The sequence below is a fragment of the Xanthomonas sp. NCPPB 3569 genome, from assembly GCF_041475645.2.
Taxonomy (GTDB): Bacteria; Pseudomonadota; Gammaproteobacteria; order Xanthomonadales; family Xanthomonadaceae; genus Xanthomonas; species Xanthomonas phaseoli.
Genome location: NZ_CM192969.1, coordinates 3,030,100 through 3,260,785 on the forward strand (window position 1 = coordinate 3,030,100; position 230,686 = coordinate 3,260,785).

Here is a 230,686-nt window from a genome sequence, read left to right on the forward strand (position 1 = left end):
CGCGATCGATGAGACGTGGCTGGCCGAAAACAACCACCCGGAACCGAAGATCGAACCCAGCCCGATGAAGGTCAGGTCGGTCAGGCTCAGCCGCTTGTGGAACTTGCCTTGTGTGGCCATGGTGCCCCTCATTGAAAAGGTTGTCGCCGGTTCCCAACTACTGCAGCTGTTCCCTTCTCCCTGCGGAAGAAGGTGCCCCGGAGGGGCGGATGAGGGTACGCGCGCAGCCTCGTGTCATTTCGACACTGCGCAGCTTCGCCCCGTACCCTCACCCCAACCCCCGCTTCCCGCCCCGGCCCGCGCTTGCGGCGCGGGCGCTCCAAGGCACGCGCGCCGATGGCGCGCAAACTGTGCCTTCTCGCCCCAAAGGGAGAGGGGCTCCACTGACACCCCTTCTCCCTGCGGGAGAAGGTGCCCCGAAGGGGCGGATGAGGGTATGCGCGCAGCATCGTGTCGTTTCGACACTGCGCAGCTTCGCGCCGTACCCTCACCCCAACCCCCGCTTCCCGCCCCGGCCCGCGCTTGCGGCGCGGGCGCTCCAAGGCACGCGCGCCAGTGGCGCGCAAACTGTGCCTTCTCGCCCCGGGGCAACGGGGCTTCACAGCATTGCTATTGCTCCGACGCCTCCTGAGCCCAGGGCGACTTCCCACCCTCGGCGATGAAGCGGGCGATGCGTTGCTCCAGCACCGGGAGCGGCACCGAGCCGGTTTCCAGGATCGCGTCGTGGAAGGCACGGATGTCGAACTTCTCGCCGAGCGCGGCTTCGGCCTTGTGCCGCAACTCGATGATCTTCAGCTCGCCCAGGTAGTACGACAGTGCCTGCCCCGGCCAGGCGATGTAGCGGTCCACCTCGGTGGTGACTTCGTGCTCGCTCAGCGCAGTGTTGTCGCGCAGGTAGGCCTGCGCCTGCTCGCGCGTCCAGCCCTTGTGGTGGATACCGGTATCGATCACCAAACGGCAGGCGCGCCACATCTGGTAGGTCAGGTAGCCGAACCGGTCATAGGGCGTGTCGTAAATGCCCATTTCCTGGCCCAGGTACTCCGAATACAGCGCCCACCCTTCGCCATAGGCGGAGATGTAGCCGTAACGACGGAACTCCGGCAAACCCTGCGCCTCTGCCGCCAGCGGCATCTGCAACGCGTGGCCGGGCGAGGATTCGTGCAAGGTCAGCGCGGTCAGGTTGTACAACGGCCGCGACGGCAGGTTGTAGGTATTGACCAGATAGATGCCCGGCCCACCGCGACCGCCGGTGTAGAACGGCGCCAGCTCCGGCGGCACCGGTTCGATGGCGAAGCGACGGCGCGGCAGCCGGCCGATGTAATCGCCCACCTTGGCGTCCACGCGCTTGGCGATCCACGCCGCCTGCTTGAGCAACTCTTCCGGCGTCTTGGCGTAGAACTGCGGGTCGGTACGCAGGAAGTGCAGGAATGCCGGGAACACGGCCTGCCCAGCCGGCGGCTTGAAGCCGCTGGCCGCGATGGTCTGGTCCATCTGCGTGCGCAGCTTGGCCACCTCCTGCAAGCCGATCTGATGGATCTGGTCGGGGCTCAAGTCCAGCGTAGTGAACTCGCGAATCTGCGCACGGTAATACGCCTGCCCGTCCGGCAACGCTTCGCCGGCCAGCGTGGTGCGTGCGCGCGGCTGGTACTCATTGCGGATGAAGTCCAGCAGCCTGGCGTACGCCGGCACCACCTGTGTCTGAATGACACTGACCGCCTGCTGGCGCAGTTGCGCCTGCACATCGGCCGGCAGCGTCGCCGGCATCTGCTTGAATGGCGCGTAGAACGGGTTGGCCTCGCCTTTGGCCTGCGCCACATCGGCGATGGACTGGTCGCGCCCGGTCATCGTGACCCGCGGCTGGGTGAAACCACGCGCCAGCCCGGCGCGCATATTGTCGGTGTGCTCGGCGAAATAGCGCGGGATGTCGGCCAGCATCTTCAGATACCGCTGGTAATCCTCACGCGTGCGCAGCTTGACTTCGGCGCTGAAGCCCAGATCGCTCCAGAACGCCGAGTCGCTGTTGAACGGCATTTCCCAGGCGCGAAAATGCTGCTGGTCCAGCAACACCTGCAATTGCTGCCGGTACACCTGGTAACTCACCTGATCCTCGGCCGACAGCTGCGCCTGCGGGATGGCGTCCAGTTCCTTCAACACCTGTTGCCAATACGCCGTGCGCAGGTTTTGCGTGGCGACATCGACCTTGGGCAGATGGTCAGCTTGTTGCTCCTGCGTGGCCTGGTTGTCTTCATCCACCGCGCCGGACGCCTGCGCCTGGCGCCAGCGCCACTCGCGTGTGTACAAGGCCTTGAAGCGTGCCGCTGCGGTGTTCTGAGTGGCCGCAGCCGCGACCTCGGCCGCTTTCGCAGGCAAGGCCAGGCCGCCCAGGCTGGCTGCAATCAGCAGCGTCAATGTGCTCGCACGTAACGTGCCGATAGTGCTCATTGGTGTGCCTCCGGCGCCGCCTTGGCCTGAGCAATCCACTGCCGCACGCGTTGCTGCAGCAGCGCCAGCGGCATCGCGCCGCCGCCCAGCACCGCATCGTGGAAGGCGCGCACATCGAAGCGCTGGCCGAGTTCTTTCTCGGCTTCCGCACGCAGCGCCAGGATCTGCAGCTGCCCGAGCTTGTACCCCAGCGCCTGGCCGGGCCAGACGATGTAGCGATCGGTTTCGGACTGGATGCTGGGCTCGTCGTCGGACGGATGTGCGTGGAAGAAATCCACCATCTGCTGGCGGTTCCAGTGCTTGTAGTGCACGCCGGTGTCGAGCACCAGCCGGTTGGCGCGCAGCAACTCGCCGGACAGGCGCCCATAGTCGTTGTACGGATCCTTGAAGAAACCGATCTCCTTGCCCAGGCGCTCGGCATACAGCGCCCAACCTTCGATATAGGCGTTGTAGCCGGCCTGCTGGCGGAACGGCGGCAACGGCAAGGTCTGCGCGAGCGAAATCTGCAGGTGATGACCCGGGACCCCTTCGTGATAGGCGGTGGTTTCGATATTGATCAACGTGCGGCTGGCGAAGTCGCTGGTGTTGACCTTCACGATCGCCGGCTTGGTGCCTTCCGGATTGCTCTGCCAATATTCGGCACCCGGTGCGGTGCGTCGGAAGGCCGGCATCGCCTGCACTTCCAACGGGGTCTTGGGCAGATGGCCGAACAACTTCGGCAGCTGCGGTTCCATTCCCGCGATGTACTGGCGGTACTGCTGCAGGATCTGCTCGCCCGAGGTGGCGAAGTGTCGTTTGTCGGTCTCCACCGCCTTGCGGAAGCTTGCCAGATCCGCAAAACCCTGCGCCTTGGCGATCTGCGTCATCTCGCCTTCGATGCGCGCCACCTCGTTCAGGCCGATCTGGTGGATGTCCTCCGGCGCCATGTCGGTGGTGGTCTGGGTGTGGATGGCGTAACGGTAGCGGCGCTCGCCATCGGGCAGCGACCAGACACCTTCCTGCGCGCGCCCCTGCGCGGCATATTCGTCGCGGACGAACGCGGCCAGCTTTAGGTAAGCCGGGCGCACCTGCTGGTCGATCGCGGCGAGCAGCTGTTTGCGCAGCACCTCGCGCTGGTCGGCCGGTACGGCGGCGTCGAGCTTTTTCAATGGCGAGGCGAACGGACTCTGCTCGCCGGTCAAGGCCGCAATCTTGTCGATCTGCTCGGGCAGGCGTTCGAGCAGATAACGCGGCTGGGTGAGGCCGTCCTTCGCCCCCTGCCGCGACACCGCGATCACCTGGTCGATCACCGCCGGAATCGTCTGCAGCCGCTTGATGTAGTCCCGGTAATCCTTGGCGTTTTCGAACGGGAAGGCATCGCCGTACCCGGCCAACGCCAACTGTATGCCGCCGATCGGTTCCAGCGGCATTGCATAGGTCTTCAGGTCGATGCCTTCCAGCTTGTCGCGCAACTGGCCCAGCATCATCTGCAGGCTGAGCTGGCGTTGCGCGTCCAGCGGCTTGGCATCCACCGCTTCGAACTGCTTGAGCAGGTCGGCCGTTGCGCTGCGCTCTGCTTGCACGGCCGCCAGCGAGTAATCGCTCCAGCGGTCGTTGTAGCGCTTGTCGCCGATGATGCTGGCGAACTCGGGGTTGTGCTGCAGTTGGGACTGCCACTGCTTGTCCAGCAGCGCATCGAAGGCCTTGGCAGCCTGCTCGCCGGTCGAGGCGGAGGCAGGCGTGGCCTGCTCCGCTGCGGGTGGCGCCGGCTTGCAGGCGGTGAACAAGGCCGCGGCGAGCAGACCGATGGCAACAGGACGCAGGTGTTTCATGCATTCACTCCAAGATGCAAGGACCGCGGTAGGGGCGCGCCTGAGCGCGAATGGCGTTACTCGGTAATGCCCGTCGCGCCGGGTGCGCTCCTACGCGTGCGTGAACCTTTGCAGGCTCACGCAAACGGTTGATCGATCGCCACCGACGGCGGCGTGAACCACTGCGCGCCATCGTCGGTCACGTGGAAATGGTCTTCCAGGCGCACGCCGAACTGCCCCGGCACCACGATCATCGGCTCGTTGCTGGCACACATGCCCGGCTGCAACGGCAGCGCATTGCCGCGCACCAGGTAAGGCGCTTCGTGAATCGCCAGGCCGCAACCGTGACCGGTGCGATGCGGCAACCCGGGCAGCCGATAGTCGGGCCCGAGCCCGGCTGCTTCCAGCACCTTGCGTGCCGCCTGGTCCACCGCCTCGCATGCCACGCCGGGACGGATCGCTGCGAATGCCGCCGCCTGCGCGGCCTGCTCCAGGTCCCAGATGCGCTGCTGCGCGTCGTTGGCCGCACCATAGATCCAGGTGCGGGTGATGTCGGAGTGGTAGCCCTGCACGGTGCAGCCGGTGTCGATCAACACCATCTCGCCCTCGCGCAGGTGCTGCACGCCCGGGATGCCGTGCGGAAACGCAGTAGCGTGGCCGTACTGCACGATACAGAAGGTCGATCCGTTGTCGGCGCCCAGCGCGCGATGCGCCTCGTCGATGAAGCGCACCAGTTCATCGGTCCCGAGCCCTTCGTGTGCGAGACCGGCCGCCAGCCGTTGCACCAGCAAGGTCATATCGCACGCCTGCTGCATCAATGCCAGCTCGGCCGGCGACTTGCACATGCGGCAGCCATCGATGATCGCGCCGGCATCACGGATCGCCTTGCCCAGATGCGCACGCAGGCCGGTGTGCACGGCGAACGCAATGCCCGGGTCCAGCGCCAGGGCGTGCGCATGGCGCTCGTCCATGGCCTGTACCACCAGTGCATACGGGTCGTCGTGCTCTTCCCACAGGTATTTGGTCACCGGGATCTTCAGCACCGCATCCAGCGAGCCTTCCTCGAACATGGGGCAGAGCAACACCGCATCGCCCTCCAGCGTCAGCAGCAGGGCCACCAGACGCTCGCTCGCCCCCCACGGCACACCGGTGAAATAGCGCAGCGACGTGCCGGCACCGATCAACAGCGCATCCACGCCATGTGCGCGCATGAGGCTGCGTGCACGCTCGATGCGGCGCTCGTATTCGTCCGTGGCGATTGGCGCGGCGCGCTGTGTCCACGGCGCGAGTTGCTTACGCGCTTGCTCCACCGACAGCCCGCCGATCTGGCTGCTCATGCGCCGGCTCCCAGATCGGCGGTGCTCCATTGCCCGTCGACAAAACGCGCCACGCCGCCCGGATTGCGCTGGCGCAGTTCGGCGGGCAGCAGTGCATCGGGCACCGCGTCGTAGCTGTGCAGGGCGGCAAACCGTCGGATGGCGCCGGGGATGCCCACCGCGGTGAAGCCCGGATGCCCGGTGCTCGGGAACGGGCCACCGTGGTTCTGCGCCGCGCTCACCGCCACGCCGGTTGGCATCTTGCTGTTGATCAACCGCCCTACCCGCGCGCGCAACACCGGCGCGATGGTCTGCCACGCGGCATCGTCGCGGCCATCGGCCGCGCGGTACAACGTGCCGGTCAGGTTGCCTTCGAACGCGGCCGCCACCTGTGCCATCTGCGCCACATCGGCTGCGCGCACCAGCAGGCTTACCGGGCCGAAGGCCTCGGCCTGCAGGGCGTGCGGGTTGGCCAGGAAGGCGTGCGCATCCACGCTCAACAAGGTCGGCGCATAGCGGTAACCGTCCTCGCCGGTGTGTCCGCCGGCCAGCATGCTGGCGCCGGCGGCACGCAGGCTCGCCACACCACGTTGCACGCCTTCCACACCAGAGGCGGAGAACAGCACCATCGGCATGGCCGCGTCGAAATGCGCCTTGCTGGCCGCAACGAACGCATCGCCAGCAGCGCCATGCGGCACCACCACCACGCCGGGATTGGTGCAGAACTGCCCGCTCCCCAGCGTGCAGGAGGCGAAGAAGTCCTGCGCAAGCGCGTCGCCGCGTTCGGCCAGCGCGCCCGGCAACAGGAAGACCGGGTTGACGCTGGAAAGCTCGGCATAAAACGGCACGCCCGCCGCGTCTGCGGCGGCCTTCAGTGCCAACCCGCCGGCACGGCTGCCAGTGAATCCGATCGCGCCCAGCCGCGCATCGCCCGCCAAGCGCAGGCCGATGGCATTGTCGAAGTGATACAGCAGTTGCACCGCCGCCGCAGGCAGACCAGCCGCGACCAAGGCCTGATGCGCAAGCTGCGCCATGCGCTGGCTGGTGGCCGGATGCAACGGATGCGCCTTGGCAATGACCGGGTTGCGCGCGGCAATCGCCGAGGCGAAATCGCTGCCGGCAATCGCATTGAAGGCGAACGGAAAGTTGTTGGGACCGAACACCAGCACCGGTTTGCCTAGCGGCGCCAGGTGCGAACGCAGATCTGCCGCGCTGTCGATGATGGGCTGGGTCCAGCTGTAGCTGCGCACGGCCTGTGCGGCCTGCCGCAGTTGGCCGCTGGTGCGCGGCAGTTCGTTGCCGCGCAAGCGTGTGGGCGCCGGCAGCGCCGTCTCGGCATGCGCCAGCGCGACCAGGTTGTCGGCGTCGGCATCCAGCGCGTCGGCATAGCCTTCCAGAAAGGCAGCGATCCGCTCCACCGGTGCGGCCGCCAACTCCGCTGCCACTGACTGCGCCGCCGCCACGGCCGCTTCCACATCGTCCGCACCACTGACCGGAAAGTACGGCCCGATCGGCTCGCCGGTGGCCGGATCGGCAGCACGGAAGCTGCCGGTGGCGGCGCGGCTGGCTTGCCATTGCCCTGCCAGCAGGATCTCGGCTGCGGCCGTGGGAATGGAGTGGTTCGTATCGTTCATGACGGCACCTTCGGTGACAGGGAAGCAGGACCGGCGCTCGGTGCGCTGGCGGCCGACCAACAAGACGATGAGGATGCAGCACTGGATGCCACATCCGCATCGGCCAACGCATCGCAGCGCGCGCAGGCAGGGCGCGTGCTACGAATCGGCACAACTGCCACCCTGCGCTTACCGACAGGCACGACGGACCAGGGCAGCATCAGTGCGCCATCAAGGCAATGTGGGCGCGGTGGCGATGGCATGGTCGATCACCTTCAACGCGGCATCGCGCTCGGCGCCGGCCACCACCAGGCGCGGCGCACGCACCTGCTCGCTGCCCATGCCCACCTTGGCCTGTACCAGTTTGATCAGCTGCACGAACGTAGGCACCGTGTCCAGGCGCAGCAGCGGCAGGAACCAGTGGTAAAGCTCCCTGGCCGCCGGGTATCCGCCATCGCGGGCGAGTTCGAACAGGCGTACCGATTCTTTCGGATACGCATTGACCAGGCCGGCGATCCAGCCCTTGGCGCCCATGCTCAGGCCCTCGACGATGGCATCGTCCATGCCCACCAGCAGCGCCAGGCGATCGCCCAGCAATTCCTGCAGCGCGGCGAAGCGGCGCACATCGCCGGAGGACTCCTTCACGGCCTGCAGGTTGGGGAATTCGGCGGCCAGCTCGGCGATCTGCGCCGGGCCGAAATCGGTCTTGTAGGCCACCGGGTTGTTGTACAGGATCACCGGCAGATCGGTGGCGCCGATCACCGCGCGCACATGCGCGCCCATTTCGCGCCAGTCGGTGGAATACACGTACGGCGGCAGCACCATCAAGCCGCCGCAGCCGATGTCCCTTGCCGCCTTGGCCAGCGCCACCGCTTCGCCGGTGGCCAGGCTGGCGATGCCCGGCACCACCGGCACGCGGCCGTTCAAGGCGGTGACCAGCGTGCGCAGGATCGCCAGCTTGTCTTCCACGCTCAAGGTCGCGGCCTCGCCCAACGAGCCCAGCGGCACGATCGCGGTGCAACCGGCATCCACCAGTTGATTGGCGTGCTTGCCGAGGAAATCGTGGTCGATCTCGCCGTTGGCGGTGAACGGAGTGGTGATGGCCGGCAGCACGCCGTGCCAGAACGCAGCATTGCTCATGGATGTTTCCCTTGCGAGTCGGAAGTGAACGGGTCGGCCAGCGCCGCGAGGCGGACCGGAAACAACGGCGGCCGGCGGCCGGCGTCGGTGGAAAGATCGGGCGGGCAACGCCCCAGCTCGGCCAGCGCAGCGCCGCAGATGCGGCCCTGGCAGGCGCCCATGCCGCAGCGCGAGGCAAGCTTGGCGTCGCGTGCATCGGTGAAGCTGTCCAGGGCAGCCAGCGGTACGTCTTCGCAGCGGCAGATCAACGTGTCCGCCTGCGCCAGGGTGCGGATGCGCGGGTCAAGCGCGAATTGCCGCTGCAGCAGGTCGGCAAACGCACGCGCGGCGTGACGCCGTGGCTGCAGGCGCAGCGCCGCCTCCGGTGCATCGGCGGCCATATGCCCGGCCATCGCCCCTTCGATCACTGCGCAATCGCGGCCGCCGATGCCGCAGACTTCACCGGCGGCAAAGACCTGGTTGACGCTGGTACGCAACAGCGCATCCACCTGCACCTGCTGGTGCGCGCCGTAGGCTTGCAGCTGGCAACCCAGCAATTGCGCAAGTTCGGTGTTGGGCACCAGGCCATAGCCCACCGCCAGTTGATCGCAGGCAAGACGCGTGCGGCCGCCGGGCCCGGCGAGTTCCACTTCGCGCAGCTGCGTGTCGCCATGCGCGGCAATCACGATGCTGCCGGCGCGATATGCCACCGCGCGCAGCTGCAGGCGCAACGCCACCGCCTGCGCCGCCTTGCCCGGCCAGCGCCACAACTGCAGTGCGAACTGATGCAGGGCGGCCGGCGAGGTTTGTTCGTGAATGCCGAGCACGCGCGCGCCATGCCGTTGCAACGTGGCCGCACTGGCCAGCAACAACGGGCCACTGCCGGCCACCAGCACGCGCTTGCCCGCCAGCGGCCAGCCCTGCTTGGCCAGCGCCTGCGCCGCGCCGGCACCGGTGACGCCGGGCAGGGTCCAGCCCGGGAATGGCAGCAGCAGTTCGCGCGCACCGGTGGCCAGCACCAATGCGGCGTAATGCAGTTGCAGCGTGCCGTCGGGGCCATCGGCCAGGAGCCAGCCCGGCTGCGCCAGCAAGATCTGCGTGCGCGTCAGCACGGTGATCGATGCATTGCCGGCCACTTGCTGCAGCAATGCGCGCGCATCGGCCGGCGCGCCGTGTTGCACATCGCTGCGCCACACCTGACCGCCGGTCCGTGGCTGCATGTCGACCACGCCCACCCGCACGCCTTGGCTGGCCGCCGCCCGCGCCGCCGCCAGCCCGGCCGGACCGGCGCCGATCACCAACACATCGAAATGCAGCGCGCGCTCAACCATCGGTGCGCACCTGCATGCCATCGCATGCGTCCACCAGGCAGGCGCGTTGCTGTCCCACGCCGTCGATGCGCACGCGGCATTCGAAACACACGCCCATGCCACACAGGGGCGCGCGCGCTTGCCCACTGCTCGATTGCCGAAACTGCAACGTCGCCTGCGCCACTGCCGCCGCCACGCTGGCACCGGCCGGCACCTGGACCAGGCGCCCATCCACGTGCAGACGCACCGTCGCGCTCATGCGCGCGCGCCTTGCACGGCACGCGCCGGTGCGTAGGGCGCCGGGTCGATGGCCGGGGTGCGCCCGAGCAGGCTGTCCACGATCACCCGTGCGCTCCCCAGCGCCGTGGTGACCCCCAACCCCTCGTGACCGGCGGCCACCCACACATCGCGTCGGCCGGGCACCGCCCCCAAATACGGGCGCCCGTCCGGCGTGGCCGGACGCAGGCCGGTCCACACGCGGATCGCCTGCAACTCACGCAGCACCGGCAGGTACGCAAAGGCACGCTGCAACATCTGCTGCAGCACCGGCATCGACACGTCGCGGTCGTGCTCGCCGAACTGGCGCGAGGAACCGATCAGAATCTGCCCAGTGGGCCGCGGCTGCACATTGAAGGCCACGCTGGTCTCGTCGGCCCCATGCGCCGAATCCGCGTAGCCCAGTTCCAGCAGCTGATGCCGGATCAGCCCCGGGTGCCGGTCGGTGATCACCAAATGGCCCTTGCGCGGGCGCAATGCCAGCTCGGGCAATAGCTGCGGCAAGGCCACACCGCTGGCCACCAGCACCGGCCCGGCGAGCATCTGCCCATCGTCCAGACGCACCGCATGCTCCTGCAGCTGCACCACGCGGCGGCCGGCGAACACGCGTGCACCGGACGTGCAGGCCGCGCCTACCAGGTGGCGCGCGACCCGCGGCGGATACACCACCGCTTCATCGGGCACGCGCATGCCGCCAGCCAGCCCGGGCACCAGCTGCGGCTCCAGCGCATACAGCTGCGCGGCATCGATCGCTTCGGCATGCAGGCCGGCCGTTGCCAGGCGCGCGATCTTGGCTGGCACCGCCGCCAGTTCGCGCGCATCGCGGGCCACCCACAGCGTGCCGCAGCGGCTGAATTCGGCGTCGCCGAGCGTGGCGAAGCGTTCCCATAGCCGCAGCGAATACGCCGACAACGCCAGCTCGGCCGGGTCGTCGTCCATCGCCACCAAATGCCCCATCGCCGCTGCGGTGGCGCCACCGCCGATCGGTCCCGGCTCGACGATCGCCACGCGAAGGCCCTCGCCCGCCGCGGCTTCCGCGCAAGCGGCGCCCACGATGCCGGCGCCGATCACGATCAGGTCGTAACTGCGTCGCGTGTATGCGGCAGACGCGGCGGGCCCGGATCCGGCAACCGCAGTCAATCCAGGCGCCGCTGCCGACGCGTGCGTTGCAGCAACGGTCCCTGCCATCGCAGCGGACAGTGCTGCGCCAGGCGGCGTGACCGACGCAAGCACCGGCGCGGGCCGCTGGGGTTCCATCAGGCCACGATGCCCCAGGCGAACGGGTCCGCCGGGTCGATCACCAGCTGCGCGCGCGCGGTGATGTACGCCCGCCCACTGATGCGCGGTGCGATGCCGCGCCCGCTCAGCCGATAACTGCCTTCGAAAGCGCTGCCCAGAATGCCTTGCTGCACCCAGCGCTCGCCTTCGGCCAACTTGCCGTCCGCCGCCAGGCAGGCCAGCTTGGCGCTGGTGCCGGTGCCGCACGGCGAGCGGTCATAGGCCAGCCCCGGGCACAGCACGAAATTGCGCGCCACCCCGCTGCCGTCGGGTGCGGCGCCGTTGACTTCGATATGGTCGATCTCGCCACCGGCCTCGCCGGTGATCCCGGCCGCTTCCAGGGCCAGCCGAATCGCCTCGGTGTAGGCGGTCAGCTCGCGCTGGTGCGCCAGGTCCAGCGCGCACGGCGCATGCTCGGTGATGAAGAACCAGTTACCGCCCCAGGCCACGTCGCCGCGCACCCTGCCATGCCCGGGCACCTCCACTTCCACCCCGCTGGCAAACCGATAGCTCTCGACATTGTCCACCGACACCGTGCCGTCGTCGGCCAACGCTACCCCCACCGTTCCCACCGGTGTCTCGATCCGGTGCTGGCCCGGCCCGATGCGCCCTAACGCGGCCAGCGTGCGGACCACCCCGATGGTGCCGTGCCCGCACATGCCCAGGTAGCCGACATTATTGAAGAAGATCACCCCGGTGCAGGCGCCTGGGTCGCGCGCGGGCAGCAACAAGGCGCCCACCATGGTGTCCGACCCACGCGGTTCGCACGCGATGGCGCTGCGCCAGTGGTCGAACTCGCTGCGAAAGCGTTCGCGGCACTGCGCCAGATCGCCATCGCCCAGATCTGGAAAACCGGAAAGGACCACGCGGGTAGGCTCGCCAGCCGTGTGGGAGTCGATGACGTCGATGGTGTGCATGCCACATGCTCCCACTGCCGACCTGCGGGCGACTAGCGTTCAATGCCGAGTGAAAATGCGGAAATCCGCACAATCACCACCCCAATCACGACCACGCGTTTGCGCTAGGATCATTGCTGGGCTGCACCGTCGTGCAACCGTCTAATCGTGACCGCTACCATGACCCTGATGGACCTCAACCTGCCCGCCCTGGAAATGCAGACGCTGTTCGATGCACTGCCGGATGTGGTGTTCTTCATCAAGGACAGCGAGGGCCGCTACACCCATTGCAACCTGACCCTGGTGCGCCGGCTGGGACGCAAGCTGCGCAGCGAGATCATCGGCCGCTCGCCGCTGGAAGTGTTTCCGTTGCCGCTGGGCGGCAGCTACATGATGCAGGACCGCCGCGTGCTGTGCGGCGAGCTCATCGACAACCAGCTTGAAGTGCATCTGTACCCCAACCGCCTGCCGGGTTGGTGCCTGACCTTCAAACGCCCGCTGTGCGAGGCTAATGAGGTGATCGGCGTGGTCGGCATCTCGCGCGACCTGGGCCAGCCCGACAGCCGTCATTCCGCGTACGAACGCTTGAGCCAGGTCATGGACCACATGCAGGCCAACTTCGGCGACAACCTGCGCGTGCAGAGCCTGGCCGACCTGGCCGGGCTGTCGGTGGCGCAGCTGGAACGCCACTTCCGCCGCGTGTTCCAGGTCACCCCGCAGCAATTGCTGACCAAGTTGCGCATCGAATCGGCGATGCGGCTGCTCTACGGCGACGACAGCATCGCCAGCATCGGGCAACGCTGCGGGTTCGCCGACCAGAGCGCCTTCGCGCGCCAGTTCAAGGCCACCGTCGGTATGACGCCGCGCGATTACCGCGCGCTCAAAGGTCAGTTGTAAGGACACAACTTCGCGTTGACACATCGCTGGCACAAATGCCGAATTCGGCAGGATTTGTCATGCGCTGGCGCAGCTAGGTGAGTCGCCAGACCTGCGTGCGGCGGTGCATGCAATGCGCCCGGGCGCGGCGCTGGAGGCAGCGTCAAGGTGTCGGGGGGGCCGGATGATAGACTTTCGGGTTTCCCCTACTGCGTTGCCAATGGCCAGCTTTTTTCGCCGTCACAAGCCAATCACGCCAGACAGCTCGCGTACCTCGCGCTACAGCCTGGAAGAACTGGCAGCCGCATTCCCCACCGCGCCGTCTGCCGCCACCCCGGCATCGCCGGTCGAAGCGCTCGCCACGGCCGAGCCAGGCACAGAGACGGCTGCAACGCCGGCTGTTGCGCCTGTTGCGCCTGTCACGCCTGCTCCGGCAGGCAGCGAGCCTGCTGCGCCGGCACCGCCGCAGACCACCGCTGCGCCAGCCGACCAGCTGGCACAGGAGATCGCTGCACGCACGGGCCAGGCGCAAAGCGTTGCCGCCGTTCCCAGCGCGCCGACAACTCCTGCGGCGCCTGCGCCGACCGCATTGCAGGCGCTGCCAGACCCGGTACCCGCCAGCGCCCCCAGCGCGCCGGTTGTGGTGGTGCCGCCGGTCGTGGCGCAGCCACAGACTGTCCCGACGCCGCCTCCCGTCGTGCCTGCGCAGCCAGCCGCGCCTTCGCAACGCGCAGCCCCTGCCGTGGTCGCGCCGCCGGTCTCGACGCCTGCAGCGGCTGCTGCACCTCCCGCCAGCGCGCCCCCAACCAGTGCCGCGCCGACGGTCACCGCACCGGCCATCGTCAGCGCGCCGCTGCCGAGCACGCAGGACGAGAGCATTGTCGGCCAGCGTGATGCCCTCCCCGCCGCACCGGCCGGAAAACCCGGCTGGCGCGAACGGCTGCGCAACAGCACCTTCGCACGCAGCTTCGGCGGCCTGTTCTCGCGCAACCCCAAGCTCGACGACGACCTGCTCGACGAGATCGAAACTGCGTTGATCACCGCCGACGTCGGCATCGGCGCCACCACCGCGTTGATCGACGGCCTGCGCAAGCGAATGAAGTCGCGCGAATTCGTCGACGCCCAGGCGCTGTTCAAGGCCTTGCGCGCCGACCTCATCGCGCTGCTGCAGCCGGTCTCCAAGCCGCTGGTGATCGACCGCTCGCTCAAACCCTTCGTGGTGCTCACCGTTGGCGTCAACGGCGTCGGCAAGACCACCACCATCGGCAAGCTCGCCAAGCGCTTCAAGGACGAAGGCAACAGTCTGATGCTGGCGGCCGGCGACACCTTCCGTGCTGCCGCGGTGGCGCAATTGCAGGCCTGGGGCGATCGCAATGGCGTGGCCGTGATCGCGCAGGGACAAAACGCCGATGCCGCTTCGGTGGCGTTCGACGCGCTGCAGGCCGCCAAGGCGCGCGGCACCGATGTGTTGATCGCCGACACCGCCGGCCGCCTGCACACCCAGACCGGGCTGATGAACGAGCTCGGCAAGATCCGCCGCGTGCTCGGCAAGATCGATGCCGCCGCGCCGCACGAAGTCTTGATGGTCATCGACGGCACCACCGGCCAGAACGCCATCTCGCAGCTGCGCCAGTTCCATGCTGCCGTGGGTGTCACCGGCCTGGTCGTGACCAAGCTCGATGGCACTGCCAAGGGCGGCGTGGTGTTCGCGCTGGCGCGCGAGTTCAATATCCCGATCCGTTTTGCCGGTATCGGCGAGCGCCCGGAAGATCTGCGCGTCTTCGACCCGGTCGCCTTCGTCGACGCGCTGTTGCCGGACGCGTTGGGCGGCTGATTGGAAGATGCCTGCGCGCATCTGCAACCGCTGTGCGCGCAGGCGCTACAGGCAGGTGGCACGGTGCGGCAGGTGTCATGCGATTGGCCCCAGACAAGACCCGTACTGGAGTTCGCCCAGCCCTTGCCCGCAGGACTCTGAAAGCAAGGCTGCGCGGATGCGTCAGTGGCCTGGTCCCCTGCGCCGACACCACCGCAGTGGCCGCCTGGCGATACAGGATGGCGCTGCGAACGGTGCCTGGGCGCAATGACGTGCCGCTGCGGCGAAGGGATGCGCCGCACGAGGTACGCAGCAGATCCGCTCCGCGTCACGTAACTCTCGCCTCGCCCTCCATCGCCAGCACAGCTCATGCCAGCCGACCACGCCACTCCTTCCGCTGATGCATTCGTCGACCGCCTGTTGCACTGGTTCGACGGCCATGGCCGCCATGATCTGCCCTGGCAGCATCCACGCACGCCCTACCGGGTATGGCTGTCGGAGATCATGCTGCAGCAGACCCAGGTCGCGGTGGTCATTCCGTATTTCCACAAGTTCATGGCGCGCTTCCCTCAGCTGGCCGATCTGGCGGCGGCCGACAACGACACCGTGATGGCGCAGTGGGCCGGACTGGGCTACTACGCCCGCGCGCGCAATCTGCATGCCGCCGCCAAGCAATGCGTCGCGCTGCACGCCCGGCAAGTGCCGCGCGACTTCGATGCACTGCTTGCGCTGCCGGGCATCGGCCGCAGCACGGCAGGCGCGATCCTGAGCCAGGCCTGGAACGATCGCTTCGCGATCATGGACGGCAACGTCAAACGCGTGCTCGCGCGCTTCCACGGCATCGCCGGGTATCCCGGCCTGCCGGCGATCGAAAAACAGTTATGGCAACTGGCCACCACCCATGTTGCGCATGTCCCGGCTGGCCGCCTGGCCGACTACACCCAGGCGCAAATGGATTTCGGCGCCACGCTGTGCACGCGCGCCAAGCCCGCCTGCGTGCTGTGCCCGCTACAGACCGATTGCATCGCACGCCGCGATGGCTTGGTCGAGGCGTTGCCCACCCCCAAACCCGGCAAACCGCTGCCCGAACGCGAGGCCACTGCGCTGTTGCTGCTCAATGCCGATAGCCACATCCTGCTGCAGCGACGCCCGCCAACCGGCATCTGGGCCTCGCTCTGGACGCTGCCGCAGGCCGATACCGACAGCGGCATGCGCGCCTGGTTCGCAGCGCATATCGACGGCACCTACGAGCGCGCCGACGAGATGCCGTTGATCGTGCACACCTTCAGCCATTACCGGCTGCACTTGCAGCCCCTGCGCCTGCGCAAGGTCGCGCTGCGTCCGGCGGTGCGCGACAATGACGATCTACGCTGGGTCGCGCCCGCCGATCTCGCATCGCTGGGCCTGCCGGCGCCGATCCGCAAGTTGCTCGACGCGTTATAAGCGCGTCTCCCAAAGGAATCCGCATGACCCGCACCGTGTTCTGCCACTACCAGCAAAGCGACGCCGAAGGCCTGGATTTCGTGCCGTATCCGGGCGAGCTCGGCCAGCGCATTTTCGCGCAGATCGGCAAGACCGCCTGGCAAGCGTGGCTGGCGCATCAGACCATGCTGATCAACGAAAACCGGCTGTCGCCGCGCGACCCCAAGCACCGTGCCTTTCTCGAAGCGGAGCTGCAGAAGTTCCTATTCGAGCGCAACGCCGACAAGCCGGACGGCTACGTGGCGCCGCTGGGTGAGGAATAGTTGGCGCAGACATTGTGATTTAGGGATTGGCAGCAAGGTCGGGCGTTGACAGCCGGAATGCGGGATCACGCTTCATGGCCGTGCTCCGGGTATCTGGAATGGTGATTGGCGACGACAGGCACTGGCCCGTCCGACATTAACGCGCAATCGACATTTATCACTGACGCTGGCGGCGCGCAGTGGCAAAAGTCGCCTTGATGATTGCGCAAGCGCTCACTGACGCGCAGTTGAATCTGGCCGACGTCGAAGAGGCAGCCGACCGCGTCGCGCAGCGCATTGCCTGCCTTGTTCTGAGCGGTCGGCTGGAGGCTGCGGGTGATGTGGCCGACTGGCGACACGTCTCGCTGCCCATTCGCCGCACGCACGCTGACGCAGCCACGTAGGGACTGCGCGACGCATCGCTGCAGTTCCCTACCCAACGGCACATCGACGGCCCACTGCTGTGGGGCAGCGCGCTATTCGGCATTGTTAGGGGACTGGTCGGGCGCTGCACGGCGCCCGCGTTGCCGAGCGCGTCTGCGTTACGGCCGTCCAGCTGGTGTTCGTGGTCGGTTCGTGTCGCAGTGCTGATCGGCAGGCGGCTGCACCTGCGCTATCGACAGAGCACCGCACATTATCCGCGTCGCTGATCGCATCACTGGCCGCGACGGCTGCATCGCCGCTCATCGGCAATGCACCCCGCTACCTCCGCTCGTATGCATCGGGCCAACGACCCAACGCATGGCCATCGATATCCGGGGAATTTCCACAAAGACGGTGTAGGAGCATCGCGATCTTCACCCGGCAGCCAATCGGCGATTGCAAGCATGTTTCGGTGACGCCACCGCATCGCGATAGCGTCACCGGGCGGCACACGCGCTCAGCCCACCCCGGTCGGCCCATCCAGCAGCATACGGATGCGCTTGAGCAATTCCTTCTGCGTATAGGGTTTGCTGACCACATCGAACTCGGCGCCGCCCACGTCGGTGCGCTGGATGCTGGCATCGGCGTAACCGGTGGTGAGCAGGATCTTGATCTTGGGCAACATGCGGCGCGCCTCACGGGCGAGCATCACTCCGTTCATGCCACCGGGCATGATCAGGTCGGTGAACAACGCATCCACCTGCGGAGTCTTCTCCAAGATCTCCACCGCCTCGCGTCCGCTGGACGCAGACAGGATGCGGTAACCGGCGTTTTCCAGAAACATCCGGGCCACCACCGCCACGTCCTGCTTGTCTTCCACCACCAGGATGGTTTCGTTGCCCCCCTTGTCGATGGCGCGGCTCTTGGCTGCCTGCAAATCGTTTTCGAATTCGCTGGAGGCAGGGAAATACAGCCGCACGGTGGTGCCTTCGCCCACCTCGCTGTAGATGCGCACGGTGCCGCCGGACTGCTTGACGAATCCGTACACCATCGACAAGCCCAGGCCGGTGCCCTGCCCTTCCTCCTTGGTGGTGAAGAACGGTTCCATCACCCGGCTGACCACCTCCGGCGGCATGCCCGAGCCGGTGTCGGTCACGGCGATGCTGACGTAGCGGCCCGGGGCCAGCTGGTGGTACATCGCCAGGTCGTGGCCGGTGATCTCCACGTTCTGGGTTTGCACCGTGACTTCCTTGCGCTCGGCCTGCGCCATCGCGTCGCGCGCATTGATCAACACGTTCAACAACGCCACCTCTGCCTGGGTGGTGTCGATCTGGCAGTTCCACAGCCCTTCTTCCAGCACCTGGCGCAACGTGACGCCGCCCCCCAGCGCGCGCTCGGCCATGTTGGTCATGCCGGCCACCAGCCCGTTGAGGTTCACGACCCGCCCGCGCAGTTTCTGCTTGCGTGAAAACGCCAGCAATTGCTGGGTCAAGGTGGCCGCCTTGGCAGCCGCTGCCGCGGCGTGTTCGGCACTGAAGGCAATCCGCTCGGCATTGCCCCCGCCGGCGCTGGCCATCATCTGGATCACTTCCAGATGTCCAGACATCACCTGCAGCAGATTGTTGAAATCGTGCGCGATGCCGCCCGTCAGCTGGCCCAGGGCCTCCATCTTCTGCGCCTGGCGCAGCGCGTCTTCGGCATCGCGGCGCCGGCTCACATCCAACTGCGAGCCGAAGAAATACACCAGGTTGCCCTTGTTGTCGAACACCGGCGAGATGAACAGCGCATTCCAGAACGAAGAGCCGTCCTTGCGGTAATTCAGCACCTCGGTGGCAATTTCGCTGCGGCTTTCGATCGATTCGCGCACATCGCTGATGCTGGCCGGATCGGTCTCCGGCCCCTGCAGGAAACGGCAGTTAGTGCCGATGACCTCATCGGCGGCATAGCCGGTCATCTCCAGAAACGCGCGGTTTGCGAACACGATGGGATTATCCGGAAGATGCGGGTCGGTCACCGTCATTGGCATACGCGTGGTTTCCACGGCGGCAAAGAAGATGTCCGAGCGGTGCTTCTCGACAGGCAGGCCGCTTGTGTCGCTGATCTGAGGCGCCCGCAGCTCTCCGTGACCGGGATCGTTCAAGTGATGTTCTCCGCGGGGCCGTTCCCGTGGCCACAGTTTAGTTGGGTTCGGTGAGGCGATTCGTCACATCCATGAGCATTTCCCGTACGGCCGCGCCCGCCATCGAACCGGATGCGCTGCGATAGCCCCCCCGTCACGGTGCAGGCGTATAGGCAGACAGCAGGACCGGCTGACGCGGATCGGCGGCAATTTCTTTGTGCTCGCGCAGCCGCAGCGCGTCGGCATCGGGCGTGTCCTGGGTGTTCATTTCCCATGCTTCGATCACGCGCTTGTGGAATACGAAAACGCCGCGGCGGCGGTCGTAACGAAAGGTGATGTAGTCGGTCCAGTGTTGTCCGCACGCCACCCCATTTTGCACGGTGAAATACGCGCCCTTCGCGACCAGGCCCTGGTCGCTGTCCAGGAACGGGTCGCACTGTCCGCCTTCGTCGGCTCTGAAGATCACCCGCGTGCTGCGCGCGGCTTGGACAAACCCGCCGTCGGCGTTTGCAACCAGCACCAGCAAGGTACGCGGCGGTGCCGCATCGCCATGGCCACGCAGCGTTTGTTCTGCCGATGCACGCAACGCAACCACGTAATCCAGCCGGCCATCGCCGGTGAGATCTGCGCGAGCGACGCTCATCACCGACTGCCCGGCAGGTAACAACTTGGCAGCGCCGGCGGGCAGCGTGGCGGCGCCGGCTGGCATGGCAAACGTCGCCGTCATTGCCAGCACTGTTGCCCACCACCGGCATCGTGTCGTCATCGCTGTATCCTGGTCTGCGTCGCGGCTGCCAGGATAGCCGGCCGCACCTGCCCCCGCGCGGTGGCATCGGACTGCAACACGCAGGGCCGTGTCGCACGTTCGTCGCATGCGCTGCGGCGCGCACGCACGATGGCGCCGCAATACTGTCGAGCGTCTCCAGCATTGCGTCGCCATGCCGCGTTTTTCGCCAGTGAAGATCGCATGTCAAGCCCGCTTGCCGGCTCACGCCTGGCTGCCGAAATCCCCACGTCCGATTGATGCTTCCACCGCGATGCTGGCCTCGCACCACGGCGTCCAGTGGTGCATTCCCCAACTGACGAATGAGAATCTGCAATGGCAAATCAGAACGACAACAAGGGTGGCACCAGCAACCGCGGCTTTGCTTCGATGGACGAAGACAAGCAGCGCGAAATCGCCTCCAAGGGCGGCAAGGCGGCCCATGAAAGTGGCAACGCCCACGAGTTCACCTCCGAAGAAGCGCGCGAGGCCGGCAAGAAGGGTGGCCAGGCGAGCGGTGGCGGCAACAACCGCTGAGCAGCACAACACGGCAGGTACCACGGCGCTTCCGGAATTGCTGCAGCTCTTCCGGAAGCGTTCTTTTCAAGAATCGTGCAGCGTCTCAGCTGATGCGACAGCACATCGGCACGCTGCTGCCCGATGACAACGATTTTCCGCACGCACTCATACGCCACCGAGCATGCAGCAGCCCCAGGCCCTCTGGGTGGTTACGCACGCATCGAGACGCCGGCGCAGCAGACCAAGGTCCGTCGTGGCCCGCAGTGAACGCGTTCGCCGCGGTCTCGGTGCGGTCGAATACGCCTATCCCGATCATTTACGCAGCACGCTCGCAACCTTGCCAACGACTGCCGGGGTGTATCTGTTCCACGGCCAGGACAGCGAACTGCCGTTGTACATCGGCAAGAGCGTGAACTTGCGTGGGCGGGTGATGGATCACTTCCGCACGCCACGCGAAGCCGCCTTATTGCGCCAGACCCGTCGCATCAGCGTGTTCGAAATGGCCGGCGATCTTGGCGCGCAGCTATTGGAATCGCAGCTCATCAAATCGATGCGCCCGCTGTACAACCAAAAGCTACGTCGCGTCCCGCGTCAGTTTTCGATCCGGCTGTATTGTGGCGAGGTGTCTATCGTGCATTCGGCCGAGCGCGATCCGGCGGTCACACCGTGGCTGTATGGGCTCTATTCCAGCCCACGCGCCGCCAAGGAAGCGCTGCGGCGGCTGGCCGATCGCGACCGTCTTTGCTACGGGCTGCTCGGCCTGGAACGCGCCACCGATGGCCGCCCGTGTTTCCGCGCCATGTTGAAGCGCTGCGCCGGTGCCTGCCATGGCGCCGAATCGCTGGGCGACCACGAGACGCGTCTGCGCGCTGCCCTTGAATATCTGGAACAGGCCGTCTGGCCCTTTCCTGGCGCGGTGGCGTTAAAGGAAGAAGGCAAGCAGTTGCGCCAGTTCCACGTGCTGCGCAACTGGCATTATCTGGGCAGCGTCAGCTCGCTGGCTGCTGCCCGCAAACTGAAGACCGCACCCGGCGACTTCGATCGCGATTGCTACCGGATTTTGCGCAAGGGGCTGCAAACGCATCTGCACAACGTGGTGTTGCTATAAGCACGACATGGGTGGGCGCGCGCACTCCGGCACTCGGAGCAGGCGCTGAGTTCATGCAAGACATCGCGCGCCTTGCCGCCGGGCTGTCCTGTTCCATCACCAACAACGCCCCCTTGCCTGCACTTCCGTAGCGCACGCGAGAGTCTTCGATGCTTCAGCCGCTCTGCCTCTCGCAGCAGCGGTATTGCTTGGGGTCCAGAAACTCCGCCAGACAAGAACCCACGCGCAGCGCCTGCTCGCGTGCGTCGCCCCGGTACTCGCCCTGCCCTGCGCCCTCGATCGTGGCCACGGGCGCGGCGCGATCGCGGTGGTAAACGAACGCAGTCGAAAGCCACAGCGTCGCGCCTGGCGCCTGGCTTTCCAGCGTCTCCACGCGAAATTCACCGCAGTAGCCGTGGATCAGGGTGCGTCGAAGTGTCTTGTGTGTCTTGTGTGTCTTGTGCGTCATGCGCGCAGTATCGCCATGCGCATTTGAAGACCACGTCGAAATCGATTGCATCGTGCGCACATAGGACCTACACGGATGATGACCGGGCGGCCGAACCAACGCGCGAGTCTGCGTCCACGCTGGATCGCGTCAGCGCACGCACGCGCGCAACACAAACACAGCGCACAGCATGCGCAACCGAGCCAGTGACAGGAGGTGGGGGAAGCAGTAGATCCGGTGGAAACCGGGAAGCCTTGCGAACGAAGGCTTGGATATGGTGGCCGAGGACGGAATCGAACCGCCGACACGGGGATTTTCAATCCCCTGCTCTACCAACTGAGCTACTCGGCCACTTACCCTGCAACACGATGCCTGCGTTGCGAGGACGCGCACTATAGCGAGCAGGCGCAGTTTGGGCAAGCGCTGCGAGCAACTTTATTGCCGGCCGCCGTGGGGGACGCGTTTCTTGCACCGCTTCACGCCGCGCGGCCGGGGACATGGCCTAGCCTGCGCGCGTCCACCGGAGATTGTCATGCGCCTGCCCCGCCTGCTGCTGTCGTTCGTCGCCCTGCTGCCGCTGGCCGCGTTTGCGCAACAGCCGGTGCGCGCGGTGCCGCAGCTGGACATCTCGCGCTATGCCGGCCAGTGGCATGAGATTGCACACCTGCCGGTGTCGTTCCAGAAAAAGTGCCGTAGCGACATTACCGCCATCTACACCTTGCGCGACGATGGCTTGATCGGCGTGCGCAATGGCTGCCGCACCGCCGATGGCAGCCTGACCCAGGCCGACGGCGTGGCGCGCCCGGTCGCCGGCCAGCCCGGGCAGTTGCAGGTGCGCTTCGCTCCCGAGTGGCTGGGTTGGTTGCCGCTGGTGTGGGCCGACTATTGGGTGATCGCGCTCGACCCGGATTACCAATGGGCGGTGGTCGGCGAGCCGGATCGCAAGTACCTGTGGATCCTGTCGCGCTCGCCGCAGATGCAGCGCGCGCAACTGGAACGGCTCAAGGCGCAGGCCACCGCGATGGGCTACGACCTGTCGCCATTGATCGTGGCCGCGCCGGTGTTGTGAGGCCTGCCCGCGCCCCGGCCTAGGATCGCCACCTCCGCTGCGCGCGCTGGGGAGCAGCGACCGTACTGCGTAGTATTCTTGGCGCCGCCTCATTCCGCCAAGGACCCGAGTCCATGCGTCGTGCCTATCGTCTTCTTCTTGTGTCGCTGGCCTGCGGGTTGCTGCTGAGCGCCTGCGGCGGCGCAGTCCGCCGGGTGTCCGAGCCGGCCGCCAGCATCCAGCAACTGACCGTGCGTGCCGACGGCGCCTGGTCGGTTGACCTGCGCCTGCAGAACTACAGCAGCATCCCGATGCAGTTCGAACGCGTGGCGCTGGAAATCTCTGCCGGCGATCAACTGGCCGGCAAGCTCGACCAGGCAGTGGGCATGTCGATCGGCCCGGAAACCGCCGACGTGGTCACCGTCACCGTGCAACCCACCTCGCTGGGCCGCATCACCGTGGCCGACGTGCTGGCCGGCGGCCGCTCGTTCCCGTATGCGCTCAAGGGCACCGTCTGGGCGACCCCACAGGACAAGAAACAACGCGAGTTCAGTGTGGAATCGCGCAATACGCTCAGCCCGGCTCCCGGCCTCAACGGCGTGCTGCGCTAAGAGTGGCCCTAAGGCGCACGCCTCCCGTACCCGCTTCCAAGGATCCCGCATGAGCAGCTATACCGCCCCGCTGACCGATTTCCGCTTTGCCCTGCACGACGTGCTTGGCGCGCACGCCCTGTTCGCCCGGCTCGGCTACACCGAGGCCAGTGCTGACATCATCGACGCCGTCCTCGAAGAGGCCGGCCGCTTTACCTCGCAAGTGCTGGCGCCGCTCAACAGCGTGGGCGACGAGATCGGTTGCGCGTTCGACAAGAGCACACACGCAGTGACCACCCCGCCCGGCTTCCGCGCCGCCTACGATCAATTCGTGGAAGGCGGCTGGAACGGGCTCACCGCCGAACCGCAATTCGGCGGCCAGGGCATGCCGCACACGCTGGGCGTGCCGCTGAGCGAAATGATCAACGCCGCCAACCTGGCCTGGGGCAACTTCCCGCTGCTGTCGCATGGCGCGATGGAAGCCCTGCGCCAGCACGGGGAGACCTGGCAGCAGGACGTCTTCCTCAAACCGCTGATCGACGGCCGCTGGACCGGCACCATGTGCCTGACCGAACCGCATTGCGGCACCGACCTGGGCCTGCTCAAGACCCGTGCCGAACCCAATGCCGACGGCAGCTACGCCATCACCGGCACCAAGATCTTCATCACCGCCGGCGAGCACGACCTCACCGACAACATCGTGCACCTGGTGCTGGCCAAGCTGCCGGACGCATCGGCCGGCGCCAAGGGCATCTCGCTGTTCGTCACCCCCAAGTTCAAGGTGGACCGCGACAGCACCATGGGCGAGCGCAACGCGCTGCATTGCGGGTCCATCGAACACAAGATGGGCATCAAGGGCTCGGTGACCTGCGTGATGAACTTCGAGGGCGCGCAGGGCTACCTGGTCGGCCAGCCGCACAAGGGCCTGCAGGCGATGTTTACGATGATGAATACCGCACGCCTGAGCGTGGGCCTGCAAGGCATCGGGCTATCCGAGCGCGCCTACCAGAACGCCCTGCGCTACAGCCGCGAGCGGTTGCAATCGCGGGCGCTCAGCGGCGCCAAGTTCCCGGACAAGCCGGCCGACCCGATCATCGTGCACCCGGACGTGCGCCGCATGCTGCTGACCATCAAGTCGCTGACCGAAGGCAGCCGCTTGCTGGCGCTGCACGCGGCCAGCCTGGTGGACGTGGCACATCGTGGCGAAACCGAACGCGAACGCGCCGATGCCGAGACCCTGGTGAGCTTCCTCACCCCGATCTCCAAGGCCTGCCAGACCGAATGGTCGATCGAGAACACCTACCACGCCCTGCAGTGCTTCGGCGGCCACGGCTACATCCGCGAGTACGGCATGGAGCAGCTGGCCCGCGATGCGCGCATCACCACCATCTACGAAGGCACCACCGGCATCCAGGCGCTGGACCTGATCGGGCGCAAGACCGCCGCCAGCCAGGCTGCCGGGCTGAAGTTGTTCCTGGCCGCCGTGGAAACCTTCGCCAACGCGCAGGACGGCAATGCCGCGCTGGCCGAGTTCATCAAGCCGCTGCGCGACAAGTGCAGCGAATGGGCGATGCTGACCCGCGATGTGCTCGATCGCGCCGCGCGCAACCCGGACGAACTGGGCGCGGCCAGCCATGACTACCTGTTTTATTCGGGCTACGTGGTGCTGGCGTACTGGTGGGCGCGTAGCGTGGCCGCTGCCGACGCATCGGCGCATGGCGAGGACTTCAGGCGCGCCAAGCGGGAGACGGCGCGGTTCTACTTTGCGCGTCTCCTGCCGCGCACCCTGACCCATGCCGCCGCCATCCGCAGCGGCGCCGCACCGCTGATGACGCTAGAAGCGGAACTGTTCGGCGAAGGCTGAGTGCTCGCGCCCGGGTGCGCTCCTACGGCTAACGTCGCGGGATTCCGCCGCTGTCGTAGGAGCGGACCTGGCCGCGACTGGGAGTATCGCGCGACAAGGCATCGCGCCCGGGTGCGCTCCCACGGCTAATGCCGCGGAACTCCATCGTTTTCGTAGGAGCGGACCTGGCCGCGACTGGAAGTATCGCGCGACAAGGCGTCGCGCCTGGGTGCGCTCCTACGGCTCATTAAGGCCATCACTGCGTTCGAAGCGTGATCCCGCGGCGCGGCGGCACGGAATCGCAGACAACAGTACTCGCCGAGCCAGTGCTTTCGAGTCACGCGCCAACGCCGTTCGCTGCGATACACAAACTGTCAACGATCGGGTATAAGCTGTTTTCCCGATGGAGACAGACACGCACGTTCGTGATGTGATCGTCCCCGGAGGCAGCGCTGCCCCGGACGCGGGCAGCGCTGTCGCTGCAATCCACCAACTCCCCACGCTTCGCCTGTTGTCGCTCGATGCGCACGGCCGCGTGCTGGACTGGATCAACTGGCAAGACGCTGCCTGCCTGTACGCCCGCGATGCGGTGTCGTGGACGCTGGGCGAGCCTTGCATGCAGATCCACGGCGGCATCTCGCGGCTGACCGGCGAGCGCAGCACGCTGGACCTGCACCCCATCATCGCCGCGCGCGGGCATGCCCGTTCGCGCGCGCTGGACCCGACCCCGACCCTCAGCAACACCGCGTTGTTCGCGCGCGATTCGCAGCTGTGCATGTATTGCGGCCAGCATTTCAGCCGCCCGCACCTGACCCGCGACCACGTCATGCCGGTGTCCAAAGGCGGTCGCGACAGTTGGGAAAACGTGGTGACCGCCTGCTTCCAGTGCAATTCGCGCAAGGCCAACCGTACGCCGCAACAGGCGCATATGCCGCTGCTGGCGGTGCCCTACCGGCCGAGCTGGATCGAGCACCTGATCTTGTCCAACCGCAACATCCTGTCCGATCAGATGGCCTTCCTGCGCGCGCAACTGCCCAGGCGCTCCAAGCTGTCGCTGTAGGCCCACTGGTCACGCGTTGCGCCTTCTGGCGGGTGACTTGCCGCGCCAGGCTCGGCGCAGGGCCAAGGCAGCCACGAATGATTGAGCCTGGACACGCGTGCTCGTGCCCCACGCGCGCAGCAGCGCTGGCGGCTTCCCTGGCGCGCCGGGTGTCCCACGTGACATCGAACCCGGCCACCGCGACCCAAGGCATGACACGCCTCGATACGGCCCAGTGCCCTCCGCCCGACGCAGGCACTGAGGCCGAGTGATCTAGACGACACGGCGCAATCGACCCATCCACAGGTGCGGCAGATTGCCGCAGGTGTCGGTGAGCGCCGCGCGCGCCAAGCGTGCCGTTGCGCGTGCCCATCACTTCCCGCTGACAGCTGAACCGGTTTGCTTGCCGGGCCTTCGCATGGGGAGGACAATACGGCTTCAGAAAATTGACACGATGATGATCGACACCACCCGCTATCCGCGCCTGTCCCGCATCCAGACTCCCGACGATCTGCGCCGCTTCGACGAAGCCGAGCTGACCGCGATCGCCGAAGAACTGCGCTCCTATCTGATCGAATCGGTGGGCAAGAGCGGCGGGCACTTTGCGGCCGGCCTGGGCGTGATCGAGCTCACCGTCGCCCTGCACTACCTGTATCAGACGCCGGTGGACCAGCTGGTGTGGGACGTCGGGCATCAGACCTACCCGCACAAGATCCTCACCGGCCGGCGCGACCAGATCCACACGGTCAAGCAAAAGGACGGCGTTGCGCCGTTTCCCAAGCGCGAAGAGAGCATCTACGACACCTTCGGCGTTGGCCATTCGTCCACCTCGATCTCGGCCGCGCTCGGCATGGCCATCGCTGCGCAGCGTAACGGCGACGAGCGCAAGGTGGTGGCGGTGATCGGCGATGGCGCGATGACGGCCGGCATGGTCTACGAGGCGCTCAACCACGCCGGCGGCATGGACCCGGAACCGAACCTGCTGGTGATCCTCAACGACAACCGCATGTCGATCTCCGAAGCGGTCGGCGGGTTGACCAAGATGCTGGGGCGCGCCAGCGGCAGCCGCACGCTCAATGCGATCCGCGAAGGCGGCAAGAAGATCCTCGGCGACAAGAAGAACAATCCCACCGCGCGCTTCGTGCGTCGCTGGGAGGAACACTGGAAAGGCATGTTCGTGCCGTCCACGTTGTTCGAGGAAATGGGCTTCCATTACACCGGCCCGATCGATGGCCACGACCTGCCCAGCCTGATCGGCGCACTGAAGACCCTGCAGACGCTCAAGGGCCCGCAGCTGCTGCACGTCATCACCACCAAGGGCAAGGGCTACGAGCTGGCCGAAGGCGATCAGATCGGTTATCACGCCGTTGGCCCGTTCGATCCGAGCAAGGGCCTGGTCGCCAAGACCGGTGCCAAGAAGCCGACCTATACCGACGTCTTCAGCGACTGGGTCTGCGACATGGCCGCCGCCGAGCCCAAGTTGCTGGTGATCACCCCGGCAATGCGCGAGGGCTCGGGCCTGGTGCGCTTCAGCAAGGAATATCCGCAGCGCTACTTCGACGTGGCCATTGCCGAGCAGCATGCGGTCACGCTGGCCGCCGGCATGGCGACCCAGGGCGCCAAGCCGGTGGTCGCGATCTATTCCACGTTCCTGCAGCGCGGCTACGACCAACTGGTGCACGACGTGGCGGTGCAGCAACTGGATGTGCTGTTTGCGATCGATCGCGGTGGCGTGGTCGGCCCGGATGGCGCTACCCATGCCGGCAATCTGGACCTGAGCTTCCTGCGCTGCGTGCCGCACATGGTCGTGATGGCGCCGGCCGATGAGGCCGAATGCCGTCAGATGCTGAGCACCGGCGTGCAGTACCAAGGCCCGGCGGCGGTGCGCTACCCGCGCGGCACCGGCCCCGGCGCAGCATTGGACACCTCGCTGGCCACCCTGCCGATCGGCAAGGCGCAGCTGCGTCACAGCGGCACCCGCATTGCCCTGCTCGGCTTCGGCGCGACCGTGGATGCGGCGGAGGCAGTGGGCCGCGAACTGGGCCTGACGGTGGTCAACATGCGCTTCGTCAAGCCACTGGACAAGTCGCTGCTGCTGGAGCTTGCAAAAACCCACGACGGCTTCGTCACCATCGAAGACAACGTGGTTGCCGGCGGCGCAGGTTCTGGCGTGTCGGAACTGCTCAACGCCGAAGCCATTACCGTGCCGATGCTGCACCTGGGCCTGCCGGACAGCTTCCAGCATCACGCCAGCCGCGAAGACCTGCTGGCCGAGGCCGGCATCGACCAGGCCGGTATCCGCGCTGCCGTGCTCAAGCGCTGGCCGCAGCTGATGACCAGCAAGACGCCTGCGTTGAACGCAGCTGCAGGCTGATCGCCCCTACAGGCTCGTTGTGGCGCGTGCCGCATTACACCGGCGGCACCGCGCCAGTCTGCGCGAAATCCTCCACCAGGTGCGCGATGCGCGCCTGCGATTGGATCAGCTGTAGCTCCGCCTGCAGGCGACGCACGCCGCGTGGCACCTCGCCGGCGCCGAGCGCCTGACGCAGCAACGCCGGCAAGCCATCCAGATCGCGCAACCACCAGGCAGCGCCCGCTACCTGCAGGCGCGCGGCGTGATCGAACTGGTCGTAGTCCAGCGGGTAGACGATGGCCGGCAATCCCGCGGCAAGGCAGGCGTAGAGAATGCCGGCACCGCCGTGATGGATCACCAATGCGTAGCGGTGCAGGTGCTGTGCGTAATCCACATAGGGCAGCCGCTGATAATTGCCCTGCCCCGGCTGCGGCGGAGCGCCGGTGTCGCCGTCGCTGAAATGGAAAATCACCTCCGGGAACTGCGGCGCCAGCGCGCGCAACACGCCATCCATGCGCTGCTTGACCCATTGCAGATGCGTGCCCAGCGTCACCAGCACATGTCGGCGACCGTCGACGAAGGTGGGCGCAGTCACCGACGAAGGCGGCGTGCACAACTGCGGCCCGACGAAGCGCACTGCCGCCGGCCAATGCTGCGCCAGCTCGAACGACGGTACTCCCAGGGCCAGGATGCACTGCGGCGAATACACCGCCTCGCTGCGATCGCTGCGATAGATCGCCGGCAACCCGCACGCGCGCATCTGGCGCCGATAGCACAGGTGCAGGGTCCGTTTGAAACCACGCGTGAGCCGGCGCGCCGCTGCATGCCAGACACGCTGCAAGGGCGTGGTCGCAGGCAGCAATCCACCAATGTATGCGGGCGGCCCATCCGTGGTTTCGATCACGCACGGCGACGGCATGCTGGTCCACCAGGCGATGCCCATCGCCTGTGCGGCCAGTCCTGCGCTGGGCAGGGTGAAGTCGACGATCACCAGATCCGGCCGCCGCTCGCGCCAGCGCTGCTGTAGCACTTCGCCCAGCTGCGCCATGAGCCCGAGCGCATGGTGCAACTGCCGACGCAGGCGCACGGGGTTGTGGCCCACGGCGTGCGGCGGGTTGGCGATGGAAAGCAGCAAGCGATCGGCATGCGCGTCCAGCACGCTGGCAGCGGTGAGCCCACATGCTTCGATGCGCGCCTGCGCGGCAGGCGTACTGATGACGCAGACCTGGTGCTGCGCGCTGAGTTGTTGCGCGATTGCCAGGATGGGATGCAGATGGCCGCTGTAGGGCGGTGCGATCAGATCAATGCGCATGCGCTGCGCCCTGTCGCGTCCGTTCGATCTGCGCGAGGAAGCGCTGGCACTCGGCAAGCACCTTGGCGTTGCGCAGGTACGCCATGTGTCCGCACGCAGGCCTCGCATCGACGTGCCCATCGAACAATGTTCGAGAGATCCAGTCGCTGCGGCCCTGTACCACGCGCAGCTGGCCGAACACTGCGGGCGCATCGCACACCGGGCCGTACGCAAAAACCGCCAGACGTGCGCGCAACGCATCCGGCAACTGCAAAGCGGTCAATAGCTGCAGCCCGCAGCTGCCGGCAAGAAGCAGCGTCATCGGCGCCTGATCCAGCAGCGCATGCACACGCTTGCGATCGGCCTCGGCAAGGCGGGCATGCCGGGCCGCAAGATACTGCCGCGCATTGGACAGGCTGGCACGCCACAACGGCGTGCGCCGGTGCGGCACGTTGTTTCGGCGGTACGGATAATTGCAGTCCACCAACTGCCTGCCCGTGCCCCGCAGCTCTTGCAGAAATGCCCCCTGCTCCGCACTCAAGGCGCAGCTTGCCGGATCGCTCTGCCCGGTGAGGAAGGCGATCTGCAGCGGACCCGACTCACTCTGCACGAAAGCACCCATTGGCTAACACGCGGTAGCGCCGCGTGCGCCAGCGGATCGTGCGCACCAGCACGGCGTGCAGCAGATGCAACGGCTGCAGGCATTCGGCGCAGAGCGACACCAGCAGGCGATGGCGAACGGCGCCGGTGACGCGCCATTGCACACCGCACAGCAGCAACGCGCGCACCAGCAAGACGATCAATACGCACAGTGCAGCCGGCCAGGTGTGTTGCACGCAAGCGCAAACCAGCATGGCCACCAGCAGCACCGGCGGCAGCCCCTGCAACACGCCGATGGCACTGCGTACGCGCAGGCGTTGACGGCCTAGCAGGATCGTTGCGAACAGCATCCAGCGATGCATCTGGCGCACATAGCCACGCAGGTCGGGCATGGCGGTACGCATCGCCACCGGCGCAGTGGATTGCCAGAGTCGCCCGCCGCGGTCGCGCACCAGGGTCGCGAAGGCCAGATCGTCGGTCAGTTGCTCCAGCAATGCGGCAAAGCCGCCCCAGCGGCGCAGCTGTTCGGTACGCGCGGCGTAGCACATGCCATTGATGGTCAGCGGCGCTGCGAATGGCAGCCACCCCAAGTATGTGAGCGCGGCATTGTTGTTGACGAACTGCGCCAACAGGCGCCCGGCCAGCGTGGCGCTGTCGCGGTAATACGGCAGCGCGGTGACGACATCGGCATGCGTGAGGTCCGACAACAGTTGCGACAGCGCATGTCCGCCCAGATGCGCATCGTCGTCGAGAATCAGGCTGACAGGCGCATCGATGTGCGGCAACGCGTAATCGAGTTTCCAGGCCTTGGGGTTGATGCCTGCTGGTGCCGCCGGCACCAGCAGGCGCGCGATACGCCGCTGCGGATAGCGCGCAACGACAGCATCGGCAGCGGCGTTTCCCGGGCCATCGTCGGCATCCAGCAACCAGACGAACTGCGCCTGCGGCAATGCCTGCACGTTGGCGCTGAGCACCTCTTGCAGGTGCGCATCGCCACCAAGAATCGGCTGCAGGATCGCCACGTCGGCCGGCGTTGCAATGGCACTGCGCGCTGAGCTCCTGCGTTCGCCACGCATGATCCACAGCACGGCCGCCGTCTTGACCAGCAGCACGGCCAGATACAGCGCCGCCAGGAGGGGGACGATCAGGCCCACTGCGCTGCCTGCCAACGCACGAAGGCGTCCACGCCCTCGTCCAGGCCGACACTGGGCGGGCCGAGATCGGCCAGCGTGCGGCGCGGATCGAAGGTCTTGGAGTACGCGAACACGCCAACGCCGAAACGCGTGATCGGCGGCTCGCCGCGCAGCCGCAGCCCGCGATACACCGCCTCCACCACGCTGGCCATGCGCAATGCGGTGCCGATGCGTACCTCGCGCCGCGGCAACGGCAGTTGCAGGCGCGCCAGCACCTCCAGCAACAAGTGCTGCAGGTCCACCGGGTGTGCGTTGGTGAGGTTGTACGCCGGCTGCAACTGCGGCGCGGTGGCCGCGCGGTACAGGTAATCGCACAGCGTATCGATATAGATCAGGTCGCCGATCACCGGTTCGGTCTGGCCGACAAAACGTGGCAAGGCACCCTTGCGCGCGGCGGCGATCACGCGCGGAAACAGCACCGTATCGCCGGGCCCGAACACCGCACGCGGGCGCAACACGCTCTTTTCCCCGGGATAGTCGTCGAGCAGGGTTTCGCCAAGATATTTGGTTCGTGCGTAGGTATTGACGAACGCCGGGCCGATCGGGCTGTCTTCATCCAGGTCGTATTGATGCGCTTCGCGATAGAACACCGAACTGGAGGAGACATACAGCAGGCGCGGGCAACCGTGCCGCTTGCAGAAGTCGATGACGTTGGCGGTGGCCTGCACGTTGTGCTGGTGGAACTGCGCGCGCGTTCCCCACGGCGAGGCCAGCGCGGCCGCATGGATCACCACATCCGGTCGCCAGTCCAGCGCGAACGGTTGGCTCAGATCGATGCGATGGTAGCTGGGCAGATCGCTGGCGCGCCGCCCGATGCCATGGATCTCCACACCGGGCCGCCCCTGGAAACGCCGCAGGAACGAGCCACCGACAAAACCGGATGCACCGGTCACGAGAATGCGCAGGCTCATCGCCACTCCGGTTGATAACGGTCAAGACTGGGCTGGCAATGCGAAGGCAGGATGACCAGCTCCGGATGCGCCTGCGACAGGCCGTGCAGTTGCCGCACGGTGCGCTGGAATGCGTGCCAGTCGTGCATCAGCAAACGCGTGGGCCAGGCTGGCCATTGCAGCGAGGCCCAGGTGGCCGAGGACCACACCGCGTCCGCACACAGCAACACCTCGCGGTCGTGCTGGTCGCGTACCCATAGCCCCATCTGGCCGGGCACGTGCCCGGGTAGCGGTACCGCGAGCACGCTGCCGTCCTCGAACAGATCGTAGGCCGGGCCGAGCTCCTGCCAGGCTCCAGTCAACGCGCACTGCGGTGCCTGGTCGGCGAACTGCAGGCGCTGGTCGAAGTCGTCGGGCAACAACTGCGGCAGCAAGGCGCGGCGCAACCCGCCCACGCGCGAGCAGCTGCGCAGCTGCTGGTAGTCCGCGCGCAGGCAGATGAAGCGCGCATTCGGCAGATCGCGCAGGCCACCGATATGGTCGGCGTGGAAGTGCGAAATCAGACACCAGGCGATCTCGTCCAGCTGCACGTCGCGACGCGCCAGTTGCGCGCCCAAGGTTTCGTGCGCCGGCAGCGTCACCGGCGTGGTCCAGCGGTACAGGCGCTCCGGCCACGGATCGGTGGCGCGAAAAAAATGCTCCGCATAGCCGGTGTCGTAGAGCAGCGCGCCGCGCTGTGGATGCCGAATTAGCACGCTCAAGGCTGGAAACTCGACCGCGTGCCAATGTCCATCGGCGCGCACCATGCGTTCGCAATGTCGGCAATGGCCGATGCGCAGCAGGTCGAGGGAAATACGCGGCGCCATCAGTAGCGCAACACCATGCCGCCGATCGCCAAGCCGGCGCCGGTGCCGAGCAAGGCGACCAGCTCGCCGCGCTGCAGTTGCCGACCCACCACCGCATGATGCAAGGCATGCGGCAACGAGGCGGCCACCTGGTTGCCGGTGGTCGGCAGGATGCGCACCACCTGCTCGGCACGCAGCCCCAGCGCCTGCACCACATGATCCAGGCCGCCACCGGAGGCCTGGTGCGGCACCAGCCAGTGCAACGCAGTGGCCGCAACTCCCGCCTCGTCCAGCAGCTGCGTCCAGAACGCCGGCAGGTAACGCGCGGCAAAGCGATACGCGCCGCGGCCATCCATCCAGAACAGGCGCGAAGCGGCGGGTGCGCTTGCTTCTCCGTGCGGCGCGCGGGTGCCGCCGCCGCCGATGCGACACAGGTCCGCGCCGTTGCCATAACTGGCAAGGCGGCTGGACAGCAACGCCGAGCCCTGCTCTGCACTGCTGCGCCCGACCACGACCGCGGCAGCACCATCGCCGAACAATCCCGCCGTGCCGGGGTTGGCATCGTCCAGCCCAGCCGAGGCCACTTCGCTGGAGACGATCAACACGCGCCGATAGCGGCCCAGGGCCAGCGCATTGGCGGCCATGTCCAGCGCCACCAGGAAGCTCAGGCAGGTGGCATTGACATCGAATGCGGGAATGCCGGAATCGCCCAACCCCAATGCGCGCTGGATCAGCACCGCCTGACAGGGAATTGGTTGCTCCATGACCGCACAAGCCGAGATCAGGCAATCGATCTGGCTGCCGTCGATGCCGGCATTGTCCAACGCCTGCTGCGCCGCGGCCGCTCCCATCGACGATGCCGTTTCGCCCTCGCCCACGTAGTGGCGGGTGACAACCCCCAGGCGTGCGGCCGTGGTTCCGGCCGGCAACTGCCAGCGCGCGTCCAACTCGCCCGAGCTGACTTCGCGCGCCGGGACATGGCGTCCGGTGCCCAGGATGCGTAGCGGCAATGCGTTCAACACGAAGCTCTCGGCAAAGAAGGCGCGCAGCATACCGTGGCAGGAACGGCCGGCCTAACCCCCGCACGGCCAGTCGCCCTGCGCGATCGCGGTGCCGTCCGGGCGGAGCGCGACACGGCTCCGGCGATCGGGCGCGGCAAGCACCGCTCCAAACGGCTGCAAGCGCTGCACAACCCGCATCGCCAGCGCACCGCAGCAGGCACTCGCGTGTGCAGACGTGCCTGGGGCGCATGCGCGCCGTCCTGCGCGTCAGGCGATCAAGGCGCTTGCACCTCATAGCCCAGCGCTTGCAGGCGTGCCAGATAGCCATCCGGCGCGGTCAACCGACTGATCGGCAGCACCGCGAACGTGCTGCGATTGCGTTGCAGCGCGGCGGTAGCGATGCCCAGCCAATGCTCGCGCATGCGCCGTTCCAGGTCGTCGATGCCGCGTTTCTTTGCAGCAGCGGAGCTGGCCATTGCGCCCATGCAGGCGGCCCGCGGGTCTTCGCGCGGCAGCTGACGCAAGGCCTCGATATCGCCCACCGACCAGGCATTGGCGCGCTCCACCATCGTCGGCAGGTCGCGTTCCACTGTCACCAGGATGCTACGGAAACACGCGGTATCGTCCATTCCGCCGGCCCGAAATTCCTTGAGCGCCTGGCGCGGGTCCTTGATCTTGTAGTCCAGTGCGGTCGGTGTGGGTTTGATGCCCGCACGCTTGGCGGCGCGTTCCACCACTGGCCAAACCACCGGCGAACGGGCCAGGCCGGAGCGCTTGATCGCCGCCTGATACAACTCGCCGGCGGCCAGCATCGGGCGCTTGCGCTCCACGCCGCGGTCGCTGCCGAGATAGCGCGCCTTGGACACGCTCCAGCGCGCATACAGGTCGGCCGGCAAGATATCGCGCAGCTCGCGCCCGTCTTCGTTCTTCATCGCTTGCATGGCCGACGGCAGCAAGGTCAGCTTGCCGAAGAATCCCATGTCCGCATCCACCTGCACGGTTGGCGCTTCCAGCACCTGCTGGGACTGGCCGATGATGGTTTCCACCTCGGTCGACTGCCACTGCAGTCGCCTTGGCAATGGCGACGAGGTACCCAGGATCCACAACACATGATCGCCCTTGCTGACCTTCCACAAGCCCGGCCCGGGCTGCACGCCGCGCACGACCATGGCTTCCAGATCCACCACGGCCGGTGCCGGCGCCGCCTTGGGCGGCACGGCTTCACCGGCGGTCGCCAGCAGCGACACCAACATCAACCCCATTCCCCATCCCGCGGCCTTGCGTTGCATGGTGTGTCGCCCCTGTTTGAGGCGGACAGTACGCCAAGCCGGCAGCGGCCGCGTTAGGGAAGCGTTTGGCCGAACTCGCAGTCGACGGCTAGCGTGGCAGCAGCGTCGCCAGGTGTGCGGCCAACGGCGAAGCCTCGTCGAGCAGCGCAAAGCCTTCCCAGACAAATCCCGGCGACACCGTGCAGCCCACCAAGGTGAAGTCGCCGAGCGAGCGTGCCGCTTGCCAACAGCCTGCCGGCACCACATGCATCGGCTCGCCGCGTTCGGCGGCATCCACGATCACGCGCTGCACTTGATCGGTGCAGGTGTCGTAGATCAGCAGTTCCAAGGCATCGCCCAACTGCCAGTGCCAGGTTTCTTCCGCATCGACGCGGTGCCACGCACTGCATTCGCCTGCATTCAACAAAAAGCGGATGGCAGTCATTGCCGGACGGGTCTGCCCGTTGTCGGTCACCTGACGCGCGGAGGCGTAGACGCGGCGATAGTGTCCGCCTTCCGGATGCGGGGCGAGCTCCAGCGAGCGGATCAGGGCGGCGGCGGTCGGATGCATGCGCGCATGCTAGGCCAGACACGCCCGCGCTGCATCAGGGCAGCTGCTTTCCCGCGCGCAGACAGGTACGGAAGAACACCAGCAGATCCCAGCTATAGCGCTTGAGCAAACGGCGTGGCTCGTTGAGCAGCCGATACATCCACTCCATATGCAGGCTTCGCACCCACTCGGGCGCGCGCTTGGCGGTACCGGACAAGAAGTCGAGCAACGCGCCCACCCCAAAGACCAGCGGCACGCTCAGCGCGTGGCTATGGTCCAGGATCCAGCGCTCCTGCAGCGGGTTGCCGAACGCCACCAGCAGCACATCGGCACCGGAGCGATTGATACGCTCGGCCAGGCCCTCGCCCGCCGCCGCAAATTCGCCATAGCCGTCGCACATGCCGACCACCTGCTGCCCCAAGGTCCCGGTCAGCGTCGCCGCAGCGGTCTTGCCCACACCCGGACGGCCGCCCAACAGAAAGAACTTCAGCGGCTGCGCACTCTCACGGCACAGATACGGAATCAGGTCGGTGCCATTGAGGTTGCCGGCAAAGCGGCGGCCGTGGATCAGCCGAGCAGCCAGATCCATGCCGATCCCGTCGTTGACGATACGCACGCTGGGCTCGCGCATGCGCATCCGCAGCGACTGGCACTGCACGATGAAATTGGTATTGGCGAAGAACACCCGCCGCGGCTGACGAGCGGCCAGCGCGTGGAACAGATCCAGCGCGAAGGCTTCCTGCGTGGTGGACGACACCGGAAAGCCGCCTAACGGAATCACCACACCAGGCGGCGTGGTTCCGCTGGCAATCCCCGTTGTTTCCACATCCACGCGCTGGCCCTGCGTCATCGAATCACCAAAGGTCGTAAGGGAAGGCAGCCAACAGCCCCGCCTGCAGCTTTTCCAGATCGAAATCGCCGTTGCCGCCCAGTTGCAGACACTCTTCCACGCTGTTGCCGGAATGCCATTGCAGACGCCCGGTACCGTTGTAGTAGTCGTCGTACTTGAAGCGATCTTCGCCGTTGCCCCAATCCAGGTACACCGCCGGAATTCCATAGGCTTCGGCAAGGATCAGGCCGTGCAGCGAGCTACTGATCACCAACTCCGCGCCAAGCAAGGCGCTCATGAAGGTTGCGGGCTTGACGTTGGGAAATACCAAGTGATCCTTGTACGCGCTGTACTTTTCGACCGGCTCGTTGAAGTGCGGAACGATGGCGAACGGGCGCTTGTTGACCGCGCCAAGCGCATCGGCCGGAAAGAACATCGGCGTCAGCAGCCCGGGATCGCCATACACTTCCGGCACGGCGATGCCGCGATCGAGCAGAAACTTGCGCGTCTTCGGCCCACGCACCGCGCGGACATCGAGCGTACTGAAGGTGTTGCGCTCGGCAGGAATCTTGCCGTTGATGCCACTGCCCCAGACGGTGTCGCCGTCTTTGGCAAAGTGCAGCACCGAGCCGATCGCGATCAGCTTCTTGCTCAGATCCCGCTTCTCGATCAGCGTCTTGTCCTGCAAGGACAGCACGCAGGAGACGATTACCTTGGACAGGTGATCCCCCATATTCACGCCAGCGTTCTTGGGCTGCCACCAGAACAGCGCACGACGTTCTGCATGTTCTATCCATTTCTGCAGCAAGGCGTTGGCCATAACGTATGAGTCTCCTAATGAAAAAATGTGCGCCGCATCAGTGCGAGAGCGCAGCCTCCGACGAGGCATGCACCGCTGCGCTTTGCTGTGGATACAAACGGGTTTCCGGATACGCCCCTGGGTCCAGCACGCGATCGGTGGTGTCGGACCAATTCAGGCACTGGCGATAACGCACACGCGGCGCTTCCAGGGCGCGGCCGATTGCGGCAACGACAGAATCGGCGTCGCCCGGAGTGTAGCCGAAACGTGACTGATACGGCCCCACCACGGCGTTCGGACACACCGCAGGCAAGCCGAAAAAGTCGTATTGCAGCAACTTCATCGAACTGTCGGCCAGGTAGACCGGCACCTGCTCGGAGGCATACGGCGCAATCCCGAACCGCGCGTGCTTGATATAGCCAATGGTCTCGGCATGCTTCATCTCGCCGTAGACCACCACGTTATCGCCGTAGCCCGGATGCCGGCCCATGCCCGAGCCGATCACATGAAACGTCACCTGAGGGAAGGCCTTGCTGGCAACCACGAAGAATTCCGGATCGAACAACATCGAACCGACCGCCACTGCGTGGATGCCCTCGCCGTACGGCGACGGGTCGCCGAGTTGATCCAGGTTGTGATCGACGCCATGGCCAACGTGATAGACGTTGTCGCGGCTGGCGATCTCCTCTGCCATTGCCGGCGACACCAGTGCAATCACATCGAGCTTGGGCGCTACGCGGTCGAACTCGCGCTCGATATAGGACGCAACATTGATCGTGCTCAATCCGTCTGACGCGCGGTATACCAGCTTGGCTACAGGATTGACGCGCTTGGCCAGTTCGATGAAAGCCACCGCAATGCCGCTTTCGAACACGATTACGTCCGCCTCGCGCATCCAGTCGAGTAGCTGGCGCGGCGGATGCGCGGCATACCAACGGAACATCGCATCCTCGACCGACCGCAACCATGGACGACGCGTATTGAACGGATGCACCGTCGTGCGCCACAGGTAGCAGTCGACACCCTTATGCGAGACGACCGTGTTTGCGGTTTCGTCGAGCGGCAGCCGCATATCGCCCTTCATGCGCGACAACCGGCTGTAACGCAGCGAGAAGAATCGCGTGGTCCCGCGCAACGCCAGTTGATCGGTAATGAAGTGGATATTGGCGCGCCGCGGCGTGCGGTAATCGTGGGCGGACAAGACCAGATAGCAAGGCCGGCGGATGCCGGAAGCGGCGGCGGGTGTATCGCTCATGGGCCGTGTCCTATGAATGAGTGAGAGAAAGCATGACCGACTGCAGGCGAAGACAATGTCGACTCATCGACGTGCCTTGGCCTGGGTCAGCAGCTTGCGGATGTTGATGATCGCAATCACATCGCGACGGAATGCAGGCCAGATCGCCAAGGCAAGCAGGCAGACGGCAAGCATTGTCACTGCGCCGACAGCCAGTTGCTCCCACAGCGGGCCGCCCACCGTAATGGAGGCGTAATACGCACAGCCACCCGCCGCCCCGTAGGCGACCATGGCGCGCAGCGCATTGGTGAAGAGAGCTCCGACCGGCGCGTCTGAAATCTTGCCGATCCACAGCAGCGACAGCGGCCAGGTCAACAACAGACCGAACGAATAGCCGATCGCCACACCCATCGCGCCCCAGCGCGAGCCAACGAAAATGCAGGCAATCAGCAGGACGCGGCTGACCAGCGAATACACCAGCTGCGCGCGCATCAGCCCCCGCGCAAGGAACACCCAGTACGTTGCATAGGCCGCCGTCTGGAAGATACCGCCCAGTGTCAGCACCTGGAACAGCGGCACCGCCTCACGCCACTGCTCGCCCAGTACCAGCACGATCAGCGGCATCGCCAGTGCGCAGGCAAACGCAAACAGCGCAAAGATCAGGTGCACCATGACGGTCTGCCCGCGCAGCAGGAAGGCACTAAAGCGCTCGCGGTCGTCCTGCAACTGCGACAACACCGGCAGCGCCACGCTGGTGGCAGGCGCATTGATCTGGTTCAACGGCATCATCAACAGCTGGAATGCGCGGTTGTACAAGCCCAGCGCGTCCGGTCCGGTCCGCCAACCGATGATGACCTGGCCCACGTTGCGACTGGCATACCCGAGCAACTGCGCTGCCATCAGGTTCCAGCCGAAACTCATGAAATCGCGCATCGGCGCCGAACGTCGGTAGCCACCCGGTAACCAGCGCGCGCAGCTGGCGGCGATAATGAAATTGACGCCGGCCTGCACCACCTGCTGTACCACCAGCGCCCAGTAGCCCCAGCCCAGCAGCGCAGCGGCAACCGCCGCGCCAAGACCGAGCACCTGCGAGCCCACGTCGCTTAGCGCCACCTGCCCGAAGCGCAGCCCGCGGCTCAGGTGCGCGCGGTACTGCGTGGTCATGCCGTTGATCAGGAAGGTGACCGCCAGCGCCTGGGAAATCGTCACCAGGGCCGGCTCCTTGTAGAAGTTGGCAATCAGATGCGCCGAGGCGAACACCACCAGCGACAGCAGCAGACCAATGCCGCTGTTGATCCAGAACAGGTTGTCGCGCTGCTCGCGACTGACTTGCTTGGCTTGCACGGCTGCCGCCGACAGGCCGAAATCGCGCAGGATCTCGGCGGCGCCGACGATGGCGGTGACCATCGCCATCAGACCGTAGTCGTAAGGCGTCAGCAGACGCGCCAACAGGATGATGCCGCCGAACTGCACCACCATCTTGGCCGACTGGCCAAGCATGGTCACCGCTGCGCCACCGGCAGCGCGCGACCCAAGACTGCGCTGTGGCGGTGGCGGCGGTGTGGAAGATGTCATCGTAGGTGTCTCAGCGGTCACAGCGCGGCGTCTCCATCCTTGCCCAACGCTTCCAGATAGGTGCGGTAATGCAATTGTCCAATCCGCGGCCAGTCGCGCTGCGAGAGATCCGGTGCCGGGCCGCGTGGCGCAGCGCGCACCTTGTCCAGCATGCCGGTCAGCAACGCGGCATCGAACTCGCCTTCGTACAGGAACACCCAACCGGGGCCCACTTCCTCGGCGATGGCCGCGTTGGATTCGCTCCATGGCGCCAGCACCGGACGCGCCAGCGACAGCGCCAGCAGCAACGTGCCGGAGTTATGCATCTGCCGATACGGCAACACCACCAGTTCGGCCGCGCTGACTTCTCGCGCCAGCACCGGCTCTTCCACATAGGCCAGCAATGCGCTGATCCGCGGATCCTGCGCACAGGCGTCCTCCACCAAGGTGCGCATCTGCGGCGTGGCCGGGTTGCCGACAATACGCAGGCTGAGACGCGTATCGTCGACCTCGCGCATGACCTCCAGCAAGGTTTCGACGCCTTTGTACGGGCGAATCAGGCCAAAGTGCAGCAACCGCCCCGGCACCGTGCTGCCCTGCTCCATGGTCGCGAACCAGTCGCGATAATGGCCGTGCAGAATCGTGTCAGTGAACGGCGGACGCGGCGGCGTGGTCGCATTGATGCGAATCCAGCGCCGCGTCAGCCGGTCGATCCAGCGCAGCAGGCTACGTTCGCGCCAGCCGCGGTCCTCATGCGGTGCAAGATTGTGCAAGGTGCGTACCACCGGCGTGCCGGTCAGCTGCAGCTTGAGCAACAACAACGCCGCGCAGACCTGCTTGGCTAACGTCCCGGCAGCAGTCGGATGGCGTAGCAGGTATTCGGGCCAATGCAGATGCAACACGTCGTAACGCGACAGCAATGCGTCGCGCATCGAAAAGAACCGCGGATGCACTGCGGCAGGCAGCGCGTCGTAGAGCTGGGTCAGGTACGGGTTGGTGTTGGCATTGGGCTTTTCGGTGGAAAACAGCACCGTCACCTGCGGCTGCGTTGCCGCATGCGTCATCGGCGCAGAAGCAAGCGTGCTCATCGCACAGCCTCCTGCACGCGCGGAATACCCAACGCATCGTGATATTCGTCGACGTAGCGCCCGACCACGTGCTTCCAGTCATAGCGGCTCACATAGGCCATGGACGCCGCGCGACGGGTGTCGAAATCGCTGTCGGACTGCAACGCAAGCGCCTGCACCTGATCTGCTGCCGCTTCGATCCTGTCGCGGTTGACGATCACGCCCTGGCCCGATTCGCTGGCGAGCCGCACGAATGGCGGGATATCGCTGAGGATAGGAATCAAGCCCGCACTCATCGCTTCGACCGCCGCGATACCAAAGCCTTCATGCCGCGACAGGCACACGAAGAACTGCGCCTGCTGCATCAATGCACGCAACTGCTCCTGCGAGGGCGACATGCTCAGCTGCACCTTGTCCTGCAGCCCGCGTTCGGCAATTGCCTTGCGCAGATCAGCTTCGTTCAGATCGTACTGGCGGCCGGCAATGATCAGCCGCCAGTGCGGGTCGCGGTTGAGCGCTGCCTGCAACAGCTCCAGGGTTTCGATCAGCCCCTTGTTGACCGACCACCGCCCGAAATACAGCATGGTCCGGCCGGGCGCGGTCGCTCCCTGCCCTGCATATTTGTCTACATCCACGCCGTTTTCGATCACCCGCAGCCGCGCCGGTGCCACGACCTTGGCGAACAGATCGCCATCGTTTTCGCTGGTGGCGATCACCCGCGCATAGGCCAGCGCCGAGGTACGCGTGAGTGTCTGGAACCACAGCTGTTTCATGCGCGATGCGTAGGCGGTATGGAAAAACCCGCCGTGCGTGGACACCACCATCGGCTTGCCGTGCAGCGGCTTGGTCAATGCCAGATAGTCGTAAAAAAAATCGATGCCATGCACATGCACGACATCGGCCGAACGAATCGCACCGAGCACTGAAGGCGCCAGCGGGTAGCGCGACGAGCCGCGGTAGCCAATCCGTCGGATCGGTAGCCCCTGGTGCGTCTCCTGCGCCGAAAGCTGCGCACCGGGATCGGTGAACACACGATCCAGCGTCACGATCTCGACCGTGTCGGCACTGGTGGCTTGATGTTGGCGGGCAACATTGAGAACGACCTCTTCCATGCCCCCGATCGAAGGATGGAATTGGCGGACGACATGCACCACTTTCATTACGCCACTCTCCTTTGCCAGCGGCGCGCACTCTGTTGCTGCGACGGCTGATGATTCTGAAAACTCGTCATTTGCGTTTCAACCCCAACATCCATGGTGCGACCAGCACCAGCACCGCGCGCATCGGCACGCTTGCAGCAATCGCGAAAGCGCTCAGCCCCAACGCCCAGGCAGGTGTACCGATTGCGCTACGTGCGACCAGGCCCGTACGCGCCACCACGCTGGTGGTCACCAAGAAAACCAGGGTATGCGTGCACAGGATCAGCAAGGTGTTGGTGCCAATCCATTGCACCCAGCGCAGGCGCCGAATGAAATAGGCGACGCAAAACGTCATCGCCGTCCCGAGCAGACTGACCAGCAGGAAGACGGCCGCCGACCGCCCGAACTGCAGGTTGTTCACATCCACCTGCCCGTTCCACCCCGCCAGCCACCACCACAGTGCAGCCAACGGCAACAAGGCAAGCGCCCACACCTGCGCGCGCAGCGATCGCAACGCATCGGAGAACCGCGCCAGCCAACCGCCAACTGCAATGAAGAACAGCGCCACTGGCAGCACATCCAGCGCGAGCGGCAGGCGCTGCTGTAGCAAAGGAAACCAGCCCGCCCACGCCAGCGCTATCGGCAGACTGACCGCCGCCACCGCAGCCGCACTCAATCGCGCACGCAACGCAATGTAAGCCAGCGTTGTGACAAATAACGCGGGCAGGAACCACAGCGCCGGAAGCACATAAAGGCGTGACCCGTTGGCCCACAGCAATCCCGTGAGCGGGTGCCACCACGGGCGCGCCTGCGGATGACCCGCATGCCCGTCGATCGCAGCAGTCAACAACCACAGCGCATAGGCCACCATGAAAAACGCGAGATACGGCACCAGCAGCGTGCGCGCCAGTTTTGCGACCGATGCCCCGGTCAATGCCCGCTGTCCAAAACGCTCGCCAACCCACCCCGACAACACGAAAAACAGCGGCACATGGAAGCTGTAAGCGAACAGCTTGTACGCTGGCGGCATGCCGCTGGCATGGCCCAGCACCACCAGCGCGATGGCCAACGCCTTGGCGGCGTCGATCTGCCAGTCGCGCGTCCGCGCAGGCGCCGTTTCGGCGTCCGCCAGGTGATGGGCACGCATAGCGTGCGGTGAAGAGAATTCGCGTGTCATGCCAAGGCGCCGCTCATGCCGCCACCCGACGCGCACCCAGCGCCCACGGCGCGAAGCGCATCAGGATCCAACGCAGCGGCACGCTGGCGGCCAATGCGAACAGCGTGACAAACACCGCCCAACCAAGCCCCGGACGCGCACCGCCAAATCCACCAGCCAAAGCGGCAACACCGGAGAGCACGAAGAACACCAACATATGCGTACAGAGAATCAGCAAGGTGTTGCGGCCGATCCACTGCAGCCACGCCCAATGCTGTACCAGCCGCGCCGCGCAGATCACCATCAACGAACCAAGCAACGCGCTCACCAAGAACAGCGCGGGGTTGCGTCCGAATTCGAGCATGTTGACGTCGATTCGCCCGTTGGCGACGGCCAACCAGGCCACCGCCAATGCCAACACGACCGTTGCCAGCGCGCTTCCGGCCAAGGAGGTTGGCAGGCGTGGCGAAACGTAGATCAGCAAGGCGCCCAATGCGTAATAGCAGAGCGACACCGGTAGCACATCCAAACCGAAAAAAATCCGCAAATGTTGGGCGGGGAACCAGTTCATCCAGAACCATGCCACGATCAATGTCAGCCCCACGATCAGCAACGGCGACATCAGCCGGCGCAAGACCATGTAGCTCACCACGGTTACCAACATGACGGGCAAGAACCACAGCGGAGGCTGCACATACAGGTCCGGGCCAATACCGGTGAACATCGCGACGATCGGCTCCCACCACGGGTGACTTCCCCAGCGCGCAGCCTTTTCGCCGATATTGCGGGTCAGCAACCAGTAGGCATAGCCAAGCAGGTAGAACGTGACATACGGCAGCAGCAAGCTGCGTACATGCCGGCCGACCGAGCGCCTGTCCAGTCCAGTCGTGGTCGACGCATAACCCGCTGCCAACCAGCCGGATACCAAGAAAAACAGCGGCACGTGGAAGCTATAGGCGAACAAGGTCATGCCATGTGGGACGCCCTTGGCATGACAGAACACCACCAGCAGGATCGCAATGGCCTTGGTGGCATCGATACGCGGGTCGCGGACGCGACCGCCTGTTGCAACCTGCGCGGCTGCGGCCGGCAAAGCCGACGGCGATGCCGGCGTTGCCGACACACTCACCGTGCCGCTCCGGCAGGCAACGGCAGCTGCGCGCCATCTGCCGCTGGATCGTCCTTGATCAGAGCAGTCTGCGTGCCGGACGCAGACCAGGTCGGCAGCATGTGCCACATGCAGCCACAGACGAACCACCACAACGCCGAGGTCTTGATCGAGAAGTAGCCGTTGGAGACAAGCAAGCTCAAGGCGAACGCGAAGATCGCCAGGTTCTTGAACAGCTGCCCTTCCTTGCTCGGCATCAGCAGCAGGAACGAATAGGCCAGCAGGAAGGCCAGCACGCCCACGATCGACTGCGATGCGATGAAGTACGAAATGCCACTGTCGAAGTAACGATACGCCTGCGCAAAATCCAGCCCCATCCAGGATTCGAACGACAGGTTATTCATCGAATAAACGGTGAAGAACACGCGCCCCATCGTGGTGTCCTGGTATGCGGTGATGCCCGTGACCCAGACCAGCAGCCATGCGCTCATGATCACCAGCAGGAACACCAAGAACGCCAGTCGCTGGTCCAACCGTTTCAATAGCGGCGTCAGCAGCACCATCAAGACACAGGTGCCCGCCGCCAATCGTCCGTCTGAGGCCACGATCATGAAGCCGATCAACCCCACCGACAGGATCAGCGCCGCCGGTCGCATCCAACGCCAGAACACCAGCACGGTCGCGGTGAAGAAGCAGATGTAGTTACCCATCGTCACCGGCTCGATGAACATCGAAGAGGCGCGCGGCAGATTGGAGCCCGGCAGGAAGTTACGTTCGCCTGGCCGGGTGGCGCTGACGAACAGATTACTGTCTTCGTTCCAAAAGCCTTCGGCGCTCATGCCGCGCGCGTTGACGAAGAAGCTCTTCGGATTGATCAGATCGCCGTATTTGACCGGCATCGCCAGCTCGAATGCGGCAACCAGCGACACGATGATGGTCATGCGGATGAACAGCTTGGGCACCGAGCCGGTGTAGGCTGAGCCAAGCACGACGAAGGCGAACACCACCAGCGCGTCGCGGAAGAACTTGGGGTCGATCTGCCAGTTCACCAAAAACCGCACGAACATCAGCGTGACGATCAACCCGAGTCCGCTGACGATCAGGGCAATGCGCTTGCGGCTCAACGAACCCAGGCCAAGCAGGAAGCACGCCGCGTAGACCATGAACTCGACCGCGTAGGTGATCACCGGGCGCACGGTGAACACGTTCGCGTTGATGAATGCCAGTACCAGGTTATAACCCACGCCGACCAGCAAGGTCAGCTCGATCAGCAGGTTATGCCAGCGCACGCGAGTTTCCTCGCTCATTCGAATCAGCATGCATATGCCCGCTTGAAAGGAGCGGCTGCAATGCAGCCGCCCGCGGCGCCGGACGCGCCAGCTCGCACGCTCCCCACCATCATCAGTACGCGGTCTTCTGTCCGAGCACGCGTACAGCGGTCAGCACGATGATGCGGATATCCAGCCACAACGACCAACGGCGGATATAGTCGAGGTCGTACTGGATACGCTTCTTCATCGTCCGCAGTTCCGGGGTTTCGCCACGGAACCCGTTCACCTGCGCCCAACCGGTGATTCCCGGCTTGACGTAGTGACGTTGCATGTAATGGTTGATCAGCTTCTCGTAGTGCGTGTTGTGCTGCGCAGCGTGCGGGCGCGGCCCGACGATCGACATGCTGCCACCCAACACGTTGAAGATCTGCGGCAGTTCATCCAGGCTGCTACGGCGCAGGAACGCACCGAAACGCGTGATACGTACATCGTTCTTGGTCGCCTGCTGAATCGTCGTGCCATGGTCGTCATGCACGCGCATCGAGCGGAACTTAAACATGTAGAACTCGCGGCCACCCAGACCATGACGGCGCTGACGGAAGAACACCGGGCCCGGCGAACTCAACTTGACGCCCACTGCAATGGCGGCCATCAGCGGCCACAGGCCAAGCAGCGCGATCACGGCCAGAATCTTGTCCTGCAACGCCTTGGCCACCACGAAGTAATTGTCGCGGTCCACGCCGCCCTGGCGCAGATTGATCACCGGCACGTTGCCGATCTGCTCGCCAGACTGATTGAGCAGACCGAAATCGAACAGGTCAGGCACCAGCTTGACGTTGATCGGGTAACGGTCCAGGCGCTGCAACAGTTGCTTGATGTGATCGCGTTCGCCCAGCGGCAGCGAGATCCACACCTGCTCGACCTGATTTTCCTTCAGGTAGTCGATCAACGCATCCGGCTCGCCCAGGCACGGCAACGACTGACGCTGCTCGGTCACGGCAATGTCGTAGGGGGTGCGGAAATAACCGACCAGGTTCATGCCCACCCACGAGTTACGGCTCAGGTAGTGGTTGATTTTCATCACCGGGTGACGCAGCCCCACCACCACCACACGCTGCACGTCCACGCCCTGGGTACGCAGATGGTTCAGGAAGCCGCGCAGCACCGTGCGTGCCGCCACTAGCGAGGCCAGGCCACCGACGAACCACAAGCCAATCCATCCGCGCGACACCTGCTCGCCCACCTGCACAATCAGCGCATGCACGGCAAACAGCGCGAACACACCGCCGAACGCGCCGCCCAGCACCATCAGTTCGCTCAACAGTCCACGACCGCGCCAGCTGCGGTAGAGCGGGAACAGCGCAAAGCAGATCACCGAATACAGCAGCGTGGTCGCGATCGCCAGCCTATACGGCGCTGCCGGCACCCAGGAGCCAAACACGATGCGATAAGCAACCAGACCGGACACCACAACCATGGTCAGGTCGAAGACGCGCAGAACCAGATCGGCCGCAGCCGAATATTTGGACAACAATCGCGGCGAAGAAGTTGTGTAAGTCGCGCTACTCAAGTCTGCCAAAAGCATGGGGATGTCCTCCAAACTCGATACGACGCATGCGGGGGAACATACGAATCGCACGCGAGCTTTCAATCATCTCCGCCAAGCGATCACCGCGGTAACACCTACCGACCCCAGATCACTCGACAGCCCTTTGTTTCAACAGAGACAAACTTTCAAACGAAGGAGCCCGAAACATACGGGATCCGACCTTTTCCACGCTGAATCAGTTGTCACTTTAATTAACCATCGTTTTGCAACATCACGATGTCAATTCGGCCGTGTTTCCGGCCCATTGACACGTAGGAAGTACCGCACCAGAGCCACAGCCAAACCTAGGAATACGCCAAAGATCAGGCCCAAAGCGAGGTTCAATTTCAGTTTCGGCGAAGTCTTCGACGTAGGCACATCTGCGGTATCGACGATGGTCACGTTGTTGGCGCCGACATTGCCTGCCACACCGATTTCCTTGTAGCGCTGAAGCAGCGCATCGTAGAGCTGACGATTGGTGTCGACGTCGCGCTTGAGCATGTTGTAACGAATGCTGCGACCCTGCAGATCCAGCTCGTTGTTCCGCAGACCGGCGATGCGCTCGTTGAGCAACTGCTCCTGGTGCACCGACGCATCGTAGGTCGCCTTCAGCGACTGGCGCACATTCACGACCTCGCCGTTGATCTGCCGACGAGACTCTTCGATCTGCGCCTTCAGACGCTGCATCTCCGGGTAATCCGGCTTGAAGGTCGACAACTTCTGCTGGTACTCGGTGGTTAGACGCACTTGCTCGCTACGCAGGCTCTGGATCAACGGACTGCTGAGCACCTGCGGCAACGACATGCCATCGCCACTGGCTGCCTGGCGCCAGGCGGCCTCGGCCTTGATACGGGCATCCTGAGCGGACGCCAGCAAGGCGTTGAGATCGGTCAGGTTCTGTGCCGGCAACGAAGGTTTGTCGTCGCCCACCGACACAATCTGCTCGTCGGTCGAGTACGCAACCAACGACTTCTCCGAATCTTCCACCTTGCTGCGCAACTGCTCCAGTCGCTCGGCGAGGAACTTGGTCGCGAACGAGGACGCCTTCATGCGGCGTTCCTGCGTACTGATGATGAACATCTTCGCGTACGTATTGGCGATCTTGGCCGACAGCACCGGGTCCGGCGAGTCGTAATTGACGTAGACCAGTCGCGAATTGAGGATGGGCTCGACCACCAGGCCGGCCAGCAACGTATCGGTGAGACTGCGCTCGATGATCGCCTGACGCGAATCGACCGATTTGCCTGCCTCCGGATTTTTCGCCGCGGCCTTCTCCAGTGCCTCGTCCACCTGGTCCTTGAACGCCGGCTCCTTGTCGAGCTTGGCTTCGCGGATCACTGCACGTGCCAGCGAACGGCTCTGCAGCAGCTGATACTGGGTCTGGTAGAAATCGCGGTCCTGCGGCGACTCCACCGGCATCAGGTTGTCGACGTTCACCACGTTCAGCGAATCGCGTTCGATCTGCAGCGTGCTGGTCGCGCGGTACTTCTCCGGCATCAGCAGCGTGATGGCCAGCGCCAGCAGCAGTGCGGCCAGTGCGATCGCGATAATCAACCAACGCTGCGACACCAGGGCGCGCCAGTAGTCGAGCAACCCCACATCGGCAAGTTCGAGATGCCCGTGACGCTGCGACGAAGAGAAACGATTGTCGGAATTCATGCTCATCGGTAAGCGCGCCACACCATCACAAGAGGAGTCAGTTCCAGCATGGTGCGCAACCACACGCGCGCATCCGAGCGGTACACCACCACGATGTCGCCGCCATAAATCTCAGGATCCGGGTTGGTGCCCTTCTCGATTTCGGTCAGGTCGAACCGCGCGAGCATCTTTTGCCCGTTGACCATGCGGAACACGATGACATTGCCGCGGCTGGCGACCGTACTCACGCCCTTGGCCTGCGCGATGGCCTGCTGCAAGGTCAGGTTGGCCCCGATCACCGGATAAATGCCCGGCTCGTCGACCGCTCCGGTCACGGTGACACGACGGCCGTTGGATTCCTGCACGAACACCGACACCTGCGGATTTTGCAGGTAGCCGTTGCGGTATCGGTCGGCCACCATCTTTTCCAGCTCGCCGACGCCCATGCCGGCCGCATTCACATCGCCAATCAGCGGCAACGAAATGTGGCCGTTCTGATCGATACGGACCTGCCGTTCCAGATCGTCGATCTGGAACACCTTGACCAGCAGCAGGTCGCCTGGCGAGAGCCGATACTCGGGCTGCACTGCGGACATTGCGAGCGGGTCAGGCAGGGGCAACGAGGTCGCCATATCCTTACCGGTGCTGCAAGCGCCCAGTGTTATCGAGCAGATCAACGCCAGGCTGAGCGCTTGGCAGAATCGTCCGATCAGTTTCTTCATGCGTGTGGCTGGCTGCCTCGGTTGGGTGGGACAGGAGCTCGCGCAGCATTCAACCGGCCAAACACGCCAGCACGAACGTACGACAGAGGGTTCATCCCGGGACATCGGGATCACGACAGGTAAGGCGTGTTGCACTGCACTATGGCACAGAAAAATCGCACCGCAAGAGACCGCACGCCATTTTTTTGACAGCGTTGGCCTATTGATTCAAGTTCGTCGATATCGCGTTAACGAACCGTGATCCACGTTTGAATCTGGAGAAAATGTTTCGGAGTGTTTTCGGACACTTAGCACCATTGCGTGATCCAAGTCCATAGCGAACCGGACCGCAAAAAGCGGGCGCTAGTGCGCCGTTCATGCTGCATCGCGATATGCCGATATGCGTATTCGCCCAGCTGGTCGCCGACACAAAAATGCAATGTTGCAGCGCAACAAAAAAGCCCATGACATGACGTCATGGGCTCAATGTTTGGTCGGGGTAGCCGGATTCGAACCGACGACCACTAGTCCCCCAGACTAGTGCGCTACCAGGCTGCGCTATACCCCGAAGATGCTGCGTTCCGCCGCGAGGGCGGCCTGCCATTATAGCGGCTTTATGAAGCGTTTTCCTAGCGGCGCAGCAGTTGCAGGACTTCTTCCAGCTCCATCCGCACCTGCTTGATGATCTGATTGCTCAGCGCCGACTCGCTCTTGGCACCGTCGCCCTCCAGGCGCAGGCGCGCACCGCCGATGGTATAGCCCTGCTCGTACAGCAGGCCGCGGATCTGACGCACCATCAGCACGTCATGGCGCTGATAGTAGCGCCGGTTCCCGCGCCGCTTGACCGGCTCCAGGCTGGGAAACTCGGTTTCCCAATAACGCAGCACATGCGGCTTGACGTCGCATAGCTCGCTCACCTCACCGATGGTGAAATAGCGCTTGGCCGGGATTGGCGGTAGCTCGCGATTACTGCCCGGATCCAGCATAAGCCTCCACCCGTTCCTTGAGTTTTTGACCGGGGCGGAACGTCACCACCGTCCGTGCCGAGATCGGAATTTCTTCGCCGGTCTTGGGATTGCGACCGGGCCGTTGGTTCTTTCGCCGCAGATCGAAGTTGCCGAAACCCGACAGCTTCACCTGACGGCCCTGCTCCAGCGCATCGCGCAGCACATCGAAGAACGCGTCGACAAATTCCTTTGCCTCACGCTTGTTCAGACCGACCTCGTCGAACAGACGTTCGGCCATCTCCGCTTTCGTCAATGCCATGCCAATCCCCTGGTTACTGCCTCAACTCCGGATCCGGGCGCGATGTTCGCGCTCGATCACGGCCACCACATCGGTGACGACCGCATCCACGTCCCGGTCGGTGAGAGTGCGCGAGTTATCCTGCAAAATCAAGCCCATAGCCAGACTCTTGAAACCTGGCTCGACCCCCTGCCCGACATAGCGGTCGAACAATTGCACCTCACGCAACAATGGCCCGACCGTCGTGCGTACGCTGGCCGACACTGCCGCCCAGCTCACTTCGTCGGGCACCAGGAAGGCCAGATCGCGGCGCACCGAAGGGAAACGCGACAGCTCGCCAGCGCGCGGCAGGGTCCGCTGGGTCAAGGGCATCAGCTGCAACTCGAACGCGATCACGTCCACATCGATGTCCAGCGCCTTGGCCAGACGCGGATGCACCTGCCCGATCCAGCCGATACAGACGCCGTCGCGATAGATATCGGCCGACCGGCCCGGGTGCCCGAACGGCTGCGTCGACGGCTGGAACTCCAGCTGCGCGCCACTGGCCGCAGCCAGTGCCATCAGGTCGCCCTTCAAGTCATGGAAATCCACCTTGCGCGCTGGCTCGCCCCACTGCAGCGCCAGCGCATCGCCGCACACCGCCGCGGCAACGTGTTGCGATTCGTCGGGTGCTGCACCGGCATCGGCCGCAGCCGCGAACACCTTTCCCAGCTCGAACAACCGCACCCGCCCAGCCTGACGCGCCGCATTGCGGCCCAACGTGGCGACCAGGCCCGGCAACAGGCGCGGACGCATGACCGCCAACTCCGCACTGAGCGGGTTGGCCAACGGCACCAGGCCTTCGGTGAGCTGCCAACGCTCCAGCAAGGCCGCATCGACGAAGGCGTAATTGATGGTTTCCTGCAGCTCGCGCGCCACCAGCTGGCGCCGCACGCTGAGCTCGTCCAGCCGGGTTTCGCTCGGCATCGCGATGCGGCTGGCGCCACCAGGCAGCGTGGTCGGCACCCGGTCGTAACCGTGGATACGCGCCAGCTCTTCAATGAGATCCTCTTCGATGGCGATATCGAAGCGACGGCCCGGGGCCATCACCTCCCAGCCTTCGGCAACCGCCTCGACGTGCGTGCCGAGCGCACGCAGCATGCGCAAGACGTCGGCATCGTCGATCTGGATACCGAGCACGCGTGCAATGCGCGCGCGGCGCAAGCGGATGCGCGCTGGCTGCGGCAGATGCTCCGGCAGCTGCGCATGCACCACCGGGCCAGGCATACCGCCGGCCAGTTCCAGCACCAGGCGCGTCGCCACTTCAAGTGCCTGCGGCGGCAATGCCGGATCCACGCCACGCTCGAAACGGTGCCCGGCATCGGTATGCAGGCCGAGTTTGCGGCCACGGCCCATGATGGCCGCAGGGTCGAAGTACGCCGACTCCAGGAACACGTTACGGGTGGTTTCGGTGACGCGTGTGTCCAGCCCGCCCATCAAGCCGGCCAATGCAACCGGACGCCCGGCATCGGTGATGGTCAGAAAACTATCGTCCAACGTGACCTGGCGGCCGTCCAGCAGCGCCAGCTGCTCGCCGGCGCGGGAACGGCGCACGCCGATCGGCCCCTGCAAGGTGTCCAGGTCGAAGGCATGCATCGGCTGGCCCAGTTCCAGCATCACGTACTGGGTGATGTCCACCAGCAACGACACCGGACGCACGCCGCTGCGGCGCAGGCGCTCGGCCAGCCACACCGGCGTCTTGGCGGCCGGGTCGATGCCTTCGATCACACGGCCGCAATAACGCGGCGCATCTTTACCGGCGTCCAGTTCCACTGCCAGCGTACGCGTGGACACCGGCGCCACGGCAACAGCGTCGAACGCCACCACTTCGCTGGCGCACGCGGCGGCCACGTCGAAGGCGATGCCGCGTACGCTGAAACAATCGGCACGATTGGGCGTGAGCTTGATCTCGATGCTGGCATCGGGCAGCCCCAGATACTCCGCCAGCGCCTGCCCCACCGGCGCATCGTCCGGCAACTCGAACAGGCCCGAGGCATCGCTGTCCAGGCCGAGTTCCTTGGCCGAACACAACATGCCGTTGGACGCCACACCGCGCAGCTTGGCCGCAGTGATCGTCAACTCGCCGATCTTTGCACCGACCAGCGCCAACGGTGCCACCAGACCCGCACGCGCATTGGGCGCGCCACACACGATCTGCAGCAACTCGCCCTGCCCGGCATCGACGCTGCAGACCTGCAGACGATCGGCCTCCGGATGACGCACCGCCTCGACGATACGCGCCACCACCACCTGACCAAGCGACTCGCCCAGCGGCGTGACCTCTTCGACTTCCAGACCGATCGCCGTCAGCGTCGCGGCCAGTTCGTCGCGCGTGGCCTGGATAGGAACGTGGCTGCGCAGCCAATTTTCAGAGAATTTCATGAGAGGCCGGGATTCGGGAATCGGGATTGGAGATTCGTATAAAGCAGCATGCCGGAACGGTGCGGAACAGGGGCGCTGTTGCCAATCCCCAATCCCGAATCACCACTCCCCGCCGTCAGGCGAACTGCCGAAGAAAACGCACATCGTTCTCGAAGAACGCGCGCAGGTCGTTGACGCCATAACGCAGCATCGCGAAGCGTTCCACGCCCAGGCCGAAGGCGAAGCCGGTGTAGCGTTCGGGGTCGATACCGACGCTACGCAGCACGTTCGGGTGCACCATGCCGCAGCCCAGCACTTCCAGCCAGCGCGTGCTGCCGTCCGGCTGCTGCCAGGCGATATCCACTTCCGCGCCCGGTTCCACAAACGGGAAATAGCTGGGGCGGAAGCGCATTTCGAAATCGCGCTCGAAGAACGCGCGCACGAACTCGGACAAGGTGCCCTTGAGGTCGGCGAAGTTGGAGTGCTCGTCCACCAACAGGCCTTCGACCTGATGGAACATCGGCGAGTGGGTCTGATCCGAATCGGAGCGATACACCTTGCCGGCCGCAATCATGCGCAGCGGCGGCTTGTGTGCGTCCATGTAGCGCACCTGCACACCGGAGGTGTGGGTCCGCAGCAGGCGTCCGTCGCCGAAATAGAACGTGTCGTGCATCGCGCGCGCCGGATGGTGCGGCGGGAAATTCAGCGCTTCGAAGTTGTGCCAGTCGTCCTCGATTTCCGGGCCGTCCGACAGCTCGTAGCCGAGACGGGCGAAGATTTCGACGATGCGCTCCAGCGTGCGCGTGACCGGATGCAGCCCGCCGCGCTCGCTGCGGCGGCCCGGCAAGGTGACGTCGATGCGTTCGCCGGCAAGACGGGCATCCAGCGCGGCGGTTTCCAGCGTGTGCTTGCGCTCGGCCAGCGCTGCAGTCAGCGCGTCGCGCGACAGATTGATCGCCTCGCCAGCCGCCTTGCGTTGCTCTGCCGGCAACGTCCCGAGCTGCTTGAGCTGGGCGGTAATGCTGCCGCTCTTGCCCAGCAATGCGACACGCAAAGCTTCCAGTTGGTCCGGCGTCTGCGCCGCGGCAACATCGGCCAGCGCGCGTTCGGTCAGGGATTGAATCTCACTCATTGCACTTGCGCCTCAACTGCTAACCGAACGGTGTTTCCGGATGCACCGGAACGCATTGTCATTGCATTGACCTGTCATCGCCCACTTGGCACTTCGCTAAAACGCAAAAGGGGAAGGACTCGCGCCCTCCCCCTGCATCTCTGCGTCTCATCTCACCGAAGGCACGCACACCAAGTGTGACTACATCCGATGACCCGCTTTTCTAAGCAGTCCGCACATGGATGTGCGGGCTCCTGCGAGGGACTCGCACACACAGCGTGCGGACTCTTGCGAGGGACTATCTCATTAAGAAGTCCGCAGATGGATGTGCGGGCTCTTGCAGAGGGACCTGCATTTACGCCGCCAGCGCGCCCTTTGCTTTCTCGGCCAGCGCGGCAAAGCCGGCGGCGTCGTGCACGGCGATATCAGCCAGCACCTTGCGGTCCAGGGTGATGCCGGCCTTGAGCAGGCCATTCATGAAACGGCTGTAGCTCATGCCGTTGATGCGGGCAGCCGCATTGATGCGGGTGATCCACAACGAACGGAAATTACGCTTCTTCTGCTTACGGCCAATGTAGGCGTACTGCTGCGCCTTGATGACCGCCTGCTTGGCAACGCGGAAGACCTTGCGGCGAGCGTTATAGTAGCCCTTCGCCAGGGTCAGAATTTTCTTGTGGCGGCGGCGCGCCTGCACACCACGCTTTACTCGTGCCATGGTTCAGTCCTCAGAGATAGGGAAGCATACGATCAAGACGGCCTGCGTCCTCGGCACGGACGTGATTCGTCTGCCGCAGGTTGCGCTTCCGCTTGGTCGCTTTCTTCGTGAGGATGTGGCTACGGTTTGCGTGGCCGCACTTGTACTTGCCGGAGGCGGTCTTGCGGAAACGCTTGGCCGCCGCCCGGTTGGTCTTGATCTTGGGCATTGCAATGTCCTTGATGGTGTTTTGTCACTGACACGGGCGGCAGTCTTGCGACCACGCTTTCCATCCTTGCCCTTGCCTGCTTGTAAGTCCTTGATCGAACACGATCCGGACAGGTCCTGGTGCCGTTTGCGCGGCGCCCCGATAAAACCGGGCCGCGCAGTCTACCCGTTGCCGGGAATTGTTGCAACTGATTGATCCTGCAACCACAACGGCCCCCGCTGGGGGCCGGGCAGCAACGAAGAAGATCCTTAGACCTTCTTCTTGGGCGCGATCATCATGACCATCTGGCGCCCTTCCAGGCGCGGACGCGACTCGATGACGATATCGTCGCCCAGATCGGCCTCGATCCGGGCCGCCATCTCGCGACCGAGCTCCTGGTGGCTCATTTCGCGGCCACGGAAGCGGATGTTGACCTTGACCTTGTCGCCCTCTTCCAGGAAGCGGCGCATGTTGCGCAGCTTGATCTGATAGTCGCCCTCGTCGGTGACCGGGCGGAACTTCAGTTCCTTGATCTCGACCTGCTTGGTCTTCTTCTTGGCCTCGTTGGCCTTTTTCTGCTGCTCGAACTTGAACTTGCCGAAATCCATGATCTTGCAGACCGGCGGATCGGCCTGCGGCTGGATTTCGACCAGATCCAGGCCTTCTTCTTCGGCCTTGGCGAGCGCTTCGTCGCGCGACAACACGCCGACCATCTCTCCGTCGCTGCCGATCACGCGAACGCGCGGCACCCGGATTTCTTGGTTCTTGCGGTTCTGTTTGTTGTCAGGGGTACTGATATTGCAATCTCCCAGAGGAATCGAACCGGCGCATCCGGATCATCCAGACCGGCCGGGGTTGGCTCACGCTGCCTGCTCTGCCTGCAGACGTTCGATGAAGGCCGAGACCGTCATGGTCCCAAGATCTTCGCCTGAACGGGTCCGCACGGCGACAGCGCCATTTTCCTTCTCACGGTCGCCGACCACGAGCAGATATGGCACGCGTTGCAGCGTATGCTCGCGAATCTTATAACCGATCTTCTCGTTACGCAAATCGGCGCTGACACGGAAGCCTTGATTTGCAAGGGTTTTCCGCACCGAGTCGACATATTCAGCCTGAGCATCGGTGATGTTGGCGACAACGACCTGCACCGGGGCCAGCCAGGACGGGAATGCACCGGCGTGGTGCTCGATCAAAATGCCGATGAAACGCTCCATGGAACCAACGATGGCCCGGTGCAGCATGACCGGATGCTTCTTCTGGCTGTTTTCGTCCACGTACTCGGCGCCGAGGCGGCCCGGCATCATGAAATCGACCTGCATGGTGCCCAGCTGCCAGGTGCGGCCGATGGCGTCCTTGAGGTGGTACTCGATCTTGGGGCCGTAGAAGGCGCCTTCGCCCGGCAGCTCCTGCCATTCCACCCCGCACACGCCCAGCGCACTGCGCAGCGCAGCTTCGGCCTTGTCCCAGGTGGCATCGTCGCCCAGACGCTTCTCCGGGCGCAGCGCGATCTTGATCTGGATGTCGTCGAAGCCGAACGCTTTGTAGACCGCCAGCGCCTGCTGGTGGAAGGCGGTGACTTCGGATTCGATCTGCGATTCCAGGCAGAACACGTGCCCGTCGTCCTGGGTGAAGCCGCGCACGCGCAGGATGCCGTGCAGCGCGCCGGAGGGTTCGTTGCGATGGCAGGCGCCGAACTCGCCGTAGCGGATCGGCAGGTCGCGGTAGCTGTGCAGGCCCTGGTTGAACACCTGCACGTGGCCCGGGCAGTTCATCGGCTTGACTGCGTAGGTGCGCTTTTCCGACTCGGTGAAGAACATCGCGTCCTGGTAGTTGTCCCAGTGGCCGGACTTCTGCCACAGCGACACATCCAGTATCTGCGGGCAGCGCACTTCGCCATAGCCGCTGTCGCGGTAGACCTTGCGCATGTACTGCTCGACCACCTGCCACAGCGACCAGCCCTTGGGGTGCCAGAACACCAGGCCGGGCGCCTCTTCCTGCAGGTGGAACAGGTCCTGCGCCTTGCCGATGCGGCGGTGGTCGCGCTTGTCGGCTTCCTCCATGCGCAGGATGTAGGCGTCGAGCTGCTTCTTGTCGGCCCAGGCGGTGCCGTAGATACGCTGCAACTGCTCGTTCTTGGCGTCGCCGCGCCAGTAGGCGCCGGAGATGCGGGTCAGCTTGAACGCCTTGAGGAAGCGCGTGTTCGGTACGTGCGGGCCGCGGCACATGTCCACGTATTCCTGGTGGTAGTACAGGCCCATCGCGGTGATGTCCTCGGACATGTCCTCGATCAGACGCAGCTTGTACTCCTCGCCGCGCTGGGCGAATACCTCGATCACCTCGGCGCGCGGGGTAACCTTTTTGATCACGTCGTAATCCTGCGCGATCAGCTCCTGCATGCGCTGCTCGATCGCGGCCATGTCGTCGGGCGTGAACGGGCGCTCGCTGTAGATGTCGTAATAGAAGCCTTCGGCGATGACCGGGCCGATCACCATCTTGACCTCGGGATACAGCTGCTTGACCGCGTGCCCGACCAGGTGAGCGCAGGAGTGGCGGATGATCTCCACGCCTTCCGCATCTTTGGCAGTGATGATGCGCAGGCTGGCGTCATGGTCGATGACGTCGCTGGCGTCGACCAGCTGGCCGTCGACCTGGCCGGCGATGGTGGCCTTGGCCAGGCCGGCGCCGATCGACTGGGCGACCTGCATCACCGAGACGGGGGATTCGAATTCGCGGCGGCTGCCGTCGGGGAGCGTGATGTTGATCATGGGCAAGAATGAGGTCTGGTCTGGCTGCAGCGGTCGGCTGCCATGGGAGATCTGGCCATTGCTGGTCAGGCTCGAAGGAGAATGCGGGACGTGGGGCAAGACGGCGCCATGCAGGCGCTCTGCGCGCTGGCGCAGGCAAGGATCAGCGGTGGGCGGTGGTAGTGCTCATGTCGCACGCTGGGCCGGCGCGGGGCGCGGGCCACCTTCTCGCAAGGGGTCTTGGGTGCGAATGGTAAACCAATCAGCCGTCCGCTGCGTATGGCGGCACGGCGCTGGCGGGCGCATGGCATGATGCCGGCCACCTGTCCTGCCGTTGCCAACCATGACCATCAAGGGTAAAGCCACCTCGCTGGATATCGCCTACCTGGCCGGCGTGTCGCAGCCGACCGTGTCGCGCGCACTGCGCGGCAGCCCGATGGTCAACGAGGAAACCCGCAAGCGCATCCTGCGCATCGCCCGAGAGCTGAACTACAAGGTCGACAAGAACGCCTCCTCGCTCCGTCTGCGCAATGCCGGCACGCTGGCACTGCTGTTCTTCGAAGACCCCACCGCCGACGATTCGCTGATCAACCCGTTCTTTCATTCCATGCTTGGCTCGATCACCCGCGCCTGCGCGCTGCAGGGCTACGACCTGCTGGTGTCGTTCCAGCAGTTGTCCAAGGATTGGCAGGCCGATTACGAAGACAGCAACAAGGCCGACGGCATCATCCTGCTGGGCTATGGCGACTACCAGGAGTCGCGCCAGCGGCTGCAACTGCTGGTCGAGCAAGGCACCCATTTCGTGCGCTGGGGCGCGGCCCTGCCCGGCCAGCCCGGCATTTCGATCGGCAGCGACAATTACCAGGGCGGGCTGGACATCACCGACCATCTACTGGCGCAGGGCTGCCGGCGCATCGCGTTTGTCGGACACGCGTCCAACCATTATCCCGAATTCGAAGAACGCTACCGCGGCCATGCCGCTGCGCTGGCGCAGCATGGCTTGGCGGCCGATCCGGCGCTGCAGTTCGATGCGATCACCACCGAATTGTCTGGCTACACCGCGTGCCTGGCACTGCTGGACAGCGGCAATGCGTTCGATGCGGTGTGCGCAGCCAGCGATCTGATTGCGATCGGTGCGATGCGCGCCCTGCGCGAGCGCGGCCTGCGGGTGCCGCAGGACGTCGCGGTCAGCGGCTTCGACGATATTGCGTTGGCGGCGTCGGTTGCGCCCGCGCTGTCGACCGTGCAGCAGGACACCAAGCAGGCCGGCACACTGCTGGTGGAAAGCCTGGTTGCCCTGATTCGTGGCGAGGCGGCGCAGAGCCGCACGATTCCGGTGCGTCTGGCGCTCCGCGATTCCTCGCGCAGCAGCGGGCTGCAGCGGCCACTGGGATGGGCGCCATCCGGCGCAGAGACAGGCGATGCGATGACGGGTCGAGCGGCGGATGGTGCGGTCAGGCGCTGATTCGGGATTCGGGATTCGGGATTCGGGATTCGGGATTCGGGATTCGGGATTCGGGATTCGGGAATCGGGAACCGGGAACCGGGAACCGGGAATCGCGACAGCATGCACGTTGTGCCGCGATCGGTCGCCACCTGCTGATGTCGTTGCAGGAGCGGACCCGGCCGCGGCGAGGCGTTGCCGATATCGGTGATGCCCCATGCGTAGCGCCCCGAGCATAAAGCCCCCGGGGGCGCTCCTAGTGGTTGCGGGCGTCGCGGGCGGCTTGTTCGGCCATCTGCGTGTCGAGTTGCTTGCGCAATGCGGGATCGGTGACCGGCGCGTCCGAGAGCAGCACGCGCACGCCATGCGCCGGCACCGCTGTTGCGAAATCACCCCGCACCTGCAATTGCTCGCCACTGACTGCATCGCGCCACGCGCCAGGCTGCAGGAAGCGCCTCACTTGAATGGTGGCTGCGGTATCGGCCTTGTTGAGCAGCACCAATGCGGTCTGGGTTGTACCAGCATGCTGGTAGACACGCAGGAACGCGGCTTGATCGCCGTGTAACTGCACATCGACCTGCACGCCACGCTGCAATGCCGGAGTGTTGCGTCGCACCTGGGCGATGCGTTGCAACGGGCCGAAGATCGGGCTCTGCGGTGCAGTGCGAATGCGCTCGGCGCCGAAGTAATTGCGGTTGCCGGCATGTTCGGCGCGCCCGCGCATGAAGCCGATTTCCGAGCCGTAATAGATCACCGGAATGCCGCGGGCGGTGAACAACCAGTTGTGCGCATCGATGAATCCGTTATCGCTGGCATCCAGGCGCGCCATGTCGTGGTTATCGTAGAAGCTCATCAACTCATAGGGGTTCGCATAGGGCCCCTGACGCAGGAACAAGGGCGCGGAGAGCTTCTCGAAGCCGGCCTGTTCATGACCGAACACCGCGGCAATCTGCTGTTTCAGCGGGAAATCCAGCACGCTGACGCCGGCATTGCGCGTCCAGGTATGCCCGGCGATCTTGTTGGCGTCGTAATCGAAGGCTTCGCCGAACATGAAAAAGCCAGGGCGTTTTGCACGAATGCGCGCCACGAAGGCATGCCAGAAGCGATCCGGCATCCAGCCGATGGTGTCGATGCGAAACGCATCGGCGCCCTGCTCCATCCACTGCAGGTATGCGCCGGCCAGATAATCCAGCACTGCCGGATTGTTTTCGTTGAGGTCGGACAATTCCGCCAGCCCGCCGCCGGTGTTGTAGAAAGCATGCAACGGGTTGTGCTGGGGATCCAGTTGCGCAGGCGCAAGATTCTGGTGGTCGGCGACCAGGCGCCCCTGTGCATCGTAGAGCTTGCCAAAGCCGGGTTGCGCCTGCGGCATGGTGTAGGCCGGCGAACCATGGTTGCCCACGATGTCCAACACGACCTTTAGCTTGCTGGCATGCATGGCGCGAGTGAAGCCTGCGAAATCCAGGCCCGGACTGGGCAGATGTTCGTCGAGCTTGTAGAAGTTGACGCCCCAATAGCCGTGGTAGCCAGTCTTGCCATGGTCGCTGAGCGTGCTGCCGCAAGTGATCGGCTTGCCGCCGGTAAACGCTTCGTCGGGATTGTCGACGATCGGGGTGATCCAGACCGCCCCGAAGCCCAGGTCGCGGATGTAATCGGCATGCTCAACGATGCCTTTGAAATCGCCACCGAGATAGCCGATGTTGTCCTCGCTGCCGTCGGCGCATGGTGTGGGCACATCGAAGGTGCGATGCGCCCCGCCCTGGTCGCGATGGTCGTTGCCGGTATCGCCGTTGACGAAGCGGTCGGTCACCACGAAGTACACCGCCTCGGCGGCGAACGGCTCCAGGGTGCCGTAGTAGTCCTTGGTTGCAGGCGCCGCCATTGCCGCGCCCGCGTACATCGTCAACGCTACATACATCGCACTGCGCATCACTGCCCTCCCGAGGCCACTGGAACCCGCACCACGCACACACCTGCAATCAACAGGCTGAGCCCGCCGATGGCCAATGCATAGATCGGCTGCCCGCCCAGCCACGCGCGCAGCACAAAGCCCAGCGCGCTGGCGGCAACCAACTGCGGAATCACGATGAAGAAATTGAAGATGCCCATATACACGCCCATCTTTGGCGCAGGCACGCTGTCTGACAGCAAGGCATACGGCAGCGACAGGATCGAGGCCCAGGCGAAACCGACGCCCACCATCGACAGCAGCAACCACTGCGGATCGCGGATGACCAGCATCGACAACAAGCCGGCGGCACCCAGCCACAGATTGCACAGATGGCTCCAGCGCAAGCCGATCGCACGCACCAGTAGCGGAATCACCACTGCAGCCAATGCTGCAAACCCGTTATAGGCGCCGAACAACACGCCGACCCAGTTTGCGCCGTCGTTGTAGGCGGCCGAAGCGGTGTCGTTCGCACCGAAATGCACTTGCGTCACTGCGGCAGTGGTGTAGATCCACATCGCAAACAAGGCAAACCACGAGAAGAACTGCACCCAGGCCAGGCGGCGCATCGTCGCCGGCATGCTGCGCACGTCCTGCACGATCGCCACCAACATACTGGTGGCGGGCAGCATGCGCGCCAACGCAAGCAAGACGCCGTAGGCAAAACACAACCCGGCCAGCACATACAGCATGCGGTCGCCATGCTGCCAGGCGATGGCCGCGGCAAGCAGCACGCCCAGACCGCACCACAGCATGCCTGCCAGGGGCGTTGGCGCCATGCCGGTGCTTGCCACCTGCGCGAGAGGCGGATGTGCATCGTCAAAACCGGCAAGCTGCGCTGGGCTGTACTCGCGCGTACGCAGCACCGTCCAGGTGATCGACAGGAACAGTACCGCTGCGCCGAGGTAGAACGCATAGCGCACACTGTCGGGCAATTGGCCTGGCGGCGCAGTGTTGGCAATGCCCCAATGGGTCAGCAGCCAGGGCAGAAAACTCGCGACGATCGCGCCGATGCCGATGAAGAAGCTCTGCATCGCGTAGCCGGTCGGCCGCTGCGACGGCGGCAACTGATCGCCCACCAGCGCACGGAAAGGCTCCATCGAGATGTTGATCGATGCATCCAGCACCCACAGCGTGCCGGCGGCCACCCAGAGCATGGGCGCGTTGGGCATCACCAGCAAGGCCAACGTGGTGAAGACAGCGCCCACCATGAAGTACGGACGCCGGCGGCCCCACGGGGTCCAGGTGCGATCGGACAGGTAACCGATGACCGGTTGCACGATCAGCCCGGTGAGCGGTGCGGCGATCCACAGGCCAGGCACGTCGTCGACCTGCGCGCCCAGGGTCTGGAAGATGCGGCTGGCATTGGCGTTCTGCAGTGCGAAGCCGAACTGGATGCCGAGAAAGCCGAAGCACATGTTCCAGATCTGCCAGAAATTCAAGCGTGGCTTGGCGGTCATGGCGCGACCTCCACGCGTGCTGCAGGCCCGACCAACAATGCACTGACCTGCGCAGCATTGATCACACCATCGCGGCCGCCGCGGCCGCCGTTGTACTGCGCAAAATGCGCCAACGCGCTCATGTTGAAGCCGTTCTCGAGCCGGAAGGTACAGGCCTGGCCCGCCACCGCATCGAAACTGACTTGGGTGGAAAGCTGCTCGCCCACGCTATGCGGCATCACGATGACCTGCGATTGCGCAGGTTTCCCCGGGCATTCCAGCACCAGGTGTTTCACCGCTGCCGTGATACCGGTATTGATTGGACCACTGGCATTGCGGTAACGCAGCGCTACCCGATGCACGCCTGCACGTGCCGGACGCCAGCTCCAGTGCTGGCTGCCCGGCAACTGCTGCAGTGGGCCCAGCGTCAACGACGGGCTATGCAGCGACTCCAGACCATCGCGCCGCCGGGTCAGGCTGAGCACATGCAGCAGGCCATCGTCGGGAAGATCCCAGTGCGCGCTGGCATCGAGTGCGCGGCCGTCCAGATACAGCGTTGTTCCTTCCGGAATGCCGATGCGATACGTGTTGCCGATCCGTTGCGCGACCGGCGCCTGGGGCGTCTGCGGTGCGAACACCTGTTTCGGACGCGGCGGCGGCGTGAGGTCGGCAGTGCGCCCGACCAACTGCACCAGCGTGGTCTGACCCTGCCGTTCGATACGCCCTGCTACCAGCAACTCGCCGGTATCGTTCGCCGGGCGCTGCAGCACATACCGTTGCGCGCCGTGTTCCAGCACGATCTGTTTGGCGTCGCCAAACAACTGGGGCAGCAAGGACCGCGGCAACTTCGGCTGCAGGCTGCCATCGGCCGACAGACCGAACACCCCTTCCCGCACTGCAGCCAGATAGCCGGCAACCGACCACAGCTGGCGTGGCGAGTTGACCACCGGGCCACTGCGTGCACCCTCTTCCACGTGCACAGCAAGACTCTGCATCTCGTAGTTTTCCATGTTGGAACCCGCCAGCGCGCTACCGCGCATCAGCGATTGCAGCTCCAACGCGATGCGTGGCGCATCGTCCAGCGTGCGTGCGGCGCGCAGCGCATAGGCGCTGACGAACGGCCAGACAGCGCGGTTGTGATAGATCGGCTGCGCGGCCTCCTGCGGCCACACCACTGGGCTGCCACCCGCGACCATCGGGTAATTGCGCAACGCAACGCGTGCCCGCTGCGGCGGAAACACATCGACCAGCACGCCCAGCGAGAGACCGAGCAGATCCACCTTGGCGTAGCGCACCGGATGCGCGGCGCTGCCGAGATAGCTGACGTATTGGCTGCTGGTCGCATCCCAAAAACGCCTATCGATGGCCTGGCGCAGTGCATCAGCCCACTGCGCGTATTGCGCAGCGCGTGCATCGCCATGCTGGCGCGCCAACTGTTCGGCCAGGCGCAATGCCTGGTAATGCAGCACGTTGGTGGAGAGCGCAAAGGATTCGGCAATGAATCGCACATCCTCGCGCGTCCAGTCCGGGTAGGTCTGTTCGCGCCAATCCAGAAACGAGGTTTCGCCGTGGTAGAGACTGATCTGAGCGTCGAAGACGGCATCGCGGTCCTGCGCAATCGTCGCCCGCAGCGCCTGCCACACCTGTTCGGCAAATGGCTTGTCGTCCAACAGGCCGCGCGCGGCAAGGAACCACACCACACGGTCGCTGCTGATCGGCCAGCTGCCACCGGAGCCGGTGTCCTGCGCCACGAACAGTCCCGGCGTGCGCCCATCGCGTGCGGCAGAGAGCTTGAAGCGCAGTGCATTGCGCGTGCGCTCCGGCTCCAGCTGCGCCAACGCAAGATCGGCCGCAAAGCTGACATCGCGCGTCCACACGTACGGCCAGCGCTCGCCGGTTTCGAAGCAGGCGCACGGCACCGGCCTGCCGTCGTTGAAGGCGGGGTCGCGGATCGCCTCGACGCGGTCGTCGGCCATTTCCTGCTGTGCCAGCGCGAACAAGGCGTCGAACAGCGGGCTGGCGGTGTGCGTGCGCATCGGTTGTGCCGCAATGCGGCGTTCGCCTTGCGGCCAGCGCAACACGAAGCTGCCATCCTCCAACGCCTGCGCTTGGGCCCGGCGCCCGTGAAATTCCAGTTCGTCGGCCAGTGCCGGCGAGCTTGCCGCAACGCCCAGCGTTGCAGCCATGCAGATCATCTTCAACATCGAAGCGGCAAGACAGCTTGCGCCGTCGGCCTTCCTCCCTCGTTGCACGCGTTATGGTGCGCAGCACGGACGTGCCACGGGCGCGGACCCTCCCAGGTGCCGTGTCGCCATGGTAGACGCGCACTCCACTGTTCCGCACCACTGCATACGTATTCATGGGCTTCCAGCAGCGCGCACCACGGCGCATCCACTACCAGGCACTGCATAGTCACTGCTTGCGCAACGGTCACCTTGGGAGGGGATATGCCGCTGTCTTCACGTCGAGCGCACTCGACACTGGGCGCCGCATGGATCGCCCAGCTGCTGGTCCTCACGCTGTTCGGCGGGACTGCGCCGCAACTGCATGCCGAAGCCACCACCGTCAGCGTGGAGTCGCCGAACAAGGTGCTGCAGGTCAGCCTGGACGTGGATGGCGGCACGCCTTATTACCGCGTGCAGCGCCTGGGCGAGGCGGTGGTGCAACGCTCGCGACTGGGGTTCGAGCTACGCGACGGCCGGCTGGACCGCGGCATGGTGGTGCTTGCGCAAACACGTCAAAGCCACGATGACACCTGGGAGCAGCCCTGGGGCGAAACGCGGCTGGTGCGCAATCACTACAACGAATTGCGCGTGAGCCTGGGCGAGCGCGACGGTGCGCAGCGCACCTTCGAGGTGATCTTCCGCGTCTACGACGACGGGCTGGGCCTGCGCTATCACTTCCCCAAGCAAGCAGGTATGCGCGAGGCAGTCATCGACGAGGAAGTAACCGAATTCGCCATCGCGCAACCTGCCGATGCGTGGTGGATTCCCGCAGGCGAGCCGATCCACTACGAATATCTGTATCGGCACACGCCGTTGAACCAGGTTGCACTGGCGCATACGCCACTCACGCTGCGCACCGACAGCGGGCTGCACATCGCACTGCATGAAGCGGCCTTGGTCGACTACGCCGGCATGTGGCTGCGCCGCACCGACAACCAGCGCCTGCGCGCGCAGCTGTCGCCGGCGGCCGAAGGCTGGAAGGTACGCCGCAGCCTGCCCTTCGATACGCCATGGCGCACGCTGCAGATCGCCGATCAGGCCACCGGCCTGGTGGAATCCAACCTCATCCTCAACCTCAACGAGCCCAATGTGCTGGGCGAGGTGAGCTGGATCAAGCCATCCAAGTATGTGGGCGTGTGGTGGTCGATGCATCTCAATCAACAGACCTGGGCCACTGGCCCCAAACACGGCGCAACCACCGCGACGACAAAACGCTATATCGACTTCGCCGCCGACCACGGCTTTCGCGGCGTGCTGGTCGAAGGCTGGAATCCCGGCTGGGACGGGGAATGGTTCGGCAATGGCGGCAGCTTCGATTTCACCCGGCCCACGCCGGATTTCGACCTGCCCGCACTCAGCAAGTACGCCGCCGGCAAGGGCGTACACCTGATCGGCCATCATGAAACCGGGTGCGCAGTGGACCATTACGAAGATCAAATCGCCGAAGCGATGGACTTGTATGCGCGCTTCGGCGTGGACTCGGTCAAGACCGGCTATGTCTGCGACGACGGCCAGGTGGAGCGGCGCAATCCCGCGGGCGGCACGCCGCTGCGCGAATGGCACGATGGGCAATGGATGGCGCGTCACCACCTGCACGTGGTGCAGGAAGCAGCGCAACGCCACATCGCGGTCAATGCGCACGAGCCGATCAAGGACACCGGGCTGCGCCGTACCTATCCCAACTGGATCTCGCGCGAAGGCGCGCGTGGCATGGAATACAACGCCTGGGGCCAGCCGCCCAATCCGCCCGAGCACGAAGTCAACCTGGTGTTTACCCGGCTGCTCGCAGGGCCGATGGATTACACGCCTGGCATCGTCAGCCTGAAGGGCCGCAACGGCCAGGCGATTCCCAGCACGTTGGCGCGTCAGTTGGCGCTGTATGTGACGCTCTACAGCCCGATCCAGATGGCCGCCGATCTGCCCGAGCACTATCTGCAACACCGCGACGCGTTTCGCTTCATCGAAGACGTGGCAGTGGACTGGGACCAGACCCGTGCGCTGAATGGCGAGGTAGGCGATTACGTCACCATCGCACGCAAGGACCGGCATAGCCGCGACTGGTTCCTGGGCAGCATCACCGACGAACACGGCCGCCTGCTGCAGGTGCCGCTGGGCTTTCTCGAACCCGGCGTTCGCTACACCGCGCAGATCTATCGCGATGGCGACGGCGCGGACTATGCCAGCAACCCGTTCGCCTTCGTGCGCGAAGAACGTCAGGTCAGCAGTGCCGATACGTTGGAGCTACGTCTGGCACCGGGCGGTGGTCAGGCCATTCGCTTTGTTCCGATGGGTGGCAAACGCTGACTACGCCATCGCGTGGGCGCCGGCATGCACAGCCGGCGCGATCGATTGCACGGCGCAGCGCTCGTACCGCTGCTGCGCATCGCGCACCATGTCGTTACCGAGCGCAATCACCGTGCTGTCGCCGGCATGGCCCTGGATGGAATCGATTTCATCGCGCAACACCGCAGTGAATACGTATGCAGTGCACGTTTGCACCCAGGTGCCGTGTCTACCATACGTCGCAGTCGCGTAACGTCCATCGTGGCGCGCGACGCATGACATCCAGGCATCTGCCGGATCAAAAATCAGAAACAACATGTACCTGGGAGGGGAAAATGTTGAAACACAAGCGCTCCGCGCTGAGTATCGCCCTGGCTGTTGCCATGGCACCGACATGGGTAGCCGCGCAAACGGCAGCGCCTGCACAAGCAAGCGACGCCCAACAAGGCGCGTCCGAACAGACTGCTGGTGCGGTCACCGACCTGGACAAGGTCCAGGTCACCGGCCTGCGCCGCGCAATCGAAGGCGCCATCTCGGTCAAGCGCGACTCCACGTCGATCGTGGAAGCCATCTCGGCCGAAGACATCGGTCGCCTGCCGGACGTGAGCATCGCCGAATCGCTGGCGCGCCTGCCCGGCCTGGCTGCGCAACGCATGGCCGGCCGTGCGCAGGTGATCAGCGTGCGCGGCCTGTCGCCGGACTTTTCCACCACGCTGCTCAACGGGCGCGAAGTGGTCAGCACCGGCGACAACCGCAGCGTGGAGTTCGACCAATACCCGTCCGAACTGGTCAGCGGCGTCACCGTCTACAAGACCCCCGATGCCGGCCTGGTCGGACAGGGCCTGTCGGGCACGGTGGACATGCAGACCGCACGCCCGCTCAGCTACAACGAGCGCGTGATCGCCATCGGTGGCCGCTATCAGCGCAATTCGCTGGGCAAGGCCGCCAACGTCGACCCGTATGGCAACCGTTTCAATGTCAGCTACATCGACCAATTCGCCGACCGCACCATCGGCCTGACCATCGGTTACGCGCACACCGACATGCCGATCCAGGAAAACCAGGTGGGCCTGTACGAACCGTGGCAGCAGGTCAACGCACAGCGGCAGCGTCCTGGCGTCGCCGATGGCGTGTACTTCTCCGATGGCATCAAGGCCCTGCGGCGCACCGGCAATCAGAAGCGCGACGGCGTCATGGCCACGCTGCAGTATCGCCCGTCCAATGCCTGGACCAGCACGCTCGATGCGTTCCACACCGAAGCCGAGCAGATCGACACCGCCAACCAGTTCGAGCTCAATCTGAGCAACTACAACGGCGGCTACACGCCCGGCCTGAACATCAGCAACGTGCGCGTCAACGATCGCAATACCTTCATTGGCGGCGATGCCAGCGGCGTCTATCCGTTGGTGCGTGGCATGTACAACAAGCGCGAAGACAAGATCGATGCGTTCGGCTGGAATAATGAGATCACCGCCGGCTCCGTCAAGATCGTCGCCGACCTGAACTACTCCAAGGCCACCCGCGACGAACTGAACCTGGAGAACAATCTTCAGCGTGCCCCCATGCCGCAGCTGGACACCGTGGGCGTGTCGGTCGTCGGCAACGGCTTCTCCCAGCTGTCGCCGGGCATGAATTATTCCAATCCGGACGAGCTGTTCCTCACTAACACCATCTACGGTTCCGGCTACGGCAAAGTGCCGAGCGTGGAAGACGTGCTCAAGGGCGCGCGCCTGCAGGCCAACTTCCCGATGCCCGAAGCGCTGAGCTGGTTCTCGGACCTGGATGTGGGCGTCAACTACGCCAATCGCCGAAAGCAGAAGACCCAGCCGGAAGGCAACATCACGCTGGGCGCTCAGGGCGAGGCCACGGTGGCGGCGGATCTGCAATACGCACCGGTCAATCTCGGCTTTGCCGGTCTCGGCTCCCTGCCCGCATGGAATGTGCCAGCCACGGTGGCGCGCTACATGGTGTTCAACCCCAGCGACGACGCCTCGTTCCTGGTGTCCAAGGCGTGGACGGTGGAAGAAAAAATCACCACCGCCTGGCTGCGTGCAAATATCAATACCGAATGGGGCGAAGTGGGTGTGCGCGGCAATATCGGCGTGCAACTGCAGAGTGCCGACCAGTCCTCGCAGGCGAATTACTGGGATGCCTCGCAGCCGGCCGGTAGCGAAGTGCGGCCCATCGACGATGGCAAGACCTACCGCGACTGGCTGCCCAGCTTGAACCTGGCTTTCCAGTTCCCGTACGAGCAGACGCTGCGCTTTGCGATGGCCAAGCAGGTCGCACGCCCGCGCGTGGACCAACTACGTGCCTCGCTGGAATTCGGTGTCGACACCTCGACCGGGCGCCCCGGAGCCAGCGGTGGCAACCCCATGCTCGACCCATGGCGCGCCAATGCCCTGGACATCTCCTACGAGAAGTATTTTGCCGACCGTGCTTACGTGGCCGCGGCGTTCTTCTACAAGGACCTCAAGAGCTACATCTACACCCAGAGCCGCGACAACTACGATTTCTCCGCACTGGTGGCCGGCTACGTGCCGCCGCCGGGCTCTGCACCGGTGCTGACCACCGGCACCTTCAGCGCCCCGTTCAACGGCAAGGGCGGCACTTTGCGCGGCGTCGAACTCACCGCCTCGCTGCCGCTGGATCTGGTCTTCGCGCCCTTGGAAGGCTTCGGCATCCAGGCCAGCGCCACCTTCAACGACAGCGACGTCAAGATCCGCGACCCGGAAAGCGCCTCCAGCGTGGGCGACGGTGAAATCAGCCTGCCGGGCTTGTCCAAACGCGTCTACAACCTGACTGCCTACTACGAGCACAAGGGCTTCGAAGCACGCGTCAGCCAGCGTCGGCGCTCGGACTTCATCGGCGAAATCGGCAATTTCAACGGCAACCGCACGTTGCGCTACGTGGTCGGCGAAAACATCACCGACGCGCAGATCAGCTACAACTTCAGCGAAGCCAGCGCCCTGTCCGGACTGACCCTGCTGCTGCAGGCCAGCAACCTCAGCAACTCGCCGTATCGCACATATGCAGAAACCAAGGACCGCCCGCTGGAATACATCGAGTGGGGCCGTACGTTTGTGCTGGGTGTGAACTACAAGTTCTGATCTGCTGCAGCAACAAATAGCGGCCCTGTAGTCCCTCTCCCCCGGGAGAGGGGTTGGGGTGAGGGTACGGATTCAAACACAATCAGCTCCAGGTGTACTGCTTCATATTCTGTAGATTTTTCAAAAAGGCCGCTCTCCAATACGCGCAATGCAACCCAAAGCGCCCTGCCCCAGAACCTCATCATGTTGCCTACTCAGAAGCCGCCGGTTAAAGACCGGCGGCTTTTCTTTTGAGTGAGCACCACCACCATTCGGGTAAACACAATCGCCACGAGAGCAGCTAATAACAAGACCATGCAAACGCCAAGCGGGCGATACCGGAGCTGGAAGGGGGCATGTGCTGCTCGTGCACTCCAGCTCAACGGGCCCCATACACGCCATGCTCGCTGCGTTCTGTCAGCCGCTTTCAATCCAGGGAATCGGGTGTGCTGAGCGCCACATACCCCCCTGGCTTCTCGACGTTACCATGCGCATCAAACGCCGTAACACGCGAGCCAAGCGCGTCGATTGACGACGTCGCGATCGCACGCAGCGTCATCAGGCACCCTGCGCCTGCAGCTTGATCGGGCCGGCGCAGATGCATTGCCGTTTCCTGCAACAGCCCCTCGATATGACGCATCTTGAATCGCTTGCCGGGCACAGCGCCCGGCGCAAGCACTGATTGGTAGCTGACATCGCATACAAAAAAGCGAGGCATCCCGATCGAACGCCTCGCCTGTCTCACTCAATCGCAGCATGCCCGACTGTGAAACGGTGCTATCAGCCCTCGCCCGTGGCGCACACCACCGCGTGCCCAGGCAAGCTCACCCGTCCATCCTCGATCACGCCCCGCGCCACACCGGGGACATCGATCTGTTCCCATGCGCCTTCAGGCAGCGCAAGCTCGGCAACGTCGGAGGACAAATTGAACGCCAACAGCATGACCTGGCCCGCATGCTCACGCCGGAACATCAGCACCGGCTCTGCTGTGTCGTAGAACATGATCGCGCCTTCGCGTAGCGCTGGCATGCCCTTACGCCAGGCAAGAAATGCCCGCACGGCACTCAGCACAGACTGGGCATCGTCCTGCTGCACACTCACTGCAGCCAGACGGTGCGGCTCGGACAACGGCAGCCACGGCTTGCCGCTGGTGAAACCCGCCGACGGCGCATCGGTCCACGGCATCGGCGTACGGCACCCGTCGCGGCCTTTGAAGGTCGGCCAGAACGTGATGCCGTACGGATCCTGCAGATCCTCGAAGGCCACATCCGCCTCACTCAACCCAAGCTCCTCGCCTTGGTACAGGCAGACCGAACCGCGCAACGAACACAGGAGCGCCACCACCATGCGAGCGAACGCAGGCGATGCTTCTTCGCCGCCCCAACGCGTCACCGCACGCACCACATCATGATTGGAAATCGCCCAGCACGGCCATCCTTCCAACATGGTGGCCTCGAGCCGGCTCACCGTTTCGCGGATATAGGCCGCGCTGTAGTCCTGCACCAGCAACTCGAAGCTGTAGCCCATGTGCAAGCGGCCCTTGGCGGTGTATTCGGCCGTGGTCGCCAGCGAGTCTTCCGAAGAAATCTCGCCCAGGCTCACCGCATTGGGATAGCGGTCAAGCAGCGCACGCAGGCGTTCCAGGAACGTCAGGTTTTCCGGCTGCGTGTTGTTGAAGTAGTGGTACTGATAGGCATACGGATTGTCCGCGCTAAAGCCCCGCCCCACCCGCCTGTCGGCCGGCTTGGCTGGGTTATCGCGCAGCTGCGCGTCATGGAAGCAGAAGTTGATTGCATCCAGGCGGAAGCCATCCACCCCTCGGTCCAACCAGAACCGCACATTGTCCAGGGTCGCCTGCTGCACCTCGATATTGTGGAAATTGAGGTCGGGCTGATCCACCAGGAAGTTATGCAGGTAGTACTGCTCGCGCCGCGGCTCCCATTGCCACGCCACACCACCGAATAGCGACAACCAATTGTTGGGCGGCGTCCCGTCCTCGCGCGGATCGGCCCATACATACCAATCGGCCTTCGCATTTGTTCGGTCCTGGCGGCTTTCCTGGAACCACGCATGTTCGATCGAGGTGTGGCTCAGCACCTGGTCGATCATTACTTTCAGCCCGAGCGTATGCGCCTTGTCGAGCAGACGATCGAAATCGTCCAGCGTTCCGAACAACGGATCCACGGCACGATAGTCTGCGATGTCATAGCCGAAATCGGCCATCGGCGACTTGAAGAACGGCGAGATCCAGATCGCATCCACACCTAGCCCAGCGATGTAGTCGAGCTTGGCAATGATGCCCGGCAGATCGCCGACCCCATCGCCGTTGGAATCCAGAAAACTACGCGGATAGATCTGATAGATGACCGCCCCGCGCCAACATGGTGTCTGCAACATGCACGCCCCTCCCGGGCCACTGCTGGCAGCCAACACGGCCACCGACTAAGGGCGTTAGCCTAGCGGCGTGACGCTGCAAGAGCGTGGGCGTGCATACGTATTCATTGCTCTTGCGGACAGATCACTGGTGGTCAATGGACGGATCGCGTAGGCAGCCACTGTTGCGAGCACCTACTGTCAGCGCCTTAGCGACAGCACAAAAAGCAGCTTATTGACCTAATTCTCGAACTAGCCCTCGTGGAGCCAAAATTTCAGCAGCCTGCGCGCCGCCCATGCGGTTCGTATTTGCATGAAACAACGGCAATCGACAAAGTCGACAGCGAAGTCCATGCGGACGGCCTGCTCCGGACACGAAGCAAGCCAAGACCTGAACCACATCGCCACAGAGTCAAGACAACGTCCTACGCACGTGGCGCCCTATATAAATCATCGGCCGAATCAATCAAAAAACTACACGCGATCTTCGACACTACCGCTATTCGACTTACGCTTGCCAGAACCCTTACGATTCGCATAGAAATCTTCTAGGGAAACTCTGAACAATCCATCGTGATCTGCCACAATCGATCAACGACCCGAGTAGACGATTTCGATGCAGCTGACCTTCGGCGACGCGGAGTACAACGGCAAGCGCAAGCGGACGCGGCGTGAGGTGTTCTTGGCCGAGATGGACCAGGTCGTGCCGTGGAAGGACCTGCTGGCGCTGATCGAGCCGCACTACCCGAAGTCGGGGCAGCCGGGGCGACAGCCGTATCGGCTGGAGACCATGCTGCGCATCCACTTTTTGCAGCAGTGGTATGCACTGAGCGATCCATCGGCGGAAGAAGCGCTGTACGACACGGTGTCGATGCGCCGTTTCGCCAAGATCGGCGGGCTGGATGAGGTGCCGGACGAGACGACGATTCTCAACTTCCGCCATCTGTTGGAGCAGCACGATTTGGCGCGCAAGCTGTTCAATCGGGTCAACGCGCACCTGTCGCGCAAGGGGCAGAGCTTGCGCGGCGGGACGATCGTGGACGCCACGATCATCGCTGCGCCCAGCTCGACCAAGAACAAGGATGGCGAGCGCGATCCGGAGATGCACCAAACCAAGAAGGGCAACCAGTACTACTTCGGGATGAAGGCGCACATCGGGGTGGACGATGACTCCGGGCTGGTGCACCACGTGGAGTGCACGGCGGCCAACGTGGCCGATATCACACAAGCGCACAAGCTGCTGCACGGCAAGGAGGACACGCTGTGCGCGGACAGCGGCTACACCGGGCTTGAGAAACGCGAGGAGATGAAGCGCAAGCGCAAACTGCGCTACCTGATCGCGGAGAAGCCCTCGAAGCTGAAGCAGATTAAGAACAAGCGCGAACTGAAGTTGGCCAAGCGCTGGGAGCACACAAAAGCCAGCCTGCGTGCAAAGGTGGAACACCCGTTTCGGGTGATCAAGCGCCAGTTTGGCTACGTCAAGGTGCGCTATCGCGGTTTGGCGAAGAACACCGCACAGATGCTGATGCTGTTTGCGCTGTCGAATCTGTGGCTGAAGCGCAAAGAGTTCATTACCGCCGCGGGGTAGGTGCGCCCGTAATCGGGACGATACCCCGAAAAAGCGCCAAAAACGGCGAAAAACCGAGGATCTGAGCGCGGTCACCGCGACCGATATGGCTTACCACATCCTCCGATCGCGTTGTTCAGACCTTCCCTAGCCATTGTTCGGGCGTGAGCTGGTCAATACTTACTCCCAACTGACCTGCCTTACGCGACAAGACATCATGCATAATTTCGATGTTGTCAGTGGAAGAAGAAATCACGGAAAGCGCGTCGTCCATGCCTCGCAAATTGAGCTGACACACAGCTGAGGCATGCCCTTGCTTGACCAGGAAGCAACGCGACCGCTCGTCCAGTGACACCACGACCTGATACTCGGCGTCAGTGAGCTTGAGACCCTCGATATAGTCGTCACGACTAGCATTAGGGTTGGGCAGCAAAATCATAGTGGCGGTCTGCTCGATGAGCGCCGCAGCAATATCGCTGGCAAGTGCATCCTCTGGACTTTGGGTCGCAAATATACCCATTCCATTCTGCTTTCGAATAGTCTTTTGTTTGTTTTTCGCAAACTCCTTCAGCCCCCCTTTGCCATCGAGGATCTTCCAGAATTCATCCATGACGTAAATTAGAGGGCGTCCATCTATCAAAGATTCAAGCCTATGCAGCAGGTAGTTGATAACCGGGGCGCGCACCTCGGCATTGTCAATCATATCCGTGTAATCAAAACCAATAATAGAGGCTTTCTGCAAATCAATCGTATCTAGTGGATTGTCGAACACCCAACCAAGCGAATTACCGGCTGTCCATCGTCGCAGTCGGGCATAAAGCCCGTCGTCACCCATATTGGGTAGACTTTTACGAAAATTACTCATGCTACGCAGATGCATCGGGGTATCCAGCATCCCCTCCACAGCCCTGAATATATCCTCCTCTTCACGCGAGCTGTATTCAGACTTACCGCCTAACACCTTGATTAGCTCTGCAAGAAATTGAGTATTCGCCTCGTTCCTCTCGCATTGAAACGGGTTGAAACCAGTCGGCACACCGTTTTCGAGCGCCAAATAATTCCCCCCACAAGCGCGCACGAAAATCTCAGCCCCCCGATCTTTATCAAAGAAGAAAATGGTCGGAATAGGATCGAACTTCTGAACCTGACTTAATAAGAAATTAATTAAAGCAGTTTTGCCGGTGCCAGATTTACCAATTACCATTGTGTTAGCAATTGCTTTTTCACCCAGTGAATTTTCAGCAGGATGCGTAGCATGGAAATTAAAGTAGTAGGGCTGGCCGTTAGTCGTCTGCAGAGTAGTAACACACTCGCCCCATGGATTGTTTCGCTGCTTCCCCTGCGCAAAATTATGCAGCGGTGAAAGACCCAGAAAATTAAGTGAGCTAAGATTTGCGATACGCGTACGAAAGCGCCAATTCCCAGGCAACTGCGCATAAAAAGACGAAGCTACGGCCAAATCCTCTTTTGAGGATACGAAGCCTGCATTAGACAATTCTGCTCTGGTAGTAGCAATTTGACGCGCAAGCTTTTCTTGACTATCAGCATAGATCGCGATGGTGAAATGATACTCACCAAGGACGAAGTTACCGGAGGCAACGTCATCCATAGCTATATCCAGGTCACGTATCTGGCTAGACGATTTGTCACCTGACGAAATCATCATGCCCTTAGTACGTTCCAGCACCTTCAATGCCTCATGTCGGCCGACAGGACTAAAGGAGTGAGTCACTACATATTCAAAATCAAGATATTTCAAGCCATTGAGGATGCCTGGATATGTACCATCCGCATACTCTTTAACATTAAGAATCGCGCCAAAGTGATTAATTCCGTCAGGCGTCCGTATAACGAAATCACCTGTTTTATTTGCAAACATATGCTTGCTTACAGGCAAGTAAGCTTGTACGGGGGCCTGCAATACCGGAACCGGCTCATCAATACGATTCAGCAAATATCCTAAAAACTCTAGAGTTTCGGAAAAAACAATGCCATTTTTTGCTTCGTACATTCCTAGCCGATAAGGCGAATAATCCTTGAGCACTGCCTCGACGTTCGTGGCAAGTTCGATCATTTTTGCAACAGCCTGCTCTTCCTCTGAGCGGATGCGTTCAGGATCAGCAGACTTTTCAACCAACCTTCTACCAGTTATCACTGGACGATAAATCATGCTGAAATAAAGCTCATTTTGCATGATTTTCTGGGAAGACAATGCAGAATAATACTCGTCAGACAGGTTTTGATTAAATGCCTGTTTGAAGCGACTTTCATCTCCAATCTTGCGGCGGCGACGAACATCGTGCACCCAAAATGCAACGTTAGCGAAATCCGGCGCACGCAGTGTCTGCAGAAGTCGATTAAACGTATTATGCCGCTGCTCTAGCTCACATTCATCCCGTCCGACAAATGGTAGGCCCGCAAGATGCCAGATCAGAAGATAATCACCTCCTGTTGTCTTAAGGAAGGTCTGAACAACGCGATCGGAGGATGTGGTAAGCCATATCGGTCGCGGTGACCGCGCTCAGATCCTCGGTTTTTCGCCGTTTTTGGCGCTTTTTCGGGGTATCGTCCCGATTACGGGCGCACCTACCCCGCGGCGGTAATGAACTCTTTGCGCTTCAGCCACAGATTCGACAGCGCAAACAGCATCAGCATCTGTGCGGTGTTCTTCGCCAAACCGCGATAGCGCACCTTGACGTAGCCAAACTGGCGCTTGATCACCCGAAACGGGTGTTCCACCTTTGCACGCAGGCTGGCTTTTGTGTGCTCCCAGCGCTTGGCCAACTTCAGTTCGCGCTTGTTCTTAATCTGCTTCAGCTTCGAGGGCTTCTCCGCGATCAGGTAGCGCAGTTTGCGCTTGCGCTTCATCTCCTCGCGTTTCTCAAGCCCGGTGTAGCCGCTGTCCGCGCACAGCGTGTCCTCCTTGCCGTGCAGCAGCTTGTGCGCTTGTGTGATATCGGCCACGTTGGCCGCCGTGCACTCCACGTGGTGCACCAGCCCGGAGTCATCGTCCACCCCGATGTGCGCCTTCATCCCGAAGTAGTACTGGTTGCCCTTCTTGGTTTGGTGCATCTCCGGATCGCGCTCGCCATCCTTGTTCTTGGTCGAGCTGGGCGCAGCGATGATCGTGGCGTCCACGATCGTCCCGCCGCGCAAGCTCTGCCCCTTGCGCGACAGGTGCGCGTTGACCCGATTGAACAGCTTGCGCGCCAAATCGTGCTGCTCCAACAGATGGCGGAAGTTGAGAATCGTCGTCTCGTCCGGCACCTCATCCAGCCCGCCGATCTTGGCGAAACGGCGCATCGACACCGTGTCGTACAGCGCTTCTTCCGCCGATGGATCGCTCAGTGCATACCACTGCTGCAAAAAGTGGATGCGCAGCATGGTCTCCAGCCGATACGGCTGTCGCCCCGGCTGCCCCGACTTCGGGTAGTGCGGCTCGATCAGCGCCAGCAGGTCCTTCCACGGCACGACCTGGTCCATCTCGGCCAAGAACACCTCACGCCGCGTCCGCTTGCGCTTGCGCTTGCCGTTGTACTCCGCGTCGCCGAAGGTCAGCTGCATCGAAATCGTCTACTCGGGTCGTTGATCGATTGTGGCAGATCACGATGGATTGTTCAGAGTTTCCTTAAGAACCGACGGGGCAACATGCGTCGAAATAGAGACAAATTCGCTGATCGGGCTATCTGGACTAAACATGACCTTACCAATAAGAGTAAAAAGGCATTGAAAAACTTAGATCATTAAAAATATCAACCCCATGCACCTTTGTGCATGGGGTTGGCCATTCAAGACGTCCTTCAATTAACGCTTTCCAGGAGGAACTTTACGATATTCATTAGGGCTAAAAATCCACATACCCGAATATCGTTGAAGATTTCGAGCACGAAATCTAAACAACCACCGCAACGCCAACAATCTAAAAATCATTTCATCACGCTTAGCCATTTGCTGCATGACGAAAACAATGACGGGAATAGTCAGTAAAAACCAAAGATTAAAATACATACCCATCATGAGGCCACCGCCAGCACCAATGAAAAAAGGAATATAAGGAACCCCTAAAAACATTGCAGGACGGGTGCAACCACGAAAGAGTACATCCTTATGCATAATGATGCAGAGCTTGGAACAAAGCCATCGCCGCCTCGCCTTGGCACTGACTATCGCGCTTACCGATGACCATGTTTGCAATCTGTCCTGCAGCGCCAATTAAAACACCGCCAATCAGAATCGGCGAAACCTCGGATATTCTCTTGTGAGCAAATGCAATCTGATAACCAGCGACAATCACTGCAATCGTCACAACTGCAACAGAGCCCATGGTGAGCAGCGAATTAATATTATCCAAGAATCCACAGACCTTTTCGTCAGTCTTTGCCAGATCACCCACCTGTGCACCCGCGCCTCCCGCAACCAGCAAGGCGGAGGTAAAAATTACGGCCTTTAGGGCCTGTATACCAATCATTTTAGCATCGGCAACCAATTGCTTATCATTTAACATTTTCATCAATTATCTCCTAGAACAGGGGGACACACAGCTATCCATTGCATTTTTTCATCCTTGTCAAAAAACGAAAGCATTATCTACCTGCCCCTTCTGAGGAAGCGTCGGCGCTTCAGTCGGAGCGGGTTGCAAAGCAGGACTTACGGGCCGTGGCCGAGCGGCGGAAGCGGGAACGGCGACGCCATGACCCTGGCCGGTCGATTGAATGACGTATAGATCGCTAGGGGTGGCAGGCGTTGGAGAAGGTTGAGCCTGTCCCTGATCTAAGGGTGACCCTACGTTAGCATCCGATCTCTGGTCGTCACGAAAGGACCGCTGACTTAAATCTTGAATACGGCGGGAAACAAGAGCGTCGGTCAACTCGGCCGCTGCCTGCCGCACCGAGCTCTGTACCTTGATTTTGATTGGCCGATTGGGAATGACACTGATCGGCTCCGCGCCTCCAGCCGCCGCTCCTGACTGGCGAATGGATGCATAAATTTTCTGGACGTATCCATGCTTGAAACCAGTTTCAAAATTTCCGGAATAGTAGCAGCTAAAAGACTTACCCCAATCTGCACCGGAACGAGAATGACACTCGGCTAGAATCCGAGAGGCCGCAACGAGATTTGGGCATTTGGCAAATGCCATCTCATAGCTGGTAATGCCGTACTTCAAAAGATTGTATCGATTGACCTGGCCCAGCCCCAGCGAAAAGTTGTATCCCTTCTGCTCTAGCATCTTTGCGGTAGCAACAGCTTCTTCCAGTCCTTTCGGCTCTCGAACGAGTCTCCCGCCGACTACACCGATCGCATAGGGATTCCGCGAAGACTCTACCCGGACGACGTGCTGCATCACTTCGCCGGGAACAGCCAATCCAGTGCACCCCATCAGTTCCATACCAGGCGACATAGTGGTTTCCTTAAGCTCATACGGTGCCCACCGGTAACGGCGATCTAACCGCCCCGAAGGGTTCTAACAGGATCAAAATCGATCCCTGTGATGTAACGCCTGCCTGCATGTGCCTTGATGTGCACAACGATGTCGATCGTCATACGCAGCAGGCGTTTGATCACGTCAAATTCTAGCCCTGAACCTTCGTTCGAGGCTTTAACCATCAGTGCCAGTTGATCCCAGGTCTGCTCAACACTACCTGCGTGACAACTTGTGATCGAGCCAGGATGCCCCGATGCGCAGTTTCGTATGAAATAAAACGATTCATCACCACGTAACTCAGCCAATATGATCCGATCTGGCTTCATGCGCAGACACGCCTCCATACAGCTCTTGGCCGTCACATTGCTAGCGCTTTGACCTCCTTTCGAATAAAGGAGATGCACAGAATTAGGCTGACTGATGAATAGCTCACGTGCATCCTCGATAGTAACTAAACGCTCCTCATTGGGAATGTGATTCACTAGAGCTTTCATAAAAGTGGTCTTGCCACTTCCGGTGGCGCCTGCAACCACGACATTCTTTTTATAAAGAACACACTTTTTGAAGAACTCTGAGTAGTCTCTATTGCGTCGAAGATCAAGCAGCTCGCGGTCCTGATCACTGACGTCAGCAGCTTGCTCCAAAACCTGATCGAAGAACCCGTCGTGCTTGTATTGCTCAAGGGTCTTGGTGTGCTTCGAAGGCAGCCGAATTGTGATCGACACCTTACCAGCATCGCAGGCCGGGGGAATTACAAACTGTGCACGCTGCCCGGTGGGGAATGTCAATGAAACCACCGGATCAGCGTCAGTAATCCGCTGACCGGTGTTGCTTTCGTTTACAACCGCGGTGCAAAACTGTCTTGCACGGTCGAAGGTCAAAGAAGGTACATCTACTCGCTGCCAACCATTGATGGTTTCAAGATAAAGTTCCCCTGGACGATTGATGCAAATCTCCGTAACTTCCGGAGAATTGAGATAATCCAATATCCCGAGCACAGAATATTGATAGTCCAGGAAATCATTTGAGATCCTCGCGACTGGTGAATCTTCGATTGTCACAGCGAAAGCGTCGTTCACTTCGGCAGCACCGCTGTGAAATCAACGTCTTTGGCGACGTAGACATTCAGAACGGTTCCCTGGTTAATCGTAACAGTAGAAGGACGGCGACCAGACTTGGCGACGGCCTGCTCCGCAATATCCTGGATACTGCGCGCAGTATTGCTTTCGAATGGTTGCTGAGTGATAACACCACTACCCACACCAACGGTCGTAGTCTGAGGGCCGTATTCAGCCGCAGCATACTTGAAAGCATCACTGAGCATACTTATGAAAAGCGCAGACGCAATCTTGTTACCCCAATGGGCATCGTATTGACCTGGGTGACCCGCACTACCAAGATTATCGATACCAGGCCCTTCCAGCTTCACGTCGAGCCCGTTTGGCGTTGTGATCCGATCCCAGACCACCTGCATGCGCGCAGATGTTGGCTCCTTGGCTGCGTACTGACCCAACATCTTCGACCCTTTCGGCAAGAGCAACTTGTGGCCGTTGATCGAGTACACAGGCTCAGTAACAATGCATGAAGTAAATCCATCGAAATCGCTAATAATTCGCGTCTCCAATATGCACCGTATATAAGTCCCACGGACTAGCAGTCCATCTGGATTACTGATTGGCTTGGCCAAAGTTACTTGATTATCTTCCTGATCTGCAGGCGATTGTGCTCCAAGAAGTCCATTCGCCGCCGGAGCACTGGGAGCACCGGCCCTAGCATCTTGTTCAGCTAGAATACGCCTTTCGAGCAATGTAGGCCCCCTTTCTCTCTCAGGAGCAGCTGTGATAGGGGCACTGTTGTACTCGGGCGGCTGCGTCACCGGCAGCGGCGGCAGATACTGCTGCTGAGCAAGCGGCACCGGATCAGGCTCCGCTGTTGGAGTGATGTTTTGAGGAAGAGCGGGCGCTACCACGGTTTCTGCACGCGGCTTCACTACCTCTGCTTTCTTCGAATCGCGCGACACAAGCCAGAAAATCGCGAGAACCAGCAGCAGTGCAACGCCAGCCAGAAAAAATAGAGCTTTACGGTTAAGCCGCTTTAAGTCGTTAGACTGAAGAACGGGCTCATTTGCATCCAAGTCTGGAGACTCGGTTGCGCGCTGCCTTGCAAAATAGGGATTACTGTCGTGCTCAGCACGTGCCTGCGCATCGCTCTCTCCGTGGATGCGCTCATCTGAATTGTTTGGCGGATTTGAGTTCACTTTTGCTTATTCCTTCGCAGACCGACCACATTGTTGCCATGGCGAACCACCAAAAATGGGTAGGTGCCGTGCACGATCAATGTATTTCCTTCCACTGTCGTATTGACCAGAAAATCTTCGCTATGCTCTTTTTCTCGACCAAAAACGGCCGGAAAGTTGCCGGTAGTGAAGCGAGTCAAATCCATATTTATATAAGTGAACTTCCCATCATCATATACCCGACTCGGGACCAGCCAGGATTTCTTGGTCCGGGTTGAATAATCATAATCGTAATAATAACGACGATCCTTCAATATTTTAGAATTCAACTGCGGGCCATCTTTCACCGCAACTGCCTCCTCAGCCCCGTTGAAACTGGTGTCTTTAGGGTAAGTAAAAACAACCTTGTACTGCACACCAGCTTGCTTCGCCTGCTCCAATCGTTGCCAATCGGTTGCAACAACTTTGAGCTCAAGAATATAGGAGTGCGTTGCCGTACGAATCATCATATTCGTGTCGACATCGACGTTCTTAGGCTTCAAATAAAACACGTTTTCACGACGGGTCAACTCCCAACCGCCTGTGAAACCGGTACTGTAGTCCAGAATTTTCTCGTTTGGACTAAGCTCAACCTGGGTTGTAATACCAAGACCGGTTCGGACTGGGTAGATGCGATTTGGCTCGTACTCATACTCTTGCACGACTTGCGCAACAGCAGGGAAAACAAAAAGGAGTAATGGAATCAACGCTGGTAGCGCCATCCTGTGTCGGCTAAAGAATTTCATCTACCGTTCGCTCCATTGACATTATTTATTGTTCCTTGAGGCTGAATCGCCGGCTGAGCCTGATTAGGGTACATTGCCCCCGGTTGCTGCTGGACTGTTCCCGCTGGCGGAACAGACTGCTGTAGAGGCAGGGATCCTTGTGGTACGGCCCCTGGGACGGGGGGCGCAGCCGTCATTGGCAGTCCTGGTTGCGTGGCAGAGACTCCCGGCGCGGCTGTTGGGACTTGGGCCTGAGCTCCAGAAGCTGGAACCGCAGGCAATGCGGAGTAGTCGTTGTCTACGCGATAGTCAGAAACCCGGAAACCCAGTGGATTTTCTACCCTCAAGTCGTCGCTCATCTGCAGATTATCTTGATAAGCGAACTCCATCGTCGCAATCTTGTTATCCAATAGTGTGGATACTGTTGAACTCTTATCATAAAGGCTGCGTTGAAAGCGCACAGTAGCCCCCGTAAACGGCTTACCCTTGCCGCCGATAAGTGTGATACTCAATATGCTGATGCGGATCGCGCGATTTCTACCATAAACGTTGAACGGCCTGGCAGCGTTATTGGCAGCGTGAAGGGCCCGATACTCTGCCAGCACGCCGGTGGTTGCCATTGCTACCACGGTATTCCAATCACGATCGCTTATGTTCGAGGCGTCGTAAGACTCACGCGCAATAATGAACCGTGCGATATTGCTGCGCGCCAGCGCTTCGCTGGTGCTGATGGCCCGACCGCCAAAGTTGGGCTCAAGCTTGGCGATGGTACTAGTGCCCGAATACGCATCTGCCATGACCAGATACGGCACTTTTTCCTTCAGCGGCAGCATGTAGTAGTAGCCGCCCGCTGTCATGACGGTGACCAGCATCGACAAGGTCGCCACGATCCAGGCACGCTTTTCGCTGCGACGCGCGAGGTCTGCAATGCTGACCTCGTAATTCACCGCTTTTTGAACGGCCGCACCTACTTGGGCGGAGCCGTCCTTTTCACTGACCTTCTTACGCAACATGTCTAGATCCGTCACCGTAAGGCCTTGTCAGGCCTGAAACTATTGCCGCAACGCGTCGCGGGTACTTGAGAAGGTAGGAACACCGCCGGCTCCATGCCTGACAGGCATCGAGCCGACAGCAACCTTTAGAGCTTGGCGCCAGACGACACTGGCACTGGCTGAACCAACAACTTGTTGGCAGAAACCGACACCGAAACCCCTTGAGCTGCGTACACGGCACTCAGCTCGGTTGCAGCCTGCTGGACGCTGGTCGTGCTGATTGCGGAAACCGGCCCGATCAAGGTGTAGTCCGATGGCAAGTTGTAGGACAGCTGCATATTGGAGTCCGCCGCCCAGCGCTCCAGCATGGTCTTCAACGTGCCGTCCATGGGCGTGGCCTGATACGTGTACGAGGTGTAGAGCGGGATCTCGGTAGGCGCCTCGTCAAAGTGGTTGACGTGCTTCCAACGGCCACCAAAGTCAGGAGCAGGCTTGGTCGCGCACGCGCCTACCAATGCTGCAGCCACTAGCACCAACGACAGCTTGGACACATACATCGGATTCACTCTGACTTCTCCAACTCATGAAATTTCGGGCTTAAGACGGACAGCACTAAGCCTCCGCGCACCAGTGGGTACCGGAGGAAACCTGTTATTGATGCGTTTCTCGCAGTCCTCCAACTCGCCGGGGCGTCCCAGTTGCGAGTCTGTGCTGCCAAGAAAAATGAATACGCTGAAAAACCATCCATAGCCTTACTCCAGTACGGCCCATCCGGCGCCGCTCCCCTACGACCATCTATCCATACCGCAGATTCTTGCTAACTTTGCCCTTAACAAGCAGATCCGTCAAGAATTGCGCGCCAAGCCCCGCACCGCAAACGAGGCAGTCATCACACTTTGATGGTAAGCGTTTTCACTTCAGTTTTCGGCAACAAACGCGCAGTGAAGTAGCGATCCTCGTAGTAGCGAATCTTGTCGCACTTCACCGGATGCGGGATCCCCTCGTACAAGAACACTTCCTTCTCGTTGCCCATGGCCTTGAGTTCCTGCGGCAACATCAGCGCCCGACGCTCTTCTGACACGCTGTGGGTGGTCTCCCGCCCTCGGGTGACATTCTTCTTCTTGATGGTGGTGTAACCCAGCATCTCGGAATAGTCGTTGGCATCCTGCTGCTCACGCGGTGCGTAGAGGATCTGCAGGGCGTGGTTGGTGATGATGGTGCGTGACAGATCTTTACCGTAGGTCGCGTCCAGCTGGGCCATGCTCTGGATGATGGGCAGCAGGCGGATGTTGTAGCCGGCCATGTAGGCTACCGCGGTCGCGATGATGTCCACCTTGCCGATCGAGGTGAATTCGTCCATCAGCAACAGGCACTGATATTTGAGCTCAGGGTTGGACTTGGGCAATTCGCGGGTGTTGAGGTTGATGATCTGGCTGAAGAGCAGATTGATGATCAGGCGGCTTTCGGCAAGCTTGTTGGGCTGGATGCCGATGTAGATGGTCATCTTCTTCTTGCGAAGGTCCGTGAGCACGAAGTCGTCCGCACTGGTGGCGGCGTCCAGCACCGGATTGATCCACGCATTGAGCGGCTCCTTCAAGGTGCCCATGATCGAGGCGAAGGTCTCATCCGCCTGGGACAGCATGTTGGCAAAGGCCGACTTGGCGTTGCTGCTGAGGAACCGCCGCTCGGACAGCGACTTCAGGTATTTCTTGAGATCGGTGCCGTCACCCGAAGAGAGGCGATAAATCCCGCCCAAGGTGGGTGCCCCCGCCCCGCCCGGAAAACCGAGCGCGAGCTCCTCGTCCCAGTTTTCGAACAGGTACAGCGCGAATGCCATGAAGGCATTACGCGCCTGGCTGACCCAGAACTTCTGGTCGTCCGACCCATCTGGATACAGCATCGCCGCAATGCTCATCAGATCCGAAACGCGAAATGCGGGGTCGTTCGACACGTAGGTCAACGGATTCCAGCGATGCGTGCGACGATCTTCGGCGAACGGATTGAACAGGAAGACCTCGTGGCCCTGGCTGGCGCGCCAACCACTGGTCAGGTCGAAGTTTTCCTGCTTGATGTCCAGGACCACCACCGACTCCTGATACTCCAAGAGGTTCGGGATGACGACGCCGACACCCTTACCCGAGCGCGTCGGCGCAGCAAGAATCACGAATTGCTGGCCGCTCAATCGCACCAGCTTGCCGTTGAACTTGCCGACGACGATGCCGTTTCCGCTGGGCTTGAACAGCCCATGTTTGGAGAGATCGGCGGCGCCGGCGAAGCGCGCGTCACCGTGCAGGGCGCGCGCCTTGGGCTTGACGATGAGCACAACGGCAATCGCCCAGACCAGCACCGGCAGGCCGAATCCAAGCACGCCCGCAATCTTGATCTTGGTCGCGTAAGGCGCCACTTGGGGCAACCCAAGCGCACTGAAATAGCGGTAGTAGGTGTCCCACCCGTACAGACCGGTGTCGAGCCGCAGCAACAGCAGGGTCAGATAGCCAGACAGGCAGTATCCGACTAGGACCGCCACCAGCGTGGCGATTGCGATGATTTTGGGTTTGGACATGCGCCCTTCTCCTTAGGCTTGCATCACGATGGCGGGCTAGCAAAGCACGACCGGCTTATGATCGACAAGCTCGGACTTGCGCCCGCCGCTCTCGCTCTCCACCAGCGAATCGATCCAGACCTTGGCCTGGTCCAGGGACAAATCCGGCGTGATTCGCGTACCCGCATCGGTCACAACGGCGTATGCCACGACCGCGTCGGGTGCGTACACCTCGTCACGCGTAATCGCCACAACGCGATATCCGCCCCTGGTCAGCACGGTGTGCTGATATTCGTCCATCGCCAGCCTTCCTTTCCGTCAGCGCGGTGGCGATGCTAAAGCAAGACGTGTGACGGTAAAAGCGGTTTCGGCGGACCGGGCTGCGGCCGACAGCGCTGCCTCGCGAAACAGCCGCACGGAACACTCGTTTTCGCAGTCGAGGGACTCCCGGCGCGCTTTCGAAAACGCATATGGCCGGGGTGAGACCTGGACCGCCCACCGCCTACGCGCCGAAAGTCACTCCGATCGCCTGGCTTACGCGTAAGCTCCCCAGCCTGACAGACACCGCATAAGTGGATATTTCTGGCATCGTTACCTCAGCCAGGAGGTTCTATGCGCACCTCAAAGTTCACCGAGACGCAGATCGTCGCGACGCTCAAGCAGGCCGACGCCGGCGTGCCGGTCAAGGACATCTGTCGCCAGGTCGGTATCAGCACAGCGACGTACTACCAGTGGAAGAGTAAGTACGGAGGCCTGGAGGCTTCGGAGCTGCGGCGGGTCAAGGAGCTTGAGTCGGAGAACGCCAAGCTCAAGCGGATGTACGCCGAGTTGGCGCTCGACAATGCGGCCATGAAGGATCTCATCGCAAAAAAACTCTAGGGCCGGCGCGCAAGCGCGAGGCCGTGCGGTACCTGATCGAGGTACACGCGCGGCCGCTGCGTCGGTCCTGTGCATGCGTCGGGCTTGCACGTGCGGCGTGGTATGCGCCACCGCTCGACTGGACAGTACGCGATGCCGAGTTGATCGCGGCGATCGCACGTGTCGTCGAAGACCGCCCCAGTCGCGGCTTTTGGAAATGCAGCGACGTACTGCGCAGGACGCGACCTGACTGGAACCCGAAGCGAATCTATCGCGTGTACAAGGCCATGCGGCTCAACCTGCGCCGCGCTGCGAAGCGGCGGCTTCCCAAGCGCGAGCGTGTCGCGCTGTATGTCCCAAGGTTGCCTGATACCGTCTGGTCGGTCGACTTCATGAGCGACGCTCTGGCGTGCGGCCGACGCTTCCGCACCTTCAACGTGGTCGACGACTTCAACCGCGAGGTGCTCCACATCGAGGTGGATACGTCGATCAACTCGCATCGTCTGGTGCGCGTGTTCGAGCAGATCAAGCACGATCATGGCCTGCCGCAGGTCGTGCGTTCCGACAACGGACCAGAGTTTCTGGGCGACGCATTTACCAGCTGGCTGAAGGTCAATGGCGTGGCGATCCAGTACATCCAGCCCGGCAAGCCGAACCAGAACGCCTTCATCGAACGTTTCAACCGCACCTTCCGGGAAGAAGTGCTCGACCAGCACCTCTTCACCCGCCTCGACGATATCCGCGAAGCTACCCATTGGTGGATGATCGATTACAACGAACAGCGGCCCCATGACGCGCTCGGCGGCCTAACGCCGACCGAGTACCGCAACCAACACGCCAGAAGGTCTACTTTTGGACTGTCTGCTTGACGGGGGAGCTTACGTACGGCCTGAAGCACCCATTCGCGGCAAAAGCCCCCATCAGCCGAGCGCTACACAGTCACCCCGCGACCATCGATCAAGCCACTGTTCCAAGATAGGAAGAGAGCGGCGCGGGGAGTTCATCGCTCGGATGGGGCGAGACTCGCTGGCGTCTCGCCCCATCGGCAACGTGTAGATCAGATAGATGGCGCAGCACGATTCGGCATCGCCATGGCAACGCCGCGCACCTGGGCGGGATTTTTTGATCGCAGCCAGCCACTTTCATAGGCGACGGGCGCCTCGGCATCGTCAGTCGACAAGCGACGCGCAGCGCAAGCACATATGCAAGTGCAGAAAGGCTGGGATTTAAGTTCAGCAGACCCGGGCTGACGCATGCCAACGCTGCGAGAGCGTTTGCTTGGGATCACTTTGGGTCAGTGGCAGACGTTGCTGCCGATATTGAATCCACTCAAGACCCTGTGCCATCTGGACTTAGAGTGGTGGGCGGTACAGGGTTCGAACCTGTGACCCCTACCATGTCAAGGTAGTGCTCTACCGCTGAGCTAACCGCCCGAATCCTGCTTCAGCATTGCGCTGTGCAGGGCGCGCATTCTAGCGCAGGGATTTAAGGACTACAAGCCCTTCAGCAACCCACTCCCCCCTGCCCTAGCCCAGACTTACCGCTTTCAACTTCTGGATCTGATCGCGGATTTGAGCCGCGGCCTCGAACTCCAGATCCTTGGCGTGCTGATACATCTTCTGCTCCAGACTCTTGAGCTTGCCGGCGATTTCCGCAGGCTTCATGGCACGGTAATCGGGCGCGTCCTCTGCGACCTGGCGCGATTTCGAACGACCCTTGCCCGACTTCTTGTCGGCCGCATCGTCGCGCGCGCCTTCCATGATGTCGGCGATCGGCCGTTCGACGGATTTCGGCGTGATGCCATGTTCCAGGTTGTACTCGACCTGCTTCTCGCGGCGACGATCGGTCTCGTCGATTGCCGCCTGCATCGAACGCGTCACCTTGTCGGCATACAGAATGGCTTTGCCGCGCAGATTGCGTGCGGCACGGCCGATGGTCTGGATCAGCGACCCGGTCGACCGCAGGAAGCCTTCCTTGTCGGCATCCAGGATCGCCACCAGCGAGACTTCCGGCATGTCCAAGCCCTCGCGCAGCAGATTGATGCCCACGAGCACATCGAACTTGCCCAGGCGCAGGTCGCGAATGATCTCCACGCGCTCGACGGTGTCGATATCCGAGTGCAGGTAGCGCACCCGAATTCCGTGTTCTCCCAGGTACTCGGTGAGGTTCTCGGCCATGCGCTTGGTCAACGTGGTCACCAGCACGCGATCGCCGAGCTTGATGCGCTCGTGAACCTCGGACATGAGGTCGTCGACCTGCGTACCAACTGGTCTGATCTCCACCACCGGGTCGATCAGACCGGTTGGGCGCACCACCAGCTCAGTGACTTCGCCGGCAGACTCGCGTACCTCATAAGGACCCGGCGTTGCCGAAACATAGATGCTGCGTGGTGAACGCGCCTCCCACTCTTCGAAACGCAAGGGTCGGTTGTCCAAGGCGGACGGCAAGCGAAAACCGAACTCCACCAGCGTTTCCTTGCGCGAACGGTCGCCCTTGTACATCGCACCGATCTGCGGAATGGTCACATGCGACTCATCGATGACCAGCAGTGCGTCCGGCGGCAGGTAGTCGAACAGGGTCGGCGGCGGCTCGCCCGGCGCCTTGCCGGTGAGATGCCGCGAGTAGTTTTCGATACCGTTGCAGAAACCCACTTCGGCCATCATTTCCAGATCGAATTGCGTGCGCTGGGCCAGACGTTGGGCCTCGACCAACTTGTTCTGCGCGTAGAGCTGTTCCAGGCGTTCTTTCAGCTCTTCCTTGATGGTGTCCACCGCACTCAAGGTGCGCTCGCGCGTCGTGGCGTAATGGGTTTTCGGGTACACGGTGTAGCGCTGCAACTTGCGCAAGGTTTCGCCCGTGAGCGGATCGAACAACGTCAGCTGCTCGATGTCCCCATCGAACAACTCGATGCGCAAGGCTTCGGTATCCGACTCGGCCGGGAACACATCCAACACCTCGCCGCGTACGCGAAAGGCACCGCGCGTGAGTTCGAACTCGTTGCGGGTGTATTGCAGATCGGTGAGATGGCGGATCAACTGGCGCTGATCGATGTGCTCGCCAACCGACAGGATCAGACGCAGCGATAGGTAGTCCTCCGGCGCGCCAAGGCCGTAGATGGCCGACACCGTCGCCACCACCAGCGAATCGCGCCGGGACAGCAAGGTCTTGGTCGCCGACAAACGCATCTGCTCGATGTGTTCATTGATCGAACTGTCCTTCTCGATGAAGGTGTCCGACGAGGGCACATAGGCCTCCGGCTGGTAGTAGTCGTAGTAGCTGACGAAGTACTCGACCGCGTTATGCGGGAAGAACGACTTGAACTCGCCGTACAGCTGCGCCGCCAACGTCTTGTTGGGCGCCATCACCAGGGTCGGCTTCTGCACCTGCTGGACCACATTGGCAATGGTGTAGGTCTTGCCCGAACCGGTCACGCCCAACAGCGTCTGCTTGGCCAGCCCGGCTTCGAAGTTGGCCACCAACTTGTCGATGGCCGCAGGCTGGTCGCCCGCCGGCGAGTAAGGGGATACGAGCTGAAAACGGTCGGTCATTGAGCGGATCTCGGGAGGCTGCACGAATTTACGGAGGCCAGCATCGGTAGAACCCTGACAGCCATTCAAGGGGAGGCAGCGTTACCTTGCAAACAATCAATGTTGAGACTGCTTGCTCCACTTCAAGGAGACGCGCAATGGACGCAGCAGGCTATTTGAGCGCGAGAGGGTACACCGCAGTCCAGTTGCTCATCGTGATGGCGGTCATCGGGATCGGCGCAGCCATCGGCGTGCCCAGCTTCAAAAGCCTCATTGAGTGGCAGCGAGCGACCACCCGCGTGCATCTGCTGACTGCGCACCTTGCGATGGCCAGAAGTCTTGCCGTCACCCAAGGCGAGCCCGTCAGCCTTTGCCCCTCCACTGACGGCACACGTTGCCGAACAGATCGCATCTGGAGCCAAGGATGGATCCTCTTTAAGGATCCAGGGCGCGGCGGGCAGCCGCCAACTTCCGCATCCGTGATCAGAGCGGAGTACGGCTTCGCCACCGGCGGCATCGATATCGTCAGCACAGCTGGACGATCAATCGTTCGCTTCCTGCCGAACGGCCGCAGCAGTGGCACGAATATCACCATAAGCCTCTGCAGCAACGCTAGGCGCCTCGCTGACGTGGTGGTCAACAACTCCGGAAGGGCGCGCACTGTGCGCTACACCAGCCCTACCAGCTGCGCAGCCCGATGAGCGGGCAAACAAAAAGCCGCGACACGTCGCGGCTTTTTGAACATCTTGGCGCCCGAAGTTGGACTCGAACCAACGACCCCCTGATTAACAGTCAAGTGCTCTAACCGGCTGAGCTATTCGGGCGGGGTCCGCATTGTAGCAGGATTCAGACCCGATGCAACACCCTTCGGACGTTTTTTTGCACTACCAACAATCCGATTTGTTGCCCCTTGAGTTGCTCTTGCGAGAAGCCTGATCAATGCTCAAGGTGCCGCACTTGTCGGCGGCCTGGGCAGCAGCCGGCGTTGCCGTGATGACGTATCCGGACTGCGTCTGTTGTGTCAAGGCAAGAGTATAAGCCGCCGTCCCTCCCTCACGCGGCGACACGTTGGTCGGCAGAGTAAAGCCCGAGTATGTGTTCTGCACTGTGTGGAACCGCTCTGCGAGCTGCCCATATTCCACCAGGTCAACCTTTGCCTGTGCGCGCCTCGACTTCCGCACATGTTCGGTGTAACTGGGGTACGCAATCGCTGACAAGATTGCGACCACTGCAACCACAATCATCAGCTCAATGAGCGTAAAGCCACGCACTTGCGCCGCAGTGCGCTTCATAACTTTTGCACGGGAACGTTCGAATAGCATCGTCACTGGATCTGCCTCCACGACTGTCTTCCGCAGGGATAAGGAACATACATCGGCTGCGCGCCAGCCACATTGATTACCATCCAGCAAGAGCTACCACCGGGTGGCAGAGACCCGCCTGTCTCGGAGGGAGTCAAGCGTGGAATTGCTGAAACACCCACGTCTTTCACGGGCGTCGTCCCCTGCGTGGTCAACGACGTCGCCGCAGTGCCGGAGGCAAAAGCTGCCCCGGAGGGAGAGCCGTTTCTTGCGACATCCAGCGCCGCACCACCTGTGCGGGTGTTCAACCCAAACAGCCAGTTGCTCCCCTGAGATGCACAGCCCACGCTGTTGGGATTGGGAACATAAGTGGGTATAAAAACAATACCCGACGCAACACTAGGATTCCCCACCATACGCTCGCCAGCCGGTAGATCCACATACCACCCCTGCCCGCCTGCCACGCTAGAGCCCATCACCAGACTGCGAGATGTACCAGAGGTGGCGATCGAGTTGGCCTGGAGGTTCGAACGCGTAATCGTGCTGGTGACGCTCCCCGTAGCGACGTCGTTGATGCCATACAGAGACTGGATCGCTGTATCGAACGGGTCGTTCTGGAAAGAGAAGCTGCCAGTACCGAAGAACAACGTCACACCACCATTTTCACCGGCACTGGCCACCAGGCCACCCGTGATCGGCTGCCGGTATGTCGCGCCATTCTCGACAGACGTGCGACTGGTGAACAGCGGAACCGTCAGCGCAGTCGTAGTGTTGCGCAAATCGAATTTCCAAATAGCTCCCTTTTGATCGGCAGCATAGACAGTATCTGCGTAGCCATCACGCACTCTTTCCGACTGGCCCGTGCCGCCCCACCGATCAACAACCACGATATTGCCCAAACCGTTGCTACCAGAGACAGTACTGCCGCTCTCGGCAGCTTCAATCATCGTTACGGTCGGCGTGCCTGTCTTGATATCCACAAGAAACAGGACAGCCTTCCCGCTAGCGCTGTTGTAGCCGTTGCCGAAGACCGCCTTCCAGGTCACCGTGCCATTCGAACTCAAGATCGGCACGATGACTGGCTTGCCGAGCACAAATCCGATATTGGCACGTATGGCAGCGGACAACGAGCTGTCGAGATCGCTAATCTCCCAAAGCCGGCTAGCCGCAGTCACACTGGTAGGCGTCGTAACGTCCATCGCAAAAACACTTCGGCCGCCAGCGCCAGCAGTGCCGACTAGGCTGGTCTTCCATGCGCCGCCGTAGTAGGTGTCGGATATGGCCAAGGGCCCATCGACATAGTAGCGGTGACCGAATTTCTGATCGCTTTGATTGGCCGGGTCATACGGCAAGAGAAGATTCCCCATATGGCCCAGTGCGGTCGACGGGATATATGCAAAACGCTCGACCCCGCCGTTGGAGGCCATAACGCCATCGCCATTCATACCACCGTCGAAACCGTGCAGCATTCCATCATTGGCCCCCACATAGACCATATAGTTACGGCCGGCCTTTTTCGTATTCAAATAGGCCTGATAGGTAGCCCCAGGGTTGCCCGGCAGGCTTCCGTAACCATAATCATCCAGTGGACTACTGATCACGGGAGTCGAGTTGACGATGTCGCCCAGAACAGTCGTTCGGTCACGCAAGCGACCTCCGCTTCGCACTTCTCCAGACGCGTCCCCGCGCAAATATGCAGTCGCCGTCGCTGCATTCGCCCCAAGAGTTGCAAGATCCAAAGCAGTGCACAAGGACATGCCCGGGTAAAGCGCAGTCGACTTGGTGCAAAGATCCGACAAAGAGACATTCGTCTCGTTGAACGCCGAAACCACCCCGGCCTTGCTCACCAACACATTACGCGCTGCAGCGGACGGCATGCGCGCGCTAGCTTCCCATGCAGCAGTGCTGACCGCTACGCGGGTCTGCGGGTTGACCGAGACAGTGTACCCGGTGAGCCGCCCAAACCAGTCTGTGCCCTCATTTGCAATTTCATAGTTCGGGGCAACCGAGAAGGATCCTACGCCGATGCGGGCACCACTCTGAGCCAGAGTACCTGAAGGCGAAGAGCCCGCCGTCACCGACGAAAGCACACGTCGCATTGCTTGAGTGATTTCGGCCGGGGTCCGGGCGTTGATGTACTGGCCACGCGTGTTCGTAGCCGCATGCCAGATATCGTCGACAGTGCTTCGCTCATCGTTCTCGCGAGGCGGCCAATTTTGATAAATCGCCGGGGTCGTGTACGCGTCCTGCACAACATTTGGATTGAAAAGATTACCTCGTGCACCCAAAGTAATGCCATAGAAGTTAACATGCAGATTCTTCTGACAATCCAGCCTTACACTTGCATTAGCGGTGTTGCATGAACTCGGAACGGGCACCAAACCAGAGGGCATATCCGCTCGAATGGGAGAACCACCATTTATATTATTGTAATACTTGGCAGCAATGTCGCCCATGGTGTTATCGTACGTGTCGGCAAAAGGAATCCCCATATTCCCGTCGCCGCTCGCGTTACTTACGGATGGGCCATCCTGATTACTGTATCCATCCGTAAACAGCATGACCGCATTTTTTTGGCATGCCAACTGCACAGGAGCTGCACTATCAGTCCGCTGAAACTGGATACCAGCGGCGTTGACCGCCTGCCGATTTGGCGTTCCGCCACTAGCGGGCAGGGCTAGAATCGAATTATACAGGGCGGTCTTCTCACTTTGCGTACCCATGTTGCGCATAGGCAATTTTTCATTAACCGAGTCATAACTTGCGCTCTGGTTAATCCTAAAAAAACCAACTCGCATATTATTAACGTTAGCTAACGACCTGGTCATGCCAGCAATGATTGCTCGATTTCGATTTCCATAGAATGAAAACCAATTTGCAAAGTTTTGAAGGGCATCAATATTTGTGGCCTTTATTGTGTACTTCCACATATCGCAGCCAGTACCACATACATTACGCACCCGATCGCGCTGGACCGCATCGTAAGCGGCGGTGCCAGCGAGAAGCGGCCTGGCGTCCGTGTCGCTTGTATAAGGCACAAAGAAAGTCGCCGGCCAGAACCTGATCAGCAGCGTCTGCGAACCACCATTCCAGGTTACGTCGGAAGTCGTTATCTGTTCATTCCCGAAATAAAGATTTCCATTATTATCCTGGAAACGCTGCTTGTATCCAGTACCGCGAGGGAGCACCATTCCGTTCTGAATTCTGAAACTGCTGCTGAAATCATCCCCCATATAGTTGGAAGCAAGCGCTACAGTGGCGCCGGCTTGGAGGGGGTTGATCCGCGTGTTGACCAAATCCGCCTGAGGAAAAGGATTTCCATCGTTATTTATCCACGGGTCGTACTTGACCTCAGGATCGTAATAGGTGGGGTTGTAGGCAGCAGAGCGCGCAAACCCAAGGCTATCCAGGGGTGGGATGCCGCGACGGTTTTCGTCGATACGAACGCCGGGCAGGACATGGTTATAACCACACCCCACGCTTGGCGAATCCTCGGTGTTCAATACGCCCTGAGCAGAAAAGAAGCTGAGTCTAGCCGTGCTCCAGCATCCTTGACCGTCCTGTCCTGGAAACTGGGTCTGAAATGTCATCGAGCCCGAATCGTCCACCGCCATGATGAACGCAGGAGGCGTCTGCACCTGATCGTTCATCGGCGCCTGAGCCAGTACGCCCTGTCCTTGCGCAGCAATCAAGGTGTAGATGAAGAACCCTAACCCGACCGCACCCGTCAGTGCCGAAGCAAGGACCACTTTTTTCGTGTGAGCTGTCATTTGCGTTTCTTCAGAGTTTGAAAACGGTATCTATCGCTGCTTCGGAACTGGCATTATCGTTGTCGTCGGCAGCAACACCGGTAATTTGAAAAACTGGAGATGCTGGATCGACCGGCTGGCCCATCCCGATGTTTGCTTCGCCCTGGATACATTGATCGATCTGACGGACATTGACCGCACGATTGGATGTCTGCGACTGGGCCCATTGCATCGGATCAAAGCCATCGTCGCACACCCGCTTGATGTCACCCGAATTCACCAGACTAGAGGTATCGCTCGAAGACGTGGTTCGATTTGAGATCTTCTCCACAGAATTCTCGGCGTTTCTAACCGTTCCCTCTGCCTCCTCGAACGCACGATTCACTGCGCGATAATTCGACGCCATCTTCTCCTGCATGCCGGAGACTTGAATACCTGCAATGCCGATTAATGCCAACAGCACCAAAATTATCAGCGCAACATATAGGACAGCACCCTTCTCCCGTCCAGACCCGACTCTTGGCATCATGCGCTTTTTGAACACAGGTAGCATTCTCATGATCAATTTCCGAACAATCGGTTACGGAGAGCCACGGAAAGTTCATAGCTGGCCCGATATCGTCCATCATTGGTCGTAGGTGGGATTACCGTTACTCCCAATACACCAAGACGATTTTCGGTACGCTGCGCTGCTGCGACAGCAGGAGTCGGACTGCGCACAAGAACGCCAACCTGCACCTGACCAACCCGCCGCCATTGATTAGCGGCTGCTGCATCGGTTGTAACGGCAACATCGCTGGCAACCCTCTGCACGGTGATGTTGCCGACGGGAGGAGTCTGCGTCGCAATTGTTTCGGTAGTGTCCAATCCATAAAGGAATTGAAGGCTTTCGATGCCTTCTACCAGTTCTTCGCTGGTGTATTGGCCATTACCTCCGGCCCGAGCCCGGCGCAGCGCAGGCTCTCCGGTATCTGGATTGTTGGCGACGTAGTAGACCAGTGATTCCGCACGATAAACCATGGTCTGCCCGGTGGGCTGTACGACATATCTTCCGGCCAGGTTGACTCCTGAGGCCACCACGGTTCCGGCCGTGGTCGTGCCGGCAAAAACGTCGGCATGTGCGCAATCGGCAATTCCGAACAGTGTTGGTGCGGCAACGCCATCATCCGTCAGCCGCGCCCAGCGGGTGGCATCCATTGTCAATGTCGTATTGGAACCCGCCGCCACGATACCCGTCGCAGGGACGCCTTCGGCGGAAAGAAAACGCAAGACGATGATATCGCTACCCGCTACTGGCGCTGGACTGAGGTTCTGGATTGCCGCAGGCAATCCAGTGACAGAACCTGCGCTCGCTCCGATAGTGACCGCTTGCCCGGGAGCAGTACCCGGCGCCTCGTACCCTTGAATTGATACAGAAAAGTCAAGCGGTGTGCCGCTCCCCGTTGTGGCAGAAAGATTGACTCGTGGATCGCCTTGCCCCTTCACAAACTGCGCCTGATCGTTGACACATCCAAAATGCCCGGCCATCCGGATATCACGGGCCAGATAATCCAGCGCGAAGCGCCCATTCTCCTGAGCGCGCGAGGCGCCCTCGGATAGCTGAGCAGCAGTACGCGATGCGGAAAAAATCTGGATGACGCCCAACAGCAGCACCAGCCCGATCACCATCGCAATCATGAGCTCGATCAGGGACACACCCGCATTGCGCCTATACCCACTCATCGCAGTCAAATCTCCGTACGTAGGGCAAAACTTGTAATGGTGTCGGGATTATCCTTATCCCAGCGCTGATCGCCCCAGCTGATCGACACTGTCGCCACTCCATTTACATAAGTGACAGTAGCGGCGGCTTTATCTCCCAAAGCTTTTGCGACCTGACACTGCCATCGCGCAATGTTTTGAGCGACAGGAACCGCGGTGCCGGTGGGGTAAGCGCAGGCGCCCGTCGGGGTAACAGAACCGGCAGCGAACGTAGCAGCAGTGTACTGCGTCACCAGATACCGGTTCGATCGCATTTGATCGGTGAGGTCGTATGCAAGATTGGTCGCCTGCGTCCGGTAATTTGCACTTTGCACGAACCGTACATTCATGGTCTGCAGCAATGCGAACCCCAGCAAACCGAAGGCCAGCACAAGAATGGCGATCAGCACTTCGATCAAAGTGAAGCCCCGCGACGAGCGCGCGTTGAAGCGAGCAAGCTTGCTCATACACAAGTCTCTTTTTTGCTACGAATTTGCCCAGATGCGTTCACAGTTAATGACCGCCTCAGTGGCTGACTACCGCACTGATCCGGCCGGAGAGTGACTTGCTGGTCTGCAGCTGCGCGACGTCGACCACGGGCATCGAAGGCGATTACCGTCCCGCTGGTAGGCCCCTGGACAACGAGCAAGGGATTGCCGGTCGAGTAGCGCAGCACGGTTTCCCCGGCGTCGAAGCTGCCGTTCCCATTAGTGTCGCTCCAAGCCATAACTCCTCCACTCCAGTTGCCGTCGCAGCTATTACCGTTAGAGCTGCCACAGATGCCTCCGCCTCGACCGTTGCGGATGGCCTCGCTTCTGGAAAGATTTAGAAGAGCAATGAGCTCATTGTTGGCGGCAGCCACACGGTTTGATCGCAAAACCCCTTGAAAGCTCGGATAACCGATGGCGACCACGATCGCAAGCACAGCGATCGTTACCATGAGTTCAATCAGAGTGAACCCGCGTGAACGGACAACAGGCATTAGACGCTCCCCAGCGTTGGCCCTAGCAGCTTCGTCAAAGTTCACACCCGACGCAATCGGCCGCGGATGGGCGGTAAAAATGGCCGACGAACGACGTCGGCCAGGCCGTAACTCCGCAAAATCCTTAGGTCACCACCCGATAACAAGGCCGGTAGTCCCCCGAGATCTTCATCCGGCGCTGCTCGACGAAGCCGCGCAGGAGTTCGTCCAGTGCCTGCATGATCTCGGGATCGCCGTGGATTTCGAAGGGGCCGAATTCCTCGATGCGGCGCATGCCGTCTTCCTTGACGTTGCCGGCGACGATGCCGGAGAAGGCACGACGCAGGTCGGCGGCAAGGGCCGGCGCCGGGCGGCCGTGGTGCAGGTCCAGCGCAGCCATCGCTTCGTGGCTAGGCTCGAAGGGCTGCTGGTACTCGAGCGGGATGTGCACGGACCAGTTGAAGTAATACGAGTCTTTCTGGTCCTTGCGGTGTGCGCGCACTCCGTGGACCCCCTCGGCCATACGGCGCGCCACGGCGACCGGGTCGCCGACGATGATCTCGTAGCGCGAGGCGGCAGCGTTCCCCAGGGTGAGGCGAATGAAACGGTCGATCTGCTCGAAGTACGGCGCGGCGATGGTCGGGCCGGTGAGGATCAGCGGGAACGGCACATCCGCGTTTTCTTCGCGCAGCAGGATGCCGAGCAGATAGAGAATTTCCTCTGCGGTACCGACGCCGCCTGGGAAGACCAGGATGCCGTGCCCGATGCGGACGAAGGCCTCAAGGCGCTTCTCGATGTCCGGCATGATCACCAGATGGTTGACGATCGGGTTCGGCGATTCGGCGGCAATGATGCCGGGCTCGGTGACGCCGATGTAGCGGGTATTGTGCTTGCGCTGCTTGGCATGCGCGATGGTGGCGCCCTTCATCGGACCCTTCATGGCGCCCGGGCCGCAGCCGGTGCAGATATCCAGCCCGCGCAAGCCAAGCTCGTAGCCGACCTGCTTGGTGTAGAGGTATTCATCGCGCGAGATGGAATGGCCGCCCCAGCACACGACCAGGTTCGGGTCCAACGGTTGCAGGATGCGCGCATTACGCAGCTGACCGAACACGGCATTGGTGATGCCTTCGCTGGTGTCCAGGTCGGCGCGCTGCGCTTCGAGCTCGATGGCCATGTAGGCGAGGTCGCGCACAACGGCGAACAACAGCTCGGCCACGCCGCGGATGATCTCGCCATCGACGAACGCCATTGCCGGCGCGTTGGTCAGATCGATGCGGATGCCGCGGTCTTGCTGGTTCACCTGGATGTCGAAATCCGGGTAGAGATCGCGTGCGGCACGCGGGTCGTCCGATGCGCTTCCGCTGGTCAGCACGGCCAGCGCACAGCGGCGCAACAGCTCATGCATGCCACCGCTGGATGCGCCGCGCAACCGTGCTACTTCTGCCTTGGACAACACATCCAGCCCACCGCGCGGATAGATCCGCGCATCCACCACCGGCAGCGCCCGTGCTGCCGTACTGCTGAGTTCCATAGCATGCTCCTGTCGTATGCACGGAACTTTAGCGTACTCACCCGCACAAAAGAAAACGGCCGGGAGACCCCGGCCGTTTTTTCAAACATCGACACGCTAGCCGGCTTTAGAACTGGTAGCGGAAGCCCAGCTGCAGCGCCCAGCGGGAGATGCCCTTGTCGTCGTAGATGGTCGCGGCATCCGGCTCGTTGAAGCGGTAAACGTACTTGCCGGTCGCTGCATCGATACCGCCGTATTCAGCGACACCCTTGAAGCCCGGGAATGCGTACTCATCGACGCGGCCCCACTTCTTGTTGAGCAGGTTGCCCACGTTCATGACGTCGACCCAGATCTGCGCCTTGTTGCCATCGAAGAAACCAGGAAGCTCCTGCTCGATGTGTAGATCGAACTGGTTGACCCACGAATTACGCACCGCATTGCGACCGGCAACCTGGCCCTTGTGCGTGGACAAGTACTGGTCATTGTTGACGTAATTCCAGAACGCGTTTTCTTCGGCCGCGTTACGGAACAGCACATCGCCGCGCGCCGCCGGGATATACAACAGGTCGTTGGAGCGACCGTCGCCATTGGCATCGTTGTCGAACGTATAGCTATAGGGACGACCGCTACGGCCTTGATACACAAGACCGACCTTTGTTGCAAAATCGCCGAAGAAATTATGCTTCCACTGCAGCGTACCCAGGAAACTGTCCTTAATTTCGTATGCAGAGGTTGCATTGACCTCTTCATTCGCCTGGAAGGTTGCGGTGTTGAGCAACTGCGAACTCGAAGTGGAACTGGTCAGACCGCTGACTTCCTTCGCGTTCGAGTAGGTATAAGCCAAGCTCCACGACCAGTCGCTGTCATTGAACGGCTTGTTCAAGCCGACAGTGAAACTCTGTGAGCCACCCCGATCGGTGGGGCGCGCAATGATGGCATCGTTGAAGCTCATGTTGCGACCAGCACGAATATCGGTACCGCTGTTCACACATGACGAGCCAGCCGCAACACCCGTCTCGCGGAGACATGCATTACCCAGGGAATTCCAATTAGCCGGATTGCGGCCATTGGCGTTCCAGTAGATGTCACGACCATCCTGGCCAACTGCCGTCGGATTACCGAGATTGAGCTGCTGGTAATAAATCGCTTCCTTGACTTTGGTCACCACGCCTTCCATCGAGGCGACGATGCCGTACCACGGCAACTCGGTATCGAACGCGAGGTTTGCTTTCCAAACGGACGGCTGACTCAGATCCTTGTCAACAAAGTCGACCGACTGCGTGGCGCCCGATGTTCCGCGCGGCTGGTTGTTGATATCCGGCGTGAAGCGGATACCACTGTTGGAGGCGTTATTGAAGTTGTAATCGGTGTAAGCCAAACCCGTATTGGAATACGGGTTGGACAACCAAACCGACGCGGCAGCACCCTGGAACAGACCAACACCGCCACGCAGCTGGGTCGGACGATCTGCATCGAAGGTGTAGTTGAAACCAAAGCGCGGCTGCCACAAGCCATTGCCGTCAATGGTTTCATCATTGCGAAGACCGAATGCGTTGAACGCAGCCTGGTTGAACTGCGGTGAGTTCTTCACCATCGGTTCGTCGTAACGCAGGCCGAAGTTCAGCGTCAGGTTGCTATTGACGGCCCAAGAATCCTGCAAGAACACGCCCACGTTCCGCATGCCCCACTTCGCAGCGATATTATCGATCCCGGTGGGCGAATACGAGTAACGATACGCGTTCGGCAGATTCGCCTGGTAGTTGGCAACCGAATTGAAGGTGTAGCTGCCGAAGACACGCGGACCGTACAAGTTGTAGATGTCGTTGTCTTCGTAGTCGAACCCGAACTTGACCGTGTGGTCATTCAAGAACAGCGTGCCGGCGAAGAACGCGTTCCAGGTTTCGGTGCGCAACTCGTTAGCCTGAGTATTGGCTTCAGTACCAAGATTTAAGGTGTTGTTGCCAAAACGCACAGCGATGGCCGGCAACTGCGATGCCGCAGTACGAACTGCCGAGTAATCGCGATAAGACACCTTGGCTTCGGTCGAGAAAGTATCGGTCCAATCGCTGAACAACTGACCGGTGTAGGTCTCGAGCTCGAAGTCGCGCACATAGTGGTACGAGTTCAACGCCAGCTGGTTGTTGCCGAACCCGTTGAGATTGGCCGTGCTCTGCTCGGACTTGCCATAGCGGAACGAACCACGATGCTTATCGCTGATGTTCCAATCCAGCTTGAAGCCCTTCTCTTCCGAATCAGAATCCAAAGCCGGCAAGGCCAGGGTCCCAGGGTCGAAGCCATAGACATTGCGCGAGATATCGATCACCTGATCGACCTGCGCCTGGGTAATACCGACTTCATTGCTGGCACCAGAACCGGCCGGACCATAGCCACTGTTACCGGTAAACACGCCCTTGCCCTTGTACTTCTCGTAGTTGGCGAAGAAGAACAATTTGTCCTTGACGATCGGGCCGCCAAGGGTCAGACCATACGTCGCTTCGTTGTCGAACAGCTGCGGGCGGATGTTGTTCTGATTCTTGCCCGACCAGTCGTTCTCGCGATAAGTGCCGTAGACCGAACCATGGAATTCGTTTGTGCCCGACTTGGTGACGGCATTGATCACGCCACCGGTGCCGCCACTGATCGTAACGTCGTAGTTAGCCACGTCCACCGAGATTTCATCGATGACATCCATCGAGAACGGCTGGCGCGGGGTCGGCAGGCTGTTGGATTCCAGACCGAAGGCGTCGTTGGTGCTGATGCCGTCGACGCGGATCGCGTTGTAACGCGGGTTCTGGCCGGCGATGGAGATTTCGTTGCGGGCCTTGTCGGTTTGCGCAACGCGCGGATCCAGGCGCACATAGTCCTGCAGGTTACGGTTGATCGATGGCAGCGACTCGATTTCTTCGCGGGTCACGTTGGTGCCAGTGCCCATCTTGCTCGCGCTGAAAATGGCCGAGCCGTAATTGCCGGCGATTGCCTGCACGGTGCCCAGCGTCGCCAGATCGCCGCCCAGGGCGGCATCGACCTGGTTGACCTTGTCCAGATTCAGATACACGCCTTCGCGGGTGGTGTTGCCAGCGCCCGAAGCGGTAATGGTGATGGTGTACGGCCCGCCCACACGCAAGCCGCGCGCGTTATAGCGTCCGCTGGCATCGGTGGTGGCGCGGCTGACCGTTCCGGACTCCACATGCGTGATGGTGACTTCGGCGTTCGGGACGGGCTGGCCGCCACTGCCGGTCACCAGGCCGGCGACGCCAGCCGAGGTGCTTTGCGCAAATACAGGAGCGGCGGCGAGCGCGGCGACAAGGCCAAGCGTCAGCTTGGACATGCGGAGATAACGGGGATGGGTCATTTCGGTAGCCTCGATACAGGTTGGGCAGTGACAAAAAGGCGCAGTCAGCCCAACCGTTCCCGGGGGTGGGCTGCCGATGATCTGGGGTCCCTTGCCGCGCGACTGGTTGCTGCCGCAACGGTTAACAACAGATTAACACGCTAAGGCCTGATTGTGACGACGGCGTGACAAACTTCGCGCACTGCTACATGAACTGCGAAGTTAGGGGCGCAATCGCCAAATCGTGCAAGGTCGCAACCGGAACGAGACGCACGTCGCGCCTCTGGCGCCGCAAAGTCGCGAGATCGGGTCAATTTGCCCAAACGCCCCCATTCGGCCACCGCGTGCGTGCTGCGCATGGTGGCGCCACTGTCCAAGCACCCCACCGAATATGACATTCCACCTGCACTCTTGCGTCACTGACGGATCGGCCTCAAGACAGGCGCGAGCGGCCAGGTGCTGCGCCGTCTTCCTCGTCCAGAGACCATCACGTCGCAACGCCACTTTTCCGGACGCGACGCTGCGCTGGCCGCCGTCACCATGAACCGTAGGCACGTCACCACAGCTGGCGCGGGTTGAATCCAGGCCATCGGCGCACGTCGACGTCCACATGCGACGCGATCGGCAAGCTGCGGGGCTGCGCTAGATCGACACCGGCAGCTTGAAATACGTGCCCAGGCCGTCCAGGAACATCTGTACCGAGATGGCGACCAGCAGCATGCCCATCAAGCGCTCGATGGCCGTCAGGGCGCGGTGGCCGAGCAGTTTGTATAACAGCGGCGCGGCGGCCAGGATCGACGAGGCGCCGATCCAGGCGATCATCAGGGCAAGGCTCCAGTCCCACAGCCGCGTGGGCTCGTTGCTGCCCATGAGCATCACCGCGGCCATGCCAGACGGGCCGGCCACCAGCGGGATGGCCAGCGGCACGATGAAGGGCTCGCCGTCGGGGATCTCGCCCATCAGGCCTTCGGGCCGCGGGAAGATCATGCGGATGCCGATCACGAACAGCACGATGCCGCCGGCGATGGCCACCGACTCCTGGCGCAGGTGCATCAGCTCCAGCGCGTACTTGCCGCCCCACAGGAACGCCATCAACACGCACAGGGCGATCAGCAGTTCACGCGCAAGCACGAAGCGCTGGCGCTTGGGTGGCAGCGGCTTGAGCACGCTGAGAAACACCGGAATGTTGCCCAGCGGGTCGAGAATCAGGAACAGCAGCAGCGCCGCGGAAAGAATGGTCATACCGACGGACTCCAGATCGCACCGCGATGCGTCGCCCCTGCGGCCGACAGCACGCTGACGCATGCAGGTGCGTAACGTGCGGCATCGACCGCGTCGTTGTCTTCGTGATGGGTGAATGCGCGTGCGCGCAATGCGGTGCGCATCGGGCCGGGCTGCAGGCCGCTGACGCGCACCGGGCCGGCGGCGGTTTCATGATGCAAGGTGGCGATCAAGCCGCGCTGCGCATGTTGGGCGGCGCCATACGCCCCCCAATAGGCCCGACCCACACGCGCGGGGTCGTCCACCACGAAGACAGCTGCCGCATCGTCCTGCTGCCGCAACAACGGCAGACACGCCTGGGTCAGCCAGGCACGCGCGGTCAGGTTGACGTGCAGGGTGCGTGCGAAATCTGCAGGTGAGGCCAGTTCGGTTGGCGTCAGGCCGGAAAAGTCGGCAGCGCACTGCAGCAGGCCATGCAGACCACCAAGTTCGGTCTGCAACCGTTGCGCAAGCGTGGCGTAGTCGTCCGGCGTGGCGCCGGCCAGATCCAGCGGATACAGCAGCGGCTCGGCACCCAGCGCTGCCACCGCGTCGTAGATGCGCTCCAGCGGGCGCACCTTGCGACCAAGCAGGACCACCGTGGCGCCTGCAGCCGCACATGCCTGCGCCGCGGCGGCGCCGAGGCCGCCGCCGGCGCCGGTCACCAGCACGACCCGTCCCGACAAGGCGGCCGACTGCGGCTGGGCCTGCACCGAACTCACGGCTGGTACGCCTCGCTGACAATGCGCTTGAGCTCGCCGGCCTCGAATAGTTCCAGCGTGATGTCGCAGCCGCCGATCAGCTCGCCATGGATGAACAACTGCGGAAACGTAGGCCAGTTGGAGTAGCGCGGCAGATTTGCGCGCACTTCGGGCTCTTCCAACACGTTGACCGTACGCAGTTGGTCGGCACCGGCGGCCACCAAGGCCTGCACGGCGCGACTGGAAAACTCGCACATCGGAAATTGCGGGGTGCCTTTCATGAACAGCACGATCGGGTGTTGTTCGACTTCGGCCTGGATCCGTTCCATCACCGGCATTGGACTCTCCTGACTGGGAGCGGCAGGCCCGACCGCCGGGTCGGATAGACTTCCGCAAAGGCGCGCATTGTAAGCCTTCAGCGCGACCTATCGCCGCACTCCCTTCGCTGCCACTGCCATCATGCCGATCGAACACGTTGCACTGCCCTACTCTCGCGCTGCCCTGGAGCCGCATCTGTCCGCCGCAACACTGGAGGCGCATCACGGCGTCTGTCACCGCAGCGAGGTCGAACAGCTCAACGCGCGCATCGAAGGCAGCGAATTTGCTGAGTTGACGCTGGAAGAGATCATCGCGCAGGCGCAGGGCACGCTGTTTCATCTGGCCGCACAGGTGTGGAACCACAATTTCTATTGGCAGTGCCTGCGGCCGCGCGCTGGCGGGGAGCCACTTGGACGGCTGGGCGACGGCATCGCCAAATCGTTCGGCGACTTCGTGCATTTCAAGCAGGAGTTCACGCGTGTGGCGTTGAGCAGCTTCGGCTCGGGCTGGGTGTGGCTGGTGCAGCGCCCGGACGGCGCGCTGGCAGTGGTCGCCACACCCAACGCCTCCACCCCACTCACCGGGCCGGACATCCCGCTGCTCGCCTGCGATATCTGGGAGCACGCGTACTACCTGGACTACCAGCAGGATCGCGCGCGCTACCTGGAGGCGTTCTGGAAGCTGGTGAACTGGGATTTTGTCGCAAGCCGGCTGGGCTGACCTGGCCGCTCAGCGTTCAGACGCAGATGCGGACTGGCTCATCTGCTGGAACATCGCAGAACGGGTCCGCGCCCGACACCGACGCGCCCTCGCAGACGGCGCGCGGCGTCGCATGCGATCACCACCGAGACGCTGCGCGCATCAGCCTTCGTTCAAACGCGCAACCACTGGCCGAGCCTGCGCATCGCGCTGCAGCGCAGCGCAGCGCCGGCATCGCTCACTGCCAGCGCCAGCGCCTGCGCCGTCTCCGCGCGCAGCGTTGCGTGTCCCACCTTGCGTCCATCGCGCGCTTGCTTGCCGTAGTCGTGCCAATGCCCACCGGGCACCGCCAGGAACGCCCTGGCGTCTGGCATCGCGCCCAGCCAGTTGAGCATGCAGGCGTGGCCGCGCATCGCAGTACTGCCCAGTGGCAAGCCAAGCACGGCCCGCACATGATTTTCGAATTGCGAGGTCTCGGCGCCCTCGATGGTCCAATGCCCCGAGTTATGCACGCGCGGCGCCATTTCGTTGGCAAGCAACTCACCGTCGCGCACGAACAGTTCCAGCGCAAATACGCCGACATAGTCGAGCTTTTCCGCCACGGCACGCGCGTGCGATTCGGCCGAGGCTTGTAGCGCCGCCTCCACGCTCGCCGGTGCCAGGCTGGCCGACAGCACACCGTCCACATGCCAATTTTCGGTCAATGGCCAGGCGCGGAATTCGCCATCGCGCCCGCGCACTGCAACCACGCTGACCTCGCGCTGGAACGGCACGAACGCTTCCACGATCAACCCGACGTGCGCCGCCTGTGCGCCAAGCGCGTCCCACGCTGCATCGGCATCGGCGAGCGACTTGATACGGAACTGGCCCTTGCCGTCGTAGCCGAAGCGGCGGGTCTTCAGCACGCAGGGCGTACCGATCCGCGCAAGTGCTGCGTCCAGGCCGGCGCGGTCGTCGATCGCGGCAAACTCGGGCACCGGAATGCCGAGCTCGCGGAACAGGGTTTTTTCGCTGAGCCGGTCCTGCGCAACCGCAAGCGCAGCCGGACTCGGAAACACCGGCACCTGGGCGGCAAGTTGCTGCGCGCTGGCGGCCGGCACGTTTTCGAAATCGAAGGTGATCACGTCCACCTGCTGGGCGAATGCGGCCAGGGTCGCCGCGTCTTCGAACGCGCCAACCTGCAGCGGTGCCACCTGGCCTGCGCAGGCATCGGCTGCCGGGTCGAAGACCGCAAAGCGTATGCCCAGCGGCGCCCCAGCCAGTACCAACATGCGCGCCAGCTGGCCGCCACCGAGAATGCCGACCGTGCTCATTGGCGTGGGTCGTCGCTGGCCATGACATCGTCGGTCTGTTTGGCGCGGAACTGCGCCAGCGCCTGACCGACCTGCGCCTGCTCGGGCGCCAGCATGGCCGCCGCAAACAACGCCGCATTGGCCGCACCCGCATTGCCGATGGCGAAGGTCGCCACCGGAATGCCGGCCGGCATCTGCACGATCGACAGCAGCGAATCCATGCCGTTCAGCGCCTTGGACTGCACCGGCACGCCAAGCACCGGCACTGCGGTCTTGGCCGCCAGCATGCCCGGCAGGTGCGCCGCGCCGCCGGCGCCGGCAATGATCGCGCGCAGTCCGCGTTCGCCAGCCTGCTCGGCGTAGGCGAACAGGACGTCCGGGGTACGGTGCGCCGAGACCACCTTGACTTCGTACGGCACGCCCAGTGCGTCGAGCTTCTGAGCTGCGTGTTGCATGGTCTCCCAATCCGAACGGGAACCCATCACGATGCCGACCAGCGGCGCGGAGTGGTTGGAGGTCATGGCCCTGCCCTGCGGTAAAGACGTATTCTAGCCAATCTCCACGCAAGACAAGACTTCGATGGATCGCAAATTGCTCGACCTGCTGTGCTCGCCCGACACCCGCCAGCCGCTTTCGCTGCTCGACGGCAAGGGCCTGGAAGCACTCAATGCCGCCATCGCCGGCGGAACCCTGCAGCGCGCCGACGGCGCCGCGCAAACCCAGCCGCTGCGCGAAGCGCTGATCACCCGCGACCGCAAGCAGATCTTCCGCGTCGACGACGGCATTCCGGTGTTGCTGGCCGAGGAAGCCATCGCCACCGCACACATCGCCGACTTCCCCGAGAAGTGAGCCTGACCGTGCGCACCAACGTGCCGGACGCGCCACCGGCCGAATCGGTCGACGCCGACGTAGCGCGCGCCCTGGCCGAAGACATCGGCAGTGGCGATGTCACCGCTGCGCTATTGCCCGACCAGGCCGACAGTGCCTATCTGCTATGCAAGCAGGACGCGGTGATCGCCGGACGCCCCTGGTTTGATGCCACGCACCGCGCGCTCGACCCGCAGGTACGCATCGACTGGCAAGTGCATGAAGGCCAGCACGTCGGAGCCGGCACGGTGCTCGCGCTGTTGCAGGGGCGCAGCCGTAGCCTGGTCAGTGCCGAACGCACCTCGCTCAATTTCATGCAGACGCTGTCTGCCACGGCGACCACCACCGCGGCATATGTGGCTGCGGTGGCCGGCACGCGCGCGCGCATCCTGGACACACGCAAGACGCTGCCTGGCCTGCGCGCCGCGCAGAAATATGCCGTGCGCTGCGGCGGTGGCGACAATCACCGCATCGGCCTGTTCGACACGGTGATGCTCAAGGAGAACCACATCCGCGCCGCCGGTTCGTTGAGCGCGGCCGTGCATGCCGCACGCGCGCAGCAACCGCAGCTGCCGCTGGTGGTCGAAGTGGAAACGCTGGAACAGCTACACGAAGCACTGCAGGTTGGCTGCACACGCATCCTGATCGACGACTTCGACCAGGCAATGCGCCGAGAAGCGGTGCGTATCGTTGCTGCATTACCGCCGGAGCGACGCATTCCGCTGGAGGTCTCCGGCAGCGTGGATCTGGGCGGCATTCGCGCCATTGCCGAAGACGGAGTGGACTGCATTTCGATTGGCGGGCTCACCAAGCACGTGCAGGCAGTGGATCTGTCGCTCAAACTCGGCCCGCCGCCAAAGCGCTGATTTCACGCGTGCGCGCAGCCGGCTCTGGCAGCCTGCTGCGATTGTTTCCGTGCAGGACCTGCAATGACCGTCAAACCTTGGCCGTGGATCTGCTTCTTGCTGGCAGGTATCGGAAGCAGCGCTGCGGCTGCGGAAGTGTGCGATATCCCGCCACGGTTCGGAACGAGTCCCGCCGCGATCGCCATCGTGCGCAACGCCTGCAATGAGCATCGACTGTGGCAACGCCCGTTTATCGATGCCAAGGGTCGCCTGGCCAGCCTTGGCGTTACCGAAGCCGAATCGGGCTATCTCGCCGATCATGCCGTGGTCGCCTGGCAACGCGTTGCAGGCTACTGGCGCGACAGCGGCACGCTTGCGTCGATGGGCGGACGCCCCGGCGCATCGAGTTGCGCGGCACTGGATGGTACGCGCTACACCGCCAGCGACTGCCGGGCATTCCTGATCGACAACCCATGGTCGGCCGCTTTCATCTCCTGGGTAATGACGCAATCGGGGTTGAGCGGTTTTCATCGCTCCGCGCGCCATCTGGATTACATCCGCAGCGCCTACAACGACGGCGCTACCGGCCCGTACCGGTTCACCGATCCTGCAGTCGAGAAGCCGGCGCCAGGCGATCTGCTGTGTCTGCTGCGCGGCCGCAGCACTGCGTTGGGCTATGCCGGCCTGAAAGCCGCGCTGGGCGGCAGTGCGCCGATGCCGTGGCAGTCGCATTGCGATGTCGTGGTAGCCGCCAATGTCGGCGGCGATCGCACGTTGTATCTGATCGGCGGCAACGTCTTCAACACGGTGATGATGCGCAAGATGCCGCTGGATCGCGCCGGCCGCGTGGTGTTGCCAACACCGCAATCGGACAGCAGCCAGGATCAGAACGAAGACAGCTTGGGCATCGCCAGCGAATGCACGCCGGCGCACGAAGAACTGTGCGACTTCAATCGCCGCGACTGGGCCGCACTGTTGAAACTGCGTCCTGATGCGGCAATGGTTGCGCCGGCACCGACCGCGCCGCTGCCCACACCCGACACCGTGCCTACAGAACAAACAATGCCGCCGGGCTTCCCACGCGTCGTGCCACCACGCCCGGAAGCCCAGCCTGCGCCGACACAACAACAGCAACCTGAGTAAAGACGGATTCCAAGCCCCTCTCCTGCGGGAGAGGAGTTGGGGTGAGGGTACGTGACGGAGGCTTCGCTCAGTTCACAGCACCAGGCTCCGCCCATACCCTCATCCGGCGCTACGCGCCACCTTCTTCCGGTGGGAGAAGGAACAAAGCTGCTGGCGACGGGTGTGGGTAGGACGAGGCCGCAACGCCGAAGCGGCACATCAACTGCACGATGCGGCGCACCTTGTCCGACGCCATGCATTTCCTCTTGGTGCGAGCAGGAGTCAGACAGCCCTGCTAGCCACAACAAAAAAAAAACGGGCCGAAGCCCGCTTTTTTGTCATGCATCATGCGTGATGCATCAGCATGCGGCGATTACTCCGCCGACGCCTGCACGCCTTCGCCTTCTTCCACTGCCTTGATCGACAGACGGATGCGGCCCTGCTTGTCCACTTCCAGCACCTTGACGCGGACCAGATCGCCTTCCTTCAACTTGTCGCCGACCTTCTCCACGCGCTCGCTGGAAATCTGCGACACGTGCACCAGGCCGTCCTTGCCCGGCAGGATGGTGACGAACGCACCGAAGTCCATGATCTTGGCGACCTTGCCTTCGTAGATGCGGCCCGGCTCCACGTCCGAGGTGATCTGCTCGATGCGCGACTTGGCAGCCTGCGCGGCAATCGCGTTGACCGAAGCGATGATGATCGTGCCATCGTCCTGGATGTCGATCTGCGTGCCGGTTTCCTTGGTAATGGCCTGGATGGTCGAGCCACCCTTGCCGATCACTTCGCGGATCTTGTCCGGGTGGATCTTGATGGTCAGCAGTCGCGGCGCGTAGTCGCTCAGCTCCTGACGCGGGGTGGTCAGCGCATGCGCCATCTCGCCCAGGATATGCAGACGGCCAGCTTTGGCCTGCTGCAATGCCTGCTTCATGATCTCTTCGGTGATGCCTTCGATCTTGATGTCCATCTGCAGCGCGGACACGCCTTCGGCAGTACCGGCCACCTTGAAGTCCATGTCGCCGAGGTGATCTTCGTCACCCAGGATGTCGGAGAGCACGACGAAGTCGTTGCCTTCCTTGACCAGACCCATCGCGATACCTGCGACCGGCGCCTTGATCGGCACGCCGGCATCCATCAGCGCCAGCGAGCTGCCGCAAACCGATGCCATCGAGGACGAACCGTTGGACTCGGTGATTTCCGAGACCACGCGAATGGTGTACGGGAATTCTTCCAGAGTCGGCATCACGGCCAGCACGCCGCGCTTGGCCAGGCGGCCGTGGCCGATTTCGCGACGCTTCGGCGCACCGAAACGACCGCACTCGCCCACCGAATACGGAGGGAAGTTGTAATGGAACAGGAAGTTTTCCTTGTACTCGCCCGACACTGCGTCGATGACCTGACCGTCGCGCGCGGTGCCCAGCGTGGTGATCACGATCGCCTGCGTCTCGCCGCGGGTAAACAGCGCCGAGCCATGGGTACGCGGCAACACGCCGGCCTTGGCGCTGATCGGACGCACGGTATCCAGTGCACGGCCGTCGATGCGCACCTTGCTGCTCAACACCGAACCACGCATGGTCTGGTATTCCAGCTCGCCGAATTCCTTGGCCAGATCACCGGCAGCCCAGCCTTCGATGGTCGCGCGCGGCGCCAGGGCGCCCAGCACGTCCTTCTTGATCGCCGAAATCGCATCGCGGCGCTGCAGCTTGTCGCGCACCTGGAATGCCGACGCCAGCTGGTCGCCCACCGCTTCCTTCAGTGCGGCGATCATGCCGTCGTTCTTGGCCGGGGCCACCCAATCGGACGGCTTGGTGCCGGCTTCGACGGTCAGCTCGTTGATGACGTTGATGACCTTCTGCATCTCGCGATGACCGAACGTCACTGCGCCCAGCATCACTTCTTCGGACAGCAGCTCGGCTTCGGACTCGACCATCAGCACCGCGTTGGCGGTACCGGCCACGACCAGCTCCAGCTGCGAATCCTTCAGCTCGGTCACGGTCGGGTTGAGGATGTATTCGCCATTCTTGTAGCCGACCTTGGCGGCGCCGATCGGGCCCTTGAAGGGGGTGCCGGCCAGCGACAGTGCAGCCGAGGCGCCGATCAGCGCGGCGATGTCGCCGTCGATGTCCGGATTCATCGACATCACGGTGGCGATGATCTGCACTTCGTTCTTGTAGTCCTCCGGGAACAGCGGACGGATCGGACGATCGATCAGGCGCGAGATCAACGTTTCCTTCTCGGTCGCGCGTCCTTCGCGCTTGAAGAAGCCGCCCGGGATGCGGCCGCCAGCGTAGAACTTCTCCTGATAATCGACCGTCAGAGGAAAGAAGTCCTGCCCTTCGCGCGCGCTCTTGGCGGCGACGGCGGTGACCAGCAGTACGGTGTCGTCGAACTTGACGATCACGGCACCGCCTGCCTGGCGAGCGATTTCGCCCGTCTCAAGGGTGACGGTGTGCTTGCCGTACTGGAAGGTTTTGGTGATTTTTGCCACGGAGGTTTTTTCCCTTAGGTATTGCTGTCTGCGTTGGACCGTCGTCGACCCATGCCGAGAACGGGCGGCCGGGAGGCTCCGGCCCAAAAGTGCGTCTTGCTTAAAACGGAGTGCGATTGACCAAAACAAAACCGCGGCGCATCGCTGCGCCGCGGCGGTAGGACTCGATTAGCGGCGCAGGCCGAGCTTCTCGATCAAGGACTTGTAACGCTCGTTGTCCTTCTTCTTCAGGTAGTCGAGCAGGCTGCGACGACGGTTGACCATCTGCAGCAGACCACGGCGGCTGTGGTGATCCTTCTTGTGGGTCTTGAAGTGACCGGTCAGCAGCTCGATGCGTGCGGTGAGCAGAGCGACCTGCACTTCCGGCGAACCGGTGTCCTGGGCGCTGCGCTTGTTGTCTTCAATAACTTTCTGGGTGTCGACGGACATGATGTTTTCTCGATAGATGCGTGGTCGACAGGAACGTGCGTGACGCACCGTCGGACTCGCCGTTTGCTTAGGATGAGCGCGCTTGGCGCAAAGGTGCCCCGATCGGGGCCGCGAAATTGTAACGTCGCCCGGCCCGGGTAACAAGTTGACAGAATCTTAACAGGCTGGAATTTCGTTCAGTCCATTGAACAATCGCTGCGGCGACAAGCGCCCGTCGGCGTCGACCAGGCCTAGTCCCGAGGGGGTTCCGTCCGGTCCGAATACGGCGACCTGCCCCGCCGGAAATGCGGCGTCACGCAGGCGCTGGCCCATGCGGAAACGCGCCGCGTGGTTCTGATCGAGCACGATTCGCGCAAAATCGGCCAGGCCGGCCTCGATCGGCAGCAAGAGTGTCTGTGCCTCGGCGCCCGCCTCCAGCGCGGCCGACAACGCCTCCAGCGTGATCATCTGTGGAGCGCGAAACGGCTCCACCCACAGCCGACGCAACGAGGCGATGTGCGCCCCACATCCCAGCACCTCGCCCAGGTCGCGTGCCAGGCTGCGAATATACGTGCCCGAGCCGCAGGTCACGCGCAGGCGCAGACGTGGGGCGCTGTAGCCCAGCACCTCGATCGCCTGCACATCCACCTCGCGCACCGGCGCTTCGATGCGTTCGCCGCGTCGCGCCTTGGCATACAGCGGCTCGCCGCCTTGCTTGAGCGCGGAATAAATCGGCGCTTGTTGCTGGATACGGCCGATGAAGGGCGCCAACGCCGCCTGCAGATCGGACTCGCTCAGGTCCGGCACCGCACGCTGGCGCAGCGGCTCGCCGTCGGCGTCGTCGGTGTCGGTGGTGACGCCCAACACGATCTCGGCGTCGTACGCCTTGGCTGAACCGAGCAGCAGCCCGGCGATCTTGGTGGCTTCGCCAAAACAGAGCGGCAACAGGCCGGTGGCCAGCGGATCCAGGCTGCCGGTATGGCCGCCCTTCTCAGCGCGCAATAACCGACGTGCGGCCTGCAGTGCATTGTTGGAGCTCAACCCGGCCGGCTTGTCCAGCAGCAGGATGCCGTGCAACGGGCGATAGACGATGCGGGGTTTCAAAAGATCGGTGCTCGAATCAGGCGCAGTGCGCGCCCGCGGGAATCAGGGCCGCGGCAGGCGCGGCAGGCCGTGACAGCGCTCAGCGCTGTTCGGCATCTTCATCGCTGGATGTGGCCTCGGGGCCAACGTCGTCCAGGTCACGCAGCAGATTGTCGATGCGTTCGCCGCGATCGACCGAATCGTCGTAATGGAAGTGCAGCTCCGGCACATGGCGCAGCTTCATCGCGCGCGCCAACTGCGTACGCAGCTGGCCGGCGATTTCCTTGAGCCCCTTGACCGCTTCGGCCGAACGCTCCTGCTGCAGCGCGGTGACGAACACCTTGGCGTGCGCCAGGTCGCGACTGATTTCGACGTCAGACACGCTGACCGACGGCAGGCCATGGTCGCGCACGGCCGCGTGCACGATCGTGCCGAGGTCGCGACGCACCTGCGCAGACACCCGGTCGGTGCGATGGAATGATTTGGTTGGCATGGTCGTGGACCTGGTTGATTCGGAGGGCCAGTTGGCACCGAAGCCAAAAACAAACGCGGGCGGCCATGCCGCCCTCGCCTTGCAGAACCTGCATTGGACAACTCCGCCGAGCGGAGTCCGGGGCCGGTCGGCCCCGGCAGCCGTTACAGCGTACGGGCCACTTCGATACGCTCGAAGCACTCGATCTGGTCGCCGGCCTTGACGTCGTTGTAAGCCTTCACGCCGATACCGCATTCGGTGCCGTTACGCACTTCGTCAACGTTTTCCTTGAAGCGACGCAGCGATTCCAGCTCGCCTTCGAACACCACGACGCTGTCGCGGAGTACGCGGATCGGCTTGCTGCGCTTGACCACGCCTTCGATGACCATGCAGCCTGCAACCGCGCCGAACTTCGAGCTGCGGAACACATCGCGGACCTGTGCGATGCCGATGATCTCTTCGCGGATTTCCACGCCGAGCAGACCGGAGGCCACCTGCTTCACCTGATCGATCACGTCATAGATGATCGAGAAATAACGCAGATCGATGCCGTTGGACTCGACGATCTTGCGCGCCGAGGCATCCGCACGCACGTTGAAGCCGATGATCGTCGCCTTGGAAGCAGCAGCCGAATTGGCGTCCGATTCGGTGATGCCGCCCACGCCGGAGTGGATCACGTTGATGCGGATGTCCTCGTTGGACAACGCCACCAACGACTGCTTGAGTGCTTCCACCGAGCCCTGCACGTCAGCCTTGATCACCAGGTTCAGCACCTGCTGGCCTTCGCCCTTGCCCATCTGGGCCAGGATGTCTTCCATGCGGTTGGTGGCCGAGGCAACCAGACGCGATTCGCGGCGCTTGGTTTCGCGCTGCTGCGCCACGTCCTTGGCCAGGCGCTCGTCGTCGACGACCACGAAGTCGTCGCCCGCCTCCGGCACGCCGGACAAACCCAGCACCTGCACCGGAATCGACGGGCCCGCCGAGGCCGGCTGATGACCGGTTTCGTCGAACAACGCACGCACGCGACCGTACTGGATGCCGCACACCAGATAGTCGCCACGCTTCAGCGCACCCTGCTGCACCAGCACCGTCGCGACCGGGCCGCGGCCCTTGTCCAGCGAGGATTCGATGACGGTACCGCTGGCGCGGCCCTCGGCCACGGCCTTGAGTTCCAGCACTTCGGCCTGCAACGAAATCGCATCCAGCAGCGTGTCCACGCCGGTACCGACCTTGGCAGAGACTTCGATGAACTGGGTGTCGCCACCGAACTCTTCGGCCACTACGTTTTCGGCCAGCAGCTCGTTCTTGACCCGCAGCGGATCGGCGCCGGTCTTGTCGATCTTGTTGACCGCCACGATCAGCGGTACGCCTGCCGCCTTGGCATGCGCAACCGCTTCCTTGGTCTGCGGCATCACGCCGTCGTCGGCGGCAACGACCAGCACCACGATGTCGGTGATCTTGGCGCCACGGGCACGCATCGAGGTAAATGCGGCATGGCCGGGCGTATCCAGGAAGCTGATGACGCCACGACCGGTTTCGACGTGGTACGCACCGATGTGCTGGGTAATGCCGCCGGCTTCGCCGGAGGCGATCTTGGTACGGCGGATATAGTCCAGCAGCGAGGTCTTGCCGTGATCGACGTGACCCATGATGGTGACCACCGGCGGACGCGACGTGGCTTCGCCCTGCGCATCTTCGGCATGCGCCAGCAGCGCGTCCTCGAAGTCGGCATTGTCGGCACGCACGGCCTTATGGCCGAGCTCTTCGGTCACCAGTGCGGCGGTGTCGTGATCGATGCTCTGGGTGATGGTCGCCATGACGCCCATCTTGAACAACGCCTTGACCACGTCGCCGCCCTTGAGCGCGAGCTTCTGCGCCAGGTCTGCCACGGTGATGGTCTCGCCGATCGCCACTTCACGCACCACCGGTGCGGTCGGACGCTCGAACCCATGCGGGCCACTGTTGGCCTGGCTGCCACGGCCGTTGTCATTACCACGACGCGAGGACGACGAACCCGGGCGGCCGGTCGGCTTGCCGCGCACATTGGAACGCCGCGCGCGATCGGCCGCGGACAGATGCAACTGCCCGGCAAAGCGCTTGGTCGCATCGTCGTCTTCGACACCGGCCACCATGACGTGCGAACCGCGCGTCTTGTGCTTGGCGGCATTGCTGCGGTCGTCCGCACGTGCCGGCGCTGCCGGACGCGAGGCCGGGGATGCACCGGCCGGGCGCGCCGCACGCGGTGCGGACGACGGCGAAGCAGCAGAACGTGCAGCCGGCGCGGCGGCAGACGGCGTCGGCGCGTCAGCAACCGGGGCCGGCGCACTGGCAGCCGCAGCGGCTTCCTCGGCAGCCTTGCGCTCGGCTTCTGCACGGTCCTTGGCGGCCTGCTCTTCCTCGCGCTTGCGCTGAATTGCCTCGTCGCGCACACGGTCGCTTTCGGCCAGGCGCTGCTGCTCTTCGAGGTTGCGCTGACGCGACTCCTCGAGCTTGCGCAGGATATCGGCGCGCTCTTCGTCCGGCGTCATCGGCGCGGCCCGGCCGCTGCCTTCGTTCTCGGACTTCACGTAGGTGCGCTTCTGCCGCACTTCCACATTGACCGTGGTCTTGGTGCGGCCGGCGTTGACAGTGACTTCCTGCAGCTTGCGCCGATTGAGCGTGATTTTCTTGGCTGCTTCGCTCGCCGCTTCGGCAGACGTTTCCGCCTTGCCATGCGTGCGACGCAGGAAGCCAAGCAGTTTCATCTTCTCGGTGCTGGTCACGACCTGGTCGGGACCGCTGAACTTCATTCCGGCCTCGGCCAGTTGAACCAGCAGTTTATCGACCGGCGTGTTGACCAGTTCGGCAAGCTTGCGGATGGTGGTTTGCTGCGACATTCGGATCCTATGATCTGGTTGGCGCCCCCTCGCCCAGAGCAAGGGATACGCTGATTCTAAGCCCTGATGGGGTCAGGGCGCGGTTCATTGCCGGCTCATTCGCCGCGCTCCAAACGGGCGATCTCCTCGGCGCGGGCCGCCAGGATCAGCGCCGCGGCGCGCTCCTGGGTCATGCCCTCGATGCCGAAGTCGACGATCTCGTCCGCGGCCAGGTCGGACAAGTCCTCGCTGGTACGCACGCCGTGCTCGGCCAGCGCAAAAGCCGTCTCCTCGTCCATCCCCTCCAGCGCCAGCAGGTCCTCGGCGGGCTGAGTTCCTTCCAGGCCTTCCTCCTCGGCCAGCGCGGCGTTCAGCAGCGCATCGCGGGCACGGGCGCGCAGTTCCTCAACGATGTCTTCGTCGAAGCCTTCCACCGCCAGCAACTCGCCGACCGGCACATAGGCAATTTCTTCGACCGTATTGAAACCTTCGGAGACCAGGATCGCGGAAATTTCCTCGTCCACTTCCAGGCGGTCCATGAACAGCTGGCGTGCCGCGGCCTGCTCGGCCTCGGACTTGGCGGCCACCTGGTCGGCGGTCATCACGTTGAGCTGCCAACCGGTCAGGCGGCTGGCCAAACGCACGTTCTGGCCGCCCTTGCCGATCGCCTGCGCCAGGCGGTCTTCCGCCACCGCCAGGTCCATCGAGTGCTTGTCTTCATCGACAATGATCGACTGCACTTCGGCAGGCGCCATCGCGTTGATGACGAAGTTGGCCGGGTTCTCGTTCCACAACACGATGTCCACGCGCTCGCCATTGAGCTCGTTGGACACCGCCTGCACACGTGAACCGCGCATGCCGATGCACGCGCCGATGGGATCGGTGCGGGCGTCGTGCGCGATCACGGCAATCTTGGCGCGGTCGCCCGGATCGCGTGCGCAAGCCTTGATCTCGACCAGGCCCTGACCGACTTCCGGCACCTCGAGCTTGAACAGCTCGATCATGAATTCCGGTGCGGCACGGCTGATGAACAGCTGCGGGCCACGAGGCTCGGAGCGCACTTCGGCCAGATAGCCGCGCACGCGGTCGCCGGGACGCAGCACGTCGCGCGGAATGCCCTTGTCCTTCGGAATGAAGGCTTCGGCGTTGCCGCCAAGATCGACAAAGATATTGCCGCGCTCTGCACGCTTGACCACGCCGGTGATCAACTCGCCTACGCGATCCTTCCACGCATCCACCACCTGCTGGCGCTCGGCCTCGCGCACACGCTGCACGATCACCTGCTTGGCAGCCTGCGCGGCGATACGGCCGAAGTCGGGGTTCTCGATCTGCTCTTCGATGTAATCGCCCACTTCCACGCCGTCGGCCTCGTCGATGGCATCCATCAGACGCACCTGGCGGTCAGGGGATTCCATCACCACGTCATCGGCAACCACTTCCCAGCGACGGTAGGTTTCGTAAGTACCGTCCTTGTGATCGATGGTGACGCGGGCCAGCACGTCCTGGTCGGGATAGCGCTTCTTCGCTGCGGACGCCAGCGCAGCTTCGATCGCTTCGAAGATCACTTCGCGCGGCACGCCCTTTTCATTGGCGACCGCATCCACTACCAGCAAAAGTTCCTTGCTCATTTCGTCACTCCGCGCGCGGCTTGCCAGCCGCCGACTCGTTGGATGGTTTCTTCTTTTCGTGCCCGGGTTTCTTCGGGCCGGGCTTGTTCGGTTTCTGCGGTGCCAGACCCAGCGCAACCCAATCCGGCACGATGCGCGCTTTGTCGATATTGTCGTAGCCGATCTGCACGTCCTTGCCATCGACGGCGAACACCACCGCATCTGCCTCGGCATCGATGCGCAGGATCTCGCCCTGGAAGCGGCGCCGCCCATCCTGCGCCAGCTTCAAGACGATCTTTGCCGACTCACCGGTATGGCGCGCGAACTGTTCCAGCGTGAACAGCGGACGATCCACGCCTGGCGATGACACTTCCAGCGTGTAGTTGCCGCTGATCGGGTCTTCCACGTCGAGCTGGGCAGAGACCTCGCGGCTCACGCGCTCGCAGTCGTCGACATTGACGACGCGCTCGGGATGTTCGGCCAACGGCACATCGATATAGAGGCGCAATGTGGCGCCGCCTGGAGCGGGAAGATATTCCACACCCAGCAGTTCCAAGCCCAGGGACTCAACCGTTGGACTCAGCAGATTCGCGATTTCGGTCGCTTTTTCGCTCACAGACTGCCCTGATCAGATGATTGCCAGTAGAACCCCGGCAACCGGCAGCAAACTTTCCGGTTCCGGAAAAAACAAGGGGCCCGATGGGCCCCTTGCGTGAAAAAAGCCCGACCTCTCTGGGTCGGCGTAAAGACGGGAACATGCGTCCTTACGATCCAAGAAGTTGAATTACTGCGATGAAGCAACAATTCGAAACTTGGTAGCGGGGGCAGGATTTGAACCTGCGACCTTCGGGTTATGAGCCCGACGAGCTGCCAGACTGCTCCACCCCGCAGCAGAAGCGGAATTATGAAGAACTTGAGCGGCAATTGCAAGCCCTAGTTTTTCATCTGTTGAACAGCGTGGCGGCTGTTCAACGTCGCGGCGAATAATACCCGCATTGCAACAAAAACGAAACAGTCAACGCAGCCCTATTTCAGAGCGGCGCCGCACAGGCTGCGCGACACCGTCTTACGTCGCGCCAACATGGCGGTCTCAGGCGAGCCCGGCGAACGCGCGCTGGCACCACACCATGATCGGGCTCCAGGCCAGGCCAAGTGCAAGCAGGGCCAGCGCGTTGACGCCGAGCACGGTGCCGAGCACACGATCGTTATTGGCCGGCAACGGCTCACCTACAGGCTCGTCGAAGTACATGACCTTGATGACGCGCAGGTAGTAGTACGCACCGATCACTGCACAGATCACACCAACCAAGGCTAGCCACAGCATGTCGCCCTTCACTGCCGCGCCCAGCACCGCCAACTTGGTCCAGAAACCAAGGAACGGCGGGATGCCCGCAAGCGACGCCATGATGCACAGCACCAGGCCGGCCATCCACGGATTGCGCGCGTTGAGTCCCTTGAAGTCGTCGATGTTTTCCGCTTCGAATCCATTGCGCGACAGCGCGATAATGGCGCCGAAGGACGCGGTAGACATGATGGTGTAGCTGACCGCGTAGAACATGGCAGCCGCATAGCCCTCTTCACCACCGCCAGCCACGCCCATCAGCAGGAAGCCGATATGCGAGACCGTCGAGTATGCAAGCATGCGCTTGAGGTTGCTCTGCGCAATGGCCATCAGGTTACCGACCACCAGCGACACCGCCGACAAGCCGCCGATCAGCAGATGCCACTGCGGCGACAACGGGCCCATACCGACTTCCAGCAGGCGATAGGCCATACCGAACGCCGCAAGCTTGGGCGCCGAGCTGATGAACAACGCGATCGGCGCAGGCGCACCCTGATACACATCGGGCAGCCACATGTGGAAAGGCGCAGCACCCAGCTTGAAGGCGACGCCGGCGATCATGAAGATGGTGCCGGTCAGCAGCAAGGTGCGTTCGTTCGAGCCTTCGATTACATCGTGGATGCCGGCCAGGCTAAGCGTACCAGTGGCGCCGTAGACCAAGGACATGCCGTACAGCAGCAGACCCGACGCGAGCGACCCGAGCACGAAATACTTCATCGCCGCTTCGGTGGCCAGGCCGTTGTCGCGATTGGAGGCGACCAATGCGTAGGAGCACAGCGCCAGCAGTTCCAGCCCCAGATAGACCATCAGCAGGCTACCGGCCGAGGCCAGCAACATCATGCCGGCAGTGGCGAACAGCACCAGCACCGGGATTTCGCCCTGGTAGAGATTGCGCTCGCGCAGGTAGGTCCAGCCATAGACCAGGCTCAACCCGCTGACCAGCACGATCACCGTCTTCATGACATCGGCTGCCGTATCGCGGACGAACATACCGTTGAAGATATCGCCCTGCCCGCCCGTGCCGGTCGCAAGCAACACGAGTACCACGGCAAGCACGGCAACGGAGAACAGGTGGGTCCAGACCTTGTTCCGCTGGCTCACGAATAGGTCGAGCATCAGCAGTGCGAAGGCGCCGCCGATCAGCACCAGCTCCGGTACGAGCGGAGCCAGGTCAGCGGTGGTCAACGGCGCGAGCGTTGGCGTGGTCATCATTAAATCCTGGAAATCAAAACGTACGGCAAGCGGTCAGAGCTTGGTCGCGGCAATCTGGGTTGCCAGCTTGGCGATCGACGGTTCCATCAGATCGGTCAGCGGCTTCGGGTAGAGGCCCAGGGCCAGCACGCCAGCGGCGAACACCCCCAGCACGAATGCTTCGCGGCCATTGATGTCCTTCAGCTCGGCCACATGGGCGTTGGCCACTTCGCCGAAAAACACGCGCCTATAGAGCCACAGCGTGTACGCGGCGGTGATCACCAGCGTGGTGGCGGCGCCGAAGGCGACCAACGGATGCTTCTGGAAGCTGGCCAGGATGACCATGAACTCGCCGACGAAACCACTTGTTCCAGGCAGGCCGGCATTGGCCATGAAGAACAACATCGCGAAGGTGGCGAACCAGGGCATCACGTTGACCACGCCGCCGTAGTCGGCGATGCGACGGGTATGCATGCGGTCGTAGAGCACGCCGATGCACGAGAACATCGCACCGGACACGAAACCGTGCGAGATCATCTGCACCATCGCACCCTGCAAGCCCAGACGGGCAGCATCGGTGCTGCCGTACTCGCGCACCAGAGTGAACGCGATGAAGGTACCGAGCGTGACGAAACCCATGTGCGCGATGGACGAATAAGCCACCAGCTTCTTCATGTCGTCCTGTACCAACGCCACCAGGCCGACATAGATCACCGCAATCAGCGATAGCGTGATGACCAGCCAGGCGAACTCATGACTCGCATCGGGCACGATCGGCAGGTTGAAGCGCAGGAAGCCGTAGCCGCCGATCTTCAACGCAATCGCCGCCAGGATCACCGAACCGGCTGTGGGCGCCTCGACGTGCGCGTCCGGCAGCCAGGTATGCACCGGGAACATCGGCACCTTGACTGCGAAGGCGATCAGGAACGCGAAGAAGATCCAGGTCTGTTCCTTGGCTGTCAGCTGCAGCGCATACAGGTCGGCGAGCTGGAAGCTTCCGCCCTTCAGATACAGATACACAAGGCCCACCAGCATCAGCACCGAGCCGAGGAAAGTGTAGAGGAAGAACTTCATCGCGGCATAGATGCGCCGCGGCCCGCCCCAGACACCGATGATCAAGAACATCGGGATCAGCATGGCTTCGAAGAACACGTAGAACAACATTGCGTCGGTGGCGGCGAAGATACCGACGGTGACGCCTTCCAGGATCAGGAAGGCAGCCACGTACTGATTGACGCGCTTGTCGATCGAGCGCCAGGCACCGATCAGGGCCAGCACCGTCACCAGCGTGGTCAGCACGATCAACGCGACCGCGATGCCATCCACGCCCAGGTTGTAGCCGATGTTATAGGCCGGAATCCAGGCATGCAGTTCGATGAACTGCATGGCGTCATTGGCCGTGTCGTAGCCCAGCAGCGGCAGACTCAGCGCAAAGGTCGCCACCGCTACCGCCAAGGATGCCCAGCGGGCAGTCTCGGCGTTGCGCAACGCAAGGATCAGGGCGCCACCGATAATCGGCAGCCAGATCAAGATAGACAGTAAAGGCCAGTTCGACACGTTTTCTTATTCCGTACAGGTCAACGCCAGAAATGCATCAGTACCGCCAACAAGGCGATCAAACCGATGATCATTGCGAAGGCGTAGTGATAGAGGAAACCGGATTGCGTGCGACGCAGCAGATTTGCAGCCAGGTCGATCAGTCGGGCAGAACCGTTGACGACAGCGCCGTCGACCACATGGGTATCGACTGCGCGTGACGCCTTGCCAAGAACCACGCCACCACCGGCGAAGCCATTGATCCAAACCTTGTCTAAGAAGTACTTGTTCTCAAGTATCCAAACCAGCCACGAAAGCTTCTTACGTGATGTCGCTGCCCACTCAGGCTTCCAGAGATAGAACAGCGCGGCAAGCAGCAGGCCGGCAACCGTCAGGAAGAAAGGAGCGGCCAGCAGGCCATGCCGTGCGAATGCCACCGGACCATGAAACTCCTTGGCCAATGCACCAACGGTATCGCGTGCCGGATCGTAGAAATCGACGATACCGGTGAAGAACGAGACTGCCTGGCCCTGCATGGCGTGCGCCGCATGGTTGCCTTGCCAGTCGGTACCGAACAACATCGGACCGATGGTGAAGAAACCAATCGCCACCGAGGGGATTGCCAGCAGGATCAACGGCAGCGTCACAACCCACTTGGACTCATGCGGCTCGTGCGCACCGTGATGACCATGTCCGTGATCGTCGTGGCCATGCGCATCGTGCGCGTGAACCTGCGCTTCGGCATCGGTATGCGCGCTGTCGTGATGCGAATGCGCGTCGTGCGCATGGGCGTCGCGGAAGCGCTCCTTGCCATGGAAGGTCAGGAACAGCAGACGGAAGCTGTAAAAGCTGGTCACCAATACACCACCTAACACAGCCCAATAGCCATAGAGTGCGATCAAGCTATGCGACTCATGCGCATGATGCGCGGCCGCTTCGATGATGGTGTCCTTGGAGTAGAAACCGGAGAAGAACGGCGTACCGACCAGCGCCAGGGTACCGATCACGCTGGTCCAGTAGGTGACCTTCATGTACTTGCGCAGGCCGCCCATCTTGCGCATGTCCTGCTCGTGGTGCATGCCGATGATCACCGAGCCGGCCGCCAGGAACAGCAGCGCTTTGAAGAAGGCATGCGTCATCAGATGGAACACGGCAGCCGAATAGGCCGACACGCCCAATGCCACGGTCATGTAACCCAGCTGCGACAGCGTGGAGTACGCAACCACGCGCTTGATGTCGTTCTGCACGATGCCGATCAGGCCGGTGAAGAAGGCCGTGGTCGCACCGATGACCAGGATGAAGTTCAGGGCGGTCTCCGACAGCTCGAACAGCGGCGACATGCGCGCCACCATGAAGATGCCGGCGGTGACCATCGTTGCGGCATGGATCAGCGCCGAGATCGGCGTGGGGCCTTCCATCGAGTCCGGCAGCCACACGTGCAACGGCACCTGGGCCGACTTGCCCATCGCACCGATGAACAGGCAGATGCAGATCAGCGTCATCACGCTCCATTCGTGGCCCGCGAACAGCTGCACCTTGGCACCGGCCATCGTGGTTGCGTTAGCGAACACGGTGGAGTAATCCAACGAGCCGAACCACAGCAGCACACCGGCGATACCGAGGATGAAACCGAAGTCGCCGACGCGATTGACCAAGAACGCCTTCATGTTGGCGAACACGGCGGTCGGCCGCTTGAACCAGAAACCGATCAGCAGGTACGACACCAGACCCACCGCTTCCCAGCCGAAGAACAGCTGCAGGAAGTTGTTGCTCATCACCAGCGTGAGCATGGAGAACGTGAACAACGAGATATAGCTGAAGAAGCGCTGGTAGCCCGGGTCTTCTTCCATGTAGCCAATGGTGTAGATGTGCACCAGCAGCGACACGAAGGTCACTACCACCATCATCATTGCGGTCAGGCGGTCGACCATGAAGCCGACATGCGCCGAGTAATTGCCGACATCAAAGAACGTGTAAAGGTTCTGGTTGAACGGGCTGGCGCCCTGCTCCACCAGCTGATACAGCGTCAGGCACGACAACACGCAGCTGACCGCAACACCGAGGATGGTGACGTACTGCGCGCCCTTGCGCCCGACCTGGCGCCCGAACAGGCCGGCGATGATGCTGCCGACCAGCGGTGCAAGCACCACTGCGATCAACAGACTCTTGGAGAGAGTGATTTCCATCTACAGGTCAGCCCTTCAACGTATCGACTTCGGCCACATTGATCGTGCGGCGCGTGCGGAACAGAGTCACCAGGATCGCAAGGCCGATTGCAGCCTCCGCAGCGGCAACCGTCAAAATGAAGAACACGAACAACTGACCGGCGGTATCGCCGAGCTCGCGCGAGAACGCGATGAAGTTGACGTTGACCGACAGCAACATCAACTCGATCGACATCAGTAGCACGATGACGTTCTTGCGGTTGAGGAAGATGCCGGCCAGCGAGATGCAGAACAGCACCGCGCCCAGTCCAAGCAGGTGGCCCAAGGTAATCAAGACTTCGCCTCCTGTCCGTCGGCCGCGTCGATCTGCGGCGCAACCTGTACCGGCTTTTCAACCGCCATTTTGACCATGCGCAGACGGTCGCCCGCCTTCACCCGGGACTGCTCGCCGGCATTCTGCAACTTGATACCAGTGCGCTTGCGCAGGGTCAGCATCACTGCAGCCACCACCGCCACCGTCAGGATCACCGCAGCAAATTCGAACGGCAGCAGGAATTCTGTGTACAGGCTCTTGGCCAGCCAGGTCAGATTCGAGCTGTCAGCCGCTTGCGCAGCTGCGTTGTCTGCCGGGAACGGCGTGGCGCTGCGCGCCTTGACGCCGATCAACGTGACCATCTGCGCGAGCATGGCAACGGCCACGATGACGCCCAGCGGCATGTACTTGACCCAACCCTCGCGCAGGCGGCTGGTATCGATGTCCAGCATCATCACCACGAACAGGAACAGCACCATCACCGCGCCGACATAGACCAGCACCAGGGTCACGCCGAGGAATTCAGCCCCGACCAACAACCAGATGCATGCCATGGAGAAGAACGTGAGGATCAGGCACAACACGGCGTATACCGGGTTGCGCACGCTGATCACCGCACCGGCGGACACGACCGCGACGGCGGAGAAGGCGTAGAAAGCAATAGTGACCCAGTCCATCATGACCTCAACGGAAGGCGGCATCGGCAGCGCGACGCTCGGCGATCTCGGTCTCTAACCGGTCTCCGATCGCCAGCAACTGCGGCTTGTTGACAATGTTTTCGCCACGCTTCTCGAAGTGGTACTCGAGGATGTGCGTTTCGACGATCGAGTCCACCGGGCAGCTTTCTTCGCAGAAGCCGCAGAAGATGCACTTGAACAGATCGATGTCGTAGCGCGTGGTGCGGCGGGTGCCGTCCTCGCGCTTGGCCGAGTCGATGGTGATCGCCAGCGCCGGGCACACCGCCTCGCACAGTTTGCAGGCGATGCAACGCTCTTCGCCGTTGGGATAACGGCGCAGCGCATGCAGGCCACGAAAGCGCGGCGACTGCGGGAACTTCTCCATCGGATACAGCACGGTGTACTTGGGCTTGAACGTGTATTTCAACGTCAGCCACAAGCCGCCGAGCAGCTCGAGCAGCAGCAAGCTCTTGAAGTAATGGGTGATCTTGTTCATCAATTACACGCCCTTCTGGATCACGCCGTAAAACACCATCAACGCCGTCACTGCGATCCATACGATCGTGAGCGGAATGAAGACCTTCCAGCCCAGACGCATGATCTGGTCGTAGCGGTAACGCGGGAAGCTGGCGCGGAACCAGATGTAGGCGCTGGCGAAGAAGAACACCTTCATCAGCAGCCACGGCCAGCCGCCCTTCCACAACCAGTCGATCCACGGCGAAACATCCGCATTGACCCAACCCTGGATCGGGCTCAGCCAGCCACCGAGGAAGAAGATCGAGATCAGGAAGCTGACCAGGATCATGTTGGCGTATTCGGCCAGGAAGAACAGCGCGAACGCGCCGCCCGAGTATTCCACCATGTGACCGGCGACGATTTCCGATTCGCCTTCCACCACGTCGAACGGCGCGCGGTTGGTTTCGGCGACGCCGGAGACCCAGTAGACGATGAACAACGGGAACAGCGGAATCAGGAACCAGTCGAAGAAGCCGGAGTTGCCGGCCTGCGCGAACACGATCTGGCTCAGGTTGACGCTGCCGGAGGCAATCATCACACCGACCAGCGCAAAGCCCATCGCGATCTCGTAGCTGACCACCTGCGCAGCCGAACGCATCGCGCCCAGGAAGGCGTACTTCGAGTTCGACGCCCAGCCGGCCAGGATGATGCCGTACACGCCCAACGAGGTCATCGCCAGCAGATACAGCAGGCCGACGTTGGCATTGGACAACACCAGCTTCGCATCGAACGGCACCACCGACCATGCGGCGAAGGCCGGCGCCAGTGCCAGCAGCGGTGCGATGACGAACATCGCCTTGTGCGAGCTGGTTGGCTGCACGATCTCCTTGAACAGGAGTTTGAACACGTCGGCGAAGGCCTGGAAGATGCCCATCCCCACGTACATGGGCCCGTGGCGCACGTGCATCCAGCCGATCAGCTTGCGCTCCCAGACCACGTAGAAGGCCACCGCCACGATCACCGGCACGGCGATCAGCAGGATCTTCAAGACCGACCACAGCACCACGCCGCCATCGCCCAGCCCCAGGAACCACTGGTGCAAGGGGTCGACCAGGTTCAACAGCAATTCGTTCATGCGGCCACCACCGTTACACGACCGGCACCGAGCGGCGCGGTTGCGCCATGGCCGGATTCGATCCACACCGTGCCCGGTGCGACGCGCTTGTCCAGCACCACCGGCAACGTTGCCTTACCGGCATCGGTACCGACCTTGACCATCTGACCCGCCTGGACGTGCAACTGCGTCGCCTGCTCCGGATGCATCGCCACGCATGGCGCGATGTTGAGCGGATGCGACTGCAGTGCAGCAGCCCGACGCACCACTGCATCGGTGCGGTAGATCGCTGCCGTTGCAGCGACCTCCAGCCCATCGCTGGCGGGCGCTGGCTGTGCCGAGGTCGTCGGCGTCACGCTGCGGTTCTGCATGCCGGCGCGCAGGCCGACCAGATCGATGAATTCGAAACCGGGCAGACCCAGTTCACCGCCCAGTGCACGCAACACGCGCCAGCCATCGCGTGCTTCGACCGGCAGGCGGCCAGCAGCGCGTGCGGTCTGTACGCGACCATCGAGATTGGTCAGCGATGCATCGATTTCCGGCAACGCGCCGATCGGCAGGATCACATCGGCCACATCGCGCGTGGACGCACAGGCGAACTGACTGAAGGCCACCACCTTGGCGCCTGCCAGAGCGCTGCGTGCAGCGGCGGCGTCGGCAAAATCCAGGCCGGGCTCGACGCCATACAGCACGTACGCCTGACGCGGTTGGGCCAGCATGCCGGCGACATCGCGCGCGGTGGGCAGCACGCCCTGCGACACCAGACCGACGGCATTGGCACCCTGCGGGATGCGGCACAGCGACGCCCCGGTTGCGGCAGCAAAATCGCGTGCGGCAGCACGCAACGCGGCAGCCTGCGGATGATTTTCGGCCAACGCACCAACGACGACCACGGCGCGGCTTGCAGCCTTGACCGTATCGCGCAGCGTCGCATCGCTCAGTGCGCCCGCCAACTGCGACGGCGCCACCACGGTGCGGCTTGCCTGGGTGAAGGCGAAATCGAAGTCGACCGGGTTGACCGAATGAATCTGCGTACGATTCTGGATGTGCGCCTTGCGCAGACGTGCATGCAGCAACGGCAGCTCATGCCGCACATTGGTGCCGAACAACACCACCGCATCGGCCTGTTCGATCTCGGCCAGCGGCGTGGCGAAGGCTTCGGCCACCGCAGCGTCGGAGAAATCGCGATTGAGCAAACGGTGATCCAGATTGCCGCTACCCAGCCCTTCGGCCAGACGCGCGAGCAATGCGCCTTCTTCATTGGAGGTGGACGGATGCACGAGCACGCCAAGCGCATCGCCGGCGTTTTCGCGCAGGATCTGCGTAGCGGCGGCCAGACCTTCGGCCCAGCTCACTTCAGTCCACTGCCCGTTGACCTTCTTCAGCGGCTTGACCGCACGGTCTTCGGCATACAGGCCCTGATGCGAATAACGGTCGCGGTCGGACAGCCAGCATTCGTTGACCGCCTCGTTCTCACGCGGCACGGTGCGCAGCACTTCGCCGCGACGCACGTGCAGGAACAGGTTCGAGCCCATCGCATCGTGGTAACCCAGCGATTCGCGCGCCATCAGTTCCCACGGACGTGCACGGAACTGGAACACCTTGTTGGTCAGCGCGCCCACCGGGCAGACGTCGATGACGTTGCCGGAAATCTCGGTGGTCAGCGGCTTGCCATCGTAGGTGCCGATCTGCAGGTTCTCGCCGCGATACATGCCACCCAGCTCGTAGGTACCGGCGATGTCCGCGGTGAAACGCACGCAGCGCGTGCACTGGATGCAGCGGGTCATCTCGGTGGCGACCAGCGGGCCGATGTCCTCGTCGGGCACCACGCGCTTGCGCTCGTTGAAGCGGCTGACCGAACGGCCATAGCCGAGCGAGACGTCCTGCAATTCGCACTCGCCGCCCTGATCACAGATCGGGCAGTCCAGCGGGTGGTTGATCAGCAGGAATTCCATCACGCTGCGCTGGTACTTCAGCGCCTTCTCGCTGCGCGTGGTGACCTTCATGCCATCCATCACCGGCGTGGCGCAGGCCGGCGACGGCTTGGGCGACTTTTCGACATCGACCAGGCACATGCGGCAATTGGCCGCGATCGGCAGCTTCTCGTGGTAGCAGAAGCGCGGGATCGGAATGCCGGCCTTGTCGGCCGCCTGAATGATCATCGAGCCCTTCGGCACGACCAGACTCTGGCCGTCGATTTCGACGGTCACATGATCCGGCGGCACGTTCGGGTTCACTGGTTGGGCGCTCATGCAGCCACTCCGACTTGCGTATCGACGATCGAACGACCGTTGACGATGTAGTACTCGAACTCGTCCCAGAACTGGCGCAGGAAGCCTTGGATCGGCCATGCCGCCGCTTCGCCGAACGCACAGATGGTGTGGCCTTCGATCTGGCCGGCGACGGTGCGCAGCTGATGCAGGTCTTCCATCGTTGCCTTGCCGGCGACGATGCGCTCCAGCACGCGGTGCATCCAGCCGGTGCCCTCGCGGCACGGGGTGCACTGGCCGCAGGATTCCTTGTGGAAGAACTGCGAGATGCGGCAGGCGAAACGTACGCAGCAGACGCTGTCGTCCAGCACCACGATGGCACCCGAGCCCAGACCGGTGCCCAGCGCACGCAAGGTGTCGTAGTCCATCTGCAAGCCAGCGACCTGGTCGGCCTTCAGCACCGGCATCGACACACCGCCGGGCACCACGCCCTTGAGCTTGCGACCCGGGCGCAGACCGCCGGCCATTTCCAGCAGTTCGTCGAAGGTGGTGCCGAGCGGCACTTCGAAGTTGCCGCCCTTCTGCACGCAACCGGACACCGAGAAGATCTTCGGGCCGCCGTTCTTGGTCTTGCTCAAACCAAGGAACCACTCCGGGCCGTTGCGAATGATCGCCGGCACCGACGCATAGGTCTCGGTGTTGTTGATGGTGGTCGGCTTGCCGTACAGGCCGAAATTGGCCGGGAACGGCGGCTTGTAGCGCGGCTGGCCCTTCTTGCCTTCCAGCGATTCCATCAGCGCGGTTTCTTCGCCGCAGATGTAGGCACCGGCGCCCAGCGCACCGTAGATATCGATATCCACGCCGCTGCCGAGGATGTTCTTGCCCAGCCAGCCATTTGCGTAGGCGTCGGCCAGCGCCAGCTCGAAGTTCTCGAACGGCTCATGGTGGAACTCGCCACGCAGGTAGTTGTAGCCCACGGTCGAACCGGTGGCGTAGCAGGCGATCGCCATGCCCTCCACCACCGAATGCGGGTTATAGCGCAGGATGTCGCGGTCCTTGCAGGTGCCCGGCTCGGATTCGTCCGAGTTGCACAGGATGTACTTCTGCATCGTGCCCTTGGGCATGAACGACCACTTCAACCCGGTCGGAAAGCCTGCGCCACCACGGCCGCGCAGGTTCGACGCCTTGACCATCTCGATGACATCGGCCGGCGGGATCTTCTCTTCGAGGATCTTGCGCAGCGCGGCGTAGCCACCGGTTTTCAGATAGCTCTCATACGACCACGGAGTGTCGTAATGCAGGGTCGTGTAGACGACCTGATGCGGCTGCGGCGCCGGACCGACCGGGCCTGAGGGTGCGTGATGATGTGCCATGTCTTACTCCAGCCCGTCCAGCAGCGCGTCGACCTTTTCTTTCGTCAGGTGCTCGTGATAGTGGCCATTGATGACCATCATCGGCGCCGCGGAGCAGGCAGCCAGGCACTCTTCTTCGCGCTTGAGGTAGACGCGCCCATCGGCCGTCGACTGCCCCAGCTTGCAACCCAGTTTCTTTTCCGCGTGCGCCAACAGATCTTCGGCGCCATTGAGCCAGCAGCTGATATTGGTGCAGAACGCCACGTTATGACGGCCGACGCGTTCGGTCTCGAACATCGAGTAGAAGCTGGCGACCTCATAGGCCCACACCGGCGGCAGCTCCAGGTACTTGGCCACGCCCACGATCAATTCGTCGGTCAGCCAGCCCTGGTTCTGTTCCTGCGCGGCATGCAGACCCTGCAGCACCGCAGAACGCTTGCGGTCGGGCGGGAACTTGGTCAGCCAGTGATCGATGTGCGCGCGCGTCTTGTCGCTCAGCACCACCAGCGGATCGACGTCGCGCGCCGCTTCGAAATTACCCGTCGCCTTCATCGGTCAACCTCACCGAAAACCAAATCGTAAGTACCGATCATCGCCACGACGTCGGCCAGCAAATAGCCACGCACCACCGCGTCCATCGACGACAAATGCGCAAAACCCGGCGCGCGCAGATGCACGCGGAACGGCTTGTTGGCGCCGTCTGACATCAGGTAGCAACCGAACTCGCCCTTCGGCGCTTCGACCGCGCTGTAGGTTTCGCCAGCCGGCACGCAGTAGCCTTCACTGAACAGCTTGAAGTGATGGATCAGCGCTTCCATGTCGTCCTTCATGCCTTCGCGGCTGGGCGGAGCGACCTTGAAATTGGTGACCATGACCGGGCCGGGGTTGGCCTTCAGCCACTTCACGCACTGCTTGATGATGCGGTTGGATTCGCGCATCTCGGCCACGCGCACCAGGTAGCGGTCATAGCAGTCGCCGTTGGTACCGACCGGGATATCGAAATCCACTGCGTCGTACTTGGCATAGGGCTGCTTCTTGCGCAGATCCCACTCGATACCCGAACCACGCAGCATCGGGCCGGTCATGCCCCAGGCGCGCGCCAGATCCGGGCTGATGATGCCCACATCCACAGTGCGCTGCTTCCAGATACGGTTATCGGTCAGCAGGGTCTCGTATTCGTCCACGCGTGCCGGGAAGGTATTGGTGAACTCTTCCAGGAAGTCCAGCATGGTGCCTTCGCGCCCCGCATTGCGCTTCTTCAGCGCACCGCCCTTGTGCCAACGCGACTCCTTGTACTGCGGCATACGATCAGGCAGATCGCGGTAGACGCCGCCGGGACGGTAGTAGGCGGCATGCATGCGCGCGCCACTGACCGCCTCGTAAACGTCCATCAGTTCTTCGCGCTCGCGAAATGCATACAGCATCACCGCCATCGCACCCAGATCGAGCGCATTGGAACCGACCCACATCAGGTGGTTCTTGATGCGGGTGATCTCGTCGAACATGGTGCGGATGTACTGCGCACGCTCGGGCGCCTCGATTCCCATCAGGGATTCGATCGCGCGCACGTAGGCGTGCTCGTTGCACATCATCGAGACGTAATCCAGACGGTCCATGTACGGAACCGACTGGTTGAACGGCTTGGACTCGGCCAGCTTCTCGGTGCCACGGTGCAGCAGGCCGATATGCGGATCGGCACGCACCACGGTCTCGCCGTCCATTTCCAGGATCAGGCGCAACACGCCGTGCGCCGCAGGATGCTGCGGGCCGAAGTTCATCGTGTAATTGCGGATTTCCTGCTTGCTTTCGACAGGATTGCTCGCGAAGGCATCGGTTGCCTGGCGGAACTCACTCACTTGGCAGTCTCCGACTTGCCCACTTCACCAGCGGCAGTCTCATAACGGGCATCGTCGCGAATGACGCGCGGCACGCCGACGCGCGGCTCGACCGAGGTGACCGGCTCGTACACCACGCGCTTGCGCTCCTCGTCGTAACGCACTTCGACGTTGCCGATCAGCGGGAAGTCCTTGCGGAACGGGTGGCCGACGAATCCGTAGTCGGTCAGGATGCGGCGCAGGTCCGGGTGACCATCGAACACGATGCCGAACAGGTCGAACGCCTCGCGCTCGAACCAGTTCACGCCCGGCCAGATGTCGGTCACCGATGCCACCACCGGCACCTGCTCGTCCGGTGCATAGCAGCGCACGCGCAAACGCTGGTTGTGCTGGTAAGAGATCAGCTGCGCGACCACTGCAAAACGCTGCTTGGGCAGCTGCTGCGGCTGCGCGCCGGCGGAGCTTTCCTGGCTGGGGAATTCGCCCCAGGCGAAACGGCCGACGGCCTTGCCCTCGACGCCGCGGCTGAAGCCCTGCGACGACACGTCGGCGGTATCCCACTCGTCGCTGCCGTAACCCAGGTAATCGACGCCGCACAGGTCGCTGAGCTGTTCGAAGCCGAGCTCGTCACGCAGTGCAAGACAGGTGGCATGCCAGTCGGCGGCAGCGACTTCCAGCGTCACTTCGCCGCGCGGCAATGCCACGGCAATCTGCGCACCGGCGAAACGTGCCGCAAGTCGGTCAGTGAAGGAGGATGCTTGCTCTGCCATGTGGGCTTGGCTGCTCTCGGTAGAAGATGACGGGTGTCAGCGCGCGATCGTCTGGGTACGCCAGATCTTCTTCTGCAGCTGCAAGATGCCGTAGACCAGCGCCTCGGCGGTCGGCGGGCAGCCCGGGACGTAGATGTCCACCGGCACGATGCGGTCGCAACCGCGCACCACCGAATACGAATAATGATAGTAGCCGCCGCCGTTGGCGCAGCTGCCCATCGAGATGACCCACTTCGGATCTGGCATCTGGTCGTAGACCTTGCGCAGCGCCGGGGCCATCTTGTTGACCAGGGTTCCGGCCACGATCATCACGTCGGACTGGCGCGGCGAGGGACGGAACACCACGCCGTAGCGGTCCAGATCCAGGCGCGAGGCGCCTGCGTGCATCATCTCGACGGCGCAGCACGCCAGACCGAAGGTCATCGGCCACATCGAGCCGGTGCGCGCCCAGTTCAGCAGCGCATCGACGCTGGTGGTCACATAGCCCTTTTCGAGCAACGGGTTTTCGCCTTCCGGGCGCAGGATGTCTTCCACCCGGCCTTCCGGCATCGGGTTGGTCATCAGACTATCCAGGGTCTGAATCACTCCCATTCCAGCGCTCCCTTCTTCCACACGTAGATAAAGCCGAGGAACAACATGCCGACGAACAGGCCCATGGTGACCAGCGAACGTGCGCCGATCTCCATGAACACCTGCGTCCACGGCACGATGAAGATGATTTCCAGATCGAACACGATGAACTGGATCGCGATCAGGTAGTAGCGCACATCGAACTTCATGCGCGCGTCTTCGAAGGCTTCGAAGCCGCACTCGTAAGGCGAGAGCTTGCGCGGGTCCGGGCTACGCGGACCGAGGAATCGACCGACCAACATCAGCACGATGCCGATACCGGTGGCGACGATCAGAAACAGCAGACTCGGCAAATATTCGGCCAGCACAGCGATTCTCTCTTGCCTCTGCCCGCACGCGCCGCGTGCCGGCATGGGGTATAGGCAGACCCCGCGCGCGACAAGCGATGCGCAGGAACTGCAGCCAAACAATGGTGCCCAAGAGGGGACTCGAACCCCTACGACCTAAGTCGCTACCACCTCAAGGTAGTGCGTCTACCAATTCCGCCACCTGGGCATACGTTGCGCCGCTGGGCATCCCAGTGCGCAGCGTATTGTAACCGGCTTCAGCGTTTTTGTGCTGGTTCTGAAGCGTTTTCTTCGCTTGCTGCAGGCGCCGGCTGCGCCGGTGCGGACTGCGCAGGCGCCACCGCCGGGGCCGCGGCCGGAGCCGGCTGCGACGGAGCGGTCGGCACCGCACCTGCGGCCGGAGCCTGCGGCAACGGCTTGGTGAGCTCGCCCGCGGCGGCCGGAGCCGGGGTTGCCGACTGCGACATCACACCCAGGTTCTGATCCGTCGGACGTGCGCCGTGCGTGGCGTACCACGCCATGAACAGGCTGATGCTGAAGAACACCACCGCCAGCCACTTGGTCGACTTGGACAGGAAGTTCGACGCACCCTGCGAACCGAACACGGTGCCCGACGCGCCGGCGCCGAAGCCGGAACCGGCCGCGGCACCTGCGCCACGCTGCATCAGGATCAGCGCAATCATCGCCAGGGCGACCAGCACGTAGACCACATTGAGGATCAACATCAGCATTTCGAAATCCGTCCCCGGACAAAACTTAATGGGTTAAAACGCGGCCGCCGCGCGTGCGATGGCCAGGAAATCTTCGGCGACCAGTGATGCGCCGCCAACCAGCCCGCCATCGACGTCAGGCTGTGCGAACAGCTCGCCGGCGTTGTCGGGCTTGACACTGCCCCCGTACAGGATGGGCAACGAATCGGCGATTCTAGCATCCGCCTTCGCGACTTCGCCACGCAGGAAGGCGTGCACGGCCTGGGCCTGCTCCGGGGTCGCAGTGCGGCCGGTGCCAATGGCCCAGATCGGTTCGTAGGCCAGCACCGCGCCTGCAAAGCCGTCACTGCCGACCAGCGCCAGGACCGGGTCGAGCTGGGCACGCAGGATTGCCTCAGTCTGACCGGCTTCACGCTGTTCCAGCGATTCGCCCACGCACAGCACCGGAATCAGCCCGGCATGGATGGCGGCGGCAAACTTGCGCGCCACCAGCTCGCTACTCTCCTGGTGGTATTGGCGGCGCTCGGAGTGGCCGACCAGCCCGTAGCCGGCGCCGACGTCGACCAGCATCGAGGCCGAGACCTCGCCGGTATAGGCGCCCTTCTCGTTGCTGCTGACGTCCTGGGCTCCGAACGCCAGGTGATGGGCCTCGAAATCCTCGATCAGGTCGCCGAGGTAAGGCAGTGGCGGCAGGATGACGACTTCGACACCCTTCAGGGGCATGTGCGCGGCCACCTTGGCCACCAGTTCGGTGGCGAAGGCGCGGCTGCCATGCAGCTTCCAATTTCCGGCAACGATCTTTCGACGCATCAGGCGCAGGTTCCTGAGTTGAAGACAGGCGACAGAATAGCCCAAGGCCTGTCGGCAACCGGCACACTTCTGTCCGCCAGATGTCCTCCCCCTCCCCTTCCAGGAACCTGCCATGTCCGTTTCGCCTGTCTTCGCCGTGATCACCGGCGCATCCAGCGGCATTGGCCGCGAGATTGCGCGCGCATACGCCAGGCGCGGCATGCCGCTGATCCTGACCGCACGACGGGTGGATCGGTTGCAGGCATTGGCCGAGGAATTGCGAGGCACGGTTCGGGTGGAAGTGCTGCCGGCCGACCTGGCCGACCCTGCCGCGGCCGAGGCGCTGGCAGCGCAGATCCAGCGCAACGGCTGGACAGTGGGCACACTGGTCAATAACGCCGGTTACGGCGTGCCGGGCCGCTACCTGCATCACGACTGGGCCACGCATGCGCGCTTCCTGCAGGTGATGGTGGGCGCGGTGTGCGAGCTGACCTGGCGACTGCTGCCCATGATCCGTGCCAGCGGCCAGGGCCGCATTCTCAACGTGGCCTCGTTCGCGGCGCTGACGCCCAGCGCCGATGGGCAGACCCTGTACGCGGCCAGCAAGAGCTTCATGCTGCGCTTCAGCGAATCGCTGGCGCTGGAAAACGCCGATTGCGCGGTCAAGGTGTGTGCCCTGTGCCCGGGCTTTGCATGGTCCGAATTCCATGACGTGACCGGCACTCGCGAGGCGATGTCCACCCTGCCCGACTGGGCCTGACTGCAGGCCGACGCAGTGGCCGAGTATGGAATCGCCGCCCTGGAGCGCGGCCAGGTGCTGGCAGTGCCGGGCTGGCGCTACCGGCTGGTCAACGCAGCATTGCGGCTGTTGCCGCACGCGTTTGCGCTCCGCCTGATGGCGCGCGGTTCGCATCGGGTGCGGCCGCTGGAGTGACGCACCGGCAGGCGGCATGTGCAGAAGAGATCGCCTAGCTCGGCCGCGCGTCTGGCCCGGGCCACCGAAGGGCTTGCAACGCGTACGCAAGCGCAGGTATCGAGCGTCAATGATTTGGGCGCATGCGCATGCAGGTCCAAGCCAGCATCAGCTCACGCGCTGGCCGCCAGCGCTGAACCACCCGCTGTTGTCAGTGATTGACGATCTCGCCGTGCATCGCCGCCAGGCGCGCCAGCAGGCGGTTTTGCGTGCGGCGCGGAATCTTGCGCTGATCCATGGCCCAGTTCAGATCTTCGACCAAGGCATTGAAGTCGCCTTCGCGGATCGCCAGGTGCGCATGTGCCTGCTGCATCGACTTGGCGGTGTCAGGGCATGGGCCGTCGGCAACATGGCAGAACTTTTGCACCAGGCGCTCGTTGAGCATGACGATATTGACGCGTGCGAATTTGTCGACGATGCGTGGGTCGTCGGCGATGCGCGAGAGCATGGTTTCCACCAGCGCTTCGATGCCGGCCTGGCCGCCGAGTTCGTCGTACAGCGTCTGCCGCGCTTGCGTGCTGGCGCAGGCACTCGTCAGGCCCAGCATGCAGAGCAACGACCAGCGCAACCATCGGTTCATCAGAACGCCACCTGCAAGGAGAGATAAGGGCCTCGCTGATCGGCAAGCGTGGCGATATCGCCAAGATCGGCCCAGGCAGCGGTCAACGAGACATGCTTGCTGGGGAACCAGGCGACGAATGCATCTGCCCACGCTTGCTCGCGCGCGAAGCCGAGGTTATTGGGCTTGTCGCGATATTCCACGCCCACCGCCCAGGACGGCGACAGCACCACTGCAGCACTGACCTCCGGAACCAGGCGATAGCTGTTGCGGCGATCGCCGCCGAAGCCGAGCAAGCCGGCCTGGTTGGCGCGGGTAGCGCGCAAGGTGCCGTTGAGCAGTAGCTGATATCCGCCGGCGCCCTGCAGCAACAGGCGGCTCGCGCTGACGTAGATGTCGGTGCCGTGGTCGTCGCGCGCACCGATCGCCAACGGCAAGGTTCCGTTGCGCAGGCGCTTGTATTGCACGCCCAAGCTGACTTGCGGCGCGTGTCCGTACACAAGGTCGCCGGCCACGCGCCACTTGGCACCGACCACGTCCTGGCCAAGCGCATTCCACGGCAAGCCGAGCCGGTCCTGCAAGGCGCCCAGATCCAGACGCTGGCGGGCAAGCGAAAGCTCCAGCCGATTGCCAACCGTGAGCGCGGCGCCCTGCACGTCGAGACGGTAATCGCCGCTGTCGACGTGGGTTGCGAACGCGACGGTGCCAAGCTCGTCGCGCGTGCCGTACCCAGACAACGTGGCCCACGGCACGATGCCGCCGCCGCTACTGCCTTCGATCATCGATACGCCGCCGGTGGCGAGCAGGCGTCCGTCGCCGGCCAGGGCATGCAGCGGCGCAAACACGCCAGCTGCCGCAGCAGCAAGAAGCGCAACACGCAGATGGGCGCTCATCGCTGCACACCTGCATGCGCTGGCGTGGTCATGCCCAGTTGGCGCATGCACCAGGCCACCAGCGGCGCTGCTTCCAGCGGTGGCGAGTACAGATAGCCCTGCACCATGTCGCAGCCGTAGCCGCGCAGCAGCGCAAGCGCCGCGGCGTTTTCGACACCTTCGGCAATGACGCTCAGCCCCAGGTTGTGTCCCAGATCGATCGTGCTGCGGACGATGAAGGCATCGTCGGTGCCGTCGGCCAACTGCATGACGAAGCTCTTGTCGATCTTCAGTTCGTTCACCGGCATGCGCTTGAGTTGTGCCAACGAGGAATAGCCGGTGCCGAAGTCGTCGATGGACAGGCGTACACCGACACTGCGCAACTGATGCAGCATGTGCAGCGCAAATTCGACATCGCGCATCAGGGCACTTTCGGTCAATTCCAGCGTGACCGACTGCGCTGGCACGGCATGATGCTCCAGGCAGCCGCGGACGAAGTCCGGCAAGCCGGGATCGGACAGATCCAGTGCGGACAGATTGATGGCCATGCCCAGTTCCAGCCCCTGCTTGCGCCATTGCGCCTGGCAGCGCAGCGCTTCGTCCAGTACGAAGCGGGTGAGCGGATGGATCACGCCGGAGTGTTCGGCAAGCGGGATGAATTCGTCCGGACCGATCGGCCCGAGCACCGGATGATGCCAGCGCACCAGCACTTCGACCTGTTCGACACGATCGGTGCGCAGACAAATCTTGGGCTGGAAGCGCAAGGTGAGTTCATTGGCGCCGATGGCCTGACGCAGATCGCCGGTGAGGCGCAAACGCCGCAGATGCTGTTCGTCCTGGCCCATGCGGTAGACGCTGGCGCCGAAGGTGGCCGTCGTACCGACCTGCCGCCGTGCGATGTCGGCGCGGCGCAACAAGGTGTCCGGGTCGGCGCCGTGCTCGGGAATCAAGGCGATGCCGATGCTGGCTTCGAGCTGGATGCGCGCCTGCGGCAACACCAGCGGGCGGCGCAACTGCAGCAGCAGGCGCTGCGCATCCTGCTGCACGCTGGCCGCATCGGCTTGCGCCACCACCACCATGAATTCATCGCTGCCCAGCCGACCCACCAGGTTGGGCTCTTGCACCACATCGACGAGCCGGCGTCCGGCTTCCACCAACACCTGGTCGGCGAAATCGTGGCCCAGGCTGTCGTTGAGTTCCTTGAAGCGCTCCAGATCCAGGATCAGCACCGCGGCAGTGCCACCGGATGCCACAGTCTGATCCACCACGTCCTTCAAACGCTCCAGCAACCAGATCCGGTTCGGCAACCCGGTCAAGGCGTCATGGCGGGCCTGATGCAGGATGTGTTGTTCGCGGCTGGCGATCTGGTGCTGCATGCGCCCGAAACTGTCTGCCAGTTCGGCGAGTTCACGGCCCGGCGGCACCTGCACGGCGGTGCGGTAATCGCCGCGCTGAATGCGCCGTGCGGCCTGCACCAGTTGCGCAACGGGTTTGCTCACGCTGCGCGCAAGAAAAATCGCCACACCCAATGCAGCGACCGTGGCCAAGCCTGCCAGCAGCAGGATCCGCAGCTTGAGGATGCGGTACGGCGCGATGGCGCGATCCAGCGATGCCTGCAACGCCACCCGCACCTGGCTGTCGCCCTGGATCGATTGCAGCCTGACCAGATAGCGCGCCTGGTCCAGCGTCAGCGGGATCGATGCAGCCTGCACCTTCTCGACCAGGGGCAATTGCTGCGCAAACTGGGCGCGCGCCGAGGGCTCCAGGGTGGAGGCCAGCACGCGCACTGGCGGGCCATCAGTGAAGAAGGTCGCATCCAGCCCGGTGGTGGTGCGGAAATCCTGCGCCAGGCCATCGCCGGATTCGTTGCCGATCCCAATCCAGCCCACCCGGTTCGGCGCCAGCACCTGCACCACCGCCAACCGCACGATGTGTTGATTCAGCGCCACCACACCGACCGCGCGTCCATCGCGCTGCGCTTGTTGCAGCAATGCCTGCACCGCACGCAATTGTTCGGCCTGCGGGACGTCGGCCAGGCCGGTCAGGAATTGCCCATCGGGCGACAACAACAGCGCGGTTTGCGCCGACATGCGCGCGGCGTGGTTGCGCAGGGCCGATTGCATGGTCGGCACATCGCCGCTTGCAACGGCCGCACGAAACCCGAAATCGTCGGCCAGCACCGACGCCGACTGCAGCAGCTGTTCGTCGCGGCGCATGTTGATGCGTTGCCAGACCCGCTGCCCGATCTCCAGCTCTTCGCCAAGCTGGGCCTTGACGCTGCGCTCGGTCGCCACCTGCACGGCAAGGAAGGTCAGCGCCTGCGTGGCAAGCACGACCAGCACCAGCAAGGCCGCGATGCGGGTATGCAGGCGCATCGACCTCATGGGCGCGGCTTCTTCGAGTCGGCGTTACGGAACTTGTCCTGCAGCGCGCGCACGCGCGCATCCGGTGGCGCCACGGCCGGCGCGGTGCCGGTGGTCTGCAGGGTCACGCGGCGCTGCACCTGCTCGCGTGCGATCACCAACGGCTCGCTGGTGGCAGCGCCCTTGATGCGCGGGTGCCAGACCCGCAGCGTGTAAGTGCCGGCAGGCGCCTCCAGCTGGGCACGGCCATCGCTGCCGGTTTTGCCGAAATACGGCGTGTCCAGCACCACGATGTATCCCAGCATCCAATCGTGGATGTTGCAGCCTATGGTGACCAGACCCGCCTGATCGAAACGCACCGGCGTCGCGGTGGTGCCTTGAAACAGCGGCAGCTCGAAGCGCTTGGCCGGAGAGAACGAATACACCTGATGGCGAATCTGATCGTTGTTCGGAAAGCGCACCAGGGTGCCGGTGCGCACCGCCAGCACGGCAGGCACGAACTGCGAATTGACCTGATCCATCTCCGCAGTCTTGCTGGCGGCTGGCGGAGCAGGCCGCGCCGGCTCCAGGCTCACGACCGCATCGACCAGCACGCCGCCGGCATCGGCGACGGTCACACTGACCGCTGTCGCCGACACCGATCCCACGGCAGCACAGGCCACCAGCACCGACACGACACCCAGCCATTTGATCCATCGCATGCGCACGCCCCCAGCCTTGTGCAATCGGCAGCGGAGCGCCAGGCGAGTCCGACGTCGCGCTAGCGATTAGCCTCGGTTATCGGCCCGAGTGAACGCAAGCTTTAACCAGACGCGAGCGGGATTTTCTGAACAGAAGTGCGGCACCGGTCACCGGTGGGTGCTGCGAGCGCGGCTACCGGCGACGGGCGATGCGTGCCGGCGCTGGCGCCGGATCACTTCAGCTTGATCTCGCGCAGACGCTCTTCCAGGAAGCCATGCGCCGTGATCGGCTCCGGATAACGGCTGGGATTGTCGGCGCTGATGCACGAGGGCAACACGTCGATCAGGAAATCCGGATTGGGGTGCAGGAAGAACGGCACCGAATAGCGCGGCTGGCGCGCCTGCTCGCCCGGCGGATTGACCACACGGTGGATGGTGGACGGATACACGTGGTTGGTCAGGCGCTGCAGCATGTCACCGATGTTGACCACGATGGTGTCGGCGTCGGCAGTGAACGGCACCCACTCGCCATCGTGGGAACGCACTTCCAGGCCGGCGGCACTGGCGCCCACCAGCAAGGTGATGAAATTGATGTCGCCATGCGCACCGGCACGCACGTTGGGGATGTCGTCGCTGGTGATCGGCGGGTAATGGATCGGCCGCAGGATCGAATTGCCGTTGTTGGTCTTGTCGACGAAGTAGTCCTGCGGCAGGCCGATATGCAGCGCCAGCGCCGACAGCACGCGCGAACCCAGCTGATCGAGCTGCTGGTACAGCTGGTAGCCGCGCTCGCGGAAACCCGGCACTTCGCTGGGCCACAGGTTCGGCGGCATCACTGCGCGATACGGCGAATCGTCCGCGATCTCGCGGCCGATGTGCCAGAACTCCTTGAGGTCGAAGTGCTTGGAATCCTTGGCGGTTTCCACGCCGAACGCGGTGTAGCCGCGCGCGCCACCGCTGCCTTCCACGTGATAACGGCGCTTGGTCGCTTCCGGCAACGCGAAGAACGCCTTGAACACGTCGTAGGCGGCATCGATGTCGGCCTGGGCGATACCGTGATTGCGGATGCCGGCAAAGCCCCACTGCCGGTAAGCCGCTCCGAGCTCGGCGACGAAGGCGTCGCGGTCGGTGTCGAAACGGGTGATGTCCAGCGTGGGGATGCGCGCGCTCATACGGATGTCTGCAGTCAAGGTCGAAAGGTCGAGAGAAACCTGCTGGTCAGATCAGCAGGCGATACAACAGGTAAAACGTCGCGGCCTTGGCGATGACCACGCAGACGCCAATGACGATCGACTCACGCCGCGTCACGCACTGCACCCGAGAGCCGGTCGAGCGTGTCCTGCATCAGGCCGGCGTCGTCGGCTTCGACGGTCACCCGCACCACCGGCTCGGTGCCCGACGGACGCAGGAACGCGCGGCCACGGCCTTGCACGGCGGCCTGCGCCTGCTGCAATGCCTGGCGCACGTTGGCCGCTTCCACAATGGCCTTGGCGGTACCGCCATCCAGGCGCACGTTGACGGTCTTCTGCGGCACCTTGCTCAGGCTGCCCAGCGCCTCGCGCAGGCTCTGCCCGTCGCGACCCAGCGCCTCGAGCACCTGCAGCGCACTGACGATGCCATCGCCGGTGCTGGCACGGTCCAGGCACAACAGGTGACCGGACGTTTCGCCGCCCAAGGTGCCGCCGCCTTCGACCAGGGCCTGATGCACGTAGCGGTCGCCGACCTTGGCGCGCTGGAACGGGATGTTCAGTGCAGCCAATGCCTGTTCCAGACCGTAATTGGTCATCAAGGTGCCGACCACGGTACCCGCCAGCCGGCCGCTGGCCTGCCACGAGCGCGCGAGCACGTACAGCAGATCGTCGCCATCGACCGGGTTGCCCTGGTCGTCGGCCATCAGCACGCGGTCGCCGTCGCCGTCGAAGGCGATGCCCAGGTGCGCACCGCACTCGCGCACCTTGGCAGCGAGATTCTCGATATGGGTCGAGCCCACACCGGCGTTGATGTTGAGCCCGTCCGGCGCAGCGCCGATGACCACCACGTCGGCGCCCAGCTCGCGGAACAGCATGGGTGCGATGTGGTAGGTGGCGCCGTGCGCGCAATCCAGCACCATCTTCAGCCCGTGCAGGGTGAAACCGCGCGCCACGCTGGCCTTGCAGAATTCGATATAGCGGCCGATGGCATCACGCGTGCGGATGGCCTTGCCCAATCGCTCCGAGTCCACCGTGTGGAACGGCTCGTCCAACGCCGCTTCGATCGCCGCTTCGGTGGCGTCATCGAGCTTCTCGCCTTCGGCGGAGAAGAACTTGATGCCGTTGTCGTAATGCGGATTGTGCGAGGCGCTGATCACCACCCCGGCGTCGGCGCGTAGCGTGCTGGTCAGAAAGGCGATGGCCGGGGTCGGCATCGGTCCGATCAGCTGCACGTCGGCCCCGGCGGCAACCAGGCCGGCTTCCAGCGCCGCTTCGAACATGTAGCCGGAAATGCGGGTGTCCTTGCCGATCAGCACCAACGGCCGCTTGCTGCGGCCCCGGGTCAGCACACGGCCAAGCGCATTGCCCAGGCGCAGCACGAAATCGGCCGAGATCACGCCCTGCCCGACCCGGCCGCGGATGCCGTCGGTGCCGAAATACTTGCGTGCGCTCATGCGGCGTCGGCGTCTTGCGGATGCGGCTGCCGCATCATCATCGCGGTGAGCTCGGCGATGCGGTCGCGCATCTGGCGGCGGTCGCAGATCTGGTCGATGGCGCCGTGATCCAGCAGGAACTCCGAGCGCTGGAAACCTTCCGGCAGCGTTTCGCGCACGGTCTGTTCGATCACGCGCGGGCCGGCAAAGCCGATCAGCGCATGCGGCTCGGCGATGTTGATATCGCCAAGCATCGCGAACGAGGCCGACACGCCGCCGGTGGTGGGATGGGTCAGCACCGAGATATACGGCAGGCCGGCTTCGCGCAGGCGGCCGAGCGCGGCCGAGGTCTTGGCCATCTGCATCAGCGAGAACAGGCCTTCCTGCATGCGCGCGCCGCCACTGGCGGAAAAGCACACGAACGGGCAGCCGACTTCCAGCGCCACTTCGGCCGCGCGCGCAAAGCGCTCGCCGACCACCGACCCCATCGAGCCGCCCATAAAGGCGAAATCGAACGCAGCGGCGACCAGCGGATTGCCCTTGAGCGTGCCGCGCATGGCGATCAGCGCGTCGTATTCGCCGCTGGCCTTCTGGCTGGCCTTGATGCGTTCGCCGTAGCGCTTCTGGTCCTTGAACTTGAGCGCGTCGACCGGCCCGAGCTGCGCGGCGATTTCAGTGGTCGCGGTGTCCGGGTCGAACAGCGAATTCAGGCGCGCGCGGGCGCGGATCGCCATGTGGTGATCGCACTTCGGGCACACCTCGAGGTTCTCTTCGAGTTCCGGGCCGTACAGCGCGCTCCCGCAATTGCTGCACTTTTCCCACAGGCCCTCGGGGACGCTGCGCTTCTTGGCCGGTGTGTTTTCGGTGCGGATGCCGGAGGGCATCAATTTGCTGAGCCAGCTCATGCGTGTATGACAATCCATGCAGGGCGGCCTGGCGGGCCGCAGAGGGGCGACAGTCTAACGCAGCGCCCCAGGCTGGTGCAGCGCGCCGGACATGGCGGGTTGCCGCTGTGGCGGAGCGTTGTGGTGCAAGCTGTCGGGCGATATGCAGCAGGTTGGCATGCTGCGGGGCACCGTGTGTTCAATGGCTGTCAACGCCTTCGCCCAGCCCGGCGCTGCTTCGCCCGTCCCCTCACCTCCCCCCTCCCGCAGGAGCGGGGCTTTGATTCCTTCTCCGATCGGGACATTGTCCTCGCAGATGGGAGAGACGGTACCCCGCAGGGGTGGATGAGGGTGCGGGCGAAGCCCCGTGCATCCACGCGAGAAGGTCCTGAGGTCTGGCGTTAGCGGTGATCCAGCGCCTGCCGAAGTGGGGCAAGGAACGCTTCGGCGCGCTCACGGGCGCTGCGGACCTCGCCTGCTTCCGCCAACGCGGCGACCAGGGCGCTGCCCACCACCACGCCATCGGCATCCACGGCCATGGCAGCGGCACTGGCCGCATCCTTGATGCCGAAGCCGGCCACCACCGGCGCGCCGGCCCGCTGGCGCAGCTGGCGCAGGCGGTCGCTGGCGGCGTGGGTGTCGAGCAGATTGGAGGCGCCGGTGACGCCGGCAAAGCTGACGTAGTACAGATAGCCCTGCGCGGTGCTGCACAGCATGTCCAGGCGCTGCTCGCTGGTGGTGGGCGAAGCCAGTGCGATCAGCGCCAAGCCGACCTCGGTGAAGATGGTGCGCGTTTCGCCGGCTTCTTCCGGCGGCAGGTCGACCAGCAGCACACCATCCACGCCCGCGGCGACCGCGGCTTCGGCGAAGCGTCGCGTGCCATGGATCTCGATCGGGTTGAGGTAGCCCATCAGCACCACCGGCGTGGTGGCATCTTCGCGGCGAAACTCGTGCACCGCTTCCAGTACATACGCCAGGCCGGCGCCACGTGCCAGCGCGCGCTCGGAGCTGCGCTGGATGGTGGGGCCGTCGGCCATCGGGTCGGAGAACGGCACACCCAGCTCGATCACATCGGCACCGGCGCGCACCAGCGCGTGCATCACCGGCACGGTGGCTTCCAGCGATGGGTCGCCGGCGGTGATGAAAGGGATCAGTGCCTTGCGCCCATTGGCACGCAGCTCGGCGAAGCGGGAATCGATACGACGCATGAAATCACTCGAACAAGGGAGGAAAGCCAGCCGCCATGGAACCTCAGGTGGCAAAGAAATACCGCATCAGCGCAAAGCACAGCGCAAACAGGTAGCCGTAGGAAAATCGATCGATGCGCAGCACCGGGTCGCCGCGCCGCGCACGCCACGCACCAAGCGCGGCCATCAGCCCACCGGCGACTAGCGGTACGATCACTAGCGCTGCCAGTCGCGCGCCGTGGGTTGCGGTGAGGTGCTGCGGCAGCAGCCAGAGACTGACACCGCCAAGCAACGCACCCGCGATTGCGTAGCCGACCGCTGCCAGCCCCTGCGAGGGCCTGCGCTCGAACGACTCGGCGACAGCGTGCAGGCCAAGTTCGATCAGCAGCTCGGTCAAGGCCTGCAGCAGCACCTCGGCCACCAACTGGAGCATTCCTTCGAGCATCGCCGCGTCCCTGCATCCGGAGAGAGCGTTAGCCGCAGCCACGCTTAAAGCGCGATTCCCTCGCGCGCCGCGATGGTATGCACATCCTTATCGCCACGCCCGGAGAGATTGCACAACACCAGCGCATCCCTGGGCAGCTCGCGCGCCAGCTTGATCGACTGCGCCACCGCATGGCTGGACTCCAGCGCGGCCAGAATGCCTTCGGTATGCGCCAGCAGATGGAAGGCCGCCATCGCCTCGTCGTCGGTGATGCCCTGGTACACCGCGCGACCGCTGTCGGACAGAAACGAATGCTCCGGGCCCACGCCGGGGTAATCCAGGCCAGCGGAAATCGAATGCGTCTCGGTGATCTGGCCGTCGTCGTCGCAGATCACGTAGGTGCGGTTGCCGTGCAGCACGCCCGGGCGACCTGCGGCGATGGAGGCGGCATGCCGGCCGGTGGCGATGCCGTCGCCGGCCGCTTCGGCGCCATAGATCTTGACGCCCGGATCGTTGAGGAAGGCATGGAACAGACCGATCGCATTGCTGCCGCCACCCACGCAGGCACTGATCGCATCCGGCAGCCGGCCATAGTCCTGCAGCATCTGTTCGCGCGCCTCGCGGCCGACGATGGCGTTGAAGTCGCGCACCATGCGCGGGTACGGGTCCGGGCCGGCCACGGTGCCGATGATGTAGAAGGTGTCGCGCACGTTGGTCACCCAGTCGCGCATGGCTTCGTTGAGCGCGTCCTTGAGCGTGGCCGAGCCGGAGGTCACCGGGATCACCGTGGCGCCGAGCAGCTTCATGCGGTAGACGTTGATCTTCTGCCGCTCGATATCGGTGGCGCCCATATAGACCACGCATTCCAGGCCCAGGCGTGCGGCCACGGTGGCACTGGCAACGCCGTGCTGGCCAGCTCCGGTCTCGGCAATGATGCGGGTCTTGCCCATGCGGCTGGCCAGCAAGGCCTGGCCGATGGTGTTGTTGATCTTGTGCGCGCCGGTGTGGTTCAGGTCTTCGCGCTTGAGCAGGATCTGCGCCCCACCCACTTCACGGCTGAGCCGTTCGGCATGGTAGATCGGGCTGGGACGGCCGACGTAGTGCTTGAGGTCCTTGTCGTATTCGGCAATGAAACTCGGGTCCTGCCGCGCCTGATCGTAGGCAGCGGACAGTTCCTGCAGCGGGCCGATCAAGGTTTCGGCGACGAAACGGCCACCGAACTTGCCGAAGTGGCCGGCAGCATCCGGATAGGCGTAAAAGTCACTGATGGGCTGGGCCGACATGGAAATCCTCTGCAGCAATGCGTCATACGAGAAGCGTCACTCTAGCGCAGCCGCGGCACGGGATAAATCGATGAGATTGCCGCAACCTGTGAGCTGGAATCACACATGAGCACCTTGCTTCCTCCGCTGGCAGCGCTGCGTGCGTTCGACGCTGCCGCGCGCCTGCAGAGCGTCAGCCGTGCTGCCCAGGAACTGCACGTCACCCATGGCGCCATCAGCCGGCACGTGCGCTCCCTGGAACAGGCATTGGGCACCGCGCTGTTTGCGCGCCAGGGCCGCGGCCTGGTGCTGACCGCGGCGGGCGTTCGGCTACGCGATGCCACTGGCGAAGGCTTTGGCCTGATTAGTCAGGCCTGGGCGGCATTGCAACGCCCGGCCACCGAAGCGCCGCTGGTGCTCGGGTGTTCGGGCAGCCTGCTGGCGCGCTGGGTGATTCCGCGCCTAGGACTGCTGCAGCAAGAGCTACCGGATGTGCGCCTGCATCTGTCGGCCAGCGAACAACCGCCCGGCCCGGACCTGGACGGCCTGGATGCTGCCCTGCTGCTGGACACCCCGCCCTGGCCGAGCGAGTGGCAGGTCCGCACCCTGGGCGTGGAGTGGATCGGGCCGGTGTTGAGCCCCCAGCTCGCATCCACCCTGCAGATCGAGGGGAGCGGCCCGGCCGCGCTCGGCGATCACGCGCTGCTGCACACCCGCTCGCGCCCGCAGGCCTGGCCGGAATGGGCCCAGGCGCACGGGCTGGCACCTGAGGGGTTGCACTTCGGCACCGAATTCGAACACCTGGTGTATCTGCTGGAAGCCGCTGCCGCTGGCCTTGAATCGCGATTGCGCCGCAGCCCTTGGTCGCCGCGGACCTGGCAGCCGGGCGCCTGCTGGCGCCATGGGGCTTCACCGCCACGCCCGGCCGCTGGGTGCTGTGCGCCGCCAAGCGCAACCCGGATCCACGCATCGAACGGCTGGCGGGTTGGCTAGGCAAAGCGCTGGCGGAAGATCAGCACATGTCTCTGGCCATGGGTGCAACGAACGCCTGAGCGGCTATCGCAGATGTTCGTTGCAACACTGCATCGCCCGCCCACGCCTCGCGACGAGCGTGTGTACCGTCAGGAGCTATACCTGCCGAGCGGAAGGCCACGCATCGGCACAACTAGCCAGAAGACACAAAGACGTCAGTCGCGGCTCAGCCTGAAGGAACGCCATCTAGCGCGCGAACGCTCGTTAAACCGCCTTAAATGGCGAAACCGCGACTGTATCCAGCGAGATGAACGCAACGTGCGGGAAGGTCGCTGAGGGCTGATTAATGATTGCTGATCGTTATTCGGAATTCGGAAAGCATGCTACGCGCACGCACACTGATAGCTATCCAAACGACCCAGCCGCGTCACGCGCCTGCTGTTACGAATCCCCAATCCCGAATCCCAAATCCCACCCTCACGACATGTCGTGACAATCCGCCCGCCGCACTTCCTCGACGAACTTGCGCATCTTGTGGCCGTCCTTGATGCCCGGCGCCAGCTCCACGCCACTGGAAACGTCCACCCCCCAGGGCAAGGTGGCCACGATGGCGTCGAACACGTTGTCGGCGTTGATGCCGCCGGCCAACAGGAACGGACGATGCAAGCCGGTGGGCAGGCGCGACCAGTCGAAGGTCTTGCCGGTGCCGCCGCCCGCGCCGGGCGCATGGCTGTCGAACAGGAAACCAGCGGTATTGGGATAGGACAACTGCAGCGTACGCGCGTTGGCATCTTCGCCATTCACGCCGCTGCTGCCCATCGGCACCGCCTTGAGATACGGCAGGTTGAAGCTGCGGCAGAACGCGTCGTCTTCCTCGCCATGGAACTGCAACAAGGTCGGGCGCACGGTGCGCACCACTTCGCGCACCTCTTCCTTGGAATTGTTGCGGAACAACGCCACCACATCGACCATCGGCGCAGTCGCCTGGCGCATCGCGCGCGCCTCTGCCGGCGCAACGCGCCGGGGGCTGCCATGCGCAAAGATGAAACCTACCGCGTCCACACCCAGCTCGCCGGCCAGCCGGATATCGCCGGCGCGGGTCATGCCACAAAACTTGATACGGGTGCGGTACAGCGATCGATTCATTGGGTCACCTCAGCAGGCAGATGCCACTCTGCAGGATACAGAGGTCCGATAAACACCAGACCCTGTGGCGGCGCTGTCGGGCCGGCCACAGTGCGGTCGCGTCCGGCGAGCAACGTCGCGATCCAGTCGGCCGGCTGCTCGCCGGTACCGACCAAAATCAGCGAGCCCACAATATTCCGCACCATGTGATGAAGGAATGCATTGGCCTGGACCTGCACCTCCACCACCTCGCCGATACGCTGCACGTGGATGGCTTGCAGGTGACGGCGTGCGTGCAAGGCCTGGCATTGCACGCTGCGGAACGCGCTGAAATCGTTCTCGCCCAATAACGCCTGTGCTGCCGCATGCATGGCATCGGCATCGAGCGGGCGACGCTCCCAGCTCAGGGTCTGCCGATACAGCGCCGGGCGAATCTGCCGATTGAGCAGGCGATAGCGGTAACGACGCGCGCACGCGGAAAAGCGCGCATGGAAGTCATCGGCTGCCGGCACGCACCAGCGCACGGCGATCGACGGCGGCAGGCGCGCAGTGGTGCCCAGCATCCAGCCACGCGGCTCGCGGCGTGCGTCGCTGTCGAAATGCACCACCTGGCATTCGCCATGCACGCCGGCGTCGGTGCGCCCGGCGCAGACCACCTGCACCGGCGCATCGGCGACCGACGACAAGGCTGCCTGCAGGCTGGCCTGCACGCTCGGCCCGCCATGCTCGCCCAACTGCTGCCAGCCCTGGAACTCGCTGCCGTCGTATTCCACGCCCAGCGCGTAACGCATCGGTATCTGCCCTATGAGTGAATCGAAGAAATCCGCGCGCCGGTCATGCCACCGCCAGCGCAGGCGATTGCCAGCCCAGCCCCGCCGCCGCAAAGAAGGTGAAGTGTACGAGCCGCATTGCCTGGTGGGTGCCGAGCCGCGGCAACGCGCGTGCGGCCAGCGCGCAGGTGCGTGCTCAGTCGTCGGACCCGACGCTATGCTCGGACCACACGGCCAAGGTGGTGCCGCCGGGCTCGCGGAAATGAAACCGGCTGCCGCCCGGAAAACCGAATATCGGCTTGACGATCTCCCCGCCTGCGCCACGCACGCGCTCCATTACCGGGGCCAACGCGTCCGCATACAGCACCACCAACGGCCCACCCTGTTCCGGCGCCGGCGCGGCTGCACGGTAGAAGCCGCCGTCCAGGCGGCCATCGTTGAAGGCCAGGTAATCCGGGCCGTAGGCCTGGAATTGCCAACCGAACACCGCTTCGAAAAACGCACGACTGGCATCCGGATCGATGGAGGCGAACTCCACATAATCGATCCGGCGCTCGCGTGCGGCGCCTGTCTGCGCGGGCAGGCAGTCGATCGCCGGGCTCATGCCAGGCGTTCCAGCAGCTCGGCCGCTTCGGCGCGCGTGGCGTCGTCGCCGGTGGCGGCAACTTCCAGCAGCAGGCCGCGCGCGGTGTCCTTGTCGCCCAGGTCCATGTAGGCCACCGCCAGTTCCAGGCGATCGCGCCCGGCCGAGGCGATGCCCCGGCTGGCCGACGCGCTGGGCGCGGCACTCGGTGCCGCAGGCGCACGTTCGAAATCCAGGCTGTCTTGCGTGGCCACCGCGACCGGGGAGGCGTTCGACGGAACATCGCCGATCGTGGGCGCGACATCTGCGTGGCGCGTTTCCACAGCTTCGGACGCCGGTTGCGGCGGGGCCTGCGCCTCGTCGACGGGCGTGGTGTGCTGCGGCGGCGTTGCCACCACCGGCGGTGCGGCACGCAGCGCACGCCAGTCGTCGCTGTTGACCGCCATGGGTGCAGCAGCCGGCTCGGACGGCAGCGGCTCGCGACGCAACACCTCCGACAACGGTTGCTGCGTGTCATGGGCGCGCTCTTCGTCGCGCAGATCGGCCTGCTCGAATTCGGTCTCGTGCACCACATCGCGCTCGCTGGGCTCGGTGGTTGGCGTCGCGTCTTGCGGTTCGGCGGCCTGCACCGGTGCGCCAGGCAGGACGAAGTCGAACTGCCGACGCGGCAACGGCGGCAGCGGCGAGGGTTTGCGGCGGCGCGCGGCCAGCCACGCCACCACGGCAGCGACGATCAACACCAGCCCGCCGATCAACCACAGCGGAAAACCGCCGCCCTGTTGTGCGGCCGCCGGAGTTTCCGACAGGCGTTTTTGCACGGCCGCCAGATCGCTGTCCTTCATGGCGATCAGCGCTTGCTGTTGCTGCTTGAGCTTTTCCAGATCCGCCACGCGGGTCCGCAGGTCCTGCAATTCCGCATCGCGGGTGGCGATGTCTTCCTTGGCCTGTTGCAATTGTTGATTGGCCGCCATCTCGCCCTCGCCTTCGGCACTGGTGCCGGACGTGACGCCGGCGGTGTTGGTCTGACTCGCCACTGCAGGGGCGATTTCGAGCCGCGCGCCGTTGCCGGACGCTGCGGCAGGCGTGGCGGGCGGCGGCGTGGCGGTAGCGGCAGCGCCGGCCTCGGCCGGTTGCGGCACCGCCGATCGCGCCTGCCGCCACTGCGCGGCCTGCTCGCGCACCATGACCGCCGCTTCGGCCGCACCGACCTGGGCAAGTGCGTCTTCCTGCGGCGTGCGCAGCACCGCGCCCTGCTTCAGGCGGTTGATGTTGCCGTTGATGAAGGCGTCCGGATTGGTGCGCAGCAACGCCAGCATGGTCTGGTCCAGCGAATGCCCGCTGGAACGCGCCACTACCGCGGCGATCTCCGACAAGGTCTGGCCCGCGCGCACGGCCGGCAACGCATCGCCGGCCTGCGTCGCAGACCCGGCAGACGCACTGGCAGTCGCACGTGCGGCCGGTTCGGCGCTGGCGTTGTCTTGCGCGGTGCGGTCGGCGACCGGCGCCGGCTCGCGTGCAATCGCATTGCTGGAACCGGCACGCGGCGCTTCGATGGCCGGCTCGGCGATGGCGGCCGCGGTATTGGGCGCATCGACCAAGGCGGAATATTCGCGCACCAGCCGGCCCTGGCCCCACTCCACCTCGATCAGGAAGTTGATGGCCGGCTGGTCCACCGCCTGGCTGCTGGTGACGCGGATCACTGCCCGCCCGCGTGCGTCCTGCGCGAACTGGAACTGCAGATTGCTGACCAGCCCTTGTGGGCGCTCCAGGCCGACCCGCGCAAACGTGGTGGCCGATGCAAGCGCCACGCGCGCGTTGTCGAGCTCGCCCGGCTCGTTGGAGATGACCGGAATCTCGGCCACCAGCGGTTGCCCGGGCTTGGACAGCACCCGGATATCGCCCAGCCCCAACGCCATTGCGGCGCCGCTGCAGGCCATCAGCAGCAACGCACCTATCCCTTGTATCGGACGCATCGCGCCCCCGCCCCTATGTTTCATGGGCATCAATATAGCCGCTGAATGAGCGAAAAAGTCGGTGCCGTGATCCAGAGCGCTGCGCCAGCGACGCTGCCGCAGTGCGGCATGCATGCGTGGCCACTGCAAACAGGCAAGCGTTGATGGGCGCTCGCACTGCGCGAGGTCTCCAGCGCGCAACGGTTTGTCGGCAGATTGCGTGGTGCAACGTCACGAACTGCGCGATGCCACGATGTGACACCAATGTCGCGTCCTCTGCAAGCAATGGCGTGTGCGAGCGGCGGGCGGCGTGACGGCTCGCGCAAGCTGCAAGACCCCTCGACGCGTAGGGCGTGCGATAGCAGGCGACACGCGCACGTACGCATGTCTGCAGGCACGCGACGGGCAGCGCGCGTGCAGGTTGGAGCTTGGTTGAGAATCGAGCAGACCTTCTACGCGTCGGCGCGCACCCTGCCAGAGCGCTTGCTCGCGGTGCGCCTGTCTGGAAAGCATCATTGCGCGCCGACATGCTCGTGCATGTGCACGGCGGTGTAGAGCCGCCAACCGCGTGAAGCGACCAGTCCTCATGCAGGTGCAACCGGCGCGCTCAGCACCGCAGTGAACCGCAGTGACCGGGCGGTGCCTGCTGCACCATGCACGGGCCGCGCGCGCCGATGGCGACTGCGCGGCCGTTTTTGTCGTGCCCCTCAGCCTTCCTGTGCGACCAGTTCGGCCAACTGCACGGCGTTGAGCGCGGCGCCCTTGCGGATGTTGTCGGAGACGATCCACAGGTTCAGGCCACGCGGATGCGAGAAGTCTTCGCGGATGCGACCGACAAACACCGCATCCTTGCCGGACGCATGCGTGACCGGGGTCGGGTAGCCGCCGGGCTTGCGCTCGTCCACCACTTCCACGCCGGGCGATGCTTCCAGCAGCGCGCGCGCCGCTTCCACGGTGATCTTGTCGCGGGTCTCGATCGCCACCGCTTCGGAATGGCCGTAGAACACCGGCACGCGCACCGCGGTGGGATTCACCTGGATGCTGTCGTCGCCGAGGATCTTGCGGGTTTCCCAGACCAGCTTCATCTCTTCCTTGGTGTAGCCGTTGTCCTGGAAGTCGTCGATGTGCGGGATCAGGTTGAAGGCGATCTGCACCGGGAAACGCTGCGGATCGATGTCCTGGAAGCTCAGCAGCTCGCTGGTCTGCTTGCCCAGTTCTTCCATCGCCGAACGCCCGCCGCCGGAGACCGACTGGTAGGTCGCCACATTGATGCGCTCGATGCCGTACTTGCGGTGAATCGGGCCCAGCGCCACCAGCATCTGCATGGTCGAGCAATTGGGATTGGCGATGATGCCGCGCGGGCGCTGCTTGAGCGCCTCCGGGTTGACCTCGGACACCACCAGCGGCACGTCGTCGTCGTAACGGAAGGCCGAGGAGTTATCGATCACCACCGCACCGGCCGCGGCGAACTTGGGGCCGTATTCCTTGGACACGCTGCCGCCAGCGGAGAACAGCGCGATGTCCACGCCGGCGGGGTCGAACTCGGCCAGGTCCAGCACATCGACCTTGCCGCCATTGAACTCCACCTGCCCGCCCGCCGAGCGCGACGACGCCAGCGCGTACAGGGTGGCGACCGGGAAGTTGCGCTCGGCCAGGATGCTCAGCATGGTCTCGCCGACAGCGCCGGTGGCGCCCACGACGGCGACGTTGAAACGACGGTTTTCGTTGCTCATGAGTTTGTCTTTATCGAAAGGGGAAATGAGGAAGCACTGCGCGCTGGGTTCGGGGAACCTCCAACGCTGGCCGCGGAGGTTCCCTATCGTTTGGTCGAAATGGTTTTGCTCGCGCCCACGATCGCGCCGCCACGTTTGGCAGCGGCAATCGCATCGGCATTGAGCGCGCTCGGCGGGTTGCCGGCATGCGGGCCCTTGCCCAGCGCAGCGATCAGGTTGTCAACCGCCAGTTGCACCATCGCGCGGCGGGTGGCCAGGCTGGCGCTGCCGATATGCGGGGTGAGCACCACGTTGTGCAGCGCCAGCAACTCCGGACGCACACGCGGCTCGCCTTCGTAGACATCCAGGCCGGCACCGGCCAGGCGGCCGTTGGCCAGCGCGTCGGCCAGCGCCAGCTCATCGACGATGCCGCCGCGGGCGATATTCACCAGCGTGGCAGTCGCGCGCATCTTGCCCAGCGCCGCGCCGTCGATGAAGTGATGCGACTCCGTGGTGTACGGCAGCACCAGCACCAGGTGATCGGACTGCGCCAGCAACGTCTCGAAATCGACGTACTGCGCGCCCAGCGCCTGTTCGGTGGCGGCCGGCAACTGGCTGCGGTTGTGATACAGCACGCGCATGCCGAAACCGTGCGCGCCGCGCCGCGCGATGCCCTGCCCGATCCGGCCCATGCCCAGGATGCCGAGCGTGCTGCCGTGGATATCGGCGCCGAGCATGGTCTTGAACGACCATTGCCCCCACTGCCCGTCGCGCAACCAGCGCTCGGGCTCGGTGATGCGGCGCGCGGTGGCCATCAGCAGCGCGAAGCCGAGATCGGCGGTGGTTTCGGTGAGTACGTCCGGCGTGTTGCTGGCCAGGATGCCGGCGGCGCTCAGCGCATCCAGATCCAGGTTGTTGTAGCCCACGCCGACATTGGCGATGGCGCGCAGCTGCGGCGCGGAGGCGATTTCGGTCGCGCCGATACGCTCGTTGAGGGTGATCAGGGCGCCGTCCAGCGGTGCCAGTTGCGCAGCCAGCTCGGCCGGCGAATACGCGCTGACGCGCTGCGTGGTGGTCAGCTCGAAATGCTCGCCCAACTGCGCGACGACATCGTCGAACAGCGGCTGGCTGACCCACACCTTGGCGCGACGGCCGTCAGACATCGACCTGCCCGGGAATGCGGGGCGACACCTCGCCCACATCGCCGCATTGCGCACGGTGACGCAGCGCCTGGTCCATCAGCACCAGCGCCATCATCGCCTCGGCGATCGGCGTGGCGCGGATGCCCACGCACGGGTCGTGCCGGCCGGTGGTGATGACATCGACCACGCTGCCGTCGGCATCCACCGTGGCGCCGGGCAAGCGCAGGCTGGAGGTGGGCTTGAGCACCATCGAGGCGGTGACCGCCTGGCCGGTGGAGATTCCGCCCAGGATGCCGCCAGCATGGTTGCTGAGAAAGCCTTCCGGGGTGATCAGGTCGCGGTGCTCGGTGCCCTTCTGCGCCGCGCTGGCAAAGCCGTCGCCGATCTCCACGCCCTTGACTGCATTGATGCTCATCAAGGCCGCCACGAGTTCGGCATCGAGCTTGCCGTAGATCGGCTCGCCCCAGCCTGCGGGCACGCCGCCAGCGACCACGTCCACCCGCGCACCGACCGAATCGCCGGATTTACGCAGCGCATCCATGTAGGTTTCCAGTTCCGGCACCTGCGCGGCATGCGGCCAGAAAAACGGGTTGTCTTCCACCGCATCCCAGTCGAAACCAGCGGGACGGATCTGGCCCAGTTGCGACAGGAAACCGCGCACCAGCACGCCATAACGCTGCTTGAGCCACTTCTTGGCGATCACGCCGGCGGCCACGCGCATGGTGGTTTCGCGCGCCGACGAGCGCCCGCCGCCGCGCGGATCGCGAATGCCGTACTTCTGCCAGTAGGTGTAATCCGCATGGCCCGGACGGAACTGCTGGGCGATATTGCTGTAGTCCTTGCTGCGCTGATCGGTGTTGCGGATCAGCAAGCCGATCGGCGTGCCGGTGGTGCGGCCTTCGTACACGCCGGACAGGATCTCGATGGCGTCGGCCTCGCGGCGCGCGGAGGTGTGCCGGCTCTTGCCGCTGGCGCGGCGCTGCAGGTCGTGGGCGAACTCTTCCGGCGCCAGCTCCAGGCCGGGAGGACAGCCGTCGACGACGCAGCCGATCGCCGGCCCGTGCGATTCGCCGAAGGTGGTGACAGTGAACAGCTTGCCGAACGAATTGGCACTCATGCGCGCAGGCTCATCGCTGCGCGGCCAGCTCGGCGATGCGGGCGCCGTGGGCGATCAATTCGCGGCATTCCACCGCGAAAATGCCCATCTGCCCCACCTTGAACTCGACCCAGGCCAGATCCACTTCCGGCAGCAGCTTGACCAGGTGCTGCTCGGACTCGCCCACCTCGCAGATCAGCAGGCCGTCTTCGCTCAGGTGCTGCGGCGCATCGCGCAGGATCTTCAGCACCAGGTCCAGGCCATCGTCGCCGGCGCGCAGGCCCAGTTCGGGCTCGTAGGAATACTCCTGCGGCAGCGCGTCGGTTTCGTCGTTGGTGACGTACGGCGGGTTGGTGACGATCAGGTCGTACTGGCGACCGCCCAGGCTGGCGAACAGGTCCGACTTGAGCAAGCTGACATTGTCGGCATGCAGGCGCGCCTTGTTTTCGGCGGCCAGCGCCAGCGCATCGTCGCTGATGTCCACGCCGTCCACATCCCACTGCGGGTTGTAGTGGCCCATCGCGATGGCAATACAGCCCGAACCGGTGCACAGGTCGAGCGCACGGGTCACCTCGCGCCCGCCCAGCCACGGCTCGAAGCCGGCTTCGATCAGTTCGGCGATCGGCGAACGCGGCACCAGCGCACGCGCATCGCTCTTGAAACTCAGGCCGGCAAACCAGGCCTCGCCGGTGAGGTACGCGGCCGGCACGCGCTCGGTGATGCGGCGCTCGAACAGACCGAGCACCTGCTCTTTTTCCGAGCGCAGCAAGCGCGCCTGGCCGTAGGCCGGGCCCAGATCGTGCGGCAGATGCAGGCTGTGCAGCACCAGTTGGGTGGCTTCGTCCAGCGCATTGTCGTAGCTGTGGCCGAAGGTCAGACCGGCTGCGTTGAAACGGCTGGTGCCATAGCGGATCAGGTCGATGATGGTGTGCAGTTCGTCGGCCGCGGCGGCAGTCATGGCAACAACTAAAGAGGAATCGGCCCCCGATTATAGAGGTCGGATCGGTATCATGAGCGTCCGTTGCACTGGAAACCGCCATGTTCAATCGCAATACCGGCATCGTGCTACTGGTGGCCCTGGCCGCTGGCCTGGGGATGTTGCTGGGCCAGAAGTTCCTTGGCGGCGCGCCCAGTTCGCCATGGCCCCCCACCAAGACCATCACCTTTTATCCGCAGCCGCGCCCGCTGCCGCAATTCAGCCTGCGCCAGTCCGACGGCACCCAGTTGGTGCCCGGCGAGCTCAAGGGGCATTGGACGCTGGTGTTTCTGGGCTTCACGTTTTGCCCCGATGTCTGCCCCACCACCTTGACCGATCTGGCCGTGGCGCAACAGCAATGGGAAAGCATTCCCGATGGCTTGCGCCCGCGCGTGCTGTTCGTCTCGGTGGACCCGCAGCGCGATCCGCCTGCGCGCCTGGGCGAGTACGCGCACGCCTTCCACAAGGACACCCTGGCCGCCACTGCCGACGTGCCGGCGCTGGAGCGCTTTGCCACCGCGCTGGGCTTCGTGTTCCAGAAGGTGCCGGGCGAGGGCTATGCGCAGAATCCCAACGACTACAGCATGGATCATTCGGCCGGCATCGCCGTGCTCGATCCGCAAGGCCGTCTGGCCGGGTTGATCCGTCCCCCGCTTGATCCGAAGGCGATCGCCGCCGACCTCCAACAGCTGACCAAGGTAACCGCTCCGTGAGTCTCGTCACTTCCCTGACCTACGTGCTGCCGCACCGGTTGCTGTCGTCGCTGGCGCGCGCGCTGGCCTATTCGCAGACCCCCTCCACCAAGCAGTGGTTGATCGACACGGTCACGCGCAAGTTCGGCGTGGACCTGAGCGAGGCACAGGAGCCGGATCCGCGCGCCTACCCCACCTTCAACGCGTTTTTTACCCGCGCCTTGAAGCCCGGCGCGCGCGTGCCGGATGCCGACCCTGCGGCGGTGCTGATGCCGGCCGACGGCCGCATCAGCCAGCTCGGCCCGATCGAGAACGGCCGCATTTTCCAGGCCAAGGGGCAGTCGTTCACCGCTGCCGAGTTGCTTGGCGACGAAGCGGCCGCAGTGCCGTTCAACAACGGTCTGTTCGCCACCGTGTATCTCTCGCCCAAGGACTACCACCGCGTGCATATGCCGTGGACCGGCACCCTGCGCGAAACCGTGCACGTGCCCGGCCGGCTGTTCAGCGTGGGCCCGGATGCAGTGCGCAACGTGCCGCGCCTGTTCGCGCGCAACGAGCGGCTGGTGTGTCACTTCGACACCGAGTTCGGCCCGATGGCCTCGGTGATGGTTGGCGCGTTATTGGTCTCGGGTGTGGAGACGGTCTGGAGCGGCGTGGAGATTCCGCGCTATGGCGACCGCATCACGCGCAAGGACTATCGCGGCAAGGGCATCGTGCTGGAAAAGTTCGCGGAGATGGCCCGGTTCAATTACGGCTCGACCGTGATCGTGCTGCTGCCGCCGGGCGTGGCCACGCTAGATGGCAATCTTGCGGCCGAAACATCGGTTCGTCTTGGCCAGGCGCTCGCCCGTCGCCAGTGAAGTGCAACACCGCGGCGTAGGAGCGGACTTGGCCGTAACCAGACATTCCCGACGATGCGCAGCCCCTACGCGCACCGTCTTGCTCGGCCCAAGATAAAAAACACACGGCACACAACAGGGCGATTTGGAGGCTTCGTCGCTGCCGGTTCCGCTCCCGCGGCAACCAGACTTGTCACGAGCTCGCCGCCATCGCAGGAGCGGACCTGGCCGCGACCAAGCATGCCCGAGAACGCGGCGCATACCCGCGCGCTGTGTTCCCAGCTTCAGATCGAAAAGCTCCAGCCCGTGTTTGAGGCTACCGGACCGGCGTTGACGCGGCCTGGCCTGCCCCACGCTAGCGGGTTCAGCCCGATGCGCACCGCCGCCTAACAGGTGCGGCCATCAGCACCGCACCAACAGCGCATGGTTCAGCGATCGCAACCGGCCAGCTTGATGCTCTGCCCGGGCTTGAGGGCGTACGACGGTGCCTTCAAACCGTTGGCCTTGGCCAGCTCCTTGATCTCGCATTGGTATTTGTTCGCCACGCGACCGAGCGTGTCGCCCTTGGCGATGGTGTAGCTGCGTACCTGCTTGGCCTTGGGCTTGGCCACTGCCGGCTGGCCGGTAGCGACCGTGGTCGGGATGCCGGCCATCTGGCTGACATCGCCCACCGCGACGCTGGGCACGTACTCAGGCGCGCTGCTGCTGCGCACGATCGCGCTGTTGAGGTCGGCGGTGATCAGGGTACGTGCCAGATCCGCACGCGGGCCGTTGACGCAGTAACGGGTGTAGAGGTTGACGATGCGGTTGGTGGCATTGATGACCGTGCCGGCCGGAATCCAGCCGTCGGATTCGTAACGCGGGTTGAGATTGCGCAGCGCACGCATGTAGCCGTCGCGCGTGCCCATGCTGCCCAGGCAGATGGTGAGTTCGTAGATGGTGGTCGACTTGGCCAGCTTGAGCGTGGCCGGCTGCGCATCGAGCTTGGGGAAATCCACCCCGTACTGGCGCGGGTGCAGGAAGATCCACGCCGCCGCGATCACCATCGGCACGTAGTCCTTTGTTTCGGCCGGGAACTGGTTATAGACGTCCTGCTCCCAGAAGCCGCGCCCGCCGCTCTGCGAGAACACGCGTGCGGCACGGCCTTCGCCGCCGTTGTAGGCGGCCAGTGCCAGTTCGATGCTGCGGTTGAGCCCGGCCATGCGCTCATTGAGGTAGGCGGCGCTGGCTTCGGCGGCACTGCGTGCATCAAAGCGCGTATCGAAGCCGGTGCCGTCCGGGCCCAGCCCGAAGCGACGTCCGGTGGCAGGCATGAACTGCATCAACCCGGCCGCACCCGCGCGCGAGCTGGCATGCACCTTGCCGTTGGATTCCTTGGCCATGATGCCGAACAGCAGCGCTTCTGGAAGGCCGCGCTTCTGCCATTCCGGCCACATCACGCCGCGCAGGTTGCTGTAGTTTTCGTAGCTGGTCAGCAGCGCCGGGCGCATATCGGTGAGCCAGCGCCGGATACCGGCCTGCACGGCCGGGTTGTACTGCACCATCTTGTCGAAGTCGTGGCGCTGGTCGTTGAGCAGCGTGGCGGCACGCGCGGCCTCTGGCACGCCGTTCGACGCCGGGCCGAGATGGTCCGGGTCGGCTTGCAGCAGCGTGTCGTCGTCTTCCGGATCTTCGGCGGCCGGCGCCTCGGCATCGGCGCGCGCCTTGAGCAGGCGCTTGTAGGTGGCCAACTGGTTGGACACCAGGCAACCACGTTGCTTGATGCAGGCGTCGATGATGTCTTCCATGTCCTCCAGCGCGGCATCGCCTTCGGCGGTGCCCTTGGGGTCGGAGTTGTTCACCAGCACCAGCGCATCGCGATAGCGCTTTTCGGCGGCGGCCATGCGCGCATCGAGCGCGGCGGCCTTCTCCGTGTCGCGTTTGGAGATGGCGTGGGCGGCGGGGACGACAGACATCAGCGCCACCACAGCCAGGACAGGCCATGGGCGCAAACCAAAATGAGCGAGCGGCATCGTAGGCAGTACAGCGGAAAGGCAGGCAGGGTAGCCGCCGGGGCAACATCGGGGCAAGGCAGCGGGGCCACCGGGGTCAGTGGGCCGTTAGCTTGGTGGGCGCGATCGATGCGTGCGGCACCTGCCAACCGGCTCACCGACGCGAGGAATTGGGTGCGTCTGCGGCTGCAGCGCTGCGCGTGCATGATCGCCCGTTCGACCCAGCCTGCCGACCAGGATCTGCCGAGTTGCCGGCCGGCATTGCCCACTGGGTTTGCCCGTTAGAATCGGCCCTTTCCTACCGGATCAGCGCAATGGCCTCGTTCCTGCTTGGTAAAGGCGTCACCGACGATATCCCGGTTGTGCTGGAAGGCCGCTTCGGCAACCGCCACGGGCTGGTAGCCGGCGCCACCGGCACCGGCAAGACCGTGACCTTGATGACCCTGGCCGAAGGCTTCTCGCGGCTGGGCGTTCCGGTGTTCCTGGCGGACGTGAAAGGCGATGTCGCCGGCCTGGCCGTGGCCGGTGATGGCGCGCCCGGCGTGCTGCAGCGCGCCAACGATTTGGGCATGACCGACTACGCCCCGACCGCCAACCCGGTGGTGTTCTGGGACCTGTATGGCCAGCTGGGGCATCCGGTGCGTACCACCGTCAGCGAGATGGGCCCCACCCTGCTCGCCCGGATTCTGGAACTCAACGACATCCAGTCCGGTGTGCTGGACATCGTGTTCAAGCTGGCCGACGACCGCGGCTTGCTGCTCCTGGACCTGGACGACCTGCGCGCGCTGCTCGCGCTGGTGGTCGAAGAGCGCAAGGAGCTCTCCACCAGTTATGGACTGGTGTCCAGCCAATCGGTGGCCGCCATCCAGCGCGCCTTGCTGCGTTTGTCCCAGGACGGCGGCGAACAGTTCTTCGGCGAGCCTGCGCTGGAGCTGGCCGAACTGATGCGCGTCGCGCCGGATGGCCGTGGCGTGATCGGCATCCTGGCTGCCAACCAACTGGTGCTCAAGCCCAAGCTGTACTCCACCTTCCTGCTGTGGCTGCTGTCGGAACTGTTCGAACGCTTGCCCGAAGTAGGCGACCTGGAACAACCCAAACTGGTGTTCGTGTTCGACGAGGCGCACCTGCTGTTCGACGATGCGCCGGCGGCGCTGGTGCAGCGCATCGAACAAGTGGTGCGCCTGATTCGTTCCAAGGGCGTGGGCGTGTATTTCTGCTCGCAGTTTCCCGACGACATTCCCGACAACATCCTCGGCCAGCTCGGCAACCGCGTGCAGCACGCACTGCGCGCCTACACCCCGCGCGACCAGAAAGCAGTCAAGACCGCCGCGCAAACCTTCGTCGGCAATCCCAAGCTCGATGTCGCCGCCGCCATCTCCAGCCTGGGCACCGGCGAGGCGCTGGTGTCGCCGCTGCAGGGCAAGGGCGTGCCGGCGCCGGTACAGCAGACCTTGATCGCACCGCCGCGCTGCCGGATGGGGCCGATCACGCCGCCCGAACGCGCGCAGGTACGCGCCTGCAGCCCGGTCGGCACCCGCTACGACACCGCGATCAACCGCGAATCGGCTGCCGAACTGCTGGCGCGTCGCGTCGAACAGGTGGCCGAACACAATGCCGCACCGCCTGCCCGCACTCGCGAAGACGACGACGCGCACGACAGCGGCTTCGGCCAGGCGGTCAAGGACGCGGTGTTCGGCACCGGCCGCCGCCAGGGCATGCTCGAAGCGATGGCCAAGCAGACCTCGCGCACGGTGGGCAACAAGATCGGCCAGCAAATCGTGCGCGGCATCTTCGGTAGCATTTTTGGTGGGAAGCGGTGAGCCTTGCATTGCAACCAGCGTGGTTGTGCGCCTCCACGCAATAAAGCCTGACCAACAAGGCATCGCAATCGAGCGTGCTCGCGCAGCACCACATCCGGAGGTCAAGGAGACTCGCAGATGCAAGCAGATGCAGCTGTTATTTCGTCACTTTTTTTACTCATCAGCGCGGACACAACCTTCGCTGAGCAGAACGCAAATCAAGACGACCCGCCCAGCGCATGGCCACAGGGCAGGCAGCACCTGCTTGCAGGTCACTATGTCGGCAAGCTGCACCCAGACAATACGCAATGCCAGGCCGTTAGCGCAGAACTCTGGCTTGAGGCCAAAGGAAACAAGGAAAGCCGGCGATACATTTTGAAGACGGCATGTATCGCGCCCGAAACGCAACGCAACACCACCACCACAACCGAACGTGGACCTTGGTGGCTCGATAAGAACGGAGACGAGTGCCTGATTCTCTCGCGCGACGACGTCTCCGATCTCTCGCTCAATCCGAATATGTATGGATTTCGGATCGACCAAGAAACTGATCCGAAAGGGCAGCAAGCTAGCTTTTCGTTAGCTCAAGACGGCAATAACTGCCACAGCGGCAATCCACTAGAACATCGAGACAAAGTGTTGAGACGAGCTCGTTGAGCGAGAGCCTGGGCATCCGCGCGTTGCGTGTTTGCCTACTTACCCATACTGGGCAGGGTAGACAGCGCGCACCTCAATCCAACACACCATGCAACTTGGCGTACTGCAACAGCATGATGGTCTTGGCATCGGCGATCTCACCTGAGCCGATCATCGCCAGCGCTGCATCCAGCGACAGCTCCAGCACTTCGATCTCTTCGCCGTCTTCTTCGAGTCCACCGCCCTGATTGAGCTTGTCGCCGTCGAAGTATTCGCCGACGAAGAAGTACAGGCGTTCGGTGACCGAGCCAGGGCTCATGAAGGCCTCGAACACCTTGCGCACGTCGTCGATGCGGTAGCCAGTTTCTTCTTGGGTTTCCTTGCGGATGCAGGTCAGCGCATCGTCCTGGTCGAGCAGGCCGGCACAGGTTTCGATCAACATGCCATCCGGGTTGCCATTGAGCAGCGTCGGCAGGCGGAACTGACGGGTGAGCATCACCGTCTGCTTGGCTCGGCTATACAGCAGGATGGTGGCGCCGTTGCCACGATCGTAGGCCTCGCGCGACAAGGTCTGCCAGCGGCCGTCCTTGCGCTGGAAATCGAACGTGACCTTGCGCAGCACATACCAATTGTCCGAGAGCACATCGATGCTGCGAATGCGGACCTGCGGGTTGCCGGTGGCAGACGGAATCAAGCAATACTCCTTGTGATGCGGGCGATGGCAGTGCCGCGGCTGCGGCTGCGGCGCGCGGTCGCTCGCAGGACCGCAAGAGCGCGGCGGGCCACCATTTTACCTGTGGCTCGATTGGAACCTCGGACAGTCACGCACGCACCGCATTGGCGGGCTGCCGATGCGCCGACGCTGCTGTCGGACACAGCATGCTCCAATGCAATGCCGGCACTGATGCACTGCCTGGCCAGCAGTTTGCAGACCATGCCCGCGACATGTCGCCGGTCGCGGGCGATCCAGGTTTGTCGGCTTGACCACCCCTGATTGCGTGGCGACACGCGGCCCCGCACAATCCGGTCACATCACACGCTTGGGGAGCGTCATGGAAGACCGTTTTCGCGCACGCACGCTGGCCGCGCAAGCTGCGCCTGCACCGTTCTGGACCCGCATTCCCGCCATCGCCACCTACCCGCTGCGTGGCTCGGCGCTATATGCGCTGATCGCATTGACGCTGTGCAGCGCATTGTTGGTGCTGCCGGGCATCCTGAAACTGGTGATTGCCGGTGTGCTGGGCATGGCGACCTACACCTATGCCTTCGACATTCTGCGCCACACCGCCGATGGCCAGACCGATGCGCCACGCCTGGGCTACAACAGCTTCGACAGCGCGGTACTGCGCCTGATCCTGCTGGCCATCGCGCTGGGCATCGTGATCGGCGTGGGAGCCGTGATCGCCGGCCCGTTCGGCCTGGCAGTTGCCTATCTGGGCACCATGCTGCTGCTGCCGGGCATGCTGATCTCGCTGGCCATCGACGGCAGCCTGCGCCGCGCACTCAACCCCGCCGTCTCCATCGACATGGCGCTCCGGATCGGCTGGCCGTATCTGGCCGCCTACGGCCTGCTCTACGTGATCCAGGGCAGCGGCACGGCAGCGGTCTTCTTCGCTACCAAATACCTTCCGCCGCTCGTGCGCGAAGCGACGGTCATGGTGACCTCGATCTGGACGCTGTTCGCCAGCTTTCACTTGCTGGGGTACCTGGTGTACCAGTACCACGAAGAGCTGGGCTATGTGCCCAGTGGCGCGGATGCGCACGAACGCAGCGACCCGGACCAGCGCCTGCTCGACGAAGCGGAACAGTACGTGCGCGACGGGCATTCCGACGAAGCCTTTCAGGCCTTGCGTGGCGCGGTGCGCTCGCGCGCGGTGAGCCTGGCGGTGCACGAGCTGTATCAGCGCTTGCTGCGCCAACACCATCGCAACGACGAACTACGCGAACACACTCGCCAATACATCAATCGGCTGTTGCAGGAAAAGCAGGAACGGCGCGCGCTCGCGCTGCAGCGCGAAGCGCTGGACATCGACGCCACATTTACGCCACTGACGCCTGAGCAGGCCAACCTGCTGGCCGAGCGCGCAAAGATGGCCGGGCAGTTCCAACTGGTCACCGATGGCCTGCTGGCCGCCATCGCTGCGTGGCCGCGCGACCCGATGCTGCCTGCCTGGTCGCTGGACGCCGGCGTGCTGCTCGCCGAGCGCTTCGGTCGCGACGAGCAAGCGCGGGCCGTCTTGCAGAATGCGACGGATCGCTGCGACGACGAAGCATTGCGCGCGAAGCTGGATGCGGCACTGAAAGCGGTGGCCATTCAGCCGGCGTGATCGGCTGAGGACCCTTCTGCAGGTTCCAGACAGACAGAGTCCATCACACCCAGAACCATCCCTGTCGGCCAACTCGACCGGCTTTTGCCCGCCCGGCGTCGCGCGCGTCAAGGCGCGCGCGTCGAGCGGAACCGCTCACCCGTTCTCGAGCAAAAAACGCGCCTTGTTCGCCTGTGCCTGCTCGGGAAACTGATCCAGCACTTGGCGCAACAAGCGCGTACGTTGCGCACTGTCTTGCAGCTCACCGTGACGCAAGGCAAGCACGAACCACTGTTGGGCTAATTCGTCGCGGGGCGTACTCAGTTCGCCGTCCTTCAACAGACACTCGGCATCGGCCAACAGGCCGTTACGCATGCACGCAGCGATCAGCGCCTTGCGCGCCGTCGGACTGCAGGCGATCTTGGCCTTGCCGAGTTCGGAGGCGACTGCCAGCTGGATGCGCGTCTGTTCGGCGCTGTGGGTTTGCAGGGCCAGCAGCGTCTCGGCGTGGCGTAGGCTGTCCTGGCTGCGCCCTGCATGACGCGCGGCGCGATAACGCGCAAGCGCAACCTCCAGATTGTGCGGCTGCTCGCTCGCCAACTCCGCCAGCACATGTTCGGCCTCGGCGTTTTCCATCCGGCCCAGATGGCGCTGCGCACGCGCCCAGCGATCGTCCACCGCAACTGCGTCGCCCTCCTCCATGAATACCGGCCGGGTCTGCCGCAACACCACCAGCAAGGCGCCCAACAAGGCACCGCTCACCAGTCCCCCGGCATGCGCCTCAAAGGCGACTGCGCCGTCGTCGTTGGATGCCAGGCTATACAACTCCCAGCCCAGCCACAGCGGCAATAGCAGGATCGCCGGGCCGCGTGCGTAATTGAAGACCACGAAAAACCAATAGAAAAAACGGACCCTGCGCCTGCCCCAGACCACGCAGAACGCGCCCATCAGCGCAGCGATGGCGCCGGAGGCGCCCAGACCGCCGCCGGGCTCGCCCCAGCGCCACCACAAGCTGGCCAGGCTGGCGCCGAATCCGCCGAGCACATACAACAACAGGAACCAGCCACTGCCGATCGCGCCTTCCAGCAAGGTACCCAAGGCAAGCAGAAACAGCATGTTGCCCAGCAAATGATCGAAGCTGCCGTGCAGGAACGTGGCGGTCAGCATGCGCGCTGGCGACCATTCGGAACTGCGCTGCAAGTGGCGCAGCGTAAATATCTTTGACAGCCGCGTTTGGTAAGGCGCACGCAATGCACGCCACTCGCGCAGATGCGCGTCGTCCTTGAACAAGCTGCCGCTACGCAGGGCGTGTTCGAAGGCGACATCGTGCATCGTCAGGTGCGCCAGATACGCGATGCGTTGCGGTTTAGGCACGCTGTCCAGTTTTGCCTGGCGTGCCGCGCGCAGCTTGGCGTTGGCGGTCTGCTGCAGGTAGCGCGCATGCGCATCGGCCTCCAGCGCGCCCAAGCCGGAGTGCACGTAATAGTGCACGGCGCTCTCGACCAGGCTGTCGTCCTTGCGTTGGTAGCCCAGGTAGACCGCCACATTGATCAGCACCAGCAGCAGCGTTACCCAGGGGATGTTCTGGCGCGACCAGGGTTTGTGCAGCGGCATGATCAGCATGACAACGTCCGTGTCCTAAGAATGGCGCAAAGCTTCGCTGTGCGGCGGCAGATGCGCAAGCACGTCATGCGCGCTAGCATCGCGGCCCCGCCGTTCGAAACTGCCTGCCCCATGAGCCGTTGGCGCCCACCTGCCGAGAAAAGCACCGCGCTGATCACGCCCGAAGGCCATGCCCGCCTCAAGGCCGAGCTGGACGACTTGTGGCGCGTACGCCGGCCCGACGTGGTACGTGCCCTTGCGGCGGCCGCCGCCGAAGGCGACCGCTCTGAAAACGCGGAATACACCTATCGCAAGAAGCAGCTCGGTGAAATCGATCGGCGTGTGCGCTATCTGAGCAAACGGCTGGAAACGTTGCGCGTGGTGGATACGGCACCCACCGACGCGAACGCGGTGTTCTTCGGCGCGCAGGTGGAACTGGAAGATGCCGACAGCGGCGAGCTGCTGCGCTACCGCATCGTCGGCCCGGACGAAACCGATGCGGGACGCGGCTGGATCAGCATCGATTCGCCCCTGGCGCGCGCACTACTGAAAAAGCGCGTGGACGACGAATTCGACGCGCACTTGCCGGCCGGCAAGCACACGTTTGTGGTGGTGTCGGTGCAATACGTGCCGTTGTAGGCGATAGACAGCGCGCGAAGCGACTCTGGCGCCGTGCATCAGCAACGGCGGTCATCGACACCCGGAGAACCGAACACCTATGACCCCAGCACTGCCTCGCGGCGCGCTGATGCGCTCGCACGCTCCCTCATGCGGCACTGTCATGCCCACACGCGATGCGGGTAGTGCAGCGCGTCGTGTGGGGGGGGCGACTGCGCGTGGCACGCCGCGTCGCGCGCAGGCCCGCCCCTGTGGCTTGGCGTGCCCAGCGGGCATGTGCGCCGACGGTCCGGCGCAGCCGGGAGCACCGACGCGATCGGCCATCGACCATCGGCCATCCGGCAGCCTGCGGCGGCTAGACGATCTGCAGGTTCAACGTCCGTCCTGGCTGCATCGCAGGGCCAGACGGCAGTGCATCACCGAACAGATCGTGCTCGTCGCTGTCGGTGATTTCCACATCGACCAGATCGCCCACCTTCAAGCCGAGCTCGCCGCCGTTCTGGATATGCACCAGCCCGTCGATTTCCGGGGCATCGGCACGCGAGCGGGCGACCGCGATGTCGTCTTCGATCACATCCACCAGGCACTGCTGCACGCTGCCGATCTTGGATTCCAGACGTAACGCAGAGATCTGCGCCTGCTTGGCCATGAAGCGCGCCTGGCGCTCCTGCTTCACTTCCTCGGGCACCTGGTCCGGCAAGGCATTGGCGCTGGCGCCGTCGACCGGCGAATACGCAAACGCACCGACGCGGTCCAGCTGCGCCTGATCCAGGAAGTCCAGCAGGGATTCGAATTCGGCGTCGGTTTCGCCAGGGAAACCGACGATGAAGGTCGAGCGCACGGTGATCTCCGGGCACATTGCCTTCCAGCGCTGCACGCGCTCCAGGGTTTTTTCCACCGCGCCCGGGCGCTTCATCAATTTGAGGATGCGCGGACTGGCGTGCTGGAACGGGATGTCCAGATACGGCAGCAGCTTGCCTTCGGCCATCAGCGGAATGACATCGTCCACGTGCGGGTACGGGTACACGTAATGCAGGCGCGTCCACACGCCCAGCTCCGACAAGCCCTCGCACAGCGCCTTCATGCGGGTCTGGTACATGCGGTCGCGCCACGGGCGCTCGGCGTACTTCAGGTCCACGCCGTAGGCCGAGGTGTCCTGCGACACCACCAGCAATTCCTTGACGCCACCGCGCACCAGCCGCTCGGCTTCGCGCAGCACTTCATCGACCGGACGCGAGACCAGATCGCCGCGCATCGAGGGAATGATGCAGAAGCTGCACCGATGATTGCAGCCTTCGGAAATCTTCAAGTAAGCGTAATGGCGCGGGGTCAGCTTGATGCCGTAGTCCGGCACCAGATCGACGAACGGATCGTGACGCGGCGGCAACGCCGCGTGCACTGCCTCCATGACGCTCTGGTAGTCCTGCGGGCCGGATACCGCCAGCACTTGCGGGTACGCCTCACGAATCTGCTCCGGGCGCTTGCCCAGGCAGCCGGTGACGATGACCTTGCCGTTGGCGTTCATCGCCTCGCCGATCGCATCCAGCGATTCGGTCACCGCCGAATCGATGAAGCCGCAGGTATTGACCACCACCACATCGGCGGCGTCGTAACTGGGCACGATGTCGTAGCCCTCCACGCGCAGCTGGGTGAGGATGCGTTCGGAATCGACGAGCGCCTTCGGGCAGCCAAGGCTGACGAAGCCGACTTTGGGGTTCAGCTGGGACATGGAAGCAGGAGCCTGGGAAACGGAGCGGCCTGGGGCCTGAGCGGGTCAATTATAGCGGCGCGGGGGCGGCGCTCTGAACCGCATGCCGCGCACGCGGGGCCATCTTAGCGGAACCCTCACCTTCACCCCCGCCGATCCGGTCGATAATGCGCGCCTCCCCCAGACTGCAGCAGGAGTTTCCATGGGTCACTGGACCACGCTCGACACCCCCGACGGCCAAGTCGCCGCCTGGCACGCCACACCCGCTTCCAGCCCGCGCGGCGGCCTGGTGGTGATTCAAGAGATCTTCGGCGTCAACGAACATATCCGTGCGGTGGCCGACGATTACGCTGCGCGCGGTTACGAGGTGCTGGCACCGGCCTTTTTCGATCTGGAAGAAAAAGATGTGCAGTTGCCGTACGACCAGGAAAGCCTGCAGCGGGGCCTGGCACTGGCCAATGCGGTCGGCCTGGAGCGCGCTGTGGAGGTGGTGAAAGCCGCCGCCACCCTGCTGACCCGCGCCGGCAAGGTGGGCACGGTGGGCTACTGCTGGGGCGGCTCGGTCGCGCTGCTGTCGGCCATTCGCCTGGGGCTGCCGTCGGTGAGCTACTACGGCGGCCGCAACACCCAGCTGCTGGACGAAACCCCCAAGGCGCCGGTGATGTTCCACTTCGGCGAGCGCGATGCCAGCATCCCGCCCGAGGCGATCCAGGCCCATCGCGAGAAACTGCCGCAGATGGAAACCTTCGTGTATCCGACCGGGCACGCCTTCAACCGCAGCATCGACCCCACCCACTACGACGCCGACAGCGCCGAGCGTGCATTGGAGCGCACCCTGGGCTTCTTCGCGGCGCACCTGGGATGAGCGACGCCGCACCGGACAGGCCTGCGGGCGACTTCCAGCTCGATCCGCGCCTTGCAGCCGACAGTGTGTTCGTCGCCGACGGACCACTGTCGCAGGTGCGGCTGATGGACGACAGCCGCTTCCCGTGGCTAGTGCTGGTGCCACGGGTGGCCGATGTCAGTGAGTGGATCGATCTGGATGGCGGCCAGCAGCGTTTATTGCTGGCCGAAATCAACCAGCTCTCGCAGTTGCTACGCGCCGAACCTGGGGTGGGCAAGCTCAATATCGGCGCGCTAGGCAACATCGTGCGGCAGCTGCATGTGCATCTGGTCGGCCGTCACCCCGGCGATGCCGCCTGGCCCGGGCCCGTCTGGGGCAGCGGCAGTGCGCAGCGCTTTACGGCCGACGCGTTGCAGCAGCATGTCGCGACGTGGGCGCAACGGCTACGATAGGCGCCTGTCTTTCAACCAGTCTCCCGCATGAAATCCAATGTCGTCGCCGCGCTGATCCTGATCCTCGTCGGCCTGCTGTTCTTGGCCAACAACCTGGGCTGGACCAATCTCAGCATTGGTCGCTTGATCGCCACGTGGTGGCCAGCCGCATTGGTTGCATGCGGAATCGGCATGCTGTTCGGGCGCGGCAAATAGGTGGCGCCGGGATTGAGGAGTTGGGATTCGGGATTGGTTAGAGCGGGCTGATTGCGCTGCTGATGTTCCAGCGGATCGACGGGATTGGCGCTTGCGCGTTGAGGTGCGCTGCTGCGCTCCGCTGGCGAAGTCGCACAGAATGAGGCGACCGGCATGACGTTTGTCATCTGCAATTGTTGACTTCCGGCACCTGATCGCGGGGCGCATCGGGCGCAGCATGGCCTCATACCCAACGAGGACATCGCCATGAACTACCGCCTGATCCCCGCCCTGTTCCTGATTGTCATGGGCGCGCTGTTTCTGCTGGACAACCTGGGGCTGGCCCATCTGGACGTGGGCAACCTGATCGCAACCTGGTGGCCGGTATTTCTGATCGCCGCCGGCGTGCGCCAGCTGCTGCGCTATCGCGAGAAAACGGCCGCAACCTGCTGAAGGTCACGGCCGCCCCATTGCATCAAGAGCGGCCAACAACCTGGTGAGCAGCCCGGCAGGCCGGCATGAACGACCCGGTATGTACGCAGCGTACATGCCGGTTCCGAATGCCGGCCGCGCCCGCCTGGCAGTGAGCGCAGTCGTCTTGGTCGCTGCCTTACGTGCGCGGCAGGGTCACGCCGGTCTGGCCCTGATACTTGCCGCCGCGATCCTTGTACGAGGTTTCGCACACTTCGTCGGACTGGAAAAACAGCATCTGCGCCACGCCTTCGTTGGCATAGATGCGCGCCGGCAGCGGCGTGGTATTGCTGAATTCCAGCGTCACGTGGCCTTCCCACTCAGGCTCCAGCGGGGTCACGTTGACGATGATGCCGCAGCGTGCGTAGGTACTCTTGCCCAGGCACACCACCAGCGTGTCGCGCGGGATGCGGAAATATTCCACCGTGCGCGCCAGTGCGAAGCTGTTGGGCGGAATGATGCAGACATCCGATTCGATATCGACAAAGCTGCCGGGATCGAAGTGCTTCGGATCGACGATCGTCGAGTTGATATTGGTAAAGACCTTGAACTCGCGCGAGCAGCGTACGTCGTACCCGTAGCTGGAGGTGCCGAAGCTGACGATGCGCTGGCCGGCGGCATCGTGCTTGATCTGGCCGGGTTCGAACGGCTCGATCATCGCGTGCTGTTCGGCCATGCGCTTGATCCAGCGGTCGCTCTTGATGCTCATGCGGTGTTCCTTGAAGACGGAAGGCGGCAGGCCGAGCGGCCCGCGCGAAGACGGCGGATTCTACCAGCGGCCGGCATCGCCGGCCCCGATGCGCTACAACAGGGACGCCGAGATCGGGATGCTGGCGCGTGGGCGCTTGCCCAGCTCCTCGGCAAGCCGCGTCGCCGCCGCCAGGTAGGCCTTGGCCGCCACCGACTCCGGTGCGGCGACCACGATCGGCTGACCGGTATCGCCTTGCTCGCGGATTGTAATCTCCAGCGGCAACGAGCCCAGCAACGGCACGCCGTACTGCGCCGCCATGCGCTCGCCGCCACCTTCGCCGAACAGATGCTCGCGATGCCCGCAGTTGCTGCAGGTATGCACCGCCATGTTCTCGACGATGCCCAGCACCGGCACCTCGACCTTTTCGAACATCTTCAAGGCCTTGCGCGCGTCCAGCGTGGCGATGTCCTGCGGGGTGGTGACGATCACCGCACCGGCCACCGGAATCTTCTGCGACAGGGTCAACTGGATGTCGCCGGTGCCCGGTGGCAGGTCGATCAGTAGATAGTCCAGGTCGTCCCACAGGGTGTCGTTGAACAGCTGGGTCAGCGCGGACGTCGCCATCGGCCCGCGCCAGATCATCGGGGTGTCCTGATCGACCAGCAGGCCGATCGACATCGCCTCGATCCCGAACGCACGCAACGGCTCGATCGACTTGTTGTCCGGGCTGTCCGGGCGCCCGCTCAGGCCCAGCATCGCCGGCACGCTGGGGCCATAGATATCGGCATCCAGCACGCCGACGCGCGCGCCCAACTGACGCAGCGCCAGTGCCAGATTCACCGCAGTGGTGGACTTGCCCACGCCGCCCTTGCCCGACCCCACCGCAATCACGTTGCGGATGCGCGGATGTGGCGCCAATGCGCCCTGCACCGCGTGCGCGGCGATTCTGCGCTCGCCCGTCATGCGCCAACTGCCTGCGCAACGGCGCGTGCCGCTACCGAACCACGTTCCACCATTGTGTTCATCGCTTACTCGACTGGTTGTGTGCCAATGCGCGAGCGAGGCAAGCATCGCCCGGCGCGACATCAAAGAGGGCGTCAGTGTACTGGCTCGGCCAAAAACAGCTGATGTGTTCGGCAACCCCGACCGACGCTCGCGCGTTGCCGCGTGCCATGGTGTGACATATTTTGCAAATATGGACACAAAATTAAGGAATTGTTACGTTCGAAAAGTTCAGCCGGCGCTCAGCGAGCCCAGCTGTGCCAATCGAATTTCAAGCAAGGATCTGCAGCATCATGTCGAGCCGTACCCCGCAACGCACCCGCCACCACCGCCTCAGCACCGCACTTTTCGGCGTACTTGCCGCGTCCGCAGGCAACGCCGCCGCCCAATCGGAAAATGGCGTCGCGCCCGATACGACCGATCTGGACAAAGTCACCGTCACTGGCTCGCGGATCGCGCGCACCGGCTTTGTCACGCCCTCGCCCGTCACCGCGATCACCGCAGAGGAAATCCGCGCCACCGGCGCGACCACCCTCAGCGACCTGATGGCGCGTATGCCGGCACTCGCCCCGACCTACACGCTAGGCAACTCCACACGCTTCATCGGCACGGCCGGCCTGGGCCTGCTCGACCTGCGCGCAATGGGTGCAGACCGCACGCTGGTGCTGGTCAACGGCCGTCGCCATGTGGGCTCCAGCCCGGGTTCAACCGCGGTGGACGTCAACACGATCCCGGTGGAATGGATCGAACGCGTGGAAGTCATCACCGGCGGCGCGTCCGCGGTGTACGGCGCCGACGCCGTGGCCGGCGTGGTCAATTTCATTCTCAAGAAATCGTTCACCGGCTTCGAAACCCGCGCGCAGACCGGCCTGGCCGACGAAGGCAATTTCAACCGCTCGTTTGCCAGCTTTTCTGCCGGTACCGATTTCGCAGGCGGCCGCGGCAACATCGCGGTGTCCGGCGAATACAGCAAGCAAGATCGCTTTGGTCGCGGCAATCGCGCCATCGGCCGCGAGTATCTGGTGAGTGTGCCCAATCCCGGCTTCGACCCCACCCGTCCGGCAAGCGAACGCAACCCCCAGAACGTGCTCAGTGGCCCTGGCGGCAACCATTCGACCTCCTACGGCGGCACCTTCAACCTGGGCACGTTCGATTTCCGTAACCCGGCCAGCTACGGCAACCGCTATTTGTTCAACGACGATGGCAGCTTCCGGCGCAACCGTTACGACGGCTCGGTGGTGAGCAACACCTCGTGCGTGGACTGCGATTTTGTCGACCTCAACGCGGTGGCCGACCTGCAACCGGGCTTCGACCGCAAAAGCGTCAATACGATGATCAACTTCGAGATCAGCGAAAACCATCGCGTGTTCTTCGAAGGCAAATACAGCGAAACCGATTCGGAATTCTTCAGCCAACCCGCATTCGACAGCTCGCTGCGCGTGCGTCGCCAGAACCCGTACGTCAGTCCCGAACTCGGCGCCTTGATGGATTCGCGCGGCGCCACCCAGATCCTGATGAACCGCTTCAACGTCGATGCCGGCCGTCGCGGCGAAAACATCGAGCGCAAGACCTACCGCGCCGTGCTCGGTGCCGAAGGCAACTTCACCGACAACTGGACCTACGACGTATCTGCCAACTACGGCAAGACCACGGTCGACCGCCTCAACCTCAACAACCGTATCAACGAGCGTTGGCAGGCCGGTATCGATGCGGCGCGCGATGCCAGCGGCAACATCGTGTGCCGCACCACGCTGGATCCGACTGCAGTCAATCCCAATACCGGCCGCGTGTACTCGGCACTGGCCCGCGAAGGCTGCGTGCCCTTCAGCGTGTTCGGCAATGGGGCGGTTACCCCGGAAGCGGCTGCGTGGTTCAACACCACCGCGCGCTCGCAGGCCAAGATCCAGCAGACCGTGTTCAGTGCTTCGGTGGCCAACAGCAGCCTGCTGTCGCTGCCGGCCGGCGACATCGGCTTTGCCGGCGGCGTGGAATACCGCAAGGAACAGAGCGAGGAAGTCGCCGATCCATTGGCCGCGTCGGGCGCGACCTTCCTCAACGCGATCCCGAACAGTGGCGGCGACTACAGCGTCAAGGAAGTGTTCGTCGAAAGCACCGTCCCGCTGCTGGCCGGCCTGCCGGGCGTGGAGCGCCTGGCGCTGGACGTGGCGGGACGCTATTCGGACTACAGCAGCATCGGCTCGACCAAGACCTGGAACATCGGGCTGGACTGGACCATCATCCCGTCGCTGCGGTTGCGCGGCACGCTGGCACAGGCCGTACGCGCGCCCAGCATCGGCGAGCTGTACGCATCGCAGAGCGAAAACTTCGCCACCATCAACGACCCCTGCAATTACCTGCCCACCAACACCAACCGCCCCGGCACCGCCGGCGATGTGGCATTGCGTCAGGCCAACTGCAGCGCGCTGGGCGTGCCGGTCGGCTGGATCGACACCTATACCTCCACGCGCCCCGGCGTGAGCGGCGGCAATCCGGAACTCAAGCCGGAGCGCGCGCGCAGCCTCTCGTATGGCGTGGTGTGGCAGCCGGAGTTCTTCGAAGGATTCGGCATGTCGATCGACTACTGGCGCATCGACCTGCGCGATGCCATCGGCACGGTGACCGCGGAAACCAATGCCACCCGTTGCGTGGATAACCCCGGCGGGATCGGCAACAGTTTTTGCGGCTTCGTGCAGCGCGCCCCGCTCGGCGGCTTCACCGACCCGCAGGGGCGCATCTATCCCGAGCACAGCATCATCGGCTGGCAGGCACTCAACGAAAACCTCGCCCGTTCGCGTCGCGTGGGCGTGGATCTGGAAATGGACTACCGCTTCCGGCTCGGCGAAGGCAATACCGTGCTGCGCTTCGTCGGCACCCGCCTGATCCAGTCGCGCGAATGGGTATTCCAGGACTTCCCGGCCGAATACGACGAGTATGTGACCTCCGTGACCGACCCGCGTTGGCGTGCGCAGTTCCAGACCAAGTACAACCGGAACGAGTGGCGCGCCTCGTGGGACATGAACTATGTGGACGGCAACCTGCGCGTGACCCCGGAGAGCTATAACAGCAACCCTGGCTCGGCCAGCCCGATCAGGAACGGCTCGTACGTCTACCACAACTTTCAGTTCGGCTATCAATTCCCCGGCTCGAAGATCGACGTGTACCTGGGCATCGACAACGCCTTCGACAAGGATCCGCCACGCAACTACTTCGGCGCGGATTTCACATCTGCGCTGTATGACAACGTGGGCCGGTTCTTCTACCTGGGGACGACGGTGAAATTCTGACGGCCCCACGCACCTAGAAAAAGCCCCGCTTGTCGGGGCTTTTTTTTGCGGCTTTGCCAACGCGGTAGATCTTCGCTTGCCGCGCGCAATATTCAAAGCGTTCGATCCAGTCGGTTACACCAAGCAATCTGTATCGAACGTAACTATTAAGTCGAAAGCGTCGCTCCAGGCCGTTTGCCTACGTGTGCAACACAACGCCACTTTGTGCCGAATTCCTCACTTTCGACGCGGATTCGGGTTATTTCATTAACAAATCATGTCAGACGCTTGCACTCTGTAGCAGGCATTCATTACGTTCGGGTTAAGGCCATCTGACTCCCCGATGACCGCCCCTTATCCGAACTCCAGTTGAAAGGTCAGGAATGAGCAATCAGTTTCGTCGCCAAGTCCTCAAACGCACCGCCCTCGCTGTCGTGCTCGGTGCATGCCTAAGGAAACTCTGAACAATCCATCGTGATCTGCCACAATCGATCAACGACCCGAGTAGACGATTTCGATGCAGCTGACCTTCGGCGACGCGGAGTACAACGGCAAGCGCAAGCGCAAGCGGACGCGGCGTGAGGTGTTCTTGGCCGAGATGGACCAGGTCGTGCCGTGGAAGGACCTGCTGGCGCTGATCGAGCCGCACTACCCGAAGTCGGGGCAGCCGGGGCGACAGCCGTATCGGCTGGAGACCATGCTGCGCATCCACTTTTTGCAGCAGTGGTATGCACTGAGCGATCCATCGGCGGAAGAAGCGCTGTACGACACGGTGTCGATGCGCCGTTTCGCCAAGATCGGCGGGCTGGATGAGGTGCCGGACGAGACGACGATTCTCAACTTCCGCCATCTGTTGGAGCAGCACGATTTGGCGCGCAAGCTGTTCAATCGGGTCAACGCGCACCTGTCGCGCAAGGGGCAGAGCTTGCGCGGCGGGACGATCGTGGACGCCACGATCATCGCTGCGCCCAGCTCGACCAAGAACAAGGATGGCGAGCGCGATCCGGAGATGCACCAAACCAAGAAGGGCAACCAGTACTACTTCGGGATGAAGGCGCACATCGGGGTGGACGATGACTCCGGGCTGGTGCACCACGTGGAGTGCACGGCGGCCAACGTGGCCGATATCACACAAGCGCACAAGCTGCTGCACGGCAAGGAGGACACGCTGTGCGCGGACAGCGGCTACACCGGGCTTGAGAAACGCGAGGAGATGAAGCGCAAGCGCAAACTGCGCTACCTGATCGCGGAGAAGCCCTCGAAGCTGAAGCAGATTAAGAACAAGCGCGAACTGAAGTTGGCCAAGCGCTGGGAGCACACAAAAGCCAGCCTGCGTGCAAAGGTGGAACACCCGTTTCGGGTGATCAAGCGCCAGTTTGGCTACGTCAAGGTGCGCTATCGCGGTTTGGCGAAGAACACCGCACAGATGCTGATGCTGTGTGCGCTGTCGAATCTGTGGCTGAAGCGCAAAGAGTTCATTACCGCCGCGGGGTAGGTGCGCCCGTAATCGGGACGATACCCCGAAAAAGCGCCAAAAACGGCGAAAAACCGAGGATCTGAGCGCGGTCACCGCGACCGATATGGCTTACCACATCCTCCGATCGCGTTGTTCAGACCTTCCCTAACCAACGGCGCGGTCTACGCGCAGAGCACCACCGGCAGCATTTACGGTAGCGCCCCGTCCGAAGCCGGCAGCACGATCGTCGTGCAGAGCGACACCGGTCTCAGCCGCACCATCACGGTGGATGCAAATGGCCGCTACAACCTCGGCTCGCTGCCGGTGGGCGCCTACACCGTCACCCTGAAGCGCGGCGACCAGGTCGTCGACACCCGCAAGAACGTGCAGCTGCGCGTCGGCTCGGGCACCGAAGTGTCCTTCGCTGGCGCGGCCGCATCGGGCAGCAACGCCGATGCAACCACGCTCGGCGCGATCACCGTCACCGCCGCCAACGCGCCGAAGATCGATGTCAGCTCGACCAGCTCGCGCTCGGTGATCACGTCCGAGCAGTTGGCTACCTTGCCGCTGGGCCGCAGCGCCGAAGCGATTGCGTTGCTGGCGCCGGGTGCGGTGGCTGGTAGCGGCGCGTTCAATAACGGTTCGCGCTCGGTGGTCTCTTTCGGCGGTTCCGGCGTTACCGAAAATGCTTATTACATCAATGGTTTCAACGTCAGCAATCCACTGAGCAACCTGGGTGGCGTCAGCCTGCCCTATGGCGCAATTGATCAGCAGGAAACCTATACCGGTGGTTACAGCTCGCGCTACGGGCGCTCGACAGGTGGCGTGATCAGCCAGGTCGGCAAGCGCGGCACCAACGAATGGCACTTCGGCGCGCAGGCGGTGTGGGAGCCGAAGAACCTAGCGAGTTCGGTCGGCGATGTTTGGTACCCAAGCAATACGCTCAACTCCAATCCGCGCTACAAGTATGAGGATCCTGATCTGCCGGGCACGATCTATCGCAGCGGCAAGGGCGACGTGCAAAGCCGCACGGTCTATAGCGCCTACGCCGGTGGCCCGCTGATTGAAGACAAACTGTTTATCTTCGTTGCTGGCGAAACCGACAAGACCGACGGTGCGGCAACCAACACAGCGACCGCGGCTACCGCGCAAGGACGCAATCATTACGAATACAGCTCGCCAAAGTTCTACGGAAAGATCGACTGGAACATTAAGGAAGGTCTGAACAACGCGATCGGAGGATGTGGTAAGCCATATCGGTCGCGGTGACCGCGCTCAGATCCTCGGTTTTTCGCCGTTTTTGGCGCTTTTTCGGGGTATCGTCCCGATTACGGGCGCACCTACCCCGCGGCGGTAATGAACTCTTTGCGCTTCAGCCACAGATTCGACAGCGCAAACAGCATCAGCATCTGTGCGGTGTTCTTCGCCAAACCGCGATAGCGCACCTTGACGTAGCCAAACTGGCGCTTGATCACCCGAAACGGGTGTTCCACCTTTGCACGCAGGCTGGCTTTTGTGTGCTCCCAGCGCTTGGCCAACTTCAGTTCGCGCTTGTTCTTAATCTGCTTCAGCTTCGAGGGCTTCTCCGCGATCAGGTAGCGCAGTTTGCGCTTGCGCTTCATCTCCTCGCGTTTCTCAAGCCCGGTGTAGCCGCTGTCCGCGCACAGCGTGTCCTCCTTGCCGTGCAGCAGCTTGTGCGCTTGTGTGATATCGGCCACGTTGGCCGCCGTGCACTCCACGTGGTGCACCAGCCCGGAGTCATCGTCCACCCCGATGTGCGCCTTCATCCCGAAGTAGTACTGGTTGCCCTTCTTGGTTTGGTGCATCTCCGGATCGCGCTCGCCATCCTTGTTCTTGGTCGAGCTGGGCGCAGCGATGATCGTGGCGTCCACGATCGTCCCGCCGCGCAAGCTCTGCCCCTTGCGCGACAGGTGCGCGTTGACCCGATTGAACAGCTTGCGCGCCAAATCGTGCTGCTCCAACAGATGGCGGAAGTTGAGAATCGTCGTCTCGTCCGGCACCTCATCCAGCCCGCCGATCTTGGCGAAACGGCGCATCGACACCGTGTCGTACAGCGCTTCTTCCGCCGATGGATCGCTCAGTGCATACCACTGCTGCAAAAAGTGGATGCGCAGCATGGTCTCCAGCCGATACGGCTGTCGCCCCGGCTGCCCCGACTTCGGGTAGTGCGGCTCGATCAGCGCCAGCAGGTCCTTCCACGGCACGACCTGGTCCATCTCGGCCAAGAACACCTCACGCCGCGTCCGCTTGCGCTTGCCGTTGTACTCCGCGTCGCCGAAGGTCAGCTGCATCGAAATCGTCTACTCGGGTCGTTGATCGATTGTGGCAGATCACGATGGATTGTTCAGAGTTTCCTTAGAAGCTAGCGGTGGCAACCCGGACGCGGTAGATATTCCCGGCTGCGTAATGTTCAACCCAGGTAAAACCAACACCTACAATCTCGCTAACGTGGATGGCTCCGGATATACCCAAGTATCCATGTCGCAGTCCGACTGGGGCTTCACCGACAAAGCCAAGCGCAGTTATGTCTCGGTCGACCTGTTCCTGGAACACCCGTTTGATGAAAAGTGGTACGGCCGCATCGATTACACCTGGTCGCACAGCTACGGCAACACCGAAGGTCAGGTGAAGTCGGACCTCGGCCAGGCCGACGTATCCAAAACGCAGGATTGGGATTCTGCCGAGCTGATGTATTACGCCGGCGGCAGCCTGGCTAATGATCGGCGCCACCAGATCAAGGCGTTCGGTGCCTACCAGATCAACCCGGAATGGATGGCCTCCGCTACCCTTCGCGTGATGTCGGGCACACCGATCAGTTGCTTGGGCTTCTACGGCGGCCCGGATGCGGCGGCGGTCGACTACGACCCGATCGGCTACGGCTCTTCGTACCACTATTGCGGCCTACAACCATCGTCTCCTGGCGACGCAGGCCGTACGCCGTGGATCAAGAACCTCGATCTGGGCTTGACCTACCGCCCGACGTTCGCCGATCACAAGCTGGCTTTTGGCGTGCAGATCTTCAACGTCCTCAACGATCGAACGGTCAATCGTGTCGATGGCGTCTACGAAGGCGATGTTCCCTTCAACGTCTCCAACACCTACCGGGTAGGTCTGCAGCCTTACAACTACAACACGCCACGCTATGTACGCCTAACCGCCTCGTACGATTTCTGATGCGAAAAGAGGATCGAAGACGTCACGACGTCTTCGATCCGTCATCGGTATTTGCTCCAAGCCGCGGCTAGTTCGGGGCTTTTTTTGCAGATGGGTAGCGGTTTGGCTCAGCCGCGGAGAATCACCCGCGCCGCATTATGCCCAGGCGCACCCGTCACACCTCCGCCGGGATGGGTCCCGGATCCACACAGATACAACCCCGGCACCGCGCCGCGATACGCACCCTGGCCCAGCAGCGGGCGTGCGCTGAAAAGTTGATTGAGGCTAAGGGCGCCGTGGAAGATGTCGCCGCCAACCAGGCCGAAGATGCGTTCCAGATCGAGCGGGCTCAGCACTTGCCGGCCCAGGACCGATGCGGCAAACCCGGGCGCGTAGCGCTCCACCGTGGCGATCATCAGATCGGCCACCTCTTCGCGGTAATCGTCCCATCGCCTGCCGTCGGGCAGTTGCGGTGCTACATGCTGGCAGAAGAGGCTGGCGACATGCTGGCCCGGCGGCGCAAGGGTGTGGTCTAGGGTGCTGGGAATGAGCAGTTCGACCACGGGCTCACGCGACCATCCCAACGTGCGCGCGTCATGCCAGGCGCGGTCCATGTAGTCCAGGCTCGGTGCCAGGATGATGCCGGCGGTCAGGTGATCGCCATCGCCGGGTAACGCGGTGAAGTCCGGCAGGCGCGAGAGCGCGACATTCATGCGGAAGGTGCCCGACCCGCAGCGGTAATGGGCAATACGTTCGCGCGTCGTCGCAGGCACGTCGCCTGGGCGCATCAGGCGCTGATACAGCAATTTCGGGTTGACGTTGGCCACGACCGCGCGGGCGCGGATCGTGTCGCCAGCAGTCGTGACGACACCGACCGCATGCCCCTGCTCTACCAGCACGTGCGCCACCGCGCAGCCGGTACGGATCTGCGCCCCGTGCTCGCGCGCGCTGGCGGCCATGGCCTGAGTGATCGCGCCCATGCCACCGATGGCGTGGCCCCACGCTCCCTTGACCCCATTGCTCTGCCCGAACACGTGATGCAACAACACGTAGGCGGTGCCCGGCGTGTAGGGGCTGGCGTAATTGCCGACGATTCCATCGAAGCCGAACAAGGCCTTGATCGGCGCGCTTTCGAACCAGCGATCCAGATACTCGGCCGCTGAAATCGTAAACAGGTCCAACAGCTCCTGGCGCAATGTCAGCGGCAGGCCTTGCAACTGCAGCCCAAGCTTGCCTGCCTGCCATAGCTGCGGCAATGCCCGCAGCCAGCCGCCATCGGTGACGTCGGGTGGTGGCTGCAAGGCCAGCGCACGCAATACGTCGGCCAGTTGCTCCAACCGCGCTTCGTAGGCAGGCAAGGCGGCAGCATCCCGCGCTGAAAACTTGGCAACTTCCTGTGCCGTGCGCCCTGCCCCGGCAAGCAGATAGTCACCGTTCGGCAACGGCAGAAAATTGTTGATCCGTCGCGGCACCACATGCAGGCCATGGCGCTCCAGTGCCAGATCGGCGATGACCTTGGGCTGCAGCAACGACACCGTGTACGCCGCCACCGAATTGCGGAAACCGGGATGAAATTCCTCGGTCACCGCCGCGCCGCCAACCACCTCGCGCGCTTCCAACACCAGCACCCGCTTGCCAGCCTTGGCCAGATAGGCAGCGCACACCAACCCATTGTGGCCGGCGCCGATGATCAGTGCATCCAAAGGTTCAGGGGCGATGGGCATGCACTGGTATATAGCACCGCTCACCCGCGCCCACCATCTGGCAGCGGCAGCGTCTGAGCACCTGCCCGTCGCTCCCAACGCACCCACGCGCCGGCGCGTGCCGCCGGCAAGACGAAGAACGGCCGCTGCAAAGTCGCCTTAGGCGTTGCAGCAAGTGCCACGCCTAAGGATTCGCGGCTGAGCAGGCCGGCACGTCAAGCCGACAGCTGGATATTGCGTGATCGGCAGCGCCGCCGTTGCACTGCTGGCGCTGGCCAGGTGGCTCACATGATGGTCGACGCCGCCGCGCCCCAACAGCTGGCGCCTCGCCCGGCCCTCTACACCCCGCACCCATGACCTTCGACACCATGCCATCCGGCTGGCGAGGCGTAGAGTGCCGGCCACGGCCCCGGCGACGGGGCTTCCCATTGATGCTTCTGGAGTCCTTCGTGATTCGTACACCTCATTTATTGACGCTGACCCTGGCCGTGGCCACCGCCCTGAGCGGTTGCAAAAAGTCCGAAGACGCCGCTCCCGCGGCCCCGGCGGGCGACACCGCGGCCACCACCCCGGCGGCGCCCAAGACGCTGACCCTGGACCAGAGCAAGCTGCCGGCAGTGAACCAGTTCACCGCGGCCGACCTGGACCCCAGCAGCAACGCCTGTACCGATCTGAACGCCTATGCCAATGCCAAGTTCCTGGCCGCCAACCCGGTGCCGAGCGACCGCACCAGCTGGGGCGCGTTCGAGATGCTCGACGAGCGCTCCAATGCGATCCAGCGGCAGTTGGTGGAACAAGCCGCCGCCGACAGCAAGGCCACCGGCGTGGAAAAGATCGTCGGCGACCTGTGGTCGACCGGCATGGACGAAGCCAAGATCAATGCGCAGGGCATCGAGCCGCTGAAGCCGGAACTGGCCGCCATCGACGCCATCAGCGACCAGACCAAGCTGGTCGACTACCTGCGCAGCAGCGCGGCCAAGGGCAACAACGCGCTTTTCGGCTTCGGCGCCGAAGCGGACTTCAAGAAGTCCAGCCAGAACATCGCCTACGCCATGCAGGGCGGCCTGGGCCTGCCGGACCCGGAGTACTACACCAGCCCCGCCAACAAGGCCAAGCTGGAGGCCTACCAGGCGCACGTGGCCAAGGTGCTGGAACTGTCCGGCGTGGCTGCGGCCGATGCCGCCGCGCAGGCCAAGCAAGTGGTCGCCTTCGAAACCCGCCTGGCCAAGGTCTCCAAGACCAGCACGCAGATGTCGCGCGATGCCTCGCTGGCCTATAACCCGATTTCCCCGGCCGAGGCCGACAAGCTGACCCCGAACTGGTCGTGGACCGAGTTCTTCAAGTCGCAGGGCGTGGCCACGCCGGAGATGTTCTCGCTGGCGATCCCCGCCTTCCACCAGGAAGTGAGCAAGATGATCGCCGACACCGACCCGGCGATCTGGCGCGCCTACCTGCGCTTCCACACCGTCGATGGCGCTTCGCCGTTCCTGAGCCAGCCGTTCGTCGATGAGAGCTTTGCGTTCTACAACAAGACCATGCGCGGCCAGAAGGAAATCAAGCCGCGTTGGAAGCGCGTGCTGGCCACCATCAACGGCCAGGCCGGAGAAGCGCTGGGCCAGCTGTACGTCAAGGTCGCCTTCCCGGCCGATTCCAAGGCCAAGATGGAAACCTTGGTGACCAATCTGCGCACCGCGCTCAAGGCCCGCATCGAAAAGCTGGACTGGATGAGCCCGGAGACCAAGACCAAGGCGATCGCCAAGTGGGAAAGCTTCACGCCCAAGATCGGCTACCCGGAAAAGTGGCGCGAGTGGAACGGCCTGAGCACCGGCCGCGACAGCTACCTGGGCAACGTGATGGCGGCGCAGGAATTCAACTACAAGTGGAACCTGTCCAAGATCGGCAAGCCGGTAGACAAGACCGAATGGGGCATGAGCCCGCAGACGGTCAACGCCTACTACAACCCGCTGCAGAACGAGATCGTGTTCCCGGCCGCCATCCTGCAGCCGCCGTTCTTCGACCCGAATGCGCCGGAAGAAATGAACTACGGCGGCATCGGTGCAGTGATCGGCCATGAGATGACCCACGGTTACGACGACCAGGGCAGCCGCTTCGGCGCCGATGGCAACTTCATCCCCGATCCGGGTTGGTGGACGCAGAAGGACCTGGACGCGTTCAAGGCCCGCACCGGCAAGCTGGTGGCGCAGTTCGACGGCTACCGCACGCCGGCCGGCGACAAGGTCAAGGGCGACCTGACCCTGGGCGAGAACATCGCCGACCTGGGTGGCCTGAACACCGCCTACGACGCCATGAAGACCGCCACCGCCGGCAAGGACGACCCCAAGACCGACGGCATCACCCGCGACCAGCGCTTCTTCCTCAACTGGGCCACGGTGTGGCGTCGCAACTTCACCCCGGAAGAACTGGTCGTGCGGCTGAAGACCGACCCGCATGCGCCGGCCAACTTCCGCGCCATCGGTGCGCCTTCAAACATGCCGGCATTCGCCGCCGCGTTCTCGTGCAAGCCGGGCGATGCGATGGTGCGCCAGGGCGACAAGCAGGTCGTGATCTGGTAATTGCGCATTGCTGTAACTGATGCGGGCGGCGATCGAAAGATCGTCGCCCGTTTTTTTGGAGGCAATGCAGTGCAATGCCGGCACGATCGCGCGCTGCGCGTCCAAACGCCCGGACGCACCAGGCCTTGTCCCGTACAGGGTGCACCGGCCGTGCCTGCATCCATCAGGCGGCAATCGCGCGCCCTGCGTTGAACAGCCCTGATCACCGAGGTTTACCGCGCTGTTTGTTCGCTCGCGGGATGGCGTGATGCGGTGTTTCTTCGCGCATCAGGCGCATCTGTGGGCTGACAGTCGGCAACTTAAATGCAAGGCTCAACAAAGCTCACATGCATGCGCCAGCACGGCAGCGCCCGCCTATCCTCGGCGCTCCTTCCCGCGACTTTCCTCCATGTCGGCCATCAAGACTTCGACACTCGCCCTTTCCCTGCTGGTCGCCCTGGGGGGCTGCAACCGCACGCCCGACGATCGCAACGTGCCAATGCCGGCCACGCAGGCGCCCGCAGCAACCGCTCCTGCATCCAGGCCTGCCTTCGATATCGGCGATCTGGATACCGGGTCGGGCGCTTGCACGAACCTGGATACCTTCGTCAATGCCAAGTGGGCCAAGGCCAATCCGATCCCACCCGACAAGACCAGCTGGGGCGTGTTCGACGAACTGCTGGAAAAGAGCCTGGCCACGCAGCGACAGATTATCGAAGCCGCCGCAAAGCAGGCAGACAAACAGGCCGATCCCCTGACCCGCAAGCTGGGCTTGCTGTACGCCTCCGGCATGGATGAAGCCGCCATCGAAGCAGCAGGCGACCAGCCCATCCGTCCGCAGCTGGAAGCCATTGCCGCACTCGACTCCAGCACCGCGATTGCCGACTACATCACCAAACGCTACGCAGAGGGCGACGCACTCGTGTTCGAGTTCGGTGCCGGCCCCGATTTCCACAAGGCTGAGCAGCAGATCGGCTTTGCCGGGGAAGGTGGCCTGGGCCTGCCGACCAAGGACTATTACACCGCTGCGCAATACGCTCCCATCCGCGCAGCCTACCTCGCCTACATCGCCAAGTCGTTCGAACTCACCGGCAGCGATGCCGACACGGCCAAACGCCAGGCAAAGGACGTCATGACCCTCGAATCGCGCCTGGCTGCTGCATCGCTTGCACCGACCGACGCCCGCCAACCCAAGAATCAATACCACTTCCTCAGCGTTGCCGATGCCGACAAGATCACGCCGCACTTTTCGTGGACAACCTTCTTCGCCGCGCAGGGCGTGGATGTCGGCCCCGGCTTCTCGCTGTCGCAACCGCGCTTTTTTGCAGCATTCGACCAACAACTAGCCACCGCGCCGGTGGCGCAGTGGCAGGCATATCTGCGCTTCCACACCATCGATGACGCGTCCAGGCAGCTCAGCAAGGCGTTCGTCGATAACAACTTCGCCTTTTATGGAAAGACGCTGTCCGGGCAGCCCGAACAGCGGCCGCGCTGGAAGCGCGTCCTTGGTGCGGTCAACGTCGCCATGGGCGAAGGCCTGGGCCAACTGTACGTCGCCAAGGTCTTCACGCCCGACACCAAGCAACGCGCCGCCGAATTGGTGGACAACATCCGCGCCGCACTCAAGACGCGAATCGAGCACGTCGACTGGATGAGCGAGCAAACCAAGGCCAAGGCCTTGGCGAAGTGGGAAACCTTCCTGCCCAACATCGGGTACCCGGACACGTGGCGCGACTGGTCCGGGCTGGATATCGTGCCTGGCGCGTATTACCGCAACCTGCAGGCCGCGGCGAAGTTCAACTACCACTACGACATTGCGCAGATCGGCAAACCCACCGATCGCAAGCGCTGGACGATGACGCCGCAGACGGTCAACGCGTACTACAGCCCCCAGACGAACACCATCAATTTCCCGGCCGCCATCCTGCAGCCGCCATTCTTCGATGCCAACGCGGATGACGCGCTGAACTACGGCGCGATCGGCGCCGTCATCGGCCATGAGGCGTCGCATGGTTTCGACGATCAAGGCAGCCAGTTCGATGGTGCGGGCAACAATGTCAATTGGTGGACCCCGCAGGATCGCAAAGCCTTCGAAGCACGCACAGATTTGCTGGTCAAGCAATTCGACGCCTATGTGCCGCTGCCGAACCATCCAACCCTGCACGTCAACGGCAAGCTCACCCTGGGCGAAAACATCGCCGATCTGGGCGGCATCAACATTGCCTACGACGCATTGCAAACCGCATTGCGTGCGCATCCCGAGCGCGCACAGGCGATCGATGGCTACCGCCCGGAACAACGGTTTTTCCTGGGCTTTGCACGTAACTGGCGCGAGCGGGTCCGCGAGCAGCAGCAACTGGTCTATCTGGCTTCCGACCCGCACTCGCCCTCCAACCTGCGGGCCATCGCCTCGCCCTCCAACATGCCGCAGTTCGCCCAGGCGTTCTCCTGCAAGGCAGGCGATGCGATGGTGCGCCCGGACAAGGACCGCGTGGTGATCTGGTAAGCGACTGCAAGGGCTTCCAATGCGACACCTCCGTACAGGCCCGCACGCGCGGGCCTGTCACGTTCATGCAAACGGCCGTTAGCGAGGACGAACGGCAGCAGGCGCCTGCCTGCACGGCCCCCGGCCTTGCTAAACTCCGCCGACTTCAATCTGGCCACCCTTCTTCTCGATGCCCACCATTCGTCCGCTTGCCCTCGCTCTTGGCTTCAGCCTGATCTCGCTGCTGTCGGCCCCCGACGCCGACGCCGCTCGCAAGAAGAAGGCCGCAGCGCCCAAGGCTCCGGCCGTCTCGGCGGCCTGCACCAATTTCTACGACTACGCCAACGCCAGCTGGCTCAAGGCCAACCCCGTGCCGCAGGCCGGCGCCGTCACCGCGCTGGGTCAATTGTCCGAGCGCGCCCTGCAGCAGCAGCGCGAGTTGCTCGATGCATCGATGAAGTCCCCGCAGGGCAACGTGCAGAAGCTGCTCGGCGATTTCTGGGCCAGCGGCCTGGACGAAGCGGCTGTCGAGAAGGACGGCTCCAACCCGATCGCCCCGCTGCTCTCGCGCATCGACGCGATCAAGAAGGCCAAGGATGTGCCCGCTTCCATCGCCGCGTTGCATCAGGTCGGTATTCCGGTCGGCTTCAATTTCGGCCCGGACGTGGACCTGAAGGCGCTCGATCGCCATATCGGTTACTTCATGCAGGGCGGCATGGGCCTGCCCGACCCGGCCTTCTACACCCGCACCGACGCCGACACCCAGGCGCTGATGGGACGCTACCGCGCGTACGTCAAGCAGATCCTGGCGCTCACCGGCACCGCCGCCGACAAGCTCGACGCCGACGCCGCCTCCGTGCTGCAGATCGAAACCGCGCTGGCGCGTAGCGCGCAGTCGGTGCAGGGCATCAACAACCCGTTCAACAACTACGCACCGATCGCCACCAAGGAACTGAGCAAGCAGTACAAGAACCTGCGCCTGGCCGACTTCCTGGAAGCGCAGGGCGTCAAGGACGACCTGGTGTCGATGGCCGACCCGGCCATGTTCAAGCAGCTCGACAGCATGATCGTCAGCATCAAGCCGGACCAGTGGAAGGCCTACCTGCGCTGGCGCGTGGGCGATGCGATGGCGCCGTACCTGTCCAAGAGCTTCCACGATGCCGAATACCAGTTCCGCGGCCGTCTGCTGCGTGGCGATGCGGTGCCGCCGCAGCGTTGGCAGCAGGTGCTGGACGCGATCAACGTGGCCGCCGGCCCGATGCTCGGCCGCGAGTACGTGTCGCGTAATCTGAGCAGCGACACCCGTCGCCAGGCCGAAGCCATCGCCGACCAGGTGCGCGATGCGCAACTGGCCGCGCTGGAGCGCACCGGTTGGGGCAACGGCGAGGTGGTGGCCGAAGCCAAGGCCAAGCTGGCCGCGATGAAGATCGAAGTCGGCGCACCGCGACGCGACCCGGATTACACCGTGCAGCCGATGGGGCGCGGTAGCTTCGGCGGCAATATGCTGATCGCCTCGACCTGGCGCCACCGCGAAGAGATGAAGCGCATCGGCAAGGGCAACGCCGACCGTCGCTGGGACGTGCTGCCGCAGCAGCCAGCGGTGGCCTACGACATCGCGCAGAACCGCCTGATCGTCACCGCCGCCGTGTTGCAGGCGCCGGTGTTGACCACCGGCGGCACCCAGGCGGCGCAGTACGGTGCCTACGGTGCGCTGGTCGCACACGAGATCACCCGTGCGATCGATGCCAAGGGCTCGCTGGTCGATGCCAAGGGCCAATTGCGCAGCTGGTGGACGCCGGCCGAAAAGGCGAGCTGGACGATGCTGACCAACAAGGTCGCCACGCAGTTCTCGGCCTACCCGTACCCGGGCGTGCCCAACGCCAAGGTCAATGGCGCGCAGACCGCCGAAGAAAACCTGGCCGATCTGGCCGGCGTCGAATTGGCCTGGCAGGCGTTCAGCAAGGCGCAGCCGGCAGCCACCGATGCCGACAAGCAGGCCTTCTTCACCGCTTGGGCCGGACTGTGGGCGCAGCAGTTGTCGCCCAACGAAGCGGTACAGCGCGCAAGCGCCGACATCCGCGCACCGGGCCAGTGGCGCACCAACGGCCCGCTGTCCAACTTGCCGGAATTCGGTGCGGCCTTCAGCTGCAAGGCCGGCCAGCCGATGCAGCGCGTGGATGCGGACCAGATCAAGATCTGGCGCTGATAGCTAGCGGGTGGCAATGAAAGAGAGCGCGGAATCCGCGCTCTTTTTTTGTGTGCATCGCCTGCGAAATTCCGTAGGAGCGGCCCCGGCCGCGACGGGCAATATCGATAGAGTCTCATCGCGGCATGGGCCGCTCCTACGGGTCATGCGGTAACCGCGCACTTTCAACGTCGCGCGCAATCCAACCAACCACCGTGTTGTGCGGATAATGCATTTACCCGCCCTCTGATGTCCCGCCCAATCCAGCTCAACCAATCCCATGAGCGCCGCGGGCTGCGATAAGGCATTACCGATAAGCCTCTTCGTGGCCGGAACCGCTCCCCGGATGCAAGACGTCCAGCACCGTGCCGTTTAGCTCAACGCACCACGCGCAACGGCGGCTTGCGCCCTTTGCGGCCGCCCTTGCCACCGCCGAATGGCGACTGGCCACGCCAGTAGCGGATCATCAGCCAGCCGAACAGCATGCCGCCCAGATGCGCGAAATGGGCCACGCCAGGCTGCCAACCGGTCGCCCCGAGCACCAACTCGATCGCGCCGAACACGATCACGAACGTCCGCGCCTTCATTGGAATCGGCGGGAACAGCAGCATCACGCGCTGGTTGGGGAACAGCATTCCATACGCCAGCAGCAAACCGAACACGCCGCCCGATGCGCCCACGACCGGCGCACCGCTTTGCGTGAACCAGGCCATCAACAACTGGCACAGGCCGGCGCCGGCGACGCACACCAGGTAGTAGGTCAGAAAGCGCTTCTGGCCCCAGGTCTGTTCCAACGGCGCGCCAAACATGAAGAGCGCCAGCATGTTGAAAAACAGATGGTTGAAGCCGCCATGCAGGAACGCGTAGGTCAGCAGCTGCCACGGCATGAAGCTGGCGCCCGGCGAAAACGCGTCGAAGCCGTTGGACAGCGGCCACAACATCAGCCACGACAACACGCTGTCCGATGGCAACACGCCAGCGCCCAGGTCGCCCACCGCCCATTGCAGCAGGAACAAGCCGATGTTGGCGATCAGTAAGGCTTTGGTGATGGGCGGCAGTTGAGGCATGGCGGCTTCCTTCGGAATGCTGCCGATGATAACGGCAGGCTTATGAAGGCCCCCACACGGCCGCGTCCAAGCGCTGCGCGGCACTGGCACGACGCACACGGCCCCGTTCCACCTGGACGCCCTCGGCGCGCAGGCGCTGGCATTGCTCCCGGTAGCCTGCCGAGCCATCGGGCAAGGCAATTCGGCCATCGCTGCGTAAGACGCGGTGCCAGGGTAGCTGCGGGTCGTCGTTGCCGCTGAGCACGCGTGCCACCAGCCGCGCACGGCCCGGCAGGCCGGCGCGCTGGGCAACTTCCCCATAACCGGCGACTTCGCCCACGGGAATGGCGCGGATCACCTGGAGAATCCGCAGCCGCGCCTGCTCGCCGGACAGTGACTCACCTTTGGAGGCGTCACGAACAGGCACGCTGGCAGTGCCGCGCGCGGCTAGATGGCGAGATCTGGACATCGCGCAAGCATGCCAGCTGACGGGGCTAGATGTGCGCGTGCGGATCGCCCTGTAGGCGAAGGGAACGTTGCAACCCCTCCCCCCGGGAAAGGGTTGGGGTGAGGGTACGGGCGCCGCAAGCAACCGCTCAGGCAACGCGACACCCCGTCATTGCCCGGTTCAAATTACAAAACGCTTTGAACCATCGGATCGAGCTGGATCGATGACTCGCCTGTGCCGAGGCCTGTCACGAGGGCAGAGGCTTCGATCCTTCCCCGCATCGATACGCCGCCCCCGTCGGGGAGAGAAGGTGGCGCGCAGCGCTGGATACGGCTACGGCTGCAACGGCGATATCCCAGCCGGGCATCGATCAAGGCATCGCCTCATTCCGCCACATCGCAACCAACCACCGGCAGCGGCAGCGACGCCACCGCGCACCAGCCCTCAATGCATCAACACAATCTCTTCGGACGAGGTGGGATGAATCGCCACGGTCTCCTCGAAGTCCCGCTTGGTCGCGCCCATCTTTACCGCCACTGCAAAGCCTTGCAGCATTTCGTCGGCGCTCTCACCCAAAAGGTGCACGCCGACCACCCGTTCTTCTTCGCCCACGCACACCAGCTTGAACAGACTGCGCTGCGGCGCGTCGGCCAGCGCGTGCAGCATCGGGCGGAAATTGCTGCGGTACACGCGCACCGCGCCGTTGTAGCGCGCACGCGCCTGCTCTTCGGTGAGCCCGACATGGCCGAGCGGCGGGTGCGAAAACACCACGCTGGGCACGTTTTCGTAGTCCATGCGCGCATCCGGTTGGTGACCGAACAGGCGGTCCATCAGCTTGCGCCCCGCCGCAATCGCCACCGGCGTCAGCCCGACCTTGCCGCCCACATCGCCGATCGCGTGAATATTCGGCACGTTGGTGGTCTGCCCGTCGTCCACCACCACTTCGCCCTTGTCGCCAAGCGCAACACCCACCGTGTCCAGACCCAGCCCGGCGGTATTGGCGCGACGGCCCACCGCAAAGAACACCTTGTCGAAGACGTCGTTGCCCTGCTCGCGCGGATGCACGGAATGCCCATGCACGCGCAGCGCACCGTGCAGATCGCGCTCCAGTGCGGTGGTGGTGAAACCGAAGTGCAGCCGCACGCCCAGATGACGCAGGTTGTCGGCCAACTGCAAGGTCAGTTCCGCATCGAAGCGTTCCAGCAAGCGCTCGCCCTGCACGAACAGATGCACGCGGCTCCCCAAGGCCTGCAGCAGCCCGGCGATTTCCACCGCGATATAGCCACCGCCGATAATCGCGACCTGCTCGGGCGCATGGCAGAGGTTGAAGAAATCGTCGGAGACTTCGCCATGTTCTGCGCCCTGCACGTCCGGGCGTAACGGGTGTGCGCCGGTGGCGATCACGATGTGCTCGGCGGTCACCGGCACGCCGTCGCTGCCCATGACGGTATGGCGGTCCTGCAGCACGCCACGCTGCGGGATCAAGACCACGCCATCTTCATTGAGGCGGCGTCGATAACTGGCGTGGATGTTGGCGATGTACCCATGCCGATGCGTAACCAGCTCCTGCCAGGCCAAGGTCGGGCGCGGCAGATCGAATCCCAATGCGCTGGCCAACTCGATCTTGCCGGCCAGATCGGCTGCCAGCCACATCGCCTTCTTCGGCACGCAACCGAGATTGACGCAGGTGCCGCCCAATTCGGAGGGCTCCATGATCGCCACGCGCGCGCCATGTCTTGCTGCGCGAAATCCCGCCGCAAGCCCCCCGGAGCCGCCGCCCAGAATCACCACGTCGTAGTCGTAACGCGCACTCATGCGAAACGCTCCGCCCGGTAAGGATGCGGGTCCAGCGCGGGTGCGCGGCCCGTGATCAGGTCGGCCATCAATTGTCCGCTTGCAGTGCTCATGCTGATACCGAGCATGCCATGCCCGGCTGCGAGCCAGACGTGAGGATGGCCCGGCACCGCGCCCAGGACCGGTACATCGTCCCAGGTCATCGGCCGCCAGCCGTACCAGCGCTCGATCACCGCAGGCCCGCAGGGCGCCTGCAGATAGTCGGTCGCTGCACGCTCCAACGCAGCCAGGCGGGTGGCGTTGAGCTGCGTATCGCGTCCGGAAAATTCCATCGTGCTGCCGATGCGCAGGCGCTCGCGCCACGGCACCACGAACACCCAACGGTCCTTCAACACCACCGGGCGGCGCGGCATCAGATGTGGCGCGCTGTAGGTAATCGAATAGCCCTTGCCGGCCTGCACCGGCAGGCGCAAACCAAGTTGCGCCGCCAGCACCGGCGACCATGGCCCAGTAGCGATCACCACCTCGCGCGCACGGCGCTTGCCGTGCTCGGTCTGCACGCAGCTGCCAGCTCCATCGGGCACGATCGCCTGCACCCGGCAGTGCGCATCGATCACCACGCCACGTGCGCGCAGCACTCTCGCAAGCTCTGCGGTGTATTGCTCCGGGCGCAGATGCGCATCGCCCGGGAAGTGGATCGCGCCGGCGATCCCATCGCGAAATGCGGGATCCTGGCGTACGTAGTCCGCACCCTCGATGACCTCCGCCCGGATACCCCACTGCGCCAGCAGCGCGCATTCGTCGCGGTATTGCGCAAAGCGGCGCGCATCGCCAAACACGTAATCCAAACCGTCATTACGAAACTCGCACTCCAACCCGTACCGCGCCACCCACGCGTCGAAGCGCTGCCGCGCATCGTGCAACAGCGCTGCGCGCGCCTGTGCACTGGATTGCCAATCGCGTGCATTGCAGCGCCGCGCAAAGCGCAGCAGCCAACGCCACAACCCCGGATCCAGACGTGGCGGGATATACAGCGGCGCATCCGGGGTGAACATCCATTTCAGTGCCTGCGCAATCATGCCGGGCGCCGCCAGCGGCGGTGCATGGCTCGGCGTGATGGTGCCGCAATTGCCATAGGAGGTCGCCGCACCGGGCGCACCGGCATCGAGCACACGCACCTGCCGGCCCACGTCGACAAGTGCCAGCGCGGTGGCCAGGCCAATCGCGCCCGCACCGATCACCACCACATCATCGCCACTGCCGTGCATGCAGGCGCTACCCGGTGCGCCCGGTGCCACGCCACATCGGCGGCACCTGCAGATAGGTCGCGCTGCGCCATAGCCACTCCATCGGCCCGAAGCGGAACCAGTGCAGCCAGCACCGGCTCAGCAGTACCTGCAGCGCGAACAGCGCCAGCGCGAACGGCAGCTGCCACACCCGCGGCAGCTGTTCGAAATAGCCCAGCCCGTAGCCATAGAAGATGCCGGTGCAGACCAGCGATTGCAGCAGATAATTGCTCAATGCCATCCGCCCCGCTGGCGCAAGCCATGCCAGACGCGGTGCCAGGCGCACCACCCATGCGGCATAGCCCAGGCACATCAACGGCCCTGCAATCAGCGACAGCGCGAAGGCGCCGGACAGGCGCAGGTCCAGCCGCGCCGGATCGATCCACGGCTCCAATGCATAACTTGCCAGCATCACGCCCAGCCCGAGCGGCAACACGCCATAGCGCAACGTCGCAAACACGCGTGGGAAGCGCTCGGGCGTGGCGATCGCACCGCTGCGCACGAACCAGCTGCCGGCCAGGAACATGCCGAGCATGGCCGGGCCGTTGATGCTGAGGCCGGTCATCGCCTGCTGAAAGTCATGCCAGCGCTGCACCGTCGCCTGCAGGTAGGTGCCGCTGCCGAACGCGGCGCGCTGCGCCTGCACATTCGCCAGCGCCTGCTGCGCGGCGTCAGCCATCGCCGCTTTCCACTGCACCGTCGCCGCAGGATCGGCCTGCGCCAACTCGCCTGCCACCCCGTACAGCAGGGTCAGTCCGGGTGCGCACAGGTACACGAACGCAGCGAGCCACGGCAGCGTCATCGTCGGCACGTTGCGCGCACCGAGCAGCAGCAACGCCAGCAGGGCATAAGTCACCAGGACATCGCCAGACCACACCAGCAATGCATGGGCAAGCCCGATCGCCAACAGCCCGAGGGTGCGGCGCAGATACAGGCCGAAGAACGCGCGCCCGGCGCGCGCGGCGCGTTGCGCCATCACCGCAAAGCCCATGCCGAACAACAGCGAAAACAGCGTGTAGAACTTGCCTTGCACGAACACGTAGACCAGCGCATCGGCAACCCGGTCGGCGCCATGCCAATGCGGCTCCACGCCGGTCATGGCCAGATCGAGCGGCCCGACAAAGGCTTCCATGTTCATCAGCAGGATGCCCAGCAGCGCCACGCCGCGCAGGACATCCAGCACGACGATGCGCTCTGTCGCAGCAATGGGGAGCAGCACGTCGCGGGATGTCATCACGGCTCAGGCAACCAGATGCGGCGGCACGCGCCGCAGAATGCAAACGGCCCACCAATGGGGTGGGCCGTCAGGAACAGCAATCATGCACGCACCGCGGCAACCCACACGCATGGCCCGATCTGCGCGCAGCCTGCATGCGCCACCGTAGCGCCGGATGAGCGGCCTACGTCAGTGGCGCGCAGACGTCCCACTGTCAAACCGCCGCGGGCGCGTGCTTGCCCCACCCTCAGTGGTGATGACCGCCGTCGCCGTGTACGTGGCCGTGGTCGCGTTCTTCCGCGGTGGCTTCGCGCACTTCGACGATCTCCACGTCGAAATGCAGGTCCTTGCCGGCCATGGGGTGATTGAGGTCCACATCGACCACGCTCATGCCGACTTTCTGCACCGTCACTGCGCGCGGGCCGAAGTTGGTCTGCAGCACGACCTGGGTGCCGGGCACCAGCTTGGTGGCGCCGAAATGCTTCTTGGGCACGCGCTGGCTCAAGCCTTCGCGGTATTCGCCGTAGGCTTCGGTCGCCTTGACGTCCACGCCGAAGCTCTCGCCGGCTTCCTTACCCATCATGGCCGCTTCCAGGCCCGGGATGATGTTGCCGTGGCCGATCATGATCGCCAACGGGTCACGCTCCTTGGAGCTCTCGATCGGCTCCTGGCCGATCTCCGAAACGGTGTAATGGAAGCGGACAACGCTGTCTTTTTCGATCTTCATGCCTGGCTCTGAATGGGCTGCCCGGTGGCAGACGGTTGAGGACGGCTTGTCGGCCGCCGGGTGCGCCGCCATCATGGCGACCTTTCGAACCGCCCATTATCCCGGCTCCATGCATATCACGCCAGTTTTCGCCGCCTGCGCCCGACGCGCCGCGGCCAGCCTGCTGCTGGGCCTGCTGCTTGGGGGCTGTTCGTCGCACGCGCCGGTGCGGCGCCCGGCCGCGTCCCCACCGGCAGCGCGCGTGTGGCCGCAGGTAGCGCCGGCCGACCCGGCTGCCGCCAACAACATCTTGATGCGCGCGCTGGGGCTGGTAGGCACCCCATACCGATTCGGCGGCAACACGCCGGAGACCGGCTTCGACTGCAGCGGGCTGGTCACCTATGTCTACAAGGATGTCCTGGCCTTGGCGCTACCGCGCACCTCGCGCGAACTGGCCGCAATCCAGGGCCCACGCATCCCGCCCGAGCGACTTGCCACCGGCGATCTGGTGTTCTTTGGCTCCGGAGGCAACGTGACGCACGTCGGCATTTATATCGGTGAAGGCCGCTTCGTGCATGCCCCGACCACCGGCGGTACAGTCCGCTTGGACTTCCTTGATGGAGCTTACTGGCGCGACCATTATTCAGGTTCAAAGCGGGTTTTGCATTGAAATGTGACGCAAATCACAAGTCATAAAACGGAAAGTTAACTTTTTTTGAACGTAACGATTCTTTCACCGGGGCATCATCTCGCATCGACAGCAGAACTGTGATTCCCGCGTGACGAACGACGAACAGATCAAAACTGGCGCCGCACCGCTTCCGCCCCGGAAACCGCTCCGCCTGCTATGCGCCACCGCTCTCTTGATTGCAGCACTTCCCGCATTCGCGCAGACCGCCAGCAGCACGCCATCCGCTCCGCAGACGACCACGCCTGACAGCGCCGTCGCCGCCGAGAAAGCCGCAACCCGCAGCCGCGCCGACGCCGCTGCCACTGCAACACTGGCCGCCCTGCTTCCGCATCTGGCTGCCAACGACGCCATTCCGCTGATGGACCGCTCGGCGATGTTCGCCGGCGATCTCAGCCGCCTGCTTGCCAATTACGACGTGTCGCAGAGCGCAGCCAATGCTGCCCAGAACGCCGTGGCCGACAGCCGCGTGCAGGTGATCCTGCAGCGCGCCATGGCCCTGCTCGGCACCCCGTACGTCTGGGGCGGCGAGTCCACCGAAGGGTTCGACTGCAGCGGCCTGGTCGGCTATGTGTTCAAGACTGCGCTCGGCATCGACCTGCCGCGCGTCTCGCGCGACATCGCCCGCGACGAATCGGCCGAACTGATCAAGGACCCGAGCGCGCTGAAGGCCGGCGACCTGGTGTTCTTCGGCAAGCGCGGTCGTATCGACCATGTCGGCCTGGTGGTCGGCGACGGTAAGTTCCTGCACGCGCCCAGCCGCGGCAAGGACGTGCGCGTGGATTCGCTGGCCAGCGGCTACTGGAGCGAGAAGTTCATCCAGGCGCGTCGGGTGCTGTAACGCTCGGTTGCCCGGACTCCGTCGAACAAGGCCGCGACGCTCTCGCGGCCTTTTTGTTGCGCGGAACCGGGCCGCGACGCCCGTGTGCCACCGCGCGGCCTCCCGGCGCCTATCGGCCTCCGTGCCAGTCGCTCCGAGGGTGTTGACGCTGCCAGCGCCGCCTACGCTGTCATCGGGCAGATGACCTACCCGCAGGCATGATGCGGATTACTGCGAAGTGTCGGCCTTGTACCGCGCCATGGTGTCCTCGATGCCCTTGCTCAATTCCATCACTTTGAGCGCGTATTCGGCCAGGCGTTGATCTTCCGGGGTGTCGGGCCGCCAGGACGGCACTTCGACCGGGGTGACCCCGTCCGGGTCCATCGCCACGAACACGATGATGCAATGCGTGCACAGGCGCGAGTCGCCTCCCATCGGACTGCGCGCGCGTACATCGATGGCGAAATGCATGCTGCTGCGGCCGGTGTAGACGAGTTTGGCCGACACCGCCACCAGATCGCCGATGCGCACCGGCGCCACGAACCGGATACCGCCCACCGCCACGGTGACGCAGTAATGCCCGCTCCAACCACTGGCGGCGGCAAAGCCAACCTGGTCGATCCACTTCATTACCACGCCGCCATGCACCTTGCCGCCGAAGTTGACGTCGCTGGGCTCGGCCAGAAAACGAAATGTCAGATCACGCTGTTGGCCAATCACCGCCCGCCCTCGTCAATGGATGAGCTGGAAGTGTGCCATGCGGTTGAAGCGCGTCGTACCCGCAACGCGATTGCCGCACCGGCCGACGTGAGCGCCTAAGAACGTCGGTCGGCACACGCAGCGTTTTCGCATCTGTCCATCAGCAAATGCCGGATGCCTCGAAGCTCACCCGCGAGCGTGAGAAGCCAGATCGCCCCACGCACACTGCCCGGCGTTGTCAGCCAACATCCCCAAGCACACTCAACCGCCAAGCACCTCAAGGTTGTCGCGCTTGCGCAGACGCAGCCACGGGAAATGCGGTTGCGACAATCTGAGCGCCTTTCGCGCACGTGCACTCCAACGACGCGGGTCGAACAACCACTGCACTGCAAAGCGATCGAACGTCGCGTAGGTATGCTGGTGGTAATGCGCGGCCAGTTCCGGGACGCCCAGCTCGGTGAAGTAGCGCAGGCTGCGTGCGGCGCTCTCCTGGCCGCGCTGCGGCGTGGCGTAGAGCGGGCTATCGAGAATATGCAGCTCGCCATCCTCGCGCAGGTGCGCGAGCAGACGTTCGATCAGCGCGCCAGGATCGGCAAAATATTGCACGCAGGCGGGGAGCACGATGATGTCGAACACCTCGCGCGGCAGTGCCACGGTCTGGATGTCGCCAGCGATGAAACTCAGGCCCGCTGCATGGCCGAACACGCGTGCGGCCTGGGTGAGCTCGGTGCGATTGACGTCGATGCCGCAGACCTCGCGTTGCAGCGACTGCGCCAGCAAGTGCGATAGCCAGCCGTTGCCGCAGCCGAGTTCGAGGATGGCGCCCTCGCCGGCATGCGTGCCCAGGTGCTGCACCAGCAAGCTGCTCGACAGCGCGCGCACGCGCCATTCCAGCGTTGCCGCCAGTTTTCCGCCCGGACGCGGCAGGCTGCGCACCTGCGCATCGGTGTACAGCCGGCCTTCCTTGCGCCGGATCTCCAGGTAGTGCTGCTCGAAGGGGTCCTCCGCCAGGCCGCGCTGCACGAACACACCATCGACGTGTTCCAGCTCGGGCAGCTGCTGCAGCCGTTCGCGCAGCATGGGACATCCGGCACGCATCGGGTCTTCAGCGCAGTGGCTTGGCACTGTCGGCGGGCGGATCTTCCAGCCCGACATTGGTCGACGCCGCGTCGTAGATGCGCTTGTCGAGCAGCCCGGTTTCCTTTGCCACCAGCACCGGCACCAGCATCTGCCCGGTGACATTGGTCATGGTGCGCATCATGTCGAGGATGCGATCGATGGCGTACAGGTAGCCGATCACTTCCAGCGGCAAATTGGCTGCACTCAGCACCACCGTCGCCATGATGACCGCGGTGCCCGGCACGCCGGCCGTGCCGAAGCTGCCGAGCACCGAGGCGATCAGCACCACGAAATACTGATTGGCGGTCAGCGGCACGCCGGTGTATTGCGCAATGAACACCGCGCACAATGCCGGAAAGATCGCGCCGCAACCGTCCATCTTGATGCTGGCGCCCAGCGGCACCGCGAATGCGGCGTAGTCCTTGCTGACCCCCAGGTTATGCGTGATCGACCGCATCGCCACCGGCATTGCCGCAAAGCTCGACGAGCTCACGAACGCCACCTGCATGCCAGGCGCGGCACCGCGGAAGAACTTCCACGGGTTAAGCCCATGAGCGAGCAACAGGCTGCTGTAGACCACCACAATATGGATCGCGCAGGCGACGTACAGCGCGAGCACGAAATTGCCGAACGGCAGCAGTTTCGAAAAACCGTAGCTGCCGACCAGGCCAGCGATCAGGCCAAAGGTGCCGAGCGGGGTCATCTCCAGCACGAAGCGCGTCACCTGGATCATGATGTCGCTCAGTTGCCCGGTGAGCTTGCGCGCCTCGGCCACCCGCTCGCCGAGCTTGACCATTGCAAAGCCGAGCAACGCGGCGAAGAAGATCACCGGCAGGATCGAGCCACGCCCCGCCGCCAGCACCGTTTCGCCGGCCGCGTTGGTCTTGGTGCCGATGCCGGTCAGTGCGTAGAACGGATTGGACGGCACCACATCCAGCAGCACCTGGACCGGGCTGGGCACATCGCGCGGCTTCCAGGCCGAATCCACGCTCAGACTGAAATGGCCGGCGCCCGGCTGCATGATCGTGCCGACCGCCAGGCCCACCCCCACCGCCAATGCTGCGGTGATGACAAACCATAAAAACGTGCGCCCGCCGAGTGCGGCAACGGATTTTTGCCCGTGTAGCGACGAGATCGCATTGATCACCGCAAAGAACACCAGCGGGATGGCGATCATCTTGATCAGCGTGACGTACAGGTCACCCAGCGGACCGAACCACACGTCGGCCGCCGGGCCCATGGCCCAGCCGACCAGCGCGCCGAGGACAAAGCCGGCCACCACGCGTTGCCAGAACGGAATGCGCAACCACGCCGCAACCAGTTTCATGTCGTCGAATCTTCCGGGGGGGAAAGTGCTTGCACCATAGCCCAGGGCCGCCTTGCCCGCGAGACCACAGCTGGAACAGCGCTGTGTCATCGGTGTGACACCACCCAGCGCGGCATAATGGGGATTGATTCAGCCACGAGTTCGATGCCGATGCGTTACCGCCTGCCTACCCTCGCCGCCCTGACCACGCTGTGCGTCGCCGCCTGCGCTTCCACGACGGGGAGCAGCACCTCTGCGCCCGCGTCGGTCCGCGTGGAGGTACCGCCGGTGGTGCACCCGGCCGGCGAAACCCCGCAATGGTGGTACCGCTCGGGCGCCGCCCGGGCCGCCGGCAACGGCGCCATGGCCGGCAAGGCGCGTAACGTGATCCTGTTCCTGGGCGATGGCATGAGCCTGACCACGGTTGCCGCCGCACGCATCCTGGATGGCCAGCGCAAGGGCGGCCCGGGCGAGGAAAACCTGTTGTCGTGGGAACAATTCCCCGCCACCGCTTTCAGCAAGACCTACAACACCGACTCGCAGACGCCGGATTCGGCCGGCACCATGACCTCCATCACCACCGGCGTGAAGTCGCACATGGGCGCGATCGGGGTCAGCAGCGGCAACCGCAGCGACTGTGCCGACAGCTTGAACAAGGGTCTGCTGAGCTGGCTGCAGCTAGCCGACAGTGCCGGCATGGCCACCGGCATCGTCACCACCACGCGCCTGACCCATGCCACGCCGGCGGCAACCTATGCGCATTCGCCGGACCGCAACTGGGAAAACGACACCGACCTTCCAGAGTCGGCGCGTGCTGCCGGTTGCCAGGACATTGCCCAGCAATTGCTCTCCACCGCCCGCTACGGCCGCGGCCCGCAGGTGGTGCTGGGCGGAGGACGCAGCCAGTTCCAGGGCGTGCAGGAGCGCGACCCGGAATACGACGACAAGGTGGGCCTGCGCCTGGACGGCCGCGATCTGGTGGCCGAATGGAAACAAGCGCACCCGCAGGGCGCCTATGTCTGGAACGAGCAGCAATTGCAGGCAGCGTCCGGTGCACCGGCGCTGCTGGGCTTGTTCGAACCGGACCACATGCAGTTCGACCACGACCGCAACCGCACCCCGCAGGGCGAGCCCAGCCTGACCGAGATGACCCGCACCGCGATCCAGTCGCTGTCGCGTGACCCGAATGGCTTCGTGCTGATGGTCGAAGGCGGCCGTATCGATCACGCCAACCACGCCGGCAACGCCTACCGCGCGCTCGACGAAACCGTGTCGCTGTCCGATGCCGTGCGCGCTGCCGTGCAGACTGCGCCACCGGATACGCTGATCATCGTCACCGCCGATCATTCGCACACGCTCAACTTCGTCGGCTACCCGGTGCGCGGCAATCCGATCCTGGGCAAGGTACGCGGCACCGGCGGCGAAGAAGGCGACCGCAGCCAGCTGGCCACCGACCTGGCCGGCCAGCCCTACACCACGCTCAGCTACGCCAACGGCCCCGGCTACACCGGTGCCAGCAACGCGCAGCCGGCCGGGCCCAAGAAATATCCACACGAACCCAGCAGCAGCGAGCCGGCCGCCGGCCGCCCGGACCTGACCCACGTCGACACCGAGGCCCCCAGCTACATGCAGGAAGCGCTGGTGCCGACCAAATCCGAAAGCCATGGCGGCGAAGATGTGGGCATCTGGGCCACCGGCCCAGGCAGCGCGGCGTTCCGCGGCACGCTGGAAGAGAACGTGATCTACCACGTCATCGTCCAGGCCACCCCGCGCCTGCGCGAGCGCCTGTGCAAGGCAGGCACCTGCGACGCGGCTGGTGTGCCGGTCCAATTGCCCAAGCCGGCCACGTTCGAGGCTGCGGTCAAGCGCTGATGCGCAGGCGGCGCTGCGGCGATGGCGGGCGAGCCGGCGCGTGATGCGGTTGACGCAGCGCCACGCGAGCTGCCCGTCTGGCGTCGCCAACGCCGGGTGCGAGCACGCCTGCAAACGGCCGCAATCCGCGGCGGTCGGTGGGGCGCTCGGATGGGTCGCCGCAGACCGATGCGGTGAGCGCGCACGGCAGCCCGTTGCAGCCAAGGCTGCAGCTGCGCACGGCTGTTCGCGCCGTCGGACGCGGGCGACAACGGAATCGTCGATGCGTCCCAAGCAGAGCACACCCCACGCGGGCGACCGACCGGCCATCACGCAACAGGGATGGCCTCTGCATACCGAGCGCGCAGGATCCGCTGCAAGGTTGCGCCTGTGCTGACCGGCACCCCGCTCCTGCTGCCAGCCACCCCGCCCGGTCCGGTCCTGCTGGCCTACAGCGGCGGGATGGATTCCAGTGTGCTGCTGCACCTGCTGGCGGCAACGCCGCGTTATCGACACGCAGGATTGCGCGCGCTGCATGTGCATCATGGGCTGCATGCCGATGCCGATACCTGGGCCAGGCATTGCCAATGCACCTGCGACGCGCTGCAGGTGCCGTTGCAGATCGTGCGGGTGCAGGTGGCACGCGACAGCGGGCTTGGGCTGGAAGCGGCGGCACGCCACGCGCGCCACGCGGCGTTCGCGCAGGCGCTCACTGCTGGCGAATGGCTGGCGCTGGCACATCATCGCGACGACCAGGCGGAAACGTTCCTGCTGCGTGCGCTGCGTGCTTCCGGCCCCGAAGGCCTGGCGGCGATGCGGCCGCAGCGCCCATTCGCCAACGGCACGCTGTGGCGCCCGATGCTGGCGCATGCTCGCGCAGACCTGCTCGCCTACGCGCATGCGCAAGGGTTGCGCTGGATCGAAGATCCCAGCAATGCCGATCCACGCCACGACCGCAATTTCCTGCGCAACCAAGTCATGCCGTTGCTGCAGCAACGCTGGCCGCAAGCACCGGATGCGTTGGCGCGTAGTGCGCAACTGAGCGCCGATGCCAGTGCATTACTGCTGCAGCAGGACATGGCGTTGTTGCCGAGCGTGCGGACCGCAAGCGGCGCGCTGGATCTGCAGGCATTGCGCGCGCAACCGGTGGAACGAAGGGCACGGCTGTTGCGCGCCTGGGTGAGCGCGGCGCACGCGCCGCCGCTGCCTGCGCAAGGTGTGGCCGCACTGGAACAGGAAATCGCCAATCACGCCGCAGATCGGCACGCCTGCTTTGCGTGGCAGCAGGTTGAAGTACGCCGCTGGCGCCAGTGCCTGTTTCTGCATCGCCCCGTTGCGGCCTGGCCGTCGGACTGGCATGCGCAATGGGACGGCGCAGCGCCCCTGCACCTGCCCGACGGTGCGCAGTTGCAGTTGCTCGGCGCACCCGGCCTGCGCTTTGCGCAGCCGCTGCTGGTGCGCGCACGCCAGGGCGGCGAGCGCATCGTATTGCCGCGGCGCACACATTCGCACCAGCTCAAACACCTGCTGCAGGCGCTGGATCTACCGCCGTGGGAACGCGGGCGCCTGCCGATCCTGTGGGAAGGCAAGCAGGTGCTCGCCGCCGGCGACTGCATCATTTCCGGCACCTTGGACGCATGGCTGCAGGCCAATGTCGCAGCGCTGCAGTGGCGCACGGCTGCCGATGCGAATTGACCCGCCTGCGCGCGCGCCGCACACTTTAGCGATGGCCAAGAAGTCCTTGAACGAAACGTCCCCGGTTGCCCGCTTCGAACAGTCGCTGGAAGAACTCGAGCAACTGGTGCAGAAGATGGAAGTCGGCGATCTGAGCCTGGAGCAATCGCTCACGGCCTACGAACGCGGCATCGGCTTGTACCGCGATTGCCAGCAGGCGCTGGAACAGGCCGAACTGCGCGTGCGCCTGTTGACCGACCCCGCCCGCCCCGAGCTTGCCGAAGCCTTCGAACCGCCGTCGCTGGACGGCTGAGGTGAGCTCGGCGCTGTTCGACCACTGGATCGCCCGCACCGAACGCAGCCTGGAGGCCGGCCTGCCGAGCGCCACGCATGCGCCGCAGGGCCTGCATGCAGCGATGCGCCATGCCGTGTTGGGTGGGGGCAAGCGCATGCGTCCGCTGCTGGTCTACGCAAGCGGCGCGTTGTTCGGCGCGTCCGAGGATCAGCTCGACACGCCCGCGGTGGCGGTAGAGCTGATTCACGCCTATTCGCTGGTGCACGACGACTTGCCGGCGATGGACGACGACGCGCTGCGGCGCGGTCAGCCCACCGTGCATATCGCCTTCGACGAGGCCACCGCGATTCTGGCCGGCGACGCCTTGCAGACGCGCGCATTCGAATTACTCGCCACTGCCTCTGCCAGCGCCGAACTGCGCGTTAGCTGGATGCAGAGCCTGGCCACCGCTGCGGGCGCGGCCGGCATGTGCGGCGGCCAGGCGCTGGATATCGATGCGACCGGGCAACTGCAATCGCTGCAGGATCTGCAACGCATGCATGCGCTCAAGACCGGCGCGTTGATCCGCGCAGCGGTGCGGATGGGCGCACTCACCGGAGACGCCGCGGCGGCCGACCAGCAACGTCTGGACGAGTTTGCCGACGCGCTGGGCCTGGCCTTCCAGGTGCGCGACGACATCCTGGATGTGGAATCGAGCTCGGCGCAGCTGGGCAAGACCGCCGGCAAGGACGCGGCGCAAGCCAAATCCACCTACCCCGCCCTGCTGGGGATGGACGGCGCCAAGGCGAAGCTGGCCGAACTGGCCGCGCGCATGCATGACCTCCTGCAGCCCTACGGGCCACCCGGCGAGACATTGGCCACGTTGGGCCGGTTTGCGGTGAACCGCGCGCACTAGGCGCGGTTGCCGACGCCGCTAGAGCGCAGCAGGCGAGAAACGGCCGCTGCCGAATCGATTCGAAGCGCCTCGGGTGCCGCAACGGCGCGCTATTCGCTCGCGCGGGCCACATCGAGACGATTTGCGACATGAACCGGACGCGCCGGACACGATTTGCGCACTCCGTGCGCCAGCGCACGGTCAACCTCTGCAGCGGCAGCGGGCGTCCGGCGAACTCGGTCACACATTGCAACTTTTCTTGCGCACGTTTGTGTCAGCCGTCGACACATTGGACGCTACAACACATGACAGACCGCACGCTTTAAAGCTGAATTGTCTACATCCGTGATATTTCAGTAGCGTTCATAGGTGCGCTGCGAACAAAAATATTCGCAATTGAATAACTTGTCGCGTCCGCTCGTCGTGCCTAGGTTTGGCTTGCCCGCATCCGCGGACATCCCCCGATCACACGGAGAGTTACTGGTGAAGAACGTTTTTTTCGCATCGTTTGCAGCAGGCACGCTGGCCGTTGTTGGCGTCCTCGGATCGGCGCAGGCGCAGTCCGTGCGCGGCCCGGTTCCGTTGACCATCGAACTGTCGCCAGTGGCCGACCAGGCTGGGCGTCATCAGGGCAAGATCGCCGTCACCGTCACCAATCACGGCAGCCAGATCGCACGCGTGCCGACCTATCAGCTGCCGCTGAAGTCGCTGGATAACGGCATCCTGGAAGTGAGCCGCGACGGCAAGCCAGTGGACTACACCGGGCGCCTGGTCAAACGCGGCCTGCCCAAGGCGGCCGACTTCACCATCCTGCAGCCAGGCCAGAGCGTGAAGGGCGAGGTCGATCTGGCCGGCGCGTACGATCTGTCCACCAGCGGCAACTACACCATCCAGGTGCGCTCGGCGCTGCAGTACGCGTCCTTTTCCGACGGCAGCCTGATGAAGGCGGCGGCCAACGGCGAGCCGGCCGTGGCCACCAGCACCCCGCTCACCGTCTGGCTGGACGGTGCACGCCGTGGCGTCCAGCGCGAGCTCGCAGTCGGCCCGACCGCCGTGGTCAACGGCATCAACTACCTCAACTGCAGCACCACCCGCACCAGCCAGGCCGGCAGTGCCGTCACTGCCGCGCGCAACTACTCGCAGAACGCGCGCAACTACCTCAACGCCGGCAGCACCGGCGCGCGCTACACCACCTGGTTCGGTACCTATAACGCCTCGCGCTACAGCCGGGTCAGCTCGAACTTCGTCAACATCGACAATGCGCTGGACCAGAACAACGGCCAGCTGACGATCAACTGCAGCTGCGATGCGGATCTGGCGGACGCCTATGCCTACGTCTATCCGAACCAGCCGTACGAGATCCACGTCTGCAACGCCTTCTGGAGTGCGTCGACCACCGGCACCGACTCCAAGGCCGGCACGCTGGTGCACGAAACCAGCCACTTCACGGTCGTCGCCGGCACCCAGGACCGCGTCTATGGCCAGTCCGGCGCGCGCAGCCTGGCGATCAGCAACCCGGCCCAGGCCATCACCAACGCCGACAGCCATGAGTACTTCGCCGAAAACACCCCGGCGCAGAACTGATCGCGCCATCGGCTGATACGACAAAGGCCCGGCATCGCTGCCGGGCCTTTGTTGTTTCCTCCGCGCCGATTACTTGATCAGGCGCAGCGCAAACGGGTAACGGTAGTGCTCGCCGTTGTTGGCCTTGACTGCGGCCAGGATGCACAGCACCAGGTTGGCAATCCACACCAGCGTCGGCAGGAAGAACAGGATGCCGAACGAGACAATGGTCAGGACGATCGCCGCCACGGTGGCAATGAGCACGGTGATCTGGAAATTCAGCGCTTCCTTGGCTTGATCGGTCGCGAACGGCTTGGACGGGTTGGCGTCCTTGCTGATTAACCAAATCACCAACGCACCGACGAACGAGGTCACGATGCCGAGCAGATGCGCGGCCAGCGCGAGCGTGCGCTCCTCCGACGGACTGGTGCCGACCGGCGGCGGTGGCGGTGCGGCCTGCGATTCGAATTCGCTCATCATGTCTCCCCGTGCATGGTTGTGGTGCGGCGGACTATAGCAACGATTCAGCCAGCCACCAGTGCGGAAAGACATGGGCGCACGCCTGGCCGTGGCTGCAAAGGGCCACGTCATTTCGAAAAAAGGCCTTGCCGTGCTGCGAGCTCGCGCCGCCCGCACCATGCAGGCGACGTGTTCACCGGCGTTGTCGCTGCATGGCGAGCGCTCGCACATCGCGCGCCGCCGCATGAGCCATCGGCTCTACACACTCGCGTGGGAGACAGCGGTCGCGAAGGTGAGCTGCCCGCTTCGGCGCCACGTGCATGTACCGTCCAGTTCCAGCGGCTGCCTGCCGGGCGTGCGCCTGCACCACACGCTGCCGCGCGCAAACCGGCCAGGTCGGCACCGCCAAGGCCGCTCAGCTATCGCCTGCCACCGTCATGCGGTTGATCAGCACCGAGCCGATCTTGACGTGCGAGCGCGGGTCGACGTCGCTGCCCACCGCTTCGATGCCGGCGAACATGTCGCGTAGATTGCCGGCGATGGTCAGGCCATCGACCGGGTAGGCAATCACGCCGTTCTCGATCCAGAAGCCACCGGCGCCGCGCGAATAGTCGCCGGTGACGGGATTGACGCCATTGCCCATCAATTCGGTGACCAGCAGGCCGCGCGACATGCCGGCAATCATCGACGCCAGATCGCCCGCATTGGCGGTGACCTGCAGGTTATGCACGCCACCGGCATTGGCGGTGGTCTGCAGGCCCAGCTTGCGCGCCGAATAGCTGCCCAGCACATAGCGCTGCAGCACACCGTCGGTGATCAGCGCCGAACGCCGTGTCGCCACGCCTTCGCCGTCGAAGGCCGCCGAGCGCAAACCGCGGCGCAGGTGCGGCAGCTCTTCGATATTGAACCAGTCCGGGAACAACTTGCTGCCGACGCTGTCGAGCAGGAAGCTGGCACGGCGATACAGCGCGCCGCCGGAGACCGCACCGAGCAGGTGGCCGACCAGCGAGCGCGCCACTTCCGGTGCGAACAGCACCGGCAACTGACCGGTGGGCAGCGACCGCGGCTGCAAGCGCGCCACGGTACGCTCGGCGGCACGACGGCCGATGGCGTCGGGCGCTTCCAGGTCCTCGCGTGCCAGCGCACTGCTGTACCAGCCGTCGCGCTGCATGCCGTCGCCCTGGCCGGCGATCAGCGCGCAGCTGATCGAATGATGGGTGCCACGCTCGCGGCCGATGAAGCCATGCGAATTGGCGTACACCGACAAGCTGAGACCGGTGCTGGCCGAGGCGCCGTCGGAGTTGCTGATGCGCGCGTCGGCGTCGCGGCCGGCGGTTTCGCAGGCCAGCGCCAGATCCACGGCGGTGTCGGCGTCCAGCGCCCACGGATGCCAGCTATCCAGCTCGGGGAACTCGCGCGCCATCAATTCCGGATCGGCCAGGCCGGCGGCCACGTCGTCCTCGGTGAAGCGGGCGATCGCGCAGGCCTGCGCCACGGTGGATTCCAGGCTGGAATCCTGCAGGTCGGCAGTGCTGGCACTGCCCTTGCGCTTGCCGAAGTAGACCGTAACCGCAATGCCGCGATCGCGCGTGGATTCGACCGTCTCCACATCGCCCAGCCGCACATTCACGTCCAGGCCGCGCTCTTCGCTGCAGCTGACTTCGGCTTGCGTGGCGCCGGCGGCGCGCGCGCGCTCGAGCAGGCGCTGGGAGATGTCGGTGAGCGCATCCAGGCGCTGCAGGCTGTCGTCGGTAACGCGGATTTCGGAGGAGAGTGCGTTCAATGCTTTATCCTTGGAAACGCGGATCCGTCCGCGAAAGCCCGGCCGTCCATGGCCGGAGTGTTTGAATTCGGTGCGGAATTGTTCCGCCGACGCGCGGCCGTTCGAGGCCGCAGATGTTTATCAACCAAGTTTCGGGATGTGGTGGCAATGCGCGGACGCGATGAAGAGACCGGTGAATTTCGTGGCGCCAGCCGCAGCCAGCAACGGCGCGAGGCGTTGGAGATTTTCGACCTGGGCGAAAAGCTGGTGGCGCTGACCCCGGCGCAGCTGGCCAAGTTGCCGGTGCCCGAATCGCTGATCCCGCATATCGAAGAGAGCAAGCGCATCACCTCGCATATCGCGCACAAGCGGCAACTGGCGTTTCTGGCCAAGCACATGCGCCGCGAGGACGAGCAGACCCTGGCCGCGATCCGCGATGCGCTGGACGCCAACAGCGACACCGCGCGCCGCGAAGTGGCGGCGATCCACCGGGTCGAACGCTGGCGCGAACGCCTGCTCGCCGAAGGCGACGTGGCGCTGGCCGAACTGCTGGAAGCCTACCCGGCCGCCGACCGCCAGCAACTGCGTCAGCTGGTGCGCAACGCGATCCACGAACGCGCCAAAAACAAGCCTCCGCGCGCCTACCGCGAACTGTTCCAGGTCCTGCGCGAGCTGTCGCAGGAGCAGGGATTGGAGAGTGGGGATTCGGGATTGGACGACGACCAGGATCTGGAAGACGAAGAATAGGAGCTGGCGGCCGCAATCGTGGAGCCGCTCAACCGGCGCCTCCGCCGCAGCCAACCGCGGCAACCAGCGTCCACCATCAGCAACCCGGGCGGGCGACACCTGAGCGCCAAGGACGCTGCGCACCTCTATCGCCGCGCTTCCCGACGCTCTGACCCCCAATCGCGGTTTCGAGACCGGCGCAGTACACGGCACGGCCACATGGCGCCCCGCTCCTGCCGTTACCAATCCCGAATCCCGATTCCCAAATCCCCGCATCTCAGGCCTGCGTTCCGCCAACCGTAATGCCGTCGATCAACAGCGAGGGCTGGCCGACACCGACCGGTACGCTCTGCCCGTCCTTGCCGCACACGCCTACGCCTTCGTCCAATGCCAGGTCGTTGCCGATCATGCGCACCTTCTGCATGGTCTCCGGGCCGTTGCCGATCAAGGTGGCGCCCTTGACCGGCGCGGTCACCTTGCCGTCTTCGATCAAATAGGCCTCGGTAGCCGAGAACACGTATTTGCCGCTGGTGATGTCGACCTGGCCGCCGCCGAAGTTCACCGCATAGATGCCCTTCTTGACCGAGCGGATCATCTCTTCCGGGTCGTGCTGGCCGGCGCGCATGTAGGTGTTGGTCATGCGCGGCATGGTCAGGTGCGCGAACGATTCGCGGCGGCCGTTGCCGGTGGGCGCCACGCCCATCAGGCGCGCGTTGTGGCTGTCCTGCATGTAGCCCACCAGCACGCCGTCTTCGATCAGCGTGGTGCACTGGCTGGGCGTGCCTTCGTCGTCGATATTGAGCGAGCCGCGACGGCCATCCAGGGTGCCGTCGTCGACGATGGTCACGCCCGGCGAGGCCACGCGCTCGCCGATGCGCCCGGCGTAGACACTGGTGCCCTTGCGGTTGAAGTCGCCTTCCAGGCCGTGCCCCACCGCCTCGTGCAGCAGCACGCCGGGCCAGCCCGGGCCGAGCACCACCGGCATCACCCCGGCCGGCGCCGGGATCGCGTCCAGATTCACCAGCGCCTGGCGCAGCGCTTCGCGTGCAAACCCTTCCGGGCGGCCGTCGGCGAACAGCTCGGCATAGCCGTAACGCCCGCCGCCGCCGGAATAACCGGATTCGCGCCGGCCGCCCTGTTCGACGATCACCTGCACGTTCAAGCGCACCAGCGGGCGCACGTCGGCCGCCAGCACGCCGTCGCTGCGGGCGATCAGCACCGTGTCCACGCCGCCGGACAGGCTCACCATCACTTGATTGACGCGCGGGTCGGCAGCGCGCAGGAACTGGTCGATCCGGCGCAGCAGGTCCACCTTGGTGGCGCTGTCCATGTCGTCGATGGGATCGGTGGCCGGGTACAACGCACGGCCGTTGCCGCGCACCAGCGCGCGGGTGGATTGCGCGCCGCCCTCGCGCGAGATCGCGCGCGCGGACTGCGCCGCTTCCAGTAGGGCATCGCGATGGATGTCGTCGGAATAGGCGAAGCCGGTTTTCTCGCCGGCGATTGCGCGCACACCCACGCCTTGTTCGATGGAATGCGCACCGTCCTTGACGATGCCGTCTTCCACGCTCCAGCTCTCGCGCCGCGAATGCTGGAAATACAGATCGCCGAAGTCGATGCCCGGGCCCAGCAGGGCGCCGAAGGTGCGATCGAGATGGCCGGCGTCCAGGCCGGAAGGAAGCAGCAGCCGGGTTTCGGCCAGAGTGAGAGCGTTATCGGTCATGTGGTCAGGATGGGGCCCGCGCGCCGGGGAGACAAGTCGTTCGGCTGAACATGCGCGCAGCTATCATCGCCAGCCAGCTCTTCACCGATCGCCCGCGCATGAAGCTCATCGCCCACGTCCTGGACGGCCACACGCTGGACATCCGCCCTGCCCCGCACGAGCGTGCGTGGATGGACGCCACCGACCAGCGCTACGCCTACCGCTGCCTGCCGCTGGCGATCGCCAATGCGCATGGCTGGGAGCTGCTGTGCCAGTCCGGTTTCGAAGCCAGTTGGGACGGCAGCGACGCACTGGCGGCGATCACCATCACGGCCGATGCGCAGACGCACGCACCGGCGATCAGCCACTTCGGCTACGGCGTGCTGACCTTCCACGTACCGTGCCTGTTCCGCACCGACACCGGCATCGACCTGTTCGTGACCGGCCCGCTCAACCGGCCCAAAGACGGCATCGGCGCGCTGAGCGGCATGGTGGAAACCGACTGGAGCCCGCACACCTTCACCATGAACTGGCGCTTCACCCGGCCCGGGCGGGTGCGCTTCGAGGCGGGCGAGCCGTTCTGTCATCTGTTACCGCTGCAGCGACAGTTGATCGAGCAGATACAGCCGCAGTGGAAACCGCTTTCCGAAGCGCCGCAGCTGGCGCAGCAACACGCCGACTGGACCCAAAGCCGCACGCGCTTTCTCGATGAGCTGCCCGATGCGCACTCGGCCGCGGCGCGCGAGAAATGGCAGCGCGGCTACTTTCTTGGCTTGACCGCACCCGCACAGCCGCCAGTGCCGGGCCATCGCTCGCGACTGCGCTTGCCGATGTTCACCCGCGCCGGCAGCGAGGACACGCCCGCAGAGTGAGGCCGACGGACTCCGTCAGCGCTGCGTCGGATCTGCCTTGCCGGACTTGCCCGACGGTGCGGCCGGTTTGCTCGGCGCCCGCTCGCGCGCCTCGCGCTCCATCACGTCCACCTGCGGGTCTTTCCACGGCCCGGTGACGTGATAGGTCTTTGCCCCAATGGCGCCCAGCGGTTTGCCGAGCACCGCGTTGGCGGCTGCGCCGACGGCGGCACCCACCGGGCCACCGGCCACTGCGCCGACCACGGTCAGCAGGTTGCCGGCCTTGGGGTTCACGTCCACGGTCTGGTCGAAGGTCTGCGCGCGCAGGTCGGTCTGGCCACGAATCGCGATGTCGGCAGCCGGGCCTTCGATGCGGATGGCGTCGGTGCGCGCGAAACCCTCGCCGAAGCGCACCTCGCCGGCCAGCTTGTTGAAGGCCAGACCCTTGGAGAAGAAATCGCGGAAGTCGAACATCAACCGGCGCGGCAGCTGCGCCACGCTCAGCAGGCCGAGTACGCGGCCGGCGCCCGGATCCACTTCCAGCAACTGGCCGTTGCGCACATCGACCTTCAGGTTCCCATCCAGCGAACCGAGCGCGAAACCGGTTGGTGAGCCCTGCCAGCCGGCGTTGAGCTCCAGTTGCCCTTCGCCGCCGCGCAGTTGGCCGCCCAGGGTGAGGTTCTGCAGCAGATTGCCCAGGTTGCGGCTGTCCACGCGCGCCGACAGCCGCGTGCTGGCCGCCTCGCCCTTGCCGCGCCAGGCCCCGGTGAGGCCGATGTTCTGATCGTCCGAGCGCAGCTGCAGCTGATCCACCTGCATGCCGTCGGTGAGCCGGCTGCTGCGCAGGGTGGCCGCGCCGAAGGTCATCTTGCCGATCTGCAGATCGGCGATATCCAATGCCAGCGGCGGGATCGACACCGGGTCGAATTCGGCCACCGCACGGCGCGCGGGCTCCGGCAACGCGCCTGCCAAGGGGTCGCCCGGTTCGGGCGCGGCCGGCTCGGCAGGCGCCTCCACCGGCTGCCAGTGCACGGTCTTCAACGTGCCCTGCACCGTTGCGCCGTCGGCATTGGGAACAGTGAGCTGGCCGGCCAGCGAGGGGCCGTCCAGCGTCACCGCCACCGTATCGCGGGTGGGGCGCAGACGCAGACGCGTCTGCGGGAACACCCCGCCGATCATCAGCAACCGATCTGCCTGCACATCCACCTGCTGCAACGGCATCGGGTCCTTGGTAGGCACCGCCGGCTGCCCGGGCAACGGTGGCATGTCGGCGTCGCCGCTGCTGCCGCGCGCCAGGCTGATCCAGTCGATCGCATCCAGCGACGCAGCGCGGCCGGTCACCACCAGCCCGTTGGCGGGCGGCCGTTCGGTAACGGTGTCGGTGCCCATCACCACGCGCACGCCGGTTTGCTCGCCATGGCTGCTGGCCTTGAGCGCGACCAGCTTGCCGAATCCCACATCGATGTCGCCATCGCCCAGCGGCAGCGCGACCTTGACCCGGGTATCCAATGGCTCGCTGGCGGCCTTGTCCAACGGCGCGGGCAGATCCAGCGTGGTGCCGACCAGATTGGACCGCAGCGTCAGCACCGCGTTCGCATCGGTCTGCCCGGCTGGCGGCAGCGGCACATCCACGCCCACCTGCCAGGGCGCACTGCCATGCACGTACGGGCGCAGCCATTCCATCTGGGGTGCACGGTCGAACAGTTCCTTGGCATCCAGGGTGGCGCCAAGACGCGCTTCGAAGGCTTGCGCGGGGTCCTGCACCAAGCCGCCGGCGCGCAACGACAATTCGCCGCTGCGGCCTTCGTGCTGCACGCTCAGCCGCTCGGCAGCAAAGCCGGTGTCGCGGTACTGGGCCTGCCCGCTGACCTGATCGAAGGCCAGATCCCAACGCGCGTCGGCCAGCTTGGCGCCCTGCAGGGCCACTGTGCCCTGCAGATGCCCACCGACGCCATGCGTCCGCAGGGGGCGCAGCAGGTCGAAGGTCACGGCGGCCGGCCCGGACACGGTGAGATTGCGCAAGGTGTCGCCGTAGCGCCGCTCCAGCGGACTCTTGCGCAACATGCCGAGCAGTTGCGCCGCATCGGCCTGGGTGGAGGCGCGGACGTAAAGTTCGGAGGTGGCAAAGCTGGGAATGCCCGCTTCCAGCTGCGCGATCGGGGTACCGGCCAGATCGCCCTGCCCTTGCAGCGAGAAGCCGTTGCCGATGAAGCTCAGGTGGGCCTGAACCTGCTCCATCGCCGGCCAGTCCGGCTGGAAGCGGATCTGGCCATCGCGGATCTGCCCGAACGCTTCGAAGCGCCCGTCGTTATTGTCGAACGGCCAATCGTCCAGATCGCCGCTGACCAGGCCAGTGCCGCCGGTGACGGTGCCGCCGGCCACGGCCATGTCGAGCCAGTCGATGGCGGCCTCGCTCATCTTGGAGCGGATCCAGAACTTGCGCGCCACCGGCAACGCCACATCGTCCAGTTGGGCCGCCAGCTGCATGCGTGGGCGGCTGCCATCGCCCTGGAACCACAACCCGCCACGCACGTTGGCGCCGTAATCCTTGCCCTGCACGCGCAGCGCCGGAGTGGCGACCTGCCAGCCCGCGCCTTCGCGCCAACCGACGATCTTGCCGGCCAGCTGGATCTCGTGCACCACGCCGAAGCCGGTCGGCCAGTCGAAACGCAGCGTGGCGTCGGGCGCGGGGTCCAGCTCGACGCCCTGCGCGTCGCCATCGAGGGTGCCGCGCAGGCCACTGATGCCAGGCGCATTGCCCACCGGCAGAAACCCCAGCGCTTCGATCTGGCCCTGCGCGCGCAGCGTGCCGCCTTGCTCGCCGACCACCTGCAGGTCGGCCACGCGCAGCTGCGGTTTGGACAGGCTCAGCCAGCGCCGCAAGGCAGGCGACAACTGCTCGCTGAGGGCGGCAGCTGCGATCAGGCCCGAGACATCCACATGCTTGGCCACGACCGCATAGCGGCGCCCGCCGGCAATGCTCAGCCCGTCCAGGTGTTGCAGCTGCGCTGCCTGGCCCAGGCGCAGCAGCGGCGCGTCCACGCGCCAGCCGCCATCGATGGTCTGCCAGCGCGCACGCGCCTGCAGCCGTTCCCAGGTGAGCGTACGCCGCGCGGTTTCGTCCGGCAGTGCGGCCCCGGACAGGCGCAGCTGCTGTAGGTCGACATCTACGCTCACTGCGGCGATCCGGCGCGCGCGCAATTGCGCCCAGGCCTGCAAGCGCCCACCACCGCCATCCACGCGCATGCCACCGAACTGCAGCAGCGACGCCCACGCAGACAGGTCGGCCGGGTCGGCTTGCATGTAGGCACTGCCGTCGCCGCTGTCGCGGTCGAATTCCAGCACCGCCGTCAGCGGCGCGCGCTTGAGATCGATCCAGCTACGGCTGCCCACCTTCACGGTCGAGCCGCTGACGCGCAGGCGCAGGTCGATACGCGGCAGCGTGGTGTCCAGTCCGATCGACGGCGCAGCCACATGCAGGCGCGCTTCGGCCAGCTGGATCTCGCCAAGCCGGCGCAGCGCATCCAGCGGATCGGAGTTTCCGCCGCCGGGCATGCCCTGGACCGACCACACACCGTCGTCGCTGCGCTGCAAGGTCAGCGCCAGGCCGCGCAGACGTATCTCGGTCAGCGAATGGCCCGGCAGCAACCCGGCGTACATCGCCAGCAGCACTTCGGCCTGGCCGACACGCACCTCGCCGTGCGGACCGATACGCAGCCCATCCAGCCGCAGCAGCGGACCGCGCCGGGTCCATTCGGTCTGCAGCCGGTCGAACGCAATCGGCTGACCGGCACGCTGGCTCAGCCACTGCGCGATCTGCTGCGGATGTTCCTCGGCCAACGGCAGCGCCTGGCTGGCCGCGCCCACCAACAACGCGACCGCCACCAGCGCAAGCGCGCAGGCAGTGATCGCATAGCGGCGAAACAGACGCAGACGGCGGCGCAGCGGGGTGGGCATTAACGGCTGGGAATGGGGAATGGGGAATGGGGAATGGGGAATGGGGAATGGGGAATCGTAAGGGCACCGGCCCCGGCTTACGAACGGTCAGCCGCCTGATTGCGCATCCAGGCTGAAGGGATAACCAAAGCGCCGTTGAGCGGACGTTGCTCCACACCCATTCCCCACTCCCGATTCCCGATTCGCGGCCTCACAGCAACACCACATCAAACTGCTCCTGCAGATACTGGTCGTCGGACTGGAAGCGGATGCTCTTGCCGAGGAACTCTTCCAGTTCGGCCACGGCGGCGGACTCTTCCTCGGTGATGCGGGCGACCACTTTCGAGGAGGCGATCACCAGCAGGCGCGCGGCATCGAACTGGCGCACCGCGCGGGTGATCTCGCGGAAGATCTCGTAGGTCACCGTTTCGGCGGTCTTGATGGTGCCGCGCCCGCCGCAGTGCCCACAGGTCTCCGACAGCTGGCGCTCCAGGCTTTCGACGGTGCGCTTGCGGGTCATTTCCACCAGGCCCAACGGCGAGAACTCGTACACGGTGGTCTTGGCGTGATCGCGTGCCAGCGCTTTTTCCAGGGTGCGCAGCACCTGTCGGCGGTGCTCCGGATCGTCCATGTCGATGAAGTCGATGATGATGATGCCGCCCAGGTTGCGCATGCGCAGTTGCCGCGCCACCGCCTGCGCGGCCTCCAGGTTGGTGCGAAAGACGGTTTCTTCAAGATTGCGCTGACCGACGAACGAGCCGGTATTGACGTCGATGGTGGTCATCGCCTCGGTCTGGTCGATCACCAGATAGCCGCCGGATTTGAGTGGCACCTGCTTGTTCAGCGCACGCCCGATCTCGTCTTCGACCCCGTACAGGTCGAAGATCGGGCGGTCGCCGGTGTACAGCTCCAGTCGCTCGGCCAGCACCGGCATGTACTTGGCCACGAAGGCCTGCAGCTGCACGAAGGTCTCGTTGGAATCGACCTTGACCTTTTCCACGTCGCGGCGAATCAGGTCGCGCACCGCACGCAGCGGCAGGCTCAGGTCTTCGTAGATGATGCTGCACGGCGGCGCTTCGCGGCCGCGGCGCTCGACCACGTTCCAGACCCGCGACAGGTAGGCTATGTCCTCGGCCAGCGCCTCGGCCGGCTGGCCCTCGGCGTTGGTGCGGATGATGTAGCCGAAGCCGCCATGCTGGGCCGAGACCTCGCTGACGATGGTCTTCAGGCGCAGCCGCTCGGCTTCGTCTTCGATGCGCGCCGACACCCCCACCACCTTGGACTGCGGCAACAGCACCAGATAGCGCGAAGGGATGCTGATCTGCGTGGTCAACCGCGCACCCTTGGTGCCGATCGGGTCCTTGACCACCTGCACCACGATCTCCTGGCCGTCGCGCAGCAGCTCCACGATCGGCACCGAGGCCGGCGGCGGCGGCGGGATCGGGGTTTCTTCGGTATCGACCACGCTGGCGGGCGCCGGTGCCAGCCGGACCACATCGTTGGCATGCAGGAACGCGGCACGCTCCAGCCCCACTTCGACGAAGGCCGCCTGCATGCCGGGCATCACCCGCTGCACCTTGCCCTTGTAGATATTGCCCACCACGCCCCGGCGCCAGCCGCGCTCGATATGCAACTCCTGCAGCATGCCGTTCTCGATCACCGCCACACGGGTCTCGCGCGGGGTGACGTTGACCAAAATCTCTTCCGACATCAATGCGCTCCGAAGGCAGTGAGCAACTGCGAGGTGTGATACAGCGGCAATCCCATCACGCCGGAATAGCTGCCGGACAGATGGGCGATGAAGCGTTCGGCGCGGCCCTGGATCGCATAGGCGCCAGCCTTGCCCATCGGCTCGCCGCAGGCGGCGTAGGCGGCGATCTGCGCATCATCGAGGGTGTCGAAGGTGACCTCCGACACCACCAATGCCTGCGCCGGCGCGCGCCGTGCGCAGACTAGAACCACCGCCGTGAGCACCTGGTGGGTGCGCCCGGACAACGCGCGCAGCATGGCGACGGCATCGTCCACATCGACCGGCTTGCCGAACACCCGCTCGCCCAGCACCACTTCGGTATCGGAGCCCAGCACGATGGCGTCGGGGTCGGCGGCCTGTACCAGCGCCAGCCCGGCGTGCGCCTTCTCAAACGCAACGCGCTGCACGTACTGGTCGGGCGATTCATCGGCTGCGCGCAGCTCGGGCACATCCAGTTGCAACGTCTGGAACGGCACATCCAGGCGTTGCAGGAGTTCTTGTCGGCGCGGCGAACGGGAAGCGAGATAGAGCATCCGTCCAGCATACCTGTTGCCTGCACTCGCCCGCTTGCCTGGTGAACGCACACACCGTTGCCAACGGGGTGGTCGTGCTCGACTCACAACACATTCATCGACCTGCCAACACGCTCCCCACACAGACAAGGAGATCTCATGCGTACCCATCTCAAGCCGTTGTTGCTGGCCCTGTCCATCGCTGCCGGAACCGCCATGACTGCCCACGCCCAACCTGCGTCGAGCTACACCATTCCCAGCGACGGCACCCTGCTCAACGTCTCGGCCGAGGCCGAGGCCAAGCGTGTGCCGGACATCGCCACGCTGTCTGCCGGTGTGGTCACCCAGGCCGCCGACGGCAACGCCGCCATGCGCCAGAACGCCGAACAGATGAGCAAGGTCATGGCCGCGGTCAAGGCCGCCGGCATCGCCGACAAGGACGTGCAAACCAGCGGCATCAACCTGAGCCCGCAGTACACCTACAAGGAGAACGAAGCGCCCAAGATCAACGGCTACCAGGCCAGCAACACGGTCAGCCTGAAGGTGCGCGACATCACCCGCCTGGGCAAGGTGCTCGACGCGCTGGTTGCGCAAGGCGCCAACGACATCAACGGCCCCAGCTTTTCGATCGACCAACCCGAGCCGGTCTACGACGAAGCCCGGGTTGCCGCACTGAAGAAGGCCCAGGCGCGCGCCGAAACGTATGCCAAATCGCTGGGCCTGAAGGTGCGCCGCATCGTCAGCATCTCCGAAGGCCGCAGCGGCGGCGCGGTCCGCCCGATGATGATGGCCGCCTCAATGCGCTCGGCCAAGGCCGAGATGGACACCCCGGTCGCACCCGGCGAAAGCACCTTGTCGATCAACCTGGAGGTGACGTTCGAACTTGGGCGTTGACAGGGCAGACCATCGTCCAGTCCCACGCGTTGCATTTGCACTGCCCTCCCTGGAGGGTAGTGTCGTTTTGCACGCTTGCCAGTGCACACCTCACCTCTGGCCGCCGCCAGTCGCTGGTGATCACCGGTGACTGGCGGCTGGCGACCTTCTCCATGACCAAAGCAATTGCTTGGTTCAAGTGTCCAGAGTCACGCCCACTTGCCCTGAATACGCGTTCTTGGTTGTTTGTGCTTAAAAAACATGAAATTCAGAGAAATCGTTCTTTAAGCAGGCGCGACCGCTCTCTAGCATCGGTTGTCAACGCACCGTCATCTTCGTGACGGCGCTCATCCGGAGAGCGATAGAGATGACCAGCCACGCCGTGCGGCAACGCCGCTCGTTCCGCTCCACCTCGCCTGCGCGCTATGGCCGCATCAGCATGCTTGCGCTTGCCCTGAGCGGTGCCGTCGGCATGCTTGCCACCGGCACTGCAGCCGCGCAAAGTACCACTGCCGGCATCTACGGAAGCGCGCCGGCCAGTGCAGGTGCAACGGTCACCGCGCAGAGCGATACCGGTCTGACGCGCACGGCAACGGTCGATGCCAATGGCCGTTATGCCATCGGCAACCTTCCGGTCGGCACTTACACCGTCACGCTGCAACGCGAAGGCCAGGCCGCCGAAACCCGCAAGAACATCGAATTGCGCGTTGGCGCCGGTACCGATGTGTCCTTCGGCAGCAGCAGTGCGTCCGACGACACTGCCACCCTGGGCACCATCACGGTGACCGGCAAAAATATTTCGCCGGTGGACGTCTCTGCCACTGCTTCACGTACCGTCATTACGGCCGAGCAACTGCAGCGCTTGCCGCTGGCACGCTCGGGCGAAGCGATCGCGTTGTTGTCGCCTGGCGCGGTACAGGGCAGCGGCTATTTCGGCAACGCCATTTCCTTCGGCGGCGCCGGCGTCACCGAGAACGCCTACTACCTCAACGGCTATCTCAGCTCCAATCCGCTGACCAACATTGGCGGCGTCACCCTGCCCTACGGCGCCATCGACCAACAAGAGACCTATACCGGCGGCTATAGCGCCCGCTACGGCCGCTCGGCCGGCGGCGTGCTCAGCCAGGTCGGCAAGCGCGGCACCAACGAGTGGCATTTTGGCGCGCAGGCATTGTGGCGTCCGAAGTCGCTCTCCAGCGACTACAAAAACGTCTTCTACCCTGATGCCGCACCGCCTGCCGGCTATGAGTACAGCGATGAAAGCCTGCCCGGCACGCTTTACCGCAGCCGAAAGGACGACACCTTCTGGAACACGGTCTACAGCGTCTATGCCGGCGGCCCGCTGGTCGAAGACCGCTTGTTCGTTTTCGTTGCCGCAGAGCAGGAACGCACCGAAGGTGTTTCCACTGCACGCCGAGACGACCCGGTCATCGGCCGCAACAACTATCGCATTGATGAGCCGAAGGTCTACGCCAAAATCGACTGGAACATCAACGACAGCAATATCCTCGAACTGACCGGCGTCAAGAACAATTATCGCGAAGGCGGTGCTTATACCGATTTCAACGGATACCCAGACGTTGTCAGCGACGCCAACGGCGCATTCGCCGATACGGTCAAGGTCAACGACCGTTACTACATCGGCAAGTACACCAGCTATATCACCGACGATCTGACTCTGAGCGCCACTTATGGCAAGAGTCGCCAGACCGACTTCCGCAACAACCCCAGCACCGCACCGCTACTGACCAACACCAATCTGCAGGACCCGGCTATCACCGGGGGCAGCGAGATCCGCAACAACCAGACCTCCAGCCAGGCACGCGACGGCGAAAACAAGACGCGCGGCCTGCGCATCGATCTGGAATACGTGCTGGGCAGCCACACTCTGACCGAAGGTGTGGACAACATGTATTTCAATGCCGACAACGAAGGTGTCATCACCACGGGTCCGGGCTACCGCTGGATCTATGGCCGCTCCTCCCGCCCCACCTCGCCCATCAGCGCTGCACTGGGCGTGGGTCCGGCCGGTGGCAACGGCTACTACGTCTATCGCTCGGTATTCAATACGGCGACCAGCATGTCAGTCGCGCAGAAGGCTTACTTCCTCGAAGACAAGTGGCAAGTCAACGACAAGCTGCTGCTGACATTGGGTCTTCGCAACGACAAGTTCACCAACTTCAATGATCTGGGTGAGGCTTACGTGACCAGCGGCGATCAGTGGGCGCCGCGCCTGGGACTTAGCTGGGATGTGTTCGGCGACTCGTCGCTGAAGGTCTACGGCAACGCCGGTCGCTATTATCTGGCGCTGCCCAACAGCGTGGCCATCCGTGGCGCGTCGCCGTCCACTTTCACGCGCGAATACTTCACCTACGCCGGCATCGATGCGCAAGGCAACCCGACCGGGCTGACGCCGGTCTCAGTGGATCCATCCGCCGGGTTCTCCTGTTCGGGCAACATCGTGTCGTCCAACCTGGAATGCGGCCAGGCACCGGATGCCGCCGGCATCGCCGCCACCGACCTGAAGTCGATGTACCAGGATGAGTTCATGCTCGGCTTCGACAAGACCTTGGGCGAGAGTTGGGTCACCGGCGCCAAGGCCACCTATCGCACGCTCGGCGCCACCATCGACGACGTCTGCGATGCGGACCGCATGCGGACAAAGTTGACGGCATCGGGCGTCGACCCGAGCACCGTCAATGTGCCTGGCTGCATCATCTTCAATCCCGGCGAAACCAATTCCTTCAGCCTCGCCAATCTCGATGGCTCGGGTCGCACCTCGGTGACGATGTCGCCGACGGACTGGGGCTTCGACAAGAAGGCCAAGCGCACGTACCTGGCAGTGGACCTGTTCCTGCAGCATCCATTCGACGGTAAGTGGGAAGGCCGTATCGATTACACCTGGTCGCGCAACTTCGGCAATACCGAGGGCCAGGTGAAATCGGATATCGGGCAGACCGATGTGTCCAAGACCCAGGACTGGGATGCTGCTGCGCTGATGTGGTACTCGGGCGGCTACCTGGCCAACGATCGCCGCCACCAGATCAAGCTTTACGGCTCATACCAGATCGCACCGGAATGGCTGATCGCGGGCAATGTCCGCATCCTGTCGGGCACCCCGAAATCCTGCCTGGGATATGTGAGCATCAACGGCATCAGCGAAGATTCCGATGCCTGCGATCCGGTGGGCTATGGTTCTTTGTACCACACCTGCAATGGCCAACCGTCGCGTCCGGGCGATGCTGGCCGGTTGCCGTGGACCAAGATCGTCGACCTGGGCCTGACCTACCGCCCGGCATTTGCCGACAAGAAACTGGCCGTCACCCTGCAGGGCTTCAACATCTTCAACGAACGCAAGCCGCTGCAAGTGGACTCCACCTGGGAAGACAGCCCCTACACCCTGTCCAACACCTACGGCATGGGGGTCTATTTCACCCAGCCGCGCTACGCGGTGCTGTCCGTGTCGTACGACTACTGACGCACTCTCCCGTCAGCGTCGCTTCCCCAGCCCTGCGAAGGGCTGGGCTTTTCTTCGATCCACGCCCAGCTTCGGCTGGGCGTTTTGTTTGCGCGGATGAGTGCCGCGATTGACCCAAGCGGACACGCGTGAGCCGCAACGTGTCCCCAAGCACCATGAGCATCACGCGTGCCGCGTCGACGGCTGGGTGCCACCACGCACATTTGCATGGCGCTTGTGCGGTCGCCACCGCTGCGGTAAACCTACGCCACCGGATGGTGTTGTGCGTCCGGGTCGCGCTGGTCCTTTCCGCAGTTCCGTTCTGGAGGTGGATGATGGTTCGCACGCAATCGCAGGTTTCTTCCCGACCCCTTGGCATCGACCCCTCGCGCGTCCTGGCGATGAGCACGGCCGTGGCATTGCACCTACTGGCGGGCGGGTTGTTGTTGATTCCGCTCTCGCACCGGGCCATTCCGCAGCAGACCGCGCCAAAGGAACGCTGGCTCATGCCGGTCAGCATCCCGACACCGCCGCCACCGCGGGTGTTCCCCGTCGAAGTAAAGTTCACGCCGAAAACGCATTCACCGACCATGCCGCTGCCGGTAACGGTGCAGGCCCCGCTGATCAGTGAAACCTCCGTTGTCGACAGCGCACCGTCTGCCGTTGCCGCAACGGCCTCCGACGTTGTTGCAGACAGCGCGCCGCCAACCACCGCTCCCAGCGGCCCGGTCGAAGCAGGTCAACTGCAGTATCTGAGTTCGCCCGCGCCGAGCTATCCGGCGGCCGCATTGCGTGCAGGCCAGCAAGGCACGGTACTGCTGCGCGTACTGGTTGGCACCGATGGACGTCCGGCCGAAGTGAGCGTGCAGACCAGCAGTGGTCATCGCATGCTCGACCTGGCCGCGCGCAGCCAGGTGCTGCGCAACTGGCGCTTCCAGCCGGCGATGCAGAACGGCCAGGCCGTGCAGGCCTATGGCCTGGTGCCGGTGAGCTTCTCGCTCAATTGAGCGGCGAGCGGATGCGGCGGCCTGCAATCGCAGCCGCCGCATCGATATGGCTCGGCACACACGTTTCGTTAGCCGCGTTTATGCGCGGTGATAGGGATGGTTGGCCAGCATCGCCGCGGCGCGATACAGCTGCTCGGCGACAATCAGGCGCACCAGCATGTGCGGCAGGGTCAGCGGCCCGATCGACCAGCTTTCGCTGGCACTTCTCAGCACCTCTGCCGCGTGGCCTTCCGGCCCGCCGATGAGAAACGCCAGGTCGCGGCCCTGTCCGCGCCAATGCTCCATGCGCTGGGCGAGCTGTTCGGAACTGAGCGGGCGCCCCGGGACATCGAGCGCCACCACGTAGGCGTTTTTCGGCAGCGCGGCGAGCACGCGACGGCCCTCGTCGTCGGTCGCGCGCTGCGCGTCGCGGCCCTTGCCGCGCAGGCCGGGCTCGATCTCGACCAGCTCCAGCGGCATCCAGTGCGAGAGACGTTTCTGGTATTCGGCAAAACCTTGCGCCACCCAGCTCGGTGCGCGCTCGCCGGTGGCGATGAGTCGGCATTTCATCGCCACATGATATCCGCGTCACAGCCCGGGCAGCCCACGGCGATTTGTCACTGCGTGTCATGGTGTGGTTACAGCCGGCAATTAGTGTCGCCCGACCACCCAGCCACGCAGGAGTCGTTCGATGCCGATTTTCGATCCCGCCCGCCGCCAGGTTCTCAAGGGCAGTGCTGCCGTCATGGCCGCCGGCGCCCTTGGCAGCTTGAGTGCGCTGCAGTCGCGCCAGGCCCAGGCCGCCACCTCGCCTACCACGCAACTTGCGCCGGTCCCGAGCCGGTACGGCCCACTCGCCCCGGTCCCCGACCAGAGCACCGGTTTGCCGCTGCTGCAGCTGCCTCAGGGCTTCAGCTACCGCTCGTTCGGCTGGAGCGGCGACCGCATGGACGACGGCCAACCCTGCCCCGACCGGCATGACGGCATGGCTGTGGTCGGCCTGCGCCGACCCGACTGGCGCCCCGGTAGCGATCCGCTGCGCGGCCTGGAATACGTGTTGATCCGCAACCACGAACGCGGCGCAGGCAGCCCGTTTCGCGCCCCGGCGATGTACGACACCGGCATCGTCAGCGGCACCCAGCAGGCCGGCGGCGGCACCACCACGCTCAGCTACGGCCGGCGCGGCTGGGGCAGCCTGGAGCCCAGCCTGGGCGGCACCCTGGTCAACTGCGCCGGTGGCCCCACGCCCTGGGGCACCTGGCTGAGCTGCGAAGAGATCAAGACCAATGCGGTCTCCAGCACCGGCCGCAAGCATGGCTATGTGTTCGAGGTGGACCCGGACAGCCACCGCACCACCGGCCGTCCGCTGGTGGGCCTGGGCCGTTTCAGCCATGAAGCGGTGGCGATCGACCCGCGCACCGGTATCGTCTATCTCACCGAGGACGACCGCAACAAGGCCGGCCTGTATCGCTTCATCCCCAACGACCGCCGTGGCCGCAACGGCTCGCTGGAAAACGGAGGGCGATTGCAAGCCGCGCGGGTGCGCGGGCGCCGTAATGCCGACCTCACCGTGGTCAGCATCGGCCAGCAATTCCAGCTGGAATGGGTGGATATCTCCGAGCCCGACCTGGACAGCATCGCCGCCCCAACCGGCTTTGCCGATATCGGCGCCAACGACACACTGAGCGGTCCGTTCGCACAAGCCTGGGCCGATGGCGCGCTGCGCATGAGCCGCGGCGAAGGCATCTGGTACAGCTACGGCAAGATGTTCATCGTCGACACCAGCACCGGCGTGGATGCGCAGGGGCGCCGTGGTTACGGCAACGGTGCGGTGTGGGTGCTGGACCTGTTTACCCAACGCCTGAGCGCGCTTTTCGTCAGCGGCGATCAGCTGGCCGCGCACAACCCGGACAACGTGACGGTGAGTGCGCGCGGCGGCGTGGTGTTGTGCGAAGACGGCGGCGAAAGCCCGGACGCATACGGCCCTGGCGCGCGTCTGCTCGGCCTGACGCGCAACGGCGAGTCGTTCTATCTGGCCAAGAACAATGTGCAGCTGACCTCGCAGCAGATCGCCGATGCCGGCAAGACGATCGCCGAGGGCGACTACCGCGACACCGAGTTCTGCGGCGCGTGCTGGGACCCGTTGGCGCGTACCTTGTTCGTCAACATCCAGACGCCGGGCATCACCCTGGCCATCACCGGGCCGTGGGAACGCGGACCGCTGTAAGCGCGGCGGCAGGCAGGCACCGGCGGACGAGCCGCTGCTGCGCACCGGCCGGGCAGCGGCTCGCCCGGAGTTGCGCAGCGCCGATCGAGGCTTGCGCGCTGGTTCGTCCAAACACGAACGGCGCCCAAGGGCGCCGTTCGTTCGTCCTGTCACGTCGACGACGCGATGCGCAGACTCAGCGCAGTTCGTCGGACTCGTCTTCGTCGGACGGGCGTTGATCGCCCACGGTCCACAGACGCTCCAGCGCATAGAACTCGCGCACGCGCGGCAGCATCACATGCACCACCACATCGCCCAGGTCGACCAGCACCCATTCGGCTTCGCGCTCGCCTTCCACGCCCAGCGGCATCACGTCTAGACGCTTGGCGAACTTGACCACTTCGTCGGCGATCGATTTGACGTGGCGGGTCGAGGTGCCGGAGACCACCACCATGTAGTCGCAGACGCTGGACTTGCCGCGCACATCGATCTCGACCACGTCCTTGGCCTTGAGTTCTTCGACAGCCTCGCGCACGGTAGCCAACAGGGCCGGCACGGACGGCGGCGGGTTCGGAAGGGAGGTCTTGATGACTTGGGCTTGGCTGGTCAAAGCGGCAACTCGATGGAATTGGCGTGAATTATAGGCCGGTCCGTGCGGACGCGTGTTCAGGTAGCCGGGCGGACGCGACGGTACAGGCCTTCGCGCTGGATCATTCCGGCCACCGGGGGCGGCACCAGACTCTGCCAGTGCGCGCCGGTGGCGATGCGTGAGCGCACCGCGCTGGCCGATTCGCCGCGCAGTGGCTGATGCAGCAGATACAGGCAGCCCGCCGGCGCGCCGACCAGCGCGTCCGCGCCAGCGACCCAGCGGCCCTGCACCGCCGCGGCCAGCTGCGGGGCGTCGGCCAGCGCCAAGGCCGTGCCCGGTCTGGCGGCAACCACGAAATGCGCCAAGCCGAACAACGCCTCCCACTGATGCCAGTGGTGCAGCCCGACGAAGGCATCGGCGCCGAGCAACCAGGCGATCGGCGCTGCAGGGCCGAGTTCGGCGCGCAGCTCGCGCAAGGTATCGACCGTGTAGGACGGCGCATCGCACTGCGCGGCGCGCTGCAGTTCGCGGGTATCCAGTTGCAGGCCTGGATAGTCGGCCAGCGCCAGTTGCAGCATCTGCGCACGCTGCGCGGCGGTGGCGCCGGGTGCAGGACGATGCGGCGGGTCGGCGGCCGGCACCAGTTGCACGCATGCGCCCAGTTCGTCGCGCGCCTCACAGGCGATGGCCAGATGGCCCAGGTGGATCGGGTCGAAGGTGCCGCCGTAATAAAGATGGAGCTGGGAATCGGGATTGGGGATTCGGGAATCGGAAGAGCCAGGGTCCGCCAAGTGGTCGGGATGGGAGTGTTGCTGTTCCTGCGATCCGGAAGAGCTGATTGCAGGGCTGGCCTGCGCAAGCTGGTCGGAATGGGCTCGCTGCCGGTCACCGTGCCCTTCCAGGCTCCCCGGTCCCCGGTCCCGGACCCCGGCGTCCCTAGCTCTCACGCCAACAATCTCACCGCACGGGCTTCGGCCACGGCCACCAGCAGGCGCTCCAGACCAACCCAGGCATCGCCGTCGGCGCGGCCCTTGGCCATGCGATCGACCTGCCCGGCTTCGGCGACGAAGCGTTCCCAGCGGCGCGGTTCGGGGTGACGCTGCAGCGCGCGCTTGAAGGGCGCCTGGCGCGATTCCCACAGCCCTTGCGCCTTCATTTCGGCGGCCAGGTTGCCGCCGTTGGCCTGCACCTTCGCCAATGAGGCGGTGCGCAGCAGTTCCTTGATCAGGATCGGCATCAGCGCGGCGACC

General features: G+C 63.8%; 189 protein-coding genes, 6 tRNA genes and 8 pseudogenes (2 of these 203 running past the window's edge). 56 read left to right on the top strand and 147 right to left on the bottom strand.

Annotation, left to right across the window (positions count from 1 at the left end; all coding sequences use genetic code 11):
- From ACCQ03_RS13205 to ACCQ03_RS13250, 10 genes are all read right to left on the bottom strand, one after another.
- Nucleotides 1-120, bottom strand: the beginning of a protein-coding gene (locus ACCQ03_RS13205) for an APC family permease (protein ID WP_057680140.1). The gene continues 1,452 nt to the left of window position 1, outside the view; the window shows 120 of its 1,572 coding nt (coding positions 1-120); its start codon is at nucleotides 118-120; its stop codon lies off the left edge, out of view.
- A gap of 489 nt (nucleotides 121-609) precedes the next feature.
- Nucleotides 610-2,442, bottom strand: a complete 1,833-nt coding sequence (locus ACCQ03_RS13210) for a DUF885 domain-containing protein (protein WP_150146504.1) — start codon at nucleotides 2,440-2,442, stop codon at nucleotides 610-612.
- Nucleotides 2,439-4,253 (bottom strand): DUF885 domain-containing protein, encoded by a 1,815-nt coding sequence (locus ACCQ03_RS13215; protein WP_057678194.1) that lies wholly within the window; start codon nucleotides 4,251-4,253, stop codon nucleotides 2,439-2,441. The genes ACCQ03_RS13210 and ACCQ03_RS13215 overlap by 4 nt, the downstream gene beginning before the upstream one ends.
- 116 nt (nucleotides 4,254-4,369) lie before the next feature.
- Nucleotides 4,370-5,569 carry a M24 family metallopeptidase gene (locus tag ACCQ03_RS13220; protein WP_057678195.1) on the bottom strand — a complete coding sequence of 400 codons (1,200 nt, stop codon included), beginning with the start codon at nucleotides 5,567-5,569 and terminating at the stop codon, nucleotides 4,370-4,372.
- The gene (locus tag ACCQ03_RS13225) at nucleotides 5,566-7,182 is read right to left on the bottom strand and encodes an aldehyde dehydrogenase family protein (RefSeq protein ID WP_209227244.1); all 1,617 of its coding nucleotides are present in this window, start codon (nucleotides 7,180-7,182) and stop codon (nucleotides 5,566-5,568) included. Before ACCQ03_RS13225 ends, ACCQ03_RS13220 begins: the two co-directional genes overlap by 4 nt.
- 210 nt (nucleotides 7,183-7,392) lie before the next feature.
- A complete protein-coding gene (locus ACCQ03_RS13230; protein ID WP_057678196.1) occupies nucleotides 7,393-8,301 on the bottom strand; it encodes a dihydrodipicolinate synthase family protein in 909 nt (302 codons plus the stop codon).
- Complete coding sequence (locus ACCQ03_RS13235; protein ID WP_209227246.1) at nucleotides 8,298-9,611, bottom strand: FAD-dependent oxidoreductase; 1,314 nt, start codon at nucleotides 9,609-9,611, stop codon at nucleotides 8,298-8,300. Before ACCQ03_RS13235 ends, ACCQ03_RS13230 begins: the two co-directional genes overlap by 4 nt.
- Nucleotides 9,604-9,849, bottom strand: coding sequence for a 2Fe-2S iron-sulfur cluster-binding protein (locus tag ACCQ03_RS13240; RefSeq protein ID WP_057678198.1), 246 nt, complete (start codon nucleotides 9,847-9,849; stop codon nucleotides 9,604-9,606). The genes ACCQ03_RS13235 and ACCQ03_RS13240 overlap by 8 nt, the downstream gene beginning before the upstream one ends.
- A complete protein-coding gene (locus tag ACCQ03_RS13245) occupies nucleotides 9,846-11,006 on the bottom strand; it encodes an NAD(P)/FAD-dependent oxidoreductase (protein ID WP_139790934.1) in 1,161 nt (386 codons plus the stop codon). The genes ACCQ03_RS13240 and ACCQ03_RS13245 overlap by 4 nt, the downstream gene beginning before the upstream one ends.
- 116 nt (nucleotides 11,007-11,122) lie before the next feature.
- Nucleotides 11,123-12,061 carry a proline racemase family protein gene (locus ACCQ03_RS13250; protein WP_150146511.1) on the bottom strand — a complete coding sequence of 313 codons (939 nt, stop codon included), beginning with the start codon at nucleotides 12,059-12,061 and terminating at the stop codon, nucleotides 11,123-11,125.
- Between the two features lie 159 nt (nucleotides 12,062-12,220).
- Between ACCQ03_RS13250 and ACCQ03_RS13255 the strand changes: the two genes are divergently transcribed.
- The 6 genes and pseudogenes from ACCQ03_RS13255 to ACCQ03_RS13280 all read left to right on the top strand — a co-directional run bounded on the left by ACCQ03_RS13255 (nucleotide 12,221) and on the right by ACCQ03_RS13280 (nucleotide 17,103).
- A complete protein-coding gene (locus tag ACCQ03_RS13255) occupies nucleotides 12,221-12,937 on the top strand; it encodes an AraC family transcriptional regulator (protein WP_017157083.1) in 717 nt (238 codons plus the stop codon).
- Between the two features lie 199 nt (nucleotides 12,938-13,136).
- The gene (ftsY, locus tag ACCQ03_RS13260; protein ID WP_057678201.1) at nucleotides 13,137-14,750 is read left to right on the top strand and encodes a signal recognition particle-docking protein FtsY; all 1,614 of its coding nucleotides are present in this window, start codon (nucleotides 13,137-13,139) and stop codon (nucleotides 14,748-14,750) included.
- Nucleotides 14,751-15,098: 348 nt separating this feature from the next.
- Entirely contained in the window at nucleotides 15,099-16,172 is a 1,074-nt protein-coding gene (gene mutY / locus ACCQ03_RS13265; protein ID WP_057678202.1) for an A/G-specific adenine glycosylase, read from the top strand.
- Between the two features lie 23 nt (nucleotides 16,173-16,195).
- Nucleotides 16,196-16,474, top strand: coding sequence for an oxidative damage protection protein (locus ACCQ03_RS13270; RefSeq protein ID WP_017157086.1), 279 nt, complete (start codon nucleotides 16,196-16,198; stop codon nucleotides 16,472-16,474).
- A 105-nt stretch (nucleotides 16,475-16,579) separates the two neighbouring features.
- A pseudogene (locus ACCQ03_RS13275) lies at nucleotides 16,580-16,844 on the top strand (hypothetical protein).
- 16 nt (nucleotides 16,845-16,860) lie between these two features.
- Nucleotides 16,861-17,103: pseudogene (locus tag ACCQ03_RS13280) on the top strand (hypothetical protein).
- A 230-nt stretch (nucleotides 17,104-17,333) separates the two neighbouring features.
- Here ACCQ03_RS13280 and ACCQ03_RS13285 read toward each other — a convergent pair.
- Nucleotides 17,334-18,956: a hybrid sensor histidine kinase/response regulator gene (locus tag ACCQ03_RS13285; protein ID WP_209227248.1), complete on the bottom strand. Its 1,623-nt coding sequence runs from the start codon at nucleotides 18,954-18,956 to the stop codon at nucleotides 17,334-17,336.
- Nucleotides 18,957-19,089: 133 nt separating this feature from the next.
- Nucleotides 19,090-19,662 carry a hypothetical protein gene (locus tag ACCQ03_RS13290; RefSeq protein WP_150147688.1) on the bottom strand — a complete coding sequence of 191 codons (573 nt, stop codon included), beginning with the start codon at nucleotides 19,660-19,662 and terminating at the stop codon, nucleotides 19,090-19,092.
- 372 nt (nucleotides 19,663-20,034) lie between these two features.
- On the opposite strand from ACCQ03_RS13290, the gene ACCQ03_RS13295 reads away from it, so the two are divergent.
- Both ACCQ03_RS13295 and cho read left to right on the top strand, forming a co-directional pair.
- Nucleotides 20,035-20,235 (top strand): KGG domain-containing protein, encoded by a 201-nt coding sequence (locus tag ACCQ03_RS13295; protein ID WP_005914053.1) that lies wholly within the window; start codon nucleotides 20,035-20,037, stop codon nucleotides 20,233-20,235.
- Nucleotides 20,236-20,470: 235 nt separating this feature from the next.
- On the top strand, nucleotides 20,471-21,325 hold the full coding sequence (cho, locus tag ACCQ03_RS13300; RefSeq protein WP_209227250.1) for an excinuclease Cho: 855 nt from the start codon (nucleotides 20,471-20,473) through the stop codon (nucleotides 21,323-21,325).
- A 154-nt stretch (nucleotides 21,326-21,479) separates the two neighbouring features.
- Here cho and ACCQ03_RS13305 read toward each other — a convergent pair whose 3' ends face one another.
- On the bottom strand, nucleotides 21,480-21,773 hold the full coding sequence (locus ACCQ03_RS13305) for a hypothetical protein (RefSeq protein ID WP_209227252.1): 294 nt from the start codon (nucleotides 21,771-21,773) through the stop codon (nucleotides 21,480-21,482).
- A 254-nt stretch (nucleotides 21,774-22,027) separates the two neighbouring features.
- Nucleotides 22,028-22,103 (bottom strand) — tRNA-Phe (locus ACCQ03_RS13310).
- Between the two features lie 181 nt (nucleotides 22,104-22,284).
- On the opposite strand from ACCQ03_RS13310, the gene ACCQ03_RS13315 reads away from it, so the two are divergent.
- The 5 genes from ACCQ03_RS13315 to dxs all read left to right on the top strand — a co-directional run bounded on the left by ACCQ03_RS13315 (nucleotide 22,285) and on the right by dxs (nucleotide 28,646).
- A complete protein-coding gene (locus tag ACCQ03_RS13315) occupies nucleotides 22,285-22,821 on the top strand; it encodes a lipocalin family protein (protein ID WP_039568800.1) in 537 nt (178 codons plus the stop codon).
- Nucleotides 22,822-22,934: 113 nt separating this feature from the next.
- The gene (locus ACCQ03_RS13320; RefSeq protein ID WP_039568802.1) at nucleotides 22,935-23,411 is read left to right on the top strand and encodes an LEA/WHy family protein; all 477 of its coding nucleotides are present in this window, start codon (nucleotides 22,935-22,937) and stop codon (nucleotides 23,409-23,411) included.
- 49 nt (nucleotides 23,412-23,460) lie between these two features.
- A complete protein-coding gene (locus ACCQ03_RS13325) occupies nucleotides 23,461-25,254 on the top strand; it encodes an acyl-CoA dehydrogenase C-terminal domain-containing protein (protein WP_209227254.1) in 1,794 nt (597 codons plus the stop codon).
- A 382-nt stretch (nucleotides 25,255-25,636) separates the two neighbouring features.
- A complete protein-coding gene (locus ACCQ03_RS13330; protein ID WP_209227256.1) occupies nucleotides 25,637-26,293 on the top strand; it encodes an HNH endonuclease in 657 nt (218 codons plus the stop codon).
- 436 nt (nucleotides 26,294-26,729) lie between these two features.
- Nucleotides 26,730-28,646, top strand: a complete 1,917-nt coding sequence (dxs, locus tag ACCQ03_RS13335) for a 1-deoxy-D-xylulose-5-phosphate synthase (RefSeq protein WP_057677564.1) — start codon at nucleotides 26,730-26,732, stop codon at nucleotides 28,644-28,646.
- Nucleotides 28,647-28,680: 34 nt separating this feature from the next.
- Here dxs and ACCQ03_RS13340 read toward each other — a convergent pair whose 3' ends face one another.
- From ACCQ03_RS13340 to thrS, 29 genes are all read right to left on the bottom strand, one after another.
- The gene (locus ACCQ03_RS13340; protein WP_057677557.1) at nucleotides 28,681-29,937 is read right to left on the bottom strand and encodes a glycosyltransferase; all 1,257 of its coding nucleotides are present in this window, start codon (nucleotides 29,935-29,937) and stop codon (nucleotides 28,681-28,683) included.
- Nucleotides 29,927-30,538 carry a hypothetical protein gene (locus ACCQ03_RS13345; protein WP_057677556.1) on the bottom strand — a complete coding sequence of 204 codons (612 nt, stop codon included), beginning with the start codon at nucleotides 30,536-30,538 and terminating at the stop codon, nucleotides 29,927-29,929. The genes ACCQ03_RS13340 and ACCQ03_RS13345 overlap by 11 nt, the downstream gene beginning before the upstream one ends.
- Nucleotides 30,516-31,670, bottom strand: a complete 1,155-nt coding sequence (locus tag ACCQ03_RS13350; protein ID WP_057677563.1) for a glycosyltransferase — start codon at nucleotides 31,668-31,670, stop codon at nucleotides 30,516-30,518. Before ACCQ03_RS13350 ends, ACCQ03_RS13345 begins: the two co-directional genes overlap by 23 nt.
- Nucleotides 31,661-32,620 (bottom strand): NAD-dependent epimerase/dehydratase family protein, encoded by a 960-nt coding sequence (locus tag ACCQ03_RS13355; protein ID WP_057677555.1) that lies wholly within the window; start codon nucleotides 32,618-32,620, stop codon nucleotides 31,661-31,663. The genes ACCQ03_RS13350 and ACCQ03_RS13355 overlap by 10 nt, the downstream gene beginning before the upstream one ends.
- Nucleotides 32,617-33,465 (bottom strand): MBL fold metallo-hydrolase, encoded by an 849-nt coding sequence (locus ACCQ03_RS13360; RefSeq protein ID WP_057677554.1) that lies wholly within the window; start codon nucleotides 33,463-33,465, stop codon nucleotides 32,617-32,619. The genes ACCQ03_RS13355 and ACCQ03_RS13360 overlap by 4 nt, the downstream gene beginning before the upstream one ends.
- Complete coding sequence (locus tag ACCQ03_RS13365; RefSeq protein ID WP_057677553.1) at nucleotides 33,465-34,496, bottom strand: 3-oxoacyl-[acyl-carrier-protein] synthase III C-terminal domain-containing protein; 1,032 nt, start codon at nucleotides 34,494-34,496, stop codon at nucleotides 33,465-33,467. Before ACCQ03_RS13365 ends, ACCQ03_RS13360 begins: the two co-directional genes overlap by 1 nt.
- Before the next feature lie 224 nt (nucleotides 34,497-34,720).
- Nucleotides 34,721-35,734: a TraB/GumN family protein gene (locus tag ACCQ03_RS13370; RefSeq protein WP_057677552.1), complete on the bottom strand. Its 1,014-nt coding sequence runs from the start codon at nucleotides 35,732-35,734 to the stop codon at nucleotides 34,721-34,723.
- 88 nt (nucleotides 35,735-35,822) lie between these two features.
- The gene (locus ACCQ03_RS13375) at nucleotides 35,823-36,284 is read right to left on the bottom strand and encodes a cupin domain-containing protein (RefSeq protein WP_057677551.1); all 462 of its coding nucleotides are present in this window, start codon (nucleotides 36,282-36,284) and stop codon (nucleotides 35,823-35,825) included.
- A 34-nt stretch (nucleotides 36,285-36,318) separates the two neighbouring features.
- Nucleotides 36,319-37,113: a WecB/TagA/CpsF family glycosyltransferase gene (locus tag ACCQ03_RS13380; RefSeq protein ID WP_057677550.1), complete on the bottom strand. Its 795-nt coding sequence runs from the start codon at nucleotides 37,111-37,113 to the stop codon at nucleotides 36,319-36,321.
- 4 nt (nucleotides 37,114-37,117) lie between these two features.
- On the bottom strand, nucleotides 37,118-37,912 hold the full coding sequence (locus ACCQ03_RS13385) for a polysaccharide pyruvyl transferase family protein (RefSeq protein ID WP_039568823.1): 795 nt from the start codon (nucleotides 37,910-37,912) through the stop codon (nucleotides 37,118-37,120).
- Nucleotides 37,913-37,949: 37 nt separating this feature from the next.
- The gene (locus ACCQ03_RS13390; protein WP_057677549.1) at nucleotides 37,950-39,146 is read right to left on the bottom strand and encodes a GumK N-terminal domain-containing glycosyltransferase; all 1,197 of its coding nucleotides are present in this window, start codon (nucleotides 39,144-39,146) and stop codon (nucleotides 37,950-37,952) included.
- Between the two features lie 63 nt (nucleotides 39,147-39,209).
- Nucleotides 39,210-40,700: a lipopolysaccharide biosynthesis protein gene (locus tag ACCQ03_RS13395; protein WP_039568828.1), complete on the bottom strand. Its 1,491-nt coding sequence runs from the start codon at nucleotides 40,698-40,700 to the stop codon at nucleotides 39,210-39,212.
- 17 nt (nucleotides 40,701-40,717) lie between these two features.
- On the bottom strand, nucleotides 40,718-41,767 hold the full coding sequence (locus ACCQ03_RS13400; protein WP_057677548.1) for a glycosyltransferase: 1,050 nt from the start codon (nucleotides 41,765-41,767) through the stop codon (nucleotides 40,718-40,720).
- Nucleotides 41,764-42,906, bottom strand: a complete 1,143-nt coding sequence (locus ACCQ03_RS13405) for a glycosyltransferase family 4 protein (RefSeq protein WP_057677547.1) — start codon at nucleotides 42,904-42,906, stop codon at nucleotides 41,764-41,766. The genes ACCQ03_RS13400 and ACCQ03_RS13405 overlap by 4 nt, the downstream gene beginning before the upstream one ends.
- A 67-nt stretch (nucleotides 42,907-42,973) precedes the next feature.
- Nucleotides 42,974-44,032: an acyltransferase family protein gene (locus ACCQ03_RS13410; RefSeq protein ID WP_139790931.1), complete on the bottom strand. Its 1,059-nt coding sequence runs from the start codon at nucleotides 44,030-44,032 to the stop codon at nucleotides 42,974-42,976.
- Nucleotides 44,033-44,075: 43 nt separating this feature from the next.
- Nucleotides 44,076-45,170: an acyltransferase family protein gene (locus tag ACCQ03_RS13415; RefSeq protein ID WP_057677546.1), complete on the bottom strand. Its 1,095-nt coding sequence runs from the start codon at nucleotides 45,168-45,170 to the stop codon at nucleotides 44,076-44,078.
- Nucleotides 45,167-46,456, bottom strand: a complete 1,290-nt coding sequence (locus tag ACCQ03_RS13420) for a polysaccharide biosynthesis protein GumE (protein WP_209227258.1) — start codon at nucleotides 46,454-46,456, stop codon at nucleotides 45,167-45,169. Before ACCQ03_RS13420 ends, ACCQ03_RS13415 begins: the two co-directional genes overlap by 4 nt.
- 94 nt (nucleotides 46,457-46,550) lie before the next feature.
- Nucleotides 46,551-48,005: an undecaprenyl-phosphate glucose phosphotransferase gene (locus ACCQ03_RS13425; RefSeq protein ID WP_057677544.1), complete on the bottom strand. Its 1,455-nt coding sequence runs from the start codon at nucleotides 48,003-48,005 to the stop codon at nucleotides 46,551-46,553.
- A 243-nt stretch (nucleotides 48,006-48,248) separates the two neighbouring features.
- Nucleotides 48,249-49,688, bottom strand: coding sequence for a GumC family protein (locus ACCQ03_RS13430; RefSeq protein ID WP_017157116.1), 1,440 nt, complete (start codon nucleotides 49,686-49,688; stop codon nucleotides 48,249-48,251).
- Nucleotides 49,670-50,368 (bottom strand): polysaccharide biosynthesis/export family protein, encoded by a 699-nt coding sequence (locus tag ACCQ03_RS13435; RefSeq protein ID WP_005914015.1) that lies wholly within the window; start codon nucleotides 50,366-50,368, stop codon nucleotides 49,670-49,672. The genes ACCQ03_RS13430 and ACCQ03_RS13435 overlap by 19 nt, the downstream gene beginning before the upstream one ends.
- A gap of 470 nt (nucleotides 50,369-50,838) precedes the next feature.
- Nucleotides 50,839-50,915, bottom strand: a tRNA-Pro gene (locus ACCQ03_RS13440).
- Nucleotides 50,916-50,976: 61 nt separating this feature from the next.
- Entirely contained in the window at nucleotides 50,977-51,333 is a 357-nt protein-coding gene (locus ACCQ03_RS13445; protein ID WP_005995911.1) for a MerR family transcriptional regulator, read from the bottom strand.
- The gene (locus ACCQ03_RS13450; protein WP_002811076.1) at nucleotides 51,314-51,613 is read right to left on the bottom strand and encodes an integration host factor subunit alpha; all 300 of its coding nucleotides are present in this window, start codon (nucleotides 51,611-51,613) and stop codon (nucleotides 51,314-51,316) included. The genes ACCQ03_RS13445 and ACCQ03_RS13450 overlap by 20 nt, the downstream gene beginning before the upstream one ends.
- 21 nt (nucleotides 51,614-51,634) lie before the next feature.
- Nucleotides 51,635-54,013, bottom strand: coding sequence for a phenylalanine--tRNA ligase subunit beta (pheT, locus tag ACCQ03_RS13455; protein WP_209227260.1), 2,379 nt, complete (start codon nucleotides 54,011-54,013; stop codon nucleotides 51,635-51,637).
- 115 nt (nucleotides 54,014-54,128) lie between these two features.
- Complete coding sequence (gene pheS / locus ACCQ03_RS13460) at nucleotides 54,129-55,124, bottom strand: phenylalanine--tRNA ligase subunit alpha (protein WP_008574581.1); 996 nt, start codon at nucleotides 55,122-55,124, stop codon at nucleotides 54,129-54,131.
- A 334-nt stretch (nucleotides 55,125-55,458) separates the two neighbouring features.
- A complete protein-coding gene (gene rplT / locus ACCQ03_RS13465) occupies nucleotides 55,459-55,818 on the bottom strand; it encodes a 50S ribosomal protein L20 (protein WP_017157120.1) in 360 nt (119 codons plus the stop codon).
- Between the two features lie 10 nt (nucleotides 55,819-55,828).
- Nucleotides 55,829-56,026, bottom strand: a complete 198-nt coding sequence (gene rpmI, locus ACCQ03_RS13470; protein ID WP_002811096.1) for a 50S ribosomal protein L35 — start codon at nucleotides 56,024-56,026, stop codon at nucleotides 55,829-55,831.
- A 248-nt stretch (nucleotides 56,027-56,274) separates the two neighbouring features.
- Entirely contained in the window at nucleotides 56,275-56,817 is a 543-nt protein-coding gene (gene infC / locus ACCQ03_RS13475) for a translation initiation factor IF-3 (RefSeq protein ID WP_077708941.1), read from the bottom strand.
- A gap of 48 nt (nucleotides 56,818-56,865) precedes the next feature.
- Nucleotides 56,866-58,770, bottom strand: coding sequence for a threonine--tRNA ligase (gene thrS, locus ACCQ03_RS13480; protein ID WP_057677542.1), 1,905 nt, complete (start codon nucleotides 58,768-58,770; stop codon nucleotides 56,866-56,868).
- Nucleotides 58,771-59,092: 322 nt separating this feature from the next.
- Between thrS and ACCQ03_RS13485 the strand changes: the two genes are divergently transcribed.
- Nucleotides 59,093-60,214: a LacI family DNA-binding transcriptional regulator gene (locus ACCQ03_RS13485; protein ID WP_057677541.1), complete on the top strand. Its 1,122-nt coding sequence runs from the start codon at nucleotides 59,093-59,095 to the stop codon at nucleotides 60,212-60,214.
- 235 nt (nucleotides 60,215-60,449) lie between these two features.
- Here the strand turns inward: ACCQ03_RS13485 and ACCQ03_RS13490 are convergent, their stop codons facing one another.
- From ACCQ03_RS13490 to ACCQ03_RS13500, 3 genes are read right to left on the bottom strand one after another with little or no spacing between them, the layout of a single operon-like run.
- Nucleotides 60,450-62,075, bottom strand: a complete 1,626-nt coding sequence (locus ACCQ03_RS13490; protein WP_057677561.1) for an alpha-amylase family glycosyl hydrolase — start codon at nucleotides 62,073-62,075, stop codon at nucleotides 60,450-60,452.
- Between the two features lie 47 nt (nucleotides 62,076-62,122).
- Nucleotides 62,123-63,601 carry an MFS transporter gene (locus ACCQ03_RS13495; RefSeq protein ID WP_057677540.1) on the bottom strand — a complete coding sequence of 493 codons (1,479 nt, stop codon included), beginning with the start codon at nucleotides 63,599-63,601 and terminating at the stop codon, nucleotides 62,123-62,125.
- The gene (locus tag ACCQ03_RS13500) at nucleotides 63,598-65,784 is read right to left on the bottom strand and encodes a glucosidase family protein (protein ID WP_209227262.1); all 2,187 of its coding nucleotides are present in this window, start codon (nucleotides 65,782-65,784) and stop codon (nucleotides 63,598-63,600) included. The genes ACCQ03_RS13495 and ACCQ03_RS13500 overlap by 4 nt, the downstream gene beginning before the upstream one ends.
- A gap of 243 nt (nucleotides 65,785-66,027) precedes the next feature.
- Here ACCQ03_RS13500 and ACCQ03_RS13505 point away from each other — a divergent pair, with 243 nt between their 5' ends.
- Nucleotides 66,028-68,109, top strand: a complete 2,082-nt coding sequence (locus ACCQ03_RS13505; protein ID WP_209227264.1) for a glycoside hydrolase family 97 protein — start codon at nucleotides 66,028-66,030, stop codon at nucleotides 68,107-68,109.
- On the opposite strand, the gene ACCQ03_RS13510 is transcribed toward ACCQ03_RS13505, so the two are convergent.
- Complete coding sequence (locus ACCQ03_RS13510; protein ID WP_209034222.1) at nucleotides 68,110-68,406, bottom strand: hypothetical protein; 297 nt, start codon at nucleotides 68,404-68,406, stop codon at nucleotides 68,110-68,112.
- Nucleotides 68,407-68,423: 17 nt separating this feature from the next.
- On the opposite strand from ACCQ03_RS13510, the gene ACCQ03_RS13515 reads away from it, so the two are divergent.
- On the top strand, nucleotides 68,424-71,198 hold the full coding sequence (locus tag ACCQ03_RS13515) for a TonB-dependent receptor (protein WP_209227266.1): 2,775 nt from the start codon (nucleotides 68,424-68,426) through the stop codon (nucleotides 71,196-71,198).
- A 406-nt stretch (nucleotides 71,199-71,604) separates the two neighbouring features.
- Here ACCQ03_RS13515 and ACCQ03_RS13520 read toward each other — a convergent pair whose 3' ends face one another.
- Nucleotides 71,605-71,895, bottom strand: a complete 291-nt coding sequence (locus ACCQ03_RS13520) for a hypothetical protein (RefSeq protein ID WP_236493578.1) — start codon at nucleotides 71,893-71,895, stop codon at nucleotides 71,605-71,607.
- A gap of 62 nt (nucleotides 71,896-71,957) precedes the next feature.
- Nucleotides 71,958-73,574 (bottom strand): alpha-amylase family glycosyl hydrolase, encoded by a 1,617-nt coding sequence (locus ACCQ03_RS13525; protein WP_209227268.1) that lies wholly within the window; start codon nucleotides 73,572-73,574, stop codon nucleotides 71,958-71,960.
- Between the two features lie 592 nt (nucleotides 73,575-74,166).
- Between ACCQ03_RS13525 and ACCQ03_RS13530 the strand changes: the two genes are divergently transcribed.
- On the top strand, nucleotides 74,167-75,138 hold the full coding sequence (locus ACCQ03_RS13530; RefSeq protein WP_150147813.1) for an IS5 family transposase: 972 nt from the start codon (nucleotides 74,167-74,169) through the stop codon (nucleotides 75,136-75,138).
- A gap of 115 nt (nucleotides 75,139-75,253) precedes the next feature.
- Here ACCQ03_RS13530 and ACCQ03_RS13535 read toward each other — a convergent pair whose 3' ends face one another.
- The 12 genes from ACCQ03_RS13535 to ACCQ03_RS13590 form a co-directional block, all read right to left on the bottom strand.
- A complete protein-coding gene (locus ACCQ03_RS13535) occupies nucleotides 75,254-77,620 on the bottom strand; it encodes a VirB4 family type IV secretion/conjugal transfer ATPase (RefSeq protein ID WP_372359846.1) in 2,367 nt (788 codons plus the stop codon).
- An 83-nt stretch (nucleotides 77,621-77,703) separates the two neighbouring features.
- On the bottom strand, nucleotides 77,704-78,681 hold the full coding sequence (locus tag ACCQ03_RS13540; RefSeq protein ID WP_372359822.1) for an IS5 family transposase: 978 nt from the start codon (nucleotides 78,679-78,681) through the stop codon (nucleotides 77,704-77,706).
- Between the two features lie 240 nt (nucleotides 78,682-78,921).
- Nucleotides 78,922-79,230 (bottom strand): VirB3 family type IV secretion system protein, encoded by a 309-nt coding sequence (locus tag ACCQ03_RS13545; RefSeq protein ID WP_057677533.1) that lies wholly within the window; start codon nucleotides 79,228-79,230, stop codon nucleotides 78,922-78,924.
- Nucleotides 79,223-79,627, bottom strand: a complete 405-nt coding sequence (locus ACCQ03_RS13550) for a TrbC/VirB2 family protein (protein WP_057677532.1) — start codon at nucleotides 79,625-79,627, stop codon at nucleotides 79,223-79,225. The genes ACCQ03_RS13545 and ACCQ03_RS13550 overlap by 8 nt, the downstream gene beginning before the upstream one ends.
- A gap of 57 nt (nucleotides 79,628-79,684) precedes the next feature.
- The gene (locus tag ACCQ03_RS13555) at nucleotides 79,685-80,503 is read right to left on the bottom strand and encodes a lytic transglycosylase domain-containing protein (RefSeq protein ID WP_057677531.1); all 819 of its coding nucleotides are present in this window, start codon (nucleotides 80,501-80,503) and stop codon (nucleotides 79,685-79,687) included.
- 56 nt (nucleotides 80,504-80,559) lie between these two features.
- Nucleotides 80,560-81,600, bottom strand: coding sequence for a P-type DNA transfer ATPase VirB11 (gene virB11, locus ACCQ03_RS13560; RefSeq protein WP_057677560.1), 1,041 nt, complete (start codon nucleotides 81,598-81,600; stop codon nucleotides 80,560-80,562).
- Between the two features lie 14 nt (nucleotides 81,601-81,614).
- Nucleotides 81,615-82,796 (bottom strand): TraB/TrbI/VirB10 family type IV secretion system protein, encoded by a 1,182-nt coding sequence (locus tag ACCQ03_RS13565; protein ID WP_057677530.1) that lies wholly within the window; start codon nucleotides 82,794-82,796, stop codon nucleotides 81,615-81,617.
- Nucleotides 82,793-83,560: a TrbG/VirB9 family P-type conjugative transfer protein gene (locus ACCQ03_RS13570; RefSeq protein ID WP_209227844.1), complete on the bottom strand. Its 768-nt coding sequence runs from the start codon at nucleotides 83,558-83,560 to the stop codon at nucleotides 82,793-82,795. Before ACCQ03_RS13570 ends, ACCQ03_RS13565 begins: the two co-directional genes overlap by 4 nt.
- Nucleotides 83,557-84,552, bottom strand: a complete 996-nt coding sequence (locus ACCQ03_RS13575) for a type IV secretion system protein (RefSeq protein ID WP_057677528.1) — start codon at nucleotides 84,550-84,552, stop codon at nucleotides 83,557-83,559. The genes ACCQ03_RS13570 and ACCQ03_RS13575 overlap by 4 nt, the downstream gene beginning before the upstream one ends.
- A 125-nt stretch (nucleotides 84,553-84,677) precedes the next feature.
- A complete protein-coding gene (locus ACCQ03_RS13580; protein ID WP_005914237.1) occupies nucleotides 84,678-85,088 on the bottom strand; it encodes a TcpQ domain-containing protein in 411 nt (136 codons plus the stop codon).
- A 332-nt stretch (nucleotides 85,089-85,420) separates the two neighbouring features.
- The gene (locus ACCQ03_RS13585) at nucleotides 85,421-87,094 is read right to left on the bottom strand and encodes a type IV secretory system conjugative DNA transfer family protein (RefSeq protein WP_017155023.1); all 1,674 of its coding nucleotides are present in this window, start codon (nucleotides 87,092-87,094) and stop codon (nucleotides 85,421-85,423) included.
- Between the two features lie 36 nt (nucleotides 87,095-87,130).
- Nucleotides 87,131-87,373: a hypothetical protein gene (locus tag ACCQ03_RS13590; RefSeq protein ID WP_209227842.1), complete on the bottom strand. Its 243-nt coding sequence runs from the start codon at nucleotides 87,371-87,373 to the stop codon at nucleotides 87,131-87,133.
- A gap of 312 nt (nucleotides 87,374-87,685) precedes the next feature.
- Between ACCQ03_RS13590 and ACCQ03_RS13595 the strand changes: the two genes are divergently transcribed.
- A protein-coding gene (locus tag ACCQ03_RS13595) for an IS3 family transposase (protein WP_370512609.1) occupies nucleotides 87,686-88,800 on the top strand; the annotation gives its coding sequence in 2 pieces (ribosomal slippage) (nucleotides 87,686-87,938 and nucleotides 87,938-88,800; 1,116 coding nt in all).
- A 489-nt stretch (nucleotides 88,801-89,289) separates the two neighbouring features.
- Here the strand turns inward: ACCQ03_RS13595 and ACCQ03_RS13600 are convergent.
- Nucleotides 89,290-89,364: transfer RNA gene (locus ACCQ03_RS13600), tRNA-Val, on the bottom strand.
- Nucleotides 89,365-89,457: 93 nt separating this feature from the next.
- Complete coding sequence (gene uvrB, locus ACCQ03_RS13605; protein WP_150146549.1) at nucleotides 89,458-91,479, bottom strand: excinuclease ABC subunit UvrB; 2,022 nt, start codon at nucleotides 91,477-91,479, stop codon at nucleotides 89,458-89,460.
- A gap of 137 nt (nucleotides 91,480-91,616) precedes the next feature.
- Between uvrB and ACCQ03_RS13610 the strand changes: the two genes are divergently transcribed.
- A complete protein-coding gene (locus ACCQ03_RS13610; RefSeq protein ID WP_057679711.1) occupies nucleotides 91,617-92,159 on the top strand; it encodes a GspH/FimT family pseudopilin in 543 nt (180 codons plus the stop codon).
- A gap of 46 nt (nucleotides 92,160-92,205) precedes the next feature.
- On the opposite strand, the gene ACCQ03_RS13615 is transcribed toward ACCQ03_RS13610, so the two are convergent.
- From ACCQ03_RS13615 to grxD, 12 genes are all read right to left on the bottom strand, one after another.
- Nucleotides 92,206-92,282: transfer RNA gene (locus ACCQ03_RS13615), tRNA-Asn, on the bottom strand.
- Between the two features lie 60 nt (nucleotides 92,283-92,342).
- On the bottom strand, nucleotides 92,343-92,750 hold the full coding sequence (locus ACCQ03_RS13620) for a type IV pilin protein (protein ID WP_057679718.1): 408 nt from the start codon (nucleotides 92,748-92,750) through the stop codon (nucleotides 92,343-92,345).
- A gap of 32 nt (nucleotides 92,751-92,782) precedes the next feature.
- Nucleotides 92,783-96,529, bottom strand: coding sequence for a pilus assembly protein (locus ACCQ03_RS13625; RefSeq protein WP_372359823.1), 3,747 nt, complete (start codon nucleotides 96,527-96,529; stop codon nucleotides 92,783-92,785).
- A gap of 10 nt (nucleotides 96,530-96,539) precedes the next feature.
- On the bottom strand, nucleotides 96,540-97,067 hold the full coding sequence (locus ACCQ03_RS13630; protein ID WP_057679719.1) for a pilus assembly PilX family protein: 528 nt from the start codon (nucleotides 97,065-97,067) through the stop codon (nucleotides 96,540-96,542).
- A 2-nt stretch (nucleotides 97,068-97,069) separates the two neighbouring features.
- The gene (locus ACCQ03_RS13635; protein ID WP_209227521.1) at nucleotides 97,070-98,230 is read right to left on the bottom strand and encodes a PilW family protein; all 1,161 of its coding nucleotides are present in this window, start codon (nucleotides 98,228-98,230) and stop codon (nucleotides 97,070-97,072) included.
- Between the two features lie 5 nt (nucleotides 98,231-98,235).
- Nucleotides 98,236-98,715, bottom strand: a complete 480-nt coding sequence (gene pilV, locus ACCQ03_RS13640) for a type IV pilus modification protein PilV (protein ID WP_057679713.1) — start codon at nucleotides 98,713-98,715, stop codon at nucleotides 98,236-98,238.
- A complete protein-coding gene (locus tag ACCQ03_RS13645; protein ID WP_081022786.1) occupies nucleotides 98,712-99,230 on the bottom strand; it encodes a GspH/FimT family pseudopilin in 519 nt (172 codons plus the stop codon). Before ACCQ03_RS13645 ends, pilV begins: the two co-directional genes overlap by 4 nt.
- A 124-nt stretch (nucleotides 99,231-99,354) precedes the next feature.
- A complete protein-coding gene (gene ppnN / locus ACCQ03_RS13650; protein WP_209227520.1) occupies nucleotides 99,355-100,740 on the bottom strand; it encodes a nucleotide 5'-monophosphate nucleosidase PpnN in 1,386 nt (461 codons plus the stop codon).
- 106 nt (nucleotides 100,741-100,846) lie between these two features.
- Nucleotides 100,847-104,071 carry a TonB-dependent receptor gene (locus tag ACCQ03_RS13655; protein ID WP_209227519.1) on the bottom strand — a complete coding sequence of 1,075 codons (3,225 nt, stop codon included), beginning with the start codon at nucleotides 104,069-104,071 and terminating at the stop codon, nucleotides 100,847-100,849.
- A 621-nt stretch (nucleotides 104,072-104,692) separates the two neighbouring features.
- Complete coding sequence (locus tag ACCQ03_RS13660) at nucleotides 104,693-105,292, bottom strand: YhgN family NAAT transporter (RefSeq protein WP_003485603.1); 600 nt, start codon at nucleotides 105,290-105,292, stop codon at nucleotides 104,693-104,695.
- Nucleotides 105,289-106,032, bottom strand: a complete 744-nt coding sequence (locus ACCQ03_RS13665) for an SDR family NAD(P)-dependent oxidoreductase (RefSeq protein WP_057679716.1) — start codon at nucleotides 106,030-106,032, stop codon at nucleotides 105,289-105,291. Before ACCQ03_RS13665 ends, ACCQ03_RS13660 begins: the two co-directional genes overlap by 4 nt.
- Nucleotides 106,029-106,349 (bottom strand): Grx4 family monothiol glutaredoxin, encoded by a 321-nt coding sequence (gene grxD, locus ACCQ03_RS13670; protein ID WP_003485599.1) that lies wholly within the window; start codon nucleotides 106,347-106,349, stop codon nucleotides 106,029-106,031. The genes ACCQ03_RS13665 and grxD overlap by 4 nt, the downstream gene beginning before the upstream one ends.
- Nucleotides 106,350-106,470: 121 nt before the next feature.
- Here grxD and ACCQ03_RS13675 point away from each other — a divergent pair, with 121 nt between their 5' ends.
- Nucleotides 106,471-107,049: a superoxide dismutase gene (locus ACCQ03_RS13675; protein ID WP_057679717.1), complete on the top strand. Its 579-nt coding sequence runs from the start codon at nucleotides 106,471-106,473 to the stop codon at nucleotides 107,047-107,049.
- A gap of 141 nt (nucleotides 107,050-107,190) precedes the next feature.
- Here the strand turns inward: ACCQ03_RS13675 and ACCQ03_RS13680 are convergent.
- Nucleotides 107,191-108,341, bottom strand: a pseudogene (locus ACCQ03_RS13680) (5-(carboxyamino)imidazole ribonucleotide synthase).
- A complete protein-coding gene (gene purE / locus ACCQ03_RS13685) occupies nucleotides 108,338-108,841 on the bottom strand; it encodes a 5-(carboxyamino)imidazole ribonucleotide mutase (protein WP_017156106.1) in 504 nt (167 codons plus the stop codon). The pseudogene ACCQ03_RS13680 and the gene purE overlap by 4 nt, the downstream one beginning before the upstream one ends.
- A 58-nt stretch (nucleotides 108,842-108,899) precedes the next feature.
- Between purE and ACCQ03_RS13690 the strand changes: the two genes are divergently transcribed.
- From ACCQ03_RS13690 to ACCQ03_RS13700, 3 genes are all read left to right on the top strand, one after another.
- Nucleotides 108,900-109,169, top strand: coding sequence for a Trm112 family protein (locus ACCQ03_RS13690; RefSeq protein ID WP_017156105.1), 270 nt, complete (start codon nucleotides 108,900-108,902; stop codon nucleotides 109,167-109,169).
- A complete protein-coding gene (nadC, locus tag ACCQ03_RS13695; RefSeq protein WP_057678317.1) occupies nucleotides 109,166-110,053 on the top strand; it encodes a carboxylating nicotinate-nucleotide diphosphorylase in 888 nt (295 codons plus the stop codon). Before ACCQ03_RS13690 ends, nadC begins: the two co-directional genes overlap by 4 nt.
- Nucleotides 110,054-110,116: 63 nt before the next feature.
- Entirely contained in the window at nucleotides 110,117-111,175 is a 1,059-nt protein-coding gene (locus tag ACCQ03_RS13700) for a DUF2272 domain-containing protein (protein WP_150146555.1), read from the top strand.
- Between the two features lie 352 nt (nucleotides 111,176-111,527).
- Here ACCQ03_RS13700 and pnp read toward each other — a convergent pair whose 3' ends face one another.
- The 25 genes from pnp to tpiA form a co-directional block, all read right to left on the bottom strand.
- Nucleotides 111,528-113,642: a polyribonucleotide nucleotidyltransferase gene (pnp, locus tag ACCQ03_RS13705; protein ID WP_017156102.1), complete on the bottom strand. Its 2,115-nt coding sequence runs from the start codon at nucleotides 113,640-113,642 to the stop codon at nucleotides 111,528-111,530.
- Between the two features lie 168 nt (nucleotides 113,643-113,810).
- Nucleotides 113,811-114,071, bottom strand: a complete 261-nt coding sequence (rpsO, locus tag ACCQ03_RS13710; RefSeq protein ID WP_003485583.1) for a 30S ribosomal protein S15 — start codon at nucleotides 114,069-114,071, stop codon at nucleotides 113,811-113,813.
- Between the two features lie 156 nt (nucleotides 114,072-114,227).
- Nucleotides 114,228-115,154: a tRNA pseudouridine(55) synthase TruB gene (gene truB / locus ACCQ03_RS13715; protein WP_209227517.1), complete on the bottom strand. Its 927-nt coding sequence runs from the start codon at nucleotides 115,152-115,154 to the stop codon at nucleotides 114,228-114,230.
- A gap of 79 nt (nucleotides 115,155-115,233) precedes the next feature.
- Nucleotides 115,234-115,626, bottom strand: coding sequence for a 30S ribosome-binding factor RbfA (gene rbfA / locus ACCQ03_RS13720; RefSeq protein ID WP_005914265.1), 393 nt, complete (start codon nucleotides 115,624-115,626; stop codon nucleotides 115,234-115,236).
- 143 nt (nucleotides 115,627-115,769) lie between these two features.
- Nucleotides 115,770-118,481 carry a translation initiation factor IF-2 gene (gene infB / locus ACCQ03_RS13725; protein WP_057678320.1) on the bottom strand — a complete coding sequence of 904 codons (2,712 nt, stop codon included), beginning with the start codon at nucleotides 118,479-118,481 and terminating at the stop codon, nucleotides 115,770-115,772.
- Nucleotides 118,482-118,576: 95 nt separating this feature from the next.
- Nucleotides 118,577-120,088 carry a transcription termination factor NusA gene (nusA, locus tag ACCQ03_RS13730; protein WP_017156099.1) on the bottom strand — a complete coding sequence of 504 codons (1,512 nt, stop codon included), beginning with the start codon at nucleotides 120,086-120,088 and terminating at the stop codon, nucleotides 118,577-118,579.
- Between the two features lie 4 nt (nucleotides 120,089-120,092).
- Nucleotides 120,093-120,683, bottom strand: a complete 591-nt coding sequence (gene rimP, locus ACCQ03_RS13735; protein ID WP_209227515.1) for a ribosome maturation factor RimP — start codon at nucleotides 120,681-120,683, stop codon at nucleotides 120,093-120,095.
- Nucleotides 120,684-120,880: 197 nt separating this feature from the next.
- Nucleotides 120,881-120,957, bottom strand: a tRNA-Met gene (locus ACCQ03_RS13740).
- A 200-nt stretch (nucleotides 120,958-121,157) separates the two neighbouring features.
- Nucleotides 121,158-122,618, bottom strand: a complete 1,461-nt coding sequence (gene nuoN / locus ACCQ03_RS13745) for an NADH-quinone oxidoreductase subunit NuoN (protein WP_057678322.1) — start codon at nucleotides 122,616-122,618, stop codon at nucleotides 121,158-121,160.
- A gap of 36 nt (nucleotides 122,619-122,654) precedes the next feature.
- Nucleotides 122,655-124,157 (bottom strand): NADH-quinone oxidoreductase subunit M, encoded by a 1,503-nt coding sequence (locus tag ACCQ03_RS13750; RefSeq protein WP_057678323.1) that lies wholly within the window; start codon nucleotides 124,155-124,157, stop codon nucleotides 122,655-122,657.
- 20 nt (nucleotides 124,158-124,177) lie between these two features.
- Nucleotides 124,178-126,322, bottom strand: coding sequence for an NADH-quinone oxidoreductase subunit L (nuoL, locus tag ACCQ03_RS13755; protein ID WP_057678324.1), 2,145 nt, complete (start codon nucleotides 126,320-126,322; stop codon nucleotides 124,178-124,180).
- Between the two features lie 7 nt (nucleotides 126,323-126,329).
- Nucleotides 126,330-126,635, bottom strand: coding sequence for an NADH-quinone oxidoreductase subunit NuoK (nuoK, locus tag ACCQ03_RS13760; RefSeq protein WP_005914274.1), 306 nt, complete (start codon nucleotides 126,633-126,635; stop codon nucleotides 126,330-126,332).
- Nucleotides 126,632-127,294, bottom strand: coding sequence for an NADH-quinone oxidoreductase subunit J (locus ACCQ03_RS13765; protein WP_011051772.1), 663 nt, complete (start codon nucleotides 127,292-127,294; stop codon nucleotides 126,632-126,634). The genes nuoK and ACCQ03_RS13765 overlap by 4 nt, the downstream gene beginning before the upstream one ends.
- 4 nt (nucleotides 127,295-127,298) lie before the next feature.
- The gene (gene nuoI, locus ACCQ03_RS13770; protein WP_003485557.1) at nucleotides 127,299-127,787 is read right to left on the bottom strand and encodes an NADH-quinone oxidoreductase subunit NuoI; all 489 of its coding nucleotides are present in this window, start codon (nucleotides 127,785-127,787) and stop codon (nucleotides 127,299-127,301) included.
- A 3-nt stretch (nucleotides 127,788-127,790) separates the two neighbouring features.
- Nucleotides 127,791-128,882 (bottom strand): NADH-quinone oxidoreductase subunit NuoH, encoded by a 1,092-nt coding sequence (nuoH, locus tag ACCQ03_RS13775; RefSeq protein WP_057678325.1) that lies wholly within the window; start codon nucleotides 128,880-128,882, stop codon nucleotides 127,791-127,793.
- Nucleotides 128,879-131,113, bottom strand: coding sequence for an NADH-quinone oxidoreductase subunit NuoG (nuoG, locus tag ACCQ03_RS13780; RefSeq protein ID WP_209227513.1), 2,235 nt, complete (start codon nucleotides 131,111-131,113; stop codon nucleotides 128,879-128,881). Before nuoG ends, nuoH begins: the two co-directional genes overlap by 4 nt.
- Nucleotides 131,110-132,444 carry an NADH-quinone oxidoreductase subunit NuoF gene (nuoF, locus tag ACCQ03_RS13785; protein WP_003485551.1) on the bottom strand — a complete coding sequence of 445 codons (1,335 nt, stop codon included), beginning with the start codon at nucleotides 132,442-132,444 and terminating at the stop codon, nucleotides 131,110-131,112. The genes nuoG and nuoF overlap by 4 nt, the downstream gene beginning before the upstream one ends.
- 3 nt (nucleotides 132,445-132,447) lie before the next feature.
- The gene (gene nuoE, locus ACCQ03_RS13790) at nucleotides 132,448-132,975 is read right to left on the bottom strand and encodes an NADH-quinone oxidoreductase subunit NuoE (protein WP_057678327.1); all 528 of its coding nucleotides are present in this window, start codon (nucleotides 132,973-132,975) and stop codon (nucleotides 132,448-132,450) included.
- Nucleotides 132,972-134,279, bottom strand: coding sequence for an NADH-quinone oxidoreductase subunit D (locus ACCQ03_RS13795; protein ID WP_008570969.1), 1,308 nt, complete (start codon nucleotides 134,277-134,279; stop codon nucleotides 132,972-132,974). Before ACCQ03_RS13795 ends, nuoE begins: the two co-directional genes overlap by 4 nt.
- Nucleotides 134,276-135,028, bottom strand: a complete 753-nt coding sequence (locus ACCQ03_RS13800) for an NADH-quinone oxidoreductase subunit C (protein ID WP_003485543.1) — start codon at nucleotides 135,026-135,028, stop codon at nucleotides 134,276-134,278. The genes ACCQ03_RS13795 and ACCQ03_RS13800 overlap by 4 nt, the downstream gene beginning before the upstream one ends.
- A 36-nt stretch (nucleotides 135,029-135,064) precedes the next feature.
- A complete protein-coding gene (locus ACCQ03_RS13805; protein ID WP_005914280.1) occupies nucleotides 135,065-135,619 on the bottom strand; it encodes a NuoB/complex I 20 kDa subunit family protein in 555 nt (184 codons plus the stop codon).
- Entirely contained in the window at nucleotides 135,610-135,966 is a 357-nt protein-coding gene (locus ACCQ03_RS13810) for an NADH-quinone oxidoreductase subunit A (protein ID WP_003485539.1), read from the bottom strand. Before ACCQ03_RS13810 ends, ACCQ03_RS13805 begins: the two co-directional genes overlap by 10 nt.
- A 102-nt stretch (nucleotides 135,967-136,068) precedes the next feature.
- Nucleotides 136,069-136,153 (bottom strand) — tRNA-Leu (locus tag ACCQ03_RS13815).
- 49 nt (nucleotides 136,154-136,202) lie between these two features.
- On the bottom strand, nucleotides 136,203-136,676 hold the full coding sequence (gene secG / locus ACCQ03_RS13820) for a preprotein translocase subunit SecG (protein ID WP_057678328.1): 474 nt from the start codon (nucleotides 136,674-136,676) through the stop codon (nucleotides 136,203-136,205).
- Nucleotides 136,677-136,709: 33 nt separating this feature from the next.
- Nucleotides 136,710-137,465, bottom strand: coding sequence for a triose-phosphate isomerase (tpiA, locus tag ACCQ03_RS13825; protein WP_209227511.1), 756 nt, complete (start codon nucleotides 137,463-137,465; stop codon nucleotides 136,710-136,712).
- 112 nt (nucleotides 137,466-137,577) lie between these two features.
- Here tpiA and ACCQ03_RS13830 point away from each other — a divergent pair.
- Nucleotides 137,578-138,378 (top strand): annotated as a pseudogene (locus tag ACCQ03_RS13830) (SDR family NAD(P)-dependent oxidoreductase).
- 190 nt (nucleotides 138,379-138,568) lie between these two features.
- Here ACCQ03_RS13830 and ACCQ03_RS13835 read toward each other — a convergent pair.
- From ACCQ03_RS13835 to trpB, 10 genes are all read right to left on the bottom strand, one after another.
- Complete coding sequence (locus ACCQ03_RS13835) at nucleotides 138,569-138,997, bottom strand: group I truncated hemoglobin (RefSeq protein ID WP_017156088.1); 429 nt, start codon at nucleotides 138,995-138,997, stop codon at nucleotides 138,569-138,571.
- A complete protein-coding gene (locus tag ACCQ03_RS13840; RefSeq protein WP_057678330.1) occupies nucleotides 138,997-139,869 on the bottom strand; it encodes a DUF3034 family protein in 873 nt (290 codons plus the stop codon). Before ACCQ03_RS13840 ends, ACCQ03_RS13835 begins: the two co-directional genes overlap by 1 nt.
- Nucleotides 139,866-142,232: a putative bifunctional diguanylate cyclase/phosphodiesterase gene (locus tag ACCQ03_RS13845; RefSeq protein WP_057678331.1), complete on the bottom strand. Its 2,367-nt coding sequence runs from the start codon at nucleotides 142,230-142,232 to the stop codon at nucleotides 139,866-139,868. The genes ACCQ03_RS13840 and ACCQ03_RS13845 overlap by 4 nt, the downstream gene beginning before the upstream one ends.
- Nucleotides 142,229-142,912, bottom strand: a complete 684-nt coding sequence (locus ACCQ03_RS13850) for a methylamine utilization protein (RefSeq protein WP_057678332.1) — start codon at nucleotides 142,910-142,912, stop codon at nucleotides 142,229-142,231. The genes ACCQ03_RS13845 and ACCQ03_RS13850 overlap by 4 nt, the downstream gene beginning before the upstream one ends.
- Before the next feature lie 212 nt (nucleotides 142,913-143,124).
- Entirely contained in the window at nucleotides 143,125-144,063 is a 939-nt protein-coding gene (locus ACCQ03_RS13855) for an isopenicillin N synthase family dioxygenase (protein WP_057686979.1), read from the bottom strand.
- A gap of 122 nt (nucleotides 144,064-144,185) precedes the next feature.
- On the bottom strand, nucleotides 144,186-145,535 hold the full coding sequence (gene glmM / locus ACCQ03_RS13860) for a phosphoglucosamine mutase (protein WP_057677609.1): 1,350 nt from the start codon (nucleotides 145,533-145,535) through the stop codon (nucleotides 144,186-144,188).
- A complete protein-coding gene (gene accD, locus ACCQ03_RS13865; RefSeq protein ID WP_003485520.1) occupies nucleotides 145,532-146,419 on the bottom strand; it encodes an acetyl-CoA carboxylase, carboxyltransferase subunit beta in 888 nt (295 codons plus the stop codon). The genes glmM and accD overlap by 4 nt, the downstream gene beginning before the upstream one ends.
- A 380-nt stretch (nucleotides 146,420-146,799) precedes the next feature.
- Nucleotides 146,800-147,606, bottom strand: coding sequence for a tryptophan synthase subunit alpha (trpA, locus tag ACCQ03_RS13870; protein WP_057677610.1), 807 nt, complete (start codon nucleotides 147,604-147,606; stop codon nucleotides 146,800-146,802).
- Nucleotides 147,607-147,649: 43 nt separating this feature from the next.
- A complete protein-coding gene (locus tag ACCQ03_RS13875; RefSeq protein WP_209227509.1) occupies nucleotides 147,650-148,030 on the bottom strand; it encodes a hypothetical protein in 381 nt (126 codons plus the stop codon).
- A gap of 44 nt (nucleotides 148,031-148,074) precedes the next feature.
- The gene (gene trpB, locus ACCQ03_RS13880) at nucleotides 148,075-149,292 is read right to left on the bottom strand and encodes a tryptophan synthase subunit beta (RefSeq protein WP_005914297.1); all 1,218 of its coding nucleotides are present in this window, start codon (nucleotides 149,290-149,292) and stop codon (nucleotides 148,075-148,077) included.
- Nucleotides 149,293-149,397: 105 nt separating this feature from the next.
- Between trpB and ACCQ03_RS13885 the strand changes: the two are divergent.
- Nucleotides 149,398-150,323, top strand: a pseudogene (locus ACCQ03_RS13885) (LysR family transcriptional regulator).
- 397 nt (nucleotides 150,324-150,720) lie between these two features.
- Here ACCQ03_RS13885 and ACCQ03_RS13890 read toward each other — a convergent pair.
- From ACCQ03_RS13890 to prmB, 8 genes are all read right to left on the bottom strand, one after another.
- Entirely contained in the window at nucleotides 150,721-151,389 is a 669-nt protein-coding gene (locus ACCQ03_RS13890) for a phosphoribosylanthranilate isomerase (RefSeq protein WP_008570953.1), read from the bottom strand.
- A complete protein-coding gene (gene truA, locus ACCQ03_RS13895) occupies nucleotides 151,386-152,159 on the bottom strand; it encodes a tRNA pseudouridine(38-40) synthase TruA (RefSeq protein ID WP_209227507.1) in 774 nt (257 codons plus the stop codon). Before truA ends, ACCQ03_RS13890 begins: the two co-directional genes overlap by 4 nt.
- A gap of 175 nt (nucleotides 152,160-152,334) precedes the next feature.
- Nucleotides 152,335-152,742: a VOC family protein gene (locus ACCQ03_RS13900; protein ID WP_039567208.1), complete on the bottom strand. Its 408-nt coding sequence runs from the start codon at nucleotides 152,740-152,742 to the stop codon at nucleotides 152,335-152,337.
- Nucleotides 152,739-154,694: a type IV pilus assembly protein FimV gene (locus ACCQ03_RS13905; protein WP_459551344.1), complete on the bottom strand. Its 1,956-nt coding sequence runs from the start codon at nucleotides 154,692-154,694 to the stop codon at nucleotides 152,739-152,741. The genes ACCQ03_RS13900 and ACCQ03_RS13905 overlap by 4 nt, the downstream gene beginning before the upstream one ends.
- A 686-nt stretch (nucleotides 154,695-155,380) precedes the next feature.
- Nucleotides 155,381-156,406: an aspartate-semialdehyde dehydrogenase gene (locus ACCQ03_RS13910; protein WP_150146567.1), complete on the bottom strand. Its 1,026-nt coding sequence runs from the start codon at nucleotides 156,404-156,406 to the stop codon at nucleotides 155,381-155,383.
- 83 nt (nucleotides 156,407-156,489) lie between these two features.
- Nucleotides 156,490-157,548, bottom strand: a complete 1,059-nt coding sequence (locus ACCQ03_RS13915) for a 2-hydroxyacid dehydrogenase (protein WP_209227505.1) — start codon at nucleotides 157,546-157,548, stop codon at nucleotides 156,490-156,492.
- Nucleotides 157,541-158,644 (bottom strand): chorismate synthase, encoded by a 1,104-nt coding sequence (gene aroC, locus ACCQ03_RS13920; protein WP_057677617.1) that lies wholly within the window; start codon nucleotides 158,642-158,644, stop codon nucleotides 157,541-157,543. The genes ACCQ03_RS13915 and aroC overlap by 8 nt, the downstream gene beginning before the upstream one ends.
- A 10-nt stretch (nucleotides 158,645-158,654) precedes the next feature.
- A complete protein-coding gene (gene prmB / locus ACCQ03_RS13925; protein ID WP_057686978.1) occupies nucleotides 158,655-159,581 on the bottom strand; it encodes a 50S ribosomal protein L3 N(5)-glutamine methyltransferase in 927 nt (308 codons plus the stop codon).
- Between the two features lie 80 nt (nucleotides 159,582-159,661).
- Here prmB and ACCQ03_RS13930 point away from each other — a divergent pair, with 80 nt between their 5' ends.
- A complete protein-coding gene (locus ACCQ03_RS13930) occupies nucleotides 159,662-160,312 on the top strand; it encodes an SCO family protein (RefSeq protein ID WP_209227503.1) in 651 nt (216 codons plus the stop codon).
- The gene (gene asd / locus ACCQ03_RS13935) at nucleotides 160,309-161,151 is read left to right on the top strand and encodes an archaetidylserine decarboxylase (protein WP_039567218.1); all 843 of its coding nucleotides are present in this window, start codon (nucleotides 160,309-160,311) and stop codon (nucleotides 161,149-161,151) included. The genes ACCQ03_RS13930 and asd overlap by 4 nt, the downstream gene beginning before the upstream one ends.
- A 407-nt stretch (nucleotides 161,152-161,558) precedes the next feature.
- Here the strand turns inward: asd and ACCQ03_RS13940 are convergent, their stop codons facing one another.
- The gene (locus tag ACCQ03_RS13940; protein ID WP_017156362.1) at nucleotides 161,559-163,142 is read right to left on the bottom strand and encodes a transglycosylase SLT domain-containing protein; all 1,584 of its coding nucleotides are present in this window, start codon (nucleotides 163,140-163,142) and stop codon (nucleotides 161,559-161,561) included.
- Between the two features lie 293 nt (nucleotides 163,143-163,435).
- Here ACCQ03_RS13940 and ACCQ03_RS13945 point away from each other — a divergent pair, with 293 nt between their 5' ends.
- Together ACCQ03_RS13945 and ACCQ03_RS13950 are read left to right on the top strand one after the other, a co-directional pair.
- Nucleotides 163,436-164,941, top strand: coding sequence for a helicase HerA-like domain-containing protein (locus ACCQ03_RS13945; protein ID WP_209227501.1), 1,506 nt, complete (start codon nucleotides 163,436-163,438; stop codon nucleotides 164,939-164,941).
- Between the two features lie 117 nt (nucleotides 164,942-165,058).
- Nucleotides 165,059-165,577, top strand: coding sequence for a hypothetical protein (locus tag ACCQ03_RS13950; RefSeq protein WP_244664154.1), 519 nt, complete (start codon nucleotides 165,059-165,061; stop codon nucleotides 165,575-165,577).
- A gap of 73 nt (nucleotides 165,578-165,650) precedes the next feature.
- Here the strand turns inward: ACCQ03_RS13950 and nudK are convergent, their stop codons facing one another.
- A complete protein-coding gene (gene nudK / locus ACCQ03_RS13955; protein WP_057678822.1) occupies nucleotides 165,651-166,250 on the bottom strand; it encodes a GDP-mannose pyrophosphatase NudK in 600 nt (199 codons plus the stop codon).
- 358 nt (nucleotides 166,251-166,608) lie between these two features.
- On the opposite strand from nudK, the gene ACCQ03_RS13960 reads away from it, so the two are divergent.
- On the top strand, nucleotides 166,609-167,883 hold the full coding sequence (locus tag ACCQ03_RS13960) for a DUF4013 domain-containing protein (RefSeq protein WP_057678823.1): 1,275 nt from the start codon (nucleotides 166,609-166,611) through the stop codon (nucleotides 167,881-167,883).
- 135 nt (nucleotides 167,884-168,018) lie between these two features.
- On the opposite strand, the gene ACCQ03_RS13965 is transcribed toward ACCQ03_RS13960, so the two are convergent.
- Complete coding sequence (locus tag ACCQ03_RS13965) at nucleotides 168,019-169,485, bottom strand: rhomboid family intramembrane serine protease (RefSeq protein ID WP_209227499.1); 1,467 nt, start codon at nucleotides 169,483-169,485, stop codon at nucleotides 168,019-168,021.
- A gap of 111 nt (nucleotides 169,486-169,596) precedes the next feature.
- Between ACCQ03_RS13965 and greB the strand changes: the two genes are divergently transcribed.
- The gene (gene greB, locus ACCQ03_RS13970) at nucleotides 169,597-170,103 is read left to right on the top strand and encodes a transcription elongation factor GreB (RefSeq protein ID WP_150146573.1); all 507 of its coding nucleotides are present in this window, start codon (nucleotides 169,597-169,599) and stop codon (nucleotides 170,101-170,103) included.
- A 334-nt stretch (nucleotides 170,104-170,437) separates the two neighbouring features.
- Here the strand turns inward: greB and rimO are convergent, their stop codons facing one another.
- On the bottom strand, nucleotides 170,438-171,811 hold the full coding sequence (gene rimO / locus ACCQ03_RS13975; protein ID WP_150146576.1) for a 30S ribosomal protein S12 methylthiotransferase RimO: 1,374 nt from the start codon (nucleotides 171,809-171,811) through the stop codon (nucleotides 170,438-170,440).
- A gap of 181 nt (nucleotides 171,812-171,992) precedes the next feature.
- Between rimO and ACCQ03_RS13980 the strand changes: the two genes are divergently transcribed.
- The 4 genes from ACCQ03_RS13980 to ACCQ03_RS13995 all read left to right on the top strand — a co-directional run bounded on the left by ACCQ03_RS13980 (nucleotide 171,993) and on the right by ACCQ03_RS13995 (nucleotide 173,713).
- Nucleotides 171,993-172,655: a dienelactone hydrolase family protein gene (locus ACCQ03_RS13980; protein WP_039567227.1), complete on the top strand. Its 663-nt coding sequence runs from the start codon at nucleotides 171,993-171,995 to the stop codon at nucleotides 172,653-172,655.
- Entirely contained in the window at nucleotides 172,652-173,086 is a 435-nt protein-coding gene (locus tag ACCQ03_RS13985) for an HIT domain-containing protein (protein WP_057678826.1), read from the top strand. The genes ACCQ03_RS13980 and ACCQ03_RS13985 overlap by 4 nt, the downstream gene beginning before the upstream one ends.
- A gap of 27 nt (nucleotides 173,087-173,113) precedes the next feature.
- Nucleotides 173,114-173,281: a LiaI-LiaF-like domain-containing protein gene (locus ACCQ03_RS13990; protein WP_008577498.1), complete on the top strand. Its 168-nt coding sequence runs from the start codon at nucleotides 173,114-173,116 to the stop codon at nucleotides 173,279-173,281.
- 246 nt (nucleotides 173,282-173,527) lie between these two features.
- The gene (locus ACCQ03_RS13995) at nucleotides 173,528-173,713 is read left to right on the top strand and encodes a LiaF transmembrane domain-containing protein (RefSeq protein ID WP_057678827.1); all 186 of its coding nucleotides are present in this window, start codon (nucleotides 173,528-173,530) and stop codon (nucleotides 173,711-173,713) included.
- A 157-nt stretch (nucleotides 173,714-173,870) separates the two neighbouring features.
- On the opposite strand, the gene dcd is transcribed toward ACCQ03_RS13995, so the two are convergent.
- Nucleotides 173,871-174,440 carry a dCTP deaminase gene (gene dcd, locus ACCQ03_RS14000; protein ID WP_005912996.1) on the bottom strand — a complete coding sequence of 190 codons (570 nt, stop codon included), beginning with the start codon at nucleotides 174,438-174,440 and terminating at the stop codon, nucleotides 173,871-173,873.
- A 93-nt stretch (nucleotides 174,441-174,533) separates the two neighbouring features.
- Entirely contained in the window at nucleotides 174,534-175,385 is an 852-nt protein-coding gene (apbC, locus tag ACCQ03_RS14005) for an iron-sulfur cluster carrier protein ApbC (RefSeq protein WP_209227497.1), read from the bottom strand.
- A 332-nt stretch (nucleotides 175,386-175,717) separates the two neighbouring features.
- On the opposite strand from apbC, the gene ACCQ03_RS14010 reads away from it, so the two are divergent.
- The 4 genes and pseudogenes from ACCQ03_RS14010 to ACCQ03_RS14025 form a co-directional block, all read left to right on the top strand.
- Complete coding sequence (locus ACCQ03_RS14010) at nucleotides 175,718-178,708, top strand: TonB-dependent receptor plug domain-containing protein (protein ID WP_209227495.1); 2,991 nt, start codon at nucleotides 175,718-175,720, stop codon at nucleotides 178,706-178,708.
- A 362-nt stretch (nucleotides 178,709-179,070) separates the two neighbouring features.
- Nucleotides 179,071-179,139: pseudogene (locus ACCQ03_RS14015) on the top strand (twin-arginine translocation signal domain-containing protein); the annotation flags it as partial.
- 65 nt (nucleotides 179,140-179,204) lie between these two features.
- Complete coding sequence (locus ACCQ03_RS14020; protein ID WP_372359824.1) at nucleotides 179,205-180,182, top strand: IS5 family transposase; 978 nt, start codon at nucleotides 179,205-179,207, stop codon at nucleotides 180,180-180,182.
- A 105-nt stretch (nucleotides 180,183-180,287) separates the two neighbouring features.
- Nucleotides 180,288-181,361 (top strand): annotated as a pseudogene (locus tag ACCQ03_RS14025) (TonB-dependent receptor); the annotation flags it as partial.
- A 122-nt stretch (nucleotides 181,362-181,483) separates the two neighbouring features.
- Here ACCQ03_RS14025 and ACCQ03_RS14030 read toward each other — a convergent pair.
- Nucleotides 181,484-182,455 carry an IS5 family transposase gene (locus ACCQ03_RS14030; RefSeq protein ID WP_150147813.1) on the bottom strand — a complete coding sequence of 324 codons (972 nt, stop codon included), beginning with the start codon at nucleotides 182,453-182,455 and terminating at the stop codon, nucleotides 181,484-181,486.
- Between the two features lie 64 nt (nucleotides 182,456-182,519).
- Between ACCQ03_RS14030 and ACCQ03_RS14035 the strand changes: the two are divergent.
- Nucleotides 182,520-183,338 (top strand): annotated as a pseudogene (locus tag ACCQ03_RS14035) (Oar protein); the annotation flags it as partial.
- Between the two features lie 107 nt (nucleotides 183,339-183,445).
- On the opposite strand, the gene ACCQ03_RS14040 reads toward ACCQ03_RS14035, so the two are convergent.
- On the bottom strand, nucleotides 183,446-185,041 hold the full coding sequence (locus ACCQ03_RS14040; RefSeq protein WP_150146579.1) for a phytoene desaturase family protein: 1,596 nt from the start codon (nucleotides 185,039-185,041) through the stop codon (nucleotides 183,446-183,448).
- Between the two features lie 410 nt (nucleotides 185,042-185,451).
- On the opposite strand from ACCQ03_RS14040, the gene ACCQ03_RS14045 reads away from it, so the two are divergent.
- The 3 genes from ACCQ03_RS14045 (at nucleotide 185,452) to ACCQ03_RS14055 (ending at nucleotide 192,263) form a co-directional block, all read left to right on the top strand.
- The gene (locus ACCQ03_RS14045) at nucleotides 185,452-187,593 is read left to right on the top strand and encodes a M13 family metallopeptidase (RefSeq protein ID WP_244664217.1); all 2,142 of its coding nucleotides are present in this window, start codon (nucleotides 185,452-185,454) and stop codon (nucleotides 187,591-187,593) included.
- Between the two features lie 388 nt (nucleotides 187,594-187,981).
- The gene (locus tag ACCQ03_RS14050; protein WP_150146585.1) at nucleotides 187,982-190,078 is read left to right on the top strand and encodes a M13 family metallopeptidase; all 2,097 of its coding nucleotides are present in this window, start codon (nucleotides 187,982-187,984) and stop codon (nucleotides 190,076-190,078) included.
- 169 nt (nucleotides 190,079-190,247) lie between these two features.
- Entirely contained in the window at nucleotides 190,248-192,263 is a 2,016-nt protein-coding gene (locus ACCQ03_RS14055; protein WP_209227856.1) for a M13 family metallopeptidase, read from the top strand.
- A 356-nt stretch (nucleotides 192,264-192,619) separates the two neighbouring features.
- Here ACCQ03_RS14055 and ACCQ03_RS14060 read toward each other — a convergent pair whose 3' ends face one another.
- The 6 genes from ACCQ03_RS14060 to ACCQ03_RS14085 form a co-directional block, all read right to left on the bottom strand.
- A complete protein-coding gene (locus ACCQ03_RS14060; RefSeq protein WP_017156378.1) occupies nucleotides 192,620-193,309 on the bottom strand; it encodes a rhomboid family intramembrane serine protease in 690 nt (229 codons plus the stop codon).
- A 40-nt stretch (nucleotides 193,310-193,349) separates the two neighbouring features.
- A complete protein-coding gene (locus ACCQ03_RS14065) occupies nucleotides 193,350-193,757 on the bottom strand; it encodes an MGMT family protein (protein ID WP_057678834.1) in 408 nt (135 codons plus the stop codon).
- Between the two features lie 423 nt (nucleotides 193,758-194,180).
- The gene (gorA, locus tag ACCQ03_RS14070; RefSeq protein WP_057678835.1) at nucleotides 194,181-195,551 is read right to left on the bottom strand and encodes a glutathione-disulfide reductase; all 1,371 of its coding nucleotides are present in this window, start codon (nucleotides 195,549-195,551) and stop codon (nucleotides 194,181-194,183) included.
- On the bottom strand, nucleotides 195,548-196,828 hold the full coding sequence (locus ACCQ03_RS14075) for an NAD(P)/FAD-dependent oxidoreductase (protein ID WP_209227865.1): 1,281 nt from the start codon (nucleotides 196,826-196,828) through the stop codon (nucleotides 195,548-195,550). Before ACCQ03_RS14075 ends, gorA begins: the two co-directional genes overlap by 4 nt.
- Nucleotides 196,806-198,050, bottom strand: coding sequence for a DUF418 domain-containing protein (locus ACCQ03_RS14080; protein ID WP_150146591.1), 1,245 nt, complete (start codon nucleotides 198,048-198,050; stop codon nucleotides 196,806-196,808). The genes ACCQ03_RS14075 and ACCQ03_RS14080 overlap by 23 nt, the downstream gene beginning before the upstream one ends.
- 229 nt (nucleotides 198,051-198,279) lie before the next feature.
- Nucleotides 198,280-198,759 carry an FKBP-type peptidyl-prolyl cis-trans isomerase gene (locus ACCQ03_RS14085; protein WP_017156383.1) on the bottom strand — a complete coding sequence of 160 codons (480 nt, stop codon included), beginning with the start codon at nucleotides 198,757-198,759 and terminating at the stop codon, nucleotides 198,280-198,282.
- A gap of 109 nt (nucleotides 198,760-198,868) precedes the next feature.
- Here ACCQ03_RS14085 and ACCQ03_RS14090 point away from each other — a divergent pair, with 109 nt between their 5' ends.
- Both ACCQ03_RS14090 and ACCQ03_RS14095 read left to right on the top strand, forming a co-directional pair.
- Nucleotides 198,869-199,408 carry a C40 family peptidase gene (locus tag ACCQ03_RS14090; protein ID WP_209227883.1) on the top strand — a complete coding sequence of 180 codons (540 nt, stop codon included), beginning with the start codon at nucleotides 198,869-198,871 and terminating at the stop codon, nucleotides 199,406-199,408.
- A 109-nt stretch (nucleotides 199,409-199,517) separates the two neighbouring features.
- Complete coding sequence (locus tag ACCQ03_RS14095) at nucleotides 199,518-200,267, top strand: C40 family peptidase (RefSeq protein WP_017168813.1); 750 nt, start codon at nucleotides 199,518-199,520, stop codon at nucleotides 200,265-200,267.
- Between the two features lie 207 nt (nucleotides 200,268-200,474).
- Here ACCQ03_RS14095 and ACCQ03_RS14100 read toward each other — a convergent pair whose 3' ends face one another.
- The 3 genes from ACCQ03_RS14100 to ACCQ03_RS14110 all read right to left on the bottom strand — a co-directional run bounded on the left by ACCQ03_RS14100 (nucleotide 200,475) and on the right by ACCQ03_RS14110 (nucleotide 203,391).
- Entirely contained in the window at nucleotides 200,475-200,966 is a 492-nt protein-coding gene (locus tag ACCQ03_RS14100) for an acyl-CoA thioesterase (protein WP_057677496.1), read from the bottom strand.
- Between the two features lie 240 nt (nucleotides 200,967-201,206).
- Nucleotides 201,207-202,043: a class I SAM-dependent methyltransferase gene (locus ACCQ03_RS14105; protein ID WP_150146594.1), complete on the bottom strand. Its 837-nt coding sequence runs from the start codon at nucleotides 202,041-202,043 to the stop codon at nucleotides 201,207-201,209.
- Nucleotides 202,044-202,050: 7 nt separating this feature from the next.
- Nucleotides 202,051-203,391: a dicarboxylate/amino acid:cation symporter gene (locus tag ACCQ03_RS14110; RefSeq protein ID WP_057677494.1), complete on the bottom strand. Its 1,341-nt coding sequence runs from the start codon at nucleotides 203,389-203,391 to the stop codon at nucleotides 202,051-202,053.
- A 144-nt stretch (nucleotides 203,392-203,535) separates the two neighbouring features.
- Here ACCQ03_RS14110 and ACCQ03_RS14115 point away from each other — a divergent pair, with 144 nt between their 5' ends.
- The 5 genes from ACCQ03_RS14115 (at nucleotide 203,536) to ACCQ03_RS14135 (ending at nucleotide 209,648) form a co-directional block, all read left to right on the top strand.
- Complete coding sequence (locus ACCQ03_RS14115; protein ID WP_057677493.1) at nucleotides 203,536-205,242, top strand: alkaline phosphatase family protein; 1,707 nt, start codon at nucleotides 203,536-203,538, stop codon at nucleotides 205,240-205,242.
- Between the two features lie 369 nt (nucleotides 205,243-205,611).
- The gene (gene tilS, locus ACCQ03_RS14120; RefSeq protein WP_057677491.1) at nucleotides 205,612-206,916 is read left to right on the top strand and encodes a tRNA lysidine(34) synthetase TilS; all 1,305 of its coding nucleotides are present in this window, start codon (nucleotides 205,612-205,614) and stop codon (nucleotides 206,914-206,916) included.
- 31 nt (nucleotides 206,917-206,947) lie between these two features.
- Nucleotides 206,948-207,208, top strand: coding sequence for an exodeoxyribonuclease VII small subunit (locus tag ACCQ03_RS14125; protein ID WP_003486852.1), 261 nt, complete (start codon nucleotides 206,948-206,950; stop codon nucleotides 207,206-207,208).
- A gap of 1 nt (nucleotide 207,209) precedes the next feature.
- On the top strand, nucleotides 207,210-208,085 hold the full coding sequence (locus ACCQ03_RS14130; RefSeq protein ID WP_150146600.1) for a polyprenyl synthetase family protein: 876 nt from the start codon (nucleotides 207,210-207,212) through the stop codon (nucleotides 208,083-208,085).
- Between the two features lie 462 nt (nucleotides 208,086-208,547).
- Entirely contained in the window at nucleotides 208,548-209,648 is a 1,101-nt protein-coding gene (locus ACCQ03_RS14135) for a M35 family metalloendopeptidase (RefSeq protein WP_057677489.1), read from the top strand.
- Between the two features lie 69 nt (nucleotides 209,649-209,717).
- On the opposite strand, the gene ACCQ03_RS14140 is transcribed toward ACCQ03_RS14135, so the two are convergent.
- Together ACCQ03_RS14140 and pmbA are read right to left on the bottom strand one after the other, a co-directional pair.
- Nucleotides 209,718-210,179, bottom strand: a complete 462-nt coding sequence (locus ACCQ03_RS14140; RefSeq protein ID WP_017156393.1) for a DUF4870 domain-containing protein — start codon at nucleotides 210,177-210,179, stop codon at nucleotides 209,718-209,720.
- Nucleotides 210,180-210,501: 322 nt separating this feature from the next.
- Complete coding sequence (gene pmbA, locus ACCQ03_RS14145; protein WP_150146603.1) at nucleotides 210,502-211,869, bottom strand: metalloprotease PmbA; 1,368 nt, start codon at nucleotides 211,867-211,869, stop codon at nucleotides 210,502-210,504.
- A 147-nt stretch (nucleotides 211,870-212,016) separates the two neighbouring features.
- Between pmbA and yjgA the strand changes: the two genes are divergently transcribed.
- Nucleotides 212,017-212,595 (top strand): ribosome biogenesis factor YjgA, encoded by a 579-nt coding sequence (gene yjgA / locus ACCQ03_RS14150; RefSeq protein ID WP_057677487.1) that lies wholly within the window; start codon nucleotides 212,017-212,019, stop codon nucleotides 212,593-212,595.
- Nucleotides 212,596-212,851: 256 nt separating this feature from the next.
- Here the strand turns inward: yjgA and tldD are convergent, their stop codons facing one another.
- Nucleotides 212,852-214,297 carry a metalloprotease TldD gene (gene tldD, locus ACCQ03_RS14155; RefSeq protein ID WP_209227867.1) on the bottom strand — a complete coding sequence of 482 codons (1,446 nt, stop codon included), beginning with the start codon at nucleotides 214,295-214,297 and terminating at the stop codon, nucleotides 212,852-212,854.
- Nucleotides 214,298-214,395: 98 nt separating this feature from the next.
- On the opposite strand from tldD, the gene ACCQ03_RS14160 reads away from it, so the two are divergent.
- A complete protein-coding gene (locus ACCQ03_RS14160) occupies nucleotides 214,396-215,148 on the top strand; it encodes a DUF6065 family protein (protein WP_057677501.1) in 753 nt (250 codons plus the stop codon).
- 15 nt (nucleotides 215,149-215,163) lie between these two features.
- On the opposite strand, the gene ACCQ03_RS14165 is transcribed toward ACCQ03_RS14160, so the two are convergent.
- From ACCQ03_RS14165 to ACCQ03_RS14175, 3 genes are all read right to left on the bottom strand, one after another.
- Nucleotides 215,164-219,084, bottom strand: a complete 3,921-nt coding sequence (locus ACCQ03_RS14165) for a YhdP family protein (protein ID WP_057677485.1) — start codon at nucleotides 219,082-219,084, stop codon at nucleotides 215,164-215,166.
- Between the two features lie 190 nt (nucleotides 219,085-219,274).
- On the bottom strand, nucleotides 219,275-220,774 hold the full coding sequence (gene rng, locus ACCQ03_RS14170) for a ribonuclease G (RefSeq protein ID WP_209227869.1): 1,500 nt from the start codon (nucleotides 220,772-220,774) through the stop codon (nucleotides 219,275-219,277).
- Nucleotides 220,774-221,346, bottom strand: a complete 573-nt coding sequence (locus ACCQ03_RS14175; protein WP_057677484.1) for a Maf-like protein — start codon at nucleotides 221,344-221,346, stop codon at nucleotides 220,774-220,776. The genes rng and ACCQ03_RS14175 overlap by 1 nt, the downstream gene beginning before the upstream one ends.
- A 138-nt stretch (nucleotides 221,347-221,484) precedes the next feature.
- Here ACCQ03_RS14175 and ACCQ03_RS14180 point away from each other — a divergent pair, with 138 nt between their 5' ends.
- The 3 genes from ACCQ03_RS14180 to ACCQ03_RS14190 all read left to right on the top strand — a co-directional run bounded on the left by ACCQ03_RS14180 (nucleotide 221,485) and on the right by ACCQ03_RS14190 (nucleotide 226,662).
- Entirely contained in the window at nucleotides 221,485-222,219 is a 735-nt protein-coding gene (locus ACCQ03_RS14180) for an SIMPL domain-containing protein (protein WP_057677483.1), read from the top strand.
- A 346-nt stretch (nucleotides 222,220-222,565) separates the two neighbouring features.
- Nucleotides 222,566-225,676: a TonB-dependent receptor domain-containing protein gene (locus ACCQ03_RS14185; protein WP_209227871.1), complete on the top strand. Its 3,111-nt coding sequence runs from the start codon at nucleotides 222,566-222,568 to the stop codon at nucleotides 225,674-225,676.
- A 311-nt stretch (nucleotides 225,677-225,987) separates the two neighbouring features.
- On the top strand, nucleotides 225,988-226,662 hold the full coding sequence (locus ACCQ03_RS14190) for an energy transducer TonB (protein ID WP_372359825.1): 675 nt from the start codon (nucleotides 225,988-225,990) through the stop codon (nucleotides 226,660-226,662).
- A gap of 78 nt (nucleotides 226,663-226,740) precedes the next feature.
- Here the strand turns inward: ACCQ03_RS14190 and rlmH are convergent, their stop codons facing one another.
- Entirely contained in the window at nucleotides 226,741-227,211 is a 471-nt protein-coding gene (rlmH, locus tag ACCQ03_RS14195) for a 23S rRNA (pseudouridine(1915)-N(3))-methyltransferase RlmH (protein WP_039570316.1), read from the bottom strand.
- Between the two features lie 121 nt (nucleotides 227,212-227,332).
- Here rlmH and ACCQ03_RS14200 point away from each other — a divergent pair, with 121 nt between their 5' ends.
- Nucleotides 227,333-228,868 carry an alkaline phosphatase PhoX gene (locus ACCQ03_RS14200; RefSeq protein WP_057677481.1) on the top strand — a complete coding sequence of 512 codons (1,536 nt, stop codon included), beginning with the start codon at nucleotides 227,333-227,335 and terminating at the stop codon, nucleotides 228,866-228,868.
- A 175-nt stretch (nucleotides 228,869-229,043) separates the two neighbouring features.
- Here ACCQ03_RS14200 and rsfS read toward each other — a convergent pair whose 3' ends face one another.
- The 3 genes in view from rsfS to holA are tightly spaced (at most 56 nt apart) and all read right to left on the bottom strand, a layout consistent with a single transcriptional unit that may run on beyond the window.
- Nucleotides 229,044-229,457: a ribosome silencing factor gene (gene rsfS, locus ACCQ03_RS14205; protein ID WP_005912943.1), complete on the bottom strand. Its 414-nt coding sequence runs from the start codon at nucleotides 229,455-229,457 to the stop codon at nucleotides 229,044-229,046.
- A 56-nt stretch (nucleotides 229,458-229,513) separates the two neighbouring features.
- Nucleotides 229,514-230,383: a nicotinate-nucleotide adenylyltransferase gene (gene nadD / locus ACCQ03_RS14210; protein WP_057677480.1), complete on the bottom strand. Its 870-nt coding sequence runs from the start codon at nucleotides 230,381-230,383 to the stop codon at nucleotides 229,514-229,516.
- Nucleotides 230,380-230,686, bottom strand: the 3' end of a protein-coding gene (gene holA / locus ACCQ03_RS14215; RefSeq protein WP_057677479.1) for a DNA polymerase III subunit delta. The gene runs 722 nt beyond the window's last position; 307 of the gene's 1,029 nt are visible here — the last part of the coding sequence; its start codon lies beyond the right edge, outside the window — the gene reads right to left on this strand; its stop codon occupies nucleotides 230,380-230,382. Before holA ends, nadD begins: the two co-directional genes overlap by 4 nt.

Excerpts from the sequence above, each read along its gene's own strand:
- ACCQ03_RS13950 (WP_244664154.1), top strand. The coding sequence starts at position 165,059 with ATGCAAGCAGATGCAGCTGTTATTTCGTCACTTTTTTTACTCATCAGC.
- apbC (WP_209227497.1), bottom strand. The coding sequence starts at position 175,385 with ATGACGGGCGAGCGCAGAATCGCCGCGCACGCGGTGCAGGGCGCATTG.
- ACCQ03_RS13520 (WP_236493578.1), bottom strand. The coding sequence starts at position 71,895 with ATGCCTCGCTTTTTTGTATGCGATGTCAGCTACCAATCAGTGCTTGCG.
- ACCQ03_RS13985 (WP_057678826.1), top strand. The coding sequence starts at position 172,652 with ATGAGCGACGCCGCACCGGACAGGCCTGCGGGCGACTTCCAGCTCGAT.
- ACCQ03_RS14190 (WP_372359825.1), top strand. The coding sequence starts at position 225,988 with ATGATGGTTCGCACGCAATCGCAGGTTTCTTCCCGACCCCTTGGCATC.
- nuoI (WP_003485557.1), bottom strand. The coding sequence starts at position 127,787 with ATGAACAAGATCACCCATTACTTCAAGAGCTTGCTGCTGCTCGAGCTG.
- rbfA (WP_005914265.1), bottom strand. The coding sequence starts at position 115,626 with ATGCCAACCAAATCATTCCATCGCACCGACCGGGTGTCTGCGCAGGTG.
- ACCQ03_RS13875 (WP_209227509.1), bottom strand. The coding sequence starts at position 148,030 with ATGCTCGAAGGAATGCTCCAGTTGGTGGCCGAGGTGCTGCTGCAGGCC.
- nuoF (WP_003485551.1), bottom strand. The coding sequence starts at position 132,444 with ATGGCACATCATCACGCACCCTCAGGCCCGGTCGGTCCGGCGCCGCAG.
- yjgA (WP_057677487.1), top strand. The coding sequence starts at position 212,017 with ATGCGCGGACGCGATGAAGAGACCGGTGAATTTCGTGGCGCCAGCCGC.
- ACCQ03_RS13635 (WP_209227521.1), bottom strand. The coding sequence starts at position 98,230 with ATGAGTGGGTATAGGCGCAATGCGGGTGTGTCCCTGATCGAGCTCATG.
- ACCQ03_RS13490 (WP_057677561.1), bottom strand. The coding sequence starts at position 62,075 with ATGGCGGCGCCTGCAACCAAGGACTACTACGGCACCCTGGAGCCGTTC.
- ACCQ03_RS13210 (WP_150146504.1), bottom strand. The coding sequence starts at position 2,442 with ATGAGCACTATCGGCACGTTACGTGCGAGCACATTGACGCTGCTGATT.
- ACCQ03_RS13370 (WP_057677552.1), bottom strand. The coding sequence starts at position 35,734 with ATGCAACGCAAGGCCGCGGGATGGGGAATGGGGTTGATGTTGGTGTCG.
- ACCQ03_RS13220 (WP_057678195.1), bottom strand. The coding sequence starts at position 5,569 with ATGAGCAGCCAGATCGGCGGGCTGTCGGTGGAGCAAGCGCGTAAGCAA.
- ACCQ03_RS14185 (WP_209227871.1), top strand. The coding sequence starts at position 222,566 with ATGACCAGCCACGCCGTGCGGCAACGCCGCTCGTTCCGCTCCACCTCG.
- ACCQ03_RS13660 (WP_003485603.1), bottom strand. The coding sequence starts at position 105,292 with ATGACCATTCTTTCCGCGGCGCTGCTGCTGTTCCTGATTCTCGACCCG.
- ACCQ03_RS13395 (WP_039568828.1), bottom strand. The coding sequence starts at position 40,700 with ATGACATCTTCCACACCGCCGCCACCGCCACAGCGCAGTCTTGGGTCG.
- ACCQ03_RS13540 (WP_372359822.1), bottom strand. The coding sequence starts at position 78,681 with ATGCAGCTGACCTTCGGCGACGCGGAGTACAACGGCAAGCGCAAGCGC.
- ACCQ03_RS14060 (WP_017156378.1), bottom strand. The coding sequence starts at position 193,309 with ATGCCTCAACTGCCGCCCATCACCAAAGCCTTACTGATCGCCAACATC.
- ACCQ03_RS13230 (WP_057678196.1), bottom strand. The coding sequence starts at position 8,301 with ATGAGCAATGCTGCGTTCTGGCACGGCGTGCTGCCGGCCATCACCACT.
- prmB (WP_057686978.1), bottom strand. The coding sequence starts at position 159,581 with ATGACTGCCGCCGCGGCCGACGAACTGCACACCATCATCGACCTGATC.
- pheT (WP_209227260.1), bottom strand. The coding sequence starts at position 54,013 with ATGAAATTCTCTGAAAATTGGCTGCGCAGCCACGTTCCTATCCAGGCC.
- ACCQ03_RS13800 (WP_003485543.1), bottom strand. The coding sequence starts at position 135,028 with ATGGCAGAGCAAGCATCCTCCTTCACTGACCGACTTGCGGCACGTTTC.
- truA (WP_209227507.1), bottom strand. The coding sequence starts at position 152,159 with ATGCGTTACGCGCTGGGCGTGGAATACGACGGCAGCGAGTTCCAGGGC.
- ACCQ03_RS13405 (WP_057677547.1), bottom strand. The coding sequence starts at position 42,906 with ATGAAAGTGGTGCATGTCGTCCGCCAATTCCATCCTTCGATCGGGGGC.
- greB (WP_150146573.1), top strand. The coding sequence starts at position 169,597 with ATGAGCCGTTGGCGCCCACCTGCCGAGAAAAGCACCGCGCTGATCACG.
- ACCQ03_RS13850 (WP_057678332.1), bottom strand. The coding sequence starts at position 142,912 with ATGCGATGGATCAAATGGCTGGGTGTCGTGTCGGTGCTGGTGGCCTGT.
- nuoH (WP_057678325.1), bottom strand. The coding sequence starts at position 128,882 with ATGAACGAATTGCTGTTGAACCTGGTCGACCCCTTGCACCAGTGGTTC.
- nuoG (WP_209227513.1), bottom strand. The coding sequence starts at position 131,113 with ATGAGCGCCCAACCAGTGAACCCGAACGTGCCGCCGGATCATGTGACC.
- accD (WP_003485520.1), bottom strand. The coding sequence starts at position 146,419 with ATGAGCTGGCTCAGCAAATTGATGCCCTCCGGCATCCGCACCGAAAAC.
- rpmI (WP_002811096.1), bottom strand. The coding sequence starts at position 56,026 with ATGCCCAAGATCAAGACCAACCGGGCGGCGGCCAAGCGTTTCCGCAAG.
- ACCQ03_RS13240 (WP_057678198.1), bottom strand. The coding sequence starts at position 9,849 with ATGAGCGCGACGGTGCGTCTGCACGTGGATGGGCGCCTGGTCCAGGTG.
- ACCQ03_RS14200 (WP_057677481.1), top strand. The coding sequence starts at position 227,333 with ATGCCGATTTTCGATCCCGCCCGCCGCCAGGTTCTCAAGGGCAGTGCT.
- ftsY (WP_057678201.1), top strand. The coding sequence starts at position 13,137 with ATGGCCAGCTTTTTTCGCCGTCACAAGCCAATCACGCCAGACAGCTCG.
- ACCQ03_RS13690 (WP_017156105.1), top strand. The coding sequence starts at position 108,900 with ATGGATCGCAAATTGCTCGACCTGCTGTGCTCGCCCGACACCCGCCAG.
- nuoL (WP_057678324.1), bottom strand. The coding sequence starts at position 126,322 with ATGGAAATCACTCTCTCCAAGAGTCTGTTGATCGCAGTGGTGCTTGCA.
- ACCQ03_RS13855 (WP_057686979.1), bottom strand. The coding sequence starts at position 144,063 with ATGAGCGCGCGCATCCCCACGCTGGACATCACCCGTTTCGACACCGAC.
- ACCQ03_RS13225 (WP_209227244.1), bottom strand. The coding sequence starts at position 7,182 with ATGAACGATACGAACCACTCCATTCCCACGGCCGCAGCCGAGATCCTG.
- infB (WP_057678320.1), bottom strand. The coding sequence starts at position 118,481 with ATGTCGCAGCAAACCACCATCCGCAAGCTTGCCGAACTGGTCAACACG.
- ACCQ03_RS13905 (WP_459551344.1), bottom strand. The coding sequence starts at position 154,694 with ATGCGTCCGATACAAGGGATAGGTGCGTTGCTGCTGATGGCCTGCAGC.
- ACCQ03_RS13530 (WP_150147813.1), top strand. The coding sequence starts at position 74,167 with ATGCAGCTGACCTTCGGCGACGCGGAGTACAACGGCAAGCGCAAGCGG.
- ACCQ03_RS13835 (WP_017156088.1), bottom strand. The coding sequence starts at position 138,997 with ATGAACCGATGGTTGCGCTGGTCGTTGCTCTGCATGCTGGGCCTGACG.
- ACCQ03_RS13845 (WP_057678331.1), bottom strand. The coding sequence starts at position 142,232 with ATGAGGTCGATGCGCCTGCATACCCGCATCGCGGCCTTGCTGGTGCTG.
- ppnN (WP_209227520.1), bottom strand. The coding sequence starts at position 100,740 with ATGGAACTCAGCAGTACGGCAGCACGGGCGCTGCCGGTGGTGGATGCG.
- ACCQ03_RS14090 (WP_209227883.1), top strand. The coding sequence starts at position 198,869 with ATGCATATCACGCCAGTTTTCGCCGCCTGCGCCCGACGCGCCGCGGCC.
- aroC (WP_057677617.1), bottom strand. The coding sequence starts at position 158,644 with ATGAGTGCCAATTCGTTCGGCAAGCTGTTCACTGTCACCACCTTCGGC.
- ACCQ03_RS14115 (WP_057677493.1), top strand. The coding sequence starts at position 203,536 with ATGCCGATGCGTTACCGCCTGCCTACCCTCGCCGCCCTGACCACGCTG.
- ACCQ03_RS13590 (WP_209227842.1), bottom strand. The coding sequence starts at position 87,373 with ATGGACGAATATCAGCACACCGTGCTGACCAGGGGCGGATATCGCGTT.
- ACCQ03_RS13505 (WP_209227264.1), top strand. The coding sequence starts at position 66,028 with ATGCCGCTGTCTTCACGTCGAGCGCACTCGACACTGGGCGCCGCATGG.
- rng (WP_209227869.1), bottom strand. The coding sequence starts at position 220,774 with ATGTCGGAAGAGATTTTGGTCAACGTCACCCCGCGCGAGACCCGTGTG.
- ACCQ03_RS13410 (WP_139790931.1), bottom strand. The coding sequence starts at position 44,032 with ATGCGTGCCCATCACCTGGCGGACGCCGAAACGGCGCCTGCGCGGACG.
- ACCQ03_RS14050 (WP_150146585.1), top strand. The coding sequence starts at position 187,982 with ATGTCGGCCATCAAGACTTCGACACTCGCCCTTTCCCTGCTGGTCGCC.
- ACCQ03_RS13375 (WP_057677551.1), bottom strand. The coding sequence starts at position 36,284 with ATGCATCCGACCGCCGCCGCCCTGATCCGCTCGCTGGAGCTCGCCCCG.
- ACCQ03_RS13320 (WP_039568802.1), top strand. The coding sequence starts at position 22,935 with ATGCGTCGTGCCTATCGTCTTCTTCTTGTGTCGCTGGCCTGCGGGTTG.
- nuoE (WP_057678327.1), bottom strand. The coding sequence starts at position 132,975 with ATGAAGGCGACGGGTAATTTCGAAGCGGCGCGCGACGTCGATCCGCTG.
- ACCQ03_RS14020 (WP_372359824.1), top strand. The coding sequence starts at position 179,205 with ATGCAGCTGACCTTCGGCGACGCGGAGTACAACGGCAAGCGCAAGCGC.
- ACCQ03_RS13330 (WP_209227256.1), top strand. The coding sequence starts at position 25,637 with ATGGAGACAGACACGCACGTTCGTGATGTGATCGTCCCCGGAGGCAGC.
- ACCQ03_RS13290 (WP_150147688.1), bottom strand. The coding sequence starts at position 19,662 with ATGACGGCGACGTTTGCCATGCCAGCCGGCGCCGCCACGCTGCCCGCC.
- ACCQ03_RS13580 (WP_005914237.1), bottom strand. The coding sequence starts at position 85,088 with ATGTATGTGTCCAAGCTGTCGTTGGTGCTAGTGGCTGCAGCATTGGTA.
- ACCQ03_RS13570 (WP_209227844.1), bottom strand. The coding sequence starts at position 83,560 with ATGAAATTCTTTAGCCGACACAGGATGGCGCTACCAGCGTTGATTCCA.
- mutY (WP_057678202.1), top strand. The coding sequence starts at position 15,099 with ATGCCAGCCGACCACGCCACTCCTTCCGCTGATGCATTCGTCGACCGC.
- ACCQ03_RS13510 (WP_209034222.1), bottom strand. The coding sequence starts at position 68,406 with ATGTTGTTTCTGATTTTTGATCCGGCAGATGCCTGGATGTCATGCGTC.
- ACCQ03_RS13385 (WP_039568823.1), bottom strand. The coding sequence starts at position 37,912 with ATGGCCAACGCCTTGCTGCAGAAATGGATAGAACATGCAGAACGTCGT.
- dcd (WP_005912996.1), bottom strand. The coding sequence starts at position 174,440 with ATGAGCATCAAGAGCGACCGCTGGATCAAGCGCATGGCCGAACAGCAC.
- thrS (WP_057677542.1), bottom strand. The coding sequence starts at position 58,770 with ATGATCAACATCACGCTCCCCGACGGCAGCCGCCGCGAATTCGAATCC.
- ACCQ03_RS13305 (WP_209227252.1), bottom strand. The coding sequence starts at position 21,773 with ATGACGCACAAGACACACAAGACACACAAGACACTTCGACGCACCCTG.
- ACCQ03_RS13450 (WP_002811076.1), bottom strand. The coding sequence starts at position 51,613 with ATGGCATTGACGAAAGCGGAGATGGCCGAACGTCTGTTCGACGAGGTC.
- secG (WP_057678328.1), bottom strand. The coding sequence starts at position 136,676 with ATGCTGATGTTGATCCTCAATGTGGTCTACGTGCTGGTCGCCCTGGCG.
- ACCQ03_RS13620 (WP_057679718.1), bottom strand. The coding sequence starts at position 92,750 with ATGAAGCGCACTGCGGCGCAAGTGCGTGGCTTTACGCTCATTGAGCTG.
- ACCQ03_RS14010 (WP_209227495.1), top strand. The coding sequence starts at position 175,718 with ATGTCGAGCCGTACCCCGCAACGCACCCGCCACCACCGCCTCAGCACC.
- tldD (WP_209227867.1), bottom strand. The coding sequence starts at position 214,297 with ATGACCGATAACGCTCTCACTCTGGCCGAAACCCGGCTGCTGCTTCCT.
- ACCQ03_RS13365 (WP_057677553.1), bottom strand. The coding sequence starts at position 34,496 with ATGCTGCGCGCCTTCTTTGCCGAGAGCTTCGTGTTGAACGCATTGCCG.
- ACCQ03_RS14160 (WP_057677501.1), top strand. The coding sequence starts at position 214,396 with ATGAAGCTCATCGCCCACGTCCTGGACGGCCACACGCTGGACATCCGC.
- rlmH (WP_039570316.1), bottom strand. The coding sequence starts at position 227,211 with ATGAAATGCCGACTCATCGCCACCGGCGAGCGCGCACCGAGCTGGGTG.
- ACCQ03_RS13295 (WP_005914053.1), top strand. The coding sequence starts at position 20,035 with ATGGCAAATCAGAACGACAACAAGGGTGGCACCAGCAACCGCGGCTTT.
- ACCQ03_RS13655 (WP_209227519.1), bottom strand. The coding sequence starts at position 104,071 with ATGACCCATCCCCGTTATCTCCGCATGTCCAAGCTGACGCTTGGCCTT.
- ACCQ03_RS13965 (WP_209227499.1), bottom strand. The coding sequence starts at position 169,485 with ATGCTGATCATGCCGCTGCACAAACCCTGGTCGCGCCAGAACATCCCC.
- ACCQ03_RS14065 (WP_057678834.1), bottom strand. The coding sequence starts at position 193,757 with ATGTCCAGATCTCGCCATCTAGCCGCGCGCGGCACTGCCAGCGTGCCT.
- ACCQ03_RS13900 (WP_039567208.1), bottom strand. The coding sequence starts at position 152,742 with ATGAGCCCGGCGATCGACTGCCTGCCCGCGCAGACAGGCGCCGCACGC.
- ACCQ03_RS13805 (WP_005914280.1), bottom strand. The coding sequence starts at position 135,619 with ATGGGAGTGATTCAGACCCTGGATAGTCTGATGACCAACCCGATGCCG.
- ACCQ03_RS13575 (WP_057677528.1), bottom strand. The coding sequence starts at position 84,552 with ATGTTGCGTAAGAAGGTCAGTGAAAAGGACGGCTCCGCCCAAGTAGGT.
- ACCQ03_RS13215 (WP_057678194.1), bottom strand. The coding sequence starts at position 4,253 with ATGAAACACCTGCGTCCTGTTGCCATCGGTCTGCTCGCCGCGGCCTTG.
- uvrB (WP_150146549.1), bottom strand. The coding sequence starts at position 91,479 with ATGACCGACCGTTTTCAGCTCGTATCCCCTTACTCGCCGGCGGGCGAC.
- ACCQ03_RS14165 (WP_057677485.1), bottom strand. The coding sequence starts at position 219,084 with ATGCCCACCCCGCTGCGCCGCCGTCTGCGTCTGTTTCGCCGCTATGCG.
- ACCQ03_RS13890 (WP_008570953.1), bottom strand. The coding sequence starts at position 151,389 with ATGAATCGATCGCTGTACCGCACCCGTATCAAGTTTTGTGGCATGACC.
- ACCQ03_RS13380 (WP_057677550.1), bottom strand. The coding sequence starts at position 37,113 with ATGACGCAGGGCCAGCGCGTGGATGTGGAAACAACGGGGATTGCCAGC.
- glmM (WP_057677609.1), bottom strand. The coding sequence starts at position 145,535 with ATGAGCGCACGCAAGTATTTCGGCACCGACGGCATCCGCGGCCGGGTC.
- ACCQ03_RS14030 (WP_150147813.1), bottom strand. The coding sequence starts at position 182,455 with ATGCAGCTGACCTTCGGCGACGCGGAGTACAACGGCAAGCGCAAGCGG.
- ACCQ03_RS13645 (WP_081022786.1), bottom strand. The coding sequence starts at position 99,230 with ATGCCTGTTGTCCGTTCACGCGGGTTCACTCTGATTGAACTCATGGTA.
- ACCQ03_RS13425 (WP_057677544.1), bottom strand. The coding sequence starts at position 48,005 with ATGCTTTTGGCAGACTTGAGTAGCGCGACTTACACAACTTCTTCGCCG.
- ACCQ03_RS14105 (WP_150146594.1), bottom strand. The coding sequence starts at position 202,043 with ATGCGTGCCGGATGTCCCATGCTGCGCGAACGGCTGCAGCAGCTGCCC.
- ACCQ03_RS14040 (WP_150146579.1), bottom strand. The coding sequence starts at position 185,041 with ATGCCCATCGCCCCTGAACCTTTGGATGCACTGATCATCGGCGCCGGC.
- pheS (WP_008574581.1), bottom strand. The coding sequence starts at position 55,124 with ATGAGTGAGATTCAATCCCTGACCGAACGCGCGCTGGCCGATGTTGCC.
- gorA (WP_057678835.1), bottom strand. The coding sequence starts at position 195,551 with ATGAGTGCGCGTTACGACTACGACGTGGTGATTCTGGGCGGCGGCTCC.
- ACCQ03_RS14080 (WP_150146591.1), bottom strand. The coding sequence starts at position 198,050 with ATGACATCCCGCGACGTGCTGCTCCCCATTGCTGCGACAGAGCGCATC.
- ACCQ03_RS14085 (WP_017156383.1), bottom strand. The coding sequence starts at position 198,759 with ATGAAGATCGAAAAAGACAGCGTTGTCCGCTTCCATTACACCGTTTCG.
- ACCQ03_RS13545 (WP_057677533.1), bottom strand. The coding sequence starts at position 79,230 with ATGCATAAGGATGTACTCTTTCGTGGTTGCACCCGTCCTGCAATGTTT.
- ACCQ03_RS13495 (WP_057677540.1), bottom strand. The coding sequence starts at position 63,601 with ATGACCGCCAAGCCACGCTTGAATTTCTGGCAGATCTGGAACATGTGC.
- ACCQ03_RS13995 (WP_057678827.1), top strand. The coding sequence starts at position 173,528 with ATGAACTACCGCCTGATCCCCGCCCTGTTCCTGATTGTCATGGGCGCG.
- rimO (WP_150146576.1), bottom strand. The coding sequence starts at position 171,811 with ATGTCCCAGCTGAACCCCAAAGTCGGCTTCGTCAGCCTTGGCTGCCCG.
- ACCQ03_RS13915 (WP_209227505.1), bottom strand. The coding sequence starts at position 157,548 with ATGTCTGACGGCCGTCGCGCCAAGGTGTGGGTCAGCCAGCCGCTGTTC.
- ACCQ03_RS13910 (WP_150146567.1), bottom strand. The coding sequence starts at position 156,406 with ATGAGCAACGAAAACCGTCGTTTCAACGTCGCCGTCGTGGGCGCCACC.
- ACCQ03_RS13610 (WP_057679711.1), top strand. The coding sequence starts at position 91,617 with ATGGACGCAGCAGGCTATTTGAGCGCGAGAGGGTACACCGCAGTCCAG.
- ACCQ03_RS14180 (WP_057677483.1), top strand. The coding sequence starts at position 221,485 with ATGCGTACCCATCTCAAGCCGTTGTTGCTGGCCCTGTCCATCGCTGCC.
- ACCQ03_RS13400 (WP_057677548.1), bottom strand. The coding sequence starts at position 41,767 with ATGAGCACGCTTGCTTCTGCGCCGATGACGCATGCGGCAACGCAGCCG.
- ACCQ03_RS13930 (WP_209227503.1), top strand. The coding sequence starts at position 159,662 with ATGTTCAATCGCAATACCGGCATCGTGCTACTGGTGGCCCTGGCCGCT.
- nusA (WP_017156099.1), bottom strand. The coding sequence starts at position 120,088 with ATGAGCAAGGAACTTTTGCTGGTAGTGGATGCGGTCGCCAATGAAAAG.
- rpsO (WP_003485583.1), bottom strand. The coding sequence starts at position 114,071 with ATGTCCGTCGACACCCAGAAAGTTATTGAAGACAACAAGCGCAGCGCC.
- ACCQ03_RS13270 (WP_017157086.1), top strand. The coding sequence starts at position 16,196 with ATGACCCGCACCGTGTTCTGCCACTACCAGCAAAGCGACGCCGAAGGC.
- ACCQ03_RS13675 (WP_057679717.1), top strand. The coding sequence starts at position 106,471 with ATGCCGATCGAACACGTTGCACTGCCCTACTCTCGCGCTGCCCTGGAG.
- ACCQ03_RS13990 (WP_008577498.1), top strand. The coding sequence starts at position 173,114 with ATGAAATCCAATGTCGTCGCCGCGCTGATCCTGATCCTCGTCGGCCTG.
- ACCQ03_RS13765 (WP_011051772.1), bottom strand. The coding sequence starts at position 127,294 with ATGATGGACTGGGTCACTATTGCTTTCTACGCCTTCTCCGCCGTCGCG.
- ACCQ03_RS13390 (WP_057677549.1), bottom strand. The coding sequence starts at position 39,146 with ATGAGCGATACACCCGCCGCCGCTTCCGGCATCCGCCGGCCTTGCTAT.
- ACCQ03_RS14110 (WP_057677494.1), bottom strand. The coding sequence starts at position 203,391 with ATGAAACTGGTTGCGGCGTGGTTGCGCATTCCGTTCTGGCAACGCGTG.
- ACCQ03_RS13325 (WP_209227254.1), top strand. The coding sequence starts at position 23,461 with ATGAGCAGCTATACCGCCCCGCTGACCGATTTCCGCTTTGCCCTGCAC.
- ACCQ03_RS14175 (WP_057677484.1), bottom strand. The coding sequence starts at position 221,346 with ATGCTCTATCTCGCTTCCCGTTCGCCGCGCCGACAAGAACTCCTGCAA.
- ACCQ03_RS13340 (WP_057677557.1), bottom strand. The coding sequence starts at position 29,937 with ATGCGCATTGATCTGATCGCACCGCCCTACAGCGGCCATCTGCATCCC.
- ACCQ03_RS13360 (WP_057677554.1), bottom strand. The coding sequence starts at position 33,465 with ATGGCGCCGCGTATTTCCCTCGACCTGCTGCGCATCGGCCATTGCCGA.
- pilV (WP_057679713.1), bottom strand. The coding sequence starts at position 98,715 with ATGAGCAAGCTTGCTCGCTTCAACGCGCGCTCGTCGCGGGGCTTCACT.
- ACCQ03_RS13345 (WP_057677556.1), bottom strand. The coding sequence starts at position 30,538 with ATGGGTGCTTTCGTGCAGAGTGAGTCGGGTCCGCTGCAGATCGCCTTC.
- ACCQ03_RS13700 (WP_150146555.1), top strand. The coding sequence starts at position 110,117 with ATGACCGTCAAACCTTGGCCGTGGATCTGCTTCTTGCTGGCAGGTATC.
- ACCQ03_RS13500 (WP_209227262.1), bottom strand. The coding sequence starts at position 65,784 with ATGTTGAAGATGATCTGCATGGCTGCAACGCTGGGCGTTGCGGCAAGC.
- ACCQ03_RS13980 (WP_039567227.1), top strand. The coding sequence starts at position 171,993 with ATGGGTCACTGGACCACGCTCGACACCCCCGACGGCCAAGTCGCCGCC.
- ACCQ03_RS13420 (WP_209227258.1), bottom strand. The coding sequence starts at position 46,456 with ATGAGCGAGGAAACTCGCGTGCGCTGGCATAACCTGCTGATCGAGCTG.
- ACCQ03_RS14045 (WP_244664217.1), top strand. The coding sequence starts at position 185,452 with ATGCTTCTGGAGTCCTTCGTGATTCGTACACCTCATTTATTGACGCTG.
- ACCQ03_RS13485 (WP_057677541.1), top strand. The coding sequence starts at position 59,093 with ATGACCATCAAGGGTAAAGCCACCTCGCTGGATATCGCCTACCTGGCC.
- ACCQ03_RS13940 (WP_017156362.1), bottom strand. The coding sequence starts at position 163,142 with ATGCCGCTCGCTCATTTTGGTTTGCGCCCATGGCCTGTCCTGGCTGTG.
- ACCQ03_RS13625 (WP_372359823.1), bottom strand. The coding sequence starts at position 96,529 with ATGACAGCTCACACGAAAAAAGTGGTCCTTGCTTCGGCACTGACGGGT.
- grxD (WP_003485599.1), bottom strand. The coding sequence starts at position 106,349 with ATGCCGGTGATGGAACGGATCCAGGCCGAAGTCGAACAACACCCGATC.
- ACCQ03_RS13525 (WP_209227268.1), bottom strand. The coding sequence starts at position 73,574 with ATGTTGCAGACACCATGTTGGCGCGGGGCGGTCATCTATCAGATCTAT.
- ACCQ03_RS13630 (WP_057679719.1), bottom strand. The coding sequence starts at position 97,067 with ATGAGAATGCTACCTGTGTTCAAAAAGCGCATGATGCCAAGAGTCGGG.
- purE (WP_017156106.1), bottom strand. The coding sequence starts at position 108,841 with ATGACCTCCAACCACTCCGCGCCGCTGGTCGGCATCGTGATGGGTTCC.
- tpiA (WP_209227511.1), bottom strand. The coding sequence starts at position 137,465 with ATGCGTCGAAAGATCGTTGCCGGAAATTGGAAGCTGCATGGCAGCCGC.
- trpB (WP_005914297.1), bottom strand. The coding sequence starts at position 149,292 with ATGTCGGCCCAGCCCATCAGTGACTTTTACGCCTATCCGGATGCTGCC.
- ACCQ03_RS14055 (WP_209227856.1), top strand. The coding sequence starts at position 190,248 with ATGCCCACCATTCGTCCGCTTGCCCTCGCTCTTGGCTTCAGCCTGATC.
- ACCQ03_RS13555 (WP_057677531.1), bottom strand. The coding sequence starts at position 80,503 with ATGGAACTGATGGGGTGCACTGGATTGGCTGTTCCCGGCGAAGTGATG.
- nuoN (WP_057678322.1), bottom strand. The coding sequence starts at position 122,618 with ATGACCACGCCAACGCTCGCGCCGTTGACCACCGCTGACCTGGCTCCG.
- ACCQ03_RS13585 (WP_017155023.1), bottom strand. The coding sequence starts at position 87,094 with ATGTCCAAACCCAAAATCATCGCAATCGCCACGCTGGTGGCGGTCCTA.
- ACCQ03_RS14140 (WP_017156393.1), bottom strand. The coding sequence starts at position 210,179 with ATGTCTTTCCGCACTGGTGGCTGGCTGAATCGTTGCTATAGTCCGCCG.
- ACCQ03_RS13355 (WP_057677555.1), bottom strand. The coding sequence starts at position 32,620 with ATGAGCCTGCGCATTCTCGTGACCGGTGCATCCGGTTTTGTCGGTGGC.
- ACCQ03_RS13235 (WP_209227246.1), bottom strand. The coding sequence starts at position 9,611 with ATGGTTGAGCGCGCGCTGCATTTCGATGTGTTGGTGATCGGCGCCGGT.
- ACCQ03_RS13445 (WP_005995911.1), bottom strand. The coding sequence starts at position 51,333 with ATGCTGGATCCGGGCAGTAATCGCGAGCTACCGCCAATCCCGGCCAAG.
- ACCQ03_RS13315 (WP_039568800.1), top strand. The coding sequence starts at position 22,285 with ATGCGCCTGCCCCGCCTGCTGCTGTCGTTCGTCGCCCTGCTGCCGCTG.
- ACCQ03_RS13515 (WP_209227266.1), top strand. The coding sequence starts at position 68,424 with ATGTTGAAACACAAGCGCTCCGCGCTGAGTATCGCCCTGGCTGTTGCC.
- ACCQ03_RS13255 (WP_017157083.1), top strand. The coding sequence starts at position 12,221 with ATGACCCTGATGGACCTCAACCTGCCCGCCCTGGAAATGCAGACGCTG.
- dxs (WP_057677564.1), top strand. The coding sequence starts at position 26,730 with ATGATCGACACCACCCGCTATCCGCGCCTGTCCCGCATCCAGACTCCC.
- ACCQ03_RS13250 (WP_150146511.1), bottom strand. The coding sequence starts at position 12,061 with ATGCACACCATCGACGTCATCGACTCCCACACGGCTGGCGAGCCTACC.
- trpA (WP_057677610.1), bottom strand. The coding sequence starts at position 147,606 with ATGCGTCGTATCGATTCCCGCTTCGCCGAGCTGCGTGCCAATGGGCGC.
- ACCQ03_RS13840 (WP_057678330.1), bottom strand. The coding sequence starts at position 139,869 with ATGAGCGCCCATCTGCGTGTTGCGCTTCTTGCTGCTGCGGCAGCTGGC.
- ACCQ03_RS13550 (WP_057677532.1), bottom strand. The coding sequence starts at position 79,627 with ATGAAAATGTTAAATGATAAGCAATTGGTTGCCGATGCTAAAATGATT.
- ACCQ03_RS13435 (WP_005914015.1), bottom strand. The coding sequence starts at position 50,368 with ATGAAGAAACTGATCGGACGATTCTGCCAAGCGCTCAGCCTGGCGTTG.
- ACCQ03_RS13960 (WP_057678823.1), top strand. The coding sequence starts at position 166,609 with ATGGAAGACCGTTTTCGCGCACGCACGCTGGCCGCGCAAGCTGCGCCT.
- ACCQ03_RS13945 (WP_209227501.1), top strand. The coding sequence starts at position 163,436 with ATGGCCTCGTTCCTGCTTGGTAAAGGCGTCACCGACGATATCCCGGTT.
- ACCQ03_RS14125 (WP_003486852.1), top strand. The coding sequence starts at position 206,948 with ATGGCCAAGAAGTCCTTGAACGAAACGTCCCCGGTTGCCCGCTTCGAA.
- rplT (WP_017157120.1), bottom strand. The coding sequence starts at position 55,818 with ATGGCACGAGTAAAGCGTGGTGTGCAGGCGCGCCGCCGCCACAAGAAA.